The sequence below is a fragment of the Streptomyces sp. SPB162 genome (genome assembly GCF_029504575.1).
In the GTDB taxonomy this organism is placed as follows: Bacteria; Actinomycetota; Actinomycetes; order Streptomycetales; family Streptomycetaceae; genus Actinacidiphila.
Genome location: NZ_JAQFII010000001.1, coordinates 5,570,160 through 5,800,845 on the forward strand (window position 1 = coordinate 5,570,160; position 230,686 = coordinate 5,800,845).

Consider the following 230,686-nt stretch of genomic DNA (forward strand, 5'->3'; position numbering starts at 1 on the left):
AGACGGACCTGCCCGGCTACCGCCCGGTGACCAAGCCGCACGCCAAGCAGATCCGTGAGGCCGCCCGGCTGATCAACGAGGCCAAGCGCCCGGTGCTGTACGTCGGCGGCGGCGTCATGAAGGCCCGCGCCACCGCCGAGCTGCGGATCCTGGCCGAGCTGACCGGCGCCCCGGTCGTCACCACGCTGATGGCGCTCGGCTCGTTCCCCGACAGCCACCCCCAGCACGTCGGCATGCCCGGTATGCACGGTGACGTCACCGCGGTCACCGCCCTGCAGAAGTCCGACCTGCTGATCGCGCTCGGCGCCCGCTTCGACGACCGGGTGACCGGCCGGCTCGACACCTTCGCGCCGGGCGCGAAGATCGTGCACGCCGACATCGACCCCGCCGAGATCGGCAAGAACCGCGCCGCGGACGTGCCGATCGTCGGTGACGCCCGCGAGGTCCTCGCCGACCTGATCGTCGCGGTCCAGGCGGACCACGAGGCCGGCCACAAGGGCGACTACGCCGACTGGTGGAAGGACCTCAACCGCTGGCGCGAGACCTACCCGCTGGGCTACGACACCCCGGACGACGGCAGCCTCTCCCCGCAGCAGGTCATCGAGCGGATCGGCCAGCTGGCCCCCGAGGGCACGCTGTTCGCGGCCGGCGTCGGCCAGCACCAGATGTGGGCCGCGCAGTTCATCAAGTACGAGAAGCCCAACACGTGGTTCAACTCCGGCGGCGCCGGGACCATGGGGTACGCGGTGCCCGCCGCGATGGGCGCCAAGGCCGGTGTCCCCGGCGCGACCGTCTGGGCGGTCGACGGTGACGGCTGCTTCCAGATGACCAACCAGGAACTGGTCACCTGCGCGCTCAACAACATCCCGATCAAGGTCGCCATCATCAACAACGGCGCCCTGGGCATGGTCCGCCAGTGGCAGAACCTCTTCTACGGGGAGCGGTTCTCCAACACCGTGCTGCACGCCGGTGAGACCAACTCGAACAGCGGCTCGACGGTCGGCGTCGGCTCGACGGTGAACCGCGGCACCCGCGTCCCGGACTTCGTCAAGCTCTCCGAGGCGATGGGCTGCGTGGGTCTGCGCTGCGAGAGCCCGGACGAGCTGGACGCGGTCATCGCCAAGGCCAACTCGATCAACGACCGCCCGGTGGTCGTGGACTTCATCGTCCACGAGGACGCCATGGTGTGGCCGATGGTCGCCGCCGGCACCTCCAACGACGAGATCCTGGCCGCCCGCGATGTCCGCCCGGACTTCAGCGACGGCCAGGAAGACTGAGGCGCAGGACCGAGAGAAGGAACGAAGCGACATGTCCAAGCACACGCTCTCCGTCCTGGTGGAGAACAAGCCCGGCGTCCTGGCCAGGATCACCGCGCTGTTCTCCCGCCGCGGCTTCAACATCGACTCCCTCGCGGTGGGCACCACCGAGCACCCCGAGATCTCCCGCATCACCATCGTCGTCAACGTGATCGACGAACTGCCGCTCGAGCAGGTCACCAAGCAGCTCAACAAGCTCGTCAACGTGTTGAAGATCGTCGAGCTGGAGCCCTCGGCCGCCGTTCAGCGTGAACTCGTTCTGGTGAAAGTGCGGGCCGACAACGAGTCCCGTTCCAAGATCGTCGAGATCGTCCAACTGTTCCGCGCCAAGACCGTGGACGTCTCCCCGGAGGCCGTCACGATCGAGGCCACCGGCGGCGCCGACAAGCTCGAAGCGATGCTCAAGATGCTGGAACCCTTCGGCATCAAGGAGCTGGTGCAGTCCGGCACCATCGCCATAGGGCGTGGCGCCCGCTCCATCACCGACCGCTCCCTGCGGGCCCTCGACCGCTCCGCCTAGCACCGCTCGCCCTGCGGTCCCGCCCCCGGTGGGACCGCATGGCGAGACCGAAGCGCTTTCCTCCGCCCACCGGACGTAGTGTGTGGGCAATCCACAGAACCAAGGAGATATCCCAAGTGGCTGCCGAGCTCTTCTACAACGACGACGCCGACCTCTCCATCATCCAGGGCCGCAAGGTCGCGGTCATCGGATACGGCAGCCAGGGTCACGCCCACGCGCTGTCGCTGCGCGACTCCGGCGTCGACGTGCGCGTCGGCCTGCACGAGGGCTCCAAGTCCAAGGCGAAGGCCGAGGAGGAGGGCCTGCGGGTCGTCTCCGTCGCCGAAGCCGCCGCCGAGGCCGACGTCATCATGATCCTGGTCCCGGACCCGCTCCAGGGCAAGGTCTACGAGGAGTCCATCAAGGACCACCTCAAGGACGGCGACGCGCTCTTCTTCGGCCACGGCCTCAACATCCGCTACGGCTTCATCAAGCCGCCGGCCAACGTCGACGTCGCCCTGGTCGCCCCGAAGGGCCCGGGCCACCTGGTCCGCCGCCAGTACGTCGAGGGCCGCGGCGTCCCGTGTATCGCGGGTGTCGAGCAGGACGCGACGGGCAAGGCGTTCGAGCTCGCGCTGTCCTACGCCAAGGGCATCGGCGGCACCCGCGCCGGCGTCATCAAGACCACCTTCACCGAGGAGACCGAGACCGACCTCTTCGGCGAGCAGGCGGTCCTCTGCGGCGGCGCCTCCGCGCTCGTCAAGGCGGGCTTCGAGACCCTCGTCGAGGCCGGCTACCAGCCCGAGATCGCGTACTTCGAGTGCCTCCACGAGCTCAAGCTGATCGTGGACCTCATGTACGAGGGCGGCCTGGAGAAGATGCGCTGGTCGGTCTCCGAGACCGCCGAGTGGGGCGACTACGTCACCGGCCCCCGCATCATCAACGACCAGACCAAGGTCGAGATGAAGAAGGTCCTCGCCGAGATCCAGGACGGCACCTTCGCCAAGAACTGGATGGCCGAGTACGAGGCCGGTCTGCCGAAGTACAACGAGTACAAGAAGGCCGACCAGGACCACCTGCTGGAGACTACCGGCAAGAAGCTCCGCAAGCTCATGAGCTGGGTCGACGACGAGGCGTGAGCCCCGTCGGGTGCGGGGCGGTCGCAGTGGCCGCCCCGCACCGTTGTCCACGGCGTACAGCCACGTGCGGGTGATCCTTCCACCAAGGCACAAGTCGTACTCGGCGGCGCCGATACACTGCAACTACAAAGCGCGTCAGGCTCACAGCGTCGTGCGTCTTCCACGCGGCATGCCATCCCCTCCCTCCCTGGAGCGTCCGCGGGACCGGCCGCCCACGAAGGACAAGTGAGGACCACGTGAGCCAGAAGCCTGTCGTACTCATCGCCGAAGAGCTGTCGCCCGCCACCGTCGACGCGCTGGGGCCGGATTTCGACATCCGGCACTGCAACGGCGCCGACCGGGGTGAGTTGCTCTCCGCGATCAAGGATGCCGACGCCATCCTGGTCCGAAGCGCCACCAAGGTCGACGCGGAGGCCATCGCCGCCGCGCCCAAGCTGCGGGTCGTCGCCCGTGCGGGCGTTGGTCTCGACAACGTCGACGTGGCCGCCGCCACCAAGGCCGGCGTCATGGTCGTCAACGCGCCGACCTCGAACATCGTCACCGCCGCCGAGCTGGCCTGCGGCCTGCTCATCGCCACCGCCCGCAACATCGCGCCGGCCAACTCGGCGCTGAAGAACGGCGAGTGGAAGCGGAACAAGTACACCGGCGTGGAGCTGGCCGAGAAGACCCTCGGCGTCGTCGGCCTCGGCCGCATCGGCGCGCTGGTCGCCCAGCGCATGTCCGCGTTCGGCATGAAGATCGTCGCGTACGACCCCTACATCCAGCCCGCTCGCGCGGCCCAGATGGGTGTCAAGATCCTCAGCCTGGACGAGCTGCTGGAGGTCTCCGACTTCATCACCGTCCACCTGCCGAAGACCCCCGAGACCCTCGGCCTGATCGGTGACGAGGCCCTGCACAAGGTCAAGCCCTCGGTCCGGATCGTGAACGCCGCACGCGGCGGGATCGTGGACGAGGAGGCGCTCGCCTCGGCCCTGAAGGAGGGCCGCGTCGCGGGTGCGGGCCTGGACGTGTACGCGAAGGAGCCGTGCACCGACTCCCCGCTCTTCCAGTTCGACAACGTGGTGGCCACCCCGCACCTGGGCGCCTCCACCGACGAGGCGCAGGAGAAGGCCGGCATCGCCGTCGCCAAGTCCGTCCGCCTCGCGCTCGCCGGTGAGCTGGTCCCGGACGCGGTCAACGTCCAGGGCGGCGTCATCGCCGAGGACGTGCGCCCCGGTCTGCCGCTCGCCGAGAAGCTCGGCCGGATCTTCACCGCGCTGGCCGGCGAGGTCGCCGCCCGGCTCGATGTCGAGGTCCGCGGCGAGATCACCCAGCACGACGTGAAGGTGCTCGAACTCTCCGCGCTCAAGGGTGTCTTCGAGGACGTCGTCGCCGAGACGGTCTCCTATGTCAACGCCCCGCTGTTCGCGCAGGAGCGCGGCGTCGAGGTCCGGCTGACCACGTCGAGCGAGTCGCCCGACCACCGCAACATGGTCACGGTGCGCGGCACCCTGACGGACGGCACGGAGGTGTCGGTCTCCGGCACGCTGGCCGGCCCGAAGAACATCCAGAAGGTCGTCGCCGTCGGTGACGAGGACGTGGACCTGGTCCTCGCCGACCACATGGCCTTCCTCCGCTACACCGACCGCCCCGGCGTCGTCGGCACGATCGGCCGCATCCTTGGTGAGGCCGGCGTCAACATCGCCGGCATGCAGGTCGCCCGCGCGGCGGCCGGCGGCGAGGCCCTCGTGGCCCTGACCGTCGACTCCTGCATCCCGCCGGCCGCCCTGGCCGAGATCGCCACGGAGATCGGCGCGACGTCGTCCCGCGCGGTGGACCTCACGGACTGACCGCGGGTCACCGGCCTTCCGAGGTCGCATCGTCAGTGACGAGGCCGCCCTTCGCTCGTAGGAAGGGCGGCTTCGTCATTCCCTCCCGCTACGTTGAACGCTGGGGGCGGAATCCCGTCCATGGGAGGAATCGTGACCGCCGAACCGCTGCCGGCCTGGCTTTCCCGCCTCCGGGCGGATGCACCGCGGACGACCTCGACCGCATTCCCGATCTCCCGCCGCACACAGAGCTGATCGGCGGGAGCCTTGTCTTCGTGAGTCCGCGGAAGAGTTTCCAGACTCTGGTCATGGATGTCCTGGTGAATGGGCTGCGACGATCCGTGCCCGTGAGCCTGCGGGTGCGTCGGGAAATGACGATTGCCGTGGACCGACACGACCGTCCTGAGCCGGACGTCTCCGTCGTCCGCGCGGAAGCGGTGCCCGGCGAGGGGCTCAACGAGACCCGCTATCTCGTCGAGGACATCGTTCTCGCGGTGGAAGTGGTCTCCCCGGAGTCGGTGGCGCGTGATCGCAAGCGCAGGTCCCAGCTCTACGCGGAAGCCGGGTGGTGATCCGGCCGCCGCCGGCGTGCCCGCCCTACGTCATGGAGACGACGACCTTGCCGGCCTTCGCCCGGCCCTTTTCGACGTACTCCATGGCCTGGAGGGTTTCGTCGAACGGGAAGACGCGGTCGACGAGGGGGCGGATCCTCCCGGAGTCGATGAGGGGGGTGAGTTCGCGCAGTTGGTCACCGCTGGCCTTCATGAACAGGAACGAGTACGTCACGCCGAGGCGCTTCGCCTGGTAGCGGGTCTTCGCGCTGAGCGCGGTCATGGCCAGGCGGAGGATGGGGTTCGCGCCGAGTTCGCGGGCGAAGGCCGGGTCGGGCGGGCCCGCGACGCTGATGGCCGTGCCGCCGGGCTTGAGTACACGCAAGGACCTGGCCAGGTTGTCGCCGCCGAGGGAGTCCAGGACGATGTCGTAGCCGTCGAGGAGTTTGGTGAAGTCCTGGGTGCGGTAGTCGATGGCGACGTCCGCGCCGAGTTCCCTGACCAGGTCGATGGTGGCGGTGCTCGCGGTGGTGGCCACGTGCGCGCCGAGGGCCTTGGCCAGCTGGACGGCGATGGAGCCGAGGCCGCCGGCGCCCGCGTGGATGAGGACTTTCTGACCCGGCTGCACATGGGTGCGTTCGACCAGTGCCTGCCATGCGGTCAGGGCGACCAGGGGCAGGGAGGCGGCCTCGGCCATGGTGAGGGTGGCGGGTTTGGGGGCCAGGTCGTCCTGGTGGACTGCGAGGAGTTCGGCGAAGGTGCCGATGCGGTCCTTGTCGGGCCGGGCGTAGACCGCGTCCCCCACCGCGAAGCGGGTGACGGCGGACCCGACCTGGAGGACCTCTCCGGCGAGGTCGTTGCCCAGGACAAGCGGCAGACGATAGGGCATGAACGCCTTGAAGTCCCCGTTGCGGATCCTGAGGTCCAGCGGGTTGATTCCCGCCGCGTGGATTTTGACCAGGACGTCGTCCGCACCCACCCGGGGGTCGGGCACCTCGGCGGCGCGCATCCCGGCTTGGTCGCCGTACTTCTCGACCAGGAAAGCCTTCATCGTCGTCTCCGTTCCGTTTCCCGTCCGTGAGAGGGCGGGGTCTGCGTTCGTCCCGGGCGTATCCCAGTACGAGATAGTTTGTGACGTTTCTCTGGCTGAGGCGTGGGCGCATTGTGTCCTCAGCCGCGTTCGCCCGTCGGGCCATCGGCGCGACCGGGGCGATGACGCGGTCGGCGGCGCTTCCCTGGAGGCGGTCCAGGGAAGCGGAGATTCCCCTCGGGGGGACGCCGGACGGCACCGCGCTGAGTCTCGGTCAGGCGGGTGTGCTGCACGTCGGTCAGCTGGACGTCCAGGGCGCCGAGGTAACCGTCGAGCCGGCGGTGCCGAAGTTCGCGGTGCCGAGCGCCTACTCGGACCCGCGCAGTCCGGTCCGGCGCCCGCAAGCCGTGTAACGCATCAGGTGTCCTGACGTAAGGGGATCAAGAAGGGGGGTGCGCTGCGGCGGAGGCGGGCGAGCCTTATGCCGTGTTCGTCTGCGCCGCGTCGGCCAGGCTCTGCTTGACCTGCCGGGTGAACTCGTCGGCGACGATCTCGGGCCGGCCCGTCTCGATGCCGAACAGGGCCTGGGCCGCGACGTCGGCGGCGGCGGTCTTCTGGTCGGCGGGGACGCCGGCGGCCATGTCGGTGTCCATGTAGCCAACGTGCAGCGCCGAGACGGCGATGCCGCGAGGCGCCAGCTCCTCGCGGGTCGCATTGGTCAGCGCCCACGCGGCGGCCTTGGACGCGGCGTAGGAGCCGAGAGCGGCCGGGTGCACCCAGGACAGGACAGACAACACGTTGAGCACGGCGCCGCCGCCGTTCGCCTCGATGACGGGGGCGAAGGCCCGGGTCGCGGCGAGCGGGCCGAAGAAGTTGGTCTCCATCTCCCGGCGCACCTCGTCCAGGTCGCCTCCGATCAGCGGCGCACCGGTGGAGATGCCCGCGTTGTTGATGAGCAGCGTCGCGTCCGACGCGATGCGGGCGGCCTCGCGTATCGACTCCTGGTCCGTGACGTCCAGACGCAGTGGGGTGACACCCGGCAGGTCGACTGTCTCGGGGCGGCGGGCCGCCGCATACACCTTGGCGCCGCGCTCGACGAGCTGGGCGGCCAGGTGCCGCCCGAGGCCCCGGTTGGCGCCGGTGACCACTGCGACCGCGTCTTTGAGTTCCATGCCTGCTCCTGAGCCTGGCGAGGGCCGTCGGGCCACCCGCATGATTTAGATTACGTAATCAATCTAAACACCGCGGTACGATAGATGCCAGTCGACATCCAAACGGGAGGTGGTCATGGGCCGCGTATCGCAGGCACAGGCGGAGGAAAATCGCAGGCGGGTGGTGGACACCGCCTCCCGGCTGTTCCGGGAACAGGGCACCCACATCAGCGTCGCCGATCTGATGAAGGCGGCCGGTCTCACGCACGGCGCCTTCTACAAGCAGTTCGCCTCCAAGGGGGCGCTCGTCGATGAGGCCACCGCCCACGCCTTCGCCGAGCTCACCCGGCACCATGCGGCCGGACTCGAGCGGTACGACGGGCAGCGCGCCGCCGCCCAGCGGGCCCTGATCGACACCTACCTCTCCGTCGAACACCGCGACGACCCGGCGGACGGCTGCCCGGTCGCGGCCCTCGCCACCGACATCGCGCGCGAGGGCGGGGGGCGAGAGGCCCGTCGCGTCTACACCGAGGGGGTGGCCGACTTCACCGACTTCCTCGCCGATGGCGAGCAGGACGGCATCGCCCGACTCTGCACCCTGTTCGGTGCGCTGGTTCTGTCCCGCGCCACCCAGGGCTCCCCGCTCTCCGAGGAGATCCTCGCCGCCGCGCACGCAGCCTTGATCAGGGGCGCGGCGGGCGAGTAGGCGATTCGGGTGATCAGGCGAACGCGGGGCCGGGCCGCCACTGTCTGCGGCACCTGGCCTTGTGCTCACTGTGGATCGCGCCGAGCTGCGGACGTACGGACCGGTGGGATCGCACGCACCAGACGCCCCGGGCCCCACCCTCCGGGCGGACGCCGGTATGTGTCAGACACGGCTGTAGGGAGCGCGGCTTCATGAGCACTGGTTCCTGCGAGAACACGAGAATCCGGCTGGTGAGCAGTGCGCGTGTTGGGTGATCATGAGCAAAAGTGCCCACCTGGCCTTGAGCTGTAGCCACTATCGGTAGTGGCCTCTGGGAGAGATCGCCGAGCTGGGGAAGTTTCATTAGCGGGCCCTGTCACAGACCACTGCCCAAAGCGGCGGCATCTCGAAGGCGGCACTGTGCGGCGACTACACCCGGGCGAGGCACGTTCAGGTCGTACAGCTGACCGGCCCCGCCTCGAGGCAAGCATGCCGAATGATCGAGGGAGGCAGGGACGGCACGGGAGGCCGCAAAGACTCACTCGCGCTCTGCTCGCGGGTCGCGCCGGGACGGTCTGACTCAGCCACGCCCACCAGCAGAAACGCCGGGCCGCCGTGTCGGGCTGCGCGGGCAGGTCCCGTGCCGTTGCCCGGACCGTCCTCAGGGTCGGGGTGGGGCCAGGACCGCGACTTCCCAGCCGAAGCCCACCACCAGTCGGCCGTCCGGGGAGACTTCCACCGCATGGACCGGCCCGGGGAAGACCAGCTGCCGTCCGGCGGGCCGGGCGGTGGCCAGGTCCCACACCTGCACTGTCCTGTCCTGGCTGCCGCTGACGGCGACGGGACGGCCGTCCAGCACTCCGGTGGCCACCGCCAGCACCCGGTCGGTGTGGCGGATGAGGGGTTCGCAGACCGGGCGGCCTGTGGTCAGGTCCCAGATCCGCACGGTGGTGTCCCAACTGCCGCCGACTGCGACGGGGCGGTCGTCCACTGTCGCGGTCGCTACCATCATGGCCGTTACTCTCGCCATGCCGATGATTTCGGTGAGGGGTTCACCGACGGGGCGGCCTGTGGTCAGGTCCCAAATCCGCACCGAGGTGTCCCAACTTCCGGACACCGCGACCGGGCGGCCGTCCACGTCCGCGATCGCCACCGAACTCACCAGGCTCTGATGGCCGACAAGTATGCAGACCAGGTGGCCGGTTGTCAGATCCCACACCCACACCCTTCCGTTATAGTCGCCGGCGACGACCACCGGGGATCCCTCGACCGACCCCGTCGTCAACGTCAGGATCGGACTGGGGTGGCCGACGAGGGGCTCCCCGACCGGTCGGCCCGTGGACAGGTCCCACACCCGCACCAACCCCTCCCAGCTGCTGGTGAGGACGACCGGACGGCCGTTCAGCACGGCTGTGGCCACCGACTCCGCTGGTCGTGAGGGAATGATGACGGGTGCGGCGGTGGGTCGGCCGGTGTCCATGTCCCACGTCCGTACCGTCCCGTCCCGGCTGCTACTGATCGCGACCGGGCGGCCGTCCACCACTGCGGTCGCCACCGCTCGCACCCCACTGGTGTGTCCGGTGCGAGGTTCACCGACCGGGCGGCCGGGGGACAGCTCCCACACCCGTACTTCTCCGTCCTCGTTGCCGCCGGTGACGGCGACGGGGCGGCCGTCCACCACTGCGGTCGCTACCGCCCACACCCCTTCGGTGTGGCCGGCGAGGGGTTCGCCGATTGGACGGCCGGTGGCCAGATCCCACACCCGTACCATCCCGTCACGGCTGCCACTGAGCACGACCGGGCGGTCCTGCACCGACCCCGTCGCCAACGCGTACACGCCTTCGGCGCCGTCGGTGAGGGGTTCGCCGACCGGCCGGCCGGTCATCAGGTCCCATCTGCGCACCGGCTCGTCCCGGCTGCCCGTGACGGCGACGGGGCGGCCGTCCACCTCTGCGGTTGCCACCGCCCAGACCCCTTCGGTGTGGCCGGTGATCGGTTCGCCGACCGGGCGGCCGGTGGCCAGATCCCACACCCGCACCGTCCCGTCCTTGTTGCCGGCGACGGCGACCGGGCGCCTGTCCATGACCTCCGTGGCCAGCGCCTCCACCGGGCCGTTATGGCCGGTGGAGGCGCTGGCGACGGACTGACCGGTAGTCAGGTCCCACACCCGCACCGTCCCGTCGCGGCTGCTGCTCACGCCGAGAGCGCGGCCGTCCAGCACCGCCGTCGCCACCCCTGTGATGCCTTCGGTGTGGCCGATGAGGTGGTGGCCGACGGGTCGGCCGGTGGGCAGGTCCCACACGCGCACCGTCCCGTCCCGGCCACCGCTGACGACAACCGGGCGACCCCGTACCATTCCGGTCGCCACCGCCCGGACGCCTTCGGTGTGGCCGGTGATCGGTTCGCCGACCGGGCGCCCGGTGATCAGGTCCCACACCCGTATCGTGCCGTCGTCGCTGCTGGAGGTGACGGCGACCGGGCGGCCGTCCACCACTGCCGTCGCCACCGCGCCCGCCCGATCGGTATGGCCGATCACTGCCTGCCGGAACCGGTGGTCGACCGTGCTGCCGGTGGCCCAGTCCACCCCCCATCGCCGGTCGGCGCCGTCGTCGTCGAGGGGTACAGCGGTGATCCGCGCCGACAGGTTCCGGTCTCCGAAGCGGGCGGCGTCCAGCGCCAGCATCTGCCGACGCACCGCCACACTCGCATGCCGGTGCATATGAGCCGATGCCCGGTACACCGCCCCCGCCAACCGCCCTGCGGGCCAAAGGGCCGTCGTCTCCGCTTCCAGCACCTCCTCCGGGTCGGCTTCCACCAGGAACACCGGGCCCGGCAACTCCTCCTCCACACCAACAGATCCAGCGCCGAAACCGTCGACGCCGGGTTCATCGGCCACGCCGGGCCCGGCCACGCGCCTGCGGCGCAGAAGGAGTTGCGAGGGTCGCCACAGGGCGCAGACCAGGCCGAGTCCGAGCGGGATCTGCAGGAGCGGTTGGACCACCGGAGGGCCGGGAACGCCCCCCGGCTCGACCGGGGCCAGCCCCTGCGGGTCGACGGTCACTGTGTAGGTGCCGCCGACCGCCCAGTGCCAGTCGGTGAAGGCACCGCCCGGTATCGGGGCCAGCGGTGGACCGTCGAGGACGGAGACGGTGTAGACGTAGGTGCTCCCACTACTCATGCCGTCCGTGATCTCCCGGATGTGCAGGACCCTGACATGTTCGGTGCGCCCGTGCTGGTGCAGCTCCAGCTGGCCCAGCTCGGAGTGCCGCAGGAACAGGATGCCCAGGAAGCACAGCACACCCAGGGCCCACCGGAAGCCCAGGAAACGGGAGTCCCACGGTAAGAAGCAGGAGATCAGGAGCACCACCATGATCAGGGGGTCCACCCAGTCGGCGCTCCCGAAGAAGGTGGCGCGCTCGATCAGGCGCGCGACCGCCCACAGCCCGAACGCTCCCCCGGCGCCCGCCACAGCCGGAACCAGTCGCACAACCAAAGCCCGTGCAGTGGAGGGCTCTTGACCCGAGCCGCGCCGTGCACCGCTCTCTTCGTCCATACCCATGCCGGCCTCCGTCCTTGCCGTGCCCCTCCGTGGTCCGCGGCGGTCACCGCACGAGGCCCCTTCTTCACACGGTATGGATCGTTCAACAATCTCGCAAGGGGTCACTGCAAGCTGTTGCGGCAGTGCCTGCCATCGGTAGTCTCTTCAGCCTGGATGGGATAGATTTTGTTCAACGAAGTATCGAAACAGCCGACAGATCCGTGGGCAGCTGAGGAACACACAGATGAGCACAAGCGCTCCCAGGTCGTGGATCGCGGAGTTGGAGCAGGACAAGGATCTGCTCGGTCGCGGCAGCACCGCCGAGCGGGTGGCCGGCGTGCTGCGCGAACGCGTGACGCAAGGTCATATCCCGCCAGGGACGCAACTGTCCGAGGAGGTCGTGGGAGCAGCCCTGGGCGTGTCCCGCAACACCTTGCGTGAGGCATTCCGGCTGTTGACCCACGAGCGGCTGCTGGTGCACGCGTTGAACCGCGGCGTGTTCGTACGCACCCTGGACGCCGACGACGTCGTGGAGCTGTACCGCCTGCGCCGACTCGTGGAGGGCGCGGCCGTAAGGGAGTTGGCCGGCGCACCGACCCGGGTGATCGAGGCGATCCGTACCTCCGTGGAGGAGGGTGAACGTGCGGCAGCCGACCAGCGCTGGCCCGACGTCGCCACCGCAGACCTGCACTTCCACCGCGGGATCATACGGCTGGCCGGATCACCGCGACTGGAGGAGCTCATGCTCCGCGTCCACGCCGAACTACGCCTGGCCTTCCATGTCATGGACGATCCGCGACGCTTTCACGCGCCCTACCTCACCCGCAACCGCGAACTCCTGGCAGCCCTGGAGTCCAGGGACACCCAGCAGGCCGAACTCCTGCTGTCGGTCTATCTCGCCGACGCCGAACGGCAACTGCTCCGCACCTTCGACGACGCCCGACCCCTCGCGCCCTGAACTACGGCTGGAGCACCACCAGCAGGAAGTCCGGCACATGCCGACGCACGCTGGTCGACGCGGGCAGTCAGATGGCACGGCTGCATAAATTCCGCGTACTGCGGGATCCATATTGACCAAGAGCAATCGGGCCAGCTCCAGTCGACTCTCGTGCACAACGGGCCCGGTCTCGTCGCTGATGCGTAACGTCCCGAGCGGTGCGTCTGGCCGTGGCGGAGCGGAAGCTCCGCCACGGCACCGACCAAGTAAAGTCCGCTAACCGCAGGTCTCTGAAAGGGATCTTCCACACCGAAGCGTCGTCGTACCGGATCGACGACATGGCCGGCGCATTCTTCATGCTGGATGCCACTGGAGTCTTAACGACCGTACAGAAGCCGGTAGTTAATAATCGCAGTCAGTGTCCACGGAACCGTGAAATTGCCCATCGGTTGTCCATTCTGTGGAGGCATTGTCCATCAAAACGCGGAACCTACAACGGCCTAGAGCCGCGCCGCCTTCAACCCCATGTGCAGCAGCAGCCGGTCCTCGCCCTCCGCGAGGTCGAGGCCGGTGAGCTGTTCGATGCGGGAGAGGCGGTAGTAGAGGGTCTGGCGGTGGATGGCGAGGGCGGCGGCCGTGCGGCCCGCCTGGCCCGCGCAGTCGAGGTAGACCTCCGCGGTGCGGGCGAGTTCGCGGTGGGACGGCTCCAGCAGCGGGAGCACGGCAGGGTCGGCGCCGGCTCCACCGGGGAGCGCCGAGAGCATGCGGTACGGGCCGAGGCCCGCCCAGTCGGCGACCGGCGCGAGCCGGGGCTGGACCCGCGCCGCACGGGCGGCCGCGGCCGCCTGCCGCCAGGCCTCGGGCAGCCCGTCCAGATCACGGGCGGGCTCGCCGACACCGGCCACCGCGCCGGGTGCGGCCGACGTCTCCAGCAGTCGGGCGGCGGCGGTGCGGGCGGGGGCGAGGTGCTGCGCGGAGCGGAGCCGGACCAGTACGGCCAGTGGGTCGGCGCCTCCCGGACCCGGGGCCGGGATCCAGCAGAGCGCGGCCGCGCCCGGGATCGTGCGGATCCCCGGCAGCTCCCGCGAGCCGTCGGCGGGGAGTGTGGCGCCGTCCAGCGCCGGGGGAGCCGTCCAGCCCAGCACGCACACGAGCGCGTGCACCTCGTCCGCGTCCGGGCCCAGCGCCTTGCCCAGCGCGGCCCGCGCGGCGTCGCGCCGCTCGCCGGGGCCCGCCGTCAGCGCCGCGCGCAGCTCGCGGCCGACGTCGGCGCCTGCCCGGGACTCGGCGGCCAGCCGGTCGCCGATCCGGTCGCAGACCTCCATCGCGGCGACGAGCCGCGGGTCCGGGTCGGGCCCGGCGTCCGAATCGTCGAGCAGCCACACATAGCCGTGCACGATGCCGCGGTGCCGCACCGGCAGGCAGATCCGGCCCCGGACGACCCCCGCGGCAGGGGCGGCGGGGATGCGCACCGGGCCGGTGGCGCGGGCGATGCCGAAGCGTTCGAACCAGGAGCGGACCTCGGCTGTCGAGCGCCGGGTCAGGATCGAGCGGGTGCGGACGGGGTCCATCACGCCGTCGTCGCTGTCGTGCGCGCCGAAGGCGATCAGCCGGAAATCGCGGTCCTCCAGGGTCGCGGGCGCGCCGACGAGAGCGGACACCTCGTCGACCAGTTCCTCGTAGTCCTCGCGCACCCCTCCATTCTCTCTTACATCTGTATGAGGGACGCCGCACGGATGCGTGACAGGTGTCGATGGTTCACGGGGTAGGCGAACCCTAGATTTCGCGGTGTCGCTGCCTGTTCATGCTCTGATCCTGAAGGAGCCCCCCGTGCTCGGTCCCGTGTTGCTCGCCGCCTCGCGCAGCGACCGCATGCGTCGCATCGTCGCCGCGGCGCCGGTCACCCGCCCCGTGGTGAACCGTTTCGTCGCCGGAGACGAACTGCATCCGGCCATGGACAGCGTCCGTGAGCTCACCGCGTCCGGTCTGGAGGTCACCCTCGACCACCTGGGCGAGGACGTCACCGACGCGGCCACCGCGAGCGCCACCCGCGATGCGTACCTGGCGCTGCTGCGGGCGCTGGAGACCGAGGGCCTGGGCACCCGCGCCGAGGTCTCCGTGAAGCTCTCCGCGTTCGGGCAGGCGCTGCCCGACGGTGGTCACGACATCGCGCTGGAGAACGTCCGCGAGGTCGCGGAACTGGCCACCGCGATCGGCACCACGGTCACCCTCGACATGGAGGACCACACCACCGTCGACTCGACCCTGGGCATCCTCGCCGAGCTGCGCAAGGAGCACCCGGACACCGGCGCCGTCATCCAGTCGTACCTGTTCCGCACGGAGGACGACGCCAGGAGCTTGGCCGTCGCCGGGTCGCGCGTCCGACTGGTGAAGGGCGCGTACAAGGAGCCCGCGAGCGTCGCGTTCCAGTCCAAGGCCGAGGTCGACACGGCGTACGTGCGCGTCCTGAAGATCCTCATGGCCGGTGACGGCTACCCGATGATCGGCTCGCACGACCCGCGCATGATCGCCATCGCCCAGGAGCTGGCCGCGCGCTACGGCCGCAAGCCCGGCAGCTACGAGTTCCAGATGCTCTACGGCATCCGCACCGCCGAGCAGCGCCGCCTCGCGCAGGACGGCGAGCGCATGCGCATCTACGTGCCGTACGGAGCAGACTGGTACGGATACTTCATGCGCCGTCTCGCGGAGCGTCCGGCCAACCTCGCCTTCTTCCTCCGTTCCTTCCTCCCCAGCCGCTGAGCGACCCTCCACCCGCTGACCCGCACCCCTAGGAGCGCATTTTCATGGACGCTGTGACCCAGGTCCCCACGCCGGTGAACGAGCCGATCCACTCCTACGCGCCGGGAACCCCGGAGCGCGCCCGGCTCGAGGTGAAGCTGAAGGAGCTGGCCGGCAATCCGATCGACCTGCCGATGACCATCGGCGGCGAGAAGCGGATGGGCGGCGGCGAGCGTTTCGACGTCGTGCAGCCGCACAACCACAGCGCCCGCATCGGCACCTACGCCAACGCCACCGCCAAGGACGCGCAGGACGCCGTCGACGCCGCCCTCGCCGCGGCCCCCGCCTGGCGCGCGCTGTCCTTCGACGACCGCGCCGCGATCATCCTGCGCGCCGCCGACCTGCTGTCGGGCCCGTGGCGCGAGACGCTCGCCGCCTCGACCATGCTCGGCCAGTCGAAGACCGCCCAGCAGGCCGAGATCGACTGCCCGTGCGAGCTCGTCGACTTCTGGCGCTTCAACGTCTCCTTCGCCCGGCAGATCCTCGCCGAGCAGCCGATCAGCAGCGCCGGCGTGTGGAACCGCAGCGACCACCGGCCGCTGGAGGGCTTCGTCTACGCGATCACGCCGTTCAACTTCACGGCCATCGCGGGCAACCTCCCCACCGCCCCCGCCCTGATGGGCAACACCGTCGTGTGGAAGCCGTCCCCCACGCAGACCCACTCCGCCGTGCTGCTCATGCGCGTCCTGGAGGCCGCCGGCCTCCCCAAGGGCGTCATCAACCTGGTGACCGGTGACGGCATCGCCGTCTCCGAGGTGGCGCTCACCCACCCCGATCTGGCCGGTATCCACTTCACCGGTTCGACCAAGACCTTCCAGCACCTGTGGAAGACGGTCGGCAACAACATCGAGTCGTACAAGACGTATCCGCGCCTGGTCGGCGAGACCGGCGGCAAGGACTTCGTCGTCGCCCACCCCTCCGCCGACCCGGCGATCCTGAAGACCGCGCTCACCCGCGGCTCCTTCGAGTACCAGGGTCAGAAGTGCTCGGCCTCCTCCCGCGCCTACATCCCGCGTTCCATCTGGGAGAACGGCTTCAAGGAGGAGTTCGCGGCCGAGGTCGACGGCATCACCATGGGTGACGTCACCGACCTGTCGAACTTCATCGGCGCCGTCATCGACGAGCGTGCCTTCGCCAAGAACAAGGCGGCCATCGACCGCGCCAAGTCCGACCCGACGGTCGAGGTCGTCGCCGGCGGCACGTACGACGACTCGGTCGGCTACTTCGTCCGCCCGACGGTCCTGGTCTCGACCGACCCGGCGAACGAGATCTTCCGCGACGAGTACTTCGGCCCGATCCTCGGCGTCTACGTCTACGACGACGCCGACTTCGACACCATGCTCTCGCAGATGGAGGCGTTCTCGCCGTACGCCCTGACCGGCTCGATCATCGCCCAGGACCGCGCCGCGGCCGTGGACGCGATGGAGAAGCTGCGCTTCGCCGCCGGCAACTTCTACATCAACGACAAGTCGACGGGTGCCGTCGTCGGCCAGCAGCCGTTCGGCGGTGGCCGCGCCTCCGGTACGAACGACAAGGCGGGCTCCGCGTCCAACCTGATGCGCTGGACGTCCACCCGCTCCATCAAGGAGACGCTCGTCCCGCCGACCGACTACCGGTACCCGCACCAGGGCTGACCTGCCCCGTTGCGGCCCGGCCGCACACCGCCGCCCCCGTACTCCGGTCCCCGTCCGGATGCGGGGGCGGCCTGCGTCCGGGTGGTCTCCGTCTCAGATAGTAGGAAGTCCGAGTAACTGTGGAGACATAACCGCGGCGCTGGCCTAGCTTTGTAGGAGCCGAACGAATCGCTCCACCAGCGATCGGCGGATGTGAACCGCGCCCTTCACGCAGGTAACCCCCTGCCGCGCATGTTCCCCGCCCCGTTCTGTGGCGACCACCATCTCCTTGATCTTCCTTTGGAGCTGATCACCATGGACGAGACCGCACGCGAGAACGCGATGAAGGCACTGCAGCGCTCGCTCGACCGCCGGGACAACGGCGGCAGCACCGGCCACGAGGCCCGCTAGGCCGTGTCTGACACATCCCGCCCAGGCCGTGTCTGACACATCCCGCTTGGCCCGGGACGTCTGGCACGCGCGCTCTCCCCCAGCTACCGCTGGGAGGGGCCCCCAGTTGTCGGGCCCGCCCCGGTACGTCCAGTACAGGGGCGACCCTCCGCCGTGCGATCGCACGCACCAGACGCCCCGGGCCCGCCCTCCGGGCGGACGCCGGTATGTGTCAGACACGGCCTGGCGCGGCGCAGCAGGCAGCTGAACGAAGCGCCGGACGGGGCGGGGCCCGTCCGGCGCTCATCAGCCGTGGTTCAGCGCGCGCGCCGCGCCACCGTGCTGTGCCGGTTCTTCACTTCGCGCACCGCGCCACCGTGCTGTGTCGGTTCTTCACTTCGCGCACCGCGCCACCGTGCTGTGTCGGTTCTTCACTTCGCGCGCCGCGCCACCGTGCTGTGTCGGTTCTTCACTTCGCGCGCCGCGCCACCGTGCTGTGCCGGTTCTTCACTTCGCCCTTCGGGCTACCGTGCTGTGCCGGTTCTTCACTTCGCCCTTCGGGCTACCGTGCTGTGCCGGTTCTTCACTTCGCCCTTCGGGCTACCGTGAAGTGATCCACGCGCTCGCCCGTCTCCGCCAGCGCGGAGACCGTCAGCGTCGCCGTCCGTCCGGAGGACGCCGGCTCGACCTCGACCGCGATGAACGAGTAGCCCGTGTAGCGGACCCGCGACCAGGTGACGTTCTCGGTGACCTTGCCGCCGCCCTTGGCCGAGTGCCAGGTGGCGACCGAGTCGACGTGGTGCTCGTGGCCCTCGTACGAGTCGGGCGCCGGGAAGTCGTAGAGGCTGCGGCCCGCGCCGCCGGCCGTCACGTAGACGACGCCGTCCCGCTCGGGGTGCACCGTGTCGCCGATGGCGACCGGCTTCGAGACCTTGCCGCCGCGGATCGCGTCGGTGCGCTCGTAGACGTGGTTGTGGCCGTTGACGACCAGGTCGACCTGGTGCTTCTCGAAGAGCGGCACCCACTTCTCCTGCACACCGCCGTCGGAGGCGTGCGAGTTGGTGGTCGAGAAGGCGCAGTGGTGGAAGAAGACCACGATGAAGTCGATGCCGCGCTGCTTGCGCAGCTCGCCCAGGCGCTTGTCCAGCCACGCGGTCTGCTTGCCGCCGCTGATGTCGTAGTTGGCCGGGATCTCGTACGAGACGTCGTTCGCGTCGAGGGCCACGACGGCGGTGTTGCCGTAGACGAAGGAGTACGCCCCCGGCTGGTTCTTCGGGTCCGGGCCGTTGCCCGGCAGGCTCCAGCGGGCGTCCTGGCCGCCGTAGCCGTTGGGGGAGTACCAGGCCTCCATGTCGTGGTTGCCGGTCGTCACCATCCACGGGACGCGGGCCGCGACCGACTCGGTCTGGGCGAGGAACTGGTCCCAGGTCCGCGCGTCGTAGACGGACGAGTCGGACTGCTGGCCGGAACCGGCCGGGTCGGCGTAGCAGATGTCACCGGCGTGCAGGTGGAACGCCGGGTTCTGCGCCAGGATCAGGCTGTCGTTGGCGAGCGCGTGGTAACTGACGCCCTGGTCGCCGAACGCGGTGAACGTGAAGCGCTCACCCTTGTGCGCCGGCGCGGTGGTGAAGGTGCCGATGGTGCCGAAGGCCTGGCCCGAGGCCGGGTCGAAGCCCTCGTGGCCGACGCCGTAGTAGTACGTGGTGCCGGGGTGCAGCCCGTCCAGCGCGGCGTGCAGGTAGTACTGGTCCACCGGCGGCAGCTTGCTGTTGAGCAGCTGCGGGGTGTGCAGCGCGCGGACCTCGGCCTGGATCTTGTGGCTGAGGGCCCAGGGCTTGAGGCCCACCCGGATGAAGGGCTTCCTGACGGCGAGCGGGACCTGCCACGAGACCCGGAACTGGGTCTGGGGATCCGCGCCGAAGGCGAGGTGGCGGCCGAAGGGGGCGACGAGGGAGCCGCTGACGTGGTGCCCGGTCGCGGGCCTGCCCAGCAGGGTGGGGGAGGGCGAGGCGGCGTTCGCGGTGCCGCTCAGCAGCCCGGCGCCCGCCACCGCTCCGGCGGCGGCGACCGTGCCGCGGATGACTCCGCGGCGGGTCAGCCGGGAACGCAGGTATTCATGTTGTTCGGCCATGCTCATCCGGTCGGCGAGCTTGTCCGCGATACCCATACGTGGTGTGTCCATGTGGCGCAATCTCGCAGCACTGTTCGACTCGTAGTCGTACTGCGGGTGAACGGGCCATGGCCACCCTCCCATGTGTCCGTCATGCGGACACCAAGTGTCATTCAATGGGACGCCGAGTAGGGTTTCCCGTATGTCTCGCACCCTCAGCCTCGCAGTGATCCCCGGTGACGGAATCGGCCAGGAGGTCGTGGCCGAAGGCCTCAAGGTCCTGGCCGCCGTCCTCCCTTCGGACGTGAAGTTGGAGACGAAATCCTTCGATTTCGGAGCCAAGCGTTACCACGCGACGGGTGAGACGCTCACTGAGGACGACCTGACGCAGCTCAAGGAGCACGACGCGATCCTGCTCGGCGCGATCGGCGACCCGTCGGTGCCGTCCGGAGTGCTGGAGCGCGGCTTCCTGCTGAAGCTCCGCTTCGCCTTCGACCACCACGTCAACCTCCGCCCCAGCAAGCTCTTCCCCGGCGTGGCCACCCCGCTGGCCGGCAGCCCGGACATCGACTTCGTCGTGGTCCGCGAGGGCACCGAGGGTCCGTACACCGGCAACGGCGGCTCCATCAGGACGGGCACCCCGCACGAGGTGGCCACCGAGGTCAGCCTGAACACCGCGTTCGGCATCGAGCGCGTGGTGCGTGACGCCTACGCCCGCGCCCAGGCCCGTCCGCGCAAGAAGCTCACGCTGGTCCACAAGAACAACGTGCTCGTGTACGCCGGCCACCTGTGGACGAACATCTTCAACAAGGTCGGCGAAGAGTTCCCTGACGTCACCACGGACTACCTGCATGTGGACGCGGCGACGATCTTCCTCGTCACCGACCCCGCGCGCTTCGACGTGATCGTCACCGACAACCTCTTCGGCGACATCATCACCGACCTCGCCGCCGCCGTATCCGGCGGCATCGGAGTCGCCGCCAGCGGCAACATCAACCCCGGCGGCGACTTCCCCTCGATGTTCGAGCCGGTGCACGGCTCCGCCCCGGACATCGCCGGCCAGAGCAAGGGCCGACCCGACCGCGACGATCCTCTCCGTGGCCCTGCTGCTCCAGCACCTGGGCTACGCCGACGAGGCCGCCCGCGTCGAGAAGGCCGTGCACGCCGACCTCGCCGAGCGCTCCACCCCCCGCACCACCGTGCAGGTAGGCGACGCGCTGGCCGCACGAGTAGCCGGCTAGCCCCCACCCCCTGGGCCTACGGCCCGGCCGGGTGCGACCATCAACCCCGGGCCGCACATTTATGCCTATGGCCCCATCGCTGCGATAATCAGCGGTGGGGCCGCTGTGCGAGGGGAAACTCGGACGTCCAAGCACTGGGACGGCGGGTGCGGTCCGCCATGACCTCACGGTGAAGGACACGCAGACATGACGACGCCCACGATCGAGCTCAAGCCTTCCTCGCACCCGCTGTCCGACGCGGAGCGCGAGGCGATCCTCGCCAAGCCCGGGTTCGGCCGCCACTTCACCGACAACATGGTGACGATCCGGTGGACCGAGGGCCGTGGCTGGCACGACGCGCAGCTCGTGCCGTACGCCCCGCTCTCCATCGACCCGGCGAACATGACGCTGCACTACGCGCAGACGATCTTCGAGGGCCTGAAGGCGTACCGCCAGCCCGACGGCACGGTCGCCACCTTCCGTCCCGAGGCCAACGCCAAGCGCTTCCAGGACTCCGCGCGCCGCCTCGCCATGCCCGAACTGCCGATCGAGACGTTCATCGAGGCCGTCGACGCGATCGTCGGCCAGGACAAGGCATGGGTGCCCAGCGCGGGCGAGCAGTCGCTCTACCTGCGTCCCTTCATGTTCGCCACCGAGGTCGGGCTGGGCGTCAAGCCGGCCAACGAGTACCTCTTCATGGTGATCGCCTCGCCCGCCGGCGCGTACTTCGCCGGCGGCGTGAAGCCGGTCTCCGTCTGGCTCTCCGAGGAGTACGTGCGCGCCGCGCCCGGCGGCACCGGCGCCGCGAAGGCGGGCGGCAACTACGCCGCGTCCCTCGTCGCCCAGGCACAGGCCATCGAGCACGGCTGCGACCAGGTCGTCTGGCTGGACGCGATCGAGCGCAGCTGGATCGAGGAGATGGGGGGCATGAACCTGTACTTCGTGTCCGGCAACAAAATCCTCACCCCCGCCCTCACCGGCTCGCTGCTCCCCGGCATCACCCGCGACTCGCTGCTGCGGATCGCCGCCGACCTGGGCTATGAGGTCAGCGAGGGTCGGATCTCCGTCGAGGACTGGAAGCGTGGCTGCGCCGACGGCTCCATCACCGAGGTCTTCGCGTGCGGCACCGCCGCCGTGATCACCCCCGTCGGCTCGGTCAAGTCGACCCGCGCCGACTGGACCGTCGCCGACGGCAACCCGGGCGAGGTGACGATGAAGCTGCGCGAAGCGCTGCTCGCCATCCAGACCGGCACCGCCCCCGACCCGCACGGCTGGATGCACCAGCTGGGCTGAGGCCCGCGTCGATTTCTTCACCGAGCGCCCGCGTCCGGTTCCTTCCCAGGGACCGGACGCGGGCGCTTGTGCGTTCCCGGCGGTGGGCCTCTTTTAGAGCAGCGCTCGAATATTGTCGAGCGCGAGCCGGTCATATCCTTTCCCTCTCAGGGTGTGGTTGTTAGAGTGGCGCTCTAATTCTCCTTGATCTCCACGCCGGGAGGCGCGCCGTGCGACTGACCCCGACCGAGCGGGACCGCCTGCTGCTCTTCGGTGCCGCCGAGCTGGCGCGGGCCCGCCGGGCGCGCGGCCTGCGGCTGAACGTGCCGGAGGCGACCGCGCTGATCGCCGACGCCGTCTGCGAGGCGGCCAGGGACGGCCGGCGGCTGGCCGAGGCCATCGCGGCGGGTCAGGCCGTCCTCGGGCCGGAGGACGTGCTGCCCGGAGTGGCCGACGTGGTCAGGGAGGTGCACGTCGAGGCGGTCTTCGACGACGGCTCCCGGCTGGCGGTCGTCACCGATCCGATCGGCGCCGGCCTCCTCGGCGACGGCGCCCCCGGCGCCGTACTGACCGGCCCGGCGGTCCCCGATCGGGCTCCGTCCGTGACGCTGACCGTGCACAACACCGCGACCGTGCCGGTCAGCGTCACCTCGCACTTCCACTTCTTCGAGGCCAACCCGCGGCTGGACTTCGACCGGTCCGCCGCGTACGGCATGCGGCTCGCCGTCCCGGCGGGGTCGTCGGTGCGCTTCGGGCCGGGGGAGTCCGCGCAGGTGGGCCTGGTGCCGATCGGCGGAGCCCGCGTCGCGATCGGATTCGCCGGGCTGGTGGACGGCCCGCTGGACGCGCCCGGCGCAGGCGCGGAGGCCCTGCGCAGAGCCGCCGCCTGCGGCTACCTCGGCGCCGGAAATCCCTCGGAGGGCTCATGACCGGGATCGATCCGCGCGAGTACGTGGCCGTCCACGGGCCCCGCGCCGGGGACCGGGTGCGGCTGGGCGACTCCGGGCTCGTCGTCCGCGTCGAGTCCGACGCGCAGCAGCCGGGCGACGAGTTCCTGGCGGGCTTCGGCAAGACCGCCCGCGACGGGATGCACCTCAAGGCCGCCGCGGTCCGCGACACCTGTGACGTCGTGATCAGCAACGTCTTGGTGATCGACGCGGTGCTGGGCATCCGCAAGGTGTCCATCGGTATCCGCGAGGGCCGGATCCACTCGATCGGCCGGGCGGGTAACCCGGACACCCTCGACGGGGTCGACGTCGTCGTCGGCACCGGCACGACCATCGTCTCCGGCGAGGGCCTGATCGCGACGGCCGGTTCCGTGGACACCCACGTCCACCTGCTCTCGCCCCGCATCATGGAGGCCTCGCTGGCCTCGGGCGTCACCACGATCATCGGCCAGGAGTTCGGCCCGGTGTGGGGCGTCGGCGTCAACTCGCCCTGGGCGCTGCGGCACGCGTTCAACTCCTTCGACGCCTGGCCGGTCAACATCGGCTTCCTGGCCCGCGGCTCCTCCTCCGATCCCGCCCCGCTGGTCGAGGCGCTCGCCGAGGGCGGAGCCTCCGGCTTCAAGGTGCACGAGGACATGGGTGCGCACACCCGCGCGCTGGACACCGCGCTGCGGGTCGCCGAGGAGCACGACGTCCAGGTGGCGCTGCACAGCGACGGGCTGAACGAGTGCCTGTCGGTGGAGGACACCCTGTCCGTCCTGGACGGGCGAACGATCCACGCCTTCCACATCGAGGGCTGCGGCGGCGGGCACGTGCCGAACGTCCTGAAGATGGCGGGCGTGCGGAACGTCATCGGCTCCTCCACCAACCCGACGCTGCCGTTCGGGCGGGACGCGGTCGCCGAGCACTACGGCATGATCGTTTCGGTCCACGACCTCAAGACCGACCTGCCCGGCGACGCGGCCATGGCCCGCGACCGGATCCGCGCCGGGACGATGGGTGCCGAGGACGTGCTGCACGACCTGGGTGCCATCGGCATCACCTCCTCGGACGCGCAAGGGATGGGGAGGGCGGGCGAGACCGTGCGCCGCACGTTCCAGATGGCCGGGAAGATGAAGGCCGAGCGGGGGCCGATGGAGGGCGACGGGCCCGCCGACGACAACGGGCGCGTGCTGCGCTACATCGCCAAGCTCACCATCAACCCGGCCATCGCCCACGGCCTCGCCCACGAGGTGGGCTCGCTCGAAATCGGCAAGCTCGCCGACATCGTGCTGTGGAAGCCGCAGTACTTCGGCGCCAAGCCGCAGATGGTCCTCAAGTCGGGCTTCCCCGCCTACGGCGTCACCGGCGACCCGAACGCGGCCACCGACGACTGCGAACCCCTCGTCATCGGCCCGCTGTTCGGGGCGCACGGCGCGACCGCGGCCGACCTGTCCGTCGCCTTCGTCGCCCGCGCGGCGGCCGAGTCGGCGGACGACCGGATGCCGACCCGGCGCCGCCGGGTCGCGGTGCGCGGCACGCGCGGCATCGGACCCGCCGACCTGCGGTTCAACTCCCGCACCGGCCAAGTGGACGTGGACGGCGGCACCGGCCTGGTGACCCTCGACGGTGACCCGCTGCGCTCGGAACCCGCCGACCGGGTCTCCCTCAACCGCCTGTACTTCTTGTGACAAGGACCCGACCCATGCCGCACACTCCCGCCGCCGACGGCTTCCGGATGCCCCCCGAGTGGGCCCCGCACGCCCGCACGTGGATGGCGCTGCCGTCGCCCAACAGGACCTTCGCGGACGCCGAGGACCTCGACGCCTCCCGCCGCGCCTGGGCCGAGGTCGCGCGCACCATCAGCCGCTACGAGCCCGTCACCGTCCTCACCACGCCCGGTGACGGCGACGCGGCCCGCTCGCTGCTCGGCAGCCGGGTCGAGGTCGTGGAGCGGCCGCTCAACGACGCGTGGATGCGCGACATGGGCCCGACGTTCCTGGTCCGTGACGGCGAACTGGCCTCCGCGAACTGGGTGTTCAACGGCTGGGGCGCCCAGGAGTGGGCGCGGTGGGACCTGGACTCGCAGGTCGGCGCGGAGGTCGCCGGGCTGGCCGGTGCGCGCGGCTACGCCTCGCCGCTGGTCAACGAGGGCGGCGGCATTCACGTCGACGGCGAGGGCACGGTCCTGCTCACCGAGACCGTCCAGCTCGACCCGGGCCGCAACCCCGGGTGGACGAAGGAGCGGGTGGAGGAGGAACTGCACGCCCATCTCGGGACGACGAAGGCGATCTGGCTGCCGCGTGGGCTGACCGCCGACTACGGGACCTTCGGTACCCGTGGACATATCGACATTCTCGCCGCGTTCGTCCGACCCGGCACGGTCGTCGTCCACAGCCAGCAGGACCCGTCGCACCCGGACCACGCCGTGTCGCAGGAGACGATCAAACTGCTCGCCTCCGCCACCGACGCGCGCGGCCGCGCCCTGGAGGTCGTCGAGCTGCCCGCCCCCTCGGTCACCGGGGAGGACGGCGAACTGGTCGACTACTCTTACGTCAACCACTACCTGTGCAACGGCGCCGTCGTGCTGTGCTCCTTCGACGACCCGGCCGACCGGGTCAACGCGGAGATCTTCGGCCGGCTCTTCCCCGAGCGCGACGTGGTCCTCGTCGAAGCCCGCACGATCTTCGCGCACGGCGGCGGCATCCACTGCATCACCCAACAGCAGCCCCGGGTGTGACCGCACGCGAGCCAGGGACAGATCACAGCCGGCCGGAGGACGCGGTGACAGGACAGCCCCGCGCCAGGCGCCGACTCAAGCAGCCCCGTGAGCTGGTGATGGCCGCCGCGATGACGGCCATCGCGGAGCACGGCCTGGCCGAACTGACCCTCGCCGGCCTCGGCCGCGAGGTCGGCATGAGCAGCGGCCACGTCCTCTACTACTTCGGCAGCAAGGACGAGCTGCTGCTGCAGACCCTGGAGTGGAGCGAGGAACAGCTCGGCGCCCAGCGTCGCGCCCTGCTGTCCCGCCCGCTGCCCGCCGGCGAGCGGCTCGACCTGATCGTCGACCACTACCTCGCCGACGGGCCCCGTGATCCGCACTGGGTGCTCTGGTCCGAGGTCTGGACCCGCTCCCAGCTCGGCGAGGAAGGTCTGCGACGGCAGCTCTCCCTGGAGCTCGCCTGGCACCGGGACCTGGTGGCGCTGCTCGCCGAGGGCATCTCCCGGGGCGAGTTCCGCCCCGTGGACCCCGAACGCTTCTCCGTCCGGCTTCGCGCGCTGCTCGACGGCTTCGGCACCCACCTCGTCGTCGGCCTGCCCGGCACCGACCGCGAAGCGGTCCTCGGCCACGTGCGGGAGTTCCTCCAGGACGGGTTGTTCGCGCCCACCGCCTGAGCCGGTGCGGGCGGAGGCGCCCTTGCGGGGGAACCGCTCATTCCGGCACGGTCGTTGACCATGAGCACCGACAGCACCGTGGGGCGCGCCGACGGACACCGGCACTGGAGGAAGATCTGGGTCGGCTCGGCGGGCAACATGGTCGAGTGGTTCGACTGGTTCGTGTACTCGACGTTCGCGACCTACTTCGCGGCCTCGTTCTTCCCCAAGGGGGACCAGACCGCCCAGATGCTGAACACGATGGGCATCTTCGCCGTCGGGTTCTTCATGCGGCCGGTGGGTGGCTGGCTGCTCGGCCGGATCGGTGACCGGAAGGGCCGGAAGGCCGCGCTGACGCTGTCGGTCTCCCTGATGTCGGCGAGCGCGGTGCTGATCGCGGCGGCACCGACATACGCGGTCGCCGGGTACGGCGGCGCGGCCGTCCTGCTGGTGGCGCGGCTGCTGCAGGGCCTGTCGGTGGGTGGCGAGTACGCGGCGAGCGCCACGTACCTGACGGAGGCGTCGGCGCCCGGCCGCCGGGGGTTCGCCTCCAGTTTCCAGTACGTGTCGATGACGGTCGGCCAGCTCATCGGGCTCGGGCTGCAGATCATCCTGCAGCACACGATGTCGGACGGCGCGCTGCACAGCTGGGGCTGGCGGATCCCGTTCATCGTCGGCGCCCTCGGCGCCGCGGTCGTCTTCTACCTGCGGCGCAACATGCTGGAGACCGGCGTGTACGAGGTGGCGTCCGCGGAAGCGGGGGAGGAGAGCGGAACGCTGGCGACGCTGTGGAAGCACCGGCGCGAGGCGTTCCTGGTCATGGCGCTCACGATGGGCGGCACGGTCGCGTACTACACGTACACCGTCTACCTCACGAAGTACCTGGCCGGCAGCGCGGGACTGCCCCAGCAGACCGCGACCCTGGTCAGCTTCTGCGCGCTGACGGTCTTCGCCTGCCTGCAACCGCTCGCGGGAGGGCTGTCGGACCGCATCGGCCGACGGCCGCTGCTGATCACCTTCGCGGTCGGCTCGACCTTTCTCACCGTCCCGATCATGACGACGCTCCGGCACGTCAGCGGCTTCTGGTCGGCCCTGGGCCTCGCCCTGCTCGCGCTGGTGGTCGTCACGGGCTACACGTCGATCAACGCCTGCGTGAAGGCCGAGCTCTTCCCGACCCACATCCGCGCCCTGGGCGTCGCCCTGCCGTACGCCCTCGCCAACGCCCTGTTCGGCGGCACCGCGGAATACGTCGCCCTGTGGTTCAAGAAGGGCGGTATCGAGTCCGGCTACTACTGGTACGTGGCGGGCTGCGCGGCCGTCTCGCTCGTCGTGTACCTGTCGATGCGCGAGACGCGGGAGATCGACCTGCACCGGGTGGGGAGCGACACGCCGGACCGTGAGCAAGCGCTCGCATCCTGAGACGGGGCGGAGCACGGGGGCGGGTCTGTGCCACACTGCTGCCGTGCTCTCCAACGTCATCATTATGGACAGCGCACGCCGGTCCGCAGTGAGCGCCCCGTAGAAAACGTACGGCAGCGACCACCGTGTCCCAGACCCGCGTGCAGACCTCTCGCATCCGCGAGGGGTTTTTTCGTTTCCCGGCCCACCCATGCCGGACGCGAAGCGCGAGGGATCATTGGGGGCAAGTGGAGACGGGTCTTCCGGTAACCACTCATCCGACAGGAGCCTCACCACCATGACAGCCGTATTGGACGACAGCTTCCATGTCTTCGACACCACACTGCGCGACGGCGCGCAGCGTGAGGGGATCAACCTCACCGTCGCGGACAAGCTGACGATCGCCCGGCACCTGGACGACTTCGGGGTGGGCTTCATCGAGGGCGGCTGGCCGGGCGCCAACCCCCGGGACACCGAGTTCTTCGCCCGCGCGGCCGGCGAGCTGGAGCTGCGGAACGCCACGCTGGTCGCCTTCGGGGCAACCCGTAGGCCCGGCGGGAAAGCCGCCGAGGACATGCAGGTCAAGGCGCTGCTGGACTCCAATGCCCCGGTGATCACGCTGGTCGCCAAATCGCACGACCGCCATGTCGAGCTGGCGCTGCGCACCACGCTGGACGAGAACCTGGAGATGATCCGGGACACCGTCTCCTACCTGCGGGAGCAGGGACGGCGGGTGTTCGTCGACTGCGAGCACTTCTTCGACGGCTACAAGGCGAACCCCGAGTACGCGAAGCAGGTCGTCAGGGCGGCGCACGAGGCCGGCGCCGACGTCGTCGTGCTGTGCGACACCAACGGCGGCATGCTGCCGGCGCAGGTCCAGGCCGTGGTGGGCCTCGTCCTGGCCGACACCGAGGCGCGGCTGGGTATCCACGCCCAGGACGACACGGGCTGCGCGGTGGCCAACACGCTCGCCGCCGTCGATGCCGGAGCGACCCACGTGCAGTGCACGGCGAACGGCTACGGCGAGCGGGTCGGCAACAGCAACCTGTTCCCGGTGGTCGCGGCGCTGGAGCTCAAGTACGGCAAGAAGGTGCTCCCCGACGGCGCGCTGGCGGAGATGACGCGCATCTCGCACGCCATCGCAGAGGTCGTCAACCTCGCACCCTCCACCCACCAGCCCTACGTGGGCGTCTCCGCCTTCGCTCACAAGGCCGGCCTGCACGCGTCGGCCATCAAGGTCGACCCGGACCTCTACCAGCACATCGACCCCGAGCTGGTCGGCAACACCATGCGGATGCTCGTCTCCGACATGGCCGGGCGCGCCTCCATCGAGCTCAAGGGCAAAGAGCTCGGCATCGACCTCGGCGACGACCGCGAACTCGTCGGCCGGGTCGTCGCGAGGGTGAAGGAGCGCGAGCTCCAGGGCTACACGTACGAAGCAGCGGACGCCTCCTTCGAGCTGTTGCTGCGTGACGAGATCAACGGTCGCCCCCGCCGCTACTTCCGCGTCGAGTCCTGGCGAGCGATCGTGGAGGACCGCCCCGACGGCATCCACGCCAACGAGGCGACGGTGAAGGTGTGGGCGAAGGGCGAGCGCATCGTCGCCACGGCAGAGGGCAACGGCCCGGTCAACGCGCTGGACCGCGCGTTGCGGGTCGCCCTGGAGCGGATCTATCCGCAGCTCGCCGAGCTCCAGCTCGTCGACTACAAGGTCCGCATCCTCGAAGGCCGCCAGGGCACCGACTCCACCACCCGCGTGCTCATCACCACGAGCGACCGCCAGGGCGAGTGGAACACGGTCGGCGTCGCGGAGAACGTGATCGCGGCCTCCTGGCAGGCCCTGGACGACGCGTACGCGTATGGGCTGCTGCGGGCTGGTGTCGACCCGCAGGAGTGAACCGAGTCGTCAGACGCTGAGGTCGGCCCCGGCGGCGAACGCGACGAAGCGGGTCCAGGCGGCGGGTGAGACCGTCAGGGCCGGACCGTCGGGGTCCTTGGAGTCACGGATGTGGACGGCTTGGGGGTGGGCGGCGATCTCGATGCAGTTGCCGCCCTCGCTGCCACTGTGAGTGGACTTGCGCCAGGTGTAGGCGATCTCGACGCAGTTGCCGCCGGTGTCGCTGCTGTGGCTGGACTTGAACCAAGCCAGATCGTCGAAGGTCTGTGGGCTTGCTGCGCGGTTCATGCATCTCCTAGCAGATCGTCCAGCAGACCCATGCTCTCCTCGGGGGTGAGGGCCTGCGAGCGCAGCATCCCATATTTCTGGTGATAGGTACTGACCTGGTCGGGATCATCGACGAGAATGCCGAGGTGTTGCCCCTCGAAATAGGCCAGTTGATCGTGATCCGGGGTCTCCAGCAGCACCATCGGACCTGCCAGCCCAGCGTGCCTCTGGCGGTTCGTTGGCATGATCTGGAGTCCCAAGAAGGGGAGTTCCGCGCATCTCCGTAGATGCTGCATCTGCTCACGAAGAATTGCCTCCCCCTCGATCGGCCGATGCAACACCACCTCCTCAACGAGGTAGTTCATCATCGGAGGCCAGGGCTTTCGCTCGAAGACCTTTTGGCGGTCGATCCGAGCGGAGGTTGACTCCCCGATCTCCTCATCGCTGATCGGTGGGAACAGGTTGGAGAAGACAGCCCGCGCGTACCCCTCGGTTTGGAGGAGTCCGGGAACGACCTGATTCTCGTAGCTCAGCAACGTCAGCGCCAACTGCTCCTGTTCGATGAAGTCCTGCGCGAACAGCGGATACCGTTCCCGCTGCGGCATCTCCGTGACCCCTACCCCCAGCGCCCCCTTCGTCTCCAGCAGTTCGTCCAACTTCCCCGCCAGATCCCCCTTCAGCGGGCGGCGACCCTGCTCGATCGACGCGATCGTCTCCTCGTGCACACACAGCCGCTCCGCCAGCGCGAACTGCGTGTATCCCGCCCCTCTGCGGAAGTGGCCCAGCATGGCGCCGATCACGTGCCACGAGGGATTCTTCTTGGGTTTGTTCGCCGGTTGCATGACGCTTCCCATTCCCGCCCACCTCACTCCATGACGCATTCCCACGGCGTACAACCCATCCGTACGCCCTGACGCTGTGGTCCACTCTAGTGACTCACTGTGACAGTCTGTCTATGGACAAAAACAATCAACTGAGCATTTTTCGCGAGGCGTTCTTCCGGCGCGAGCGGCGATCCGTTCCTGCGGCCCGTGCCTTCGTCTCCGAGGCACTCCAGGCGTGGGGCGCGGTCGACCGGCGCGACGATGTGCTGCTGTGCGTGAGCGAGTTGGCGACCAACGCCCTGCTGCACGGCGTGCCGCCGGGGCGCGGCTTCCGGCTGCAGCTCACCCTCGACGCGGACGGCGGCACGCTGCGCGTCGAGGTCCACGACAGCGGCGGAGGCGACGTCCGGGCGGCCGCCTCTCGTCCCCAGGCTGGGGATGACGAGGGCGGGCGCGGGTTGCTGCTGGTGGCGGAGCTCGCGGATGCCTGGGGTGTGGGGCGGCGTGATCCCGGCAAGGTCGTGTGGTGCGCGTTCGCGACCGGTCCCGTTCACCTACGGCCTCTGGCGGACGCGCGTAGAACTCGGGCACACTCGTCACGCACCACAGCGGCACCCGCTCAACGCCCAACCGCCCCACCGGTTGCACGTATCCCGCAGGAGGCCCTTGTATGAGGTTCCGCAGCACTCCCACGCTTCGCGCCGTCCTCAGCGTGTTCGTTCTCGCGCTCGGCGTGCTCTTCGCTCCGGGGGTCGGCCTCGCCGCCGCCCCCGACGCCTACGCGGTCAGCAAGCTGACGCACGCGCAGGCCACGTCCATGTTCAGCTCGGCGGGCATCACCTGGTCGTCGTCGGGCGGCTGTTCCAACCGCAATGTCGCCACCTGCACGTCCTTCGACCAGCTCAACCTGGCCACCGCGCAGGGCGCCGTCACCCTGCGGCACGCGAGCGGCTGCGCCATCAACATCACCGGCGGCACGGAGACCGGCCACGCCAGCGGCACGTACAGCCACTGGAACGGCTACAAGCTCGACATGGGCAAGGCCACCTGTCTCACCAACTACGTCCACCGGTTCACCTACATCGGACTGCGGGGCGACGGTGCTCCGCAGTACCAGTCGGGGTCCGGAAACGTCTACGCGGACGAGGGCAGTCACTGGGACGTCCTCTATTACAATTGCGGCGGTTGCTGAACAGCAACGAACAGACCTAAACAGACCCGAACGGGTCTGACGCGGGTTGGACTTCCGGAAGTGGGTTGTTGGACTCCCGCTTCCGGAAGTGGCCGCTCCGTTGACGGGTGGTCCGGCGCGCCACTACTCAGGGCGCATGTCACGAAGAATCCGTACGGCCTGCACGCTCGCCGCCGTCTCCTCGGCCGTCATGGTCCTTGCCGGGCCCGCACTGCCGGCCGCCGCCGTCCCCACCCCTGCGGCCGCTCCCGCCGCACCCCCTGCCGCCGCCCCCGGCACCGGAGTCATCGCCTCCGGACAGCTGTCGGTTTCCGTCGCCACCGACTTCCCCCGCGTGATCTCCTACACCGACGTCTCCAGCGGGGCGGTGCTCGGTGCGAGCAGCGCCCCGGTCACCGCCGTGACCCTCAACGGCACCGCGTATCCGGTGGCCCTCAAACAGCCGCCGGTCCTCGACGCCACCTCCGCCCGCTACACGCTGGTCTTCCCCGCCCTTCCAGGCGTTGAGCTGGACGCCCGGCTGTCGGTCTCGGGGCGGGTGACGACGTTCCGGGTCGACGCGGTCCGCGACACCACCGCGTTCCGGGTCGGCACGATCGACATCCCCGGTCACGACCTGGTCGCGGTGGCGAGCACGGATCCCGGCGCCGCCACCGCCTTCACCACCCTGGACCCCGACTCGACCCGCACGGCCGACGTCTTCGGCACCGTCACGGCCGGGACCCCCGCGCAGGCGTCGCCGGTGGGAGCCACCTACGCGATCGTGAACACCAACAGGCTCTCGGCGGCCGTGGAGTCCAACTCCTCGTACGACAAGCCCTCGGGTGCCACCAACGGAGACGACGCCCGCTTCTGGCACCAGGCCGTCAAGCGGTCGGACGGCACCGTCCGGGTCGGCGTCGGGTCCGGTCAGTGGACGTACCGGGGCGCGGGGTCCGCTCAGCCCGCGACCGGCGAGGGACTGCCGTGGGCGAAGGTGGTCGTCACCCCGGACGCCAACGGGGACGGTCTGGTGGACTGGCAGGACGGCGCCGTCGCGTTCCGCTCCATCGGCATCCAGCCGCAGGGCGGCGATCAGACGCCGAACCGGGTGATCACCCACATACCGTTCAACTTCGCCAGCCAGGCCACCCACCCGTTCCTGCGCACTCTCGACGACGTCAAACGACTCTCCCTGTCCACCGACGGCCTCGGGCAGCTCGCCCTGCTCAAGGGGTACCAGTCGGAGGGTCACGACTCGGCGCACCCCGACTACGGCGGCAACTACAACAAGCGCGCCGGCGGCCTCGCCGATCTGAACGCGCTGCTCAAGGACGGCAAGAAGTGGGGCGCCACCTTCGGCGTGCACGTCAACGCCACCGAGGCGTACCCGGTCGCCAACCACTTCAGCGACGGTCTCGTGGATACCAGCGCCAAGGGGTGGAACTGGCTCGACCAGAGCTACTACATCGACCAGCGCAAGGACATCAACAGCGGCTCTCTCGCCCAGCGCTTCCAGCAGCTGCGCGACGAGACCGACCCGAACCTGTCACTGCTCTACCTGGACGTCTACTACACCCACGGCTGGATCGCGGACTCGACGCTGAACGCGCTGAAGGCGCAGGGGTGGAACGTCGGCACCGAATGGGCCGACAAGTTCGAGCGCGGCTCGCTCTGGTCGCACTGGGCCAACGACCTGGACTACGGGGGCCCCACCAACAAGGGCCTCAACTCGAAGATCATCCGTTTCATCCGCAACGGCCAGAAGGACGTCTGGAACAACGATCCGATCCTCGGCCAGACCTCACTCGTCGGCTTCGAGGGGTGGACCGGCGAGAACGACTGGAACGCCACGATCGCCAACGTCTGGCAGAAGAACCTCCCCGCCAAGTTCCTCCAGCACTACGACATCACCAAGTGGTCCGCCGATCGCGTCGACTTCACCGGCAACGTCCACGGGGCCACCGAGAACGGCAAGCGCGCGATCTACTCGGGCGCCGCCAAGGTGCTCGACGGGGATGCCTACCTCCTCCCCTGGCTGAGCGGCTGGGGCGAGGACGAGAAGCAGGACAAGCTCTACCACTACAACAAGGCGGGTGGCACGACCACCTGGACCCTGCCGACGGCCTTCGCGTCCGCGTCCTCGTTCACGCTCTACCAGCTGACCGACAACGGCCGGGTCGCGGCCGGCACCGTGACTCCGTCGGGCGGCAAGGTGACGCTGACCGCCGCCGCGAACCAGGCGTACGCGCTGTATCCGAACGTGGCGCCCGCGCAGCCGGGGCCGCAGTGGGGCGAGGGAACGCTCGTCAAGGACCCCGGATTCAACGCGGACGGCCTCGGCGACTGGACGAAGTCCGGCGCGGTCGCCCATGACACGGACGGCCTCGGCCGCCGCAGCGCCGCGCTCTCCGGCACCGCCGCCGCGTCGCTCTCCCAGCAGCTCACCGGGCTCACCCCGGGCAAGGTCTACAGCGCTTCCGCCTGGATCGAGGTCGCCCCGGGTTCGACCCGGCACACCGTGCTCTCCGCGGGCGGCGCTTCGGTCGCGGTCGACAGCTCGACGCTGCAGAACGCCGTCGCCGCCGGCGACTGGCACGACACCAACATGCAGCGCGCCAAGGTGAACTTCACGGCGCCCGCGAGCGGCACGGTGACGTTCCGGATCGCCGCAGCCGCCGGGAGCGCGGCGAAGGTCCGGGTCGACGACGTGCGGGTGGTGGCGAACGCCCCGGCCACCAAGGCGGGGACCGTCGTCTACGAGGACTTCGAGGCCGTCGACCAGGGCTGGGGACCGTTCCTCAAGGGCAACGCCGGTGGGGTGACCGATCCGCGCACGCACATCGCGCAGAAGCACGCGCCCTACACGCAGGCCGGCTGGAACGGGAAGCTCACCGACGACGTCATCGGCGGCGCGGAGTCGCTGAAGTCGCACGATGAGAACAGCGGGATCGTGTACCGCACCGCGCCCTGGACCGTCCCGATGGTCGCCGGGCACACGTACACGGTCGAGTTCGACTACCAGTCGAGCCACCCGGGCGCCTACACCTGGGACACCGGCACCGGGACCACCGCGTCCCGGCGGACGGCCCTGCCACAGGCGCGGACCACCACGCACTTCAGCGAACAGGTGCCGGCGAGCACCGGCAGCTGGGTCGGGCTGGAGAAGCTCACCGGCGCACCGGCCGACGCCGATCTGACGCTCGACGGCTTCACCGTCACCGACCTGGGCGGCACCCCGCCGCCCAGCGGCACCTGGGCCAGCGACCTGACCTGGGCTTCGGCCGTGAACGGCTGGGGTCCCGCGGAGCTCGACCGGTCCAACGGCGAGCAGGCGGCCGGTGACGGCGGCCCGCTGACGGTGGGCGGCACGGTCTACGCCAAGGGTCTCGGCACGCACGCGGCCTCCACCATCCGTTACGACCTCGCCGGAAAGGGCTGCACCTCGTTCACCGCGCAGGTGGGTGTGGACGACGAGCAGGCGGCCCGCGGCTCGGTGACCTTCGCCGTCCTCGCGGACGGCGCGCAGAAGGCCGCCTCCCCGGTGCTGCGCTCCTCCGACGGCGCCTACGCGCTCACCGCCGACGTCACCGGCGCGCGGTACGTGGACCTGGTCGTCGGCGACGGTGGGGACGGCAACGGGAACGACCACGCGGACTGGGGGAACGCCTCCTTCCGGTGCGCTGGTTGACCCGTTGAGGCGCCGGGTCCCGTTCGCTCGGGGGAGCGGGACCCGGCTCGCCCGGATCAGCCCGCCAGCACGCGCAGCAGCCGCGCCACCTCGTCCGCGACGGCGGATCGCCCCGGGCCGAGGTACTTGCGGGGGTCGGTCAGCCGGGGCTGCGCCGTCAGGGTCTCGCGCACCGCCGCCGTGAAGCAGGCGTTCAGGTGCGTGGCGATGTTGATCTTCACCATGCCGTGCCCGACCGCCCGCGCCAGGTCCTCGTCCGCCACGCCCGACGACCCGTGCAGGACGAGCGGCACCTCTACGGCGCCGCGCAGCCGCCCGATCAGCTCGAAGTCGAGTTCGGCGGTACGGGTGCTCATCGCGTGCGACGTGCCGACGGCGACGGCCAGGCCGTCCACCCCGGTCGCCGCGACGTACGCCGCCGCTTCGGCGGGGTCGGTGCGCACACCCGGCCCGTGCACGCCGTCCTTGCCCCCGACCTCGCCGAGCTCGGCCTCGAGCCAGACGCCCGCGCGGTGGCAGAACTCGGCCGCTGAGGCCGTGGCCGCCACGTTCTCCTCGTACGGCAGCGTCGAGGCGTCGAACATCACCGACGTCAGGCCCAGCGCGACGGCCTCTTCCACCAGGCCGCGGTCGGTGGCGTGGTCGAGGTGGACGGCGACCGGCACGGAGGCGGCGCGGGCGATGGCGAGGGTCGCGGCGGCGACCGGCTCCAGGGCGCCGTGGTAGCGCACCGCGTTCTCGCTGATCTGCAGGACCACCGGCAGGCCGGCGCGCTCCGCGCCCGCCGCGAGGGCGGTCGCGTGCTCCAGTTGGATAACGTTGAACGCGCCGACGCCCCGGCCCGCGGCCCGCGCGGGTCCGGTGATCTCACCCGTGCCGACCAGAGGCATGGATCTCTTCTCCCGGGCTCGAAACCGTCAGGACAGGACGACGGAACGCGTCAGGTTGCGCGGGGTGTCGGGGTCGAGGCCGTTCGCCTCGGCGATGGCGACCGCGAGGCGCTGCACCCGGATCAGGTCGGCCAGCGGGTCGGTGCCCGCCGCCTCCAGCCTGCCGCCGGTGCGCGCCACGTCCCCGTCCAGCCCTTCGGGCAGGTCGCCGAAGACCCAGGCGATCCGGTTCGGGCCGGTGATCGCGATGGGGCCGTGCCGGTACTCCATCGCGGGGTACGACTCGGTCCAGGCGCCCGCCGCCTCGCGCATCTTGAGGCCGGCCTCCAGCGCGATGCCGTAGGACCAGCCGGTGCCCAGGAAGCTGAACTGCTCGGCGCCCAGCAGGTCGGGCGGGAGCACCTCGGCGATCGCGCGGCGCGCGTCGGCGACGGCGGGCGCGATGTCCTCGCCCAGGTGGGTGCGGAGCAGTGCGAGCACGCTGGTCGCGAAGCGGGTCTGGACGACGGACTTCTCGTCGGCGAAGTCCAGCACCACCAGATCGTCCACCAGGTCCACGATCGGGGTCTTCGGGTCGCCGATGACCGCGGTGACCTTGACCGTTCCGCGCACCCTGCGGATCAGCTCCAGCACCTCCGTGGTGGTGCCGGAGCGGGTGATGGCCACGATCCGGTCGTAGTCGCGGCCGTAGGGGAACTCGGAGGCGGCGAAGGCGTCGGTCAGGCCGTGTCCGGCGCGCTCGCGCAGTACCGCGTACGACTGGGCCATGAACCAGGAGGTGCCGCAGCCCACGACCGCGACCTTCTCCCCGGTGGCGGGCAGAGCGCCCGCGATCTGGGGGATGAGTCCGGCGGCGCGCTCCCAGCACTCGGGCTGGGTGGCGATCTCGTCCGCGGTGATCGACATGGAGGTGCCGTCCCTTCGTCGTTCCGTCCGTCAGGTCGGACGGTACTTGATGGTGTGGCCGGATCCGGGGCGGCGGGGTGTGGCGTGCGCTCAGCCGAGGTCGGGCTCGGTTCGGATCTCGACGAACGGTCCGGCGTGCCCGTCGAGTTCGAGCACGGCGATCTCGTTGCGGCCGGCACGCAGCAGCGGCCACGGCACGTAGAGCGTCCGCTGCGGCCCGCGGTCCCAGTAGCGGCCCAGGCAGAAGCCGTTGACCCAGACGTACCCCTTGGTCCAGCCGGGCAGTGCGAGGTAGCCGTCCGCGGGCTCGTCGACGTCCAGGAAGCCGCGGTGGAAGGCGGCGGCACCGGACGGTCCTTCGAACGCTGTACCCCAGGGCAGGCCGTCCGGTGTGCCGTCGCCGAGCGGCACCGGCTCGGCGGTCCAGCCGTGCAGGTACTGCTGGGTGTGCAGCACCCCGGACAGGCCCTTGCGGTCGCCGATCGCGGCACCGTAGTTGACCCGGCCCATGGACTCCACGAGGAGTTCCAGTCGGGCGGTGGGCCCGGCCACCGCGATCTCGGGCCGCTCGCCGCCGTCGCGTTCCAACACGGCGACCTGGGCGCCGTCCACGAAGACGTGCGCCCGGTCGGCCAGCCCCTCCAGGGTCAGGGGATACGCCCGGCGCGGGCCGGGGATCTCCGTCCGGTACCGCACCAGGCCGTGGGCCAGGCCCAGCTCCTCGAAGGACGGTGGTACCGGGGCGTGCACGGTGCCGGTCGACAGCCGCTCGATGACGTCGAAGAGCGGCACGGACTCGGTGAGCACCACCCTGGCGGCCGGGAGCAGCGGCGGCATCGGCTCGGGGTCGGGCGCCGGCTCGTCGGTGTAGGCCGCCAGCACCTCGCGGAACGCCCAGAACTTGGGGGTGGGCGCTCCCCGCTCGTCGATCGGGGCGTCGTAGTCGTAGGACGTGATCGTCGGCTGGTACCCCTCGCCGGTGCGCGGGTCGGCGGTGTTGGCGCCCGCACAGGTGCCGAAGTTGGTGCCGCCGTGCGCCATGTAGAGGTTGACGGAGGCGTCGTTCTCCAGGATCTCGCGGAGCGCGCCCGCGGCGTCCTCGGGGGAGCGGACGGTGTGCTTCTCACCCCAGTGGTCGAACCAGCCGTTCCAGAACTCCATGCACATCGGCGGGTCCTGCGGCCGGACGCGGCGCAGCTCGGCGAAGGCCTCGGTGGCGCGGCTGCCGAAGTTGGCGGTGGCGAGGTGGCCCGGGACGGCCCCGCCGGTGAGGAAGAAGTCCTCCGGGCCGTCGGAGGTGAACAGCGGCACGTCGATCCCGCGCGAGCGCAGGCCGTCGGCGAGGTGCCGGAGGTACGCGCGGTCCGTGCCGAACGAGCCGTACTCGTTCTCTATCTGCACCATCAGGACGTTGCCGCCCCGGGTGGTCTGGTGCGCCGCGATCACCGGGATCAGCCGGTCGTACCAGCGGTCCACCGCCTCCAGGTACCGCGGGTGGCCCACCCGCAGCCGCAGGTTCCGGTCCGCCAGCAGCCACCATGGCAGGCCGCCGTTCTCCCACTCCGCGCAGATGTACGGGCTGGGGCGCACGATGGCGTGCAGCCCGGCCTCGGCGGAGGCGCGCAGGAACGCGTCCAGGTCGGCGATGCCGTCGAAGGTGTACTCGCCGGGGCGCGGCTCGTGGAGGTTCCACGGGACGTACGTCTCCACGGTGTTCAGGCCCATCGCGCGCAGCATGCGCAGCCGGTGCGGCCACTGCTCGGGGAGCGTGCGGAAGTAGTGCAACGCGCCGGACAGCAGGCGCAGGGGGTGGCCGTCGAGGGAGAAGCCCTCGGGTGACATCTCGAGCATGAGGGTTCTCCGGTGCGGTGACGTGCTGCTGCGGGTGGCGTCAGCGTGATCGTAAGTGGGCGTTCCTGTCGCCACAATCCAAAAAATCAAACAGTGTTCAATCCGTTGTGGGTGGTGGAACGCGCGTGATAGAAACCGCTTACTAGAGAGAAGTGAAGCACGCCGTCGTCTTCGCGCTCGGAGGTTCCCACCGCCATGCCCTCCCCCTGGTCCCGCCGGACGTTCCTCGTCGGAAGCGGCGCCGCGGCCTTCGCCGCGGGCCTCCCTGCCGGGCGGGCGGCCGCCGCCTCCGACGCCTTCGACACCCTGCGGCTGCGCTGGCGCGCCCTCACCCTGGGCGCCGGCTTCGACGCCGCCGCCGAGCCGTACGCGACGAAGCTCGCCACCCTCGGCGGCGCCGCGCGCACCTCGCAGGCGTCCATGGCCCCGGCCACCGGATCGCTCTGGCCCGACCAGCCGCTGAACGCCACCGCGTCCATCACCGGGAGCTACGCCCGGCTCAACGAGATGGCGCAGGCCTGGGCCCAGCCCGCCACCGGGTCCACCGCGGACCCGGCGATGATCGCGGCCGTCGTCCAGGGACTGGACCACCTCTACGCCCAGGTCTACAACGAGAACACCACCGCGTTCCTCCCCAACTGGTGGGACTGGCAGATCGGCAGCCCCCGGCTGCTGCTCGACACGGTGACCATCGCCTACGACGCGCTCAGCGCCGCCCAGACGGCCTCGTACCTGCGCGCGGTCGACCATTTCGTGCCGGACTCCGCCGTCGGCTCGTACTCCGGCACCAGCACCGGCGCCAACCGCGTCGACCTGTGCCGCGTCATCGCCGTCCGGGGCGTGCTCGGCAAGTCGGCGGCGAAGCCGGCGCTGGCCCGCGACGCGCTCTCCCCGGTCTTCCCGTACGTGACCACCGGCGACGGGCTCTACGCCGACGGCTCCTTCGTCCAGCACACCTACGTCGCGTACACCGGTTCGTACGGCGAGGTGCAGATCGACGGGCTGGCGCGGCTGTTCGCCCTGCTCGCCGGTTCCACCTGGGCGGTCACCGACCCGAACCGGCAGATCATCCTGGACTCCGTCGAGAAGGCGTACGCGCCCTTCCTCTACAACGGCCTGGTCATGGACACGGTCGCCGGGCGTGCCATCAGCCGCGGCATCGCCACCACCGACCCCACCCGTATCCAGGGCGACGACCATCGGCGCGGCCACCCGCTGCTCGCCCACATCGCGCTGCTGGCCGAGGGCGCGAGCGCCGCCGAGCGGACCCGCTGGCAGGGCCTGGTGAAGGGGTGGATCCAGCGCGACTACTACAGCCCGGTGCTCTCGGACGCCAAGCTCGGCATAGCCGATCTCGCCCGGCTGGAGGCCATCGCCGACAGCGCGGTGGCCGCGGCGCCGGAACCGGTCGCGCACCGGCTCTTCCCCGGCATGGACCGGGCGGTGCACCGCCGCGCCGACTGGGCCGCCGCGATCGGCATGGCCTCGAAGCGCATCACGTACTACGAGACCGGCAACGGCGAGAACCTGCGGGGCTGGCACACCGGCTCCGGCATGCTCTCCTGGTGGGGCTCCAGCTACGGCAACGGCCAGTACAGCGACGCCTTCTGGCCCACCGTCGACCCGTACCGACTGCCCGGCACGACGGTGTCGAAGAAGGCGCTGGCGGACGGCGAGGGCGGCACGTGGGGTGCGGCGCGGCCGGATACGACCTGGGTCGGCGGCGCCACCGACGGGGAGTTCGCGGCGGTCGGCCAGCACCTCAAGGGCCTGTCCAGCACGATGAGCGCGCGCAAGTCGTGGTTCTGCCTCGACGACACGGTGGTCTGCCTCGGCGCGGGCATCACCGGCACCGACGGCGCGGCCGTCGAGACCGTCGTCGAGAACCGCAACCTCGGCCCGGCCGGTACCCACGGCCTCGCCGTCAACGGCACCACGCAGTCCACCGCGCTCGGCTGGTCCGCGACGTTGGCCGGCACCACGTGGGCCCGGATCACCGGCTTCGGCGGCTATGTCTTCCCGGGCGGCGGGGGAGCGACGGTCAAGGCGCTGCGCGAGGCGCGCACCGGCACCTGGGCCGCCATCAACACCGGCGGCACAACCGACGTGCTGACCCGGCGCTACCTCACGCTCTGGCTGGACCACGGCGTGGACCCGGTGAACGCCTCCTACACCTACCTCGTGATGCCGGGCGCGACCGCCGCCGCCACCGCGGCCCGCGCCGCCGCGACCGGCTGGCTGGCGACCCTGGCCAACACCGCGGCGCAGCAGGGCGTCTCGGTGCCCTCGCTGGGGTTCACCGGGATCAACTTCTGGTCGGCGGGCACCGTCGGCGGCGTCACCGCCTCGGTCCCGGCCTGCGTCATGATCCGCGTCAGCGGTTCCACGGCCACCGTCTGCGTCTCGGAGCCGCCGCGGTCCGGCGCCTCGCTCGACATCACCTGGAACCGGCCGGTGTCCGCCGTCACCGCCAAGGACGCCACGGTCACGGTCACCGGCACCGGCGCCTCGCTGCGGCTCACCATCGCCCCCGGCACCACCGGAGCCACCCACCGGGCCACGGTGAGTCTGGCGTGACACGCTGCTTTATTGATTCGTTGGGGCGGACAGCATGCTCGTAAGGTGCCCGCGTGACGGATGACAGTACGCAGCACAGCGCGCCCGCCGGCCGGCCGACGGACAGGCCGCGGATCCGGCCCGCGGACATCGCGGACGCGGTCGTCATCGCCGAGATCCACCTGGCGTCACGGGCGGGCACCATGCCGTACCTCCCCCCGCAGCGGCGGAGCCTGGAGGAGGTCGCGTGGTGGGTGGAGAACATCGTGCTCACCGAGGGCCAGGCCTGGGTCGCGGAGGACGACTCCGGTGAGGTGCTCGGCTACGCCGCGCTGGAGGGCGACATGCTGGAGCAGCTGTACCTGCGGCCGGAGGCGCTCCGCCGGGGCGTCGGCTCGGCGCTGCTGAGCGAGGTGCGGCGCAACAGCCCGGACGGCCTGTCGCTGCACGTCTTCCAGGCGAACACCGGCGCCCGCGCGTTCTACGAGCGGCACGGCTTCACCGTCCTGGACACCAACGACGGCAGCCGCAACATGGAGAACCTGCCCGACCTGACGATGCGCTGGATTCCCGGCTCCGGTACGGGTACGAGTAGGCGGTAGGGCCGGGCCACGGGCGCGGCGCTACTGACGCGCGGTGACCAACGGCACACATACTGGCCGGTAACGTATCGGCGGTCGTGGCCGTAGGGTGATCGCCGTACGCTCCTCCCCACCCTCGACCGACATCCGGGAGACCGCATGCGCTCCGCGAAGGACTTCTTCCGCCCGCTGGCCGTAGGGGCTCCGGCCCCGGTACGGGAGGTGCCCTTCCGGCCCTCGCGGATGATCCACTTCTTCGACCCGGGCAACGAGAAGATGGCCGCCAAGGTCCCCTCCATCGCGCCCCAGGTGGACGTGCTGCTGGGCAACCTGGAGGACGCCATCCAGGCCGACCGCAAGGAGGCCGCCAGGAACGGGCTCGTGAAGATCGCCCAGGCGACGGAGTTCGGCGACACCCAGCTGTGGACGCGGATCAACAGCCTGGACTCCCCGTGGGCGCTGGACGACCTGGTCACCCTGGTCACCGAGATCGGCGACAAGCTCGACGTCATCATGGTGCCCAAGGTCGAGGGCGCCGAGGACATCCACTACGTCGACCGGCTGCTGGCGCAGCTGGAGGCGAAGGCCGGCGTGACGCGGCCGATCCTGGTGCACGCCATCCTGGAGACCGCGACCGGCGTCGCCAACGTCGAGGAGATCGCCGGCGCCAGCCCCCGGATGCAGGGCATCTCGCTGGGCCCGGCCGACCTGGCCGCCAGCCGCCGCATGAAGACCACCCGGGTCGGCGGCGGCCACCCCGGCTACCTGGTCAGGGAGGACCCGAGCACGTCGGACGCCGACGCGCCGCGCGCCACCTTCCAGCAGGACCTGTGGCACTACACGATCGCCCGCATGGTCGACGCCTGCGCCGCGCACGGGATCCTGCCGTACTACGGCCCCTTCGGCGACATCCGCGACACCCTCGCCTGCGAGGACCAGTTCAGGAACGCCTTCCTGCTCGGCTGCGTCGGCGCCTGGAGCCTGCACCCGGTGCAGATCGCCATCGCCAAGAAGGTCTTCTCGCCCTCCCCGGCCGATGTCGCCTGGGCCCGCAAGGTGATCGACGCGATGGGCGACGGCACCGGCGCCGTCATGATCGACGGCAAGATGCAGGACGACGCGACGTACAAGCAGTGCCTGGTCGTCTCCGAACTCGCCGACACCCTCGCCGCACGCGACCCCGAGCTCGCCGAGGCCTACGCCGCGGCAGAGAAGGAGTGACGACCATGACGGACACCACGCTGCGCCCCCGCCGCTCCGTGCTCTACATGCCCGGGGCCAACGAACGCGCGCTGGAGAAGGCCAAGACGCTCCCCACCGACGCGCTCATCCTCGACCTCGAGGACTCCGTGGCACCGGACGCCAAGGCCGACGCCCGCAAGCGCGTCGCCGCCGCGGCCGCGTCCGGGGAGTACGGCTACCGCGAGGTGACGATCCGGGTCAACGCCCCGGACACCGCCTGGCACGCCGACGACCTGCGCGCCGCGGCCGAGGCGGGCCCGGACGCCGTCGTCGTCCCGAAGGTCGACTCCCCGGAGACCGTCCGGGCCGTCGAACGCGCCCTGGAGGCGGCCGGCGCCCCCGACCGCACCGCGATCTGGGCCATGATCGAGACGCCGCGGGCCATGTTCGACGCCCGCGCCATCGCCGCCGCGAGCGAGCGGCTGACTGTCCTGGTGATGGGCACCAACGATCTGGCCAAGGAACTGCACGCCGAGCACGTCCCCGGCCGGGCCCCGCTGCTGACCGGTCTGTCGCTGGCGCTGCTCGCCGCCCGCGCCACCGGCAAGACCATCTTGGACGGTGTCTACAACGACGTGCAGGACCTGGCGGGCTTCGAAGCCGAATGTCTCCAAGGACGCCAGTTCGGATTCGACGGCAAGACCCTGATCCACCCGAAGCAGTTGGAGCCCTGCAACCGGCTCTTCGCACCCTCCGAAGCCGCGGTCGAGCACTCCCGCCGGATCATCGAAGCGTTCGATCAGGCCACGTCAGAGGGGCGCGGCGTGGTCACGGTCGACGGCCGGATGATCGAGAACCTGCACGTCGAGGACGCCCGCAGGATCCTCGCGCTGGCCGAAGCGGTCGCCGGACGGTAGGGCGAAAGGTACGGAAAACCGGGCCCCGCGCACTCCGCGCGGGGCCCGGTTCTCGTGTGGTTCTGTCGATACCCGCCATGAAGTCGCGGCGGACACTGTACGAAGTGGACCCCCCGGTTGCGGGGGTCCCGCTCGTACTGTCGATACATGAGCTTTCTGGAAGAGGTGCCCACCGAGGTGAACGACGCTCGTGGGCGCGTGGCCGAGCTCCGTGCGATCCGCGAGGAGGTCCTTGCCGGCCCCAGCGAGCGGGCCACCGAGGCGCAGCGCGCCAAGGGCAAGCTGACCGCACGTGAGCGGATCGCCCTGCTGCTGGACGAGGGCTCCTTCAACGAGGTCGAGCCGCTGCGCAGGCACCGCGCCACCGGCTTCGGCCTGGAGGCCAAGAAGCCGTACACCGACGGGGTCATCACCGGCTGGGGCACCGTCCACGGCCGGACCGTGTTCGTGTACGCGCACGACTTCCGGATCTTCGGCGGCGCGCTCGGCGAGGCGCACGCCACCAAGATCCACAAGATCATGGACATGGCCATCTCGGCCGGCGCACCGCTGGTGTCGCTGAACGACGGCGCCGGCGCCCGTATCCAGGAGGGCGTCTCGGCGCTCGCCGGCTACGGCGGCATCTTCCAGCGCAACACCCGGGCCTCGGGCGTCATCCCGCAGATCTCGGTGATGCTCGGCCCGTGCGCGGGCGGCGCGGCCTACAGCCCGGCCCTGACCGACTTCGTCTTCATGGTCCGCGAGACCTCGCAGATGTTCATCACGGGACCGGACGTCGTCCAGGCCGTGACCGGCGAGAAGATCTCACAGAACGGGCTCGGCGGCGCCGACGTCCACTCCGAGGTCTCCGGCGTCTCGCACTTCGCCTACGACGACGAGCAGCACTGCCTCGAAGAGGTCCGCTACCTGCTCTCGCTGCTCCCGCAGAACAACCGGGAGAACCCGCCGGCCACCGAGACCTCCGACCCGGCCGACCGCCGCGGCGACGTCCTGCTGGACCTCGTGCCGGCCGACGGCAACCGCGCGTACGACATGCGCAAGGTCATCGAGGAGATCGTCGACGAGGGCGAGTTCCTGGAGATCCACGAGCGGTGGGCCACCAACATCATCGTCGCGCTCTCCCGGCTGGACGGCCAGGTGGTGGGCATCATCGCCAACCAGCCCAACAGCATGGCGGGCGTCCTGGACATCGCGGCCTCCGAAAAGGCCGCCCGTTTCGTACAGATGTGCGATGCATTCAACATCCCGCTCATCACCCTCCTGGACGTACCCGGCTTCCTGCCCGGCGTTGACCAGGAGCATGGTGGGATCATCCGGCACGGAGCGAAGCTGCTCTACGCGTACTGCAACGCCACCGTGCCGCGGATCTCGCTGATCCTGCGCAAGGCCTACGGCGGCGCCTACATCGTCATGGACTCCCAGTCCATCGGGGCCGACCTCACGTATGCCTGGCCCACCAACGAGATCGCGGTGATGGGCGCGGAAGGTGCCGCCAACGTCATCTTCCGCAAGCAGATCGCCGAGGCCGACGATCCCGAGGCCATGCGTGCCCGCATGGTCAAGGAGTACAAGGCCGAACTGATGCATCCCTACTACGCCGCGGAACGCGGTCTGGTGGACGACGTCATCGACCCGGCAGACACCCGCGAGGTCCTCATCCGCTCGCTGGCGATGCTCCGCACCAAGCACGCTGACCTGCCGTCGCGCAAGCACGGCAACCCGCCGCAGTAATGGAGAGCACTTTGAGTACTCCCGCCGACACCCTGGCCCCCGAGATACAGGCTCCCGCAGCGACCGCGGCCCCCGCAGCGACCGCGGCCACCGCGGCCCCCGAGAACACGGCGCGCGACACGCTCGTCCGCGTCGAGAAGGGTCACGCCAGTGCCGAGGAGCTCGCGGCGCTGACCGCGGTCCTGCTAGCCCGCGCCGCCGCCAACGGGCAGGCCGCCACCAGTTACGAGCAGCCCCGTTCCACGGCCGGCTGGCGCCGCCTGGAGCGCACCCCGGGCTTCCGCAGCTCGCACAGCTGGCAGGGCTGATCCCGCCAGCGGGTCACAGAACGACAGAACGTCAGAACGCCGGGCAGGCCCCCACGGGGCCGCCCGGCGTTCTGCTCTGTGGGAGGAGCCTCAGCGCAGGCGCGCCATCAGCGCGTGCTCGACGAGGGTGATCAGCGCGGACTTGGCCTCGCCGCGGTTGCGGGCGTCCGTGGTGATGATCGGTGCCTCGGGCCCGATCTGCAGGGCCTCGCGCACCTCCTCGGGGCCGTACGGCTGGTGTCCGTCGAAGCCGTTGAGCGCGATCACGAACGGCAGGCCGCTGTTCTCGAAGTAGTCGACGGCCGGGAAGCAGTCCGCCAGCCGTCGGGTGTCCACCAGGACCACGGCGCCGATCGCCCCGCGCACCAGGTCGTCCCACATGAACCAGAAGCGGTCCTGGCCCGGCGTACCGAAGAGGTACAGGATCAGGTCCTCGTCCAGCGTTATGCGGCCGAAGTCCATCGCCACGGTGGTCGTGGTCTTGTCGGGCGCGTGCGTCAGGTCGTCGATGCCGGCCGACGCGGAGGTCATCACAGCTTCGGTGCGCAGCGGGTTGATCTCCGACACGGCACCGACGAACGTGGTCTTGCCCACGCCGAACCCGCCCGCCACCACGATCTTCGCGGAGGTCGTGGAGCGGGTCGCCCCGTTAGAGCTTGCGAAGTCCACTGAGCACCCTTTCAAGCAATGTCACTTCTGGCTGACCACCCGCGGACTCGTCGCCACCGGGCTGGTGGACGGCGACCAACCCGGCCTCGGCCAGGTCGGCGACGAGGATGCGGGCGACGCCGAGAGGGATCGACAGCAGCGCGGAGATCTCCGCCACCGACTTGATCTCGCGGCAGAGGATGCAGATCCGCTGGTGCTCGGGCAACTGCCCGCGCAGCTGCACCGGGTCGGCCGTGGTGCTGACCAGTGCCTCGATGGCGAGCTGGTAGCGCGGCCGGGTCCGGCCACCGGTCATGGCGTAGGGCCGCACCAGCCCGGAGGGCGCCTGGGCGCGCTGCCGGCCGGCGGGCCGCGCCGGTGCCTGCGGCGGGTCGTATGGCTGCATCCGCGGCTGGCGGTAGCGCGGTTCCGGCTCAGGAGTGGGAGCCGAGGGGAAGTTGTAGCGGTTCAGAGGCGGCTGCTGCTGCTGGCTGCCGTACGGATCTCCGCCTGGTGGCGTTGTCACGGTTCCTCCTCCTGATGAGGTTATGCGGGCTGCGTTCCCGCACCCTATGGGTACGGGGACGCGCCCGCACGCCTGTCCGTTAGTTGAGCAGGCATCTAGTTGCGCAGACTGCTAATTGAGCAGACTGCCTTGAAGTTCGGAGCGCAGGTCGGGGGTGAGGACGGTCCCGGTCCGGTCGACGAGCAGGGCCATCTCGTAGCCGACGAGGCCGATGTCGCACTCGGGGTGGGCGAGTACGGCGATCGAGGAGCCCTCGGAGACGGACATGATGAAGAGGAATCCGCGTTCCATCTCGACGACCGTCTGGTTGACGGCACCGCCTTCGAAGATGCGGGAGGCTCCGGCGGTGAGCGAGGTCAGGCCGGAGGCGACGGCGGCGAGCTGATCGGCGCGGTCGCGAGGGAAGCCCTCGGACATCGCGAGCAGCAGGCCGTCGGCGGAGACCACTACCGTGTGGGACACCCCGGGGGTGTTGTCCACGAAGTTGGTGATCAACCAGTTCAGGTTCTGTGCCGCCTGGCTCATCGGACTCAACTAACGCTCCTGGTTCTGAGGGCCACCGTGGTGATTGTCGGGGGCCTGGCCGTTCGTGTCAGTTCCCGCAGTGCGTCCCTGCTGGACGCCACGGCGCAGGTTACTCAACCGGCCGCGGACATCCTCCGGCGCGCGGGAGACCTGTGGGCCGCCCTGCGGAGTCTGCTGTGCGGTACCCGCGACCAGGTTGGCCTTGGGTACTCGACGGGGCAGGCCGGAGGGGGTCACCCCGCCCGCCTTGGGTTCGCGGACCTGTTCGGCCCGCTGCCAGTGCTGGTCGTTCTGGGAACGCCAGTCGGTCTCGGCCTCTTCCGGCGCCTGTTCCGGCTCGGGATCGGGCTGGGGGACCGGCTGGGGGACCGGCTGGGCCGCCGGTTCCGCCGCCGCCTGGTCCGGCTGCGGCCACTGCCGGTCGCGGCGTGGCAGGCCGGCATCCGTCAGCGAGGGGGAGCCTACGCTCTCCGGCGCCGTGAAGGGCGTTCCGGCAACGGAATCCGGCGCCTGCTCCTCCTGGCGGGCGACGGGCTGCGCCCAGTCGTCCAGCACGGGTGGGGCGGAAGGTCCGGAAGATGCGGGCTGGGCGGGGAAGTCCTGCTGCCAGTCCGGCTCGTAGGGCGCCTGCTGCTGGTAGGAGGGCTGCGCGCCGTACTCGTCCTGCCCGCTGTACTCCGGCTGTCCACCGAAGTCCTGTCCGGCGAAATCCTGCCCCTGGAAGTCCTGGGCCGGGTAGCCCTGCCCCTGGAAGTCCTGACCCTCGGAGTAGCCGCCGTCGTACTGCGGCTCGTACCCCTGCGGGCCCCGCTGCTGCGGGAGGTCGCCGCCGAACATGGCGACGTCCTCCGGCCGTTCCGCGGCCGAGGCCTCCAGCTGGGCGCGCCGCTCCTCGCGCAGCAGCGAGCGGCCGACGGGGTCGAGCCCTGCGGGGGCGCCTCCCACGGTGAACGCGGACTGGTCGGAACGCTCGTACTGGGAGTCGTCGAAGCCCAACTCGGCGGCGGTCGGCTGGTAGCCGAACTCGGCGGTCGAGTGCTCGGGGACGATGCGCGACACGGTGAAGTCCGTGTCGTCGTCCTCGGGCAGCTGGTCCTCGCCGCCACCACCGTGGGTGATCGGCTCCGGGAGCATGACCAGCGAGGTCGTGCCGGCCTGCTCGCCCGAGGGGCGCAGCTGGACGCGGACCCCGTGCCGGTCGGCGAGGCGGCCGACCACGAACAGGCCCATGCGCTGGGAGATCGCGACGTCCACGGTCGGCGGGTCGGCCAGCTTGTGGTTGATGTCGGCGAAGTCCTCGGCGGTGAGGCCGATGCCCTTGTCGTGGATCTCGACCATCACACGGCCGTCCGGCAGCCGGGTCGCGGTGACCCGCACCTTGGTCTGCGGCGACGAGAACGTGGTGGCGTTTCTCCAGCAGCTCGGCCAGCAGGTGCACGAGGTCGGTCACGGCGGTGCCGTGGATGTCCGACTCGGGTATGCCGACCAGCTCGATGCGCTCGTACGCCTCCACCTCGGAGGCCGCTGCACGCAGCACGTCGACGAGCGGGACCGGCTGGTTCCAGCGGCGGCCCGGCTCCTCGCCGGCGAGGACCAGCAGGTTCTCGCCGTTGCGCCGCATACGGGTGGCGAGGTGGTCCATCTTGAACAGGTTCTCGAGCTGGTCCGGGTCCGCCTCGTTGTTCTCCAGCTCGGTGATCAGTGTGAGCTGGCGCTGGATGAGGCCCTGGTTCCGACGCGAGAGGTTGGTGAAGATCGCGTTGACGTTGCCCCGCAGCAGTGCCTGCTCGGCGGCGAGCCGGACGGCCTCGCGGTGCACCTGGTCGAAGGCGCGGGCGACCTCGCCGATCTCGTCGTGGCTGGTGATCGGGATCGGGATGACGGTGGTGTCCACCCGGCCCGGGTCGGTGCGCGACAGCTGGTCGACCAGCCCCGGAAGCCGCTGTTCCGCGACGTCGAAGGCGGCGTTGCGCAGCTTGCGCATGCTGCGGCTCATGTTGCGGGCCATCATGCCCGCGACGATGAAGGCCAGGATCAGGGCGAGGACCACGATGGCCGCGTTGATGATCGCGTCGGTCTTGGCGCTGGAGGAGATGGTCTCCGCGTCGTTCACGGCGGTCTCGGCGAGGTTCTGCTCGACGGTCCGGTACGCGTCGAAGGCCAGGGTGTTGCTGGCGAACCAGCTCTCCGGCGTGATGCCCTCGGCGCGGAGCTCCCTGGCCGACTTGTCCGAGGCGATCTCGATGACCATCTTCTCGATCGTCGGCGGCTTCACGAACGTCTGACCGGCCTGCTCGGCCTGGGCGGCGGCGGCCGTGAGCTGCTCCTCGCCCTTCTTGTCCGCGGCGGCCTGGGCGTCCTTCAGGTGCTGGGCGTCGGCGGGGGTGCCGCCGCCGGTGTACTCCTGGAGCGCGATGCGCTGGAGGTAGAGGTACGAGGTGAGGGCGGTCTGCTGGAGCTTCTTCTCCTTGGCCGGCACCTGCCCCTCGACCAGGATGTGCATACCGATGGAGCGGGTGAGCGACTCGGCGGCCTTGGACAGCGAAATGGCGTACAGGGTACGGCCGTAGCTGGTGATGTTCCCGGTGCCCAGGCTCAGCTCGTTGGCGAGCTCCATCAGCGGGTGCTGCACGCTGACGTACGCCTCTTCGGTCTGCCGGTCGGGCAGCTGCCGGGTGTAGGCGGCCTTGCGGATGGCCTGCAGGCTGGGCTCCGCCCTGCGGAAGCCCTCCACGCGGCGCTCCAGCGAGGCGGAGGACGGCATCTGGTCGACGGCCTCGTTGAAGGCCTGGGCGGCGGCGTCGGTGGCGGCGTAGGCCCCCGTCACGATGGGATCGCTGCGCTTGCCCTGGACGAGGGGAACGACCGTGACGTCACGTTCGTTGATCAAGGCGTGGCTGTAACCGGCGGCGGCACGCACCAGGTTCGCGGTCCGCTTCGCCGCGTCCGCCTCCTGCCAGGTGTGCACCGAGTTCTGCACGGTGAAACCGCCCATGATGAGGGCGACGATGACCGGGATGAGGAGGATGGCGTTCAGCCTCGTGGCCACCCGCCAGTTCCGCACCGCGAAACGGCTGCCGGACCCGGCGGGCTCCGGGGTGGCGACAGCGGTCGCGTCGGGCACGCCCTCGTACCGCTGGGGCGGCGTGAAATTGCCCCGGGGGCCTTCCGGGGAGCCCGGCTCTGCTCGCCTCGTGTCCCTCACTTGACCAACAACCTCTCGGCGACAACACAGCAAAGTGCCGTTACTACTCTCGGGTTCTGCGAATTTCAGCACGTCATGGGGGTACTAGCCAAACGTCGTACAAAGTGAAACGAAGAGTCGAACACCCTGGCATAAATGGGGCATAAGCTCTTTGGTGCGCCATTTCCCCTGGCGGGTATCACCGCAACGGAACCGATCGAGCGCGGGGGGGTGTTCGCCACCCGCCGATTCTCTGTCGAAACGTTATGAACGCAAGAACCGGCCGTGTCAAATGACACAGCCGGTTCTCCGTACAAGAGGCAACCACGAAGGCTTACTTGAGTCGCGCCAGCAGCGCGTGCTCAACGAGCGTGATCAGAGCGCTCTTCGCCTCGCCGCGGTGCCGGGCGTCGGTGGTGATGATCGGTGCCTCGGGCCCGATCTGCAGGGCCTCGCGCACCTCCTCCGGCCGGTAGGGCTGGTGGCCCTCGAAACCGTTGAGGGCGACGACGAACGGCAGGCCGCTGTTCTCGAAGTAGTCCACGGCCGGGAAGCAGTCCGCCAGCCGGCGCGTGTCGACCAGCACGACGGCGCCGATCGCGCCCCGCACCAGGTCGTCCCACATGAACCAGAAGCGGTCCTGGCCCGGCGTACCGAACAGGTACAGGATCAGGTCGTCATCGAGGGTGATACGGCCGAAGTCCATCGCCACCGTGGTGGTCGTCTTGTCCTGGACGTGGCTGAGGTCGTCGATCCCTGCCGACGCGGAGGTCATGACGGCCTCCGTGCGCAGCGGGTTGATCTCCGAGACCGCGCCGACGAACGTGGTCTTGCCCACGCCGAAGCCGCCCGCCACCACGATCTTGGCCGAGGTGGTGGACCGGGCCACAGGCGGGCCGTAAGCCGCCTGCGGTTGCGGTCTAGAGCTTGCGAAGTCCACTGAGCACCCTTTCGAGCAGTGTCACATCAGGCTGTCCGCCGGCCTCGCCACTGCCCGGCTGGTGAATAGCGACCATGCCGGCCTCTGCGAGGTCGGCCACGAGAATGCGGGCCACACCGAGCGGGAAACCGAGCAGCGCGGAGATTTCCGCGACCGACTTGATCTCCCGGCAGAGGTGGCAGATCCGCTGGTGTTCGGGGAGCAGCCCCTGGTACTGGCCCGCATCCGCAGTCGTGCTGACCAGTGCCTCGATGGCGAGCTGGTAGCGAGGCCGGGTACGGCCACCGGTCATGGCGTACGGCCGCACCAGCGGCTGGTCGCCTTCATCCCCGTACGGCGCGTGGTGGGACGCGCCGTACGGGCCCGGCGAGGCGGGTGGCGGGGTCATGAGGGTCCTCCGTGTCCGGGCAAAACGGTCTCGGTGCAGGAAGTACACATCGTGCGGAAAAGCTGGGGGCGGGCGGTCAGTGCAGCAGACTGCCCTGGAGTTCGGAGCGCAGGTCGGGGGTGAGGACGGTCCCGGCCCGGTCGACCAGCAGGGCCATCTCGTAGCCGACGAGGCCGATGTCGCACTCGGGGTGGGCGAGCACGGCGATCGACGAACCCTCCGAGACGGACATGATGAAGAGGAATCCGCGTTCCATCTCGACGACCGTCTGGTTGACGGCACCGCCTTCGAAGATGCGGGAGGCTCCGGCGGTGAGCGAGGTCAGGCCGGAGGCGACGGCGGCGAGCTGATCGGCGCGGTCACGAGGGAAACCCTCGGACATCGCGAGCAGCAGGCCGTCGGCGGAGACCACCACCGTGTGGGACACCCCAGGGGTGTTGTCCACGAAGTTCGTGATCAACCAGTTCAGATTCTGTGCCGCCTGGCTCATCGCGCTCAACTATCGCTCCTGGTTATTCGTGCCGAAGCCCCGGCCGTCGGTGTTGCCATTGCCCGCTTCACGGCCCTGCTGGATGCCGCGCCGGAGGTTCGTCAGCCGGCCGCGCACATCGTCGGGCGCCCGGGAGACCTGCGGACCACCCTGCGGCGCTTGCGGGGGAGTGGCCCCGCCTGCGACCAGGTTGGCCTTGGGCACCCGGCGCGGCAGACCGGAGGGAGTGACCCCGCCCGCCGACGGCTCGCGGACCTGCTCGGCCCGCTGCCGCAGTTCGTCGTTGGGAGAGGTACGCCAGTTCGGCGTCTCCCGGGGCGCCGGCTGGGTCGGCTGGGCCGGGGTGACCGGCCGCGCCTGCACCGGAGCCGGCGCGGGCTGCTCCGCTCGAACCCGCTGCGGCTGCTGCGGCTGGGCCGGAAGCGGCTGCTGCTGCGCCGGCGGCGTCTGCCGGGGCTGCGGAACGGGACGGACCGGAGCGGCGGGCGCGGTGGGCGCGGTGGGCGCGGCGGGAGCCGCCCGTTCCACGTGCACCTGCTGCATCCGCTCGGCCTGACCGGTACGGAACCAGTCGGACTCGATCGAGGCGAAGATCGGCGTGGGCTCGTCACCGCGGGACGGGGCCGGCGGCAGTGCCATCGGCTCGGAGACCGGCGGCAGCTGCGGCTCGAGGCCGCGGTTCGGCTGCCGGTCGCCCTGCTGCGGGTACCCCTGCTGCTGGTTGCCCTGCTGCTGGCCCTGCCGGCCGTTCTGCGACGGCTGGCCCTGCGGCGGCCGGTTGCCGTTGAACCCGCCGTCGGCCGGACGCCCGCCGCGCTGCGGCAGACCCTGGGCCGGGACGTTCTGACCCGGGTACGGCTCGGTCGGTGACCGGTCGCCCGCCGGGGGGTTGCCGACCACCGGGAACTGCCCGGTGTCGGTCCGACCGTCGGGGTAACCGGCGCCGGGGCCGGCCTGCCGGCCGGCCGGCAGCGGGAACTCGCCGGTGCCGCTGTTGTCGGGCTGGGGGCGCTGGAACTGACCCGTGGACTCCGGCTGGTACCCGTCGGGGCGAGCCCCGCCGCGTGCCGGGGCCGGGCCCGGTGCTCCGCCGAAGACGTCGGAGCGGAAGCCGCCGGGGCCCGCGTCCTGCGCGGTGGGCGCGGGGTACGGGTTGGAGGTCGGCGAGAACGGGTCGCCGAGCGGCAGACCGGCGTCCTGGCGGGAGCCGGCGCCGGCGCTCGGACGCTGGTAGTCGCCCCGCGGCTGCGGCTGCGGCTGCGGCTGCTGGGGCTGCTGCTGCGGGCGGGAGCCGGGCGGCGGACCGTTGAAGTCGGGGCGCTCGAACCGGGCGGTGGACTCCACGTCCTCGTGGCCGCGCGGGGCGTCCATCGCGGGACCGTGTTCGGACCGGGCCGCCGGCGCGGGCGGGAAGCCCTGCGGGTTCCCACCGCGCTGCGGCGGGCCCTGCTGCTGGCCGTTCTGCGGCTGCTGGCCGCCCTGGGCCCAGCTGGGTCCCGCGGGCTGCTGCTGACCGCTCTGCTGGCCGTTCTGCTGGCCGCCGCGCCGGGTTCCCGTGCCGGGCTGGCCACCGGGGCCCCCCGGGCCGGAGTTGAGCGCCGGGCGCTGCCCGCCGCCCGCGACCTGGCCGCGCTGCGGCGGCCGCCCGACCTGTCCCGCGGGACCGGCGGGGGCACCGAAGGCGTTGGTGGCGGGGGCGCCGGGGCCGTTCGGCGTACCGGGCATGCCCGTCGCGATGGGGCCGCGCTTGCCGGCGGCCGCGTTCTTGGCGTTCTGGCCGCCCTGCGTGACGTCCACCGGCAGCATGACGAGCGCGGTGGTGCCGCCCGAGTCCGACGGGCGCAGCTGGATGCGGATGCCGTGTCGCAGGGACAGGCGGCCGACCACGAACAGGCCCATGCGGCGGGAGACCGAGACGTCCACGGTCGGCGGGTTGGCGAGCCGCTCGTTGATGTCCGACAGGTCCTCGGGCGAGAGCCCGATGCCGGTGTCGTGGATCTCGATGAGCACCCGGCCGTCCGGCAGCGCGTGGCCGGTGACCTTCACCTTGGTCTGCGGGGAGGAGAACGACGTGGCGTTCTCCAGCAGTTCGGCGAGCAGGTGGACGAGGTCGTTGACGATACGGCCGGTGACCTCGGCGGCGGGCACCGAGGTGAGCTCGATGCGCTCGTACTGCTCCACCTCGGAGGCGGCGGCGCGGAGCACGTCGACCAGCGGCACCGGACGGGTCCAGCGGCGGCCCGGCTCCTCACCGGCGAGAACGAGGAGGTTCTCGCCGTTACGGCGCATACGGGTCGCGAGGTGGTCGAGCTTGAAGAGGCTGGACAGCTGGTCCGGGTCGGCCTCGCGGCTCTCCAGCTCGGAGATGAGCGAGAGCTGGCGCTGGATGAGCCCCTGGCTGCGGCGCGAGAGGTTGGTGAACATCGCGTTGACGTTCCCTCGCAGGAGCGCCTGCTCGGCGGCGAGCCGGACGGCCTCGCTGTGGACCTCGTCGAACGCGCGGGCCACCTGGCCGATCTCGTCCCGGCTGTGGATGCCGATCGAGACGACGGAGGTGTCGACGTCCTGCGGGTCGGACTCCGACAGCTGCTTGACCAGCTCGGGCAGTCGCTTCTGGGCGACGTCCTGGGCGGTCTCCTGCAGCCGGCGCAGCGAGCGGATCATCGAGCGGGCCACGATGAAGGCGCCGACGACGGCGACACCGAGCACGATGAGGATGATCGCACCGTCGATGATCGCCTGGCGCTGGGCCTCGCCCCGCAGCTTGAGGGCCTGCTGCTGCATCTCGTTGAGCAGCGACCGCTCGATGTTGGTCATCGCCTGGATCTTGCTCCGGGCGGCGTCGTCCCAGTCGCGGTAGGTGGCTCCGGTGTCCGCGAAGGTGTTGATGCCGCTCTTGGAGTTCAGGATCCGGCCGGCGGTGGTGTCGTGGTTCTTGATCGTGTCGTTGCCGCCCTCGAGGGGGGCCATCAGCTCGGCGTAGTCGCTGCTCGTGACACCGATGTTGTAGATCTTCTGGAACCGGGTCAGCGCGGTCTTCTCGGACTGCGCGGCGGCCCTGGCGTACTGCCAGTCGTTCTCGGAGATCGTGGCGCCGGCCTGCGGGGCGAGTGCCGCGCTGATCACCGCGCGCTGGATGGACTCGAACTCCTTGGCGGAGGAGAACGCGGCCAGCGCGCGGGTGCTGCGGATCATCTCCTGGTTGCTGGTCGCCTGCGCCATGTCCTGGGACAGCGCGAGCAGCGACTGGATCAGCGAGTCGTACTTGTTGACCGTCAGCGCGATGTACTGCGGCTGCTGGTACGACTGGTCGCGGATCTCGTTGATGCTGCCGAGCTGCTGCTCGATGGCGAGCAGGGTGGCGCGGACACCGACGAAGACCTGGTCGTTCGGGTCCACGTCGTCGGTGGTGGTCTGGAAGACCTTGCGGTAGCGGTCGGTCGCCTCGCGGGAGGCACCGACGGCGTCGTCGCTCTTGCCGGTGCCCGAGGACATCGGTCCCGCGGAGCGGTCACGCTCCTCCTGCAGGGCGCCGGCGAGGTCGGTCGCGTGCTCGGTGATCTCGGTGAGCTGCTTCATGTGCTCGAGCTGGGCGATGTTGTCCAGCGAGCTGGAGATTCGCAGCGCACCCAGCGAGGTGGCCGCGACCACCGGCAGGGCGAGCAGAGAGATCAGACGGGTGCTGATCCTCCAGTTGCGCATGGCTATTCGGGGGCCTGGCTTACCGACACCGCCCGTGATCCGGCCGGCGTCGATGCCGCTGTGCGTGCTTGAGCGTCCGGCGGCCGCGGTGTTCACGGCGTCGTCGGATCGCTGCGGCGACGGACCGCTGTCGGCTCCGCCGGGCTGCTCCGGGTCACCCGCAGCGCCGCTGTCCCTCTTGAAACGTCCCTGCACTAGCGTCGCAACCTCTGGACCAGGCGTCCCCCGCACGTGCGGCGGGACGGTGTCGAGTCATGGGGGCCCCGGTGATCCCGGAGTAGGGATGACCGACGATGCCCTTCACCGCCACTCGATGCTCGTACGCGCCCCCTGACGCGCTGGCTTCGATTGATGTGGCGGTCCGGGGAATTCCAGCACAGTGCAGGATCTCCAACAAGGCCCGCAGCCCAGTCAATGGAATGAGTGACTCAATGCGCCGGTCCGGCCACGGAGGGTACAGGTCCGTTTCGGAGAAACCCGCGATTCTGGAACTTTTGGGCACCTGGGGGCGCTCCGGGCAGGTCGTCCTGCTGCTTGCGGGGTGCCGCCGGGGTGCACAGTAAGGTCCGTTAACTACCGTGATGTCCGCTTGGTGCACCCTTGGGGCCTGTCCGATTCGCGCTGAATGTCGGGTAGTTCGTGAGGAAAATCACAGCACGATCGTTGCCTGGGCCATGAGAAACGGGGAACTGTCGCCACTAGCCTGGATCTTTACGCACGGCAGCGTTGTGTAAACCAGTGCATGCAGGTGAATCCGCAGACCCACGCGCCCCGACCGGCGCCCCGACCCCCTGAGGCCCAGACACCCCATGAAGACCACCATGCTGTTCCGCCCGATCGCCAACCCGCGCCGCACCACCCTCGTGCACCTCAAGGACGCCGAGGAACTGCAGACGCCCGTGATCGCGGCCGAGGACATCATCGGCGACGTGCTGCCGCAGCAGACGGCCAACCCGCGCCGCACGATCCTCGTGGACGCGCCCAGCGCCTGACCCGGGCCGCGGGCGAAATCAGCCGGGAGTGCCGGGGCCTCACGTTAACCTGGACCAATCCAGTCTTCGGCCAGTGAGGGGCAGCAGCTTCCCGTGCGCATCGCCAGGTTCTCCATCGACGGCAATGTCGCCTTCGGCGCGGTCGAGGGCGACCCGACCGTCCCCGACGGCCTCGTCCTCGACATCATCAAGGGCATCCCGTTCGCCGAGTTCGAGCTCTCCGGCACCAAGGTGCCGCTGAGCAAGGTCCGGCTCCTTCCGCCGGTGCTCCCCAACAAGGTCGTGGCCATCGGCCGCAACTACGCCGAACACGCCGCGGAACTGGGCAACGAGGTCCCCGCGGTCCCGGTCGCGTTCTTCAAGCCGTCCACTTCCGTGGTCGGATCGGGTGACCCGATCGTGTACCCCTCGTTCTCGAACGAGGTGCACTACGAGGCGGAGCTGGCCGTCGTGATCAGCCGGCTGTGCCGCGAGGTCCCGCGCGAACGCGTCAAGGACGTCATCCTCGGCTACACCTGCGCCAACGACGTCACCGCACGCGACGCGCAGCGCGCCGAGGGCCAGTGGGCCCGCGCCAAGGGCTTCGACTCCGCTTGCCCCCTCGGCCCCTGGATCGAGACCGATCTGGACCCCTCGGACCTCGCCATCACGGCCACGGTCAACGGCGAACTGCGCCAGGCGGGCCGGACCAGCCAGATGGTTCGCTCGATCGAGGACCTGATCGTGCACATCACCGAGGCGATGACCCTGCTCCCGGGCGACGTCATCCTCACCGGCACCCCGGCAGGCGTCGGACCGCTCAACGTCGGCGACGAGGTCGCCGTCTCCATCGAAGGCATCGGCACTCTCACCAACAAGGTGATCAAGCGTGGCTAGCGCATCCCCCGTACGCGTCCGTTTCTGTCCCTCGCCGACCGGTAACCCGCACGTGGGCCTGGTCCGCACGGCCCTGTTCAACTGGGCGTTCGCCCGGCACCACCAGGGCACCCTGGTCTTCCGCATCGAGGACACCGACGCGGCCCGGGACTCCGAGGAGTCCTACCGGCTGCTGCTCGACTCGATGCGCTGGCTCGGCTTCGACTGGGACGAGGGCCCCGAGGTCGGCGGCCCGCACGCCCCCTACCGGCAGTCCGAGCGGATGGACCTCTACGCGGACGTCGCGAAGAAGCTCCAGGACGCGGGCCACGCCTACCAGTGCTACTGCACCACGCCCGAGCTGGACGCCCGCCGCGACGCCGCCCGCGCCGCCGGCCGCCCCTCGGGCTACGACGGCCACTGCCGTGACCTGAGCGCGGAGCAGATCGCGGCCTACGAGGGCGAGGGTCGCACCTCGATCGTCCGCTTCCGGATGCCGGACGCGCCGATCACCTTCACCGACCTGGTGCGCGGTGAGCTGACCTTCACCCCGGAGAACGTGCCCGACTTCGGCATCGTCCGGGCCAACGGCGCGCCGCTCTACACGCTGGTCAACCCAATCGACGACGCGCTGATGGAGATCACGCACGTGCTGCGAGGCGAGGACCTGCTGTCCTCCACCCCGCGGCAGGTCGCGCTGTACGGCGCGCTCGCCGAGATCGGCGTCGGCAACGGCACCACCCCGGCCTTCGGCCACCTCCCGTACGTCATGGGGGAGGGCAACAAGAAGCTCTCCAAGCGCGACCCGGAGGCCTCGCTCAACCTGTACCGCGAGCGCGGCTTCCTGCCCGAGGGCCTGCTCAACTACCTGTCGCTGCTCGGTTGGTCGCTCTCGGCCGACCAGGACGTCTTCTCGATGGACGAGATGGTCGCGGCCTTCGACATCGGGGCCGTCAACGCCAACCCGGCGCGCTTCGACCTGAAGAAGGCCGAGGCGATCAACGCCGACCACATCCGCCGGCTGGACGTGAAGGCCTTCACCGAGGCCTGCACCCCGTGGCTGAAGGCCCCGCACGCCAACTGGGCCCCCGAGTCCTTCGACCAGGCCGCCTGGGAGGCGATCGCCCCGTACGCCCAGACCCGCCTCCAGGTCCTGTCGGACATCACGGCCAACGTCGACTTCCTCTTCCTGGACCAGCCGGTCGAGGACGAGGCGTCCTGGCAGAAGGCGATGAAGGAGGGCTCCGACGCCCTGCTGCGCACCGCCCGCGCCAAGCTGGCCGACGCCGACTGGTCCGACCCGGAGTCGCTGAAGGGCGCGGTGCTGGCGGCGGGCGAGGAGCACGGCCTGAAGCTCGGCAAGGCCCAGGCCCCGGTCCGCGTCGCGGTCACCGGCCGCACGGTCGGCCTGCCGCTCTTCGAGTCCCTGCAGATCCTCGGCAAGGACCGGACCCTGGCCCGCGTGGACGCCGCGCTGGCGAAGCTCGGCGCCTGAAGGGTGTTGCGAAAGTCCCGCCTGGCCCTAACGGGCGAACGGCGCTCCCTTCGCAACACCCTTGAGGCTGTTTCAACCCTAGGCTGGACGGTATGCCGATCCGCGCTGTCCTTTGGGATGTAGACGACACCCTGTTCGACTTCACGACGGCCGACGGACAGGGCTTCGTGCGACACGTGACGGCCGAGGGCCTGGCCGGTGGATCCGAATCCGCCGACCAGGCCCTCGGCCGTTGGCAGCTCATCACCGCGCGCCACTGGCAGCGGTTCGCGGACGGCGCCACCGACTACGAGGGCCAGCGCCGCGACCGCGTGCGCGAGTTCCTGGGCGAGCCGCTGAGCGACGCGGAGGCCTCCGCCTGGTTTGCCCGCTACATCACCCACTACGAGGCCTCCTGGGCCCTGTTCCCGGACGCCACGCCCGCCGTGGTGGCGCTGGCTCCCGGGTATCGGCAGGGCATCCTGTCCAACTCCAGCAGCGTCCACCAGGAGCGCAAACTGCGCAGACTGGGGCTGCGGGACCATTTCGAGGTGCTGCTCTGCGCCGCGGAGCTGGGCGTGAGCAAGCCCGCCGCCGAGGCGTTCCTGGCGGGCTGCGAGGCGCTGGGGCTGCCGCCCGCCGAGGTCGCGTACGTCGGCGACCAGCCCGAGATCGATGCCCGGGGGGCGGACGAGGCGGGCCTCTTCGGCATCTGGCTGGACCGCCGGGGCACCGCCGCCGGCCCCGGTATCCCGCCGGACCTGCGAAGGATCATCGGACTGGCGGAGCTCCCCGCGCTGCTGGCCGCGAATACCGGTTTTGGAGCCCCGTCCCCCATCGGGTAATGTTCTTCCTGCGCCGCCCAACCGGGCCGAAAGGCCAGGCCGGAAGCGCAACATCAAACAAACCCCCGGACCGGGGGTTGTGTTTTGGTGGGGTATGGTGTAATTGGCAACACGAGGGTTTCTGGTTCCCTTATTCTAGGTTCGAGTCCTGGTACCCCAGCGCAGTACAAAGCAAGTGCGAGCCCCCGTTGTGTAGCGGCCTAGCACGCTGCCCTCTCACGGCAGTAGCGCCGGTTCGAATCCGGTCGGGGGTACAGATCCTTCTCTCCGTCGCCTTCAGGTCGCACCTGGCCGTGACGATGCAGGATCGCTAGGGCCCCCGTTGTGTAGCGGCCTAGCACGCTGCCCTCTCACGGCAGTAGCGCCGGTTCGAATCCGGTCGGGGGTACTTGACACACCATGGGGTATGGTGTAATTGGCAGCACGAGGGTTTCTGGTTCCCTTAGTCTAGGTTCGAGTCCTGGTACCCCAGCGCAGTATCGTATGTGAAGCAAGTGCGAGCCCCCGTTGTGTAGCGGCCTAGCACGCTGCCCTCTCACGGCAGTAGCGCCGGTTCGAATCCGGTCGGGGGTACGTATCGAAAGAGGCCCTCCGCTCCGGCGGAGGGCCTCTTTCGTCATGCCCGGCTGCTCGGCCGGGCCGGCGCTCAACCCTCCGTGCCGAAGCGGCGGTTGGACTCCTCGGCCTGCGCCAGCCGCCGCAGGCTCAGCAGCACCGGCTCGTAGAGCACGGTGAGCGCCACCGCCGCCTCGACCTGTTCCAGGGGGGTGCGGAACCGCTCGATGAGATCCAGGTCGGTGACGGCGAGTTGGGCCGCGGCGCGCGCGTACGGCGCCAAGTCGTCGGCTTCGGAGGGGTATCCGAGCCGGGCCAGTGCGGCCACCGCCGCGACCAGCGTCCCCCAGGCGGGTGAGGCGTCGCCCGCCTCCAGGCTCCAGCACCAGTCGAGGCGCCGCATGAGCCGTTCCACCTCGCGGCGGGCGACCGCGGTCGCCGGATCGTCCTCCGCCGGCTCGGGCCCCCGTGGCAGCGCCCAGACGGCCGCACCCAGCCGGACGTTCTGGTCCAGCGACTCGTCCTCCACCGCAGCCAGCACCTGGCGCGCGGTGGCCACCGGCATCTTCCCGACCTGGATCAGCGCCCGCACCAGACGCAGCCGGCGCAGGTGCTCGTCGCCGTACTCCGCCTGGGTGGCGGTGATCCGGCGGCCGGCCGGCAGCAGGCGCTCGCGCAGGTAGTACTTGATCGTGGCGGCCGGGACTCCGCTGCGATCGCTCAGTTCCGCGAGCCGCATCCTCTTGCGCCCTTCATTGGAGAGTGTCACTATCCAATCAGGATAGCTTGGCTATCCAACACATCGACAACGGGGGAGCCGTCATGGGCGCCGAACTGATCGAAGGCCGGGTCACCGCCGCGGCGGAGGGCGACCTGGTCGTCTTCGTCATCGGGATGCGGATCAACAACTTCTGGGCGCTGCGCAGCTGGTGGCCGGTCTTCACGGCAATGCCGCGCATGCTGAAGGAGCTGTCGCGGGAGAAGGACAGCGGGCTGCTGGGCTTCCGGCTCCGGCCGGGGATGCCCCGGGTCTTCGAGGTGATCCAGTACTGGGAGTCGCGCGAGAAGCTGCTCGCCTACGCCGCGGCGCCGGATGCCGAGCACCGTCCGGCGTGGACGGCCTTCAACCGGCGGGCGCGGGCGGGGAAGGGCAGGGTCGGCATCTTCCACGAGACGTATGTCGTGCCCGCGGGCGGCTACGAGTCGATCTACGTCGACATGCCGGCGTACGGCCTGGGCGAGGCCGCGGGCGTCGTGCCGGTCGGCCGCCGCGGCGAGAGCGCGAAGGCCCGCCTCGCGTACCGGGCGGGCTGACGGCGGCGGAAACGAGTGCGGCGCGCCGGCGCCGGGGGCTGTGGACGGAGCCCCCGGCGCCGGCGCGCCCGTGTTTCAGGTGTTTCGGGTGGTGGAGCCCGCTGCGAGGGGCGGCGTCGGCCCTCGCGTCAGGCTCCTCGGTGGGTTGCGGACTCAGCCGTTGCGGCGCAGGGCCTCCGAGAGCCGGCCGGCGGCGTCGATGACGGCCTGGGCGTGCATCCGGCCCGGGTGCCGGGTCAGCCGCTCGATCGGTCCCGAGACCGAGACGGCGGCGACCACTCGGTTCGAGGGCCCGCGCACCGGCGCCGAGACCGAGGCGACGCCCGGCTCCCGCTCGCCGATGGACTGGGCCCAGCCGCGGCGGCGCACGCCGGAGAGCGCGGTGGCCGTGAAGCGGGCGCCCTGGAGGCCGCGGTGCAGCCGCTCCGGCTCTTCCCACGCCATCAGGACCTGGGCGGCGGAGCCCGCCTTCATGGGCAGCGTCGAGCCGACCGGCACGGTGTCCCGCAGTCCGGACAGCCGTTCCGCGGCGGCCACGCAGATCCGCATGTCGCCCTGGCGCCGGTAGAGCTGGGCGCTCTCGCCGGTCACGTCCCGCAGGTGGGTCAGGACCGGTCCCGCCGTGGCGAGCAGCCGGTCCTCGCCCGCCGCGGCGGCGAGCTCGGAGAGCCGGGGGCCCAGGATGAAGCGGCCCTGCATGTCGCGGGCGACCAGCCGGTGGTGTTCGAGCGCGACCGCGAGGCGGTGCGCGGTGGGGCGGGCGAGGCCCGTGGCTCCGACGAGCCCGGCCAGGGTGGCCGGGCCGGACTCCAGCGCGCTGAGCACCAGAGCCGCCTTGTCGAGAACGCCGACGCCGCTAGAGTTGTCCATGAGACGATATTCGCGTCTCACACTGTGAAACGCAAGTTCAATTTTCCAGCGAAGCCGTCAGGCTGGGGGGCACGGCAGGGACGCCGTCCGGAACGAGGGGATCGGACGATGTCCTCAACAGACGAGTTGGCCGGCAGCGACGCCGGTCGGAGGGACAGCGATGGGTAGGACACTCGCGGAAAAGGTCTGGGACGACCACGTCGTCCGGCGCGCCGAGGGCGAGCCCGACCTGCTCTACATCGATCTGCACCTGCTGCACGAGGTGACCAGTCCCCAGGCCTTCGACGGTCTGCGGTTGAACGGGCGCCAGGTGCGGCGGACCGATCTCACCATCGCCACCGAGGACCACAACACCCCGACTCTCGACATCGACAAGCCGATCGCCGACCCGGTCTCCCGGACCCAGCTGGAGACGCTGCGCAAGAACTGCGCGGAGTTCGGCGTCCGGCTGCACCCGCTGGGCGACGTCGAGCAGGGCGTCGTCCACGTGGTGGGACCGCAGCTGGGCCTGACCCAGCCCGGCACCACCGTGGTGTGCGGCGACAGCCACACCTCCACGCACGGCGCCTTCGGCGCGCTCGCGTTCGGTATCGGCACCAGCCAGGTCGAGCACGTCCTGGCCACCCAGACCCTGCCGCTGGCCCGCCCCAAGACCATGGCGATCACCGTCGACGGCGAGCTGCCCGCCGACGTCACCGCCAAGGACCTGATCCTCGCCGTCATCGCGAAGATCGGCACCGGCGGCGGCCAGGGCTATGTCATCGAGTACCGCGGCCCGGCCATCGAGAAGCTGTCGATGGAAGCCCGGATGACCGTCTGCAACATGTCGATCGAGGCGGGCGCGCGGGCCGGCATGATCGCCCCCGACCGCACCACGTTCGACTATCTCCAGGGCCGTGACCACGCGCCCTCGGGTGCCGACTGGGACGCCGCCGTCGAGTACTGGCAGACCCTGCGCACCGATGACGACGCGGTCTTCGACCACGAGGTCCGCATCGACGGCGCCTCACTGGCCCCGTTCGTCACCTGGGGCACCAACCCCGCCCAGGGCGCCCCGCTGAGCGCCTCGGTGCCGGACCCGGCCTCGTTCGACGACCCCAGCGACCGCCTGGCCGCCGAGAAGGCCCTGGAGTACATGGGACTTCACGCGGGGCAGCCGCTGCGCGAGGTCAAGGTGGACACCGTCTTCGTCGGCTCCTGCACCAACGGCCGGATCGAGGACCTGCGGGCCGCGGCGTCCATCGTCGAGGGCCGTCAGGTGGCCGACGGCGTCCGCATGCTGGTCGTCCCCGGCTCGGTCCGCGTCGCCCTGCAGGCCGTCGCCGAGGGGCTGGACAAGGTCTTCACCGCCTCCGGTGCCGAATGGCGCCATGCCGGGTGCTCGATGTGCCTGGGCATGAACCCCGACCAACTCGCCCCTGGTGAGCGCTCCGCGTCCACCTCCAACCGCAACTTCGAAGGACGGCAGGGCAAGGGCGGCCGTACGCACCTGGTATCGCCGCAGGTCGCCGCCGCCACGGCGGTACTCGGGCACCTCGCTTCGCCCGCGGACCTGACCGACGCCGACGCCCGTACCGCCGTGGAGGCCTGATACCGATGGAAGCTTTCACCACACACACCGGCCGGGCCGTCCCGCTGCGCCGCGGCAACGTCGACACCGACCAGATCATCCCGGCCCACTGGCTGAAGAAGGTCACCCGCAACGGCTTCGAGGACGGGCTCTTCGAGGCCTGGCGCAAGGACGGGTCATTCGTCCTCAACCAGCCCGAGCGCGCCGGGGCGACCGTTCTGCTGGCCGGCCCCGACTTCGGCACCGGCTCGTCCCGCGAGCACGCCGTGTGGGCCCTGCAGAACTACGGCTTCAAGGCCGTCGTCTCGTCTCGCTTCGCGGACATCTTCCGGGGCAACTCGCTCAAGAACGGCCTGCTCACGGTCGTGCTGCCGCAGGAGACCGTCGAGCAGCTGTGGAAGCTGACCGAGGCCGACCCGACCGTCGAGGTCACGGTCGACCTGGTCGCCCGCGAGGTCCGGGCGGAGGGACGCGACGGAGTTACGGTTGCAGCCGCGTTCGAACTCGACGACAACGCCCGCTGGCGGCTGCTGGAAGGGCTGGACGACATCAGCCTGACCCTCGCCAACGAGGCGGACATCACCACCTATGAGCGCTCCCGCCCGGCGCACAAGCCGAGCACCGTGCAGGTCTGACGGTCCCCCCAGGGCATCCGGCCGGATTTCGAAGCGCCTTCCGCCGTCCGCGGAGGGCGCTTCGGCATGTCCGCACCACCGTATTGGCCCTGTCGCGTGAGACATTGGCCCCGCCACGCGCGACAACTCACCGCAGATGGCACAATCGGTACATGGAACCCGACGCCCAACTCGAGCTCTACGGGGTCCTCGCCGCCCGGCTGAAGGAGGCGCACGCGCGCGTCGCGAATCTCCAACTACCCGATGACACAAGGCTGGAGTTGAACCGGAGACTCCTCGCCGTGACCGCCGCGGCCAAGCACGATCTCGCGGGTGCGGCACGGCGTCTGGACGTCTTCCTGCGGGAGCTCGACCAGGGCGGATTTCTTGATCAAGGAACTGTCTGAGAGCCGAGTTCGTTGCGGCACAAGGGTGATTCGCCCGTTTCGTATTTGATTTGCGGTATATATCCGCCTAACGTGCGAAAAAGCCCGTACTCATTCGCCGGGCAAGTTTCCGAAGGGGAAGACGTGAACAAGGCGCAGCTCGTAGAAGCGATTGCCGACAAGGTAGGCGGCCGCCAGGCCGCCGCGGACGCGGTTGACGCGGTTCTCGACGCGATCGTCCGCGCGGTCGTCTCCGGCGACCGGGTCTCGGTCACCGGATTCGGTTCGTTCGAGAAGGTCGACCGTCCCGCCCGCTATGCCCGCAACCCCCAGACCGGGGAGCGGGTCCGGGTCAAGAAGACCTCGGTACCGCGCTTCCGCGCGGGTCAGGGCTTCAAGGACCTGGTCAGCGGCTCCAAGAAGCTCCCGAAGAACGATGTCGCGGTGAAGAAGGCGCCCAAGGGCAGCCTGAGTGGCGGGGCTTCCACCCGCACCACCGCCAAGGCCGCGGCCAAGAAGGCCACGGCGAAGAAGGCGACCGCGGCGAAGAAGGCCGTGACCGCCAAGAAGACCACCAGCGCTCCCGCCAAGAAGACGACCACCACCGCCAAGAAGACGTCTGCGGCGAAGAAGACCACGGCCACCGGCAGCGCCGCCGCCAAGAAGGCGACCCCGGCCAAGAAGGCCGCCACCGCCAAGAAGGCCGCGGCCAAGAAGTCCGCCCCGGCCAAGAAGGCCACGGCGAAGAAGGCCCCGGCCAAGAAGAGTGCCGCGCGCAAGATCGCTGCGAAGCGGACCGCGACAAAGTAGTCACCACCGCAGGCCGCGACGGGCCGGGCTCCCCGACAGGGAGCCCGGCCCGCGCCGGTTTCCGGCCGTTCCGCGGCTCCCACGCCGCCGTTACCCCTGCGGCGCCTGGGGATCGGCGAACGTCTGCAGTGTCAGGAAGACCACCCGGCGGTCGTCGCCGGCGCCCTCGGTGCGGATCCGCACCCGCTGCCCCGGCCGCAGCAGCCGCAGGCCCCCCGCGTCGAAGGCGGCGGCGTCGAACGGCAGCGGAGTCCCGTCGTCGAGCAGCACGCTGCCGGCTCGTGTCCCGGGGTCGTATGTGTACGCGGTCGCCTGCATGACCGGCAGCCTAGTGAATACCGCCGCCACCAGGACACCGCCGGGTCGTGTCCCAGCGCCGACGCGACGCCGCTCAGTCGGGGATGAGCAGCCCGGTGGCGATGTCCGCGGTCCGCGGTCCGACGCCCAGGGCGAGTGCCACCCGCAGGTCGGCGGGGGTGTCGACGTCCTGCCGCACGGAGTCCACCCCCGGCAGCGTGATCTCCCGGGCGCCGGACGCCCGGTGCCGGGCCCGGGAGGCGCCGCCGAACGCCGGTGCCAGGTCGTGGCCGGGCGGCGCGGTGAGCAGCGTGGTGCCGATCGCGGCCGCGTCGGCCAGGAAAGCCCTCCCTGGAGCCCGCGCGGCATGGTTGAGCACCGCGGAGAGCTCCAGAGGCCGCAGTGCCGGGAGATCGGCGTTCAGGGCCGCTACGGCCGCATCGGGGATGGCGGACCGGATGAGGTGTCCGCCGTAGGCGAGCGCCGCGTTGAGCCCGGCCGCCGGGGCGTCCGGCACGACCCGCGCCCCCAGGGCGGTCAGTTCCGCCGCCGCCACCGGATCGTCGGTGACGACGGTGACGCTCCTCACCTGCGCGCACGCCAGCACGGCGGCCACGGTGTCCTGGGCGAACGCCAGCGCCAGCCCCGGCCGCACGGTCCCCGCCGCCGGCGCCAGCCGGCTCTTGGCCACGGCGAGCGGCTTCAGCGGTACGACGAGGGACCACATGACGGGTACGGGCACCGACCCATTGTGCGGTGACCCGCCGATCCGGCGGTCACGCCCCCGCCGCGCCGTTCCCGTCGAAGCCCGGGGGCGCGCCCCTCGGCCCGGCCACCCTGGCGTTACGGTGTGCGTACCGGCGACACTTGTGCGGCTGCACTGGTGCGGCCCCCGCGCAATGAGGAGGAAGTTCTGGTGTCCCGCCGCAGAATCGGCTTCTGGTACCGGCTCGCTGCCGCCATCGCGAAACCGCCGCTTCTTCTCTTCTTCAAGCGGGATTGGCACGGAATGGAGCACATTCCGGCCGACGGTGGATTCATCACCGCCGTCAACCACAACTCTTTCCTCGACCCGCTGTCGTACGGCCATTTCCAGTACAACACCGGACGCGTTCCGCGCCTGCTCGCGAAGGCCGGCCTCTTCAAGATCTTCTTTGTCGGCATGATGCTGCGCGGAACAGGTCAGATTCCGGTCTACCGGGAGTCCACGGACGCCGCCAACGCGTTCCGCGCCGCCGTCGCCGCGATCAACTCCGGCGAATGCGTCGCCTTCTATCCGGAAGGCACGCTGACCCGCGACCCCGACCAGTGGCCGATGATCGGAAAGACCGGTGCCGCCCGGGTGGCGCTGCTCACCGAAGCGCCGGTGATCCCGATCGCGCAATGGGGCGCCAACGAGGCGATGCCGCCGTACGCGAAGGAGAACAAGTTCTCCCTCTTCCCCCGCAAGACCCTGCGGGTCGTGGCGGGTCCGCCCGTCGACCTGTCGCGGTTCTACGGGCGGGAGCCGACCGCCGAGGTGCTGCGCGAGGTCACCGACGTGATCATGATGGAGATCACCGAGCTCCTCGCCGGGATCCGCGGGGAGGTCGCGCCCAAGGAGGTCTACGACCCGCGCAAGGCGGCCCGCGCCCGCCGGGCGGACAAGGCGGCGGACAGGGCGGAGCAGGCCGCGAACCCGACAACGGTCGCGCACCCGGCGAAGACCGTGAACCCGACAACGGTCGCGAACCCGGCGAAGGCCGCGCCGTCCGGAAGCACCCCGCGGATGCCCGCGCCGCGGCCCGTGAAGAACCCGACGGACCAGCAGGAGGAGGCGTAAGTGTCAACGCGCTGCGCGGTGTACGGAACAGGCTCCTGGGGCACCGCCTTCGCGATGGTGCTCGCCGACGCCGGATGTGACGTCTCGCTGTGGGGCCGCCGGCCGGAGCTGGTGGAAGCGGTCAACGCCACCCACACGAACCCGGACTACCTGCCGGGAATCGCGCTGCCCGAATCCGTACGGGCCACCACCGACCCGGCCGAGGCCGCCAGGGACGCCGAGTTCGTCGTCCTGGCCGTCCCGTCGCAGACGCTGCGCGGCAACCTCGCCGAGTGGGCGCCCCTGCTGCGTCCCGACGCGGTCCTGGTGAGCCTGATGAAGGGCGTCGAACTCGGCACCGCCAAGCTGATGAGCGAGGTCGTCGAAGAGGTGGCCAAGGCGGGCCCCGAGCGCGTCGCCGTGCTCTCCGGCCCCAACCTGGCCAAGGAGATCGCCGCCCGGCAGCCCGCCGCGTCCGTGGTCGCCTGCCGCGACGAGTCGGTGGCCCAGCGGTTCCAGGCCGCGTGCCACACCGCGTACTTCCGCCCGTACACGATCACCGACGTGGTCGGCTGCGAACTCGGCGGAGCGGTCAAGAACGTCATCGCGCTCGCCGTCGGCATCGCCGACGGCATGGGGCTCGGCGACAACACCAAGGCCTCGCTGATCACCCGTGGGCTGGCCGAGACGACCCGGCTGGGCCTGGCCATGGGGGCCGACGCGCACACCTTCGCGGGCCTGGCGGGCATGGGCGATCTGGTCGCCACGTGCTCCTCGCCGCTCTCCCGCAACCACACCTTCGGCACCAACCTCGGCCGCGGCATGTCGCTCGCGGAGACCATCGCGGTCACCCGGCAGACTGCCGAGGGTGTGAAGTCCTGCGAGTCGGTGGCCGATCTGGGGCGCAGGCACGGTGTCGACATGCCGATCACGGACACCGTCGTGGACATCGTGCACAACGGGAAGCCGCCGGTCGTGGCCGTCAAGGAGCTGATGTCCCGCTCCGCGAAATCCGAGCGGTAGGGTCAACGAACCATGAGCAATCTGCCTTCCTCCCAGCCCTCCGACCAGCCGGGCCGCAAGCCCCGGGTAGCGCTCGTCTTCGGCGGGCGCAGCTCCGAGCACGGGGTCTCGGTGGTCACCGCCGCCAGCGTGCTGCGGGCCATCGACCGGTCGAAGTACGACGTCCTCCCCATCGGGATCACGACCGACGGCCGCTGGGCGCTGACCAGCGACGACCCGGACCGGATGGCGATCACCGACCGCCGGATGCCGACCGTGGAGCAGGTCACCGACCATGACGGCACCGTCGTGCTCCCGGTCGACCCCGCCAACCGCGAGGTCGTCTACAGCGAGCCGGGACTCGTGCCCAAGGCACTCGGCGACGTCGACGTCGTCTTCCCCGTGCTGCACGGCCCGTACGGCGAGGACGGCACCCTGCAGGGCCTGCTGGAGCTGTCCGGCGTGCCCTACGTGGGCGCCGGCGTCCTCGCCTCGGCCGTCGGCATGGACAAGGAGTACATGAAGCGGGTCTTCATCTCCTTCGGCCTGCCCGTCGGGCCGTACCTGGTGATCCGGCCGCGCGACTGGGAGAACGACCGGGAAGCCGCGCGCCGCGGCGTCGTGGAGTTCGCCGCGGACCACGGCTGGCCGCTCTTCGTCAAGCCCGCCCGTGCCGGCTCGTCGATGGGGATCAGCAAGGTCGAGGACGCGTCCGGTCTCGATGAGGCGATCGAGGAGGCCCGGCGGCACGACCCGAAGGTCATCATCGAGTCGCTGCTGCGCGGCCGGGAGATCGAGTGCGGCGTCCTGGAGTTCGAGGACGGCCCGCGCGCCAGCCTCCCCGCCGAGATCCCGCCGGTCACCGCCCACGACTTCTACGACTTCGAGGCCAAGTACATCGACTCGGCCGAGGGCATCGTGCCGGCGCCGCTCACCCCCGAGCAGACCGCCGAGGTGCAGCGGCTCGCCGTCGCGGCCTTCGACTCGGTCTCCTGCGAGGGCCTGGTCCGCGCGGACTTCTTCCTGCTCGACAGCGGAGAGTTCGTCATCAACGAGATCAACACGATGCCCGGCTTCACGCCCATCTCCATGTACCCGCGCATGTGGCAGGAGAGCGGCGTCGGCTACCCCGAGCTGGTGGACAAGCTGATCCAGGCCGCCCTGCGGCGCCGGACCGGGCTTCGCTGAAGCCCTTGCGGCGGATCGCGCGTCGGACTTCCGCTCCCGCCCGCCGCCGCGGCACCGGTCGTCCGGTGGCCGAGGCGGCGGCCCGGACCATCCATGATCCGCCGGAAGGGCCTACAGCTCGTTCGGGATCGTCTTCTTGACGGCGCCGGCGAGGTCGGTCAGGGGGCCGACGTCGCCGGCGTACTTCTTGGGGAGGGTCACCTCGACGTACGCCCTGCGCAGCGTCGTGGTGAGCTTGAAGCTGCCGTCGCCCTGGGCCTGGATCAGCCAGCCGACGCCGTCCACCTCCACCGAGTCCGCGCTCGCGTCGCTCATCTCGGCCGGCCTCGGCACCCCGCAGCGCAGCACGATCGCCGGATTTCCCCACCCTGCGGTGAAGTCGGACGCGGGCCTGAGATCATGCACGCCGAGTCCATTGACCGAGTGCGGCAGATCCCGGTGCAGCGCACGGCAGTAGACGGCGGCTTGCGCGTCCGGAGCCGGTACCGGCGTCTGCTCGGCCGGACCGGCTGCGGAAACGAAGACCGCCGCCGCGGACAAGCACGCGACGGCGGCAACGGAAATCAGCGCGAACCGGCGAAAAGCTATCACCGGACGAGCATAGTCGGGGGCTACAGATGGACGACGGGACAGGTCAGAGTACGGGTGATCCCGTCCACCTGCTGTACCTTCGCGACCACCATGCGGCCCAGGTCGTCGACCGTGTCCGCCTGGGCCCGGACGATGACGTCGTAGGGACCGGTGACGTCTTCGGCCTGAATGACACCGGAGATCTTCGCAATCGTCTCCGCTACTGCCGAGGCCTTCCCAACCTCGGTCTGGATCAAGATGTACGCCTGTACCACGGAACCTCCAGGGCGGCTTCGAGGATCATGTGGGGCTTCAAGGATCATGTGGGAGGGGGACGCCACGTTATCGCGTCGCCGCACGGCGCGGGGAGACCCGCGCGGCACCGAGCACTCGCTTTGAGCGGAATCTCCAGGGGAATGACGACGTGAAAGGGACAAACAGATGAAGGGGACCGTGGGCGAGTTGGGGGAGTTCGGGTTGATCAGGGAGTTGACCTCCCGGCTCACGACCACTCCCAATGTACGCCTGGGGCCTGGGGACGACGCGGCGGTGGTGGCCGCGCCGGACCGCCGGGTGGTCGCCACCACCGATGTGCTGCTCGAAGGGCGGCACTTCCGGCGCGACTGGTCCACCGCCTACGACGTGGGCCGCAAGGCCGCGGCGCAGAACCTCGCGGACATCGCCGCGATGGGGGCGGTGCCCACCGCGGTCCTGCTGGCGCTGGTCGTGCCGGCGGAGTTGCCGGCCACCTGGCCGATCGAGCTGATGGACGGCATCCGCGACGAGTGCCAGGTGGCCGGCGCCGCCGTGGTCGGCGGCGACGTGGTGCGCGGCGACACGATCACGGTCGCGGTCACCGCGCTCGGCGACCTCCGCAACCGCGAGCCGGTCACCCGCTCCGGTGCCCGGCCCGGCGACGTCATCGCGGTGACCGGCTGGCTGGGTTGGTCGGCGGCCGGCCTGGCGGTGCTCTCCCGCGGCTTCCGCTCGCCGCGCGCGTTCGTCGAGGCGCACCGGCGGCCCGAGCCGCCGTACCACGCGGGCCCCGCGGCGGCCGAGCTCGGCGCCACCGCGATGACGGACGTCAGCGACGGACTGGTGGCCGACCTCGGACACATCGCCACGGCGAGCGGTGTGGTGATCGACCTGAAGTCCGCGGACATCGACGTGCCCGCCCAGATGTCCGACATCGGCCAGGCGGTCGGCGTGGATCCGCTGCACTGGGTGCTGACCGGGGGGGAGGACCACGCGATCGTCGCGGCCTTCCCGCCCGACGTGAAGCTCCCGGCCCGCTGGCGCGTGATCGGCGAGGCGCTCAAGGCCACCGGCCTCCCGCACGTCACCGTGGACGGCGCCGCCTGGGATCAGGCCGGCGGCTGGGACCACTTCGGCGACACCTCGGCGCAGAGCGCCGGGAACGCCGGGAACTAGGTTCGCCCTCATGCGTACCTCCCCGCCCCGGGTGCTGACCGTCGCCGGATCCGATTCCGGCGGCGGTGCGGGCATCCAGGCCGACCTGAAGACGATGCTGGCGCTCGGCGTGCACGGCATGAGCGTGGTGACGGCCGTGACCGCGCAGAACTCGCTGGGCGTCCAGGGGGCCTGGGAACTGCCCGTGGCCGCCGTCCGCGCGCAGTTCCGCAGCGTGGTCGATGACATCGGCGTCCAGGCCGTCAAGACCGGCATGCTCTCCTCGGCCGCCGTCGCCTCCGAGGTGGCCGCTCTGCTGGCGGACGTGGGCGCCCCCGTGGTCGTCGACCCCGTCGGCATCTCCAAGCACGGGGACGCCCTGCTGACGGCCGGGGCCCTGGAGGTCGTCCGCACCGAACTGCTGCCGGTGGCGACCGTCGCCACCCCGAACCTGGACGAGGTCAGGCAGTTGACGGGTGTCGTCGTGGACGGCGAGGGGGCGATGCGCGAGGCCGCGGAAGCGGTGCTGGCGCTCGGGCCGCGCTGGGCCCTGATCAAGGGCGGCCATCTCGACGGCGACGCGGTGGACCTGCTCTTCGACGGTTCGCGGGAGTACCGGTTCCGTGCCGCGCGGTGCGACAACCGGCACACCCACGGCACCGGCTGCGCGTTGGCGAGCGCCATCGCCTCGTACCTGGCCCTGGGCCTGGCGGTGCCGGAAGCGGTCGGCGCGGCGAAGGAGTACGTCACCGGCGCCATCACGGCCGGTTTCCCGCTGGGCGGCGGGATCGGCCCGGTCGACCACGGCTGGCGGCGGCGTCAGGAGTCCTGAGCGCGGACCCGACCCGACCCCGGACGCAAGAAAACCGGCCCACCCTGAGGTGGACCGGCTTCGAGTAGCCGCAAGGCTGCGCTGCTACGACGTGTACGCGTCAGCGCGAGACCTTGCCGGCCTTGATGCACGAGGTGCAGACATTGAGGCGCTTCGGCGTCCGACCGACCACAGCACGCACCCGCTGAATGTTGGGATTCCAACGGCGGGGAGTACGGCGGTGCGAGTGGGAAATAGCGTTGCCGAAGCCCGGCCCCTTGCCGCAGACGTCGCAGTTGGCAGCCACGGGTCACTCCAAAGACTTCGAGATGCACTTACAGTGAAAAGCCCGGGAGATTCCCGGACAACCGGAGCAGCATACAACGGCCACTCCCGGACAACGAAATTACCACGGCCGCGGGGTCCGCCGTCCCGGGGCGACTGCCGCCGTGACGGTTGTCACGGCTACTCTCACCTGCAGCAGTCTCCGCTTCCGGTGACCCGCAGGAGGACTTGGTGCCGCACACGCTCGACGCTTCCGCGGTGCGCGCGTGGTGCCGACTGGCCCTCCAGGCGCTGGGCCGGGCCCGCGAGGAGATCGACGCGATCAACGTGTACCCGGTCGCCGACGGGGACACCGGCACCAATCTGTACCTGACGATGGAATCCGCCGCCCAGTCCGTCGAGGCCGTCTTCGACGGCCATGCCGCCTCCGGCCACGCCCCCGACCTCGCCCAGGCCTTCCGCGCCCTGTCCCATGGCGCCCTGATAGGCGCCCGCGGCAACTCCGGCACGATCCTCGCGCAGCTGCTGCGGGGCATGACGGAAGCGCTCACGGACGATGCGGCGGGTGCTGCCGGGGCAGGGGACCGGGATCCCGCGGACCCCGCGGAGTCGCTGCGCCGGGCGCTGCGCCGGGCCGCCGGGTCCGCGTACCTGGCGGTGGCCCATCCCGTCGAGGGCACGATGCTCACCGTCGCCACCGAGGCGGCGACCGCCGCGGAGCGCGACGGGGGCGGCCTGGTGTCCGTCGCCAGGGCCGCCCACCAGGGCGCGCGCGTCGCGCTTTCCGCCACCACCGGGCAGCTCGCCGCGCTGGGCAGGGCCGGCGTCGTGGACGCGGGCGGGCGCGGGCTGGTGGCCGTGCTGGGCGCGCTCGCCGACGCGCTCTCCGGCGAGGTGCCGATGGGGCCGCTCGCCGATCACGCGGCACCTGTCCCGTACGGCTGCCGCGACGAGGACGGCTCCGACCCGCACGTCGTGCCCGGCGGCCCGTCCTTCGAGGTCGTCTACCTGCTGGAAGCCGCCGACACCGCCCTGCCCGCGCTGCGCGCCCGGCTGGACGCGCTGGGGGACTCCCTGGTGGTCGTCGGCGGCGACGGCCTCTGGAACGTCCACGTCCACGTGGACGACGCGGGCTCCGCCATCGAGGCCGGCATCGAGGCGGGCCGCCCCTACCGGATCCGCGTCACCCACTTCGGCGACCAGGCCCGGCAGCGGCCCGATGCCGACACCCACGTGGTGCTCGACCCGGTCTCCCGCCACCACGAGGGCGCCGATGACGGCGGACGGCCGCCGGAGCGGGTGCGGCGGGCCGTGGTGGCCGTCATCCGGGGCGACGGGCTGGCCGAGCTCTGCGCGCGGGCCGGCGCGACGGTCGTCGCCGTCCGCCCCGGCGACCCGCCCGCCAGCGGCGAGATCGCGGCCGCGATCCGCCGCGCGAACGCCCGCGAGGTGGTGCTCCTGCCGAACGACGTGGAACTGCGGCACGCCGCGGGCGCCGCCGCCGACCGGGCCCGTGGCGACGGCGTCCGGGTCGCCCTGATCCCCACCCGCTCCGCGGTCCAGGGGATCGCCGCACTCGCCGTCCACGAGCCCGCACGGCGCTTCGACGAGGACGTCGTCGCCATGACCTCGGCGGCCGGCGCCACCCGCTACGCGGAACTGGCCGTCGCCGAGCACCGGTCGTGGACCATGGCCGGCATCTGCCAGGCGGGCGACGTCCTCGGGCTGATCGACGGCGACGTCGCCGTCATCGGCGGCAACCTCGTCGAGACCGGCACGATCGTCCTCGACCGCATGCTCGCCGCGGGCGGCGAGCTGGTCACCCTCGTCCTCGGCGCCACCGCCCCGCCCGACCTGGCGGACCGCATCCAGGCCCACGTCCAGTCCGGCCACCTGGCGGTGGACACGGTGGTCTACGAGGGCGGCCACCAGACCTGCCCGCTCCTCATCGGCGTCGAGTAGACGGGTCACCGCACGCCCCCCGCACACGTCTTCCCCCAGAGGTTGGTCAGCCCCCCGCGCCGCGTACGGGGGTCGGAGGGCGGAGCCCCCGGTTTCGGGAAGGGACGGGGCGGGGGAAAGGCCCGCCGCAGGCGCCGACCCCCGCCCTGTCACTGCCGTACGCAAAGATGGACCCGATGTCTGCCCTCGACGAACCCCTGAAGAAGTCGGTCGGCGGCCGCACGGCCAAAGTGCTCGCCGACCACCTCGACCTGCACACCGTCGGCGACCTGCTGCACCACTACCCGCGCCGGTACGCCGAGCGCGGAGAGCTGACGCGGCTGGCCGACCTCCCGCTCGACGAGCACGTCACCGTCGTCGCGGAGATCGCCAAGGCCGACAAGCGGACCTACAACGGCGGTACCGGCGTCCGCCTGGAGGTCGTCGTCACCGACGGCAGCGGCTCGCTGACCCTGGTGTTCTTCAGCAAAGCGGCCCACGCACACGCCCACCGGCTGATCCCCGGCCGCCGGGGGATGTTCTCCGGCAAGGTCTCGGTCTTCAACCGCACCCGCCAGCTCGCGCACCCGGACTACCAGCTGCTCGACGCGGAGGACGCGAAGGGCGGCGAGTCGGACGTGGCGGCCGCGTTCGCCAACCAGCAGATCCCGCTCTACCCCGCGTGCAAGCAGATCAGCTCCTGGCAGATCGCCCAGTCCGTGCAGACGGTCCTCGACTCGATGGGCGGCACGGGGTGGGCGGGCGTCGGCGAACCGCTGCCGGCCGCGCTGCGCGAGGCGCGCGGCCTGGCGCCGCTCTCCGAGGCGCTGGAGAAGATCCACCGGCCGCGCACCAAGGCCGACATCGCCGAGGCGCGGGACCGCCTGAAGTGGGACGAGGCCTACGTCCTGCAGGTGGCGCTGGCGCGCCGCAGGGCGGCCGACTCCGCGTTGCCCGCCACCCCGCGCGTGCCGCACGCCGACGGACTGATGACCACGTTCGACACCCGGTTGCCGTTCACCCTCACCGAGGGCCAGCAGAAGGTCTCGGCCGAGATCTTCGCGGACCTGGCGACCGAACACCCCATGCACCGCCTCCTCCAGGGCGAGGTCGGCTCCGGCAAGACGCTGGTCGCGCTGCGCGCCATGCTCGCCGTCGTCGACTCCGGCGGCCAGGCCGCGATGCTCGCGCCCACCGAAGTGCTCGCCCAGCAGCACCACCGGTCGATCACCGAGATGATGGGCGACCTCGCCGGCGGCGGCATGCTCGGCGGCGCCGAGAACGCCACCAAGATCGTGCTCCTCACCGGCTCGATGGGGGTGCCCGCCCGCCGCCAGGCCCTGCTCGACCTCGTCAGCGGGGACGCCGGGATCGTGATCGGGACGCACGCGCTGATCGAGGACAAGGTCAAGTTCCTCGACCTGGGCCTGGTCGTGGTCGACGAGCAGCACCGCTTCGGCGTCGAGCAGCGCGACGCGTTGCGCGCCAAGTCCGCCAAGCCGCCGCACCTGCTGGTGATGACCGCGACCCCGATCCCGCGCACGGTCGCGATGACCGTCTTCGGCGACCTGGAGACGTCCGTCCTGGACCAGCTGCCGGCCGGCCGCTCGCCGATCGCCACCCACGTCGTCCCGGCCCAGGACAAGCCGCACTTCCTGGCCCGTGCCTGGGAGCGGGTGCGGGAGGAGGTGTCCAACGGCCACCAGGCGTACGTCGTCTGCCCCCGGATCGGCGACGAGGAGGACGCGAAGAAGAAGCCGGACGACGCGGAGCGCCGCCCCCCGCTGGCCGTCCTGGACATCGCGGAACAGCTCGCCGCAGGGCCGTTGGCCGGGCTGCGGGTCGAGGTGCTGCACGGCAGGATGCAGCCGGACGCCAAGGACGACGTGATGCGCCGGTTCGCCGCCGGCCAGGTGGACGTCCTGGTGGCGACCACGGTCATCGAGGTCGGGGTGAACGTGCCGAACTCCACGGTGATGGTGATCATGGACGCCGACCGCTTCGGCGTCTCCCAGCTCCACCAGCTGCGCGGCCGCGTCGGCCGGGGTGCCGCCCCCGGCCTCTGCCTGCTCGTCTCCGAGGCGCACGAGGCGAGCCCCGCCCGGCAGCGCCTCTCCGCCGTCGCGGCGACCCTGGACGGCTTCGAGCTGTCCCGCATCGACCTGGAGCAGCGCCGAGAGGGCGACGTCCTCGGCCAGGCCCAGTCCGGCACCCGCTCGTCGCTGCGCATGCTGACCGTCATCGACGACGAGGAGGTCATCGCCGCGGCCCGCGACGAGGCCACCGCGCTGGTCGCCGTGGACCCCGAGCTGACCGGCCACCCGGACCTGCGCAGCGCCCTGGAGAGCCTGGTCGACGCGGACCGCGAGGAGTACCTCGACAAGGGCTGAGGCAAGGGCTGAGGCAAGGGCTGGGCAAGGGCGGAGGCAAGGGCTGGGGAGCAGGCCCAACGACCATGCTGAGCAGGTCGATTGTCAGTGGTCCCTGAGAGAATGGACGTAGTCCAAGTCGATGGACGTCGACGGACCTTTGGGGGCAAAAGCATGTCGTTCCGTCATCTCAACGAACTGCCGCTCGGCGACAAGGTCTTCCGGATCGAGCTCGCCAGCGACGACGACACCAACGTCTCTCTCACCCTCTCCGGATGGAGTGAGGACGACCCCGACACCCTCCTCGCCTCAGGCGACCTGCGGCTGCCCATGGCGGACGTGCCGGCCCTGCGGATCGCGCTCAACCGGGCGCTGCGCGCCCTCGCGCTCGTCGCCGACGTATCGGAGCCCATCCCCGACCGTGACGTGCTCAGGGAGCTGTTCCCCGGCCACGGCGCCCCCTGGGTGCCGCAGCACGAGGAGGAGCTGTTGCGGCGCTTCCACGACAGCGAGACCGTCGCCCGGATAGCCGCCCGCTTCGGGCGGACCCCGGACTCGGTCCGCACCAAACTGCGGGAGCTGGGGCACGACCCGCGGCGCCCGGAGTTCTGCCCGCCCGACGGCTGCCTGTCCTGGTCCCGCTACGCGTCCACCGCGCTGGTGGGGGCGGTGGAGGAGCCCGGCAGGGAGTGACTCCGTATCGTGGGGGAGCGGCGCCGCACAGCGCCGTTCCCCCACGATGTCGAGGACGTGAAGGACGAGATGACCCGCGTGATCGCCGGAGTCGCCGGTGGCCGCCGGCTGGCCGTGCCCCCGGGCAACGGGACCCGCCCCACCTCGGACCGGGCCAAGGAGGGCATGTTCTCCAGCTGGGAGGCGCTGCGCGGCACGCTGAGCGGCGCCAGGCTGCTGGATCTCTACGGCGGCTCGGGGGCGATCGGCCTGGAGGCGCTGTCCCGCGGGGCCGAGCACGTCCTGCTGGTCGAGTCCGACCCGGTCGCGGCCCGCACCATCCGGGAGAACGTGCGGATGATCGGGTTGCCCGGCGCCGAGGTGCGGGCCGGCCGGGCCGAGCAGGTCGTCGCCGGGCCGGCGCCCGCGACGCCGTTCGACATGGCGTTCCTGGACCCGCCCTACGAGATGGGCGACGGCGAACTGCGGGAGATCCTGCTCACACTCCGCATGCAGGGGTGGCTGGATGACGACGCGATCGTCACCGTGGAACGGCGCACCCGTGGCGGAGTCTCCCCCTGGCCCGACGGTTTCGAGGCCGTGAGGGCCCGCCGGTACGGCGAGGCGACACTTTGGTACGGTCGCGCCGCCGAAGTTACCGCCGAGTCATGAATGGCCCGGAGAGCGAGGAGTCTCAGTTGCGTCGCGCAGTCTGTCCGGGGTCCTTCGACCCCATCACCAATGGACATCTCGACATCATCGCCCGCGCCTCCCGGCTCTACGACACCGTCTACGTGGCGGTGATGATCAACCAGTCCAAGCAGGGCCTGTTCTCGGTCGAGGAGCGCATCGACCTCATCGGGGAAGTCACCGCCGACTTCGGGAACGTGCAGGTCGAGTCGTTCCACGGGCTGCTCGTCGACTTCTGCAAGGAGCGCGAGATCCCGGCCATCGTCAAGGGTCTGCGGGCGGTCAGCGACTTCGACTACGAGCTGCAGATGGCCCAGATGAACATCGGCCTCTCCGGAGTCGAGACGCTCTTCGTACCCACCAACCCCACCTACAGCTTCCTCTCCTCCAGTCTCGTCAAGGAGGTGGCCCAATGGGGCGGCGACATCTCCCACTTGGTGCCCCCGACGATCCTGGCGGCTCTCAACGACCGGCTCGGGCAGCGCTAGAGTTCTGCGTGTCCCGTCCGGACCCGGTCGGGCCCCGCTGAGGAAAGACTGACGCCCGTGGACGTGCAGAAGAAGCTCGACGAGATCGTCGCGGCCATCGAAGGCGCGCGGTCCATGCCGATGTCCGCCTCGTGCGTGGTCAACCGCGCCGAGCTGCTGAGCAGGCTCGAAGAGGTGCGCTCCGCGCTCCCCGACTCGCTGTCGCAGGCCGAGGCGCTCTTGGGCGGCCGTGAGCAGATGGTCGAGGAAGCCCGCCTCGAGGCGAACCGGATCATCGAGTCGGCGCACGCCGAGCGCGGTTCGATGATCTCGGACACCCAGATCGCCCGCCAGTCGCAGGACGAGGCGGAGCGCATCGTCGCCGAGGCCCGCCGCGAGGCGGAGGAGATCCGCGCCGAGGCCGACGACTACGTGGACAGCAAGCTGGCCAACTTCGAGGTCGTGCTCACCAAGACCATCGGCTCCGTCGACCGCGGCCGCGAGAAGCTGCTCGGCCAGGGCCCGGGGCTGGACGAGCAGGGCTACGAGGACGCGGACGCCCCCGAGCGCAGCGCCGACCCGGAGACGCTGCGGCGCCGGGCCGACGAGTACGTGGACACCAAGCTGGGCGCCTTCGAGGCGGTGCTCTCCAAGACCCTGGAGGCCGTCGGCCGCGGCCGGCTCAAGCTGACCGGCCACAGCGTCGCCGACGAGCTGGGCGCGCACATGGCGGCCCAGGACGCCGCGGAGGCGGCGGGCGGCCACCAGACCGACGCCGAGTTCATGGCGGGCCTGGCGGCCCCGGTCCCCGAACAGACCCAGCAGACGGACTACTCGTACGACGCGACGCCGGCCACGCAGGACTACGGATACCAGCAGGACTACGGCCAGCAGGCCGCCTACTCCGACCCGTACGCGGCCCAGCAACAGCAGCAGGGATACTCCGAGCAGGCCGGCTACGGCGGCTACCAGCAGGAGTACGGTCAGCAGACATACGCCGACCAGCAGGGCCAGTACCAGCAGCAGTCGTACGAGCAGCAGCACCAGCCCCAGCACCACCCGCACCACGAGCCCGCGGCGCTGGACGAGACCAGCCTCTTCGACACCGGCATGATCGATCTGAACCGGCTGCGGGAGCTGGAGCAGGGGCGCTGAACGCGCAGGTCACAGGGTTGCCCGAGGTGTCGGGCGGACGGTCGGCGGGGTGGCGCGAGGCGCTCCGCCGCCGTCGTGGCGCCGGGAGCGGGGTGGGCGAGTTGGGTCCTGCCCGCACGTCCAGTATCCTGACCATTCCAGCCGTGTAAATCACCGGCTCTTCGGGCTGCCCACCCTCCGGGGTGCAGGCATGCCGCACCGATGAAAGAGGAAGCCCTGAAAACCCCCCGTCTCGACCACCGCGAGCCTCTCGTGTTCGACACGCACGAGCTGGGTCGTCGTCCTGGTTCGATGCGGAAGGTCTCCCGTTCGGTGCCGGCACCCAAGGATCTCGGTATCGAGGTCATCGGGGTGCCCGAAGGCACGGCAGTACAGCTGGAGCTCCGACTGGAGTCGGTCATGGAAGGGGTACTTGTCACAGGTACCGTCCGTGCGCCGCTCTCGGGGGAGTGCGTAAGGTGTCTGGAGCCGTTCGAGCGCAAGCTCGACGCGGACTTCCAAGAGATGTACTCCTACCCCGACGCCGACACCCGGACCGCCCGCAAGGACGAAGCCGGTGACGACGCGGAGGAGGAGGACGTTCTCTTCCTCGAGGACGACCTGTTCGATCTCGAACCCGCGCTGCGGGACGCGGTGGTGCTCGCACTGCCGCTGCAGCCGGTGTGCCAGGAAGACTGCCCGGGACTGTGCTCCGATTGCGGAGAGCGGCTCGCGGACGACCCGGACCACCACCATGAGGTCGCCGACATCCGGTGGGCGGCCCTGCAGGAATTCAAGAAGAGCGGTGCCGACCAGGGCGCCGACGAGAACCAGGAGAAGTAGCCGTGGCTGTTCCGAAGCGGAAGATGTCGCGCAGCAACACGCGCCACCGCCGTGCGCAGTGGAAGGCTGTTGCCGTGAGCCTGGTGGCGTGCGAGAGCTGCCACCAGCCGAAGCAGAGCCACATCGCGTGCCCGAGCTGCGGCACGTACAACCGTCGTCAGGTCCTCGAGGTCTGATCGGCGGGTGACAGGCTCCATGTCAGACGCCAAATCGCCGAAGCAGGCGCCGGCGGACACAGCCTGGTCTCACACGCTTCTGGAAGGGCGGCTCGGGTACTCACTCGAGCCCGCCCTTCTGGTGCGTGCGCTGACCCATCGTTCGTTCGCGTACGAGAACGGCGGTCTGCCCACCAACGAGCGGCTGGAGTTCCTCGGGGACTCCGTGCTGGGCCTGGTGGTCACGGACACGCTGTACCGCACCCACCCCGACCTGCCCGAAGGCCAGCTGGCCAAGTTGCGGGCCGCGGTGGTCAACTCTCGTGCGCTGGCGGAAGTGAGCCGCGACCTCGAACTGGGCGGATTCATCCGGCTGGGACGGGGCGAGGAAGGCACCGGCGGCCGGGACAAGGCATCGATCCTCGCGGACACCCTCGAGGCGGTCATCGGCGCGGTCTATCTGGACCAGGGTCTGGATGCCGCGTCGGAGTTCGTACACCGGCTCTTCGATCCGCTGATCGAGAAGTCGTCCAACCTCGGGGCGGGCCTGGACTGGAAGACCAGTCTCCAGGAGCTGACCGCGAGCGAGGGCCTGGGTGTGCCCGAGTACGTGGTCACCGAGTCGGGTCCCGACCACGAGAAGACCTTCACGGCTGCCGCCCGCGTCGGTGGTGTCGAGTACGGCGCCGGCACCGGCCGCAGCAAGAAGGAAGCAGAACAGCAGGCGGCCGAGGCCGCCTGGCGCGCGATCCGCGCATCCGCCTCGGCGGCCAGCTGATCGCGTCACGTCAGAACGAGCCCACCGACGATCAGTCGGTGGGCTCGACGCGTACCCGGAGGAGTGGCGTTGCCCGAGCTGCCTGAGGTCGAAGTGGTCCGCATCGGTCTGGAGCGCTGGGTCAGCGGGCGCACCGTTGCGGACGCGGAGGTGCTGCACCCGCGCGCCGTCCGCCGGCACCTGGCGGGCGGCGAGGACTTCGCCGACCGGCTGTCCGGCGCGCTGATCGGCCCGGCCCGCCGCCGCGGCAAGTACCTGTGGCTGCCGCTCGACGGCACGACCGCGCTGCTCGGGCACCTCGGGATGAGCGGCCAGCTGCTGGTCCAGCCGCACGCCGCCCCCGACGAGACCCATTTGCGGATCCGGATCCGCTTCGACGACGCGCTCGGCACCGAGCTGCGCTTCGTCGACCAGCGCACCTTCGGCGGCCTGTCGCTGCACGACACCGTGCCGGGCAGCCCGCTGGCGCTGCCGGTACCGCTCGCGCACATCGCGCCCGACCCGCTGGAGGACGCCTTCGACGAGGAGGTCTTCCACGCCGCGCTGCGCCGTCGCCGGACCACGATCAAGCGCGCCCTGCTGGACCAGTCGCTGATCAGCGGGGTCGGCAACATCTACGCGGACGAGGCGCTGTGGCGCTCGCGGCTGCACTACGAGCGGCCCACCGCGACGATGACCCGGCCCAGGACAGCCGAGCTGGTCACGCACATCCGCGAGGTGATGAGCGACGCGCTGGCGGCCGGCGGCACGAGTTTCGACAGCCTGTACGTGAACGTCAACGGCGAATCCGGCTACTTCGACCGGTCGCTGGACGCGTACGGGCGGGAGAACGAGCCCTGCCGCCGCTGCGGCACCCCGATGCGCCGGCGCCCCTGGATGAACCGGTCCAGCTACTTCTGCCCGCGCTGCCAGCGCCCGCCGGTCATCGGTCGCTAGAGCCGGTCCGCACAGTGGCGGCGTGCTGCGCGTCGTAGCTCTCCCGGGCGGCCAGCACCTCGGGCATCCGGCCCTCGACCAGGTGGATCAGGTCGAGCAGCCGGCGGGTGGTCTCCCGGCCCAGCTCGGTGAGGCGGTAGTCGACGCGCGGCGGGTTGGTCGTCTGCGCCTCGCGGTGCACCAGTCCGTCGCGCTCCAGGGCGTGCAGCGTCTGGGAGAGCATCTTCTCGCTCACCCCGGCGATCCGGCGGCGCAGCTCGTTGAAGCGCACGGTGTCCTCGCCGAGCGCGCCGAGCGTCAGGCTCCCCCAGCGGCCGGTGACGTGCTCCAGCGTGCCGCGGGAGGGGCAGTCGCGCGCGAAGACGTTGAACGGCAGCTGCGCGTCGTCCTGGGGGCCGCACGTACCGGTACGGGTGCTCATGGTGGGAGCGTACTCCCGGGTTGCGCTGACCCAGGGATTGCGCTTTCGAAAAGTCAGCCCTCCGGCTCTCCTTCTCCTAGAAGCCGAAGTCCTGCGTCCACCAGGGGCCGCCCGGCGCGTAGTGGACGCCTATGCCGAGGGTCTTGTAGTCGCAGTTCAGGATGTTGGCGCGGTGCCCCTCGCTGTTCATCCACGCGGTCATCACGGCCTCCGCGTCCGCTTGGCCGCGGGCGATGTTCTCCCCGCCCAGGCTGGTGACGCCGGCCGCCTTGGCCCGGTCCCAGGGGGTGTGGCCGTCCGGGTCGGTGTGGTCGAAGAAGCTCCGGATCGCCATGTCCTCGCTGAAGGCCTGGGCGAGCTTGCTCAGCGACGCGTCGGCGGTCACGGGGGCGCAGCCGACCTTGGCACGTTCGACGTTCACCAGGTTCAGCACCGCGGCCTGGGCCGTGACGGCCGAATCGGTCGGGCTGGGCGTCGGGGTCGCGGTGCGGGTCGGCGTCGGAGCGGGGGTGGTGGGCCGGGGGGTGACCGGCTTCCGGGTGGGTGTGACCTTGGGGGCCGGGGTGGTGCTGGGCGCGGCGGCCGAGGTCGGCGGCGTCGTCGTCCTGGGGGTGCTTCCGCGGGTCGTGGTGGGGCTGGTCGGTACGGAAGGGCGGCCGGTGCTCCGCGGGGAGGGGGAGCCGGTATCCGGCAGGTAGGGGCCGGACGAGCCGTCCGGCTGGGGGCGTGTCCCCCCGGGAATGTCGCCCTGGGCGGCGACGCCCCCCGGTGCTCCGTTCAGCGACGGCAGCAGCCCGGACGACATCGCGACGGCGCCCACGGCCAGAGCGGCGGACGACGCCAGCAGGCCGGTGCGAACGGCGCTGTGGCGTCGCCGCGGGCCGCGGTGGCCCCGGCGGTCCCGGGTCGGCGCGACGGCCTGGGTGGCATTGCGACTGTGGCGGCCCATGTCTCGCTGTCCTCATCGTCGCGGATTAACCCGAACGGGTGAGTCCTGTTGCGCGCCGACTGTAGCGAATGACGCACGTGGCCGGAGTGAAGCGTGGGCAACTGACGGGATAGCGTGCACACATGAACGAAAATGTCCGGCTTACGGCCTGGGTGCGCGGACGCGTCCAGGGCGTCGGCTTCCGCTGGTGGACCCGGGCCAACGCGATGCGCATCGGTGGCCTGGCGGGTTACGCCGGAAACCTCGCCGACGGCCGGGTGCAGGTGGTGGCCGAGGGGGACCGCGCGCAGTGCGAACAGTTGCTCGACTGGCTGGTGACGGGGGACACGCCCGGCCGCGTCGAGGGTGTCACGGAGATCTGGGGTCGGCCGCGCGGCGGGTACGACGGCTTCGAGATCCGCTGATCGTTACGCCTCGCGTACATGCCGTGTGCAATCGCCTACGGCAAGTACTCACCGGACAGTTGCCATATCCGGAGTGTCGTGCAAGGCTGCCGACATCGAGGATGATCTCGACGCCCCACGGGCAGCCGCCGGCGCTCTTCCGCCGTGTTTTCTGAGGCTGACCCGATGGCTGGGCTGTGATCGTGTTGACCGTGTACCTATTTGGTGAGACGCTGGAAGCCCCGCGCATCGTAGCCGTAATGCAACCTAAGCGGCGGCTTCGGCGCACCGCGCGGGTGCACATTCCCCTCACCCACGACCCTACCGCTCCCGGTCGGTCACTCAGCGTGGAGGACCATCAATCATGGCAAAGGCGCTTCTCGGTTATGTCGGCGGCCCCGACCCGCGACTCCTCGCCGAGATGCGAAGGCTTCAGCAGCGCGTTCAGGATCTGGAATCCGAATTGGTTCGGATGCAGACGGAGAACGACGCGCTGACTGTGGCGTCGCACGAAGAGTCGCTGCTCAGCAGCATCGATGTATCGCGCGCGGAGCCCGTGCTCGCCTGATCCGGCCTGATCACCGGACGGGTGCCACGGCACCGCCAACGCATTGTGCAAGGGACGCTTCGGCGTCCCTTCGTCGTTCCGTCTTCATCCGCGGGCCCCCCGACGATCACTGTTCTCATGGTGTGCCCTGCACCTTCCCTGGTGAAACCGAACCCGGAAGGTAGAGTCCGACGGCGTGCACCTCAAGAGCCTCACGCTGCGTGGATTCAAATCCTTCGCCTCGGCCACGACGCTGCGCTTCGAGCCCGGCATCACGTGTGTCGTGGGCCCCAACGGGTCCGGCAAGTCCAATGTGGTGGACGCGCTCTCCTGGGTCATGGGGGAGCAGGGGGCCAAGTCGCTGCGCGGCGGCAAGATGGAGGACGTCATCTTCGCCGGCACCACGGGGCGCCCGCCGCTGGGCCGCGCCGAGGTGTCCCTGACGATCGACAACTCCGACGGCGTGCTGCCCATCGAGTACGCCGAGGTCACCATCACGCGGATCATGTTCCGCAACGGTGGCAGCGAGTACCAGATCAACGGCGACACCTGCCGGCTGCTCGACATCCAGGAACTGCTCTCCGACTCCGGCATCGGCCGCGAGATGCACGTCATCGTCGGCCAGGGCCAGCTCGACTCCGTCCTGCACGCCGATCCGATGGGCCGCCGCGCCTTCATCGAGGAGGCGGCCGGGGTGCTCAAGCACCGCAAGCGCAAGGAGAAGGCGCTGCGGAAGCTGGACGCGATGCAGGCCAATCTGGCGCGCGTGCAGGACCTGACGAACGAACTGCGACGGCAGCTCAAGCCGCTGGGGCGGCAGGCGCAGGTCGCCCGGCGGGCCGCCGTCATACAGGCCGACCTGCGTGACGCCCGGCTGCGGCTGCTCGCCGACGACCTGGTCACCCTGCGCCGGGCGCTGAGTGCCGAGGTCGCCGACGAGGCGTCGCTCAAGGAGCGGCGGGACACGGTGGAACAGGACCTGGCCGCCGCGCTGCGGCGCGAGAGCGCGCTCGAGGAGCAGGTCAGGGCCCTCGCGCCGCACCTAGCCGACGCACAGGCGACCTGGTACGGCCTCTCCCAGCTCGCCGAACGCGTGCGCGGCACGATCGGACTGGCCGAGCAGCGGGTGCGGCACGCCACCGGCCAGCCCGCCGAGGAGCGGCGCGGCCGCGAGCCGGAGGACATGGAGCGGGAGGCGGCCCGGATCCGCGAGCAGGAGGCCGAGCTGACCGAGGCCCTCGACGCGGCGCGGCGGGCGCTGGAGGACACCGTCGACCACCGCGCCGCCCTGGAGCAGCAGCTGGCGGCGGAGGAGCAGCGGCTGCGGTCCGCGGCGCGGGCGATCGCGGACCGCCGGGAGGGCCTCGCGCGGCTGCAGGGCCAGGTCAACGCGGCGCGCGGCCGGGCCGGTTCCGCGGAGGCGGAGATCGGCCGGCTCGCCACGGCCCGCGACGAGGCACGCGACCGCGCCGAGTCCGCGCAGGAGGAGTACGAGGAGCTCAAGGAGCGGGTGGACGGCCTGGAAGCGGACGACTCCGAACTGGAGGAGCGCCTGGCGGCCGCGACCCGCGAGCAGGCGGCGGCCGAGGAGGCGTTCTCGGCCGTCCGCGACGCGGCCACCGCGGCCGAGCGCGAGCGCGCCGCCCTCACCGCCCGGCGCGACGCGCTGGCACTCGGCCTGCGCCGCAAGGACGGCACCGGCGCGCTGCTCGCCGCCGGCGACCGGCTCACCGGTCTGCTCGGCCCCGCCGCGGAACTGCTCACCGTGGCACCGGGCTTCGAGATCCCGGTCGCCGCCGCCCTCGGCGCGGCGGCCGACGCCGTCGCCGTGTCGGGCCCTTCGGCCGCCGCCGACGCGCTCCGGCTGCTGCGCAAGGACGACGCAGGCCGGGCGGCGCTGGTGCTGGCGGACGGAACGGCGTCCGGCGGGTGGCCCGGCGCTTCCGGCGGCGGCACGTCCGCCCGCCACCCGGCCGACGGCCCCCGCTCGGCGACGCTGCCGCAGACCGCGGTGGCGACCGCGGTGCCGCACGCGCGCACCGCGACCGCCCCGCTGCCCGCGGGGGCGCGGCAGGCGGCCCCCCTGGTCGGCGGGCCCGGCGACCTGCTCCCCGCCGTGCACCGCATCCTGCGTGACACGGTCGTCGTGGAGAGCCTCGCCGACGCGGAGGAGCTCGTGGCGGCGCACCCGGAACTCACCGCGGTCACCGCCGACGGCGACGTGCTCGCCGCGCACTTCGCGCACGGCGGCTCCGCGGGCGTGCCCAGCCTGCTGGAGGTTCGTGCTGCCGTCGACGAGGCGGCCCGTGAGCTGGAGCGGGTGGCGGCGCTGTGCGAGTCCCTCGCGGGGGAGCAGCACGGGACGACGGAGCGGCGCGCGGCCTGCGCGCAGGCCGTGGACGCGCTGGCGCGGACGCGGCGGGCGGCGGAGAAGGAGAAGTCCGCGGTCGCCCAGCAGCTCGGGCGGCTGGCCGGTCAGGCGCGTGCCGCCGGGGGAGAGGCCGAGCGCAGCGCCGCCGCCGTGGGACGGGCCGAGGAGTCGCTGGCCGCGGCGATGGAGGAGTTCGAGGAGTTGTCGGTGCGGCTGGGGGAGGCCGTGGAGGCACCCGGTGAGGAGGAGCCCGACACCTCCGTGCGGGACCGGCTGTCCGCCGACGGGGCCAACGCGCGGCAGACCGAGATGGAGGCGCGGCTCCAGCTGCGCACCCACGAGGAGCGGGTGAAGGGGCTGGCCGGGCGGGCGGACGCCTTGGACCGAGCGGCCCGCATCGAGCGTGAGACCCGGGCGCGTGCCGAGCAGCGCCGGGCCCGGCTGGAGTACGAGGCCCGGGTGGCGGGCGCGGTGCTGGCCGGTGCGCGCGCCCTGCTGGAGTACGTGGCGGTGTCGCTCGCGCGCGCGGAGGCCGAACGGGGGGCGGCCGAGCGGGCCCGTGCGGAGCGTGAGGCGCAGCTGGGGGAGGAGCGCCGGCAGGGCCGGGAGCTCAAGGCCGAGCTGGACAAACTGACCGACTTCGTCCACAAGGGCGAGGTGCTGGGCGCCGAGAAGCGGCTGCGCATCGAGCAGTTGGAGACCCGGTCGCTGGAGGAGCACGGCATCGAGCCGTCCGGGCTGGTCGACGAGTACGGCCCGCACCACCTCGTGCCGCCGTCGCCCGCCGCGGAGGGCGAGGAGTTGCCCGAGGATCCGGAGCACCCGCGCAACCGGCCGAAGCCGTATCTGCGCGCGGAGCAGGAGAAGCGGCTGAAGGCCGCCGAGAAGGCGTACCAGCAGCTGGGGAAGGTCAACCCGCTGGCCCTGGAGGAGTTCTCCGCGCTGGAGGAGCGCCACAAGTTCCTGACCGAGCAGCTGGAGGACCTGAAGCGGACCCGGCTGGATCTGCTGCAGGTCGTCAAGGAGGTCGACGAGCGCGTCGAGCAGGTCTTCTCGGCGGCTTACCACGACACGGCGCGGGAGTTCGAGGGCGTGTTCTCGCGGCTCTTCCCCGGTGGCGAGGGCCGGCTGATGCTGACAGACCCGGACAACATGCTCACTACAGGTGTGGAGGTTGAAGCGCGGCCGCCCGGGAAGAAGGTCAAGCGGTTGTCGCTGCTGTCGGGTGGTGAGCGCTCGCTGACGGCGGTGGCACTGCTGGTGTCGATCTTCAAGGCCCGGCCGAGTCCGTTCTACGTGATGGACGAGGTCGAGGCGGCGCTGGACGACACGAACCTGCAGCGGCTGATCGGTCTCATGGAGGAGCTACAGGAGAGTTCACAGCTCGTCGTCATCACGCACCAGAAGCGGACGATGGAGGTCGCCGATGCCCTGTACGGCGTATCGATGCAGGGCGATGGGGTCTCCAAAGTGATCAGCCAGCGGTTGCGTGAGGGCAAGCGCAAGACGGCCTAGTCCTCCATTCATTCAATTGGTGAACTCAAGCGGGTGAGCTCTGTGCTCATCTGCGACAGAAGGCCCAGCAGACCCCCTGTTGACTTCGAAACTTGAAGGCATAGTCTCTGCAACGTCACTTTTACCTTCGAGTGGTGGCCGTCGGGTAGGCGGCTGACACTGAAGATCCAGTCCCTCACGCGAGGGGCTCACCGCCGAGCCCCAGGAGTCCACGTTGACCAGTACCGCACCCGTGGCCGGTCCCGAAGGCCGGCAGGCCCATCCGGAGCACCTCGGCCACGTCATCTTCATCACCGCGGCCGCCGCCATGGGCGGCTTCCTGTTCGGCTACGACAGTGCCGTGATCAACGGCGCGGTCGAGGGCATCCGCGGCAAGTACGACATCGGCTCCGGCACCCTCGCCCAGGTCATCGCGATCGCCCTGATCGGCTGCGCCATCGGCGCCGCCACCGCCGGCCGGATCGCCGACCGCATCGGCCGTATCCGCGTCATGCAGATCGCCGCCACCCTCTTCACTGTCAGTGCGGTGGGCTCCGCGCTGCCGTTCGCCCTCTGGGACCTCGCCATGTGGCGCGTGTTCGGTGGTATCGCGATCGGTATGGCGTCGGTGATCGGCCCGGCGTACATCGCCGAGGTCTCCCCGCCCGCCTACCGCGGACGGCTCGGCTCCTTCCAGCAGGCCGCCATCGTGATCGGCATCGCCGTCTCGCAGCTCGTCAACTGGGGCCTGCTGAACGCGGCCGGCGGCGACCAGCGCGGGAAACTGCTGGGCCTGGAGGTCTGGCAGGTCATGCTCGGCGTGATGGTCGTCCCGGCGGTCATCTACGGGCTGCTGTCGTTCGCGATCCCCGAGTCGCCGCGCTTCCTGATCTCCGCCGGCAAGACCGCGCACGCCAAGAAGGTGCTCGCCGACGTCGAGGGCAAGGACGTCGACCTCGACGCACGGGTGGCGGAGATCGAGCACGCCATGCGCCGCGAGCACAAGTCGACCTTCAGCGACCTGCTCGGCTCCCGGATGGGCTTCCTGCCGATCGTCTGGGTCGGCATCGGCCTCTCGGTCTTCCAGCAGCTCGTCGGCATCAACGTGGCGTTCTACTACTCGTCCACGCTGTGGCAGTCGGTCGGCATCGACCCGAGCAGCTCCTTCCTGTATTCGTTCACCACCTCGATCGTGAACATCATCGGCACCGTGATCGCGATGATCTTCGTCGACCGGATCGGCCGCAGGCCGCTCGCGCTGATCGGTTCCGCGGGCATGGCCGTCTCCCTGGCGCTGGAGGCCTGGGCCTTCTCCGCCAAGACCGCCGAAGGGACACTGCCGAACACCGAGGGCACCGTGGCGCTCATCGCCGCCCACGTCTTCGTGCTGTTCTTCGCCCTCTCGTGGGGTGTCGTGGTCTGGGTCTTCCTCGGCGAGATGTTCCCGAACCGGATCCGCGCTGCGGCGCTCGGCGTGGCGGCCTCCGCGCAGTGGATCGCCAACTGGGCGATCACCGCGAGCTTCCCCAGCCTGGCGGACTGGAACCTGTCGGGGACGTACGTCATCTACGCCTGCTTCGCCCTGCTCTCGATCCCCTTCGTGCTCAAGTTCGTGAAGGAGACCAAGGGCAAGACGCTGGAGGAAATGGGCTAGGCCGTGTCTGACACATACCGGCGTCCGCCCGGAGGGCGGGGCCCGGGGCGTCTGGTGCGTGCGATCGCACGGCGGAGGGTCGCCCCTGTACTGGACGTACCGGGGCGGGCCCGACAACTGGGGGCCCCTCCCAGCGGTAGCTGGGGGAGCGCGCGCGTGCCAGACGTCCCAGGCCAGGCGGGATGTGTCAGACACGGCCTAGAACCCGTCTTCGCGTCGCTGCCGCGTCCTCACGTGAGGCGCGGCAGCACCTGCTCCGCCAGCAGGTGCAGACTGCGCCAGCCCTCGTCGACCGGCATGCCCCCGCACAGGGGGTGCAGGACCAGACTCGCCTGGTCCCCGCCGGCCTCGGCGAGGGCGACGCATTCGTCGGGCGTGACGATCCGGTAGACCCCCTCCCGGCGGAGCTCCTCGACGCCGGTGGCGGCCGAGCGCACGGCGGAGTGGATGTCGGCCGACTGCCAGGAGGCGTACGTCCGCGCCTCGTGCAGCAGGTGCTCGCCGTACCGCGCCCAGGCGCGGTCGGGGTCCTCGGACAGGTGCAGCAGCGGGACCTTCGCCGGCGGCATCATGCACCAGCCCTCGGTGCCGTACTCGGCGAGCCGCTCCCGGTAGTACGCCTCCAGCTCGGGCAGGTACGCGCTGGGGAAGAGCGGCAGGCCGAGCCGGGCGGCGCGGCGGGCGGCCGCCCTGGAGCTGCCGCCGACCAGCAGCAGGGGATGGGGCCGCGTGAAGGGGCGCGGGGTGACCCGTACGGTCCTGCCGCGGTACTCGAAGGGCTCGCCGGTCCACGCGGTGAGCAGCGTCTCCAGGACCTCGTCCTGGAGCTTGCCGCGGTGCGTCCAGTCCCGGCCGTGCGCGTCGTACTCCGCCTGCCGGTAGCCGATGCCGGCCACGGTGACGAGGCGGCCGCCGCTGAGCAGGTCCAGGACGGCGATGTCCTCGGCCAGCCGCAGCGGATCGTAGAGCGGGCCGATCAGCGCGGACACGGTGACGGCGATCCGGCGGGTGGCGCCGAAGACCGCGCCCGCGAAGGTGAGGGGCGAGGGCAGCCAGCCGTTGGCGGCGCCGTGGTGCTCCTCGGTCTGGACGGTGTCGACGCCGCGGTCGTCCGCGTAGGCCGCCATCTCGAGGGCCGCCTTGTACCGGGCGCTGAGCGACGTCGGCTCCGCCGCGGGATCGACGAGGTTGAACCGGATGACCGTGACGGGCATGGCGGAAGCTCCCCTTCGCCGGTGATGGGCCAGATGGACGCTAACTGACGCAGCGTCAGATTGGTAGGGTCGGGCACGACGGGCCGGCACGACGGGCCGGCGCGCGGACCCCGGGGCCCCGCGCCGCCGCGCAGTGTCGCGGTCGGCGGCGACCGTGACCGATACTGGGGGCGATATGGAAACCGTCATCCTTGCTGTAGTCATCGCCCTGGTCGCGGTCGTCGCCGCCGGCGGACTGGTGGTCGGCAGCCGCCGCAAGAAGCAGCTGCCGCCCGCGCCGCCGAGCACGCCGACCATCACCACGCCGCCCGCCGAGCCAGGCGTCGGAGACGAAGCGGAGGTCCCACGGGACGAGCCGCGCCGGACGATCGAAGAGGTCGTCCTCCCCGACACGCCTGGCGCGCCCGATGCCGTGGAGGAGCTGCCGGCACCCGCGGCTCCCGAACTCGAACGGCCCGAACCCAGCGCCGGCCGCCTGGTGCGGCTGCGCTCCCGGCTGTCCCGGTCCCAGAACACGCTCGGTAAGGGGCTGCTCGCGCTGCTCTCCCGCGAGCACCTGGACGAGGACACCTGGGAGGAGATCGAGGACATCCTCATCACCGCCGACGTGGGTGTCGCTCCGACGCAGGAGCTGGTGGACCGGCTGCGCACCCGGGTGAAGGTGCTCGGCACCCGCACCCCCGCCGATCTGCGCGCCCTGCTCCGCGAAGAGCTGCTGACCCTGGTCGACCCCACGTTCGACCGTGAGCTGCGGACCGAGAGCCACGAGACGACGCCGGCCGTCGTGCTGGTCGTCGGCGTCAACGGCACCGGCAAGACCACGACCACCGGCAAGCTCGCCCGCGTCCTGGTGGCCGACGGCCGCAGCGTGGTGCTCGGCGCGGCGGACACCTTCCGTGCCGCCGCCGCCGACCAGCTGCAGACCTGGGGCGAGCGGGTGGGCGCCCGTACCGTGCGCGGCCCCGAGGGCGGCGACCCGGCGTCAATCGCCTTCGACGCAGTGAAGGAAGGTATCTCCGCGGGTGCGGACACCGTCCTGATCGACACCGCGGGCCGGCTGCACACCAAGACCGGCCTGATGGACGAGCTGGGCAAGGTCAAGCGGGTCATCGAGAAGCACGGCCCGGTCGACGAGGTGCTGCTGGTGCTCGACGCGACCACCGGCCAGAACGGGCTGGTACAGGCCCGCGTCTTCGCCGAGGTGGTCGACATCACCGGCATCGTGCTGACCAAGCTGGACGGCACCGCCAAGGGCGGCATCGTGATCGCGGTCCAGCGCGAGCTGGGCGTGCCGGTGAAGCTGATCGGGCTGGGTGAGGGCGCGGACGATCTGGCGCCCTTCGAGCCGGAGGCGTTCGTCGACGCCCTCATCGGCGACTGACCCGCAGGCAGGTATCGAGCGGTTGTATACGTAAGGGGCGCCCTCCCCCAAGGGCGCCCCTTACGTATCTCCCGCGCGGTGGTGGCTCCAGTGGCCGGCGGCCGACCCCTCAGCTCCGTACGAGCCAGCGGCCGGGCGCCAGGTCGCGGTGGCAGACGTACGCCAGGGTGCCGAGCAGCAACCGGGCCTCGGGCGGCTGGTGGACCGAGTCGAGCAGCGGCGACCTCAGCCAGCGCACCGGGCCGAGCCCGCCGAGGTCGGACGGCGGGGCGGTGACGTGGTCACCGAGGCCCAGGCAGCGCAGGTCGAGATCGGTGTCGTCCCAGCCCATCCGGTAGAGCAGGTGCGGAAGTTCGGCCGCGGCGCCCGGCGCGACGAAGAACTGCGCGCGGCCCGTCGGGGTGACCAGCACCGGGCCCAGTCGCAGCCCCATCCGCTCCAACCGCACCAGCGCGCGCCGCCCGGACTGCTCCGCCACGTCGATGACGTCGAAGGTCCGGCCCACCGGCAGTAGCAGGGCGGCTCCCGGCACTTGGTCCCAGGCCTCGTTGGCGTGCTCCAGAGTCGCGCCGGCCGGGATCTCGTCGGCGAACACCAGAGGATGCGCCCCCGGCTCCTTGCAGTCGGGATCACCGCACGAGCAGGCTCCACCGCCCCGGGCGGCGCGCGCCCCCGGTGTGACCGCCCACCCGCACAACCCCGTGTACTCCGCCACCGTGGTGCACGCCGTGGCGCGTCCTCTCCGGCGCGAGCCGGCCCGGATATCCCGAATGCCGCCGATCGTGAAACCCATGACACCCCCAACGGATCACAGTCGCCGATGGTTACGCCCCTGCCTGACCGGGGTGTGTCAAGTGAATCGTGTACAGCCGCAGAGGAGTTCATTCGAAGGGGTGGCGAATGGTGGCGTTTCCGCCGTGGCACTCGCCCGATGGGTGATCGTAGGATTACTTTCAGTTCGTGAGCGCCAGACATGCGTCCCCACCGGGTATGCCGGAGGCAAGGCGGCAGGGTTTGGGCTCAGCGGGCCTCGGCCGTAAGGGCGTTGGGCGACTCGGATGGGGGCCAACCGGTGGGCGGCACACAGGACAAGCAGCCCAACGCGCAGCTGAACTCGTGGTTCGTGCGCAGTGGCTGGTCGAAGGGTGAGTTGGCCCGGCAGGTCAACCGCAGGGCGCGGCAGATGGGCGCACACCACATCAGCACCGACACCTCCCGGGTGCGGCGCTGGCTCGACGGCGAGCAGCCGCGCGAGCCGATTCCGCGCATCATGTCCGAGCTGTTCTCCGAGCGGTTCGGCTGCGTGGTCCCGGTCGAGGACCTGGGACTGCGGTCGGCGCACCAGTCACCGTCGGAATCGGGCGTGGACCTGCCCTGGGCCGGCCCCCAGACGGTCCAGCTGATCAACGAGTTCTCCCGCAGCGACCTGATGCTCGGCCGCCGCGGCTTCCTCGGGGCCTCGTTGGCCCTCTCCGCGGGCCCGGCTCTCGTCGAGCCGATGCAGCGCTGGCTGGTGCCGCCCTCGCTCGGCGGCTTCCCGCCGCCGGTCACCGGCGCGCCCCGGGACACCGGCAACCGGCCGAACCGGCTGTCCGAGCCCGAACTGCAGCTGCTGGAGACCACCACGGTGATGTTCCGCACCTGGGACAGCCAGTGCGGTGGCGGGCTGCGCCGCAAGGCGGTCGTCGGCCAGCTACACGAGGTGACCGACCTGCTGCAGGAGTCGCACCCGGAAGCGGTCGCCACGCGGCTCTACCGCGTCACCGGGGACCTCGCGGCGCTGGCCGGCTGGATGAGCTACGACGTCGGGCTGCAGCCCACCGCGCAGAAGTACTTCGTGCTCGCCCTGCACGCCGCCAAGGAGGCAGCCGACCGTCCGCTGGGCGCGTTCATCCTCTCCAGCATGAGCCGCCAGATGATCCACCTGAACCGTCCGGACGACGCGCTGGAACTCATCCACCTCGCCCAGTACGGCAGCCGGGACACGGCCACCGCCACCACCCAGGCGATGCTGCACGCCGTCGAGGCCCGCGCCTACGCCAGCATGGGCCAGGTCAGCAAGTGCCACCGGGCCGTGCGGATGGCCGAGGACTCGTTCACCGACGCCCGCGCGGACGATGACCCGGACTGGATCAGCTTCTTCAACGAGGCCGAGCTGAACGCGGAGAACGCCCACTCCTACCGCGACCTCGCCTACGTCGCCGGCCGCAGCTCCACCTACGCCTCGCTCGCCCACCCCGTGATGGAGCGGGCGGTCGAGCTCTTCGGCCAGGACCCCGTCCACCAGCGGGCGTACGCCCTCAACCTCATCGGCATGGCCACCGTCCACCTCCTCGAGCGGAACCCGGAGCAGGCCGCCGACATGACGCACAAGGCCATCTCCGTGGCCAGAAAAGTACGCTCGGAACGGGTGAACACCCGGATCCGCAAGACCGCCGGCACCGCGATGCGCGACTTCGGAGACATCGCCGAGGTCATCGACCTCTCCGAGCGGCTGGCGGTCGAGCTCCCGGAAGTGGCCGAAACCGCATAGTCGGCGGCCCCCTCAGACCCCGGCCGCGGCAGTCCACCCGATCAGCTCGACTCGGCTCCCCCACGCCAGGTCAACCGGGTGGCTCCGCGGCCGGTCCCGTATACGGCGCCCGCGCCTGCCGGTGAGCGGTTCATCTTCACGTAACACATGGGACTTCTTCGTCACCGCGTCGAAACACCCTGCGGCATCGGGCGAAACCCGACTGGGACAACCTCTGGGCGATAACCGGCCCACCCAGCACGGTCCCGCAGGGCCGCTCGGATGACGAGGAGACGCCGATGGCACCAGCCATCATGACGCTTGCCGCTGACGCGCCCAAGCTCGATACCGGAAATACGGCGTTCATGCTGCTCAGCGCCGCCCTGGTCATGGTGATGACACCGGGCCTGGCCTTCTTCTACGGGGGCATGGTCCGCGTCAAGAGCGCGCTGAACATGTTGATGATGAGCTTCATCAGCCTCGGCATCATCACCATCCTGTGGACGCTCTACGGATTCAGTTTCGCCTTCGACTCCGGCAACGGGTTCATGGGTGGCACCAGCTGGCTCGGGATGCGCAACATCGGCATCGGCGAGCTGTGGCCCGGGTACGGCATCCCGGTCTACGTCTTCGCCGTGTTCCAGCTGATGTTCGCGGTCATCACCCCGGCGCTGATCAGCGGTGCGCTCGCGGACCGCGTGAAGTTCACCGCCTGGGCGCTGTTCATCACCCTGTGGGCGACGGTCGTGTACTTCCCCGTCGCGCACTGGGTCTGGGCCTCGGACGGCTGGCTCTTCAAGTACGGCGTGATCGACTTCGCCGGTGGTACCGCGGTCCACATCAACGCGGGCGCCGCAGCCCTCGGTGTGATCCTCGTCATCGGCAAGCGGGTCGGCTTCAAGCGGGACCCGATGCGCCCGCACAGCCTGCCGCTGGTCATGCTCGGCGCGGGCCTCCTGTGGTTCGGCTGGTTCGGCTTCAACGCCGGGTCCTGGCTCGGCGCCGACGGCGTCGCCGCCGTCGCGTTCACCAACACCCAGGTCGCCACCGCCGCCGCGATGCTCGGCTGGCTCGCCTACGAGAAGCTCCGGCACGGCTCCTTCACCACCCTGGGCGCCGCCTCGGGCGCGGTCTCCGGACTGGTCGCGATCACCCCCGCCTGCGGTTCGGTCTCCCCGCTCGGCGCGATCGCCGTCGGTCTGATCGCCGGTGTGCTGTGCGCCGCCGCGGTCGGCCTGAAGTACAAGTTCGGCTACGACGACTCGCTGGACGTCGTCGGTGTCCACATGGTCGGCGGCGTCGTCGGCTCCCTGCTCATCGGCCTCTTCGCCACCGGTGGCGTCGGCCAGACCGCCAAGGGCCTGTTCTACGGCGGCGGCCTCGACCAGCTCGGCAAGCAGGCGGTCGGTGTCGGCGCGGTCCTCGGGTACTCCCTGGTCGCCTCCGCCGTCCTCGCCAAGCTCATCGACCTGGTCATGGGCTTCCGGGTCACCGAGGACGACGAGATCACCGGCATCGACCAGATCGAACACGCCGAGACGGCATACGACTTCGCGGGAGCGGGCGGCGGCACGGTCCGCACCACCGCGGCACCCGTTCCCGGCAGCAAGAGCAGCGAGGCCGGCGCCTCGGAGAAGAAGGTGGACGCGTGAAGCTCATCACGGCAGTTGTGAAGCCGCACCGGCTGGACGAGATCAAGGAGGCCCTGCAGGCCTTCGGGGTGCACGGCCTGACGGTCACCGAGGCCAGCGGCTACGGCCGGCAGCGCGGCCACACGGAGGTCTACCGTGGCGCCGAGTACACCGTCGACCTCGTGCCGAAGATCCGCATCGAGGTGCTGGTCGAGGACGGCGACGCCGATCAGCTGATCGAAGTCATCGTCAAGGCCGCCCGCACCGGCAAGATCGGTGATGGCAAGGTGTGGAGCATCCCGGTCGAGACGGCGGTCCGCGTACGCACCGGCGAACGCGGCCCGGACGCCCTCTAGACCCGGCCCCGCCCAGGCGGACCGGATCTTGCGACAAGCGCCCAGCGCTGGAGCACACGTGACGGAAAACGTCGAAGCGACAGCTCACGACGGAACCGAAGCCGGCACCCCCGAGGGTCCCGGCGGCTACGCGGCGGCCCGGCTGCGCCTCCTCAACGAGGAGACGCGGTCCGGGCCGCCGCGCCGTTCCGCCCTGTCGAAACTCACCGACGACTGGCTGGCGGGGCTCGCCGCGGGCGCGGCGGGGGAGACCGGCACCGCCGGATACGCCCTGGTCGCCGTCGGCGGCTACGGGCGCGGCGAACTGTCTCCACGCAGCGACCTCGACCTGCTGCTCCTCTACGACCCCTCCGTCGCCAAGGAGCGGGTCTCCGCGCTCGCCGACCGGATCTGGTACCCGGTCTGGGACCTGGGGCTGGATCTGGACCACTCGGTCCGCACCACCGCCGAGGCCCGTGCGACGGCCGCCGAGGACCTCAAGGTCCAGCTCGGGCTGCTCGACGCCCGGCACATCGCGGGCGACCCGTCCCTCACCGCCGCCCTGCGCACGGCCACCCTGGCCGACTGGCGCAACCAGGCCCCCAAGCGGCTGCCCGCCCTGCACGAGCTGTGCCAGGAACGGGCGGAGCGCCAGGGGGAGCTCTCCTACCTCCTGGAACCCGACCTCAAGGAGGCTAGGGGCGGGCTGCGCGACGCCACCGCGCTGCGCGCCGTCGCCGCGTCCTGGCTCGCCGACGCCCCCCGCGAAGGCCTGGAGGACGCCCGCACCCGGCTGCTGAACGCCCGCGACGCCCTGCACCTGGTCACCGGCCGCTCCACCGACCGGCTCGCCCTCCAGGAACAGGACCAGGTCGCCGAAGCCCTCGGCCTACTCGACGCCGACGCCCTGCTGCGCCAGGTCTACGAGGCCGCCCGGACCATCAGCTACGCGGCCGACGTCACCTGGCGCGAGGTCGGCCGCGTGCTGCGCTCCCGCGAGGCGCGCCCGCGCCGCCGCGGTCTCCTCGGCATCGGCCGATCCGGCCCCGCCGCCGCTCCCGCCGAGCGCACCCCGCTCGCCGAGGGAGTCGTCGAGCAGGAGGGCGAGGCCGTCCTGGCGCTGGCCGCGAAGCCCGAACGCGACCCCGTACTGCCGCTGCGCGCCGCCGCCGCGGCCGCGCAGGCCGGGCTGCCGCTGAGCCTGCACGCGGTGCGCCGGCTGGCCGCCGCCGCCCGGCCCCTGCCGGTGCCGTGGCCGGCCGAGGCCCGCGAACAACTGCTCACGCTGCTCGGCGCGGGCGAGGCCACCGTCCAGGTCTGGGAGGCGCTGGAGGCCGAAGGGCTCATCACGCGGCTGCTGCCGGACTGGGAACGGGTCCGCTGCCGTCCGCAGCGCAACGCCGTCCACCGCTGGACGGTCGACCGGCACCTCGTCGAGACGGCGGTGCGCGCCTCCGGTCTCACCCGCCGCGTCGGCCGCCCCGACCTGCTGCTGATGGCTGCCCTCCTGCACGACATCGGCAAGGGCTGGCCGGGCGACCACAGCGAGGCCGGCGAGGTCATCGCGCGCGATGTCGCCGTCCGCCTCGGGTTCGACCCCGCCGACGTGGACACGCTGGCGCTGCTCGTCCGCCACCACCTGCTGCTCATCGAGACCGCGACCCGCCGCGACCTCGACGACCCGGTGACCGTGAAGGGCGTCGCCGACGTGGTGCGCGACAGCGGCACGCTGGAGCTGTTGCACGCGCTGACCGAGGCCGACGCGCTCGCCACCGGCCCCGCCGCGTGGAGCAACTGGCGCGCCTCGCTCCTGGCCGACCTGGTCAAACGCGTCGCGGAACTGCTCGCGGGCGGCGAGGTGCCGGAGCAGGGCCGCCGCCGAGACGACGGCCGAGGAGGAACGCCTCGCCGTCGAGGCCGCCCGCACCGGCGGCCCGGTGCTCGCCCTCCATGCCCACGCGGAACCAGACCCCGAGGGTGGCGATGACAGCACCCCCGAGCGGCTGGGCGTCGAGCTGCTGCTCGCCGTCCCGGATCTGCCCGGGCTGCTCGCCCAGGCCGCCGGCGTGCTCGCCCTGCACCGGCTCACCGTGCGCGCCGCCGACCTGCGGTCCGTCGACCCGATCGGGGAGGGGCCGGTGACGCTGCTCAACTGGCGGGTCTCGGCCGAGTACGGGGCGCTGCCGGAGGCCACCCGGCTCCGCGCCGACCTGGGGCGGGCCTTCGACGGCTCGCTCGACATCGAGGCCCGGCTCGCCGAACGCGAGGCGGCCTACCCGCGCCGCCGCGCGCTCGCCGCGCCGCCGCCCCGGGTGACGGTCGCCGCGGGCAGCTCCCAGGTGGCCACGGTCATCGAGGTCCGCGCCCAGGACGCCCCCGGGCTGCTGCACCGGATCGGCTACGCCCTGGCCGCGACGGGGGTGGACGTGCGGTCCGCCCACATCAGCACGCTCGGCGCCAACGCGGTCGACGCGTTCTACGTCGTCGGCGCGGACGGCGCTCCGCTGGGCGAAGTACGGGCGGCGGAGGTCGCCCGCGAGGTGGAGCGGGCGCTGCGCTGAGCCGTACGGTCGTCCGTCGCCGGGCAGGCTCAATCCCGCCTGCCCGGCGATGGAGGGCACACCAGCGGATACCCTGGGGGACGACTACCGCCAACCCCTGACGCGAGGACCCGCAACCACCGTGTTCGATACCCTCTCCGATCGCCTTGCAGCGACGTTCAAGAACCTCCGGGGCAAGGGCCGCCTCTCCGAGGCGGACATCGACGCCACCGCGCGCGAGATCCGTATCGCCCTGCTGGAAGCGGACGTCGCGCTCCCGGTGGTCCGTGCGTTCATCAAGCAGGTCAAGGAGCGGGCTTCCGGCCTTGAGGTCTCGCAGGCGCTGAACCCGGCGCAGCAGGTCATCAAGATCGTCAACGAGGAGCTCGTCGGCATCCTCGGCGGCGAGACCCGCAGGGTCCGCTTCGCCAAGCAGCCGCCGACCGTGATCATGCTCGCGGGTCTGCAGGGTGCCGGTAAGACCACCCTCGCCGGAAAGCTCGGCCTCTGGCTCAAGAGCCAGGGCCACGCCCCGCTGCTCGTCGCCTGCGACCTCCAGCGTCCGAACGCCGTGACCCAGCTCTCCGTCGTCGCGGAGCGCGCGGGCGTCGCGGTCTTCGCGCCCGAGGCGGGCAACGGCGTCGGCGACCCGGTCAAGGTCGCCCAGGACTCCATCGAGTTCGCGAAGTCCAAGCAGTACGACGTGGTCATCGTCGACACCGCCGGCCGGCTGGGTGTCGACGAGGAGCTGATGCGGCAGGCCGCCGACATCCGTGACGCGGTCAGCCCGGACGAGATCCTCTTCGTCGTCGACGCGATGATCGGCCAGGACGCGGTCAACACCGCCGAGGCGTTCCGCGACGGCGTCGGCTTCGACGGTGTGGTGCTCTCCAAGCTCGACGGTGACGCCCGCGGTGGCGCCGCGCTCTCCATCGCGCACGTGACCGGCAAGCAGATCATGTTCGCCTCCAACGGCGAGAAGCTCGACGAGTTCGACACCTTCCACCCGGACCGGATGGCGTCCCGCATCCTCGGCATGGGCGACATGCTCAGCCTGATCGAGAAGGCCGAACAGACCTTCTCCCAGGCCGAGGCCCAGAAGATGGCCGAGAAACTGGCCAAGGGTCCGAAGGAGTTCACGCTCGACGACTTCCTGTCCCAGATGGAGCAGGTCCGCAAGATGGGCTCCATCTCCAAGCTGCTCGGCATGCTGCCGGGCATGGGGCAGATCAAGGACCAGATCGCCAATCTGGACGAGCGCGACGTGGACCGCACCGCCGCCATCATCAAGTCGATGACCCCGGCCGAGCGCCAGGACCCGACGATCCTCAACGGGTCGCGCCGGGCCCGCGTCGCCAAGGGTTCCGGCACCGAGGTCAGCGCCGTCAAGAACCTGGTCGAGCGCTTCTTCGAGGCCCGCAAGATGATGTCGCGGATGGCCCAGGGCGGCGGCATGCCCGGTATGCCGGGGATGCCCGGCATGGGTGGCAGCGGCAAGAAGAAGAAGCAGGTCAAGCAAGCCAAGGGCAAGCAGCGCAGCGGCAACCCGATGAAGCGCAAGGCGGAGGAGGCGGCCGAGGCCGCCCGCCGTGCCGAGCAGGCCGACAACCCCTTCGGCGCGGCCGCCGCTCCTGAGGCGCAGAACTTCGAACTCCCCGACGAGTTCAAGAAGTTCATGGGCTGACGCCTCTCACACCAACGGTCGGAGAACGCCCCCAGCCGGGGGCGTTCTCCGCGTCCGGGGCATGATGGGATGGCGCCATGCGCGTATCCATCCGAGAACCCCGTCCGGGCGACGCCGACGCGTACGCCACGGCCGTCCTGCGGTCCGCCGACCACCTGAGCCCGTGGAACCCGGTCGATCCGGACGGCTTCCACGAACTGCTGCGCCGCCAGGGCCCGTCGTTGCGCACCTTCCTGATCCTCAACGACGAGGACGGCGGCATCGTCGGCAAGGTCAACGTCGCGAACATCGTCCGGGCCCGGTTCCGCAACGGCGTTCTCGGCTACGACAGCTACCTGCCGTACGCGGGCACCGGCCGGATGACCGAGGGCCTGCGGCAGGTCGTAGACCGCTGCTTCACCAGCTATCCCGACGGTCTCGGGCTGCACCGGCTGGAGATCAACGTGCAGCCGGACAACGGCCGCTCCCTCGCCATGGCCAAGCGGCTCGGCTTCCGCCACGAGGGCTTCTCGCCGCGCATGCTCTACCTGAACGACGACTGGCGCGACCACGAGCGCTTCGCCCTCACCGCCGAGGAGTGGCCCGGAGCCTGACGGGCCCGGGAGCCGTGCGTCGTGTCCATCTCCTGCTGCTCCTGGCCGAAGCCCTTCACGGCGCAACGGAAGTCGGCGGCGTGGTCGCGGCCCACTCGCGGAACGTACGGCCTATCCCTGGTCGGCCACGGGGCTCGCCGCGGGACTTGCCCCAGGGCTTGTCAGGGGACCTTCCACGGGGATCGTCGGGGGAACCGCCACGGCGGGATCCGCCGTGGGGCTCGTCGCGGGAGCGGCCGGGGTGTCCGTCGCGGCGGTGTCGACGGGCCAGCCCGGCGGCCGGCCGATGGCCGTGACGGTCGGCTGGAACTCCGCGAGCGTCGGGACGAACAGGGGAGATCCCCAGGTGCGCTGTGCCAGGGCGCGCATCGGGTCCATGATCCCGGTCGCCGTCTGCTGCTCCGTCTCGGCGTCCGGGTGGTCACACCAGACGTGCAGCGCCGCACCCCGGTTGCGCGTCGGGTCGGTGAGGGTGGCACCGGCCTGGAAGAGGTCGGTGTTCCAGGTCTCGTACATGTACTTGGTGTCGGGTTTGCTGCCGCCGTACACGTAGTACGTCGGGGTCCAGCTGGAGTTCATGACGGTGTGGCCCGCGGTGACGAGCTGCTGCGGTGTGAGGCCGTGGTTGAACCAGTGGTCGACGGTGATGTCGGTGTTCACGGCGATCGTGCCGTCACCCGCCTTGATGCCGTCGTTCCACATCCGCATCGTCCTGCCGCCGGCCCGGACTATCGCGTCGGCCCAGTTGATGAAGCCGTAGTAGGTGTCCTTGGCGGTGGCTGCGGCCCCGTAGTGGTCGTGGGCGTAGCCGAGGAGCTGCGGGTAGTCCGCGTAGTTGGTGACGTACTCGTCCGCGCCCAGGTGCCAGTACCCGGCGGGGAACAGCGGCAGGTACTCGGTGATCAGGTCTTCGATGAGGCGGTAGGCCGCCGGGTTGGACAGGTCGATGTACTGGTTGCTGGGGGTGCCCGCGCTGTTGGTGAGCCGCAGCTCGGGGTGGGCGGTCAGCGTCGTGTTCATGTGACCCGGCACGTCGATCTCGGGCACGACGGTGACGTGGTAGCGGGCGGCGAGCGCGATGAGGTCGGTGATCTCCCGCTTCGAGTAGTGCTCGGCGGAGGTGACCTCGGGGTGGCTCGCGCTCTCCAACCGGAAGCCGTAGGTGTCGGACAGGTGCAGATGGAAGTAGTTCATCTTCAGATAGGCGAGGTCCCTGATCTGGCCCTGCAGAAAGGGCACGGTGAAGTACTTGCGCCCTACGTCGACCATCAGCCCGCGCTCGGGCTTGGCGGGCCAGTCGCGGGCCGTCCCGGCGGGGATGGTGAGGGACTGCTTGAGGAGCTGGAGCACCGTACGGGTGCCGTAGAAGGCCCCGGCGTCGGTCCGCGCCTGGACGGTGACGTAGGGGGCGACGGTGAGGGCGTAGCCCTCGGCGCCGAGGGCGGTGTCCGTCGAGCCGAGCGTGAGGAAGAGGTCTCCCGCCCGCACGTCGGAGACCGGACCGCTGACGTGGCCGACGGCCCTTCCGGCGAACTGCGTCAGATCGTCGGCGAAGACCTGCCCGGTGGTGTCGAGCTCGGACGCGTACGCGCTGTCGGTGACGACCCGGCCGGCGGGGCCGAAGGTGTACGCGCCGCTGCCCGCGGTCCACTGCTGGAGGGCGGGGATGGTGCGCGGCGCGGCGTCGGCGGCGTGCGCCGGCGCCTCCGCGAGCGGCACGGCGAGGGCGAGCAGCAGGCCGAGCAGCGCACCGAGAGCGGCGCCGGGCCCAGGGGAGAAGCGAGCGTGAGGGGAGGACCGCATGGTCGAGAACTCCTGCCTGGGTGCCGGTTTTGACCTGATCGTACGATTTACTCCGGAAACGGCGCGAGCGGCGGCGGCATCGGAGTGGGCGTGCGCTGGGTCGGACGCGGGCAGGTCAGGCGGGCGCGAGGTCGCGCGCGGGCAGGGCAGGCATGCGCTGAATGGGGGCGCTGAGTGGGACGGGCGCTGAGTGGGACGGGTTCCGGGTGGGACGGGCGCCGGGTCAGACGCGGGCGACCACGTACCGGAAGACGTTCTCCATCCGCACCGTCCCGTCGGACCGCTGGTACGGATGCAGCGCCTCGGCCAGTTCCTTCTCCACCTGGTGCTCGTCGGTGGCCTCCGCGGCCGAGTCGAACAGGCCGGTGGAGAGCAGTCCGCGGACCGCGCTGTCCATGTCCGGGTAGCCGAAGGGGCAGGCCACCCGGCCGGAGCCGTCCGGACGCAGCCCGGCGTCCCGGGCCAGCTCCTCCAGGTCGTCGCGCCCGCTCAACCGGCTCCTGACCGGGTGCCCGCGCGGTTCCGCCGGCCGTGCCGCGACACACAGCACGCGGTAGGTGGCGCACCGCTCGGACGGGCCCCAGCCGGCCAGCACCACGGGACTGCCGCGCTCCGTGAGCCGGGCCGCCTCCTGCAGTTCGGGCCGCAGTTCGGCGCAGGGCGACGCCGGATCCAGCGCCGTCACCATCGTGAACGGCGCACCCTTGCGGTCCGCCGGGCGCTCGGGTCCGCCGATCCGTAACGCGGCGCGGGTGTGGCGCCGGGTCGGCGCGCCCCACTGCGGTTCGGGGAGCAGCCGTTCCCGGGCCAGCGCGAGCCGTCGTTCGTCGCCGTCGCAGCCGGTGACGGTCGCCCCGCGGGCCGAGGCCATCAGCAGCGCGAGACCCGATCCGCAGTCGAGCCCGAGCAGGCGGGTGGAGGGGCCGACGTCGAGCCGGTCGTACACGGCGTCGTAGAGCGGTACGAGCATCCGCTCCTGTATCTCGGCCCAGTCCCGCGCCCTGCGGTCGGCGCGCGTCCTGGATCCGCGAACGAGCGTGGTGGTCATCGGAGCCGCCCCAATCAGCCGAGTCGCCGTCCTGGTGTGCCCCCCGGGTGCTTCGTGCATGTCCCCGAAAGCCAGACAACTCCGGTTTTGCGCTCCCGTCCAGAGGGCGGCCCGATTCACGTCCGACGGTCATCGCCCCGTAACATCGGCGGCATGGCAAAGCCCCCCGTTCTCACGCCTCAGGCGGTCGACTTCCCCCGCTGGTACCAGGACCTGGTCAACAAGGCCGAACTGGCCGACAACGGCCCGGTGCGCGGCACGATGGTGATCCGGCCGTACGGATACGCCCTCTGGGAGCGGATGCAGCAGGAGATGGACGCGCGCATCAAGGACGCGGGCGCCCAGAACGCCTACTTCCCGCTCTTCATCCCGCAGTCGTACCTGACGCGCGAAGCCGAGCACGTGGAGGGCTTCGCCCCCGAGCTGGCGGTCGTCACCCACGGTGGCGGCAAGGAGTTGGAAGAGCCGATCGTCGTCCGGCCGACCTCCGAGACGATCATCAACGAGTACTTCTCCAAGTGGGTGCAGAGCTACCGGGACCTGCCCCTGCTGATCAATCAGTGGGCGAACGTCGTCCGCTGGGAGATGCGCCCGCGCGTCTTCCTGCGCACCACCGAGTTCCTCTGGCAGGAGGGCCACACCGCCCACGCCACCTACGACGACGCGCGCGCCTACGCCGCGCGGATCCACCGGGACGTGTACGCCGATTTCATGGTGAACGTCCTCGGTATCGACGTGGTGCTCGGTCGCAAGACCGCCAAGGAGCGTTTCGCCGGCGCCATCAACACCCTCACGCTCGAGGGGATGATGGGCGACGGCAAGGCGCTGCAGATGGGCACCAGCCATGAGCTGGGTCAGAACTTCGCGAAGGCGTTCAACACCTCGTACCTGTCGGGCGAGGGCAAGCAGGAGCTCGTCTGGCAGACCTCGTGGGGCGTGTCGACCCGCATGGTCGGCGGCCTGATCATGTCCCACGGCGACGACAACGGCCTGCGCGTCCCGCCGCGGCTCGCCGCGGTGCAGGTGGTCGTGCTGGCCATCAAGGGCGACGACACCGTCATCGCCAAGGTGCACGAGATCGGCGACCGCCTCAAGGCGGCCGGGATCCGCGTCCAGGTGGACGCCCGCACCGACACGCCGTTCGGCCGCCGGGCGGTGGACTGGGAGCTCAAGGGCGTCCCGGTGCGGGTCGAGGTCGGTCCGCGCGACCTGGAGAACGGCACCGCGATGCTGGCCCGCCGGATCGCCGGGGGCAAGGAGCCGGTGGCGCTCGACGCGCTGGAGGCCCTGATCCCCAAGATCCTCGAAGAGGACCAGGCGCAGCTGCTGCGCGAGAGCCGGGAGCGGCGCGAGTCGCGCACCGTGGACGTGGCGACCATCGGGGAGGCGGCCGAGGCCGCCGCCACCGGCTGGGCCCGCATCCCGTGGGCCGACCTCGGCCCCGAGGGCGAGGCCAAGCTCGCCGAGCAGAGCGTCTCCGTGCGTTGCCTGATCGCCGAGGACGGCTCCGTGCCGGCCGACGACGACGCTCCGGGCACCATCGCGGTCGTCGCTCGCGCGTACTGAGTCCACGTATCGGACTCGCGTACTCACGACCCACGTATCGGACTCGCGTACTGAGTCCCTGTACGGCGTGCGCGTACCGGCCGGTCGCCGCCGGTCGCTGACGGTCCTCCGTCGGTGGCCCACGGTAGCTGGCCGGAAACGGGCGTAGGTTTTAGGTGTTACGTCCCGAGTTCGGGGCGGGTGTTCGGATCCTCCACTATCCTCCGCTCCCGCCCCGCGCCGGACGCATCCTCCGGAACTGACCGATGAGTGCAAATTATTTGGGGTGTCCCGGAATCGGAACACTGGGCCACCCCGGCTCGTTGATACGGCGTGAGCACGACACCACCAGTTCTCGCCGCCGAGCTGGCAGTCGCGTGGGCCGACATTCAACGGCACCACCCCGAACTGCCGGATCTGGCCGCGCCAGAGTCCCTTATCGGAGAGTCCTCGTCCGCCTGCGGGAATCGAGCTCTCCTTCGAAAGGCTGCTCCACGAGGCCGTGCACGGAGTCGCCGCAGCACGCGGCGTCCGTGACACGTCGCGAGCCGGCCGCTACCATAACCGCCGTTTTCTGGCGATCGCTGACGAATTGGGCCTCGACCACTCCGAGGAGCCGCATCCCAGCAGCGGCTTCTCTCTGGTCGGTCTGCGCCCTGACACCAAGAAGCGCTATCGAGCCACCATCGACCGGCTGCACCGGGCCCTGAAGGCGCACACGGTCGCGACCACCGCGGACACCGCCCGCAGTTTCCGCGGCCCGGCCGCGCGGCACGGCTCGTCCGGCGGGGGAGTGCGCGTCAAGGCCGTGTGCGACTGCGGGCGCAACGTCCGCGTCGTGCCGTCGGTCCTCGCCCAGGCGCCGATCATGTGCGGTGCCTGCGGGCAGGCGTTCCGCATCCCGGAGGTCGTCGGCGCCGGCGTCGGGTGAGGTGAGCCGAAGCCACCGGGGCCTTTCGTGATCCGCCGGACAGGCGCTGGGCCACTCCGGTTAGCCGGGCGTGTCACCGTGTGGCAGAATAGCCAGCTGAGAACTCGACAGCCGTGCAGGAACCCTCTCTCCTTCGGCTGACGAATCCGCTGGGCGCACGAATCCCACAACCCCACGTGGGTGTTTGCCGTGCCCAACCTCGTCAATTCCAGGAGAACCCACTCCCGTGGCAGTCAAGATCAAGCTGAAGCGTCTGGGCAAGATCCGTTCGCCTCACTACCGCATCGTCATCGCCGACTCCCGTACCCGCCGTGACGGCCGGGCCATCGAGGAGATCGGCCTGTACCACCCGGTGCAGAACCCCTCGCGCATCGAGGTCGACACCGAGCGTGTCCAGTACTGGCTGGGTGTCGGCGCGCAGCCGACCGAGCCCGTGATGGCCATCCTCAAGGTCACCGGCGACTGGCAGAAGTTCAAGGGCCTGCCGGCCCCGGCCCCGATGCTCGTCGCCGAGCCGAAGGCCGACAAGCGGATCCTCTTCGAGGCCGCTGCCAAGGACGCCGGCAACGAGCCCAAGGGTGAGGCCATCACCCCGAAGGCCAAGAAGGCGGAGAAGGCCGAGAAGAAGGCCGATGACGCTGTCGAGGCCCCCGTTGAGGCCCCGGCCGAGACCACCGAGGCCTGAGCATGCTCGAGGAGGCTCTCGAGCACCTCGTGAAGGGCATCGTCGACAATCCCGATGATGTGCAGGTGTCCGCGAAGACCCTGCGCCGCGGGAGCGTCCTCGAGGTCCGGGTGCACCCGGACGACCTCGGCAAGGTGATCGGCCGCAACGGCCGCACCGCACGCGCTTTGCGTACTGTCGTGGGCGCCCTCGGTGGCCGTGGCATCCGCGTCGACCTCGTCGACGTGGATCAGGTCCGCTGAGACCAATGCAGTACCGGCACGGGCCGGGGGCGGCGATTGCCGGCTCCGGCCCGTTGTCGCGTTCCAGGACATTCTTTGAGTGAAGGGCAAGCAGAGTGCAGCTGGTAGTCGGCCGGATCGGGCGCGCCCACGGCATCAAGGGCGAGGTCACCGTCGAGGTGCGCACCGACGAGCCGGAGGTGCGGCTCGGCCCGGGCGCGGTGCTGGCCACGGACCCGGCCACCGCCGGGCCGCTGACCATCGAGTCCGGCAAGGTGCACAGCGGACGTCTGCTGCTGCGCTTCGAGGGCGTGCACGACCGCACCGCCGCCGAGGCGCTGCGCAACACCCTGCTGATCGCCGAGGTGGACCCGGCGGAGCTGCCCGAGGACCCCGAGGAGTTCTACGACCACCAGCTGGTCGACCTCGACGTGGTGACCGTGGACGGTACGGAGGTCGGCCGCATCCTGGAGATCTCGCACCTGCCGGGCCAGGACCTGCTGATCGTCGAGCGCCCCGACGGCACCGAGGTGATGATCCCGTTCGTCAGCGAGATCGTCCCGGAGATCGACCTGGAGAACCAGCGCGCCGTGATCGACCCGCCGCCCGGCCTGCTCAACGAGGCCGAGGGCCGAGGTCGCGAGTGCCCGTGAGGCCGACGGCGCCGAGGCTGCCGACGCGGGCGACGGCCGTGACGGCGCCGACGGCACCGCCTGATGCGCATCGACGTCATCACGATCTTCCCTGAGTACCTGGAACCGCTGAACGTGTCGCTGGTCGGCAAGGCGCGGGCCCGCGGGCAGCTCGACGTGCGCGTCCACAACCTGCGGGACTGGACCCACGACCGGCACAACACCGTGGACGACAGCCCCTTCGGCGGCGGTCCCGGCATGGTGATGAAGCCCGAGCCGTGGGGTGAGGCACTGGACGCGGTGACCGCGGAGGCGGAAGAGGGTGAGCGGCGGCCCGTGCTGGTCGTCCCGACGCCCAGCGGTCTGCCGTTCACCCAGGAACTGGCCGTCGAACTGTCCGAGCGGCCCTGGCTGGTCTTCACGCCCGCCCGCTACGAGGGCATCGACCGGCGGGTCATCGAGGAGTACGGCGACCGTTTCGACGTCCGCGAGGTCTCGATCGGCGACTACGTCCTGGCCGGTGGCGAGGCCCCGGTCCTGGTGATCGTCGAGGCGGTGGCCCGGCTGCTGCCCGGCGTGCTCGGCAACGCCGAGTCCCACCGCGACGACTCCTTCGCGCCCGGCGCGATGGCCGACCTCCTGGAGGGGCCGGTCTACACGAAGCCGCCCGTCTGGCGGGAGCGCGAGGTGCCCGAGGTGCTGCTGAGCGGCCACCACGGCAAGGTCGCGCGCTTCCGCCGCGACGAGGCCTTCCGCCGTACCACCGCCAACCGGCCGGACCTGATCGAGCGCTGCGACCCCGCCGCCCTCGACAAGGCCGACCGCGCTCTGCTGGCCGAGCTGGGCTGGGAAGAGCTGCCGGACGGCCGATTTGGGCGCTCGGCCTCCGCCGTGGAAGAATAGCCGCCTGCTGTACGTCCGGCGGCGCCCCTGCCACAGGGGGACCGACGCTCGCCCGACGGAGCGGCATTCCGAATCATCATCACGACCGTTCCGCCGATGACCTGTGGCATGGGCGAAGGAAGCAGAAGATCTTCATGCATATTCTCGACTCCATCGACAACGCGTCGAAGCGTGACGACGTCCCGGCGTTCCGCCCCGGTGACACCATCAACGTCCACGTGCGCGTCATCGAGGGCACCCGCTCGCGTGTGCAGCAGTTCAAGGGCGTAGTCGTCCGCCGCCAGGGCGCCGGCGTCCGCGAGACCTTCACGGTCCGCAAGGTCAGCTTCAGCGTCGGCGTCGAGCGTACCTTCCCGGTGCACAGCCCGATCTTCGAGAAGATCGAGATCGTGACCCGCGGTGACGTCCGTCGCGCCAAGCTGTACTACCTCCGTGAGCTGCGCGGCAAGGCCGCGAAGATCAAGGAGAAGCGCGACAACTGAGTCCGTCGCGGGGCCGTATAGGCTCTCCGCTCGATGGACACGGACGCAGGACCTTCGGAGCGCGATCGCTCTTCCACTGCTGAACAGCAGGGGGAGCAGCGGTCGCGCTTCGCTGTGTACCCGTCGTCCGTCCCCCCGTGGTGGTCAGTGGCCCGCTGGTGGCGTACGGCGCTGCCGGCCGTGGCCTGCGTGGCCGCCCTGTTCCTGGTGAACGCCTTCCTGGTGCAGCCGTTCCTCGTTCCGAGCGCATCGATGGAGGGGACGCTGCAGATCGGGGACCGGGTGCTGGTGAACAAGCTGGCCTACCGTTTCGGCCGGGTGCCGGAGCGGGGCGACATCGTCGTCTTTGACGGTGACGGATCGTTCCTCCAGACCGGCGGGACCGATTATGTAAAGCGGGTGATCGGTATTGGCGGGGACCGGGTCACTTGTTGCGACGCGCTGGGCAGACTCATGGTGAACGGTCATTCGCTGGACGAGGGATATCTGTATCCGGGCGATACACCGTCCCGAGTACCGTTCGACATCCAAGTGCCGGCAGGGAGGCTGTGGGTGATGGGTGACCACCGTGACGACTCCCGGGATTCGCGGGATCACCTCGGCGAGCCCGGCGGCGGCACCGTCCCGCTGGACGAGGTGATCGGGCGGGCCGACTGGATCGGCTGGCCGATCGGGCGGATGCGGTCCCTGGACCGTCCGGCGGTCTTCGCCGCCGTGCCAGGACCGGGTCGGGGCCGTGGGTAACCGCGGCAGGCCGCGGTACGGGCACCACCGGCCGGGGCGGGGTTCCGGCGGAGGGCGTGGCTCCGGCAGCGGCTCGCGCGATGGTCTCCAGGGCGGCTCCGGCAGCTCCCACGGTCCCTCCGATGCCGGCTCGGCGCCGCGCGGCGGCCCCACCCGGGCGGAGCGGCGCAAGCTGGCCCGCAAGGTCAAGCGCAAGCGGCGCCGATCGGCGGCGCGCGAGGTGCCGCTGCTGCTCGTCGTGGCACTGCTGATCGCCCTGGTGCTCAAGACGTTCCTGCTGCAGGCGTTCGTCATCCCGTCCGGTTCGATGGAGCAGACGATCAGGATCAGCGACCGGGTGCTGGTCGACAAGTTGACTCCGTGGTTCGGCAGCACGCCGCAGCGCGGCGACGTCGTGGTCTTCAAGGACCCGGGCGGCTGGCTGGCGAACGAGCCCAAGGCCAAGCCGGATCCGGTGGTGGTCAAGCAGGTGAAGGAGTTCTTCACCTTCATCGGGCTGCTGCCGTCCTCGGGCGAACAGGACCTGATCAAGCGGGTGGTCGCGGTCGGCGGGGACACCGTCAAGTGCTGCGGCAAGGACGGCCGGATCACCGTCAACGGCACTCCGTTGACCGAGCCGTACATCAATCCGGGGGACACGCCCTCGATCTCGCAGTTCAGCGTGAAGGTGCCGGTCGGGCGGGTGTGGGTGATGGGGGACCACCGCTCCAACTCGGCGGACTCCCGTTTCCACATGGACCAGCCTGGTCAGGGGACGGTGCCGCTGGATCTCGTGGTGGGCCGGGCGTTCGTCATCGCGTGGCCGCTGGCCCACTGGCGCAAACTGGAGGAACCGGGGACGTACGCCTCGGTGCCCGACGCGCGGCCGACGGGCGCGAGTGCGCTGGAACCGCCGACTAAGGTGGGCACGGCCAACAATGGGCAAGGAACGACCCACCCCCCGATTCCTGCGGAACTCCCGCTCGTTATGGGAGTGGTGGGCCTGCGTCAGTCTTGGCGCAGGCGGCAGCGTGGAATGAGGAGTGAACGTGGGGGACCTGGCGGTCGGCGCACGATCCGGATCCGGCGAGCCCGAAGACGGGGACATCCCGGCGGGCTCTGTCCAGAAGACGGCGGGCGGCGGCGCGGCCCCCGATGCGGGGCACGAGAACGAGTCCGGACACGAACCACCCGCACCGCGGTCCGGGTCGGGGTCCGGTGGTGGCGAGGACGGGAACGGGAACGGAGACGGCGGTGCGGCGGGCAGGCGCGGTAGGCGCGGCAGGCCGGAGCGCAAGCAGCGGTCGTTCTGGAAGGAGCTGCCGCTGCTCATCGGCATCGCGCTGGTACTGGCGCTGCTGATCAAGACCTTCCTGGTGCAGGCGTTCTCCATCCCGTCGGACTCGATGCAGAACACCCTGCAGGAGGGCGACCGGGTTCTGGTGGACAAGCTGACCCCGTGGTTCGGCTCCGAGCCCGACCGCGGCGAGGTCGTCGTCTTCCACGACCCGGGCGGCTGGCTGCCCGAGAACCCGCCGCCCAGCGGCAACGCGGTGTCGCGGGGTCTGCAGTCGGCCCTCAGCTTCATCGGCCTGATGCCCTCCGCGCAGGAGAAGGACCTGATCAAGCGGGTCATCGGCGTGGGTGGCGACACCGTGGAGTGCAACGGGACGGGTCCGCTGAAGGTGAACGGCAAGGCGCTCGTCGAGCCGTACGTCTACCCGGACAACACCCCGTGCACGATGGACAAGCCGTTCAAGGTGACGGTGCCCAAGGACCACATCTGGGTGATGGGCGACCACCGGCAGAACTCGCTGGACTCGCGGTACCACATGGATCAGCCGGGCAACGGCTACGTCCCGCTCGACGACGTGGTCGGCCGTGCCTTCGTGAAGGCCTGGCCCATCAACCGCTGGGGCATGCTGCCCGTCCCCGACACCTTCGACCAGCCGGGGATCAACGCGGCGGGCGCCGCCCTGCCGGCCACCGCCGGTCTGGTGGGTGCGGTTCCGCTGGTGCTGATGCGCCGGCGTCGGCTGACCCGCAAGGGCGCCGAGGCCGCTGAGGGCTCCGCGGGCTGACCGTGGGGCGGCCTGCCCGGCGGTGTGGTCGTCGGCCATGCGCGGGACGTGTGGGACTCGTGCGAGTCGCAAATGCCTGCCGGGGAGTGCTGACCGCGGCAGGTACCGGCGGGTAGGGTGCGGGTCCATGAGCAGCAGCACTTCCACGAGCAGCAGCGCGATACGCAAGGATGACGGCCGGCTCGGACGCGTACTGTCCGGGCTCGCCGTCGCCATCGGCTGCGCGCTGTTCCTGGGCGGCTTCGCCTGGGGAGCCGTGACCTACCGGCCCTACACCGTCCCGACCCAGTCCATGCAGCCGACCGTGGAGCCGGGAGACCGGATCCTGGCGCAGCGTGTGGACGGCTCGGACGTGCGGCGCGGCGACATCGTGGTCTTCCATGACCAGCTGTGGGGCAGCGCGACGCTCGTCAAGCGCGTCGTCGGGGTGGACGGCGACGTCATCAGCTGCTGCGACAAGCAGGGCCGGATGCTCGTCAACGGCAAACCGGTCGAGGAGAGCTACCTGCTGAACGGCGGACCGGCGTCGATGACGCCCTTCGAGACCACGGTTCCCAAGGGGCAGCTCTTCCTCCTCGGTGACAACCGGCTCGAGTCGCTCGACTCCCGTGTGCACATGACCGGCGGCGACACCGGTACGGTGCCGCGCGGGGCGGTCAAGGCCCGGGTGGACGCGGTGGCGTGGCCGCTGGGGCGGCTCGGCATGGTGGACCGGGCCGAGAACTTCTCCGCGCTGCCCGGCGGCGTCTCCCAGCCGGGGCCGCTGCGCTGGATCACCATCGCGGTGTTCGCCGGAATGGCGCTGATCCTCGGCGGTGCGGCGCACGGCCCGATCGCCCGCGGGCTGCGCCGCCGCCGGTGACCAGGCGCCGCGCGGCCCGCGTCGTCCTGCTGGATCCCGCCGACCGCATCCTGCTGCTGCACGGCCACGAACCGGCCGACCCCTCGACGACCTGGTGGTTCACCCCGGGCGGCGGGGTCGAGGACGGCGAGAGCCTGGAGGCGGCGGCCCGCCGGGAACTGGCCGAGGAGACCGGGATGACCTCGGTGGACCTGGGGCCGGTGCTGTGGGAGCGGACCTGTTCCTTCATGTTCGACGGGCGCCGCTGGGAGCAGGACGAGTGGTACTACCTGGCGCGAACGGGGACCACGGAATTCGACACCGCGGGGCACACCGAACTGGAGCGGCGCAGCGTCACCGGGCTTCGGTGGTGGACCTGCGAGGAACTTCTGTCCTCTCGTGAGACGGTGTACCCGATCAGGCTCGCCGGGCTGCTGCGTACGCTGCTCGACGAAGGACCCCCACAATTCCCGATCCCCCTGGGGACGGAGCGTGACTGACGCACAATGGGGGGACGTACGGCTGAAGGGGAACATGCGATGAGCGCCGAGGACCTCGAGAAGTACGAGACCGAGATGGAGCTGAAGCTCTACCGGGAGTACCGCGATGTCGTCGGGTTGTTCAAATATGTGATCGAGACCGAGCGGCGTTTCTACCTGACCAACGATTACGAGATGCAGGTGCACTCGGTTCAGGGCGAGGTCTTCTTCGAGGTGTCCATGGCCGACGCCTGGGTGTGGGACATGTACCGACCGGCCCGCTTCGTGAAGCAGGTCCGGGTCCTCACTTTCAAGGACGTGAACATCGAAGAGCTGAACAAGGCCGATCTCGACCTCGCGTCCGACGAGGCGGGCTTCAACAGCTGACCGGGTGCGCCGACCGGGGCGGCCCGTGAACCGGGTTGTCCGGGTTATCCACAGGTAGGTTCAAGATCATCCGAAGTGCACCACCTCCGTCACAGTGAGTGGCGGAGGTGGTGTGCGTGAACGCACGAGCAGCCCGGGGCAGGTATGGCGAGGAGCTGGCGGTCCGCTGGCTCACCACGGCGGGCCTGAGGGTTCTGGAACGGAACTGGCGGTGCCGCCGCGGCGAGGTGGACATCGTCGCGTCGGAGGGCGACGCGCTGGTGATGTGCGAGGTGAAGACCCGCACCGGGGGTGACTACGAGCACCCCATGGCGGCCGTCACCCCGCGCAAGGCGGAACGGCTGCGGCTGCTCGCGGAGTACTGGCTCAGCGAGCACGGCGACCCGCCCTCGGGCGGGGTGCGGATCGACCTCGTGGGCGTGGTTCTGCCCGGCCGCGGAGCGGCCCGGGTCGAGCATGTGCGGGGGGTGGCCTGATGGGCTTCGCCCGTACCTGCTCGGTGGCCCTGGTCGGTGTGGAGGGCGTGGTCGTCGAGGTTCAGGCCGACCTCGAGCCGGGGCTCGCCGCGTTCACCCTCGTCGGACTGCCCGACAAGAGCCTGAGCGAGAGCCGCGACCGCGTCCGGGCGGCGATCGTGAACAGCGGCGAGACATGGCCGCAGAAGAAACTCACGGTGGGCCTCAGTCCCGCCTCGGTCCCCAAGAGCGGCAGCGGCTTCGACCTCGGAGTCGCGTGCGCGGTCCTGGCCGCCAACGAACGGATCGCGCCCCTGACCATCGCCGACCTGGTGATGATCGGCGAGCTGGGTCTCGACGGCCGGGTGCGGCCGGTCCGCGGTGTGCTGCCCGCCGTCCTCGCCGCCGCCGACGCCGGATACCGGCAGGTGGTCGTTCCCGAACGCACCGCGGCCGAGGCCTCGCTCGTCCCGGGAGTCTCGGTGCTCGGCATCCGCACCCTGCGCCAGCTCATCGCGATCCTCAACGACGAGGCGGTCCCGGAGGAGACGGCGGACCGGGACGAGGGGCGCCCCGACCCCCTCCTTGCCGGGCTCGCGGTGCCCGGCGCCGGCATCGGCACCGGAGTCTCCGACCGGCAGGTGCTCCCCGACCTGTCCGACGTCGCGGGCCAGCACACCGCCCGGCGCGCCCTGGAGATCTCCGCGGCCGGCGGCCATCACCTGTACCTGAAGGGCCCGCCGGGTGCGGGCAAAACCATGCTGGCCGAGCGGCTGGCTGGCCTTCTGCCGCGGCTCACCGCCCAGGAGTCGCTGGAGGTGACGGCGGTGCACTCGGTGGCCGGGATCCTCCCTCCGGGCAAACCGCTGGTCGACACCCCGCCGTACTGCGCCCCGCACCACTCGGCGACCATGCCCTCCATCATCGGCGGCGGCAGCGGTCTGCCCCGGCCGGGCGCGGTCTCCCTGGCTCACCGCGGGGTGCTCTTCCTGGACGAGGCGCCGGAGTTCAGCGGCCGGGTGCTCGACGCGATGCGCCAGCCGCTGGAGTCGGGGCATGTCGTGGTGGCCCGTTCCGCGGGAGTGATGCGGCTGCCCGCGCGCTTCCTGCTCGTCCTCGGTTGTGCATAGGCGGTCACTGACCGGTGTAGCTTCCGCCGATGCGGATCGAATCGACGTGGACAGTGCACTTCGCCAGCCGGGACTTACCCGAGCTTGAGGACGTGCCTCCCTACCTGTACGAAGCCCGGGAGGGGTGCGTTTCGTGGCTGGATGAGGCAGGGGTTCCCGACGGGCTGCCGTACCTGCTCTCACCGCGTTTCGAGTACGACGTGGTGCTCAACTCGTACTTCTTTCAGGCGAATCTGCTGACCGCCCCGTGGAACAGCAACGCGAACCGAGCGCGAGCGCTGGCCCGCTTCTGCGGCTTTTTGCACGTCGCGCGCGGAGGGAAGTCGTGGCGGCAGGCCACGGAGGCTGATCACATCGCATTCCACCAGTGGCGGCGGCGCGACGAGGCCGGGCCACGGGTCGAGGGCGATACCTGGAACCAGGAAGTCGCCCTCGTTAACCAGTTCTTCGAGTGGGCGGTCCGCAAGGGACATGTGACGGAAAACCCTATTCCACAGCGTCTGGCCAAGCCCGGTCCGCCGGGCACGGTGCTGGGCCCTCGCGCGTCGGCGACGGTGCCTGCCACCTATGCGCACGACGAGAACGGCGAGCGCATTGAGTGGATGCCGCCGCGGACCTACCGGCTCTGGCGGGACGTCGGACTCCGTGGCTATGGTCCGGACGGACTGCCGTCCGGTCACTTCCGGGGCCGGTGGGCCTCTCGCAACACGGCCTTCTCCGACCTGATGGTGCGCACGGGAGAGCGCCTGACCGAACAGTCATGCCTCTCCGTCTTCGAGGTTCCCTCCCGCACCGATGTGACTGGCTACCAGCGCTTTTGGCTGCCGGGAGCCATCGCGAAGAACTTCTCTGCGCGCTGGGTTTACGTCCCGCACAGCATGGTGCTGGACATCGCCGACTACGTGCAGTGGGACCGGGCGGACGCCGTGGAGCGGGCCCAGGCGGCGGGCCGCTACCAGCGCATCCGCCGTCCCTTGGTGATCAGCGACCCGGACCGGCCGGAGGTCGTCCACGCGCTGTCTGCCAGCGGGATCACACGGATGCGGCTGAGCGACCTGACCCCGGCCGAGCGCTACCGGCTGCTGCGGGAGACGGACAAAGGACTGGAGCCGGCGATGCTCTGGCTGACCGAGGACGGCATGCCGATGTCGGTCTCGGGCTGGAAGGCCATGTTCACCACGGCCAACGAACGCTGCCGCGCGGCCGGTCTTGACCTCGCGGCCCACGCCCACCTATTGCGTCACACGTTCGCGGTCGTCACCCTCGAACAACTTCAGCGCGCCCACATCGCCCAGCTCGGCGCGATGAATCAGTACCAGCGCGGCCACTACGTGAGGATCTTCGGGGACCCGTTGGACTGGGTCCGCCGCAGACTCGGACACCGGTCGATCCTCACCACTTTGATCTATCTGCACGCCTTGCAGGAGTTGGAGATGGAGACTCGCATGGCGTTGGTCCCCGACGTCTGGGAGGACCCGCGCGACACCCCGCTGGCCCAGCTCGGGGACGACGCCCTCGCCCCGGGAGTCGAGGAATGAGGCGCGCGGGACGCGGAAGTACGGGACCTGGCCGGCGGGCCGCCCTGCCCCAGGGGGACTACGCCGTCCCGGCCACCCCGGCGGGGAATCCGGACCTGGTTGTCGACTTCCACGGCGACGACGGCCGGAAGGGCCGGTTCGACTGCGGCACCCGGCCGTTGCCCGACTGGCGCCCCGCGCTGGCCGCGGCCTTCGCCCAGCGGACCGGTCCCGACGGCGGTCGACGCACGCTGTCTTCGGCCACCAGCGCCTGGCAGAGCCTGGGCCGACTGATGCGCTTCCTGGCGAAGCTACCCGTCCCGCCGGCGAGGCCGCAGGACCTGACCAGCAAGCACCTGGAAGCCTTCCTTGACGCTCGCGCCGAGTCTGCACCGACGACCGTCACGACCGACCTCCGCGAGATCCACTCGCTGTTCGTCCTTCCCGGGATCGCCCCTCTGATCAGCCCGGACGCCACGGACTGCCTGAAGCGACGCCTGCCGGACACGAGGATCAAGAAGAAGGCCCGCCAAGCGACGTCCGAGAAGCGGCCAAAGACCGACACGGTGGGCTACTCCGACGGTGAACTGGCCCGGCTCATGGCCGCTCTGCGAGCGGACTGCGCACGCATCCGCAATCGCATCGCCGCTGGTGAGGAGCTGTTGCGGCGCTTTCAGGAGGAACCGCAGACGCTCAGCGAAGAGCAACGGGCAGAGGGCCAGCAGCTGGCGCACATGGCTGCCACCGGCGAGGTCCCCTCGTTCCCCGGGCCGGTCCATGAAGCGCTGCCCGAACGCCTGGCCTGGGCGGGTCGGCTGTTTCTGACGCTGGATGACTTGGTGCCTCTCCTGCTGCTGATGGCTGCCCTGGCCGAGCGCAACGGCGAGACCGTCAAGGAGCTTCCGGCCCGGCACCGCGTCTTGGAGGGGAAGGCGGTGGAGGTCCGGGTGGTCAAGCGGCGCCGTGGTCCGAAGCGGTGGTTCGAGACGGTCACCTGGGAGATCGGTCCGGCGAATCGGCAGCTGCACACCGCCGGGGGCTTCTACCTGCTGCTGCTTCAACTCGCTGCCCGCAGCAGGCAGTTCTGCGAGTCGGATCTCGCGGTCTGCGTCTGGCGCCACGGCACGAGAGCCGGAGTTCAGGGCCGGGAGGAACATTGCGCCCCGTTCGCGCGGTCGCTGCAAGGAGTAACCCTGCTGATGCCGCGCTGGGCCGCTGACAGACCACGTCCGCTGCTGGCCGACCCCGGGCCCGGCGGCGAACGGGTTCCGCTCCAGGTGACCTTCAACCGGCTCAAGACCAGCATGGAAGTGCGGCGGACCAAGCGGATGGGCGGCCATCTGCCGTCAGCAGCGAAGAGCAACACCATGGCGGTCCTGTTCCGCCACTACCTCAGCGGTGATCCCGTGATCACCGAATGGGCTGAGGAAGTCCTCGGCGAGGCACTGGTCGATGCCGAACAGGCCGCTCTGCACGCCCACCAGCAGGCCCTCAAGATCGCCGGGAACACGTTGAAAGTCGTCTCGGGTCCGGTCAGCCCGGAGAGCCTGACGGCTGCGGGTCTGGATCCGGAGACCGCCGAACAAGCAGCGGCCGGCCAGCTGGACACCGGTTGGACGGCCTGCACGGACCATGATCACCACCCGGTCACTGAGGCCCCTTGCCAGGTCACCTTCCTGGACTGCTTCCACTGCGGCAACTGCTTGATCACCCGCGACCACCTGCCTCACCTGCTCGGTCTGCTGGACGCCCTCGTGGCTCGCCGCAGGCATCTGTCAGTCGACGACTGGTGGAAACGCTACGGGCCCGCCTGGGCGGCGATCCGCCGCGACATCCTCGCCAAATTCACCCCGGCCGAGGTGAAGAAGGCGGCGGCAGCCAAGGCCACCGACGACCTGCTGGACCTGACCGAGAACCCGTGGGAGCTGTGATGTCCTTGCTGACCTTCGCCGGCGCCGAGCCGGACCGGACCTCGTTGGACGCCAACCCGTTCGTCCTGCACGCACGGCAGTTGCGTCCCGAATTCCGGCTTGAGGACACCGCACGCTTCGACGCCGACGTCTGGCCGCTGACGCCGGTGCTGCTGAAGAACCAGAGCCGGCAGATGAGCCTGAGATTCGTACGCATCCCTGCCCGCTTCCGGGTCGTGATCAAGGAAATCTGCTACGGCATGTTGTCCGGCCCGCTGCCGCCGGGCGAAGACTGGCCGGCGCCCGAGAGCGTCTACGCGTGGTTCGGGGAGATCATCCGTTTCCTGGACTGGATGGAGGCCCGTCCCACGGTCCTTCGCGACCTGACCGGAGACGACCTGCTGGACTACCAGCGGTTTCTGACCACCGTCCTGAAGAAGGAGGGCGGCCGGACGCGGGCGCGGGCAGCGGTCCGCCAGTTCTGGCGGTGGCGGACCGTGCTCACGGCCGACCGTCTCCGCTTTGACCCGCGGCACGTCGACGGCTGGGGCGAGTCCAAGTCCCGGTCGAGGGCGGGGGAGAACTCCACCTCCCGGATTCCCGAACAGGTCCTCGGTCCGCTGTTCGCCTGGGCCCTGCGGTTCATCGACGAGTTCTCGCCGGACATCCTGACCGCCGTCGATGCCTGGCGCCAACGCCGCGGGGATAGGTCAGGCCCAGGCTTCCACCAGAGCAGAAACCTGCGGCAGGCCCTTGGCGCACTGCTGGACGAACACGTTGCCGCCGGCCGAGCGCTGCCCGGACTGGACGGCAAACTGAACAAGCTGCACCTCGCACGGACCCTTGGATGTTCACGGGCCTCACTGGACCACCACCGTGACTTGATCGACGAGGCAGTCGCGGCCGTCGGCATCTCCGCGACCACGTTCTTCGCGATCCCCATCACCCTGGATGCGGACGGCAGGCCATGGGTCGAGGGCATCGCCACCCACCACACCCACCGCAACAGCCTTGCCGCACTGGCACGGCACCTGCATATCGCCTGCTACATCGTCATCGCCTACCTCTCCGGCATGCGCGACAGCGAGATCAAGCACCTCCGCCGAGGCTGCCTCACCATCGAGCGCGACGAAGATCAGATCCCTTACCGCTGGAAGATCAACAGCCTCGCCTTCAAAGGCGAGGACGACGCCGCAGGAGTCCCGGCGACCTGGAGCGTCGGCGAACCCGTTGCCCGAGCCGTCACCGCTCTGGAACGGCTGCACCGCCCGGACGTCCACGTCCTGATGTCCTGCACGGACTTCAGTCCCGGCAGCCTTGACCGCAAGGCCACCGAGCGAGCCCTGACCAACTCCTCCACCAACACCCAGCTCAACGAATTCGTGGCCTGGGTGAACGACTACTGCTCGCAGCACGAGCGAGCCGACGCCGTCCCTCAGGTCAACCGGCGAACCTTCCGACTCGTGACCTCGCAGTTCAGGCGAACGCTGGCCTGGTTCATCGCCCGCCGCCCAGGCGGCACGATCGCCGGCGCCCTTGCCTACCGCCACCACAGCGTTCAAGTCTTCGAAGGCTATGCAGGAACCAGCGAGGCCGGATTCCGGGCGGAGGTCGAAAGCGAACAAGCCCTCGCCCGAGGCGAGCACCTCATGGCCATGATCGACGCTCACGAGCACACCGCGCTGAGCGGACCGGCCGCAGAAGAGGCCGCCGAGCGGCTGGAAGCGTTCGGCCACCGGGCTCGCTTCCAGGGGCAGGTCGCCCTCGACGAGCGCCGACTCCAGCGGATCATGGAGCGGCACGAGCCCGCGATCTATCCCGGGAAGTACGTCACCTGCGTCCACGACCACACCAAGGCCCTCTGCGAAAAGGCTCGCCGAGGCCGGTCAGAAGGCCTTCCTGACCACGGCGCATGCCGCCCACTCTCCTGCCGCAACGTCGCCCTCACGCCCGCGAACATCGCCGCCTGGCAGAAGGAGATCCACCGCATCGAACGCCGCCTCAAGACCCGGCGCATCATGCCGCCCCTCCTGCGACACCGGCTCATCGAACGACGGGACGAGATCGTCGCCTTCCTCGCCCGCAACACCCCGCACCTGGAGGCGACCGCATGACCCGCCAACTCGCAGTCCCCTCAGAACTCAGGGTCCGCGCCGTCCTCGAAGAGCTCCGACGACAGGCAGCCGACGAAGGCAAGGCCCCCAGCGTCCTCGCCCTGGCCAGGAAGCTCGGCTTGAGCAACACGACGTTCCGCCGCCACTTCCCCCACATCGCTCGCGAGGTCACCGAGAGCCGATCCTCGTCAGGCGGCTCCTCCGGCGAGGAGCGTCAAAGCCGGCTCGACATGGTCGTCGCGAGAAACGCCAAGCTCAAGATCGCCAATCGAACCCTCAAAGGACATCTGAAGCTTGCTGCGGCCCAGATCCAACGCCTCGCTTCTGAGAACGCACAGCTACGGCAAGCACTGGAAGCGTCCGCCAAGGTCACCCACATCGGCCCAGCTCGGCAACCACGACCCTGAAAGGTCAACGTTTGAAACTATGAGCACCAAATGATCTCGCAGCACACCGATCGGAGAGGCGCATGGGGGACACCTGGGGCCTGATGCTGGGCGACAGACAGATCAGGATGGGGAAGAACGAGACGCCTGCCAAGCTGATGACGGTCTTCCGTGAGGAAGACAAGTACCTGCACCTCGAATGGGCTCAGCGCGTCGACGAGGTCAACGCGCGTGATGAGACAGCGTGGGGCGAGCTCGACGATTTCGAGGGCTTCGACCATCGCGAGCTCTTCGGTTACCGGACCACAGTCCAGACGATCATGGCCCGTCTCAAGCTGATGGGCTTCGATCCCGATCGATGCAGCCAAGAGATGATCAAGGATCTCGAAGGCGTCAACGAGGATGACATCGAGGACGGTCTCCTTGTGCTCAGGGGTCGTCCCACACGCGAGCGCAAGGAGGAGATCTGTCATCGGGTCTCTGCCGCCGAGGTCCTGGACACGGGGATCGCGGCCTATCACAAGCGAGCGGAGGCCTTCGGGAACTGGAAAGTGGGGGACGGTCTCATAAAGCTGGCCGAGCTGGATGAAATTTGCGTTTCGCAGCTGGACTTCTTCTTTGATGACCTTGCAGTCGATCCGAGGCTTTTCCTTGCTCTGATCCTTCGCTCTCAGGATCCTAAAGAGGTACTACAGCTCGACCTGAGCCAGCTCCTCATGGCTGGCTACTTTGAGAGCAGCGAGGCGGTCTCGACCGAGGCCCTCCAGCAGCTGCGAGATGAGACGGCGAGCAGTGGACCCATCATCGTCATCACCGAGGGGAAGTACGACTCCCGTGTCCTGGGCCGGGCGCTACCTATCGTCAGGCCCGACATCGCTGGCTACTTCGCCTTCTGGGACCTTGAGGAGACCAAGGCAGCCGGCGGGACGGACCGGGTGGTCGCCAACCTCAGGAGCTTCGCAGCCGCAGGTGTGATGAACCGTGTCATCGCCCTCGTCGATAACGATGCGGCTGGACTGGCTGCACTGAAGACCTTGGCCAACCCGGCACTTCCCAAGAACTACATCGCTCGCAATCTGCCCGATCTGGACTACGCGCGCGCTTATCCAACCCACGGGCCTTCGGGCCCAGGCCAGGACGACGTCAACGGCCGAGCATGCTCCGTCGAGTTCTACTTCGGCCTGGAGTGCCTCATCGGCCCTGACGGAAATCCCGTCCCCATCCAGTGGACATCGCTGAACAAATCGGTGAACACATGGCAGGGAGAGCTGCAGAACAAGCGCTACGTCGAAGAGAGGATCGATGCCCTGCTTGACGCTGCGGAAGCTGGACAGGTGCCACTGGACGAGCGCTGGGATCCCCTTCGGGAGATCGCGCAGATCCTCATCGATGCTGCCCAGAGCCGGTAGTCGCATCCGGCACTGTCAGCGGTCAACGGTCAGCTCCAAACCATAGCCACAACCTCGCGGCGAACCCCTGTCCGTGCGGTCGGCATTCGCTGCTGGGGCTGGGGTGCGACTGCTCGCCGGCCGCGGTCCGCCGGTACCAGGCGAGGCTGTCCGGGCCGCTCCTGGATCGGGTGGATCTCCGGGTCCAGGTCGAGGCGGTGACCCGTACCGAACTGATCGAGGGAGCCGCGGGCTCCGAGCCGACGGCGCGGGTCGCGGACCGGGTGCGGCTGGCGAGGGAACGGGCGACGGCGCGGTACGCGGAGACTCCGTGGCGGACCAACAGCGAGGTGCCCGGCCATGAGCTGCGCACGCGCTGGCAGGTGGGCCCGGCCGGGTTGCGGGAGGCCGAGAGGGACATGGAGCGCGGCCTGCTCACCGCCCGGGGGCTGGACCGCGTCCTGAGGGTGGCCTGGACGATCGCGGACCTCGCGGGCGCCGAGCGGCCCGGCCCGCCGGAGATGGCCGAGGCCCTGCAACTGCGGACCGGCATCTCCCGCGGTGTGCCGGCCGTCGCGGGAGGTGGTGGCTGATGGCGGTCTACGACGTCGGTGCTGTTGGCGACGGGTGTGACGGGTACGACATCGGTGCCGCGGTTCCTGGTGGCGAAGTCCGTGGCGTCGGTGACGAGGAGCGGCTGTCGCGAGCCGCGCTGACCCGGATCGCCGACCCGGGCGACGAGACCATGGGCGCGTGGCTGCGGGACCGCGACCCGCGGGAGGTGGTGACGGACGTCCTGGCCGGGGTACCGCTGCCGGGAGCGAGCGAGCAGCGGATGGCCGGGTACCGGATCCGGGCCGGAGCGCTGGACCCGGCGGCCGACCTGGCCGCGATCGACGCACTCGGCGGGCGCTTCGTGTGTCCGGGCGACGCTGACTGGCCGGCGCAGCTGGACGATCTCGGCGTCGGACGGCCCTACGGCTTGTGGGTGCGGGGGAGACCGAAGCTGCGGATGTGGGCCCTGCGGTCGGTCGCGGTGGTGGGCGCCAGGGCCTGTACGGACTACGGCGCCCATATGGCGGCCAGACTGGGCGCGGGGCTGGCCGAGGCGGGCTGGGTGGTGGTGTCCGGCGCCGCGTACGGGGTGGACGGGGCGGCCCACAGGGGCGCGCTGTCGGCGACCGGAGGGACTATCGCGGTGCTCGCCTGCGGCGCGGATGTGCCCTATCCGCCGGGGCACGCCGCCCTGATCTCCCGGATCGCGGAACAGGGCCTGATCGTTGGGGAGTTGCCACCGGGCTCCCACCCGACCCGCAGCAGGTTCGTGCTCCGCAACCGCGTCATCGCCGCCCTCACACGCGGCACGGTGGTGGTCGAGGCACAGCACCGCAGCGGCTCGCTGATCACCGCGCGGTACGCCCGTGAGCTGGGACGGCTGACGATGGGCGTGCCGGGCCCGTGCACCTCGGGCCTTTCGGCGGGCGTGCACGAACTGCTGCGCAACGAGGCGGCGCTGGTGACCGACGCGGCGGAGGTCGTCGAGATGGTCGGCCGGATCGGCGGTGACCTGGCGCCCGAGCGGATTGGTCCGGTGCTGGCAAGGGACCTGCTGGAGGCCGATGCCACGCGGGTGCTGGAGGCGCTGCCCGCCCGGGGTGGCGCCGGCGTTGAGCAGATCGCCCGCACCTCGGGCACCCGAAAGGACGACACGCTCGGACGCCTCTACGAGTTGCAGGCGCTGGGCTTTGTGGAACGGGACGGAGAACGATGGAAGTTGACGCGTTTCCCCCGGAACCGGCCGGTTCCCCGGGCCGGGTGACCCGGTCAACACGGAGCATCTCAAGGGAAGGTGGTTGACCTGCGGCAATCGGGTGAAGCGGTGTGGAGTCGGCGCAGGGAATGCATGCTTGCTCAACATTCCCTCGCGGGGACTCGCCGTGGACTCGCACCCCCGAACCCCTCAGCGGAACGTATCTGCGCATGCCCCACACGGAAGTCGTAGCAATAAGCGACACTATGGTCACGCTACGCTCCCATTGACTCCATTTTCCGCCTACGTCTCGGCAGAACGGCACAAGAGGACGCATGCCCCAGCATCCCCCCGGGCCGGACCGGGCCACGGCGGCCACCGCCGCGCGCAGTGTCCCCCGTCCCGCCGGCCCCACCGCGCTCGACGCGCTGTGGCGGACCTACAAGTCCACGGCGGACGCGAAGCTCCGGGAGCAGCTGATCCTGCACTACTCGCCGCTGGTGAAGTACGTCGCGGGGCGGGTCAGCGTCGGTCTGCCCGCCAACGTCGAGCAGGCCGACTTCGTCTCCTCGGGGGTCTTCGGGCTCATCGATGCCATCGAGAAGTTCGACCCGGAACGGGCGATCAAGTTCGAGACGTACGCGATCACCCGGATCCGCGGCGCGATGATCGACGAACTGCGGGCGCTGGACTGGATCCCGCGCTCCGTGCGCCAGAAGGCGCGGGCGGTGGAGCGGGCCTACGCCACCCTGGAGGCCTCGCTGCGGCGCACCCCCAGCGAGTCCGAGGTCGCCGCCGAGCTGGGCGTCCCCCTGGAGGAGCTGCACGGAGTGTTCAGCGCGTTGTCGCTGGCGAACGTGGTGGCGCTTGAGGAGCTGCTGCACGTCGGCGGTGACAGCGGTGACCGGCTCAGCCTGGGCGACACCCTGGAGGACACCGGCGCCGACAACCCGGTGGAGGTCGCGGAGGACCGCGAGCTGCGCCGGCTGTTGGCGCGCGCGGTGAACACCCTCCCGGAGCGCGAGAAGACCGTCGTGACGCTCTACTACTACGAGGGGCTCACCCTCGCCGAGATCGGCTCGGTGCTCGGTGTCACGGAGAGCCGGGTCAGCCAGATCCACACCAAATCGGTGCTCCAGTTGCGCGCGAAGCTGGCGGACGTCGGTCGCTGACGTCGGCCACCGCCTACAGTGGACGGGTGCCCAGGATTCGAGCGGCCTCGGTGGCCGAGCACCGGACGATGCAGCGCGACGCCCTGCTGGACGCCGCCCGATCCCTCCTGACCGAAGGCGGCACGGAGGCGCTGACTTTCCCCGCCCTGGCCGAGCGCACCGGCCTCGCGCGCTCGTCCGTCTACGAGTACTTCCGGTCCCGGGCGGCCGTCGTCGAGGCACTGTGCTCCGTCGACTTCCCGGTCTGGGCCGCCGAGGTCGAGGCGGCGATGGAGGCCGCCGACGGCGCCGGCGCCAAGATCGAGGCGTATGTACGCAGCCAGCTCACGCTGGTCGGGGACCGGCGGCACCGTGCCGTGGTGGCCATCTCGGCGGGCGAGCTGGACGCCGGGGCCCGCGAGAAGATCCGCGCGGCGCACGGCGGTCTGGTCGCCATGGTGGTCGAGGCGCTGGGCGACCTCGGACACGAGGAGCCGCGCCTGACGGCCATGCTGCTGCAGGGCGTCGTGGACGCCGCGGTGCGGCGGATCGAGCTGGGCGCCGCCGAGGTCCCGGACCGGATCGTCGAGGCCGCGGTCGCGATGGCGTTGCACGGAGTGCGGAGCCCCGCCTCGGACCCGGCGTCCGTCCCCGACGTCGCGTAGCCACGGCAGCAGCACCGACTCGCGGCTCGGGAACGCCGAACACCGGCAGCAGCCGGGACCGGCCGCCGCGCTTCATCCAGTCCGGCAGCAGGGTCAGCGGGTCGAGGTAGACGTCCCCGCGCAACAACCCCCAGTGCAGACAGCCCGCCGGGCAGTGCCACGGCCCGTGCTCCAGCACCCCCACCCGGCGGCCCGCGGCCACCTCGTCACCCACCGCGACCAGGGCCCGCACCGGCTCATAGGTGGTGCGCCGCCCGTCCGGCAGCAGCACCGAGACCACGTCGACGCCTCCCACCGGACCGGCGAACGACACCCTCCCCGGCGCGGCCGACCGCACCGGAGTGCCCGGCCCCGCGCGGAGGTCCACTCCCCGGTGCCCGCTGCCCCACGGAGACGAGGGTGGCTCGAACCCGCGCTCCACCACCGGCGGTCCGCCGTCACGGCCGCCGACCGGCCAGCTCCGGGCGTCGGGCGCGGGCACCTCGGCAGGTCTGCCGGAGCCAGCGCCCGGCAGCGGTACGACGAAGGCCAGCGCGGTGAGCACGGAGAGGCACAGCGGCAGAATCAGCGGGAGAACGGGGGAAGGAACCATGCTCCGACGGTCCCGCATTCCGGCCGCCAAAGACGATCATGGGTGCGGCCTGTGGATAAACCTGGGGCTCGAGAAGCTGTCGTTCCGCACTCCGCCGGTCACGTACACTTTCCCTGGCGATCCGGGTCACTGGATCGACTTCGCACGCCCCGCCACCGACTTCCTCGTGAAGGGTGGCCGCGCCCCTCGGTCCCTCGTGGCACGGCGCGTCGGGGCGTCAGGCGCGACGGCCGTCCGGCCGCCGCGATAACCGAGTATCTCAAGGAGCGCGGCCATGGCCGTCGTCACGATGCGGGAGCTGCTGGAAAGCGGCGTCCACTTCGGTCACCAGACCCGTCGTTGGAACCCGAAGATGAAGCGTTTCATCTTCACGGAGCGCAACGGCATCTACATCATCGACCTGCTCCAGTCGCTGTCGTACATCGACCGCGCCTACGAGTTCGTCCGCGAGACCGTCGCCCACGGCGGCTCCATCATGTTCATCGGCACCAAGAAGCAGGCGCAGGAAGCCATCGCCGAGCAGGCCTCGCGCGTCGGCATGCCCTACGTCAACCAGCGGTGGCTGGGCGGCATGCTCACGAACTTCTCGACCGTCTACAAGCGCCTGCAGCGCCTGAAGGAGCTCGAGGAGATCGACTTCACGGATGTGGCCGCCTCCGGCCTCACCAAGAAGGAGCTCCTCGTCCTCTCCCGCGAGAAGGACAAGCTCGAGAAGACCCTCGGCGGTATCCGCGAGATGCAGAAGGTACCCAGCGCCGTCTGGATCGTGGACACCAAGAAGGAGCACATCGCCGTCGGTGAGGCGCGCAAGCTGCGCATCCCGGTCGTCGCGATCCTCGACACCAACTGCGACCCCGACGAGGTCGACTACAAGATCCCGGGCAACGACGACGCGATCCGCTCCGTCACGCTGCTCACCCGCGTGATCGCCGACGCCGTCGCCGAGGGCCTCATCGCCCGCTCCGGTGCCGCCACCGGTGACAAGAAGGCCGAAGGCGCCGCTGAGCCGCTCGCCGAGTGGGAGCGCGAGCTCCTCGAGGGTGAGAAGGCCAAGGAGACCGAGGCTCCCGTCGAGTCCGGTGCCGAGACCGCGGCCGTCGCCGACGCCGAGGCCGAGACGGTCACCGAGGCTGTCGCCGACGCCGAGACGCCCGCTGCCGAGGCGCCCGCTGCCGAGGCCGACGCCCCGGCCGCCGAGGCCGACAAGGCCTGAGGCTCCGCCTTCCAGTACGCGTGACGACGGCGGGGGCTTCTGCCCCCGCCGTCCACCCGTAGATCAACCGACTCTCATCGGGAAGAGACCTAACGACCATGGCGAACTTCACCGCCGCTGACGTCAAGAAGCTCCGCGAGCTGACTGCCGCCGGCATGATGGACTGCAAGAACGCTCTCGTAGAGGCCGAAGGCGACCTGGACAAGGCCGTCGACATCCTCCGCGTCAAGGGCCAGAAGGGCGTCACCAAGCGCGAAGGCCGTTCGGCCTCCAACGGTGCCGTCGTCTCCCTGATCGCGGACGGCGCTTCCGAGGGTGTCCTCCTCGAGCTCAACTGCGAGACCGACTTCGTCGCGAAGGGTGACAAGTTCGTCACCGTCGCCGACGCGCTGGCCGCGCACGTCGCCGCCACCAAGCCCGCCGACCTCGAGGCGCTGCTCGCCTCCGAGATCAAGGACGGCCAGACCGTCCAGGCGTTCGTCGACGAGGCCAACGCCACCCTCGGCGAGAAGATCGTGCTGAGCCGCTTCGCGCAGTTCACCGACGGCTACGTCGCCTCCTACCTGCACCGCACCAGCCCGGACCTGCCCCCGCAGGTCGGCGTGCTGGTCGAGCTGGACAAGGAGAACGCGCAGGTCGCGAAGGACGTCGCGCAGCACATCGCCGCGTTCTCGCCGCTCTACCTGTCCCGCGAGGACATCCCCGCCGACGTGCTCGAGAACGAGCGCCGCGTCGCCGAGGCCACCGCGCGCGAGGAGGGCAAGCCGGAGGCCGCGCTCGCCCGCATCGTCGAGGGCCGCGTCACGGGCTACGTCAAGGAGAACTCCGTCCTTGAGCAGTCCTTCGCGAAGGACAGCAAGAAGACCGTCCAGAAGGTTCTGGACGAGGCCGGTGTCACGCTGAAGCGCTTCGCGCGTTTCCGCGTCGGCGTCTGAGCCAGCCAGCGAATGACCGACGACCCCGCTAGGGTCGGACGCGGTCGGCCGCCCGCCGGCCGACCGCAGTAGTGACGAGGAGGCCATTGCCGTAGAGGGAACCCACGTGGACCCACGGCAATGGCCTTCTTCGTACGCGCATGAGGAGATCTCCATGGATGAGGGCGCCGACAAGGCCGCCGACAAGGCCAGCGACTCCGGAACGGGCACCGCGCCCGGCACCGGAACCCCGCGGAGCCGGTACCTGCTGAAGTTGTCCGGCGAGGCCTTCGCCGGAGGCGGCGGACTGGGCGTCGACCCGGACGTCGTCCACGCGATCGCCCGCGAGATCGCCGCCGTCGTCCAAGAGGGCTACGAGATCGCCATCGTCATCGGCGGTGGCAACTTCTTCCGCGGCGCCGAGCTCCAGCAGCGTGGCATGGACCGGGCCCGCTCGGACTACATGGGCATGCTCGGCACCGTCATGAACTGCCTCGCCCTCCAGGACTTCCTGGAGAAGGAAGGCATCGAGACCCGCGTGCAGACCGCCATCACGATGGGCCAGGTCGCCGAGCCGTACATCCCGCTGCGCGCCGTGCGGCACCTGGAGAAGGGCCGCGTCGTCATCTTCGGCGCCGGTATGGGCATGCCGTACTTCTCCACCGACACCACCGCCGCGCAGCGCGCCCTGGAGATCGACGCCCAGGCGCTGCTCATGGGCAAGAACGGGGTGGACGGGGTCTACGACTCCGACCCCAAGCACAACCCGGACGCGGTCAAGTACGACGCCTTGGAGTACAGCGAGGTCATCTCGCGGGACCTCAAGGTCGCCGACGCCACCGCGATCACCCTGTGCCGCGACAACAAGCTGCCGATCCTCGTCTTCGAACTGCTCGCCGAGGGCAACATCTCGCGAGCCGTAAAGGGTGAGAAGATCGGCACGCTCGTCAACGACCAGGGGACGCGGGCCTAACCGCCCGCACCGGGGATGGACAACAGGCTGCCGGTCGGACACCGTGCAGGAAAGACGCGCGCAGGGGCCAGGCTCTGCCTTCTGAAAACCAGGAGCACATGGTGATTGAAGAGACCCTCCTCGAGGCCGAGGAGAAGATGGAGAAGGCCGTCATCGTCGCGAAGGACGACTTCGCCGCGATCCGCACCGGCCGTGCGCACCCCGCGATGTTCAACAAGATCGTGGCCGAGTACTACGGCGCCATCACGCCGATCAACCAGCTGGCCTCCTTCTCGGTGCCGGAGCCCCGGATGGCCGTGGTCTCCCCCTTCGACGTCAGCGCGCTGCGCAACATCGAAGAGGCGATCCGCAACTCCGACCTCGGCGTCAACCCGAGCAACGACGGCCGCATCATCCGGGTGGTGTTCCCGCAGCTGACCGAGGAGCGCCGCAAGGACTACATCAAGGTCGCCAGGACCAAGGGCGAGGACGCGAAGATCTCGATCCGCGCCGTCCGCCGCAAGGCCAAGGAGACGCTGGACAAGCTCGTCAAGGACGGCGAGTCCGGTGAGGACGACGTGCGCCGCGCCGAGAAGGAGCTCGACGACACGACGAGCAAGTACGCGGCCCAGATCGACGAGCTGCTCAAGCACAAGGAAGCCGAGCTGCTCGAGGTCTGACGCACCGCTGCGACCAGGCGGTCCGACCCGACGTTCTCTTCCGGGGGGTGACCCCCGCACCCCCCGCCAGAACACCAGGCCGGTCGCCTGGTCCTGATCGACAACGCGAGGCGAAACTCAGTGAACGACTCCTCCTGGAGTGCCACGCCGCGCTCCGGCCACTGGGAAGCGCCGGCGGGGGGACCGGGCGACGGCTCGGCGGGTTTCGCGCAGGATGCGCTCGACGCAGCGCAGACTCGTCGTATGCCGCCTGAGCCGTCACCGGAACCCGTCCCGCCCGTGAAGAAGTCCGCAGGCCGCAACCTGCCGGCCGCGATAGGGGTCGGCGTCGGTATGGGCGCGGTGATCGTCGCGTCGCTCTTCATCGTCAAGGGCCGCCTTCGTCGGCGTGGTGGCGCTCGCCGTCGTCGTCGGCCTGTGGGAGCTCACCTCCCGGCTCGCCGAGAAGAAGGCAATCCGGATCCCGCTCGTACCCCTCGTGGTCGGCGGCGTCGCCATGGTCGTGGCGGGCTACGCGCGCGGCGCCGAGGGCGCGTGGGTCGCCGTGGCCCTCACCTCGCTCGCCATCCTCGTGTGGCGGATGACCGAGCCGCCGGAGAACTACCTGCGGGATGTCACCGCGGGCATCTTCGCCGCCTTCTACGTGCCCTTCCTCGCCACCTTCGTGTCGATGATGCTCGCCGCGGACGACGGCCCCTGGCGGGTCCTCGTCTTCCTGCTGCTCACGGTGATCAGTGACACAGGCGCCTACGCCGTCGGCTGGCGCTTCGGCCGCCGCCTCCTCGCCCCCCGCATCAGCCCCGGCAAGACCCGCGCCGGCCTCTTCGGCGCCATCGCCTTCGCCATGACGGCCGGCGCCCTGTCGATGCAGTACCTGATCGACGGCGGCAAGTGGTGGCAGGGCCTGATCCTGGGCCTCGTCGCCGCGGTCAGCGCCACCCTGGGCGACCTGGGCGAATCCATGATCAAGCGCGACCTGGGCATCAAGGACATGGGCACCCTCCTCCCCGGCCACGGCGGCATCATGGACCGCCTCGACTCCCTCCTCCCCACAGCCCCAGTGGTCTGGCTCCTCCTGGTCATCTTCGTGGGCACGGGCTGACCTCGGTACAGGTCCGAGGCCAGCCCGCCTGTCCAGGTGTCAGAGCAGCGGCTGGTCTTTCAGGCGCATGCGCTCTAGCCAGTCGGCGTAGCGCCACTCCAAGGCCTCTTGGCGAGGTGGGTGTGGCAGATCGCGCAGGTGTGGCGTCGTGATCCCCAGCTCTTCGAGCGTGGGGCCTTGGGGTCGGGGTATCACCGACAGCGTGTGCGGCTCGATGCCGAAGAGGTGGGCGTCAAAAGCTCGATGGAGCGCGGCGTTCAGTGGGAGACCGTTGCGCGGGTCGTCAGTGCCGTCCTGCGCAACGGGACGCAGGTGTGCCGCTTCCAGCATCTCCGGTACAGCGATGCCGGAAAGTGGGCAGCGCGGGAAGTAGCGCTGAAAAACCTGGAGCTTAAAGCGCGCCTGCCCCGGGCGGACGCGGACATTGCGTCGCGCCTGCCTGCTCCGGCTCCCCGTCAGCGTGAACGGCACCTCGTCTGAATGGTCCGCGCGCAGGATCTGCTGAGGTGGGGACTGGCCGTAAGTCAGGAGGAAGGTCCTGCTTTCGTCCTGCCAGCCTTCCACCCAGGCGAGCTGAACGATCCGTACGTTGGACTGCGGAGTCGGCTTTGCTATGACGAAGATCGGCAGCTCGAGCTCTGCTGCGGCTTTCGTCGCGGCGATTTCGGAGTCGTCCCGCCCGGCGGGGCGCCGGGTCAGCGGGTACTGGTAGAGGGCGCCGTCCTCGCTCAGATCGTCCGGGTAATGCTCACCGCTGTGCATCACCCCCACGGTGATTCCGCCCTTACGCAAGAGGCTGGTGCGCTTGCTGTCGACCCAAATGCCTTGACCTCCCGCGAACGCGTCGAAAGCGCGGTAGGCGCTGGGAGAAACGCGGGTCAGGTCTTCTTCGGTCTCCTGCAGGTGCTTCCAGACGGCGAGGCGCCAGGCGAGCTCGCCCTCGACCGTCGTAGGGCGGCCATCAACGATGGTGAAACCAAGATCCGACAGCATTTTGTTGCTACGGGCTCGACCGCCGCTGATCACTTGCGCAGCCGCTACATCTCGCTGATGACCGCCACCAAAGGCCACATTGGCAATCGCCTTAGCGTCATACAGGCGGCCGTCGAGCTGCAGGTAGTACTGACGAGCTCGTGAAAAGCCGTGCTCCTTCAAGAAGCTGTCACGGCCGCTGGCCTTGAACTCTTCAACAGCCTTCAAGACGGAATCGGCGTCCGATAGAACCGTGCTCATGGTTCCCCCTCCATGGTGAGCCCACTTACGGAGGACAGTACGTGGCGGGTCTGACACCCGCTGTTCCTCGGTAGAACTGTCAGAAGAACGGTGTCCCCGACCTACCTGGGACGTCTGCGACACTGGTAGGACCATGCCTGTACCCGGAGAACTTACTTTTGCCGTGCCGCGTGGGGCCAAGAAGCCCCCGCGGCATCTCGCCGACATGACTCCTGCCGAGCGACGGGAGGCCGTTGTCGAGTTGGGCGAGAAGCCGTTCCGTGCGAAGCAGCTGTCGCAGCACTACTTCGCGCGGTATGACGATGATCGCGCGGCCTGGACGGATATTCCGGCGGCGTCGCGCGACAAGCTCGCGGACGGGCTGCTGCCCGAGATGATGTCGGTCGTGCGGCACATCAGCTGTGACAACGACACGACGCGCAAGACGCTGTGGCGGCTGTTCGACGGGACACTCGTCGAGTCGGTGCTGATGCGGTACCCGGATCGGGTCACCATGTGCATCAGTTCGCAGGCCGGGTGCGGGATGAACTGTCCGTTCTGTGCGACGGGGCAGGCGGGGCTCGATCGGAACCTGTCGACGGCCGAGATCGTGCACCAGATCGTGGCCGGGATGAAGTCGCTGCGCGACGGTGAGATCCCCGGTGGGCCTGCCCGGCTGAGCAACATCGTGTTCATGGGCATGGGCGAGCCGCTGGCGAACTACAACCGCGTCATCGGGTCGATCCGCAGGCTGACGGACCCGGAGCCGGACGGGTTGGGGCTGTCGCAGCGGGGAATCACCGTGTCGACGGTCGGGCTCGTGCCCGCGATGCTGCGGTTCGCCGACGAGGGGTTCAAGTGCCGGCTCGCGGTGTCGCTGCACGCTCCGGATGACGAGCTGCGCGACACCCTGGTGCCGGTCAACACCCGGTGGAAGGTGCGCGAGGTGCTGGACGCCGCGTGGCACTATGCCGAGGTGTCCGGGCGGCGGATCTCCATCGAGTACGCGCTGATCAAGGACATCAACGACCAGGCGTGGCGGGCGGACCTGCTCGGGCGGCTGCTCAAGGGCAAGCGCGTGCATGTGAACCTCATCCCGCTCAACCCGACTCCCGGGTCGAAGTGGACGGCGTCGCGGCCCGAGGACGAGCGGGCGTTCGTACGGATGCTGGAGTCGCACGGCGTGCCGGTGACCGTTCGTGACACACGTGGGAGCGAGATCGACGGAGCGTGTGGGCAGCTGGCGGCCTCCGAAGGCTGAGGGCCGGCGCGCTGCTATCGTGGCGCTCGTAGATTCGTACAAATGAACATTTCCGACAGGGGAGCGCACCAGCGCTGAGAGTGCGGCCACCGGCGAAGCCGGTGCGGCCGCAGACCCTCGGACCTGATCCGGGTAATGCCGGCGTAGGGAGTCAACCGCTCATGAACACCAACCTTCGGCGCGCCGCGACGGCCGTCGTGGCCACCGCCCTCGGCGCGACGGCGCTCGCCGCCTGCGGCGGCTCCGACGACAAGGCCGACGGCGCGAAGGCGGCGACGTCCAAGACCGTCACCCTCGTCAGCCATGACTCCTTCGCGGCCTCGCCGGCCGTGCTCAAGGCGTTCACCCAGCAGACCGGCTACACCGTCAAGGTGCTGGCCGGCGGTGACGCGGGAGCGGCCGTCAACCAGGCGATCCTGTCGAAGGGGCACCCGCAGGGCGACGTCTTCTTCGGTGTCGACAACACGCTGCTGTCGAGGGCCCTCGACAACGACCTGTTCACGCCGTACGAGGCCAAGGGCCTGGACCAGGTCCCGGCCGCGCTGCAGCTCGACAAGGCGAAGCACCGGGTCACCCCGATCGACTCCGGCGACGTCTGCGTCAACTACGACCGCAAGTACTTCGACGAGCACAAGCTGGCCGTGCCGGCGACCTTCGACGACCTGGTCAAGCCGGAGTACAAGAACCTGCTGGTCACGGAGAACGCGGCGACGTCCTCCCCGGGCCTCGCCTTCCAGCTCGGCACGATCGCGAAGTACGGCGCCGACGGCTGGCAGGAGTACTGGAAGAAGCTCAAGGCCAATGGCGTCGAGGTCGTCGACGGCTGGGAGCAGGCGTACAACGACCGCTTCTCCGGCTCGGCCGGCGGCAAGGGCAAGGGCGACAAGCCGCTCGTCGTCTCGTACGCCTCCAGCCCGCCCGCCGAGGTGCTGGGCGTCAAGCCGCAGCCGGCGCAGGGGCCGACCGGCGTCGCGACCGGCACGTGCTTCCGGCAGATCGAGTTCGCGGGGCTGCTCAAGGGCGGCACGAACGACGCGGGCGGCAAGGCGCTGCTGGACTTCCTGCTGAGCAAGACGTTCCAGCAGGACATGCCGCTGCAGATGTTCGTGAACCCGGCCCGGCAGGACGCGGCGCTGCCCGCCGAGTTCACCAAGTACGGCGTGAAGATCGACACCCCGCCCACCGTGGCGCCCGACGAGATCGCCAAGAACCGTGACCAGTGGGTCAAGGCATGGTCCTCGCTCGTTCTCAAGTAGCCACCGGTCGGTTCCCGCGCGCCGCCGCGGTGCGGCTCGGCCTGATGGCCGTGCCCACCGCGTTCTTCGCGGTCTTCTTCGCCTATCCGGTGGCCGCCATCGTCACCCGCGGCCTGCGGGACGGCGGCCGGTGGCGGTTGGGCCGGATCGGCGAGGTGCTGACCGACCCGGAGATCCTGCGGGTGCTGTGGTTCACCGCGTGGCAGGCGGTCGTGTCGACCGGGCTGACGCTGCTGGTCGCGCTGCCGGCGGCGTACGTCTTCGCCCGCTTCGAGTTTCCCGGCAAGCGGCTGTTGCGGGCGGTGGTGGCGGTGCCGTTCGTGCTGCCCACGGTCGTGGTCGGATCGGCGTTCCTGGCGCTGCTGGGCCGCGGCGGCCTGCTCGACGACCTGTGGGGTGTGCGGCTGGACACCACCGTCTGGGCGATCCTGCTCGCGCACGTCTTCTTCAACTTCGGCGTGGTCGTCCGGTCCGTCGGCGGGCTGTGGTCCCAGCTCGACCCGCGCCAGGAGGAGGCCGCGCGGGTCCTGGGCGCCGGCCGCTTCGAGGCGTGGCGCCGGGTGACACTGCCGGCCCTGGGGCCGGCCGTGGCCGCGGCCTCGCTGATGGTCTTCCTCTTCACCTTCACGTCCTTCGGCGTGATCCAGATCCTCGGCGGCCCGAAGTACTCCACGCTCGAAGTGGAGATCTACCAGCAGACCGCGCAGTTCCTCGATCTGCCGACGGCCGCGGTGCTCACGCTGGTGCAGTTCGCGGCGGTCGCCACGATCCTCGCGCTGCACGCGTGGACGGTGCGCCGCCGGGAGAGCACGCTGCGGCTCGTCGACGCCGCCCACACCTCGCGCCGCCCGCGCGGCGCCGCCCAGTGGGCGCTGCTGTGGGCGGTGCTGGCCGTGATCGTCCTGCTGATCCTGGTGCCGCTCGGCGTCCTGGTGACGCGTTCGCTGGACGGTCCCGACGGCTACGGCCTCGCCTTCTACCGGGCGTTGCTGAAGGTCCCCGAGACCGGCGGAACGTTCGTCGTCGCGCCGATCGAAGCGGTCGGGAACTCCCTGGAGTACGCGGCGGTGGCCACGCTCATCGCGCTGCTGGTGGGCGGCCTCGCCGCCGCCGCGCTCACCCGGCGCGCCGGCAGACTGGTGCGCGGCTTCGACGCGCTGCTGATGCTGCCGCTGGGCACGTCCGCGGTGACCGTCGGGTTCGGCTTCCTCATCACCCTCGACGAGCCCCCGCTGGACCTGCGGTCGACGTGGCTGCTGGTGCCGCTCGCGCAGGCCCTGGTGGGTGTGCCGTTCGTGGTCCGCACGATGCTGCCCGTGCTGCGCGCGGTCGACCAGCGGCTGCGTGAGGCGGCGGCGGTGCTGGGCGCCTCGCCGTGGCGGGCCTGGCGCGAGGTGGACCTGCCGCTGGTGCGGCGCGCGCTGCTGATCGCGGCGGGCTTCGCGTTCGCCGTCTCGCTCGGCGAGTTCGGCGCGACCGTCTTCATCGCGCGACCCGACAACCCGACCCTGCCGGTGGCGGTGGCCCGGCTCCTCGGACGCGCCGGGGAGCTCAACTACGGGCAGGCGATGGCTCTGAGCACCGTCCTGATGCTGGTGTGCGCGGGCGCGCTGCTGGCACTGGAGCGGCTGCGCACCGACCGTTCAGGATCAGGAGAGTTCTAGATGACGTCCTCGACTCCACTCCTGCGGCTCGACGCCGTGACGGTCCGCTTCGGGAAGCACGCGGCGCTGGACGCCGTGGACCTGGAGGTCGCCGCGCACGAGACGGTGTGCGTCCTGGGCCCCAGCGGCAGCGGCAAGTCCACCCTGCTGCGCGCGGTGGCCGGGCTGCAGGCGGTCGACGCCGGCCGGGTGCTGCTGGACGGCCGCGACCAGGCGGGCGTTCCCACCCACCGGCGCGGCCTGGGCCTGATGTTCCAGGACCACCAGCTCTTCCCGCAGCGGGACGTCGGCGGCAACGTCGCCTTCGGACTGCGGATGCGCGGGACGCGCCGCGACGAGGCGGAGCGCACGGTCTCCCGGCTGCTCGACATGGTGGGCCTGCCCGGCGCACAGCGGCGCGCGATCGCCGCGCTCTCCGGCGGTGAGCAGCAGCGCGTGGCGCTGGCCCGCGCGCTGGCCCCCGAGCCGAAACTACTGATGCTGGACGAGCCGCTCGGCCAGCTCGACCGGGGACTGCGCGAGCGGCTCGTCGTCGAACTGCGCCGGCTGTTCGCACGGCTCGGCACGACCGTGCTGGCCGTCACCCACGACCAGGGCGAGGCGTTCGCGCTCGCCGACCGCGTCGTGGTCATGCGCGACGGCCTGATCGCGCAGAGCGGCACCCCGCTGGAGGTGTGGCAGCGGCCCGCGTCCGAGTTCGTGGCCCGCTTCCTCGGCTTCGACAACGTCGTCGGGGCGACCGTGCTCGGCGAGGCGGCCGACACCCCGTGGGGCAAGGTGCCGGTGCAGCCGGGCGCGCCCCAGGGGGCGTGCCGGCTGCTGGTCCGCCCCGCCGGGGTGCGGCTGACCGGCGTCCGCGACGGGCTGCCCTGCACGGTGACGGCCAGGACGTTCCGCGGCGACCTCGTCACCCTGCTGCTGCGCCCGGCGGACGGACCGCCGCTCGAGGCGGCCTGCTCGCTGCGGGACGCGCCGGAGACCGGCACCGAGGTGGGCGTCACGTTCAGCGCTCAGGACGTCGTGGTCCTCAGCCCGTAGCGGCTGCCGTGAGCCGGGCCAGTGCGTCCGGGGCCTCGTCGACGGAGTCGACCAGGGCGATACGGGCCGCCATGGGGCGGTCCTTCGCCAGCGCCTGGAGCAGGGGCCAGGTGGGCAGGTCACGGGTCCAGTGCTCGCGGTTCACCAGCACCATCGGGGTCGGGACGCCCCGGGACCCGTAGTAGTTCGGCGTCGCGTTGTCGAAGATCTCCTGGACGGTGCCGGCCGCGCCCGGCAGGAAGACCACGCCCGCGGTGCAGCGGGCCAGCAGGCCGTCCTCGCGGATCGCGTTGGCGAAGTACTTGGCGATGTGCGAGGCGAACGCGTTCGGCGGCTCGTGGCCGTAGAACCACGTCGGGACGCCTACGGACGTGCCGCCGTCCGGCCAGCGCTCCCGGACGGCGAACGCGGCCGACGCCCAGTCGCCGATCGACGGTGTGAACAGGGGCGCCTTCGCCACCGTGCGCAGCGCCTCGCCGAGCACCTCGTCCGCGAACGGGGCCGTGTAAGCGCCCAGGTTCGCCGCCTCCATGGCGCCGGGGCCGCCCCCGGTGGCGACGGTCAGCCCCGAGCGGGCCAGCGTCCGGCCGAGGAGGGCGGCGCCCGCGTACGCGTCGTTGCCGCGCTCCATGGCGTGGCCGCCCATCACGCCGACCACCCGCTCGCCGGTGAGGAGTTCGTCGAGCGCGTCCGAGACGGCGTCGTCGTGGATGCTCCGCAGCATTGACGCGAGTATGTCGCCGTCCGCCCGGGTCCGCTGGAGCCACTCGTAGGCGCGGGCGTCCGGCGTCGTCGCGTACCCCGCGGCCAGCCCGTCGTAGAGCGACTGCGGTGTGTACAGCGAGCCGCGGTACGGATCGAACGGCAGGTACGGGACCGGCGGGAAGACCATCGCCCCGCGCGCCCGCACATGGGCGAGGGCCTCGGGCTCCATGGGGCAGCCGAGGAACACCGCCTCCGCCGGGTCCAGGGCCAGCAGCGCGGCGGTACGGTCCGTCAGGTCGACGGCCTGCAGGCGGTATCCGGCGAGCGAGCCGGTGGCGGCCACCCGGTCGAACTCCTCGGGTGATTCGATCTCGCGGTCAGGGGCGCCGCTGTGCGGCGTGGTATCGGTCAGCACGGGTGAACCCTAAGGGCTGTCCCGTCATCCCGGCCGCGGCACGGCTCAGACCCCCAGCGGCGAGGCCGCGAGTTGCGCGATGAGGGCGGTCACCGGGACGACCACTGCCAGCACCGTCGCGCAGCGCAGGCCGACGGCGCCGCGCAGCAGGCGCGCGGAGGCGCCGAGTTGGACGAGGGCGGCGGTGGAGTGCTCGCGGGTGCGCCGGGCTTCGAGTGCGGCGGTGAGCACCGTCGCGAGCGCGCACAGGACGATCAGGGCGGCGGCGAAGCCGGTGAGTGGGCCGAGCCTCCGGTCGCCGGTGCCGTAGAGCTGCGACGCGGCCAGCCCCCCGGCGGTGATGGCGCACAGCACGCCGATCGGCCGCCCGATCCGGTCCGCCTCCTCCTGGAGGGCGCGGCCGGCGAGCAGCCGCAGGGCGCCGGGACGCACGGCGGCCAGCAGGCGTCCGCAGGCGTAGACGACCGCCGGGCCGGCCAGGATCATGCCGGCCGCGATCAGCGCCCAGCCGGCCAGAACGGTGGGGGCGGCGCTGCCGAGGCCGCCGGGCAGCGGCATCAGGTCGGTCGCGGTCGAGTGCCGCAGGTCGTCGGCGGTCACCTCGATGGCGAGGCCGATGGCCGTGAGGGCGGCTCCCCACGGCAGGCCGGCGGGGGCGGTGACCGCGGAGAGCGCGTCCGGGTCTTCCGCGTCGGCGGACGCGGGGCCCGAGGGGGCGGTCCCGCGCGGCCACAGGAAGGCGGCGCTGGCGGCCGCGGCGAGCACCGGTACGGCGGCGAGCAGTACCAGCGCGCCCGCGAAGGGCAGCGGGAGCTCCGGGCCGAGCGCTTCGACGGCCGTGCCGCGCAGCCGCAGGTAGACCACCAGGGCGATGGTGCTGCCCAGCGCGCAGGACAGCGCGGTGGTCGCGGCGGCCAGCAGCGGTACCACGTTGCGGCCGAGTCCGACCGCGGCGAGCCCGGAGTGCAGCCGCCCCGTGGGCTCGGCCCTGGAGACGGCCACCGAGAGCTGCACGGCGACCGCGAACGGGACCGCGCACCAGGCGAGCCGGGCGCTGGACGCCGCAGGGTCGCCGGGGTGGCCCAGGGCGTAGCCGAGCGCGGCCAGCAGCAGGAAGCCGGTGCCCCCGGCCGCGACGGTCACCAGCAGCCGGCGGAGCAGGACCGAGGGGACGGATCCGCGGGCTACACGGAGGCTGAGCACGACGCGGCACCCTCCCGGTCCTGAGTGGGCATGGCGGCCGCCGGCCGGCCGTCGACGATGGTGAAGATCCGGTCGGCCGAGGCGGCGACCTCGGGTTCGATGGTGGCGAGCAGCACGGTGATGTCGTGCGAGCGGGCGGCGCTGGTGAGCGTCCGCAGGATCTGGGCGCGGTCCGCGCGATGCAGCGGCGCGGTGGGCTCGTCGGCGAAGATCACGTCGGGGAGGGTGACCAGCGCGCGGGCGATGGCCACCCGCTGGCGCTGCGCCTGGAGCAGCTCCGCGGGCCGTTTGCGGGCCAGCGAGCCGACGTCCAGACGGTCCAGCCACTCCTGCGCGGTCCTCTTGGCCGCGCGGTGCGACATGCCGCGGAGCAGCAGGGGCAGGGCGGCGTTCTCCCGGGCGGTGAGTTCCGGCAGCAGCTGCGGGGTGCCGCCGATCCAACCGAAGCGGTCGCGGCGCAGCCGCTCGCGCGCTGCGAGCGGGAGGGTGTGCACCGGCGCGCTGTTGAACCACACCTCTCCCTGGTCGGGCAGCAACTGCCCGGCCAGGCAGCGCAGCAGGGTGGACTTGCCGGAGCCGCGCGGTCCCAGCAGGGCGAGGATCTCGCCCTTGCGCACCCCCAGCGAGACGCCGAGCAGCGCGGGGGATCCCTGGATGGAGTGGCGCAGGGCGCGGGCCCAGAGCACGTCGTTGTCGGGCGGGGCCACCATTGCCGCTTACCTCCGCGAGTCGTTCCCCCTGGGTCGGTCAACGAATGCGGGGGAGAGCGGTCACTGCGTTGGCAGGCTAAGGATTTTCCGGGCCAGGTCGGGTGAGGCACGGCGCCCGGGTCCCCCGGACGGCCGCATCCCCGAGAAGTCCGCGAAACGCCGCGGCGCGCCGGGCGGGCCCCGGAAGGGGTCGCCCGGCGCGCCGGGGGGAATCACCGCGCAGCGGTCAGAGCTTGGTCCACGCCTCGGTGAGGACGGCGCGCAGGATGCCCTCGATCTCGTCGAAGGTCTCCTGGGTGGAGATCAGCGGCGGCGCGAGCTGGACGACCGGGTCGCCACGGTCGTCGGCCCGGCAGTACAGGCCGTTCTCGAAGAGCGCCTTCGACAGGAAGCCGTACAGGACGCGCTCGGTCTCCTCGTCCGTGAAGGACTCCTTGGTGACCTTGTCCTTGACGAGCTCGATGCCGTAGAAGAAGCCGTTGCCGCGGACGTCACCGACGATCGGCAGGTCGTGCAGCTTCTTCAGCGTGTTGAAGAACGCGTCCTCGTTGTCGAGCACGTGCTGGTTGAGGCCCTCGCGCTCGAAGATGTCGAGGTTCGTGAGGCCGACGGCCGCGGAGACCGGGTGGCCGCCGAACGTGTAGCCGTGCAGGAAGGTGTTCTCGCCCTTGTAGAACGGCTCGGCGAGCTTGTCGGAGATGATGCAGGCGCCGATCGGGGAGTAGCCCGACGTCATGCCCTTGGCGCAGGTGATCATGTCCGGGACGTAGTCGAACTTGTCGCACGCGAACATGGTGCCGAGGCGGCCGAAGGCGCAGATGACCTCGTCGGAGACGAGCAACACGTTGTACTTGTCGCAGATCTCGCGGACCCGCTGGAAGTACCCGGGCGGCGGCGGGAAGCAGCCGCCGGCGTTCTGCACCGGCTCCAGGAAGACGCAGGCCACGGTCTCCGGGCCCTCGAACAGGATCTCCTGCTCGATCTGGTCGGCGCAGTACCGGCCGAAGGCCTCCGGGTCGTCGCCGAAGAGCGGGGCGCGGTAGATGTTGGTGTTGACCACCTTGTGCGCACCGGGGACCAGCGGCTCGAACGGCGCCTTGAGGGCCGGCAGACCGGTGATCGACAGGGCGCCCTGCGGGGTGCCGTGGTACGCGACGGCGCGGGAGATGACCTTGTACTTGGTCGGCTCACCCGTGAGCTTGAAGTACTGCTTGGCGAGCTTCCAGGCGGTCTCGACCGCCTCGCCGCCGCCGGTGGTGAAGAAGACCTTGTTCAGGTCGCCGGGGGCGTAGTTCGCCAGCCGCTCGGCCAGTTCCACGGCCTTGGGGTGGGCGTACGACCAGATCGGGAAGAAGGCCAGCTCCTGGGCCTGCTTGTACGCGGTCTCGGCGAGCTCGTGGCGGCCGTGACCGGCGTTGACCACGAACAGCCCGGAGAGGCCGTCGAGGTACTTCTTGCCCTTGTCGTCGTAGATGTACGTGCCCTCGCCGCGCACGATGGTCGGCACAGGGGCGTTCTCGTACGACGACATGCGGGTGAAGTGCATCCACAGGTGGTCGTACGCGGTCTTCGAGAGGTCCGCGTTCATGGCTATCTGGTTCCCCAGGTGTAGGTCTGCTTCCGGAGCTTCAGGTAAACGAAACTCTCGGTGGTCCGCACGCCGGGCAGCGCGCGGATCCGCTTGTTGATCATTTCCAGCAGGTGGTCGTCGTCCTCGCAGACGATCTCGATCAGCAGATCGAACGAACCCGCGGTGATGACGACGTACTCGACCTCGCCCATTTCGGCGAGGGCGTCGGCGACGGGCTCGATGTCCCCCTCGACGTTGATGCCGACCATCGCCTGCCGGCGGAAGCCGACGGTGAGCGGGTCGGTCACGGCGACGATCTGCATGACGCCCTGGTCCTGCAGCTTCTGGACGCGCTGCCGCACGGCCGCCTCGGAGAGGCCCACGGCCTTGCCGATCGCGGCGTAGGGCCTGCGCCCGTCCTCCTGGAGCTGCTCGATGATCGCCTTGGAGACGGAGTCGAGCACTCCGGAGCCGTTGGGGTTCTTCGGATCCGTACTACGAGTGGCCACGAGTCCCACTGTGCAGGAGAGGTCGACGGTCCCGCAACCCCCGAACGATGAAATTCGTGGTTCCGGTGCTCAAATCTCACTGATTCCATCGTTCTGGAGAGTTGGGTATGTCGAACACGGCAGTGGTGCGGCTAGGCTCGATTACTCTGGAAGCGTCTCACCCATCGGACACAGGACAGGAGAGGTGCAGTGAGCGAGCTCAAGCGTCTGCGCAACTACATCAATGGAGAGTTCCGCGACGCCGCCGACGGGCGGACCACGGACGTGGTCAATCCGGCCACCGGTGAGGTCTACGCCACCGCGCCGCTCTCCGCCGCCGCCGACGTCGACGCCGCGATGGCCGCCGCCGAGGCTGCTTTCCCCGCCTGGCGCGACGCCACGCCGGCGGCCCGCCAGCGCGCCCTGCTGAAGGCCGCCGACGCGATCGAGGCACGGGCGGACGAGCTGGTCGCCGTGGAGAGCGAGAACACCGGTAAGCCGCTCGGCCTCACCGCCAGCGAGGAACTGCCGCCGATGGTCGACCAGATCCGCTTCTTCGCGGGTGCGGCCCGGATGCTCGAAGGCCGCTCGGCCGGCGAGTACATGGAGGGCATGACCTCCATCGTCCGCCGCGAGCCGGTCGGCGTCTGCGCGCAGGTTGCGCCGTGGAACTACCCGATGATGATGGCCGTCTGGAAGTTCGCCCCGGCGATCGCCGCGGGCAACACGGTCGTCCTCAAGCCGTCCGACACCACCCCCGCCTCGACGGTGCTGCTCGCCGAGATCCTCGGCGAGGTGCTGCCCAAGGGCGTCTTCAACGTCGTCTGCGGCGACCGCGACACCGGCCGCGCCATGGTCGAGCACAAGGTCCCGGCGATGGCCTCCATCACCGGCTCCGTCCGCGCCGGCATGCAGGTCGCGGAGAGCGCCGCCAAGGACGTCAAGCGCGTCCACCTGGAGCTCGGCGGCAAGGCGCCCGTCGTGGTCTTCGGCGACGCCGACATCGCCAAGGCCGTCGAGGACATCGCGGTCGCGGGCTACTTCAACGCCGGCCAGGACTGTACGGCCGCCACCCGCGTGCTGGTCCACGAGTCGATCCACGACGAGTTCACCACCGCGCTCGCCAAGGCCGCCGCCGACACCAAGACCGGCGCCGCGGACGACGAGGACGTGCTCTACGGCCCGCTCAACAACGCCAACCAGCTCGCCCAGGTCAGCGGCTTCATCGAGCGGCTGCCCGCGCACGCCAAGGTCGAGGCGGGCGGCCACCGCGTCGGCGAGAAGGGCTACTTCTACGCCCCGACCGTCGTCTCCGGCCTGAAGCAGGACGACGAGATCATCCAGAACGAGGTCTTCGGGCCGGTCATCACCATCCAGCCCTTCACCGACGAGGACCAGGCCGTCGACTACGCCAACGGCGTCGACTTCGCCCTCGCCTCCTCGGTGTGGACCAAGGACCACGGCCGCGCGATGCGGATGTCCAAGCGCCTCGACTTCGGCTGCGTGTGGATCAACACCCACATCCCGCTGGTCGCCGAGATGCCGCACGGCGGGTTCAAGAAGTCCGGCTACGGCAAGGACCTCTCCGCGTACGGCTTCGAGGACTACACCCGCGTCAAGCACGTCATGACGTCGCTCGACGGCTGATCCTCGCGGACACCGGCCCCGGACGCGCAGGTCGCGTCCGGGGCCGGTGCGCGTCCCGGCCGCGCGACACAGTGTCAGGCAGGTGGGGGGTACGGCTGACGGATCGCTCGTTGCCCCGGGCGGCCGGCGGAAGGGAGGGTGTGCCGCATGAGTGATCTCTCCCGTCGTTCGGTGCTGCGTGGATTCGGGCTGGCAGGGCTGCTGGCAGCCGCCTCGGCATGCGGCGTACCGCCGGCGCACATAGCCGCGGCGGACCGGGCGGCACGCGACCGCTCGGCGCAGGACAAGAGGCTGAACTTCGCGAACTGGCCGCTCTACATCGACGTGGACGAGAAGAACGCGCAGCAGCGGCCGACACTGGACGCGTTCACCGCGCGGACCGGGATCAAGGTCCAGTACACCGAGGAGATCAACGACAACGACGAGTTCTTCGGGAAGATCAGCCCGGCCCTGATGAACCACCAGGACATCGGCCGCGACCTGATCGTCGTCAGCGACTGGATGTCCGCGCGGTACGTACGCCTCGGCTGGGTGCAGGAGATGGACCGCGCCCGCCAGCCCAACGTCACGAAGTACCTGGACCCGCTGCTGCGCGACCCCGCCTTCGACCGCGGCCGCCGGTTCGCCGTGCCCTGGCAGTCCGGGATCACCGGCATCGCCTACAACAAGAAGGCGCTGGGCCGCGAGATCCAGCACGTGTCGGACCTGTGGGCCCCGGACCTCAAGCAAGGTGACGCTGCTGTCCGGGATGGACGAGGCGTTCGCGCTGCTCATGCAGGGGCAGGGCGTCGACGTCGCGAAGTGGACCGCCGACGACTTCCACCGGATGACGGACCAGGTCGCCTCGCTGGTGCGCAGTAAGCAGATCCGGCGCTTCACCGGGAACGACTACACCAAGGACCTGTCCTCCGGCGACGTGCTGGCCTGCCAGGCGTACTCGGGCGACGTCGTCCAGCTGCAGTCCGACAACCCGGACATCGAGTTCGTGGTGCCCCAGGAGGGCGCGGAGCTGTGGGCCGAGAGCCTGATGATCCCGAACCTGGCCGAGCACAAGCGCAACGCCGAGGCGCTCGTCGACCACTACTACGACCCCGAGGTCGCGGCGGAGCTCGCCGCCTACGTCAACTACGTCTGCCCGGTGCCGGCCGCGCGCGACGTGCTCGCCTCGTCCAAGGACGAGGAGACCGCCGCCCTGGCCGAGGACCCGCTGATCTTCCCGGACGACGAGATGCGCGGGCGACTCGTCGTGGCCCGCGACATCACGCCGGAGGAGCGCCCGGAGTTCGAGGACCGGTGGAACCTGATCGTGGGCCTGTGACCCCGGGCTCGGACGCGCCGTCCAGGAGTTCGCGCAGCACGTCCAGACGGTTGGTGGTGATCGAGTCCACCCGCAGGTCGAGCAGCCGTGCCATGGTGCGCCGCAGGTCGGCGGTCCAGGCCGCGACGAGCAGTTCCCGCTCGCGCGCCCAGCGGACCAGCGGCGGATCGATGAGGCCGAACCGCAAATTGATCCAGCGCGGGCGGACGGCGTCGAGCAGCGCCGGCGCGGGCAGCGCCGAGGTCGTCCAGGTCAGGGCGATCTCGGCGGCCGGGTCGTGCCGCCGCACGGCGAACATGGCCTCGACCGCGCCGCAGTAGTAAGCCTGGGACTCGGCCCCCGCGTCCCGCACGGTGGCCACCGACGCCGCGGCCTGGTCCGGGTTGGTCAGGTCGAGCAGCGCGCGGGCGGTGCCGTGCTTGGTGACGGCCGTCAGCGCGTCGTGCAGTGTCGGCACGCCGTCGGCCGTGAGCCGCCGCACCTGCTCGGCGGTGAGTTCGGCCACGGGGATCCGGTGCCCCCACAACCGCTTCAGCGTCGGATCGTGCAGGAGCACGGGGACGCCGTCGCGGGTGAGGCGTACGTCGATCTCCACCGCGTCGGCGCCCGCCCGCAGGGCGGAACGCAGCGACGGCAGCGTGTTCTCCCGGTGCCGGTACGGGTCGCCGCGGTGGGCGACCGCTACCGCCACGCCCGCCGTGTACGCGTCGATCTCGGCGGCGAGCCGGGCCTTGCCCGGCGCGTCGAGGAAGGACGCCTCGACGGCGTTCTTCGCCAGCGCGGCGACGCCGGGCGCGTCCAGGTCCAGCAGGCGCGCGGCGATCGCGTACTCGTTGTTGAGGTCGGTGCCGAACATCGGCGGGTCGTCGCTGTTGACGGTGACGAGGACACCGGCCTCGACCATCTGCCGCAGCGGGTGCTCCTCCAGCGTGCGGACCGCGCGGGTCGCGATGTTGGAGGTCGGGCAGACCTCCAGCGCGATGCGGTGCTCGGCCAGGTGCTCCAGCAGCCGCGGATCCCGGACCGAGCTGGTGCCGTGGCCGATCCGCTCGGCGCCGAGCAGGTTGATCGCGTCCCAGACGGTCTCGGGGCCGGTGGTCTCGCCGGCGTGCGGGACGCTGTGCAGGCCGATCGCGCGGGCGCGGTCGAAGTACGGCTTGAACTGCGGGCGCGGCACGCCGATCTCGGGGCCGCCGAGCCCGAAGCTGACCAGCCCGTCCGGCCGCAGCTCGGTCGCGATCCGCGCGGTCTCCTCGGCGGAGGCGAGACCCGCCTCGCCGGGGATGTCGAAGCACCAGCGCAGCACGACCCCGAGTTCGGACTCGGCGGCCTTGCGGGCGTCCTCGATCGCCTCGACGAAGGCGCGGTCCGGGATGCCGCGGCGGGTGGAGGAGTACGGGGTGACGGTCAGCTCGGCGTACCGGATGTTCTGCCGGGCCATGTCACGGGCGACCTCGAAGGTCAGCAGCCGCACGTCCTCGGCGTCCCGGATCAGGTCGACGACGGACAGGTACACGTCGATGAAGTGCGCGAAGTCGCGGAAGGTGAAGTACTCGGCGAGCGCGGCGGGGTCGCTGGGAACCCGGGAGTCCCGGTGCCGCGCGGCCAGTTCCGCGACGATCCTCGGCGAGGCGGATCCGACATGGTGGACATGCAGCTCGGCTTTGGGTAGTCCGGCGATGAAGCTTTCGAGGCCGGGTACACGTCCGGTTGCGGTGTCGGTCATGCGGATCCTCCAGCAAGTCAGCGGTGGTGCCATCGTAGACGGCGCCCATGCGGCACGAGGCCTTCCCCTGGCGTACGCAGGCCATAGCATTGCCGGACGTAGTCAGAGGAAGGCCGCAATGTCCGACCAGCCCGACAGCCCCGCCCCCCACAACCCGTGGGCGCCGCCCGCGGACGTCCCGCCGCAGGCCGGACGGGGGCCGAGCCCGGCGGACGGCGGCCCGCCGCTCCCGCCGCTGGCACCGGGAACGGACCGGTACGCGGGCGGTTTCGGGTTCGACCCGCAAGGTCCGCCGGGCGGTCAGTACCCGCCCCCGCCGTATGAGCCGTACGAGCCGTATGAGCCGTACCCGGGAGCGGGTGGCGGGTACCCGGGCTATCCCGGCTACCCGATGGGTCCGTACGGCGGCTGGACCCCGTCACCGCGCAACGGCTACGGCCTCACCGCGCTCGTGCTGGGCATCGTCGGCGCGGTCCTGTCGGTCATGTGCTTCTTCGCGGTCCTCGGCGTCCCGCTGGGCATCGCCGCGGTCATCTTCGGGATCGTCGGGCGGCGGATCGCCAAGCGCGGGGAGTCCACCAACCCCGGGCAGGCGCTGGCCGGGCTGATCCTCGGCGCGGTGGCGATCGTGATGTCCGCCGGAATGCTGGTCACCATAGGGCTGTCGATAGGGAACGGCTGGCTGGACGAGGGCGCCGGGATGCGCGAGCCCGACCAGGGCGGGTACGGCTCGCCGCTGTCCGTCGGCGAGACCGCCGAGTACGACGGCGGGCTGCAGGTCACGGTCGCCGATGTGCGGGACCCGGAACCGGCGCAGAGCGCAAAGAGCGAGGAGGGCGGTGAGAGCGCGATGAAGTTCACCGTCACGTTGAAGAACACGGGCAGCAAGAGCGAGAACCTGGACTACGCGGACGTGTCGGCGTACGCGGACGAGGCGGGGGACAACCCGCTGCAGGACATCTCGGGCACAGGACGGCTTCAGCGGCCAGCTCGCGCCCGGCGCCCAGCGGACGCTGGACTTCACCGTCGTCGTCCCCGACCCCTCGACCGACTCCGTCGAGGTCGACGTGTCCCCGGGCGACTCCTACGACTACGCGTACTGGGACGTGCCCGTCCCCGTTCCCGCCTCGTAGTCGCTAGGCCGTGTCGGACACATCCCGCCTGGCCGGGCGGACGCCGGTATGTGTCAGACACGGCCTAGCGCCGTACCGCCTCCAGGGCCAGCAGCGCGACGTGCAGGGACAGGCACGACTCCACCTGGTCGAGGTCGACGCCCAGGATCCGCTCCACCCGGTGCAGCCGGTCGTAGAACGAGGGGCGCGACAGGTGCGCGGCGTCGGCCGCCGCCGACTTGTTGCGGCCGTTGTCCAGGTAGACGGTGAGGATGCGGACCAGGTCGGAGCCGTGTTCCGCGTCGTGGGCGAGCAGCGGCCCCAGCTCGCGCTCGACGTAGGTCTGCAGCCGGGCGTCGTCGCGCAGCAGGTGCAGCAGTCCGCGCAGCCGCACGTCGGGCAGCCGGTAGTACGTCCCGGCCCTGCGCCGCTCCGCGCCGCCCGGTGAACCGTGCAGCGCGGCGTCGGCGACCTGGGCCGCCTCCAGCAGGGTGCGCCGCGCGTCGCGCAGCGAGCCGACCGACGAGCCGGCCGCCATCACGAACGCGGGCGCCTCGGACGCGGGGTCGACGATCCGGTCGAGGGCGGCTGCGAACCCTTCCAGTGAGCGGTGCTCCTCGTCGTGCGGGCCCAGGGACACCAGGACGCCGACCGCGCCGTCGTCGAGCGCCCCGGTCAGCGCGGTCAGTCCGCGCTCGCGCACCGCGAGCGCCACGTTCTCGGTGAAGTCCCGCAGTCGGGACTGCGCCTCCAGCGCCGCCGACGCGGGCCCGCCGCGCAGCCGCAGCATGACGCCGACCAGCCGGCGTCCCTCGAGCGGCACGCCCAGCGCCCGTGCGCGCAGCCCGACGTCGGAGACGGTCAGCGCGTGGGTGAGGATCCCGGAGAGCAGGGTGCGGTGGGTCTGGCGTTCCAGCGATTCGCGGTCGCGCTCCAGCAGCCGGTTGAGGGCGAGGGTGGCGGCGCCGCGCTCCAGGAGGACCGCGTGCCGGTGCGGGCCGGTCGTCGTCACCGGGCGACCCTCGCCCGAGGTGCGCGGCGGCGGTCCCGGCTCGCCCACCAGGACGAGCCGCCCCCAGTCGCGGCCCCGGGCGCCGACCGAGGTGACGAGCCAGCCGGCCCGCCGGTCGTACCCGGTCCTGCCGGCCGGGGCCACGCCGCGCGAGCGCCGCTCCCAGCCGTCGAGCAGCGCCTCCGGGTCGGAACCGGCCGGGTCGAAGGCCAGCACCTGGTGCGAGAGGTTCTCCAGCACGACCGGCGCGCCCGCCATCCGGGCCACCTCCCGGACGACCTCCTCGGCCTCGGCGCCCTCCACGGACAGTTCGTTGAAGGTCTGGTGCACGGCTTCCGAGGCGCGCAGCTCGGTCAGCTGCGCGTCCACCACATGGGCGTGCACCGCCTGGGTCACGCTCACGAACCGCACCTCGGTGCGCAGCGCCACCAGCGGCAGCCCGCGCCGCTCGGCGGCCCTGACCAGCGGGCGCGGCAGCGCGTCGGCGTACCGCCGGCCCAGCTCCACCACCAGGCCGGCCGCCCCGACGTCCGCGAGAGCGTCGATGTACTGGGCCAGCGACTCCTTGTCCTCGGGGAGCATGACGCCGGTCGTCAGCACCAGTTCGCCGCCCTGCAGCATCCCCGCGATGTCGGCCAGCTCGCTGATGTGCACCCAGCGCACCGGCCGGTGCAGCCCGGCGGCGCCCGCGACCACCTGCGGCGCGCCTCGGCGCAGCGCGTCGAGTTCCAGGACCTGCGCGACGGTGGGAAACACGGTGTGACCTCCGGTCGGGTCGGCGTCCGGCGTGGCCCGGCGCCACTGCCGGGGGCAGAGTGTAAAGCTCTCCGCGCCACCGGTTGCGGTGTGACGGTTCCGTCGCGCGCGGCGCTCCGGCATCGTGCCTCGGGACGCCGGGAGAAGCCGCTGTGCGGCAGATCACGGAAGACAGATTTCGTCGCGTAACCAAAAGGCAACAACGGAATCCCTTGTTGGCCCAAGGCTACTCTGCCAGGATCAGCCATCAATCCAGTCTGCGGCCACGGTGCCAAGCGGATGCGAGGAGACACCATGGACCACCGTTTCGACGTGGAGGACCGGTTCGCGGACGGGGCCCAGTACATCGCCGGCGCCTTCCGCCCCGGCACCTCCGGCCGGCAGCACTCGGTGGTCGACCCGGCTTCCGGTGACACGGTGTACACCTACGAGCTCGCCGGAGCAGCGGACGTGGACGCGGCCGTCGCCGCGGCCAAGGCCGCCCTTCCCGGCTGGTCCGGCGCCACCCCGGCGGAACGTTCCACCGCGATGCACCGCTTCTCCGAGGTGCTGGCCGCGCAGGCGGACGACCTGGCCTTCGCGGAGTCGCTGCAGTGCGGCAAGCCGCTGCGGCTGAGCGCCGGGTTCGACGTGCCCGGCACCGTCGACAACACCGCGTTCTTCGCGGGGGCCGCCCGCCATCTGGAGGGCAAGGCCGCCGGGGAGTACTCCGCCGACCACACCTCCTACGTACGCCGTGAGCCGGTCGGCGTCGTCGGTTCGATCGCGCCCTGGAACTACCCGCTGCAGATGGCGGCCTGGAAGGTCCTGCCGGCCATCGCCGCGGGCAACACCATCGTGCTCAAGCCCGCCGAGCTAACCCCGCTCACCTCGCTGATGTTCGCGCGCGCCGCCACCGAGGCCGGGATCCCGGACGGCGTCGTCAACATCGTCAGCGGCGCGGGCCGGGAGGCGGGCGAGCACCTCGTCGGCCACCCCGACGTCGCCATGACCTCCTTCACCGGCTCGACCGGCGTCGGCAAGCGCGTCGCCGAGATCGCCATCCGCACCGTCAAGCGGCTGCACCTGGAGCTCGGCGGCAAGGCGCCCTTCGTGGTCTTCGACGACGCGGACCTGGAGGCGGCCGTGCACGGCGCGGTCGCCGGCTCCCTGATCAACACCGGCCAGGACTGCACCGCCGCCACCCGCGCCTACGTCCAGCGGCCGCTGTACGACGCGTTCGTCGCCGGGGTGGCCGACCTCTTCGCGGGCATCACGCTCGGCGACCCGTTCGACCCGGCGACCGACCTCGGCCCGCTCATCTCGCACCTCCAGCGGGACCGCGTCGCGGCGATCGTCGACCGCTCGCGTGCGTACGCCACCGTCGTCACCGGCGGCGAGGCCCCCGGCGACAAACTGGCGGCGGGCGCGTACTACCGCCCCACCCTCATCACAGGCGCCGCGCAGGACAGCGAGATCGTGCAGTCCGAGATCTTCGGCCCGGTACTGGTCGTGCTGCCCTTCGACAGCGACGACGAGGGACTGGCCCTCGCCAACGACACCCCGTACGGCCTGGCCGCGTCCGCCTGGACCCGCGACGTCTTCCGTGCGGGGCGGGCCACCCGCGAGATGCGGGCGGGGTGCGTCTGGATCAACGACCACATCCCGATCCTCAGCGAGATGCCGCACGGCGGGTACCAAGCGTCCGGCTTCGGCAAGGACATGTCCGCGTACTCCTTCGAGGAGTACACGCAGGTCAAGCACGTCATGTACGACAACACCGCGATCGTCCGCAAGGACTGGCACCGCACGATCTTCGGAGACCGGTAACCAGCTCCGACCCCGGCCGGACCCCCGGTCCCGGCCGGCCACCCGTGAAAGGGCACAGCGCATGGAGCAGTACGAGACACTCTCGCCGCCCCAGCTCGCGGCGATACGCCGCACCATGACCAACGGGCGTGGTGCCCTCGCCCGCCGGTCGCTGCTGCGCGCCGCCGGACTGGGCGCCGTGGCCACCGCCGGACTGACCGGCCTCACCGGCTGCGGCATTCCGGCGGCGGGCGGGCAGAAGGACTCCGCCGCCACGACGACGGACCACTCCGGCTCCGAGAAGACGGTCAACTTCTCCAACTGGACCGAGTACATCGACGTCACCGACGACGGCAAGCACCGTCCGACGGTCGACGCCTTCACCAAACGCACCGGCATAGCCGTGAAGTACACCGAGGACATCAACGACAACGTCGAGTTCTTCGGCAAGGTCAAGCCGCAGCTCGCCGCGGGCCAGGACACCGGCCGCGACCTGATGGTGCTCACCGACTGGCTGGCCGGCCGGATGATCCGGCTGGGCTGGGTACAGAAGCTCGACCCGTCGAACCTGCCGCACGCGTACGCCAACCTGGAGCAGCGCTTCCGCAGCCCCGACTGGGACCCGGGCCGCGCGTACTCCTACCCCTGGCAGGGCATCGCCACGGTTATCGCCTACAACAAGAAGGCGACCGGCGGCCGGAAGATCACCTCCGTCTCGCAACTGCTCGACGACAAGTCGCTCAAGGGCCGGGTCGGGATGCTCTCCGAGATGCGCGACACGATCGGCATGACGCTGCTCGACCTCGGCAAGAAGCCCGAGACGTTCACCGCGGACGACTTCGACGCCGCGATCGCCCGCGTCCAGAAGGCCGTCGACTCCCAGCAGATCCGCCGCTTCACCGGGAACGACTACACCGCCGACCTCAGCAAGGGCGACATGGCGGCCTGTCTGGCCTGGGCCGGCGACCTCGTCCAGCTGAAGGCCGACAACCCCGACATCGAGTACGTCTTCCCCGACGCCGGCTACATCTCGTCGACCGACAACCTGCTGGTCCCGAACAAGGCGCGGCACAAGAAGAACGCCGAACGCCTCATCGACTACTACTACGAGCCGCCGGTCGCCGCGCAGCTCTCCGCCTACATCAACTACGTCTGCCCCGTCGCCGGAGTCCGCGAGGAGCTGGCGAAGCTCGATCCGGAGCTCGCTAACAACACGCTGATCATCCCGGACGCGGTGATGGCCGCGAAGACCCACTCCTTCCGCTCCCTGTCCTCCGCCGAGGAGACCGCGTACGAGCAGAAGTTCTCCAAACTCATCGGCGCCTGAGCCCGACCGACGACTGACGACATACGGGAAGCGACCCCCATGACACACGACTCCTCCGGCGGCGAGGTCATCCTCTCCGGGATCAGCAAGCGGTACGGCTCCTTCACGGCCGTCCACCCGCTCGACCTCACCATCCCGCAGGGCTCCTTCTTCGCCCTGCTCGGCGCCTCGGGCTGCGGCAAGACCACCACCCTGCGCATGATCGCGGGCCTGGAGGACCCCACCTCCGGCACCGTCTCCCTGGCCGGCGAGGACGTCACGGCGCTACCGCCGTACAAGCGTCCCGTCAACACCGTCTTCCAGAACTACGCGCTCTTCCCGCACCTGGACATCTACGAGAACGTCGCCTTCGGCCTGCGCCGGCGCGGCATCAAGTCGGTGAAGAAGCAGGTCGAGGAGATGCTCGAGCTCGTCGAGCTGGGTTCGATGGCCCGCCGCAAGCCGAACCAGCTCTCCGGTGGCCAGCAGCAGCGCGTCGCGGTCGCCCGCGCGCTCATCAACCATCCCAAGGTGCTGTTGCTCGACGAGCCGCTCGGCGCCTTGGACCTCAAGCTGCGCCGCCAGATGCAGCTGGAGCTCAAGCGCATCCAGACCGAGGTCGGCATCACCTTCGTACACGTCACCCACGACCAGGAGGAGGCCATGACCATGGCCGACACCGTCGCGGTGATGAACGGCGGGCGGGTGGAGCAGCTCGGCGCCCCCGCCGACCTGTACGAGAACCCGGGGTCGACGTTCGTCGCGAACTTCCTCGGCACCTCCAACCTCATCGAGGCCGAGGTCACCGGCACCTCCGGCGACGACCTGCTGCTCGTCGCGGGCGGCCAGAAGCTCGCGCTGCCCACCGCGCGATGTTCGGCGAAGACCACCGTGGGCGGCCGGGTGCTGGCCGGGGTGCGCCCCGAGAAGATCTCCGTCGCGCACCGGGACGACGAGGACGCGATCGCCGACGGCCGCAACCGGATACCGGGACGCATCGTCGACTCCAGCTTCATCGGCGTCTCCACCCAGTTCGTGGTCGACAGCCCGGTCTGCCCGGAGCTGGAGGTCTTCGTGCAGAACGTCGACCGCGACCCGCGGCTGGTGCCCGGCGCCCCCGTCGTCCTGCACTGGAACCCCGCCCACACCTTCGGCCTCGACGCGGCGCAGGACATCGACGCCGGTGTGCAGGAGGTGGAAGCCGCATGAGCACCGTCACCGACCGGCCGCCCACGGTGCCGGAGGCCCCGGCCCCGGTCCCGGCCGCGATGCGCAGGGCCGCCGGGCGCAAGCGCCGGGTGCCGTACTTGCTGCTGCTGCCGGGCATCGCCTGGCTGCTGGTGTTCTTCGTGGCGCCGATGATCTACCAGGCGTCCACGTCGATCCAGACCGGCTCGCTGGAGGCGGGCTTCAAGGTCACCTGGCACTTCGCGACCTACTGGGACGCGCTGACCGAGTACTACCCGCAGTTCCTGCGCTCGTTCGAGTACTCCGCCATCGCGACCGTGCTCTGCCTGGCGATCGGCTACCCGCTCGCCTACACCATCGCCTTCCGGGCCGGCCGCTGGCGCAACCTCATCCTCATCCTGGTCATCGCCCCGTTCTTCACCAGCTTCCTGATCCGCACCCTGGCCTGGGAGACGATCCTGGCCGACGGCGGCTTCGTGGTGCGGACCCTGAACAGCCTGCACATCCTGGACCTGACGTCATCGCTCGGCATCACCGCGGGCGAGCGCGTCCTGGCCACGCCGCTCGCGGTGATCTGCGGTCTGACCTACAACTTCCTGCCCTTCATGATCCTGCCGCTCTACACCTCGCTGGAGCGCATCGACGGCAAGCTGCACGAGGCGGCCGGCGACCTGTACGCCAAGCCCTTCACCGTCTTCCGCAAGGTGACGTTCCCGCTGTCGATGCCGGGCGTGGTCGCGGGCACCCTGCTCACCTTCATCCCGGCCACCGGCGACTACATCAACGCCGAACTGCTGGGCACCACCAACCAGAAGATGATCGGCAACGTCATCCAGTCCCAGTTCCTGCGCGTGCTCGACTACCCGACGGCCGCCGCCCTGTCCTTCATCCTGATGGCGGTGATCCTCGCGATGGTCATGTTCTACATCCGCAAGGCCGGAACGGAGGAGCTGGTCTGATGCGCTGGATACGGAAGAACCTGGTGGTCTTCGCGGGCGTGCTCTGCCTCGCGTACCTGATCCTGCCGAACCTCGTCGTCATGGTGTTCTCGTTCAACAAGCCGAACGGGCGCTACAACTACGAGTGGACGCGCTTCTCCACCGACGCCTGGCAGCACCCGTGCGACGTCGCAGGCATGTGCGGCTCGCTCGGCCTCAGCCTGCAGATCGCGCTGTACGCCACGATCGGCGCTACGGTGCTGGGCACGATGATCGCCTTCGCGCTCGCCCGCTACCGCTTCAAGGCGCGCGGCACGACCAACATGCTGATCTTCCTGCCGATGGCGATGCCCGAGGTCGTGATGGCCGCCTCGCTGGGGACGCTCTTCCTCAACATGCGCGTCCCGTTCGGCTTCTGGACCATCCTCATCGCGCACATCATGTTCTGCCTGAGCTTCGTCGTCACCGCGGTCAAGGCCCGCGTGATGAGCATGGACCCGCGCCTCGAACAGGCCGCGCAGGACCTGTACGCCTCCCCGCTGCAGACGTTCCTGCGGGTCACCCTCCCGCTGGCGGCGCCCGGCATAGCCTCCGGCGCGCTGCTCTCCTTCGCCCTGTCCTTCGACGACTTCATCATCACGAACTTCAACGCCGGCTCGACGGTGACGTTCCCGATGTTCGTCTGGGGCTCGGCGCAGCGCGGCACCCCGGTGCAGATCAACGTGATCGGCACCGCGATGTTCGTGATCGCGGTCCTCGTCGTCGTCGCCGGACAGCTGCTCGGCGGCCGGCGCAAGGCCCGCGCATAAGACCCCTGATCGACACGATCCGACCCGATCACCAAAAGGTGTGAGAACAGATGGACCCAGCCCGTTCGCTCGCAGACGCGCGGCCGACACCCTTCTGGCTGGAGGATCCCGGCCGGCCGCGGCCGCTCGGCGCGCTCACCGGTGACGAGCACTGCGACCTGCTGGTGGTCGGCGGCGGCTACTCCGGGCTGTGGACCGCGCTGCTCGCCAAGGAGCGCGACCCGTCGCGCGACGTGGTCCTGATCGAGGGCAACGAGATCGGCTGGGCCGCCTCCGGGCGCAACGGCGGCTTCTGCGCCGCCAGCCTCACCCACGGCCTGTCCAACGGGCTCACCCGCTGGCCCGACGAGTTCGCGCGGCTGGAGGAGCTGGGCAACCGCAACCTCGACGCGATCGAGGCGGCGGTCGCCCGCTACTCCCTGGACTGCGAGTTCGAACGCACCGGCGAGATCGACGTGGCCACCGAACCGCACCAGCTCGAGGAGTTGTACGAAGCGGCCGAACAGGCGCTGGAGCACGGCGTAGCCCTGGAACTGCTCGACCGGGACCAGGTCCGCGCCGAGGTCGACTCACCGACGTTCCTCGGCGGCCTGTGGGACCGCACCGGCGTCGCGATGGTGCACCCGGCCAAGCTCGCCTGGGGCCTCAAGCGCGCCTGCCTCGGGCTGGGCGTCCGCATTTACGAGCACACCCGCGCCACCGCGCTCACCGCGAACGGCGCCGGCATGGCCGTGCGCACTTCGTACGGACGGGTCTTCGCCCGCCAGGTCGCCCTCGGCACGAACGTGTTCCCATCGCTGGTGAAGCGGGTGCGCCCGTACATCGTCCCGGTGTACGACTACGCGCTGATGACCGAGCCGCTCACCGAGGAGCAGCTCGCGTCCATCGGCTGGAAGAACCGGCAGGGGCTGGGGGACAGCGCCAACCAGTTCCACTACTTCCGGCTCTCGGCCGACAACCGGATCCTGTGGGGCGGCTACGACGCGATCTACCCCTACGGCGGCCGGGTCGCGGCCGAGCGCGACCAGCGCCCGGAGACCAACCTCAAGCTGGCGGAGCACTTCTTCCGCTGCTTCCCGCAGCTGGAGGGCGTGCGCTTCACCCACACGTGGGGCGGCGCGATCGACACCTGCTCCCGCTTCTCGGCGTTCTTCGGGACCGCCCACGGCGGAAAGGTCTCCTACGCGGCGGGCTACACCGGCCTCGGCGTCGGGGCCACCCGGTTCGGCGCGGACGTCATGCTCGACCTGCTCTCCGGGGAACGCACGGAACGCACCGAGTTGAAGATGGTCCGCAGCAAGCCGATGCCGTTCCCGCCCGAGCCGTTCACCTCGGTCGGGATCGGGCTCACCAAGTGGTCCCTGGACCGCGCCGACCGCAACGGCGGGCGGCGCAACCTGTGGTTGAAGGCGATGGACAAGGCGGGGCTGGGCTTCGACAGCTAGGTCGTGTCGGACACATACCGGCGTCCGCCCGGAGGGCGGGGCCCGGGGCGTCTGGTGCGTGCGATCGCACGGCGGAGGGTCGCCCCTGTACTGGACGTACCGGGGCGGCCCCGACAACTGGGGGCCCCTCCCAGCGGTAGCTGGGGGAGAGCGCGCGTGCCAGGCGTCCCGGGCCAGGCGGGATGTGTCGGACACGGCCTAGTGCGGGGGCGCGCCCGGGGACTCGTCATGTGCGCCGCGCGCCCCTCGGGCGCCCCGTCCGCATGCCGTGAGCCGCTCCACTACCAATCAGTAGCGGAACCCGCGTAATAATCCGCCCTCCCCGCGCTCTCTTCCCTGTCAGCACCATCAGCTTCACGGGGAACGGAGGGACCGGCATGGGCAGCGCCGGTGCTAAGAGTGCGGTCGAATGGCTGGTATCCGCGGCGCCCGATCCCGAGGGCTGCCGGTGGGACTGGGAACGCAGCCCTCTCGGGGTCACGTTGCTGCCCGCCGGCAGGCTCTGGGACGTGCTGATCCTGACGGGGGAGCTCGGCTACCCGACCCTGGACGTGCTGAACCGGCTGGTGGACCGCCCGGGGCCGGTCCTGTCCGACTTCGGGGACTCCCGCATGGGGTTCTTCGTACCGCCCGGAACGGCCGCCCGCTGGATCGCCACCGGCGTGCGCGGCGCGGGCCACGGCACCTGGATCGTCATCCCCTACCCCGGCCGGGCCACCGGCGGGGTCCGCTGGCTCGTCCCGCCCGACGGCACCGGGCACCTCACCGATCCGGTGGTCCTGGAACTGGCGATGCACGAGGCAGTCGCGCGGCTCGTGGGCGAGGGCTGACAACCGGCCGTGCGGGCGCCGCGGCGACGGCTGACGCCGCTGCCCGACGATCTGTAAGGCGCTGCGACGCGCCGCCGACACCTTGCTGCTTGTACGCCCCGCCACGCCCTCGCGAGACTGGTGGCAGGCTTACGAGAGAAGGGTCCCCCCGTGTCCACCAAGAACATCACCCACTGGATCGCCGGCCAGGCATGGACCGGTACCGCGGAGCGGCGCGGCGATGTGTACGACCCGGCCACCGGGGCGGTCACCGGTCAGGTGGACTTCGCTTCGATCCGTGAGGTCGACCAGGCCGTCAGCGCCGCCGTCGAGGCGTTCCACGGCTGGCGCGGCGCGTCGGTCGCCAAGCGCAGCCAGGTGCTCTTCGCCTTCCGTGAACTGCTCAACTCCCGACGCGACGAACTGGCCTCGATCATCGTCTCCGAGCACGGCAAGGTGCACTCGGACGCGCTGGGCGAGATCGCCCGCGGCATCGAGGTCGTCGAGTACGCGTGCGGCATCCCGCAGCTGACGAAGGGCGGCTTCACCGAGCAGGCCTCCACCGGCGTCGACGTCTACTCGATCCGCCAGCCGCTCGGCCCGGTGGCGATCATCTCCCCGTTCAACTTCCCGGCCATGGTGCCGATGTGGTTCTTCCCCATCGCCATCGCCGCGGGCAACACGGTGGTCCTCAAGCCCTCGGAGAAGGACCCCTCGGCCGCGAACTTCATCGCGGAGCTGTGGAAGGAGGCAGGTCTGCCGGACGGCGTCTTCAACGTCGTGCACGGCGACAAGGTCTCCGTCGACCGCCTGCTGGAGCACCCCGACGTCAAGGCCGTCTCCTTCGTCGGCTCGACGCCGATCGCCCGCTACGTCTACGAGACCGGCACCCGCTACGGCAAGCGCGTCCAGGCGCTCGGCGGCGCCAAGAACCACATGCTCGTGCTGCCGGACGCGGACCTCGACCTCGCGGCCGACGCCGCCGTCAACGCCGGGTTCGGTGCGGCCGGCGAGCGCTGCATGGCCATCTCCGTCCTCGTCGCGGTCGACCCGGTCGGTGACGAGCTCGTGGAGAAGATCAAGGAGCGGATCGCCGGTCTGAAGGTCGGCCCCGGCTGCAACGGCGACTCCGAGATGGGCCCACTGGTCACCGGCGTGCACCGCGACAAGGTCACCTCCTACCTCGACGCGGGGGTCGCCGACGGCGCCACCCTCACCGTCGACGGTCGCAAGCACCCGATCTCGGGCGAGGGCACCGCCGATGGCTTCTGGCTCGGCCCGACGATCTTCGACAACGTCAAGCCGGGCATGTCCGTGTACGACGACGAGATCTTCGGTCCGGTGCTCTCCGTGGTGCGCGTCGACTCGTACGACGCGGGCCTGGAGCTCATCAACGGCAGCCCGTACGGCAACGGCACCGCGATCTTCACCAACGACGGGGGCGCGGCCCGCCGCTTCCAGTACGAGGTCGAGGTCGGCATGGTCGGCATCAACGTCCCGATCCCGGTCCCGGTCGCCTACTACTCGTTCGGCGGCTGGAAGAGCTCGCTCTTCGGCGACACGCACGCCTACGGCGAGGACGGCGTCAAGTTCTTCACCCGCGGCAAGGCGGTGACGCAGCGCTGGCTGGATCCCAGCCACGGCGGCATCAACCTGGGCTTCCCGACGAACAGCTGACGTCCTCACCCATCGGCGCCGGGCTGGTCCGTACTCCGGACCTGCCCGGCGACGCTGTCCTTCGGCCCGGCCGCCGGGGTCATGGCGACCCCCGCCAGCAGCGCCGCGCACAGGCACCAGCTGCCCAGGACGTCCAGCGGCCAGTGGTATCCGCACCACACCAGTGACACACCGACGGCACCCAGCACCAGCAGGACCCCGGTCGTGAGCAGCCGCCGGAGGGCGGCGCCGCGCAGGAGGGGGAGCACGAGGAGGGCGGTGGCGCCGATGGCGAGCGACGCCGACGCCGTGTGCCCGGACGGGAAGAAGCCGGGGTAGGAGCCGGGGCCGAGGCGGCGGTGGCCGGGGGAGGGGCGGGCGACGGCCGTCTTGATGACGCTGACGATCAGCGGGACGGCGGCCATGGCGAGCGCCGCGGCCAGCGGACGTGCCCACCACCGGGACAGACCGGCTCGGCGCTGCCACCACGCGGTGCCGCCGACGGCGGCCGCGAGGAGGGGCACCGCGATCTGCGCGTTGCCGAGGTCGCAGAAGAACTGCCCGGCACCGTGGAGCTCCCGGTGCCGTGCGGCGGCGTGCTGGACGCGCCGCAGCAGCCACCAGTCGGCGTCGACCAACGGACCCTTGACGACGACCTGCCAGGTGACCAGCGTGAAGAGCAGCAGGCTGACGACCAGGGCGATCACGACCGGCGTCAGGGCAAAAGTCGGCCGCCCCGGAACAGGGGGGAGAGTTCCGGAGCGGCCAGGTCGATCCCCGTGCCGCTCGTCCCGGGGGGTTTGGGACGGACGGTCGATCGATCGGCGAAGAGTGCCGGAACGCTCGGTTCCGACGCTGTTGTGCGCGAGGGCACTGCTGTGCCGGCAATGGGGGGTCGCCGGCGCGGTGTCGCCCGTGGACTCCCACGAGCGGGGTGGTGCGGTGTATCTGCGGAAACCGTACGTCACCGACGACGCTCCCGGGAGAGCGATTACCCCTCCGCCATCAGGCCCGCACACCTTCTTCACCGATGCCGCCCCCCTACCCAGAGTTACACCGGGAGTCACACCCGGGTGAGGGCCTCCTCGATGATGTCGAGACCCTCGTTCAGGAGATCTTCGCCGATAACCAGCGGCGGCAGGAAACGCAGCACGTTGCCGTAGGTGCCGCAGGTCAGAACGACCAGGCCTTCGGCGTGGCAGGCCTTCGCCAGGGCGGCGGTCGCCGCGGCGTTCGGGGTCGTGGTGCCCGGCTCCACGAGCTCGACGGCGATCATGCCGCCGCGGCCGCGTACTTCGCCGATCACGTCGAACTTCTCCTGCATCGTGCGCAGACGGCCCTTCATGACCTCCTCGATGCGCCGCGCCCGGGCGTTGAGGTCGAGCTCCTTCATGGTCTCGATCGCGCCGAGCGCCGCGGCGCAGGCCACCGGGTTCCCGCCGTAGGTGCCGCCGAGGCCGCCCGCGTGCGCGGCGTCCATGATCTCGGCGCGACCCGTGACGGCCGCGAGCGGAAGGCCGCCCGCGATGCCCTTGGCGGTGGTGATCAGGTCCGGGACGATGCCCTCGTCCTCGCACGCGAACCACTGGCCGGTGCGGCAGAAGCCGGTCTGGATCTCGTCCGCGACGAACACGATGCCGTTCGCCTTCGCGAACTCGGCGATCTTCGGCAGGAAGCCCTTGGCCGGCTCGATGAAGCCGCCCTCGCCCGCGATCGGCTCGATCACGATGGCGGCCACGTTCTCGGCGCCGACCTGCTTGGTGATCATGTCGATCGCCTGGGCCGCGGCCTCCTCGGCGCAGTTCTCAGCGCCGGTCAGCCAGCGGTAGCCGTAGGCGAGCGGCACGCGGTAGACCTCGGGCGCGAACGGCCCGAAGCCCTCCTTGTACGGCATGTTCTTGGCGGTGAGCGCCATCGTCAGGTTGGTGCGGCCGTGGTAGCCGTGGTCGAAGACGACGACCGCGGTGCGCTTGGTGTACGAGCGGGCGATCTTGACCGCGTTCTCGACGGCCTCGGCGCCGGAGTTGAACAGCGCGGTGCGCTTCTCGTGGTCGCCCGGGGTCAGCTCGTTGAGCTGCTCGGCGACCTCGACGTACCCTTCGTACGGGGTCACCATGAAACAGGTGTGGGTGAAGTCCGCGAGCTGCGCGGTCGCCCGCCGCACCACGGCCTCGGCGCTGTTGCCGACCGAGGTCACCGCGATACCGGAGCCGAAGTCGATGAGCGAGTTGCCGTCCACGTCCTCCAGCACGCCGCCGCCGGCGCGCGTCACGAAGACGGGCAGGGTGACACCGATGCCGTTGGGGACGGCCGCGACCTTGCGGGCCATCAACTCCTGCGACTTCGGGCCGGGGATCGAGGTGACGAGCCGGCGCTCCTGGGACAGTTCGGTCATGGCGGGCGTACTCCTCTTATATGTCCACGGGCTTTTCCCGCAGGCTAAGCGGGGGCCGCACGGACCCGCTTACTCCGATAGGGCGCAGTGGCGGGCGGCCATTCGACACGGCGGACAGTCCGCTTCCCGGCAGACCGTAGTCCCGGCAGGCGATTTCGGCACCCGCGCCTCGCGAAGCGCCATGATCCTTATGGACCGGTGCCCGCTCCACTACATTGAGTTCCGTCGCTGGCGACGAGGCTGAGGGGCGGCCGGTAGTGGATATCGAGGGTACGCAGGGATTCCGGAAGGCCGCGCCCGCGACCCCGGTGCCGAGGCCGGCGGGGCCGCCGCCGATGCCGCAGGCGCCACCGGTGTCGGCGCTGGAGACCTGGCTGCGCACACCGCGCCACCACGACGCCCCGGGGATCTTCGCGTACGGGCACGTGCCCCGTCCGCCGGAGGATCCGGGCCGGCTCGCCGGACGGCGGCTGATCGGCGGCGCCGTGCTGGCCCTGCTGTGCGGGCTGTTCGTCTGGTCGCTGCTCTGGAACTACTTCGGCAGCCTCTGGCTCAAGCCGATGTTCTGGCTCATCCCGGACACCTGGGCGTACACCGGCGACCGCGTCGCCTACACGGTCGCGTCCAATGCCTACTACCTGATCTGGATCTGCCTGCTGGCCTATCTGTTCGGCCGGGCCGGTCACTGGCCGGAGGTCTGGCGCCGGTACGCGGTCCCCGCGCTGGGCCGGCTGTGGGACGAGCCGGCGCAGCCGGGAGCGCGGCCCGACGGGCAGCCCGTCGAGGACGACCCCGTCCAGTGGCCCGAGCTGCGGGCCGCGGGGCAGCACGCGGTGGCGGACCGGCTCGCGGGCGAGATCCGCGGCGGGCGGATGAACGACGTCGACTACACGCGGATCCGTCGTGCCTGGACGGCGGCGCGGGCGGAGTCGCGGGGGATCGAGGTCTTCGTCGACACCGTGCTGCGGCAGGGCGCCGCGGCGTTCCTGCACCCCTCCGGCGCGCGCGACCTGCCGTTCCGCTCGGCGCGGCACGACCTGCTCGGCGGCCAGGTGCGGATCGGCCTGGCGCCGGCCGAGGACCGCAATCCCTACCGGCACCGGGGTGCGGGGCTGGCGCTCGACCCGTCGCTGCTCGGCACGGGACTGGTCGCCGTCGGCCCGCCCGGCTCGGGGAAGACCCGGCAGCTGGTCCGGCCGGTCGTGGAATCGCTGTGCCTGCAGGCGCTGTCCGGCACCGCGGCGGTCATCGCCGTGGGCTCCGCGGGCGCCGATCTGGGACCGGCGGACGCCTTCGACGTCGTGATCTCGCTCGGTGACCCCTCCTCGCGCTACGACCTGGACCTGTACGGCGGCAGCCCCGACCCGGACGCGGCGGCGAGCACCCTCGCCGAGGCGCTCATCGACGACGGGCCCACGCACGAGACCGACATCCGCCGGGCCGCCACCGCGCTCTCCCAGCTGCTCGGCCCCTACCGCGCCGCCCACGGGCGGTTCCCCGCCGTCACCGAACTGCGCGAGCTGCTCGACGGCATCCCGCACGCGTTCGCCGCGCTGCGCGGTGCGCTGGACCTGGCAGGGGAGCCGGGACCGGTCCGCGAACTGGAGGCCCGGCAGCGGCAGGCGGGGCGGCCCGACGACATCGGCACCCTGCTCGCCGACCGGATCGCCCTGCTCGACCGGCCGGCCTTCGCGGGCTTCTTCGACGTCACCGGCCGGAGCCGGCCGTTCTCCATGCACACCCTGGAGCACCCGCTGCGGGTCCGGGTCGACCTGCCGGAACGCGGCCACGCCGAGGCGTCGCGGATCCTCGCGCGGCTCGTGCTCGCCCAGTTCACCGCGGCGGTCACCGGCCGCCGCGACCGGTCGCTCTTCGCCTGCCTGGTCCTCGACGACGCCGCGCACACCATCACCGGCGAGTCGGTGCGCGGACTGCAGCGGCTGCGCTCCGCCAACGCCGGAGCCGTGCTGGCGCTGCGGACGCTCGACGACGTCCCCGAGGCGCTGCGCACCCCGCTGCTCGGTGCGGTCGGCTGCCGGATGGCGCTGTCCGGGATCACCACCTGGGACGGGAAGCGCTTCGCCGAGGCCTGGGGCACCACCTGGGTCGAGACCCGGGACGTGACGCGTACGCCGGACCAGTCCGGCGGTACGCTGCGCCGCCTCAACCGGGGGGTGCGGCGGCTGTTCACCGGGGAGGCGGTCACCACCGAGTCGGTGACGGTCCGCAGTGTCGAGCGGGAGCGCTGGTCCGCCTCCGAGCTGGCCCACTCGGTGCCGGCCGGGCACGCCGTCGTCTCGCTCACCGCCACCGACGGCGAGCACGCCCCGCCGATACTGGTCGACCTCCGCGCCTGACACCCGGGGTCCGACCCCGGGGCCGAACCCGGGTCCGACCCGCACCTGTTATCGGACGTCCGGTGCCGGAATCTGGACGGTGAGGCAGAATCGGAACCGGCCACCCCTACCGGTCGGCCAAAAACCTCGAGTCCTTCAGGTCCTCCGGGTCCGGCGGGGTCACCGCGACCCCGCCGGCACCGCCGAGGACACCCCGCCGGAGGCGACAGCGCGTCATGCCCCTCACCCTCGCCTCTCTCGTCCACCACTCGGCGCTCAAGCTCGTGGTCCTCGCCGGCGGCGGCCACCTGGACGCCACCGTGCGCTGGGTGCACACCAGCGAGCTGGACGACCCGGGACCGTACCTCGAAGGCGGCGAGCTGCTGCTCACCACCGGTCTCAAGCTGGCCGTCGACGACCCGCAGAGCCTGCGCGCCTACGTGCGGCGACTGGCGGACGCCGGTGTGGTCGGGCTCGGCTTCGGCGTCGGCGTGGGGCACGACGCGGTGCCGCCGGCGCTGGTGGACGCCGCGGCGGAGCTGGATCTGCCGCTGCTGGAAGTGCCGCGCCGCACGCCGTTCATCGCGATCAGCAAGGCCGTGTCGGCGGCGGTCGCCGCCGATCAGTACCAGGCCGTCACCGCGGGATTCGAGGCCCAGCGCGATCTGACCCGGGCGGCCCTCGCCCCGGACGGCACCTCCGCGCTGCTCGGCCGGCTCGCGCACCACCTCAACGGCTGGGCCGCGCTCTACGACGCCTCCGGGGCGGTGCTCGCCGCCGCTCCGGAGTGGGCGGGCCGCCGCGCCGCCCGGCTGGCCGGTGAGATCGACCGGCTGCGGGACCGGCCGGCACCCGCCAGCGCGGCCGTGGCGGGTCCCGCGGGCACCGAGGACCGGGTCGAGCTGCAGTCGCTGGGCACCGCCCGCCGGGCGCGCGGCTACCTCGCCGTCGGTACCGAGGAGCGACTCGACACCTCCGCCCGCTATGTCGTGCACGCCGCCGTCGCCCTGCTCACCCTCTCCCTGGAGCAGTCGAGGGCGATGCAGGACACCGAGCAGCGGCTCGCCGCGGCCGTGCTGCGGATGCTGCTGACGGGGGAGAGCGAGCACGCCCGTACCGTCGCGGGCCGGCTCTACGGCGACCTGCTGAGCGGGCAGGCGCGGCTGCTCGTCGTGGAGCCCGCCGAACCCCCCGCCAAGGCCAAGGCGACCGGAGCCGCCCAGCCCACCGGACCCGCCAAAGCGGCCGCCACCTCCAAACCGGCCGCCCGGACCGGCCGCCCGGTGGCACCCCTGGACTCGGTGGCGCTGCTGGCCGAGCGTGCCGAGGCAGCCGGCGCCCGGTCGGGCGAGCCGGTCATCGCCGTACGCGAGGGCCCCCGGCTGATGGTGCTCGCCGCCGAGGACTCGGCGGTCCTCAAGGCGTGCACCGACTTCGCGGAGAATGACGACACGGTGGCCGCCGGGCTGTCCGCCGCGGTCCCGGTGGCGGAGCTGCCGGACGCGTACCGGCAGGCCGAACGGGCGCTGGCCGTCGCGCTGCGCCGTGGCCGCAACCTCGTCGAGCACGGCGAGGTCGGTGCAGGATCGGTTCTTCCGCTGCTGGGCGACGACGCGGTCCGGGCGTTCGCCGAGGGGTTGCTGCGCCCGCTGCGCGAGCACGACCTGACCAGCCGCGGCGACCTCGTCGCCTCCCTCCAGGCCTGGCTGTCCCGACACGGCCAGTGGGACGCGGCCGCCTCCGACCTCGGCGTCCACCGGCACACCCTGCGCTACCGGCTGCGCCGGGTGGAGGAGATCCTCGGCCGCTCGCTGGACGACCCGGACGTCCGGATGGAGCTGTGGCTGGCGATGAAGGCCCTGCCGCCCGGCGAGTGACACAACGGAGTACCCGGCGCGAGCGGCACTCCGCAGTGGACAAACGCCGGCACGCCCACCCCGGCCTACCGTGGACGTACGTGATCGTTCACCACTCCATCGGAAGGGCCGGGCCGCTGTGAGCACCCCCACCGCATTCTGGCTCGCCGGCCGCAAGGCGACCGGCGAGGACAGCTTCGACGTCACCAACTCGTGGGACGGCCGTGTCGTCGGCACGGTCAGCGTTCCCACCGAGGCCCAGGTCGAAGAGGCCGTCGCGGCCGCCGAGGCCGTACAGGCCGAGTTCGCCGCGACCCCGGCCCACGTGCGGTCCGCCGCGCTCGACCTCGTCGCCAAGCGGCTCGCGGAGCGCACCGAGGAGATCGCCCGGCTGATCACCGCCGAGAACGGCAAGCCGATCAAGTGGGCGCGCGGCGAGGTCGGCCGGGCCGTGTCGGTGTTCCGCTGGGCCGCGGAGGAGGCCCGCCGCTTCAACAGCGGTGAGGCGCAGCGCCTGGACACCGATGCCGGCGGCGTCGGGCGTCTGGCGCTCACCCGGCGCTTCCCGAAGGGCGCGGTGCTGGGCATCGCCCCCTTCAACTTCCCGCTGAACCTCGTTGCCCACAAGGTCGCCCCGGCGATCGCGGTCGGTGCGCCGATCATCCTCAAGCCCGCCCCGGCGACCCCGCTGTCGGCGCTCGTGCTGGGCGAGATCCTCGCCGAGACCGGGCTGCCGGCCGGCTCCTGGAGCGTCCTTCCGGTCCCCAACGACCGGATGCCGGCCCTGGTGCAGGACAAGCGGCTGCCGGTGATCTCCTTCACCGGTTCCGACAAGGTCGGCTACCAGATCATGGACTCGGTGCCGCGCAAGCACACCACCCTCGAGCTGGGCGGCAACGCGGCGGCCGTGGTGCTCGCCGACTGGTCCTCCGAGGCGGATCTGGAGTGGGCGGCCACCCGGATCGCCACCTTCGCCAACTACCAGGGCGGCCAGTCCTGCATCTCGGTGCAGCGGGTGATCGCCGACGCGTCGGTCTTCGACGTGCTCGCCGAGAAGGTCGTCGCCAAGGTCGCGGCCCAGGTCACCGGTGACCCGTCCGACGACGCCACCGACGTGGGCCCGCTGGTTGACGAGAACGCCGCCAAGCGCGTCGAGTGCTGGGTCGACGACGCCGTCGCCAAGGGCGCCAAGCTGCTCACCGGCGGCACCCGCGAGGGCGCCTCGTACGCCCCGACGGTGCTCACCGAGATCCCCGCGGACGCGATCCTCGCCACCGCCGAGGTCTTCGGCCCGGTGCTGTCGCTGCAGAAGGTCGACGGCGCGGACGAGGCGTTCGCCGCCGTCAACGACTCGAACTACGGCCTGCAGACCGGGGTCTTCACCCACGACCTGCAGACCGCCTTCCGGGCCCACCGCGAGCTGGAGGTCGGCGGCGTGATCATCGGCGACGCGCCGTCGTACCGCGCCGACCAGATGCCGTACGGCGGTGTGAAGGACTCCGGTGTCGGCCGTGAGGGCGTCTCGTATGCGATGGCCGACTACACCTACGAGCGGGTCCTCGTCCTGACCGGCCTCGACCTCTGAGCCGGAACGCCTGAGCCCGGGCCCCCTGAGCCCGGACGCTTGAGCCCGGGCCCCAGGGGCCCGGGCCTCCCGGACCGACGGACCACCCTCCGCCGGCCGGGGCGCATGTGCGGTGCGCCCCGGCCGGTTTTTTCCTGCCCGGACGGGCCCCGCGACCGGTCCGGTAAAGGATCTCCGATCAGGAAGCCAGCGGGACGACCATCACCGGCGGTCCCGACGGCGTCCGCGAACCGCCGGCCGGTTCGACCGTCACCCCGACCGCGTCGGAGCCGCTCGGGCCGCCCGCCAGGATCTGGGTGCCGTCGGTGCGGCCCGGCGCGACGAGGCCGGCCGGGACCATCGAGCCGTTCTGGCTGTACCAGAGCTGGTAGACCCGGGACGCGGCCAGCGGAGGCAGGTCGTGGTAGACGAACGCCGCCCGTCCGAGCCGCTGCGAGGCGACCACGGTGGCCCCGCCGCCGCCCTGCATCGAGCCGGTCCGCAGCGTCGCGTCGGGCGCGGCCATCAGCGTCTCCAGGTCGGAGGCGCGCTGCTCGGCCTGGACGCTCCCGTCCCGTGCCCGGTCGGCGTCCTGTTGGGCCTGGACGGCCCAGACGCCGGTGCCGACGGCGAGCGCCAGACAGGCCGCGGCTGCCAGCTCCGGCAGCCGTTGGCGCCAGCGCGGGCCGCGCAGCGGCACCACGACGGGTTCGGCGACCAGCGGCGGCAACTGCCGCACCTCGGGCAGCGCCCACATGACGCGCTCCCGCAGCCCCGGCGGCGGCACCTGGGCCACCGCGAAGGCCAGCCGGGTCGCGGTCTCCCGCAGCTCGCGCACCTCCTGCGCGCAGGCGGGGCACTCGGCGAGATGCCGGGTGAACTCGTCCGCCTCCGCGGGCGAGAGTGCGTCCAGCGCGTAGGCGCCGGTCAGTGTGTGCAGATCGGCGGAGTCGGTCACGACGTCACCCCCAAGCAGTCCCGCAGGCGAATGAGCCCGTCCCGCAGACGGGTCTTGACGGTGCCGAGCGCTGTTCCCAGCACGTCGGCGGTCTCCCGGTAGGTGTAGCCCCGGTAGTAGGCCAGGTTCACCGACTCGCGCTGGAGTTCGGTCAACTGCTCCAGGCAGCGGCGCACCTGTTCCCGCTCCAGCTGCCGTTCGACCTGCTCGGACACGACGTCGAAGTCGGGTGTGTGGTCGCGGACCGCGGCCCGCTGCTCCCGGTCGGACGAGGCCTGTGCCGAGCGGACCCGGTCGACCGCCCGGCGGTGGGCCAGCGTCATGATCCAGGCCATGGCGCTGCCCCGGCCGGGGTCGAAGCGGGACGCGCTGCGCCACACCTCGATCAGGACCTCCTGGGTGACCTCCTCCGACTGTGCCGGATCGCGCACCACGCGGTGGGCCAGGCCGAGCACGGAGCCGGCGACGGCCGTGTAGACGCCGTTGAACGCCTCCTTGTCCCCCCTGGAGACCCGTTCGAGAAGGGTCTCCAGGCTTCCGGGGCCCGGCGCCATGGGTCCGTTGTCGCGGGCTACCGCGTGCATGCGCACCTCCGAGCAGTGGTCGTCACACCACTGGTTCGTCGCCGGGCCCCGGGCGGATTGGTCGTTCGGGGTAGGAGATCCGATCAGGAGACCGGCGGCATCAGTACGGTGTCGACGATGTAGACGTTGGCGTTGGCGGTCTTGACGTTGCCGCAGACCACGTTAGCGGTGTCGTTGACCTTGTAGGACTCGCCGGAGCCCTTGGTCGAGAGGGACTGCTTCTCCAGCGTCGGGAACGTGCCGCTGGAGAGCTGGTTCGGGGTGAGCGGCTGGCCCACGACGTGGTAGGTCAGGATCTTGGTGAGCGTCGCCTTGTCGTTGAGCACCTTGTCCAGGTCGGCCTTCGGGATCTTGGCGAAGGCGTCGTTGGTCGGCGCGAAGACCGTGATGTTCGACGCGCTGTTGAGGGTGTCGACGAGTCCGGCCTTCGTCACCGCGGTCACCAGGGTGGACAGCGCCGGGTTGTGCGAGGCGGCGGTGGCCACCGGGTCCTTGGCCATGCCGTCGAAGCTGCCCGCTCCGTCCTTCGGCACCCCGGCGCAGGCCGGGCCGAAGGGTGCGGACGCGTTCGTCGTGTCGCCGGCGGCGGAGGAGGGCGCGGCGGGCGGGGCTGCGGCCGTGGTGTTCGCGGAGTTGCTCTTGTCGCTGTCGCTGCCGGAACAGGCGGACGCGGTGACGGCGAGCACGGCCGCGGCGGCCGAGACGAGGGCGACACGACGGATGCGGTTGGTGGTGTACATGACATGTCTCCTGATGTGGATTCCCGGTGGACCGGGTTGATGGGGTGGAAAGTGTGGGGACGTGGTGCGCGGAGCTCACTCCACGGTGACCACCACGGAGTGCCAGCCCGTCGAGCCGTCGGGCACGGTGCCCTGGCGCTTTTCGGTCTGGGTCGAGCCGGTGCGGTCCGTCGCGCGGACCTCGATGCGGTGCGAACCGGGTTTGGCGTCCCAGAGGTAGGACCATTGGCGCCAGGTGTCGGCGGTGTCCTCCGTGGCGGGCCTCGCGGCCAGCCACTCACCGCCGTCTATCCGCACCTCGACCCTGTCGACACCCTTGTGCTGGGCCCACGCGACGCCCGCGACGGGCACGGTGCCCGCCTTCAGCGAGGCGAAGGGCCGGGGGGTGTCGATCCGGGACGACGTCTTGATGGGAGCCTGCGGGGACCAGCTGCGCCGGACCCAGTAGGCGTCGTAGTCGGCGAAGGTGGTCAGTTCCAGGTCGGTCAGCCACTTGCAGGCCGACACATACCCGTACAGGCCGGGGACGAGCATCCGGACGGGAAAGCCGTGGGTGAAGGGCAGCGGCACGCCGTTCATCCCGACCGCGAGCATCGCGTCGCGGCCGTCGAGGACCGTCTCGACCGGACTGCCCAGCGTCATCCCGTCCACCGAGCGGGCCACCAGCTGATCGGCGGGACCGCCGGCGGACGGCGGCTTGACGCCGGCCTCCTTCAGGAGGTCGGCCAGCCGCACCCCGATCCACCGCGCGTTGCCGACGTACGGGCCGCCGACCTCGTTGGACACACAGGTCAACGTGATGTCGCGCTCGATCAGCGGGCGCCGCAGCAGGTCCTGATAGGTGAGCTCCAACGGCTTGGTGACGCCCTTGCCGTGGATCCGCAGCCGCCAGCTGTCGGCGTTCACCTGGGGGACGGTGAGCGCGGTGTCCACCCGGTAGAAGGACGCGTTGGGCGTCGTGAAGGGCATCATCCCGGGGATCCGCAGATCGGCGCCCGCGGGCACCCGCCCCGCCGCCGACAGCGGGGCGGGCAGTTTCACGGCGTCCCGGGAAGCGACGGCCGCCGCGTCGGTGGAGTTCAGCCTCCGCCCGACGGTGCCGCCGATGGCGGAGAACGCGGCCGCCGCGGACGCGGCGATCAGGAACCCGCGCCGGTCGAAGGCGCCGGCCGGCTCCCCGGGGGCCCCGGCATCGCCGGGGGCCGGTGAGCCCTTCCCGCGGATCCGGCCGGCCAGCAGCCACAGCACCGCCGCCCCGGCGACCGCGCCGACGAGCGAGGGGAACGCGTCCGTCCACACACCGACCGGCCGCCGGACCGCCGCCACCGCGCCGACCGCGCCGAAGACCGCCACGCCGATGACGCCCGCCACACGGTGGCGGACGGCGACGACGCCGACGACCGCCGCGAAGAGCGCCAGCGCGGCGACGATGCCCAACTGCAGCACCAGCTTGTCCGAGGTGCCGAAGTGCCGGATCGCCCAGTCCTTCACCTCGACCGGAGTAGCGTCGATCGCCGTTCCGCCGATCGCCGTCACCGGCGACGCCTGCGGTCCGACGGCCACAGCCACCAGCTCGGCGACGGCCAGCGAGACGGCTGCCGCCAGTTCTCCGCTGACCGCGCCGAGCAGCAGCTCGCCCATCCGATTCCTTGTCACAGGGGGCATTCGGAGCGGGTCCCGAGCCGGATTGGTCCTTCACCCGATCGAATGAGCCGACCGGGCCGTACGCCCGGCCCTTGCGCCTCGGGGGGTGGTGGAGGCCCGGGATATGGGGTAGATACGGGCAAGTAGCACCGATCGGTAACTCGGTGGCCCCGGTTGCTCGGCAGCGCGGGTTCCCTGGTCCCCGACCGCGCCCGTACATCCCTACTCCGCGGCGAGGTGAGCCCTCTTGACCGCACCATCCGCACACAAGGTTTCCGAGCGCGAGGCCCGGCAGGTGGCCGAGGCCGCCCGCGAACAGGACTGGCGGAAGCCCAGCTTCGCCAAGGAGCTGTTCCTGGGCCGCTTCAGGCTCGATCTGATCCATCCACATCCCCAGCCGGCGCCCGACGACGTCCAGCGCGGCGAGGAGTTTCTCGCCAAGCTCCAGGACTTCTGCGAGACGAAGATCGACGGGGCGCTGATCGAACGCGAGGCGCGGATCCCCGACGAGATCATCAACGGGCTCAAGGAGCTCGGTGCCCTCGGTATGAAGATCGACACGAAGTACGGCGGCCTGGGCCTGACGCAGGTGTACTACAACAAGGCCCTCGCGCTCGTGGGCTCCGCCAACGCCGCGATCGGCGCGCTGCTCTCCGCGCACCAGTCCATCGGCGTTCCGCAGCCGCTCAAGATGTTCGGCACCGCGGAGCAGAAGGAGACCTTCCTCCCGCGCTGCGCCCGCACCGACATCAGCGCCTTCCTCCTTACCGAGCCCGACGTCGGCTCCGACCCGGCCCGGCTGGCGACCAGCGCGGTGCCCACCGAGGATGGCTCCGCGTACGTCCTGGACGGCGTCAAGCTGTGGACGACCAACGGCGTCGTCGCCGACCTGCTGGTCGTCATGGCCCGGGTCCCGAAGTCGGAGGGGCACAAGGGCGGCATCACGGCCTTCGTCGTCGAAGCCGCCTCCGAGGGCGTCACGGTCGAACACCGCAACGCGTTCATGGGGCTGCGCGGCCTGGAGAACGGCGTCACCCGGTTCCACCGGGTCACCGTCCCGGCGGGCAACCGCATCGGGCCCGAGGGCGCCGGCCTGAAGATCGCCCTGACCACGCTGAACACCGGCCGGCTGTCGCTGCCCGCGATGTGCGTCGGCGCCGGAAAGTGGTGCCTGAAGATCGCCCGCGAGTGGTCCCTGGAGCGGGAGCAGTGGGGCAAGTCCATCGCCAAGCACGAGGCCGTCGGCTCGAAGATCGCCTTCATCGCGGCGACCACCTTCGCCCTGGAGGCGGTCGTGGACCTGTCCTCGCAGATGGCCGACGAGGACCGCAACGACATCCGCATCGAGGCCGCCCTCGCCAAGCTCTACGGCAGCGAGATGGGCTGCCTGATGGCCGACGAACTGGTGCAGATCCGCGGCGGCCGCGGCTTCGAGACCGCCGCGTCCCTCGCCGCCCGCGGCGAGCGCGCCGTCCCCGCCGAGCAGGTGCTGCGCGATCTGCGCATCAACCGCATCTTCGAGGGGTCGACGGAGATCATGCACCTGCTGATCGCCCGTGAGGCGGTCGACGCGCACCTGTCCGTCGCGGGCGACCTCATCGACCCGGAGAAGACCCTCGGCGACAAGGCGAAGGCCGGCGCGAAGGCCGGCGGCTTCTACGCCCGCTGGCTCCCCAAGCTCGTCGCCGGGCCCGGCCAACTGCCCACGGCGTACTCCGAGTTCCACCCCGACGGCTATCCGGACCTGGCCGCCCACCTGCGGTACACCGAGCGCAGCGCGCGCAAGCTCGCCCGCTCGACGTTCCTGGCCATGGCGCGCTGGCAGGGCCGCATGGAGACGAAACAGGGCTTCCTCGGCCGCATCGTCGACATCGGGGCGGAGCTCTTCGCGATGAGCGCCGCCTGCGTACGCGCCGAGATGCTGCGCTCGTCGGGTACGGAGGGCCGGGCCGCCTACCAGCTCGCCGACGCCTTCTGCCGGCAGTCCCGGATCCGTGTCGAGGAGCTCTTCACCCGCCTGTGGTCGAACACCGACGACCTGGACCGCAAGGTCGTCGACGGGGTGCTCGGCGGCGCCTACACGTGGCTGGAGGCGGGCATCGTCGACCTCAGCGGCGACGGCGCGTGGATCGCCGACGCCACCCCCGGCCCCGCCACGACCGACAACGTCCACCGCCCCATCCGCTGACCCGGGCCGCACACCGGCCCGCCCGCCCGCTCCGCCGCCGGGTCCGCTCGGACCCCGCACCCGCATCCCCTGTCGGAACCGACAGGGGATGCGGCCACAATGGGGGGATGACGGACTCCCTCGCAGACCCGCATCACCGCGAATTCGCGGCCGCAGCCGAGACCGAAGGACCCCGGGACATCGTGATCCTCGGTTCCACCGGATCGATCGGCACCCAGGCCATCGACGTGGTGCTGCGCAACCCCGACCGCTTCCGCGTGGTGGCGCTGTCCGCCGCCGGCGGCCGGATCGAGTTGCTCGCCGAGCAGGCCCACCAGCTGCGGGTACGGACCGTGGCCGTGGCGGACGAGGCCGCCGTCGAGGCGCTGCGGCAGGCGCTCGGCCGGCACTTCGGCCCCGGCGAGGCGCTGCCGGAGATCTGGTCGGGTCCCGACGCCGCGACCCGGCTCGCCGCGAGCGAGTGCCACTCGGTGCTCAACGGCATCACGGGCTCCATCGGGCTGCGCCCGACGCTGGCGGCCCTGGAGGCCGACCGGGTGCTGATCCTCGCCAACAAGGAGTCGCTGATCGTCGGCGGCCCGCTGGTGAAGGCGCTCGCGAAGCCCGGTCAGATCATTCCGGTGGACTCCGAGCACTCCGCGCTCTTCCAGGCGCTGATGGGCGGCAGCCGCGAGGAGGTCCGCAAGCTGATCGTCACCGCCTCCGGCGGCCCGTTCCGCGGCCGCACCAAGGAGGAGCTCGCCGGCGTCACCCCCAAGGACGCGCTCGCGCACCCGACCTGGGCCATGGGGCCGGTCATCACGATCAACTCCGCGACCCTGGTCAACAAGGGTCTGGAGGTCATCGAGGCGCATCTGCTCTACGACATCCCCTTCGACCGGATCGAGGTCGTGGTCCACCCGCAGTCGTACATCCACTCGATGGTGGAGTTCGCCGACGGCTCGACGCTGGCCCAGGCGAGCCCGCCCGACATGCGGATGCCCATCGCCCTCGGCCTCGGCTGGCCCCGGCGGGTCCCGGACGCCGCACCCGCGTTCGACTGGTCGACGGCGTCGACGTGGGAATTCTTCCCGCTGGACGACAACGCGTTCCCAGCGGTGGCATTGGCGCGACATGTGGGTAGCCTCGGGGGCACCGCACCCGCGGTGTTCAACGCGGCCAACGAGGAATGCGTCGAAGCCTTCCTCGCCGGCCGGCTGCCCTTCACGGGGATCGTGGACACCGTCGCCCGGGTGGTCGAGGAACACGGCCACCCGGATCCGGGAACTCGACTGACCGTCGAGGACGTCCTTGAGGCGGAGGCGTGGGCACGGGCCCGCGCGAGGGAACTGGCTACGGAGGCTGCACGGGTATGACGGCACTCATGTGGGGCGTCGGGATCGTCATCTTCCTCGTCGGCCTGCTCTTCTCCATCGCCTGGCACGAGCTCGGCCACCTCTCCACCGCCAAGCTCTTCAAGATCCGCGTGCCGCAGTACATGGTCGGCTTCGGCCCGACCATCTGGTCACGGCACAAGGGCGAGACCGAGTACGGCTTCAAGGCCATCCCGCTCGGCGGCTACATCCGCATGATCGGCATGTTCCCGCCCGGCGCGGACGGCAAGGTCACCGCACGGTCCACCTCACCGTGGCGCAGCATGATAGAAGACGCCCGTTCGGCCGCGTACGAGGAGCTGCGGCCGGGCGACGAGACGCGGATGTTCTACACGCGCAAGCCGTGGAAGCGCGTCATCGTGATGTTCGCCGGGCCGTTCATGAACCTGATCCTGGCCGTCGTGCTCTTCGCGGTCTCGCTGATGGGCTTCGGCCAGCTGAAGGCGACCACCACCGTCAGCAGCGTCGGCGAGTGCGTGGTCGAGGCCTCCGCCAAGACCGACGTCTGCCCGAAGGGGGCCAAGCCGCCGCCCGCCAAGACGGCGGGCCTGCTGGCCGGCGACCGGATCGTCTCGTTCAACGGGGTCCAGGTCACCAAGTGGGACCAGCTGTCGGACCGGATCCGCGACACGATCGGCCCGGCCACCATCGTGGTCGACCGCGGCGGGAAGAACCTCACCCTGCACGCGAACCTCGTCGAGAACACCGTCGTCCAGCGGGACGGCGACGGCAACTACGTGCGCGACAAGTACGTGAAGGCCGGATTCCTCGGCTTCTCCCCGGACAGCCAGGTGCAGACGCTCTCGCTGTCGGAGTCCGCGGACACCATGGTCACCATGACCAAGCGCAGCATCGAGGGCATCGGTGACATCCCGTCGAAGATCCCGGCGCTGTGGGGCTCGGCCTTCCAGGGCAAGGAGCGCACCCCGGACCAGCCCGTCGGGATGTACGGAGTGGCGCGGATCAGCGGCGAGATCTTCTCGTCCGACATCCCCGCGACGCAGGCGCTGGCCTTCTTCATCACGCTGCTCGCCGGGGTGAACCTGTCGCTCTTCCTGTTCAACATGCTGCCCCTGCTCCCGCTCGACGGCGGTCACATCGCCGGCGCGCTCTGGGAGTCCGTGCGCCGCAGGGTGGCCAAGCTGACCCGGCGCCCGGACCCCGGCCCCTTCGACGTGGCCAAGCTGATGCCGGTCGCCTACGTCGTCGCGGGCATCTTCATCTGCTTCACGGCCCTGGTGCTCGTGGCCGACGTCGTCAATCCGGTGACGCTTTCCTGACGAATGCGGGAGTCGTGGGCGGGGTGCCGTAACCTCGGTGATCGGAGCCCGCCCACGCCGGGACCTTGTTCCACAGCCTTGGGGATGCCAAGAACATGACCGCGATTTCGCTCGGAATGCCCGACGTTCCGATCAAGCTCGCCGAACGCCGCCACAGCCGCAAGATCCAGGTCGGGTCGGTCGCGGTGGGCGGCGACGCGCCGGTTTCGGTCCAGTCCATGACGACGACGGTGACGGCGGACATCGGGGCGACGCTCCAGCAGATCGCCGAGCTCACCGCTTCCGGCTGCCAGATCGTCCGGGTGGCCTGCCCGACGCAGGACGACGCGGACGCGCTCGCCACCATCGCCAAGAAGTCGCAGATCCCGGTGATCGCCGACATCCACTTCCAGCCGAAGTACGTCTTCGCGGCGCTCGACGCCGGCTGCGCGGCCGTCCGCGTCAACCCCGGCAACATCAAGCAGTTCGACGACAAGGTCAAGGAGATCGCGAAGGCGGCGGCCTCGGTCGGCACCCCGATCCGGATCGGCGTCAACGCGGGCTCGCTGGACCGCCGGCTGATGGAGAAGTACGGCAAGGCCACCCCCGAGGCGCTGGTGGAGTCCGCGCTGTGGGAGTGCTCGCTGTTCGAGGAGCACGGCTTCCGCGACATCAAGATCTCGGTCAAGCACAACGACCCGGTCGTGATGGTCAACGCCTACCGGCTGCTGGCGAGCAAGTGCGACTACCCGCTGCACCTGGGTGTCACGGAGGCAGGTCCCGCCTTCCAGGGCACCATCAAGTCCGCCGTCGCCTTCGGGGCGCTGCTCTCCGAGGGCATCGGCGACACGATCCGGGTCTCGCTCTCCGCCCCGCCGGTCGAGGAGATCAAGGTCGGCATCCAGATCCTGGAGTCGCTCAACCTGCGCCAGCGCCGCCTGGAGATCGTCTCCTGCCCGTCCTGCGGCCGCGCCCAGGTCGACGTCTACAAGCTCGCCGACCAGGTCTCCGCCGGCCTGGAGGGCATGGAGGTCCCGCTCAGGGTCGCCGTCATGGGCTGCGTCGTGAACGGCCCCGGTGAGGCCCGCGAGGCCGACCTCGGTGTCGCGTCCGGCAACGGCAAGGGCCAGATCTTCGTCAAGGGCGAGGTCATCAAGACCGTCCCGGAGTCGAAGATCGTGGAGACCCTGATCGAAGAGGCAATGAAGATCGCCGAGCAGATGGAGGCGGACGGCATCGCCTCCGGCGAGCCCTCGGTCAACGTGAGCTGACCGGAGAACGCCCCCGAGGCCACCTCCGCGAAACCCGCCGCCGCGGGGTAAAGTGCGAAGATCTACCCCCGGTCACGCAGACCGGGGGTACCCCCGCCCCCCGCGGCCTGTAGGTGAGGCGCACACGTGCTGACGACGACGACCGCGAAGGTCCTGGAGGCCGGCGAACTCGACGCCGCCCTCGAAGTGCTCGACCGCGACCCCGTGTCCAACGCGTTCGTCGCCTCCCGTGTGAACGTCGCGGGCCTGGACCCCTGGCGCCTGGGCGGCGAGATGTGGGGCTGGTACTCCGGCGGCCGGCTCACCTCCCTCTGCTACGCGGGCGCCAACCTGGTGCCCATCTGCGCGGGCCCCGAAGCCGTCCGCGCCTTCGCCGAGCGGGCCCGCCGGGCGGGCCGCCGCTGCTCGTCGATCGTCGGTCCCGCCGAGCCCACCACCGAACTGTGGTCGCTGCTCGAACCCAGCTGGGGCCCCGCCCGCGAGATCCGCGGCCGCCAGCCGCTGATGACCACCCGGGCGCTGCCCGCGGACATCGCACCGGACCCCCTCGTACGCCGTGTCCGGCGCGACGAGATGGACGTGATCATGCCGGCGTGCGTGTCCATGTTCACCGAGGAGGTCGGCGTCTCCCCGCTCGCGGGGGACGGCGGGCTGCTCTACCAGGCACGGGTCGCCGAACTCGTCACCGCGGGCCGGTCCTTCGCCCGCATCGAGAACGGCCGGGTGGTCTTCAAGGCCGAGATCGGCGCCGTCACCCGGCACGCCTGCCAGATCCAGGGCGTCTGGGTGGCGCCGGAGTACCGCGGGCAGGGCCTGTCGGAGGCCGGTATGACCGCTGTGCTGCACTACGCGCTGCGGGACGTGGCCCCGGTCGCGAGCCTGTACGTCAACGACTTCAACGCCCCCGCCCGTGCCTCCTACCGCCGGGTGGGATTCACCGAGGTCGGCGCCTTCATGAGCGTGCTGTTCTGACGTAATGTCGCGTCCCATGGAAGATGTCGTGGTCGGCCGTCTCGACCTCGGGCAACGGGTCGACGAGGCCCTCGCCGTACAGGCCCTCGCCTTCGGTCTCGACGCCGACGAGATCGCCATCCGCCGCCAGATCGTCGTGCGGCACCTCAGCTGCCCCGGCGCCCGCTCGCTGGGCGCGACCACCCAGGACGGCCGGCTCGTCGGCTTCGTCTACGGCATGCCCAACGACCGGGCGCACTGGTGGTCCACCGTCGTCCAGCCGTACATGCGCCAACGCGGCACCGAGCAGTGGCTCGACGGCTCCTTCGTCATCACGGAACTGCACGTGCTGCCGGCCTTCCAGGGCCTGGGCATCGGACGGCAGCTGATCACCACCATCACCGACACGGCCATCGAGCCGCGCAGCATCCTCTCCGCGATCGACGTCGAGAGCCCCGCCCGCCACCTCTACCGGGCGCTGGGCTACCAGGACCTGGCCCGCCCCGTGCACTTCCCCAGCGCGACGAGCCCGTACGCGGTGATGGGCGCGCCCCTGCCACTGCGCCGCCCGGACCGCCCCCGGGGCCCGGCATAACGCGTTTCCCCGCCGGCGGCCGGGCTGGATATCCTCGCGGGAATCCCTGTCGAGCCCCTGGAGAGCCACCATGGTCCTGCGCATGTCCCGTCTGATGCTCAAGACGCTGCGCGACGACCCGGCCGACGCCGAGACGTCCAGCCACAAGCTGCTGGTCCGCGCCGGTTTCGTACGCCGCTCGTCGGCGGGCGTCTGGATCTGGCTGCCGCTCGGCAAGCGGGTCCTGGAGAACGTCTCGCGCGTCGTCCGCGAGGAGATGGACGCCATCGGCGGCCAGGAGGTGCTGCTGCCGGCCCTGCTGCCGCGCGAGCACTACGAGACGACCGGCCGCGCGGGCGAGTACGGCGACCTGCTCTTCCAGCTCAAGGACCGCAAGGGCGCGGACTACGTCCTCGGCCCGACCCACGAGGAGATCTTCACCCAGGTGGTGAAGGACCAGTGCACGTCCTACAAGGACCTGCCGGTGATCCTCTACCAGATCCAGACGAAGTACCGGGACGAGGCCCGCCCGCGCTCCGGCGTGCTGCGCGGCCGCGAGTTCCAGATGAAGGACTCGTACTCCTTCGACACCACGGACGAGGGGCTGGCCGAGGCGTACCGGGCGCACCGCGACGCGTACATCCGCATCTTCACCCGGCTCGGCTTCGACTACCGGATCGTCTCGGCGGTATCCGGGGCGATGGGCGGTTCCGCCTCCGAGGAGTTCCTCGCCCCCGCCGAGGCCGGCGAGGACACCTTCGTGGACTGCCCGGCCTGCGAGTACGCGGCGAACACCGAAGCCGTCACCACGGTCGTGGCTCCCGTCGAGGACGCGGAGCACGGCCCCGTCGAGGAGCTCGACACCCCCGACACCCCGACCATCGAGACCCTCGCCGCGCACCTGGGGGTCCCGGCGTCCGCGACGCTGAAGAACCTGCTGGTGAAGGTCGACGGCAAGATCACCGCCGTCGGTGTCCCCGGGGACCGCGAGGTCGACCTCGGCAAGCTCGGCGAGCACCTCGCCCCGGCCGTGGTCGAACTGGTCACCGCCGAGGACTTCGAGGGCCGTCCCGAGCTCGTCCGCGGCTATGTGGGACCGCAGGGCCTGACCGGCATCGAGTACCTCGCCGACCCGCGCATCGCCCGGGGCACCGCCTGGATCACCGGTGCCAACAAGCCCGGCAAGCACGCGCGCGACGTCGTCTGCGGCCGCGACTTCGAGGTCGACCGCTACCTCGACGTCGTCACCGTGCGGCCCGGCGACCCGTGCCCCCGCTGCGGCGCCGGGCTGCGGCTGGACCGCGCGATCGAGATCGGCCACATCTTCCAGCTCGGCCGCAAGTACGCCGACGCCTTCCAGCTCGACGTGCTCGGGCAGCAGGGCAAGCCGGTGCGCGTGACCATGGGCTCCTACGGCATCGGTGTCTCCCGGGCGGTCGCCGCGCTCGCCGAGCAGACCGCCGACGCCCAGGGCCTGTGCTGGCCCCGGGAGGTGGCCCCCGCCGACGTGCACCTGGTCGCGGCCGGCAAGGCCCTGCAGACCGAGCTGGCGCTCGAGGTCGCGGAGAAGCTGCACGCCGCGGGCGTCCGGGTCCTGCTCGACGACCGCGCCGGGGTGTCGCCGGGGGTCAAGTTCACCGACGCGGAGCTCATCGGCGTCCCGCAGATCCTCGTCGTCGGCCGCCGTGCGGCCGATGGCGTCGTGGAGCTGAAGGACCGCCGGACGGGCGAGCGGGTGGAGCTGACGGTCGACGAGGCGCTGGCCCGGCTGACCGTCTGACGACTACAGCCAGCTGGCGAACTCCAGGAGGAGTTCGCCGGCCGGCCGGTCGCCGACAGACAGCGACCAGACGCCCGCCTCGACGGCCCGGAAGTGACTCCAGCCGCGCAGCCGCTCGGGGTCCACGTCGAGTGCGGCGCCGAGCTTCGCGACCCGGCGGCGGGCGGCAGCCTGCGGGGCCGGGGGAGGCGGCCAGCGTCTCCAGCCGGTCCCGGACCAGCCAGGCCAGGTCGTACGCCCGGTCGCCGACCAGCGGCTTGGGGTCGATGGCCAGCCACGGGCTGCGCTCGGCGGCCAGGACGTTGCCGTGGTGGTAGTCACCGTGCAGCAGCACGTCCTCGACCGGAGTGGCCAGCAGCTGTTCGCGCAGCGCCAGCGTCTCGTCGATGAGCGGGCGCACCTCCGCCGCCCAGGGCTCCTCACGGCGCTCACGCAGGTGCCCGGCGAGAGCGGCGGTGTAGTCGGCGACCGAGGTGAACGGATGGCCCTCGGCGGGCGCCACCCACAGCCGCTGCAGGGTGGCCGTCGCTTCGAGCATCGCCTTCGGCTCCGGCAGGGAGCGCAGCGACACCTCGCCCTGCAGCCGCTCCAGCAGCATCGCGCCCTGGGCGGGCTCCGCGCGCAGCAGCCGGACCGCGCCGCGGCCGTCCCAGTGGGCGAGCGCGGCGTGCTCGTGCTCGGTCTCGGCGGTGACCATGCCCAGTTTGAGCACGGCCGGGGTTCCGTCCGTCGTCCGGACGAGCACGATCATGCTGATCTGGCCCCCGGGGGTGAACACCCGCTCCGGCCGCAGTTCCCACCGCTCCAGCGTCCCGGCCAGCCGGTCCGGCAGCGCCGCGAGCCACTCCCGGCCGGCGTCGCCCTCCCAGGCGCCGATCGTCCGGACCAGTCGGTCGGGCGGGTCCAGCGAAACGGTGCCGGGGCCGCCGGGCTGCGGTGCTGAAGCCATGGTCGTGCTGTCCCTCCGTGGATCCTTCGCGGGCGAGCCGTCCCCGCGCACGGAGATGCCTTCCCGTTCTGCCGTGCCGTACAGCCCGCGCACGGCCCTTTACGGGGCGGCAGTCACGGTGAGCTCCGCTCGGCCAACCCGGGGAAGGCTACGCTGCCGCCGCGCCACCGCACCGCACGCACCGCCGCCTCGCGCAGGGCGCCGGCCGCGTCGCGGCGCGCCTCCCCGGTGGCCGCGCGGACCAGGTCCCCGTACACGGCGGCGACCCGGTCCTCGATCACGGCTGCCAGCCGGACGGCCGCCGCGCTGTCGGTCACCGCAAACGGCAGCGCGTACCCGGCGTCCGCCGGCACCGGCTCCGCGCCCAGGTCCCGCACGGTGCGGCTCAGCGCGTCGCGGCGCGCGCGGTGCGAATCGTAGGCGGCGCGGGCGTCGGCGGCACGCGGGTTCGCGACCCGGGCGCCGATCACCCCATAGGCGTACACGGCCGCGTGTTCCGCGGCGAGCGCGGCCTGGACCGCTGCCGGCGTCTGCTGCGTCATCTCCTCAGCCCTTCGCCGTCAGTAGAACCACGTGCGCCGCCCCCGCGGCGGCCACCGAGGCGAGCAGCCGGGCCAGCTCGGGCGGTGCGTCGAGCAGCGCGGTCGCGCGGGCGTCCGCGAGCCGGCGTTCGGCGTCGGCGAGGGTGCCGAGGCTGGGCGGGACCGTGGTGACGGTCGTCCCGGCGGGGGGCCGGCTTCGCCGCGGGGGCGCCGAACGCCTGGGCGTGCCGGGCCACTTCGGCCCGCAGCGGTGCCAGCCGGGCGGTGAGCTCCGGGCGGGCCGCGATGAGGCCGTCGTAGCGTGCGAGGAGTGCGGTGCTGTCCGCCGCCGCCCGGGTCCGCAGCGCGGCTCCCGGCACGGGCGGCGGAGTGGGGCGCGGGGTGTCAGCCGCGGCCGGGGTCCCGCCGGAACAGCCGGTGGCGAGCCCGGCCAGCGCCGCCAGCCCGCCCGCGCCGACCACCAGCGGCACTCCGGCGGCCGAGGCCAGTACCGTCCGTCTGCCCGGTGTCGCTCTGCCTGTCACCGCGCCCCCTCCCCTGATCACCGACCAGAGCGTACCGGGCGGGCGGCGGGCCTGGGCTTCTGTCCACAGGGCCGGCAGGCCGCGGCGCCGGGGGCGGGCCACGCCGAATCGTCGTTCCGGTGTCGGAACAGATAGGCTTTGGGGCGACACGCGACCTTCCATACAACAGCACACACGCGGCCGAGGAGTCACCCGGGATGAGTACCACCCAGAGCGAGAGGCTGCGCGGACTGCTGGAGCCGCTCGTCGCCAAGACGGGTCTGGATCTGGAAGAGATCACTGTGACCGCGGCGGGCAGCCGGCGGCAGCTGATGGTCGTGGTGGACTCCGATGACGGTGTGCAGCTCGACGCGGTCGCCGAGCTGAGCCGCGAGATCGCCCAGGTGCTCGACGACACGGACGCGATGGGCCAGGGCGAGTACGTCCTGGAGGTCAGCTCCCCGGGCACCGACCGGCCGCTGACCACGCCGCGGCACTTCCGCCGCAACGAGGGCCGGCTGGTCAAGCTGACCCTGAACAACCACGAAGAGCTGATCGCGCGGATCATCGCGCTGGACGAGGCGGGCCTCGACCTGGAGGTCCCGGGCGTCAAGGGGCGCAAGCCCAAGCCGCGCCGGGTGGAGTTCGCGGAGATCGCGAAGGCCCGGGTGGAGATCGAGTTCAACCGTAAGAACAAGGACGACGACGTCGACGCAGCGGATACGGCCGACGCCGACACCGACAGCGACGAGAGCATTGAGGAGGCGTAGCCGTGGACATCGACATGAAGGCCCTGCGGGGTTTGGTGCAGGAGAGGCAGATTTCGTTCGACCTGCTGGTCGGGGCGATCGAGTCGGCGCTCCTCATCGCCTACCACCGGGAGCCGGGCAGCCATCGCCGGGCCCGGGTGGAGCTGGACAAGACGTCGGGACACGTGACGGTGTGGGCGAAGGAGGACGCGTCCGAGGTCGCCGAGGGCGCGGAGCCCCGCGAGTTCGACGACACGCCGTCCGGGTTCGGCCGGATCGCCGCCTCCACCGCCAAGCAGGTCATCCTGCAGCGGCTGCGGGACGCGGAGGACGACATCACGTTCGGCGAGTACGCCGGCCGTGAGGGGGACATCGTCTCCGGTGTGGTCCAGCAGGGTATGGACGCGAAGAACGTGCTGGTCGACATCGGCAAGATGGAAGCCATCCTGCCGGTGCAGGAGCAGGTGCCGGGCGAGGACTACAAGCACGGGGTACGGCTGCGCTCCTACGTCGTCCGCGTCGCCAAGGGCGTGCGCGGACCGTCGGTGACGCTGTCGCGCTCGCACCCCAACCTGGTGCGCGCCCTGTTCAAGATGGAGGTCCCGGAGATCGCGGACGGTTCGGTCGTCATCGAGGCGATCGCCCGCGAGGCCGGCCACCGGACGAAGATGGCGGTGCGCTCGACCCGCTCCGGGCTGAACGCCAAGGGCGCCTGCATCGGCCCGATGGGCTCCCGCGTGCGGGCGGTCATGGCGGAGCTGCAGGGCGAGAAGATCGACATCGTGGACTGGTCGGACGACCCGGCCGACATGGTGGCGAACGCGCTGTCACCGGCCCGGGTCTCCCGCGTCGAGGTCGTGGACCTGGCGGCCCGGTCCGCCCGGGTGACCGTGCCGGACTACCAGCTGTCGCTCGCCATCGGCAAGGAGGGGCAGAACGCCCGCCTCGCCGCCCGGCTGACCGGCTGGCGGATCGACATCCGTCCCGACATCGAGCCCGAGGGCGCCGACGACTCCGGCGAATCGGACGGAAAATCGGACGTTCCGCGGGCCTGAACGTCAACTCACGACTGACCGAACAACCGTGCGTCGACTAACCCGAAGGGGTGAGGTCGGCGCGGGGAGGTAGACTTAGCGGTGTCTGGCCGGACGCGTTCCCTTGCGTGCCCTGAGCGAACCTGTGTGGGTTGCCGGGAACGGGTGGCCAAGAACGATCTGCTGCGTGTGGCGGTGAGCGGTGACGCGTGCGTCCCCGATCCTCGCGGTACGCTGCCCGGTCGGGGTGCTCACTTGCACCCTGACCTGGTCTGTTTTGACCTGGCGGTTCGCCGCCGGGCCTTCTCCAGGGCCTTCAGGTCCAAGGAGGCGTTCGATACCGCGGAACTCCGCCGGTACGTCGAGCAGCACACCAAGCCCGTCGAAGTGGCGGCACCGTAAGTGAACGGCACGGGCACCCGTGCGGTCAGGTACCTCGCGAGTCGGAAGTAGGTCGAGATTGCGATGAGCACCACTCGATGAGTACGCGATGAGTACGAGCATGAAGTAGCGACGGTCCGGCGGACGATCACCCCGGACCTAAAAGGAGCGAAGTGGCTAAGGTCCGGGTATACGAACTCGCCAAGGAGTTCGGTGTTGAGAGCAAGGTCGTCATGGCCAAGCTCCAAGAACTTGGTGAATTCGTACGTTCGGCGTCCTCGACGATCGAGGCGCCGGTTGTTCGCAAGTTGACTGACGCTTTGCAGGGGCCCGGTGGCGGAAACGCCGCGAAGCCCGCTGCCAAGCCCGGCGCGCCCCGCAAGGCGACGCCTGCCAAGCCTGGCGCCCCCACCCCGGGTGCGCCGGCCCGTCCCGCTGCGCCGGCTCCCAAGCCGGCCGCGGACGCCCCCGTAACTCCGGCGGCTCCGGCCGCCACGGGCACCGGCTCCACGCCGTCCGGCCCCCGTCCGGGTCCGAAGCCGGCCCCGGTCAAGCCCGCCCCGGCGGCTCCGGTCCCGGTCGCGGAGTTCTCCGCCCCGGCTCCGGCCCAGCAGACGCAGCAGGCGCCCCAGGCGCCGGCGGCCTCCGCTCCGACGGCCCCGGCCTCCACCCCGCGTCCCGCGGGTGCCACTCCCGGTCCGCGTCCGGCACGTCCGGCCCCGGCACAGCGCGAAGAGCGCCGTGACGGCGGTCAGCGTGACGCCGCTCCGCGTGGCGACCGTCCGGCCCGTCCGGCCGGCCAGGGCGCGCCCGGTGGCGCTCCCCGTCCCGGTGGCGCCCGTCCGGCGGGTCCCCGTCCGGGCAACAACCCCTTCACCTCCGGTGGCTCCACCGGGATGCAGCGCCCCGGTGGCGCGCCGCGTCCGGGTGGTGGCGGCCAGGGTGCCCCCGGCGGCGAGCGTCCCGCTCGTCCGGCCGGCACGGGAGGTCCCGGTGGCGCCCCGCGTCCCGGCGGCACCCCCGCGTCCCGGTGGCGCCCCCGGCGGTCCCGGCCGTCCGGCTCCCGGTGGCATGCCCCGCCCGCAGAGCTCCGGCCCGCGCCCGAACCCGGGCATGATGCCGCAGCGTCCCGCCCCGTCCGGTGGTCCCGGCGGCCGCTCCGGCGGTCCCGGCGCCCGTCCCGGTGGCGGTCCCGGTGCCCGTCCCGGTGGCGGCAGCGGTGGTCCCGGTGCCCGTCCCGGTGGCGGCGGCGGTTTCGCCGGTCGTCCGGCCGGTCCCGGCGCGCGTCCCGGCGGCTTCGGTGGCCCGCGTCCCGGTGGTGCTCCCGGCGGTGGCGGCGGCTTCGGCCCCCGTCCCGGTGGCTTCGGCGGTCGCCCCGGCGGCCCCAACGCCCGTGGTGGCACGCAGGGTGCCTTCGGCCGTGGCCCGAACGGCCGTCCGGCCCGTGGGCGCAAGTCGAAGCGCCAGCGTCGCCAGGAGTACGAGAGCATGCAGGCCCCGTCCGTGGGCGGCGTGCTGCTGCCCCGCGGTAACGGTGCCGCCGTTCGCCTGCGTCGCGGCTCCTCGCTCACCGACTTCGCCGAGAAGATCAACGCCAACCCGGCGTCGCTCGTCCAGGTGATGTTGAACCTCGGCGAGATGGTCACGGCGACGCAGTCGGTCCCCGACGCGACGCTGCAGCTGCTCGCCGACGAGATGAACTACGTCCTGGAGATCGTCAGCCCGGAGGAGGAGGACCGCGAGCTGCTCGAGTCCTTCGACATCGAGTTCGGCGAGGACGAGGGCGGCGAGGAAGAGCTCGTCTCCCGTCCGCCGGTCGTGACCGTCATGGGTCACGTCGACCACGGTAAGACCCGCCTCCTCGACGCGATCCGCAAGACCAACGTGGTCGCGGGCGAGGCCGGTGGCATCACCCAGCACATCGGTGCCTACCAGGTCGCGGCCGAGGTCAACGGCGAAGAGCGCAAGATCACCTTCATTGACACCCCCGGTCACGAGGCGTTCACCGCCATGCGTGCCCGTGGTGCCAAGTCGACCGACATCGCGATCCTCGTGGTGGCGGCCAACGACGGTGTCATGCCGCAGACGATCGAAGCGTTGAACCACGCCAAGGCGGCCGGTGTGCCGATCGTGGTCGCGGTCAACAAGATCGACGTCGAAGGCGCCGACCCCGTCAAGGTGCGCGGTCAGCTGACCGAGTTCGGCCTCGTGGCCGAGGAGTACGGCGGCGACACCATGTTCGTCGACATCTCCGCCAAGCAGGGTCTGCACATCGACAGCCTGCTGGAGGCCGTGGTCCTCACCGCGGACGCCTCGCTCGACCTGCGGGCCAACCCGGAGCAGGACGCACAGGGCATCGCGATCGAGGCTCACCTCGACCGTGGCCGTGGCGCCGTGGCGACCGTGCTCGTGCAGCGCGGCACCCTGCGCATCGGCGACACCATGGTGGTCGGCGACGCGTACGGCCGAGTCCGCGCGATGCTCGACGACCGTGGCAACACGCTGGAAGAAGCGGGCCCCTCGACTCCGGTCATGGTGCTCGGTCTCACCAACGTGCCCGGCGCCGGCGACAACTTCCTCGTTGTCGACGACGACCGCACGGCCCGTCAGATCGCCGAGAAGCGTGCCGCTCGTGAGCGGAACGCGGCGTTTGCCCGCAAGGGTGTCCGGTTCTCCCTGGAGAACCTGGACGAGGCCCTGCAGGCCGGTCTGGTGCAGCAGCTCAACCTCATCATCAAGGGCGACGCGTCCGGTTCGGTCGAAGCGCTCGAGTCCTCGCTCATGCAGCTGGACGTCGGTGCCGAGGTCGACCTGCGCATCCTGCACCGCGGTGTGGGTGCGGTCACCGAGTCGGACATCAACCTGGCATCGGGTTCCGACGCCATCGTCATCGGCTTCAACGTGCGCGCCGAAGGCCGCGCCACGCAGCTGGCCGAGCGCGAGGGTGTCGACGTCCGGTACTACTCGGTGATCTACCAGGTCATCGATGAGATCGAGGCGGCCCTGAAGGGCATGCTCAAGCCGGAGTACGAGGAGGTCGAGCTCGGCACCGCCGAGATCCGCGACGTCTTCCGCTCCTCCAAGCTGGGCAACATCGCCGGTGTCCTCATCCGCTCGGGCGAGGTCAAGCGCAACACCAAGGCGCGACTGCTGCGCGATGGCAAGGTCATCGCGGAGAACCTCAACATCGAGGGTCTGCGCCGGTTCAAGGACGACGTCACCGAGATCCGGGAAGGCTACGAGGGCGGTATCAACCTCGGCAGCTACAACGACATCAAGGTCGACGACGTCATCGCGACGTACGAGATGCGCGAGAAGCCGCGCGGCTGATTGTCGTAGCTCACGACCGGGGCCGGTCGGCGGAGATATTCCGTCGATCGGCCCCGGCCGTTGCGGGTAACCTGGCGACTGTTCACCTCATGAACCGCACCTGTCACCAGGGGCGTAACGACGAGGCCCCCCAGGGCGGCTAGCCCTGTCGCCCATGTACGCAGGAACACTGTCCTTCGACCTCCTCCTCGGCGACGTACATTCGCTGAAGGAGAAGAGGTCCGTCGTCCGCCCGATCGTCGCCGAGCTGCACCGCAAGTTCGCGGTCAGCGTGGCGGAGACCGGCGAGCAGGACCTTCACCGCAGGGCCGAGATCGGCATCGCGGTCGTGTCCGGGGATCTCGGGCACATACAGGACGTACTCGACCGGTGCGAGCGATGGATGATCGCCCGGCCCGAGGTGGAACTGCTGTCGGCACGGCAGCGGATCCACGGCGACGACGACTGACCGATCGGCGGTCGGCCGGCGCCTGGAAGACCAGAGCAGTAACGAAGAAGGAGACGGACAAGTGACCGACACCTCGCGGGCGCGCAAGCTGGCCGACCGTATCCGGGTCGTGGTCGCGGAAACCCTGCAGCGGCGGATCAAGGACCCGCGGCTCGGTTACGTGACGATCACGGACACCCGGGTCACGGGTGACCTCCAGGACGCGACGGTGTTCTACACGGTCTACGGCGACGACGAGGACCGGGCGGCCTCGGCCGCCGCACTGGAGAGCGCCAAGGGCATCCTGCGCTCCGAGGTCGGTCGCCAGCTCGGGGTGCGCTTCACCCCGACGCTGACGTTCGTCGCGGACGCCCTCCCGGAGAACGCGAAGACCATCGACGACCTGCTGGCCAGGGCCCGCGCCGCGGACGAGCAGGTGCGCAAGGCCGCCACCGACGCCTCGTACGCGGGCGACGCGGACCCGTACCGCAAGCCGGTCGAGGACGACGACGACCTCGACCTCGATGACGACGAGGACGAGACGGCGGCGGACGCCGCCGACGCGTCGAAGGCCCCCAAGGACGATGACAAGGGCTCCGCGACCGCATGAAGCGCAAAGGCCAGGGCCCGGACGGCCTAGTGATCGTCGACAAGCCGGCCGGGCTCACCTCGCACGCCGTGGTCGCCCGCATCCGCCGTTTCGCGGGCACCCGGCGCGTCGGGCACGCGGGCACCCTCGACCCGATGGCGACCGGAGTGCTCGTCATCGGGGTTGAGAAGGCCACCCGCCTCCTCGGCCACCTCGCGCTCACGCGCAAGGAGTACGTGGCGACGATCCGGCTCGGCCAGACCACCGTGACGGACGACGCCGAGGGCGAGGTCACGGAGAGCTCCGGCGCGGCCGGCGTGGAGCCGGCGGCCGTCCTTGCCGGGATCGCCGAGCTGACCGGCGACATCATGCAGGTGCCGTCCAAGGTCAGCGCCATCAAGGTCAACGGTGTCCGGTCGTACACCCGCGTCCGGGAGGGCGAGGAGTTCGAGCTGGCCTCTCGTCCGGTGACCATCTCCTCGTTCGTGCTGCACGAACACCGCACCGCGACGGCGGAGGACGGCACGGCCGTCCTGGACCTCGACGTCACCGTCGAGTGCACCTCCGGCACCTACATCCGGGCCCTTGCGCGCGATCTCGGCGCGGGTCTGGGCACCGGCGGCCACCTGACCGCCCTGCGGCGGACCCGGGTCGGCCCGTACGACCTGAGCGGTGCCATCACCGTGGACGAGCTCGAAGCGACGTATCAGGCCGACGGCGCGGAGGCCTTCCAGGTCCTGCCGATCGGCGAGGCCGCGGCCGCCGCGTTCCCCCGCTGGGACGTGGACGCGGACCAGGCCCGGCTGCTCGTCAACGGCGTACGTCTGAAGTCCGACGGCATGGGCCCCGGCGCCCACGCGGCCTTCGATCCGGACGGCCGCTTCCTGGCCCTCGTCGAGGACCGCGAAGGCCAAGCGAAGATCCTCGCCGTCCTCGTCTGACGGACGGCTCGCCACACCCGGTCGTTCCCGTCATCGTGGAGCGGGCGTCCGCGTCCCCGCGCGAACGGCCGCTCCACAATCCCCCTCCTCCCCCTATACGTATCCGCCCAGCACCCTGAATTCACCCCAATGGGCGGGCGCTTGGAGTGAATCGCGGGGGTGTATGGGGGCGCATTGCATGGATGATCAGTAGCGGACGATCACCGTGGGCATACCGTCAAAGGCGGTTGACCAGCGGAGAGGTGCGCGAATGGGGGTGCGGCCCTGCGACGGTGACGACGCGTTGGTGCGCGTGTGCGATCTGGCCGGACGGCCGCGCGGCACGGGCTTCCTCGCGGACCTCGGCGGCACTCTGCTGACGAGTCACGAGGCGGTCGACGGCCTCGCCCGGCTGGTGCTGCACGCCCCCGGCGACCAGGTCTGCCTGGTCGGCGCGGACGCGGTCACACCGCTGCCCGAACTGGGACTCGCGCTCGTCGCGACCGAGGGCATCAACCTCCGGCCGCTGCCGGTCGCCGTCAGCGGACCCGCGCACCCGGAGCGCCGGGTGCGGCTGCGAGCCGTCAGCTGGACGGACGCCGTGGTCGTCGGCACCGCGGCCGTGACCTACACCGCGACCGACCGGTTCCACCTCCTGGACGAGGTCTACGAACTCGCCCTCGACACACCGGAGGTGCTGCGGGTCCACCCGCAGGCGTCCGGCAGCCCCGTGATCGACGCGGAGACCGGCGCGGTGCTGGCCGTCATCGCCACCGCGTTGCACGCCGGACACCGCGCCGGTGGCTTCGCCGTCCCGCTGCGGGCCGCATGGGGGCCGCTGGCGGAGCTGCTCGCCCGCAACGCGGCCACCGTGCCCGCCTACGGACCGCACCTGAACCTCGCGGGCGCACTGCAGTTGACGGCCACCTCGGTCGGTTCCGCGGCCGTACCGCGCGAATGGCGCGAGCCGGTCGCCAGGCCGGAGACGGATGAAGAGCTGCGCGCCTTCCTCGGCGGGGGAGGGGACCGCGGACCGCTCGTCCTGGGCCTGGTCGCCGACCCCGGCTCCGGGCGCACCACCGAACTCGCGGCGCTGGCCGCCCGCCGCGTCCAGGGCGCCGAACCCGCCCCCACGGTGTGGCTGCGCGGCGCTGAACTGCGGCCGGGCGACGGCGGGTTGAAGGACGCGGTGGAGCGCTCGCTGCGCACGGCCGCGCGGATCGTCTCGGCCGCGGCGGGCGACGGGCGGGGCGAGGCGCCCGTCGCCTCCCCGGACGCGGTCGCGGACCTCGCCCGCTCGGCGGGACGCCCCTTGCTCGTCCTGCTCGACGGCCCCGAGGAGATGCCGCCCGCTCTGGCGCACGCGCTGCCCGACTGGACGGCCGGCACGGCGAGTTGGCTGCGGGCCGGCGGCGTCCGGCTCGTCGTGGCGTGCCGCCCCGAGTACTGGGAGCAGGCCGGCGCCCTGTTCCCCGCCGGCATGCTCCACGCGCCCGAGGAGGCGCCGGCCCTACCGCCCGGCGCCCCGGCCCGCGCGCTGCCGTCCTGCGTCCGCCTGGGCGACCTCCCGGAGCGACAGGCCATGCGCGCCAGGGCCCGGTACGGGATCGCGGCCGAAGCCCTGGGCGCGGCCGACGCGGCCCATCCGCTGGCCCTGCGGCTCTTCGCCGAGATCCGAGCGGCCCTCCCCGAGCCCGAAGCGGGGGTCCCGCCCGACGCGGGAACCGCCGTGCCCGACCGGACGGAGATCTTCTCCGCCTACCTGGACCTGGTGTGCCTGCGCATCGCCGTCCGGCTGACAGCGGGCGCCGAGAGCCCCGCCCGGGGGACCGCCGTGCGGCGGCTGGCCGCCCGGGTGGCCGGGCAGGTGCACGAGGCGGCACGGCGCTGTCTGGGGCCGGGACAGGGCGAGCTGGACCGCGAGTCCTTCGAGGACCTCTTCCCCTGGCGCACGGGATGGGCCTCCGCGGTCCTCACCGAGGGCCTCGTCGTCCCGGCGGGAGCCGGATACCGCTTCGCGCACGAGGAGTTCGCCGACTGGCTGCAGGGGCTGCACCTGGACCTGGACGAGGCGCTGTTCGCGCTCGTCCACCGGTGGTTCGCCGCCCCGGCGGGTGCGGCGGAGGCCCCCGTCCGGCTGCCGTCGCGCCCGGGGGCCCGCGCCGGGCACGCCCCGGGGCACACCGTCCCCCCCGCCCCGCCGCTCGGCCCCGCCGCCTCCCCGCACGCGCTCCCGGTGCCACGGCACCGCATCGGCCCCGTCATCCAGTCCCTGCTGCTCGCCGCCCGCCAATCCGGTCCCGCCGTCCTCACCCGGCACCTCGAGACGCTGATCCACGCCCTCGACCAGCAGGCCGCGGAGCCGAGCCGCCTGGCGCCTCCGGCGCGCGGCCCCGCACAGGATCCGGACGGCTCCCCGGCAGGGGCACCCGACGAGCCGAGCCGTCCCGTCGCTCCCGCACCGCCTCCGGCGGAGGAGACGGGTCCGGTTCCTTCGCTGACGGACCGCCTCCTGGACGGTGCTTTCGGCGAGCCCGCGGCGGCCGAGACCGACCTCGACGCCGACACGGTCCCGAACCGGCGTCCCGTCGCGGGGCGCGCGGCGGTGCCGCCGCCGCGGAGTCCGGCCGGGGCGGAGAGCGCGGAGCCCCACCCGCCGAAGCCGCCGGCGATGCCGGCACCCGTACCCGCGGCGGAGGCGGCCCGGCGGGCGGACGCCGTCTGGTGGGCGGCGCATCTGCTGGGGGAGGTCCTGCTGCGGGTGCCGGACAGCAGCCGGTACCAAGGCGTGCTGCGGCTGCTGGCGGAACGGATCACCGTGCGATCGATCGAACGGGGCGGGTTCGGCCCGCAGGGGCTCGGCGGGCTGGCGGAGTTCGGCCCGTGGTTCTGGCGGCGGCTGGCCCTGCCGCTGGACGAGCGGCTCGACCTGCTGCGCCTGCTCCTGCCCGCCGACGGACCACCCCCGAAGAACCCGCAGAACGCGCGCCACCCGCAGTTCCCCCCGGGCCCGCAGGGACCGTCCGCTCCCGTCGAGCGGTTCCTGACGACCGTCGGCGACCTGTTCCGCGACGCGCCGCGGGACGTACTGCCCGTGGTCTGCGGCTGGTTCGGCGACGATCGCCCGCTGCAGTCGGACCCGGCCCTCGAAGGCCCGCGCCCGACCGTGGCCGCCGCCGTCCAGGCCCTGCTGCACACCCACCGGCACCGCGCCGTGGACGATCTCACCGAGGCGCTGGTCGAGGCCGCGCACCCGGGGGCCGACGAGCTGCTGGCGGCCCTCGCGGAGGACGAACCGTCGGCCGTCTGCCGCGCCGTCGACCGCTGGGCGCACGAGGCACGGGCCTCCCGGCACGTCGCCGCCGCCACGTACGGGCTGCGCGCCGCGCCGTACGTACGGTCCGACGCCGACCGGGAGCTGCTGCGCTACGCCGCGCTGGCGATGCTCGCCCGCACCGCGGACTGCACGCTGCACGGAGCGGCCCTGGCACTCCTCGTCCGGGACCCGGCGACCCGCTCACGCCATCTGCCCGCCGCGCTCACCTCTTTCGCCGCGGGCGATCCGCAGCTTCCGGCGGGCGCCCTCGCCGCCGCGCTCGCCTCGCACCCCGAACCGGTGCTCGCCGCGTTCCAGGAGCGCCTGCGGGAGCCGGGCGCCGGCGCCGCCGAGGTGCTGCGCGAACTGGCGGCGGTGAGCACCCCCGCGCTGGCCCGCCGCGCGGCCGGCCTGGTACGGGACCATCTGCGGCACCGGCCGGAGGGCGCCGTCCATGCGGCCGAGTTCCTCGACCTGCGCCTGGAGCAGGGCGGGTCGGCTCGCGCGGTGCTGTTCCCGCTGGTCGTGGAGTTGCTGCGGGAGCACCCACCGGAGGTGCGGCGCGCGCTGGCCCCGGTGCTCGCCGCGCCCGGCAGCCACATCTCCCGGCCGATGCGGCAGGAGCTGCTCGACGTGGCGCTGGAACACGAACGCGACGCCGACGTGCTGGACGCGCTGCTCGCCGCCGCGGCGGACGGCTGCGCCCGCCGTCCGCCGCTGCTCACCCGCGACCTCGTGCACCGCCTCGGCCTGCTCCTCGGACGCACCCCGGAAGGCGCCGCGCACTTCGACCGGCGCCTCGTGCAGCTCGCCGCAGCCTCCCCGTGCTTCGCCCGGCTGGTCCGCGGCTGGCTGGACTCCGACGGCGCCTGGGACGCCGTGATCGGCCCCAGCGCCCGCCGTCGCTGCGAGCAACTCGCCGTACCGTCCACGCCGTAGCCGCCGGTCTGAGCCCCTGCCGCGGGCGCGGCGGCGGGGCCGGTGGCTGAGCCGGGCATGGGGACATGGCAGGCTTGGACCCGTACGGGCATACAGCTATTCGGTACGACGATGAAGCGGAGCGTCAAGGTGCAGCGCTGGCGGGGCTTGGAGGACGTGCCCGGGGACTGGGGACGCAGCGTCGTCACCATCGGCTCCTACGACGGTGTGCACAGGGGGCATCAGCTGATCATCGGGCAGGCCGTCGACCGGGCCCGTGAGCTGGGCGTCCGATCGGTGGTCGTCACGTTCGATCCGCACCCGAGCGAGGTCGTGCGGCCGGGCAGCCACCCGCCGCTGCTGTCCGCGCACCACCGTCGTGCCGAGCTGATGGCGGGGCTGGGCGTCGACGCGCTGCTCATCCTCCCCTTCACGGCGGAGTTCTCGAAGCTGTCGCCCGGCGATTTCGTCCGGACGGTGCTCGTCGACGCGCTGCACGCGAAGCTCGTCGTCGAGGGTCCGAACTTCCGGTTCGGGCACAAGGCCGCCGGTGACGTCGAGTTCCTCTCCGCGATGGGCCTGAAGTACGACTACGAGGTGGACGTCGTCGACCTGTACGTGCGCGGCTCCGCCGGCGGCGGCGAGCCGTTCTCGTCGACGATGACGCGCCGGCTGGTCGCCGAGGGTGACGTGGCGGGCGCCATGGAGATCCTGGGCCGTCCGCACCGCGTCGAGGGCGTCGTCGTCCGGGGCGCGCAGCGCGGCCGCGAGCTGGGCTTCCCGACGGCGAACGTCGAGACACTGCCGCACACCGCGATCCCGGCGGACGGCGTGTACGCCGGCTGGCTGCACGTGGACGGCGAGGCGATGCCCGCCGCCATCTCCGTCGGCACCAACCCGACCTTCGACGGCACGGCGCGCACGGTCGAGGCGTACGCGATCGACCGCGTGGGACTGGACCTGTACGGGCTGCACGTGGCCGTCGACTTCCTCGCGTACCTGCGCGGCATGGTGAAGTTCGACTCGATCGACGCGCTGCTGGTGGGGATGGCCGAGGACGTGAAGCAGTCCCGCGACCTGATCGAGGACGCGACGCCGCCCACCTCCTGATCCGCCGGGGCCTCCCTCAGGAGGGCCGGATCAGCCGCGTCTCGTAGGCGAAGACCACGGCCTGTACGCGGTCGCGCAGCCCGAGCTTGACCAGGATCCGGCTCAGATGGGTCTTCACGGTCGCCTCGGCGAGGTGCAGACCCGCGGCGATCTCCGTGTTGGACAGCCCGCGGCCCACCTCGACGAGCACCTCGCGCTCCCGCGCGGTGAGCCGGGCCAGCCGCTCGTCGCCGTCCGCCGCGCTGTTCCCGGCCGGGAGCCGGTGGGCGAAGTTCTCCAGCAGGCGGCGGGTGATCCGGGGCGCGACGACGGCGTCGCCGGCGGCCACCGATCGGATCGCGGCGAGCAGTTCCTCCGGCAGCGCGTTCTTGAGCAGGAAGCCCGACGCGCCCGCCCGCAGCCCGGCGAAGGCGTATTCGTCCAGGTCGAACGTGGTCAGGATCAGCACCCGGGTCTCCGGGCAGGACCCGACGATCCGGCCGGTGGCCTCGATGCCGTCCATGCCGGGCATCCGGACGTCCATCAGCACCACGTCGGGCCGCAGCGCGAGCGTGCGGCGGACGGCCTCGGCGCCGTCGGCGGCCTCACCGACCGGCTCCATGTCGGGCTGGGCGTCGAGGACCATCGTGAACGCCATCCGCAGCAGGGGTTCGTCGTCGACGAGGAGCACCCGGATCGTCACAGCGCACCGTCCCCGGCCCGGGGCCGATCCCGAAGCGGATCCCGGAGCGCCGGCCCGTCCTGCGGCGCGTTCGCGTCCTGGCGCGGGATCAGGGTGAGCTCGGCCGAGACCCGCCAGCCGCCGTCCGGCAGCGGGCCCGCGTCGAGCTGCCCGCCGTACGCGGCCGCCCGTTCGCGCATCCCGGCGATCCCGTGTCCCGACGGTGGTCCCGGCGCGGTCGTGGCGGGACCGTCGTCGGTGACGTCCACGTGGAGGGACGCGGGGGAGCAGCGCACCCGGACCTCGGCACGAGTGCCGGCCGGGGCGTGCTTGAGGGTGTTCGTCAAGGCTTCCTGTACCAGTCGGTAGACGGTGAGTTGGGCCGCCGCGTTGGCCACGGTCGGGTCTCCGCCGACGCTGAGCCGAGTTGGCAGCCCGGCCGCGCGCACCTGTTCCGCGAGCGGTTCCAACTGGGCGATGCCGGGCATGGGATGGCGCAGCGCGTCGGGTTCGTCGGCGCGCAGCACGCCGAGGAAGCGGCGCATGTCGGTGATGGCCTGGCGACCGGTCGCGGAGACCTGCCGCATCGCGGCGGCCGCCTTCTGCGGGTGCCGCTCCTGCGCGAAGACCGCGCCGTCGGCGAGCGCGACCATCACCGACAGGTTGTGCGTGACGATGTCGTGCATCTCGCGGGCGATCCTGGCCCGTTCACCGGCCACCGCGAGCTGGGCGCGCTGGTCGCGCTCCCGCTCCAGCCGTCCCGCCCGGTCCTCCAGGGCGGCGAGGTACGCGCGCCGGGTGCGCATGTTGACCCCGGTCACGGCCGCGGCGATCACCATCGCCGACAGCGCGACGAACGACTGCGTGGTGCGTCCGTGGGTCGCCCAGGTCGACGCGGCCAGCAGCGTGCCGAGTTCGAGTACGGCGACGGCCAGCAGCGTCCGGCGCCGGGAGGATTGCGCGGCCACCGTGTACAGCGCGATGAGCAGCGCGACGTCGGCGGGCAGCGCGGCGCCGACCAACCACTGGAGGAACGCGACCGCCGCCATGACGCCGAAGACCGCCAGCGGGGCCCGCCGCCGCCACACCAGCGGGATGAGCAGCAGCCACTGGAAGACCACGAGGGACGGCGAGCCGGCCAGATCACGGTGGGCCAGGCCCGCCGTCGCGAACAGCAGCGCCGCGGTGAGCACCGCGTCCACGGCGACCGGCGGCAGTTTCGCCCGCACCAGCAGCCGGGTGCGCCCGAGGAGGGCGCGCCCGGAGCGCATGGACCGCCGGAGCGCGGGCGCGACGGGTGTCACCGCCTCACGCGTCCCGGCGGCTGAGCGCTGCCGCCGCCGCTGTCAGGGCGACGGCCGTGTAGAGGCAGAAGACTGCGAAGCCGGTCCATGGGGCCAAGATATGCGGCTCCGGGTGGGCCACGAGCAGGGCCTGCCCCGCGTTGCCCGGCAGGTACTCGCTGACGGACCAGGTGGACGGCAGCGAGTCGGCGAGCAGCGGCAGCACGATGAGCAGCCCGAAGACGGTGGCGATGCCGCCCGCCGTGCTGCGGACGAGGCCACCGATCGCCACGCTCAGCAGGCCCACCACGGTGAGGTACAGGCCCGCGCCGACCACCATGCGGGCGGCGCCGGGCGAGCCGAGCGACACACCGATGTGCTGGGACGACAGGATCGCCTGGCCCGCCAGGAACGCGATGAGCGACGCCGTCGTCATCGCGAGGAACGTCACCGCCGTGTACACGGCAGCCTTGGCCCACAGCACCGGAAGGCGGCGCGGTACGGCGGCGAGCGTCGCGCGGATCATGCCGGTCGCGTACTCGCCGGAAACCACGAGGACGCCGAGGACCGCGACGGCGAGCTGCGCGAGCAGGAAGCCCCGCACGCTCACTCCGGCCGCGCTGAACCGGAGCTGCTCGCCCCGGTCCATATGGGGCCAGCGGTCGGCGCTGACCGCGCAGAAGAGCACTCCCAGCCCGATCATCGCGACCACGGCGGCGGTCAGCGTGACGAGGGTGGAGCGCAGGGTGCGCAGTTTGATCCACTCGGAGTGCAGGACACGGAGCTGGGTGACGTGGCCGCGGCCGGTGGAGGCGTTCGCGGCGGCCGGCCGGTCGAGGACGGTCATGCCGCGCTTCCTTCGTGGGCGGAGAACTCCGTGGCGGCGGCAGGTGCCTGGTACTCCACGGCGTCCCGGGTGAGTTCCATGAACGCCTGCTCCAGGGAGGCCTGTTGCGGGGTCAGCTCCCCGAGCGCGATGCTGTGGTCGGCGGCGATCCTGCCGATGCGGTCGCTGCTCAGACCGGTCACCTCCAACACCCCCGCCGCCTCCGACGCCACGGTCACCCCGGGGGCCGCCAGCAGTCTCCGCAGCCGGTCCGCGTCGTCGGTCCGCACCCGCACCGAGGTACCCGCCGCGCCGCTGACGAAGTCCCGCACGGAGGTGTCGGCGATCAGCCGGCCGCGGCCGATCACGATCAGGTGCTCGGCGGTGAGCGCCATCTCGGACATCAGGTGCGAGGAGACCAGGACCGTACGGCCTTCGGCGGCCAGGCTCCGCAGCAGGTTGCGGATCCACAGGATGCCCTCCGGGTCCAGGCCGTTCACCGGCTCGTCCAGGACGAGCGTCGCGGGGTCGCCGAGCAGCGCGCTCGCGATGCCGAGGCGCTGCCCCATGCCGAGCGAGAAACCGCCCGCGCGCTTCCTCGCGACCTCGCGCAGGCCCACGATGTCGATCACCTCGTCGACCCGGCCGCGCGGGATGCCCGTCGTGACGGCCAGCGCCAGGAGGTGGTGGTACGCCGAGCGCCCGGTGTGGATCGCCCGGGCCTCCAGCATCGCGCCGACCTCGTGCAGCGGCGCCCGGTGGTCGGCGTACTGCCGACCGTTCACCGTGACCCGGCCGCCCGAGGGGGCGTCCAGGCCCAGGATCATCCGCATCGTGGTGGACTTCCCGGCGCCGTTGGGCCCCAGGAAGCCGGTGACGACGCCCGGCCGCACGGTGAAGCTGAGGTCCTCGACGGCGGTGCGCTCGCCGTAGCGCTTGGTGAGTGTGTGGGCTTCGATCATCGGAAGGTCCTTGTGGGCCGTAGCGATCGGGGTGTGCGGTACCCCTGCACGCTAGGCCGCCGACCAGGGCGGGCACGACGGTCCGCAGGCGGAACTCCCGGCCGCCCGGCTGCATCCCGGGGTGGAACGGAAGTACACCCGGTGATGTACTCCGCGGCCCGTGCCACCACGCGCGGAGGGCCCCGCCGCGGGTGCGGCGGGGCCCTCCGTCTGCTCCTGCTACTGCTCCGGTTACTGCTGCTGCGGCGGAGGCGGCGGCGGGTAGCCGTAGCCCGGCGGTTGCTCGGGCTGGGCCTGCTGCGGCGGCTGCTGCGGCCAGCCCTGCTGGGGCCGCGGCTGGTACGGCTGCGGTGCCTGCGGCTGGTACTGCTGCGGCGGCTGCGGTGCTTGCGGGTACGGCTGGCCGGGGCCCTGGGGCGCGTGGCCGTGGAACCCGGGCTGGGGCGGAGGCTGCTGCTGGTACTGCGGCTGGCCTTGCTGCGGCTGCGGCTGCTGCTGGTACTGCGGCTGGGGCGGCTGCGGTGCCTGCTCCCGGCCGGGGACCGGCGGTGCCAGGTGCGGCGGCGGGTTCCCGTCGGCGGTCCACAGCCCCTGCGCCTGCTGAGCGCGGACGAAGTCCTCGGCGACCATGGCCGAGAGGTTGAAGTACGCCTCCCGGGTCTTCGGACGCATCATGTCGAGGTCGACCTCGGCGCCCGCGGCCAGGTGCTCGTCGAACGGGACGACCATCACCCCGCGGCAGCGCGTCTGGAAGTGGGCGACGATGTCGTCCACCTTGATCATCTTGCCGGTCTCACGGACCCCGGAGATGACCGTGATGCTGCGCTGCACCAGTTCGGCGTAGCCGTGCGCCGACAGCCAGTCCAGCGTGGTGCTCGCGCTGCTCGCGCCGTCCACGGACGGCGTGGACACGATGATCAGCTGATCGGCGAGGTCGAGCACTCCGCGCATCGCGCTGTAGAGCAGACCGGTACCCGAGTCCGTGAGGATGATCGGGTACTGCTTGCCCAGCACATCGAGCACCCGGCGGTAGTCCTCGTCGTTGAACGCGGTCGACACCGCCGGGTCCACGTCGTTGGCGATGATCTCCAGCCCGGAGGACGCCTGCGAGGTGAACCTGCGGATGTCCATGTAGCTGTTGAGGTACGGGATCGCCTGCACCAGGTCGCGGATGGTCGCACCGGTCTCCCGGCGGACCCGGCGGCCGAGCGTGCCGGCGTCCGGGTTGGCGTCGATCGCGAGGATCTTGTCCTGGCGTTCGGTCGCCAGCGTCGAGCCCAGCGCGGTGGTCGTCGTGGTCTTGCCGACACCACCCTTGAGGCTGATCACCGCGATGCGGTAGCAGGACAGCACCGGCGTGCGGATCAGCTCCAACTTCCGCTGCCGCTCCGCCTCCTCCTTCTTGCCGCCGAGCTTGAAGCGCGACGGCGTCGCGTTGGCGCCGGGCCGCTTCGGCTTCGGCTGGTTCTTCAGCAGCCGGTCCGACGACAGTTCGACGGCCGCGGTGTAGCCGAGCGGCGCGCCCTGCACGGAACGCTGCCGCTGGTCCGGCGTGATCGTCGGCCAGCCGCCGGTACGCGGATCGACGGACGAGTCGCCCGCGGGGGCCGGGTGCGGCTGCGGCTGTGCGTACTGCTCCGGCTGGGGCTGCGGTTGAGCCTGCGCTTGCGGCTGCTGTCCCGGCGGCGGGAAGCCGTACCCGCCGTACGGCGGGAGCGGCTGCAATGCCGCACCGGGGCTCGCCTCCGGCGGCAGCGGCGCCGCGGGCGGCGGGAAGCCGTAGCCGGCCTGCGGCATGGGAGCGGGCGCCTGCTGCTGGGCCGGGGCGGCCGGGGGCAGCGCGGGGTTGCCGGACCAGGGCGCACCGGTGGGCGGAGCGCCCCGCTCCTCCGGAGCGGGCTGCGGCAGGGGCGCGTAGGTGCCCGGCTGCGGCTGCTGCGGCTGCTGCGGCTGCTGGGGCTGGCCGGGCTGCGGGGCAGGCGGGTTGGGACTCGGCCACGGCGCTGCCGCCGGCGCGGGAGCGCGGTCCTCGGGCGCCTGCGGCGCCGGCGGGAAGCCGTAGCCGGCCTGCGGCGGCTGTGGCTGCGGTTCGGCGGGCGGGAAGCCGTGCTGCGGCTGCGGCGCGGGGGTGGGAGCCGGCCAGGCTGCGGGCGGCGGCGTCCGATCCGCCGGCGTCGGCGCCACCGGCGGCTGCCCGGCCTGCGGGAACCCGTACCCACCCTGCGGGACGGAGTCCCGCGGTGCGAGGGCGGGTGCCGGTGCGTCCGTGGCGGGGCGCGGGAAGCCGTAGCCCTCCTGGGCAAGGGGCGGCCGCTGGGCGGCGGGCTGGTCTGCGGGGACCGGAGCCGGGGCATCGGCGACGGGCCGGGGGAATCCGTATCCGCCCTGTGCCAGCGGGGGTTGCTGCGCAGGCGGCTGCGGCGCGGGAGTGCGGTCGTCCGGACGGTCCACGGGCGCCGGTGCGGGGGCATCGACGGCGGGTCGCGGGAACCCGTAGCCACTCTGTGCGAGCGGCGCAGGAGCACGGTCCTCCTGGACGGGCGCCGGTGCGTCCGTGGCGGGTCGCGGGAACCCGTAGCCCTGGTGGGCGAGCGGGGGCTGCGGCGCTGCGGGCTGATCTGCCGGTGCCGGCACTGCCGGCCGCGCCGCGGGAGCGCGGTCGTCCTGACGGTCCGCCGGTGCCGGTGCCGGTGCGTCCATGGCGGGGCGCGGGACGCCGTAGCTGTCCTGTGGTGCCTGCTGCGGCGCCGGGGCGGGCGCGGAGCCGTGCTGGGCGTCCGGAGCCGGCGTCGGTGCGTCAGCGGCGGGTCGCGGGAAGCCGGCGCTCTGCTGTAGCGGTGCCGCCGCGCGCGGGGCCGGGAGGTTCGGCGGAGCGGTCGGCCCACCGGTCTCGGGGGGCGGCGGGGGAGTGAACGGGCTGGGCGTGGGAGCGGGCCAGGGCGCGCCCGTCGGCGGGGTGGCGCGGTCGTCCGGGAGCGGCGGCGTCGCGGGCGCGTCCGCCGCCTGGAACTGCGGCGGCAGCGGCGGGACCGCGCTCTGCGGAGGGGCGGGGGACCACGCCGCGACCGGCGCGACCGGCGCCGCCGGCGGGGTCGGCACCCACACGGGACCGGTGGACGGCGGAGGAGCGTCCCGCTCCGGAGCCGGCTCGGCGGGCGTCGAGGCGGCTTCTGGCCCACCCGCGCCGGGCCGCTGGCGCAGCGATCCGGGCGCGATCTTCACCGTCGACTCGCTCCGGACAGCACCAGGCAGCTCGTCGTCGTCCTGCTCGGGCTCCGCCGCGGGCGCGTCCACCGGACGGTCGTCGCCGACGCTCGGCTTCAGCGTCGGGAACGCCGGGACAGCGGGAGAAGCGGGTGCGGGTTCCGCGGCGGCCACCGGAGCGGGCTCCGGGGCAGGAGCGGGCGAGGGTGCCGGGACGAACGGCACCGAGGTCGCGGACCACGACGGCTCGCTCGCGGCGGGGGCCGGCAGCGGCGCCGGAGCGGCGACAGGCGGCACCACGGGCGGCGCGACCGGAGTCACCGAGGGCTCGGGCTCGCGCGCCGGCTCCTCCGCCACGGCGGAAACCGCACCCGAGTCGCCCTCGCCCTCGGCGTCGCCGCCGTCGTCCCCGTCCCCGCTGTCGTCGCCACCGGCGTTCTGCATGTACCAGGCGGGCGGCGTGTAGTCGAAGGTGAACTCACCGGTGTAGTCGGCGTCGCCACGCTCCTCGACAGGGGCGGCCCCGCCCACGCGGTTCTCGTCCCGATCGCTGCTCACAATGCCTCCTGGTATATCTCTGAAACGCATCCGAACGGCAGGGACGGACGATCGGTGGAGCGCTGATGGCCTGCTGAGGACCGGAACCGGTCGACGAACGCGTGACGGTCTCCGCGACGGGCGCGGCCGGGAGACCCGGCGTGCTGCATCGTCGATCCCTCCCCCGCGTGCCGCAGTAGCCTTACTTGCCCCACTCGGGCGGTCCGCCCTCTTCTGCTCCTGCCGCTCTAAGGGACACCCTAATCATCGGCGGTAGTTCCACGGCAGGCCCGCCCCTCCGACAGGCGCCCCCGGGCGCCCCTCGTGCCGGACCCGCGCCGCCCCCCGGCGGCCCCAGGAGCCGCGCGGCGAGACGGTGCCCCCGCGGCTGGTATCCTGGCCGACGGATGTGTGTGTAAGAACCGCGTCCTCGCCTCCAGAGTTATCGAAGATCGCCTGTGATTCCAGTCCAGGGGCACTCGGAGGCAAACCAACACCTGAGGAGTTCGTATGCCGCTCGACGCCGCGACGAAGAAGCAGATCATCGCCGAGTTCGGTGCCAAGGAGGGCGACACGGGCTCCCCCGAGGTGCAGGTCGCGATGCTCTCGCGCCGTATCTCGGACCTCACCGAGCACCTCAAGCTCCACAAGCACGACCACCACTCGCGTCGTGGCCTGCTGCTGCTCGTCGGCCAGCGCCGCCGCCTGCTGCAGTACCTGGCCAAGAAGGACATCACGCGCTTCCGTGCCCTGGTCGAGCGCCTCGGCATCCGCCGCGGTGCGGCCGGCGCCAAGTAACACGTTGTATCGGGGGAGCGGTTCCCACCCGGGAGCCGCTCCCTTTGCGTACTCGACCGGCGATTCTTTGTAGTCTGGTGTGAGCACGCTGTAACACACGAGGAGGAGCGTCCTCCTAATGAGCCACGAACGCCGGTCCTCGGTAGTGGCCTCCGGGCAGCAGGACTCCCCGAAGGCTTCGATCGAAGACCGGCCCCTGGCGGGACGCTCCCCTCACCGAAGGTCCCCGGGACACGCCCTGGGACACGAATGAGGAGAATTCCCATAGTGGAGAACGAGACCCACTACGCCGAGGCCGTTATCGACAACGGTTCCTTCGGCACCCGCACCATCCGCTTCGAGACGGGCCGTCTGGCCCGTCAGGCCGCCGGCTCCGCCGTGGCCTACCTGGACGACGACACCATGGTGCTGTCGGCCACCAGTGCTTCGAAGCACCCCAAGGAGAACCTCGACTTCTTCCCCCTCACGGTGGACGTCGAGGAGCGCATGTACGCGGCCGGCCGGATCCCCGGTTCGTTCTTCCGCCGCGAAGGGCGCCCCTCCGAGGACGCGATCCTCACCTGTCGCCTGATCGACCGCCCGCTGCGCCCGTCCTTCGCCAAGGGCCTGCGCAACGAGATCCAGGTCGTCTGCACGATCATGGCGCTCAACCCCGATGACCTGTACGACGTGGTCGCGATCAACGCCGCCTCCGCCTCGACGCAGCTCGCCGGTCTCCCCTTCTCCGGCCCGATCGGCGGCGTCCGCGTCGCGCTGATCAAGGGCCAGTGGGTGGCGTTCCCGCGCCACAGCCAGCTCGAGGACGCCGTCTTCGACATGGTCGTGGCCGGCCGCGCCCTGGAGGACGGCGACGTCGCGATCATGATGGTGGAGGCCGAGGCCACCGCCCGTACGATCGCGCTCGTCGAGGGTGGCGCCGAGGCGCCGACCGAGGAGATCGTGGCCGCCGGCCTCGAGGCCTCGAAGCCCTTCATCAAGGCCCTGTGCAAGGCGCAGTCCGAGCTGGCGGCCAAGGCCGCGAAGCCGACCGCCGAGTTCCCGCGCTACCTCGACTACCAGGACGACGTCTTCGCCGCCCTGTCCGAGGCCGTCACCGGTGAGCTCGCCCAGGCCCTGACGATCCCCGGCAAGCAGGCCCGCGAGGCCGAGCTGGACCGCGTCAAGGCCATCGCCGCCGAGAAGCTTCTCCCGAAGTTCGAAGGCCGCGAGAAGGAGATCTCCGCCGCGTACCGCTCGCTGACCAAGAAGCTGGTCCGCGAGCGCGTCATCAAGGACAAGGTCCGCATCGACGGCCGTGGCGTGACGGACATCCGTACGCTGGCCGCCGAGGTCGAGGCCATCCCGCGCGTCCACGGCTCCGCCCTGTTCGAGCGCGGCGAGACCCAGATCCTGGGTGTCACCACGCTGAACATGCTCCGCATGGAGCAGCAGATGGACACGCTGGCGCCCGAGACGCGCAAGCGCTACATGCACAACTACAACTTCCCGCCGTACTCCGTCGGTGAGACGGGCCGCGTCGGTTCGCCGAAGCGCCGCGAGATCGGTCACGGCGCGCTGGCCGAGCGGGCGATCCTGCCCGTGCTGCCGTCCCGCGAGGACTTCCCGTACGCGATCCGCCAGGTCTCCGAGGCGCTGAGCTCCAACGGCTCGACGTCCATGGGCTCGGTCTGCGCCTCGACCATGTCGCTGCTGAACGCCGGTGTGCCGCTCAAGGCCCCCGTCGCCGGTATCGCCATGGGTCTGATCTCCGAGGAGATCGACGGCAAGACGCACTACGTCGCCCTCACCGACATCCTCGGTGCCGAGGACGCGTTCGGCGACATGGACTTCAAGGTCGCCGGCACGAAGACCTTCGTCACCGCGCTGCAGCTCGACACCAAGCTCGACGGCATCCCCGCCTCGGTCCTGGCCGCCGCGCTGAAGCAGGCCCGCGACGCCCGCCTCCACATCCTCGATGTGATGAACGAGGCGATCGACGTTCCGGACGAGATGTCCCCGAACGCACCGCGGATCATCAGCATCAAGATCCCGGTGGACAAGATCGGTGAGGTCATCGGCCCCAAGGGCAAGATGATCAACCAGATCCAGGAGGACACGGGCGCCGACATCTCCATCGAAGATGACGGTACGGTCCTCATCGGCGCGACCGAAGGCTCTCAGGCCGAGGCCGCGCGCGCGGTGATCAACCAGATCGCCAACCCGACGATGCCCGAGGTCGGCGAGCGCTACCTCGGCACCGTCGTGAAGACCACCACCTTCGGTGCCTTCGTCTCGCTCATGCCGGGCAAGGACGGTCTGCTGCACATCTCGCAGATCCGCAAGCTCGCCGGCGGCAAGCGCGTCGAGAACGTCGAGGACGTCCTCGCCGTGGGCTCCAAGGTCCAGGTCGAGATCGCCGAGATCGACGCTCGCGGCAAGCTCTCGCTGATCCCCGTCATCGAGGGTGAAGAAGCGGGCGACCCCGAGGACGAGTCCGGCTCGTGACCTCTCGCACCACTGTCGTGACGGCCCGCCCCTCCACCAAGGGGCGGGCCGTCCGCACACAGACCCTGATTCCCGGCACCGACGGCATCGGCACCGTCCGCAGGACCGTGCTCCCCGGGGGCCTGCGCGTCGTCACCGAGACCCTGCCGACGGTCCGCTCCGCGACCTTCGGCATCTGGGTCAACGTCGGCTCCCGCGACGAGACCCCGGCGTTGAACGGCGCCACCCACTACCTGGAGCACCTGCTCTTCAAGGGCACGAAGCGGCGCAGCGCGCTCGACATCTCCTCGGTGATCGACGCGGTCGGCGGCGAGATGAACGCGTTCACCGCCAAGGAGTACACGTGCTACTACGCACGCGTCCTCGACAACGACCTGCCGCTCGCCATCGACGTCGTGTGCGACATGCTCACCGGCTCGCTGATCCGCCAGGAGGACATCGACGCCGAGCGCGGCGTCGTCCTCGAGGAGATCGCGATGACCGAGGACGATCCGGGCGACCAGGTCCACGACCTGTTCACCACGGCGATGCTCGGCGACTCCCCGCTGGGCCGCCCGGTCCTCGGTACCGTCGAGACCATCAACGCCCTCACCCGCGACCAGGTCGCCCGCTTCTACAAGCGGCACTACGACCCGACGCACCTCGTCGTCGCCGCGGGCCGGGAACGTCGACCACGCGACGGTCGTCCGCCAGGTCCGCAAGGCGTTCGAGAACGCCGGCGCCCTGCGCGACACCGACGCCGTTCCGGTGGACCCGCGCTCCGGCGCCCGCACGCTGCGCACCGCCGGCCGCGTCGAGCTGCTGGACCGCAGGACCGAGCAGGCGCACGTGGTGCTCGGCATGCCCGGCCTGGCCCGTACCGACGAGCGCCGCTGGGCGCTCGGCGTGCTCAACACGGCGCTGGGCGGCGGTATGAGCTCGCGGCTGTTCCAGGAGGTCCGCGAGAAGCGCGGCTTGGCGTACTCGGTGTACTCGTACACCTCGTCGTTCGCGGACTGCGGCCTGTTCGGCGTCTACGCGGGCTGCCAGCCGCGCCGGGTCCCCGAGGTGCTCAAGATCTGCCGGGACGAGCTGAACAACGTCTCCGAGCACGGTCTGACCGACGAGGAGCTGCAGCGCGCCATCGGCCAGTTGTCCGGCTCGACGGTGCTGGGCCTGGAGGACACCGGTGCGCTGATGAACCGTCTCGGCAAGAGCGAGCTGTGCTGGGGCGAGCAGATGTCGGTGGACACGATGCTGGAGCGCATCGCCGCCGTCACCCCGGACGATGTGCGCGCGGTCGCCCGCGATGTACTGGGGCAGCGTCCCTCGCTGGCCGTCATCGGCCCGCTGAAGGATAAGCAGGTCGCGCGCCTGCACGAATCGGTCGCGTAGCCCCCACGCGACGGGTCGCACCCGCGCCGCGGTCGCAGCACGCGACCGCGGCGCACGAACCGGAGGAACGGATCAGCATGAGCAAGCTCCGTGTGGCCGTCATCGGCGCAACGGGCCGGATCGGCGCCGAGGCCGTACGGGCCGTCGAGGCGGCCGACGACCTGGACCTGGTCGCCGCGCTCGGCCGGAACGACCCGCTGACGGCGCTGACCGACGCCGGCGCGCAGGTCGCCGTCGAGCTGACGCACCCGGACGCCGTGATGGCGAACCTGGAGTTCTGCGTCCGCAACGGCATCCACGGCGTCGTGGGGACCACCGGCTGGACCGAGGAGCGGCTGACGTCGCTCAAGGGCTGGCTGGCGGACTCCCCGGCCACCGGAGTGCTCATCGCCCCGAACTTCTCCATCGGCGCCGTTCTGACGATGCGCTTCGCGCAGCAGGCGGCCCGCTACTTCGAGACCGTCGAGGTCATCGAGCTCCACCACAACCGGAAGGCGGACGCCCCCAGCGGCACCGCCACCCGGACCGCCCAGCTGATCGCGGCCGCCCGCGACACCGCGGGGATGCCCCGCCAGCAGGACCCGACCAGCCACGGCCTGGACGGCGCGCGCGGCGCGGACGTCGACGGGGTGCCGGTGCACTCGGTGCGGCTGCGCGGCCTGCTCGCCCACCAGGAGGTCCTGTTCGGCGACACGGGCGAGACCCTCACCATCCGGCACGACTCGCTGCACCACAGCAGCTTCATGCCGGGCATCCTGCTCGCGGCCCGGAAGGTCACCGGGACCCCGGGGCTGACCTTCGGCCTCGAACACTTCTTGGACCTGGACTGATCGCCGTGCGCGCCAAAGTGACCTACTTCGTTCTGGCCGGTGCCCTGGTCTGCTACTTCGTCCTGGTCGGCAGCCGCGGTGTGCTGCTCCTCCAGGAGGGCACGTGGATCACCGTGCCCTTCGGCATCGCCGTCCTGGTGCTGCCGTTCATCGGAGCCTGGTTCCTGTGGCAGACCACCCAGTTCGCCCGGCACGCGAACCGGCTCTCGCGGGAACTGGACGCCGAGGGCGGCCTCCCGGTGGACGAGCTCGTCCGCACCCCCAGCGGCCGTATCGACCGCGACTCGGCCGACGCGGTCTTCGCGCGGCGCCAGGCCGAGACGGAGGCCTCGCCCGACGACTGGCGCAGCTGGTTCCGGCTCGCCATCGCGTACTTCGACGCCCGCGACACCCCGCGGGCCCGCAAGGCCATGCAGCGCGCCATCGCGCTGCGCGACGGCAAGCCGGTCCGCACGAGCTGAAACGGTTCCAGCTGAAACGGTTCGCCGCGATGCCTGGCAGGCGGGTCAGCGGAGTTCGGTGGCCCAGCCCTCTATGGCGTCGGCCGCCATGTCGAAGGCCTCGGTGCGCCCGAGGAAGTCGGCGTTGTGGTCGGTCATCAGCGGCCGCAGCTCCTGTCCGTCCCGGCGGGTGACGACGAGCGCCTGCCCCTGGACGGTCCGCGGCAGCCCCAGCACCTTCACCGGCTGCTGCACGGTGCGCACACCGCCGACGCCGTCCCACGGCACCGTGATCGTGTAGAGGAGCCCCGCCTGTCGCAGCCCGCGCCCGCTGACCCAGAAGCCCATGCGCAGCAGGCGCAGCGCGCAGAGGATCACCAGGACGCCCCCGGCCAGGCAGAGCCCGGCGCCGGGCAGCGCGCCGGTGGCCGCGATGATCATCGCGGCGAACAGCACGTACGAGGAGAGCACCAGCAGCAGCGCGGCCGTCGCGACCCGCCACGGGCCGGGACGGTACGGACGCATCCACCGGTCCTGCAGGGTGTGCGGCAGCGCGGCGGACGCCTCGCGCTGGTCGTGGACGCTGTCGGAGGCGAGGAAGGGCAGGGGCACGCGCGTGGTCCTTTACCGGCAGAGGTGGGGCTCTGACCGGTGAGGTTATCCGCCGACCGACGTGGTGACCAGCTCAGGGCGTCCTGGCAGCCTCTTCGTGTTGCGAGCCGACCGAACCCTGCTGGTGCGGATCGAGCGCCGGGGCGCCGAGCAGGGCGGCGGCGACCAGTCCGGCGAGCACCAGCACGGTCCCCAGCGCGCGTCCCGCGATCCGGAGGCGGCTCGGGCGCGTTCTGGGCGGCGGAGCGACGTTGCTCCGGAAGTCCTCCGCCTCGGCTATGAAGGCGAACGGGACGGGCTCTCCCCGGCGGAACATGCGACCCACTCCACTGTCCGAATCTTTGTCCGAATTAATGCAAGTCTCCCAATCTAGCAATGCTTGTCCGCCATTCAGCGGGCGGGGGTGGGGTTTGTGGTGGTGATCAGGGCTGTCGGTGTCAGCGTCTAGGCTGGGCGCGCCCCTTGAGACGACAGATAGGACCCACGGTGAGCGACACCTCCACCGAGACCGCCGTCCAGTTCCGCGGTGAGGTAACCGTCGACCTGGTCAAGCACAGTGCCGCGGACTCGGACGTGCTGTGGGCGGCGCGCGTGTCCACCGCGGGGGAGCAGTCCCTGGAAGAGCTGACCAAGGACCCCGAGCGCTCCAAGGGCCTGATCAACTACCTGATGCGCGACCGGCACGGCAGCCCGTTCGAGCACAATTCGATGACGTTCTTCATCAGTGCCCCGATCTTCGTTTTCCGCGAGTTCATGCGGCACCGGGTCGGCTGGTCCTACAACGAGGAGTCCGGCCGCTACCGCGAGCTGCAGCCGGTGTTCTACGTTCCCGCGCAGGAGCGCAAGCTCGTCCAGCAGGGCCGTCCCGGAAAGTACGAGTTCGTGGACGGCACGGACGCACAGCACCGGGCGACGACCGAGGCCATGGAGGCCTCGTACCGCCAGGCCTACGACGCGTACCAGGAGATGCTGGCCGCCGGCATCGCCCGTGAGGTGGCCCGTGCGGTCCTCCCGGTGGGTCTGTTCTCGTCGATGTACGCGACTTGCAACTCGCGCTCTCTCATGCACTTCCTCGGACTCCGTACCCAGCACGAGCTGGCGGCCGTTCCGTCCTTCCCGCAGCGCGAGATCGAGATGGTCGGCGAGAAGATGGAAGCCGAGTGGGCGAAGCTCATGCCGCTGACCCACGCGGCCTTCAACGGCAACGGGCGCATCGCTCCGTAGCGGTCGTCACAGCTAATTGTCCGAAGTGTCCCGATTGCAGGCATTCGCGAAGTTCATCTAGGCTGCGGAAACGGACTCCGGCAGTGCTTGAACCCCCGAGCAGGCACTGCCGGAGTCCTTTCCGCAGGTCCCGAGGCGACACGCGCCGACATACAACGAGTAGCGTTGGACCCATGGCTCCGACCTCCACACCGACGACCCCCTTCGGGCGGGTCCTGACCGCAATGGTCACGCCGTTCACCGCGGACGGCGCGCTCGACCTCGACGGCGCGCAGCGACTGGCCGCCCACCTGGTCGACGCAGGCAATGACGGCCTGGTCGTCAACGGCACCACCGGCGAGTCGCCGACCACCAGCAACGTGGAGAAAGGCCAGCTCGTACGGGCCGTCCTGGAAGCCGTGGGGGACCGCGCCTTCGTCATCGCCGGAGTCGGGACCAACGACACCCGGCACAGCGTCGAGCTCGCCCGCCAGGCCGAGCAGGCCGGCGCGCACGGCCTGCTCACCGTGACGCCGTACTACAGCAAGCCCTCCCAGGAGGGGCTGTACCAGAACTTCACGGTCATCGCCGACGCCACCGGCCTCCCGGTGATGCTCTACGACATCCCCGGCCGCAGCGGCGTCCCGATCGACACCGAGACCCTCGTCCGGCTGGCAGAGCACCCCCGCATCGTCGCCAACAAGGACGCCAAGGGCGACCTCGGTGCCGCGAGCTGGGCCATCGCCCGCAGCGGACTCGCCTGGTACTCCGGCGACGACATGCTCAACCTGCCGCTGCTCTCCATCGGCGCGGTCGGCTTCGTCTCCGTCGTCGGCCACGTGGTCACCCCGGAGCTGCGCGCCCTGCTCCAGGCCCACCTGGGCGGGGACATCGCCAAGGCCGCCGAGATCCACCAGCGCCTGCTGCCGATCTACACGGGCATGTTCAGGACACAGGGCGTCATGACCACCAAGGCCGCCCTCGAACTGCTGGGACTGCCCGCGGGGCCGCTGCGGCTGCCTCTCGTGGAACTGTCCGCACCCGAGACGGAGCAGCTGAAGAAGGATCTCGCCGCCGGCGGGGTACACCTGTAGTCACAGACTTCCGCAGCCCCGGGCTCGCGGGTCGCAGACTTCACCACCACAGACTTCACAACTGAATACGCACGCATACGCACTACGCGTACGCACGACACCTACGCATCACGCGTACGCACCACGTACACGCAAACCGACAGCACAACGAAATGTCACGCGCGCCGGCGATCCACCGGACCCCGGCGCGCGTGGTGAGGAGAAACTTTGAGCCACCCGCACCCCGAGCTCGGCCTGCCCCGCGCGCTGCCCGAAGGCGGTCTGCGCATCACACCGCTCGGCGGCCTCGGTGAGATCGGCCGCAACATGACGGTCTTCGAATTCAACGGGAAGCTGCTGATCGTCGACTGCGGCGTGCTCTTCCCCGAGGACGAGCAGCCCGGCATCGACCTGATCCTGCCCGACTTCTCGTCGATCAGGGACCGCCTCGACGACATCGTCGGCATCGTGCTGACGCACGGCCACGAGGACCACATCGGCGCCGTCCCGTTCCTGCTCCGCGAGCGGGACGACATCCCGCTCATCGGCTCGAGGCTGACGCTCGCGTTCATCGAGGCGAAGCTCCAGGAACACCGCATCCGGCCGTACATCCTCGAAGTGGCCGAAGGCCAGCGCGAGCGCATCGGCCCCTTCGACTGCGAGTTCATCGCGGTCAACCACTCCATCCCGGACGCCCTCGCGGTCGCCATCCGCACCCCCGCGGGCATGGTCGTGCACACCGGCGACTTCAAGATGGACCAGCTGCCGCTCGACGGCCGGCTGACCGACCTGCACGCCTTCGCGCGGCTGGCGGACGAGGGCATCGACCTGCTGCTCTCCGACTCCACCAACGCGGAGGTCCCCGGCTTCATCCCGCCGGAGCGCGACATCTCGCAGGCGCTGGAGCAGGTCTTCGCCAAGGCGGAGAAGCGAATCATCCTGGCGAGCTTCGCCAGCCACATCCACCGCATCCAGCAGGTGCTGGACTGTGCGCAGCAGCGTGGCCGCAAGGTCGCCTTCGTGGGCCGTTCCATGGTCCGCAACATGGGCATCGCCCGTGACCTCGGCTACCTCAAGGTGCCGCAGGGCCTGATCGTGGACGTCAAGCAGCTCGACGACCTGCCGGACAACAAGGTCGTCCTGGTGTGCACGGGCTCGCAGGGCGAGCCGATGGCCGCCCTGTCCCGGATGGCCAACCGCGACCACCAGATCCGGATCGTCGAGGGCGACACCGTCGTCCTGGCCTCGTCGCTCATCCCGGGCAACGAGACCGCGATCTACCGGGTCATCAACGGTCTGACCCGCTGGGGCGCCAACGTCGTCCACAAGGGCAACGCCAAGGTGCACGTCTCGGGCCACGCCTCGGCGGGCGAGCTGCTGTACTTCTACAACATCTGCAAGCCGAAGAACCTGATGCCGGTCCACGGCGAATGGCGCCACCTGCGCGCCAACGCCGAGCTGGGCCAGCTCACCGGTGTCCCCAAGAGCCGCTGCGTCATCGCGGAGGACGGCGTGGTCGTCGACCTCATCGACGGCGTCGCCAAGATCGCGGGCAAGGTGCAGGCCGGCTATGTGTACGTCGACGGCCTGTCGGTCGGCGACGTCACCGAGTCGTCCCTCAAGGACCGCCGCATCCTCGGCGAAGAGGGCATCGTCTCCGTGACCGTGGTCATGGACAGCAACACGGGCAAGCTCGTGGGCGGGCCGTACATCCATGCCCGGGGCTCCGGGATCGACGACGAGGCGTTCTCGGCGGTCATCCCGAAGATCGAGGAAGCGATGGCCAGGTCGGCCTCCGACGGCGTCGTGGAGGTACGGCAGTTGCAGCAGCTCATCCGCCGTGCGATCGGCAAGTGGGTGTCCGACACCTACCGCCGCCGGCCGATGATCCTGCCGGTCGTCGTCGAGGTCTGAGCACGGGCCTGACGCCGACCTGATGCACAGTCACCGGGGCGGGGCAACCGATTTGCATCCGGGTGCCCCGCTCCAGTACGTTGTCACAACCGCCTCGACGAGTGCTGCGGAAACGTTTGTTTCCAGAGCGAAGTTGAATTGGCTGGTAAATCCGGCGAAAAGCTTCTGCTAAAGTCGGGTGCAGCGGGAAAGCCGAAAGGCAGAAACGCTGGAGCAACACAAAGCAAGAACTGCAGGACTCCCGCTGACTGGGAATCGGACACGAAAGCGTCTGATAGAGTCGGAAACACGAAGGGAAGCCCGGAGGGCGCCGGAGACGGCACCAAAGGAAGCGTCCGTTCCTTGAGAACTCAACAGCGTGCCAAAAGTCAACGCCAGACTTAAAACACCCCGGGCGGAACCCATACGGGTTTCGTTTGGTGGTTCCTTTGAAAAAGTCCTTTCGCCCTCCGGTCCTTCGGGACGGGAACTGGCGGGAGGCGAATAACATAGCGAGGACGCTGTGCACCACGGGCCTTATTCCGGCCGGTGGTGCCGCTCTTGCGTGGAGACATTCACGGAGAGTTTGATCCTGGCTCAGGACGAACGCTGGCGGCGTGCTTAACACATGCAAGTCGAACGATGAAGCCTTCGGGTGGATTAGTGGCGAACGGGTGAGTAACACGTGGGCAATCTGCCCTTCACTCTGGGACAAGCCCTGGAAACGGGGTCTAATACCGGATAACACTTACCTCCTCCTGGGGGTGGGTTAAAAGCTCCGGCGGTGAAGGATGAGCCCGCGGCCTATCAGCTTGTTGGTGGGGTAATGGCCTACCAAGGCGACGACGGGTAGCCGGCCTGAGAGGGCGACCGGCCACACTGGGACTGAGACACGGCCCAGACTCCTACGGGAGGCAGCAGTGGGGAATATTGCACAATGGGCGAAAGCCTGATGCAGCGACGCCGCGTGAGGGATGACGGCCTTCGGGTTGTAAACCTCTTTCAGCAGGGAAGAAGCGCAAGTGACGGTACCTGCAGAAGAAGCACCGGCTAACTACGTGCCAGCAGCCGCGGTAATACGTAGGGTGCGAGCGTTGTCCGGAATTATTGGGCGTAAAGAGCTCGTAGGCGGTCTGTCACGTCGGATGTGAAAGCCCGGGGCTTAACCCCGGGTCTGCATTCGATACGGGCAGACTAGAGTGTGGTAGGGGAGATCGGAATTCCTGGTGTAGCGGTGAAATGCGCAGATATCAGGAGGAACACCGGTGGCGAAGGCGGATCTCTGGGCCATTACTGACGCTGAGGAGCGAAAGCGTGGGGAGCGAACAGGATTAGATACCCTGGTAGTCCACGCCGTAAACGTTGGGAACTAGGTGTTGGCGACATTCCACGTCGTCGGTGCCGCAGCTAACGCATTAAGTTCCCCGCCTGGGGAGTACGGCCGCAAGGCTAAAACTCAAAGGAATTGACGGGGGCCCGCACAAGCAGCGGAGCATGTGGCTTAATTCGACGCAACGCGAAGAACCTTACCAAGGCTTGACATACACCGGAAAGCCGTAGAGATACGGCCCCCCTTGTGGTCGGTGTACAGGTGGTGCATGGCTGTCGTCAGCTCGTGTCGTGAGATGTTGGGTTAAGTCCCGCAACGAGCGCAACCCCTGTTCTGTGTTGCCAGCATGCCCTTCGGGGTGATGGGGACTCACAGGAGACCGCCGGGGTCAACTCGGAGGAAGGTGGGGACGACGTCAAGTCATCATGCCCCTTATGTCTTGGGCTGCACACGTGCTACAATGGTCGGTACAATGAGCTGCGATACCGCAAGGTGGAGCGAATCTCAAAAAGCCGGCCTCAGTTCGGATTGGGGTCTGCAACTCGACCCCATGAAGTCGGAGTTGCTAGTAATCGCAGATCAGCATTGCTGCGGTGAATACGTTCCCGGGCCTTGTACACACCGCCCGTCACGTCACGAAAGTCGGTAACACCCGAAGCCGATGGCCCAACCCGCAAGGGAGGGAGTCGTCGAAGGTGGGACTGGCGATTGGGACGAAGTCGTAACAAGGTAGCCGTACCGGAAGGTGCGGCTGGATCACCTCCTTTCTAAGGAGCATTCTGGCTGCGATAGCAGTCCAGGGCCATTACGCCGGCACATGTCCGGCGGTGGTTGCTCATGGGTGGAACGTTGACTATTCGGCACGGTTTGGTTGTTCATGTAAGTACTGCTTCGGCGTGGAAAACATGAGGGATTGGGCTGTACCGGGCACGCTGTTGGGTCCTGAGGGAACGAAAGTCCCCTCTCGACGCCGGCCTCACCAAACTTCGCTTTCGGGCGTGGGGGTGTGGGGGAGGGTTCGTTGCTTGAGAACTACATAGTGGACGCGAGCATCTGTAAGGCAAGTTTTTAAGGGCGCACGGTGGATGCCTTGGCACCAGGAACCGATGAAGGACGCGAGAGGCCGCGATAGGCCCCGGGGAGCTGTCAACTGAGCTGTGATCCGGGGGTGTCCGAATGGGGAAACCCGGCAGTCGTCATGGGCTGTCACCCATACCTGAACACATAGGGTATGTGGAGGGAACGCGGGGAAGTGAAACATCTCAGTACCCGCAGGAAGAGAAAACAACCGTGATTCCGGGAGTAGTGGCGAGCGAAACCGGATGAGGCCAAACCGTATGCGTGTGATACCCGGCAGGGGTTGCGCATGCGGGGTTGTGGGATCGTACTTCAGCAGTCTGCCGACTGTTGGGCGAGTCAGAAACCGTATGGATAGGCGAAGGACATGCGAAAGGTCCGGCGTAGAGGGTAAGACCCCCGTAGCTGAAATCTGTACGGCTTGCTTGTACGACACCCAAGTAGCACGGGGCCCGAGAAATCCCGTGTGAATCTGGCGGGACCACCCGCTAAGCCTAAATATTCCCTGGTGACCGATAGCGGATAGTACCGTGAGGGAATGGTGAAAAGTACCGCGGGAGCGGAGTGAAATAGTACCTGAAACCGTGTGCCTACAAGCCGTGGGAGCGTCGGATCACATGCTTGCATGTGATCTCGTGACTGCGTGCCTTTTGAAGAATGAGCCTGCGAGTTTGCGGTGTGTGGCGAGGTTAACCCGTGTGGGGTAGCCGTAGCGAAAGCGAGTCCGAATAGGGCGGTTGAGTCGCGCGCCCAAGACCCGAAGCGGAGTGATCTAGCCATGGGCAGGTTGAAGCGGAGGTAAGACTTCGTGGAGGACCGAACCCACCAGGGTTGAAAACCTGGGGGATGACCTGTGGTTAGGGGTGAAAGGCCAATCAAACTCCGTGATAGCTGGTTCTCCCCGAAATGCATTTAGGTGCAGCGTCGCGTGTTTCTTGCCGGAGGTAGAGCACTGGATAGGCGATGGGCCCTACCGGGTTACTGACCTTAGCCAAACTCCGAATGCCGGTAAGTGAGAGCGCGGCAGTGAGACTGTGGGGGATAAGCTCCATGGTCGAGAGGGAAACAGCCCAGAGCATCGACTAAGGCCCCTAAGCGTACGCTAAGTGGGAAAGGATGTGGAGTCGCAGAGACAACCAGGAGGTTGGCTTAGAAGCAGCCATCCTTGAAAGAGTGCGTAATAGCTCACTGGTCAAGTGATTCCGCGCCGACAATGTAGCGGGGCTCAAGCGTACCGCCGAAGTCGTGTCATTCCCGTGTGAAGCCCTAACGGGTGCGGGGATGGGTAGGGGAGCGTCGTGTGCCGGGTGAAGCGGCGGCGGAAGCCAGTCGTGGACGGTACACGAGTGAGAATGCAGGCATGAGTAGCGATACACACGTGGGAAACGTGTGCGCCGATTGACTAAGGGTTCCTGGGTCAAGCTGATCTGCCCAGGGTAAGTCGGGACCTAAGGCGAGGCCGACAGGCGTAGTCGATGGACAACCGGTTGATATTCCGGTACCCGCTTTGAAACGCCCAGTATCGAACCCTCTGATGCTAAGGCCGTGAAGCCGTCCTGGAGCCTTCGGGCAAAGGGGAGTGGTGGAGCCGCCGGTCCAAGGTGGTAGTAGGTAAGCGATGGGGTGACGCAGGAAGGTAGTCCAGCCCGGGCGGTGGTTGTCCCGGGGTAAGGGTGTAGGGCGTGTGATAGGCAAATCCGTCACACATGAAGTCTGAGACCTGATGCCGAGCCGATTGTGGTGAAGTGGATGATCCTATGCTGTCGAGAAAAGCCTCTAGCGAGTTTCATGGCGGCCCGTACCCTAAACCGACTCAGGTGGTCAGGTAGAGAATACCGAGGCGTTCGGGTGAACTATGGTTAAGGAACTCGGCAAAATGCCCCCGTAACTTCGGGAGAAGGGGGGCCACAACTGGTGAGGGAACTTGCTTCCTGAGCTGGGGGTGGCCGCAGAGACCAGCGAGAAGCGACTGTTTACTAAAAACACAGGTCCGTGCGAAGCCGTAAGGCGATGTATACGGACTGACGCCTGCCCGGTGCTGGAACGTTAAGGGGACCGGTTAGTCACATTTCGGTGTGGCGAAGCTGAGAACTTAAGCGCCAGTAAACGGCGGTGGTAACTATAACCATCCTAAGGTAGCGAAATTCCTTGTCGGGTAAGTTCCGACCTGCACGAATGGCGTAACGACTTCTCGACTGTCTCAACCATAGGCCCGGTGAAATTGCACTACGAGTAAAGATGCTCGTTTCGCGCAGCAGGACGGAAAGACCCCGGGACCTTTACTATAGCTTGATATTGGTGTTCGGTTCGGCTTGTGTAGGATATGGTGGGAGACTGTGAAGTCATGGCGCCAGCCATGGTGGAGTCGTCGTTGAAATACCACTCTGGTCGTGCTGGATGTCTAACCTCGGTCCGTGATCCGGATCAGGGACAGTGTCTGGTGGGTAGTTTAACTGGGGCGGTTGCCTCCTAAAGAGTAACGGAGGCGCCCAAAGGTTCCCTCAGCCTGGTTGGCAATCAGGTGTTGAGTGTAAGTGCACAAGGGAGCTTGACTGTGAGACTGACGGGTCGAGCAGGGACGAAAGTCGGGACTAGTGATCCGGCGGTGGCTTGTGGAAGCGCCGTCGCTCAACGGATAAAAGGTACCCCGGGGATAACAGGCTGATCTTCCCCAAGAGTCCATATCGACGGGATGGTTTGGCACCTCGATGTCGGCTCGTCGCATCCTGGGGCTGGAGTCGGTCCCAAGGGTTGGGCTGTTCGCCCATTAAAGCGGTACGCGAGCTGGGTTTAGAACGTCGTGAGACAGTTCGGTCCCTATCCGCTGCGCGCGTAGGAATATTGAGAAGGGCTGTCCCTAGTACGAGAGGACCGGGACGGACGAACCTCTGGTGTGCCAGTTGTCCTGCCAAGGGCATGGCTGGTTGGCTACGTTCGGAAAGGATAACCGCTGAAAGCATCTAAGCGGGAAGCCTGCTTCGAGATGAGTATTCCCACCCCCTTTGAGGGGTTAAGGCTCCCAGTAGACGACTGGGTTGATAGGCCAGATGTGGAAGCCCGGTAACGGGTGGAGCTGACTGGTACTAATAGGCCGAGGGCTTGTCTAACTATTTTTGCTTCGCGTCCACTGTGTAGTTCTGAAGTAACGAACCGTGCTGATACCCGGTTGGTTAACTTCATAGTGTTTCGGTGGTCATAGCGTTAGGGAAACGCCCGGTTACATTCCGAACCCGGAAGCTAAGCCTTTCAGCGCCGATGGTACTGCAGGGGGGACCCTGTGGGAGAGTAGGACGCCGCCGAACAATCTTTAAGCCCCAACCCCCGAGCTTCGGCTCGGGGGTTGAGGCTTTTTTATTGCCTGTCACCCCCTGTTCATGTCTCGGCGGGAACCTTGGCACCTCGACTGTTGGAGGTAGGGACGTGCGTCAGCTGATGATGGACAGGCAGCCCCTGCGAGCTCTCGGTATCGGTTCCGGCGACGAGGTGATCGTGCCGTCCTTCGCGCCGGAGTCGTCCGCGGCGGCCGTGGTGATGGTGGGCGCGACACCGGTGTTCGCCGATATCGACCCGCGAACGTACTGCCTCGACCCGGCCTCCGTGGAAGCCGCGCTCACCCCCAGGACCTCGGCCGTCCTGGCGGTGCACCAGTTCGGCCACCCGGCACCCATGCGGGAGCTGGGCGAACTGGCGGCGCGGCAGGGGATAGCCCTGGTCGAGGAGGAGCAGCCGGCGGAGGACGTGGGAGAGGTCGCCAGGCGCCGCGCGCACGCGCGCTTCCTCGACTCGGCGCTGACCGGTGTCGTCGTGCCGTACGTCGAGCCGGGCGCGCACCATGTCTACCACCACTACACGGTGCGGATCCCGGGCAACGGCCGTCCCGACCGGGACGCCTTCGTCAGGGCGCTGTCACGGCGCGGGGTGCGGGCGACCGTGAGCGTCCCGACGCCCGTTCACCGGCTCGCGGCGCACCGGTCGCGCGAGGTGCTGCCGGAGACCGAACTGGCCGCCGCGCAGGCGCTGTCGCTGCCGGTGCACTCAGGGCTCACCCAGCGGGAGTTGGCGCATATCGCCGATGCCTGCAACGCCCTCGGTGGCCTGCTCTGATCCGGTCCGGGGGCCGGCCGGAACGGGTTACCGAGCACGGTCGTTCATGGGTTAAGATTTTCCTTGTCGACACCGAGCCCCTATAGCTCAGTCGGTAGAGCGTCTCCATGGTAAGGAGAAGGTCTGCGGTTCGATTCCGCATGGGGGCCCAGCAGAGAAGGACCCCTCGCCTGACGGCGGGGGGTCCTTTTGCTGTTCCGGCCCCCGGTGCCGGTGGCACCGGGGGCTTCTGCCGCCCCGTCAGTTCTCGGGCAGGGCGGGGACCCGCATCGCGAGGATGGCCATGTCGTCGGAGGGCGCGTCGGAGGCGAAGCGCTCCACGGCTCGCAGAATGCGGGCGGCGACCGCGCCCGCGGTGAGGCCGGTGCAGGTGGCGAGGACGTCGGCGAGGCCGTCGTCGCCGAGCATGCGGGAGCCCTCGCGGCGTTCGGTGACACCGTCGGTGACACAGAGCATGACGTCGCCCGGGTCCAGGGTGATGGTCTGTTCGACCAGCTCCAGGTCCTCCAGAACGCCGAGGAGCGGCTGCGGGTCGGCGGCGGGCACCACGGTGCCGTCCGGGCGCAGCCGCAGTGGCAGCGGGTGGCCGGCGCAGACGACCTTGAGGATGGCGCTGCCGTCGGGCTGGGGCCACAACTCCCCGTAGAGCAGGGTCAGGAACCGGCTCCGGGCGCCCTCGTCCAGGATGGCGGCGTTGAGCCGTTCCAGGACGGCGGGGCCGCCGTAGCCCTCGCGGGCGAGGAGCCGGATCGCGTGCCGGGCCAGGCCGGTGACGGCCGCGGCCTCCGGACCCGTTCCGCAGACGTCGCCGATGGCGAAGCCCCAGCAGCCGTCGCGGATCGGGAAGAGGTCGTAGAAGTCGCCGCCGACCTCGTTGCCCTCGCCCGCCGCCCGGTAGATGACCTCGACCTCGACACCCGGGATGGGAGGCAGCCCCGGCGGCAGCAGGCTGCGCTGGAGGGCTTGGCTGATGGCCGTGCGCTCGCTGTACAGGCGGGCGTTGTCCAGGGCGAGGGCGGCACGTCGGGAGAGGTCCTCGGCGAGTTCGAGGATCTCCTGGCGGAAGCGCTCGTCCGCGGGCTTGCCGAGGGTGAGCATGCCGATGACGCGGTTGCGGGCGACGAGCGGCAGGACCACGGTCTCGCCGCCGACCGCGGCGGCGGTCGCCAGCGCGGTGCCGGGTCCGGTCGCGGGCCGGCCGGCCTCGCCGAGGCCGAGGCTCCGCAGGGAGGCGCGCAGCGCCGTGGAGTGGGCGGCGTCGGAGGGCGCACTCCAGATACGTGCGCCGGGCGTAGGCTCCGGCGCAGGGGGATTGAGCTTCGCCAGCAGGGCCTTGATGCCGTCGATCCGGTCCTCGTCCTCGTGCAGCACGAAGGCGAGTTCGGGTTCCGACTGCTCGGCGATGGTGTAGACGGCGCACCAACTGGCCAGCGTGGGGACGGTCATCTGGGCCATGAGGGCGAGCGTCTGGTCCCGTTCCAGAGTGCCGGCGAGCAGGTCCGAGGCTTCGACGAGGAAGGACAGCGAGCCGCGGCGCAGCCGTTCCAGCTCCGTGAGCCGGGCGCTCTCGACGGCCAGCGCGATGCGGTCGGCGGCGAACTGCAGCCGCAGCGCCTGCTCGTTGGAGTAGCGGCCGGGGGCCTCGGCGGCGACGCCGAGCGAGCCGGTGAGCCTGCCCTCGACCTTCAGCGGCACGGTGACGATGGAGCGCATGCCGGTGCCGGCGAGCAGCGGGACGGCGCCGGGGACGGCGTTGAGATCCTCGTGGACGGCGGGCATCCTGGCGCTGCCGTAGCGGCCGGTGCCGGCCTCGACGGGGACGCGCGCGAAGCGCTGGCGGGCGGAGGGCAGGCCGGTGGAGGCACGTACCTCCAGCTCCGTCTCGTCGTCGGTGGCGAGCAGCAGGTAGGCGGCGTCGCCGTCGAGCATGTCACGGGCGCGCTCCACGGTGCGCTGCAGGAGCCCGTCGAGGTCGTCGGGGGCCGGAGAGCCGATGAACACCTCGAAGGCGTCCGCGGCCTTCCCACGGTCCCCGGACGCGGCGTCCGAGCTGACGGGTCCACGGGCGGGGCTCTGCAGGACGGCCCGCTCGTCCGCGCGGACCAGCAGGCAGACCGTGGAGGGCTCGCCTGTGCTGTCGCGGACCCGCAGGTGGGAGCCGTAGACGGGCTGTACGCGGCCGTCCGCTCCGCGTATGCCGTAGGTGCCCTCCCAGCGGGAGAGGAGCAGCGCCTCGGCGAGGCCGATGCCGGTGCCGGGGGTCTGCGGCCAGGCGGTGAGCTCGGTGAGGGGCTTTCCGATCATTTGGTCGGAGGTGTGGCCGAAGAGATCGGTGGCGTCGTCGTTCCAGCGGGTGACGATGGCGTTGCGGTCGACCTGGATCACGGCGACGCGGACCCGCTCGTCGGTGAGCGGGAGGGCGGCGGTCGGCAGCGCGGGGCTCGCGGCGCGGGTGCCCGCGGAGCGTTCCGGCAGGTCGAGCTGGAACCATACGTGCTTGGCGGCGGGGGTGTACTCCACGCCCCAGCGGCTGGCGAGTGCCGAGCACAGGACGAGCCCTCGCCCCCCTTCGCTGTCGGGGCTGCGGAGCTGCAGTCCGGCGTCATGGAGGGGGACCTCGCGCTCGGGGTAGTGGTCCGCGACCTCGACCCGGACCGCATTGTCATAGCGCAGGCACTGCACGTCGGCGGAGGTACCCGCATGGACTACCGCGTTGGTGACGAGTTCGCTGGTCAGAACGACAGCGTCGTCGACGATGTCGGAGAAGCCCCAGCCCTGGAGGGTGTCGCGGACGAAGGCGCGCGCGACGGCGACCGATCGCCCCACCGGCTGGAAGGTGGCCGCTGCCCGCGCCGTGATCACAGAACTCCTCGTGCGCCCCTTGGCGCTGTCGTCGGTCTCGCTTTCGATTCTTTGCGCCGTCACCGGCGGCCCCCGTGAGGTGTAGGCCCGGTCTGTGGCGGGCAACCGGATGCCAGGTTACTTACCTCCGCTGATGGCGCGTGCGCTGGTTCCGGGTGTTTCTGCCCCCGATCGTGCGTCTGGTCATATGCGAAGCTGCCGAACTGTTATGGCCAGGTGCGGGCATGGTGAAACACTGGGCATGTCTAAGAGGCAGTTCACGAGCAGTTTGGTCGACCCTCCGGGAGGGACACGGTGGAGTCCAGCGCATCGACGCGCGGTGCAGTTTCGCGTGGAAAGAACGCGCGATCCCGCGCCAACGGGACCATCGAGGTGGATTCGGCTGCCTTGTACAGACTTTTGGCGGCGTTGGCGTCCATGAGGGACGGCAACTTCCGCAAGCGGTTGACGGTGTCCGGAGACGGGCTCATGGCAGAGGTCTCCGCCGTCTTCAACGAGGTCGCGGACCGCAATCAGCACCTGACGGGCGAGCTGGCGCGGGTGCGCCGGGTCGTCGGCCGTGAGGGAAAACTCACCGAGCGACTGGAGACGGGTGCCTGCGAGGGCTCCTGGGCCGCCGCGATCGACGCGTCGAACGCGCTGGTCGACGACCTGGTCCGGCCGGTCTCCGAGGTCGGCAGGGTGCTGTCGGCGGTCGCGGAGGGTGATCTGGAACAGCGGATGGACCTGCGGTCGCAGGGCGCGGACGGTTCCGCGCATCCGCTGCGCGGTGAGTTCCTGAAGGTCGGCCGGACGGTCAACGGCCTGGTGGACCAGTTGTCGGCGTTCACCGACGAGGTCACCCGGGTGGCCAGCGAGGTCGGTACCGAGGGCAAGCTCGGCGGCCAGGCCAAGGTGCGCGGTATGTCCGGTTCGTGGAAGGACCTGACGGACTCCGTCAACACGATGGCGTCCCGGCTCACCGCCCAGGTGCGTGACATCGCTCTCGTGACGACGGCGGTCGCCAAGGGTGATCTGTCCCGGAAGGTCACGGTTCACGTGGCCGGCGAGATGTTGGAGCTGAAGAACACCGTCAACACGATGGTGGACCAGCTGTCGTCGTTCGCCTCCGAGGTGACCCGGGTCGCCCGCGAGGTCGGTACGGAGGGCGAGCTCGGCGGTCAGGCACAGGTGCCGGACGTCGCCGGGGTGTGGAAGGACCTGACGGATTCCGTCAACCTCATGGCCGGGAACCTGACGGCCCAGGTGCGGGACATCGCGCAGGTGACGGCGGCGGTCGCCAACGGCGACCTGTCGCAGAAGATCACCATCGGGGCGCGCGGCGAGGTCGCGCAGCTCGCGGAGACGATCAACGCGATGACCGAGACGCTGCGGACGTTCGCGGACGAGGTGACGCGGGTCGCGGGCGAGGTCGGCGCCGAGGGGCTGCTGGGCGGTCAGGCGCAGGTGCCGGGCGCGGCGGGCACGTGGAAGGACCTCACCGACTCGGTGAACACCGCCTTCCGCAACCTGACCGCGCAGGTGCGGGACATCGCGCAGGTGACGACGGCGGTCGCCAACGGCGACCTGTCGCAGAAGGTCACGGTGGACGTCTCCGGCGAGATGCTGGAGCTGAAGAACACCGTGAACACGATGGTGGACCAGTTGTCCTCCTTCGGCGCGGAAGTGACCCGGGTGGCGCGCGAGGTCGGCGTCGAGGGCGAGCTGGGCGGTCAGGCGCAGGTGCCGGGCGCGGCGGGCACGTGGAAGGACCTCACCGACTCGGTGAACACCGCCTTCCGCAACCTGACGGGCCAGGTGCGCAACATCGCGCAGGTGACGACGGCGGTCGCCAACGGCGACCTGTCGCAGAAGGTCACGGTGGACGTCTCCGGCGAGATGCTGGAGCTCAAGAACACCGTGAACCGCATGGTCGACCAGCTGTCGTCCTTCGCGGCCCAGGTGACCCGGATGGCGCGGGACGTGGGTACGGAGGGCCGGCTCGGCGGCCAGGCGCGGGTGGACGGCGTCGCCGGCACCTGGAAGGACCTGACGGACTCCGTCAACTTCATGGCGGGCAACCTGACGTCCCAGGTGCGGCAGATCGCCCAGGTGACGACGGCGGTGGCGCGCGGTGACCTGTCGCAGAAGATCGACGTGGATGCCCGGGGCGAGATCCTCGAACTGAAGAACACCATCAACACGATGGTCGACCAGCTGTCCTCGTTCGCCGACCAGGTGACCCGCGTCGCACGTGACGTGGGGACCGAGGGGCGCCTGGGCGGCCAGGCGCAGGTGCCGGGCGTCGCCGGGGTGTGGCGCGATCTGACCGACTCGGTGAACGGCATGGCGGGGAACCTGACCGCCCAGGTCCGCAACATCGCGCAGGTCGCGACAGCGGTGGCGCGCGGTGACCTGTCGCAGAAGATCGACGTGGACGCCCGGGGCGAGATCCTCGAGCTGAAGAACACCTTGAACACGATGGTCGACCAGCTGTCGTCCTTCGCGGAGCAGGTGACCCGGGTGGCCCGTGAGGTGGGCACCGAGGGGATCCTGGGCGGCCAGGCCGAGGTCAAGGGGGTGAGCGGCACGTGGAAGGACCTCACGCAGTCCGTCAACTTCATGGCCAACAACCTGACGAGCCAGGTTCGCAACATCGCCGAGGTGACGACGGCGGTCGCCAGCGGCGACCTGTCGAAGAAGATCACCGTCGATGCCAAGGGCGAGATCCTCGCCCTGGTCACCACCGTCAACACGATGGTCGACACGCTGTCGGCGTTCGGTGACGAGGTCACCCGCGTCGCCCGCGAGGTGGGCACCGAGGGGCAGCTGGGCGGCCAGGCCCGGGTGCGGGACGTGTCGGGCATCTGGAAGGACCTGACCGACAACGTCAACCTGATGGCCAACAACCTGACCAATCAGGTGC

At 70.6% G+C, this 230,686-nt stretch carries 178 protein-coding genes, 6 tRNA genes, 3 rRNA genes, 15 pseudogenes and 1 riboswitch (2 of these 203 only partly in view); of the genes and pseudogenes, 144 read left to right on the plus strand and 58 right to left on the minus strand.

Annotated elements, in window-relative coordinates; genetic code table 11:
- The 5 genes from M2266_RS25275 to M2266_RS25295 form a co-directional block, all read left to right on the plus strand.
- On the plus strand, positions 1-1,277 hold the 3' portion of the coding sequence (locus M2266_RS25275) for an acetolactate synthase large subunit (protein WP_277440256.1). 601 nt of this gene lie to the left of the window's left edge; the window shows 1,277 of its 1,878 coding nt (coding positions 602-1,878); its start codon lies off the left edge, out of view; it ends in the stop codon at positions 1,275-1,277.
- A 31-nt stretch (positions 1,278-1,308) separates the two neighbouring features.
- A complete protein-coding gene (ilvN, locus tag M2266_RS25280) occupies positions 1,309-1,836 on the plus strand; it encodes an acetolactate synthase small subunit (protein WP_269272675.1) in 528 nt (175 codons plus the stop codon).
- Positions 1,837-1,952: 116 nt separating this feature from the next.
- Positions 1,953-2,954, plus strand: coding sequence for a ketol-acid reductoisomerase (ilvC, locus tag M2266_RS25285; RefSeq protein ID WP_269272676.1), 1,002 nt, complete (start codon positions 1,953-1,955; stop codon positions 2,952-2,954).
- A gap of 236 nt (positions 2,955-3,190) precedes the next feature.
- Positions 3,191-4,783, plus strand: coding sequence for a phosphoglycerate dehydrogenase (serA, locus tag M2266_RS25290; protein WP_277440257.1), 1,593 nt, complete (start codon positions 3,191-3,193; stop codon positions 4,781-4,783).
- Positions 4,784-4,818: 35 nt separating this feature from the next.
- Positions 4,819-5,334, plus strand: coding sequence for a Uma2 family endonuclease (locus M2266_RS25295; RefSeq protein WP_346780931.1), 516 nt, complete (start codon positions 4,819-4,821; stop codon positions 5,332-5,334).
- Between the two features lie 25 nt (positions 5,335-5,359).
- Here the strand turns inward: M2266_RS25295 and M2266_RS25300 are convergent, their stop codons facing one another.
- Positions 5,360-6,364 carry an NADP-dependent oxidoreductase gene (locus M2266_RS25300; RefSeq protein WP_277440258.1) on the minus strand — a complete coding sequence of 335 codons (1,005 nt, stop codon included), beginning with the start codon at positions 6,362-6,364 and terminating at the stop codon, positions 5,360-5,362.
- 113 nt (positions 6,365-6,477) lie between these two features.
- Between M2266_RS25300 and M2266_RS25305 the strand changes: the two genes are divergently transcribed.
- On the plus strand, positions 6,478-6,756 hold the full coding sequence (locus M2266_RS25305; protein WP_277440259.1) for a hypothetical protein: 279 nt from the start codon (positions 6,478-6,480) through the stop codon (positions 6,754-6,756).
- Positions 6,757-6,822: 66 nt separating this feature from the next.
- Here the strand turns inward: M2266_RS25305 and M2266_RS25310 are convergent, their stop codons facing one another.
- Complete coding sequence (locus M2266_RS25310) at positions 6,823-7,515, minus strand: SDR family oxidoreductase (RefSeq protein ID WP_277440260.1); 693 nt, start codon at positions 7,513-7,515, stop codon at positions 6,823-6,825.
- A 115-nt stretch (positions 7,516-7,630) separates the two neighbouring features.
- Between M2266_RS25310 and M2266_RS25315 the strand changes: the two genes are divergently transcribed.
- Entirely contained in the window at positions 7,631-8,200 is a 570-nt protein-coding gene (locus M2266_RS25315; protein WP_277440261.1) for a TetR family transcriptional regulator, read from the plus strand.
- A 640-nt stretch (positions 8,201-8,840) separates the two neighbouring features.
- Here the strand turns inward: M2266_RS25315 and M2266_RS25320 are convergent.
- Positions 8,841-11,666 (minus strand): WD40 repeat domain-containing protein, encoded by a 2,826-nt coding sequence (locus M2266_RS25320; protein WP_277440262.1) that lies wholly within the window; start codon positions 11,664-11,666, stop codon positions 8,841-8,843.
- A 295-nt stretch (positions 11,667-11,961) separates the two neighbouring features.
- Here M2266_RS25320 and M2266_RS25325 point away from each other — a divergent pair, with 295 nt between their 5' ends.
- The gene (locus M2266_RS25325; protein ID WP_277440263.1) at positions 11,962-12,675 is read left to right on the plus strand and encodes a GntR family transcriptional regulator; all 714 of its coding nucleotides are present in this window, start codon (positions 11,962-11,964) and stop codon (positions 12,673-12,675) included.
- Between the two features lie 479 nt (positions 12,676-13,154).
- Here M2266_RS25325 and M2266_RS25330 read toward each other — a convergent pair whose 3' ends face one another.
- Positions 13,155-14,348, minus strand: coding sequence for a helix-turn-helix domain-containing protein (locus M2266_RS25330; RefSeq protein WP_277440264.1), 1,194 nt, complete (start codon positions 14,346-14,348; stop codon positions 13,155-13,157).
- 136 nt (positions 14,349-14,484) lie between these two features.
- Between M2266_RS25330 and M2266_RS25335 the strand changes: the two genes are divergently transcribed.
- Together M2266_RS25335 and pruA are read left to right on the plus strand one after the other, a co-directional pair.
- Positions 14,485-15,414, plus strand: coding sequence for a proline dehydrogenase family protein (locus M2266_RS25335; protein WP_277440265.1), 930 nt, complete (start codon positions 14,485-14,487; stop codon positions 15,412-15,414).
- Between the two features lie 44 nt (positions 15,415-15,458).
- On the plus strand, positions 15,459-17,087 hold the full coding sequence (gene pruA / locus M2266_RS25340; protein ID WP_277440266.1) for an L-glutamate gamma-semialdehyde dehydrogenase: 1,629 nt from the start codon (positions 15,459-15,461) through the stop codon (positions 17,085-17,087).
- Positions 17,088-18,039: 952 nt separating this feature from the next.
- On the opposite strand, the gene M2266_RS25345 is transcribed toward pruA, so the two are convergent.
- Entirely contained in the window at positions 18,040-19,638 is a 1,599-nt protein-coding gene (locus tag M2266_RS25345) for a metallophosphoesterase family protein (protein WP_277440267.1), read from the minus strand.
- Between the two features lie 130 nt (positions 19,639-19,768).
- On the opposite strand from M2266_RS25345, the pseudogene M2266_RS25350 reads away from it, so the two are divergent.
- From M2266_RS25350 to cimA, 8 genes and pseudogenes are all read left to right on the plus strand, one after another.
- Positions 19,769-20,807: pseudogene (locus tag M2266_RS25350) on the plus strand (3-isopropylmalate dehydrogenase).
- Between the two features lie 186 nt (positions 20,808-20,993).
- Positions 20,994-22,079 (plus strand): branched-chain amino acid aminotransferase, encoded by a 1,086-nt coding sequence (locus M2266_RS25355; protein WP_277440268.1) that lies wholly within the window; start codon positions 20,994-20,996, stop codon positions 22,077-22,079.
- A gap of 209 nt (positions 22,080-22,288) precedes the next feature.
- Positions 22,289-22,987 carry an urease subunit gamma gene (ureA, locus tag M2266_RS25360; protein ID WP_277440269.1) on the plus strand — a complete coding sequence of 233 codons (699 nt, stop codon included), beginning with the start codon at positions 22,289-22,291 and terminating at the stop codon, positions 22,985-22,987.
- Positions 22,984-24,675: an urease subunit alpha gene (locus tag M2266_RS25365; RefSeq protein ID WP_277440270.1), complete on the plus strand. Its 1,692-nt coding sequence runs from the start codon at positions 22,984-22,986 to the stop codon at positions 24,673-24,675. The genes ureA and M2266_RS25365 overlap by 4 nt, the downstream gene beginning before the upstream one ends.
- Positions 24,676-24,689: 14 nt before the next feature.
- Entirely contained in the window at positions 24,690-25,724 is a 1,035-nt protein-coding gene (locus M2266_RS25370) for an agmatine deiminase family protein (RefSeq protein WP_277440271.1), read from the plus strand.
- Between the two features lie 98 nt (positions 25,725-25,822).
- A complete protein-coding gene (locus tag M2266_RS25375) occupies positions 25,823-26,380 on the plus strand; it encodes a TetR/AcrR family transcriptional regulator (RefSeq protein ID WP_277441347.1) in 558 nt (185 codons plus the stop codon).
- Between the two features lie 60 nt (positions 26,381-26,440).
- A complete protein-coding gene (locus tag M2266_RS25380) occupies positions 26,441-27,778 on the plus strand; it encodes an MFS transporter (RefSeq protein WP_277440272.1) in 1,338 nt (445 codons plus the stop codon).
- A 277-nt stretch (positions 27,779-28,055) separates the two neighbouring features.
- Positions 28,056-29,654 carry a citramalate synthase gene (cimA, locus tag M2266_RS25385; protein ID WP_277440273.1) on the plus strand — a complete coding sequence of 533 codons (1,599 nt, stop codon included), beginning with the start codon at positions 28,056-28,058 and terminating at the stop codon, positions 29,652-29,654.
- 9 nt (positions 29,655-29,663) lie between these two features.
- Here cimA and M2266_RS25390 read toward each other — a convergent pair whose 3' ends face one another.
- Positions 29,664-29,942, minus strand: coding sequence for a DUF397 domain-containing protein (locus M2266_RS25390; protein WP_277440274.1), 279 nt, complete (start codon positions 29,940-29,942; stop codon positions 29,664-29,666).
- Positions 29,939-30,775 carry a helix-turn-helix transcriptional regulator gene (locus M2266_RS25395; protein WP_277440275.1) on the minus strand — a complete coding sequence of 279 codons (837 nt, stop codon included), beginning with the start codon at positions 30,773-30,775 and terminating at the stop codon, positions 29,939-29,941. Before M2266_RS25395 ends, M2266_RS25390 begins: the two co-directional genes overlap by 4 nt.
- Positions 30,776-30,876: 101 nt before the next feature.
- On the opposite strand from M2266_RS25395, the gene M2266_RS25400 reads away from it, so the two are divergent.
- The 3 genes from M2266_RS25400 to M2266_RS25410 all read left to right on the plus strand — a co-directional run bounded on the left by M2266_RS25400 (position 30,877) and on the right by M2266_RS25410 (position 35,607).
- Positions 30,877-31,419, plus strand: coding sequence for an ATP-binding protein (locus tag M2266_RS25400; protein WP_346780932.1), 543 nt, complete (start codon positions 30,877-30,879; stop codon positions 31,417-31,419).
- A complete protein-coding gene (locus tag M2266_RS25405; RefSeq protein ID WP_277440276.1) occupies positions 31,416-31,937 on the plus strand; it encodes a hypothetical protein in 522 nt (173 codons plus the stop codon). The genes M2266_RS25400 and M2266_RS25405 overlap by 4 nt, the downstream gene beginning before the upstream one ends.
- Before the next feature lie 136 nt (positions 31,938-32,073).
- Positions 32,074-35,607: an endo-alpha-N-acetylgalactosaminidase family protein gene (locus M2266_RS25410; protein ID WP_277440277.1), complete on the plus strand. Its 3,534-nt coding sequence runs from the start codon at positions 32,074-32,076 to the stop codon at positions 35,605-35,607.
- A gap of 56 nt (positions 35,608-35,663) precedes the next feature.
- On the opposite strand, the gene M2266_RS25415 is transcribed toward M2266_RS25410, so the two are convergent.
- The 3 genes from M2266_RS25415 to M2266_RS25425 all read right to left on the minus strand — a co-directional run bounded on the left by M2266_RS25415 (position 35,664) and on the right by M2266_RS25425 (position 39,254).
- On the minus strand, positions 35,664-36,497 hold the full coding sequence (locus M2266_RS25415; RefSeq protein WP_277440278.1) for a class II fructose-bisphosphate aldolase: 834 nt from the start codon (positions 36,495-36,497) through the stop codon (positions 35,664-35,666).
- A 27-nt stretch (positions 36,498-36,524) separates the two neighbouring features.
- Positions 36,525-37,403, minus strand: a complete 879-nt coding sequence (locus M2266_RS25420; protein ID WP_277440279.1) for a sugar isomerase — start codon at positions 37,401-37,403, stop codon at positions 36,525-36,527.
- 90 nt (positions 37,404-37,493) lie between these two features.
- Positions 37,494-39,254 carry a beta-galactosidase family protein gene (locus M2266_RS25425; protein WP_277440280.1) on the minus strand — a complete coding sequence of 587 codons (1,761 nt, stop codon included), beginning with the start codon at positions 39,252-39,254 and terminating at the stop codon, positions 37,494-37,496.
- Positions 39,255-39,449: 195 nt separating this feature from the next.
- Between M2266_RS25425 and M2266_RS25430 the strand changes: the two genes are divergently transcribed.
- From M2266_RS25430 to M2266_RS25455, 6 genes are all read left to right on the plus strand, one after another.
- Positions 39,450-41,831 (plus strand): polysaccharide lyase 8 family protein, encoded by a 2,382-nt coding sequence (locus tag M2266_RS25430; RefSeq protein ID WP_277440281.1) that lies wholly within the window; start codon positions 39,450-39,452, stop codon positions 41,829-41,831.
- Between the two features lie 53 nt (positions 41,832-41,884).
- Positions 41,885-42,412, plus strand: coding sequence for a GNAT family N-acetyltransferase (locus tag M2266_RS25435; protein ID WP_277440282.1), 528 nt, complete (start codon positions 41,885-41,887; stop codon positions 42,410-42,412).
- A 138-nt stretch (positions 42,413-42,550) separates the two neighbouring features.
- Positions 42,551-43,612, plus strand: coding sequence for a CoA ester lyase (locus M2266_RS25440; protein WP_277440283.1), 1,062 nt, complete (start codon positions 42,551-42,553; stop codon positions 43,610-43,612).
- Between the two features lie 5 nt (positions 43,613-43,617).
- Positions 43,618-44,490 carry a CoA ester lyase gene (locus tag M2266_RS25445; protein ID WP_277440284.1) on the plus strand — a complete coding sequence of 291 codons (873 nt, stop codon included), beginning with the start codon at positions 43,618-43,620 and terminating at the stop codon, positions 44,488-44,490.
- A gap of 147 nt (positions 44,491-44,637) precedes the next feature.
- Positions 44,638-46,221: an acyl-CoA carboxylase subunit beta gene (locus tag M2266_RS25450; RefSeq protein ID WP_277440285.1), complete on the plus strand. Its 1,584-nt coding sequence runs from the start codon at positions 44,638-44,640 to the stop codon at positions 46,219-46,221.
- Positions 46,222-46,265: 44 nt separating this feature from the next.
- The gene (locus M2266_RS25455) at positions 46,266-46,529 is read left to right on the plus strand and encodes an acyl-CoA carboxylase epsilon subunit (protein WP_277441348.1); all 264 of its coding nucleotides are present in this window, start codon (positions 46,266-46,268) and stop codon (positions 46,527-46,529) included.
- Positions 46,530-46,619: 90 nt separating this feature from the next.
- Here the strand turns inward: M2266_RS25455 and M2266_RS25460 are convergent, their stop codons facing one another.
- From M2266_RS25460 to M2266_RS25495, 8 genes and pseudogenes are all read right to left on the minus strand, one after another.
- Positions 46,620-47,198: an ATP/GTP-binding protein gene (locus tag M2266_RS25460; protein WP_138358192.1), complete on the minus strand. Its 579-nt coding sequence runs from the start codon at positions 47,196-47,198 to the stop codon at positions 46,620-46,622.
- Positions 47,179-47,703, minus strand: coding sequence for a DUF742 domain-containing protein (locus tag M2266_RS25465; RefSeq protein WP_277440286.1), 525 nt, complete (start codon positions 47,701-47,703; stop codon positions 47,179-47,181). Before M2266_RS25465 ends, M2266_RS25460 begins: the two co-directional genes overlap by 20 nt.
- A 111-nt stretch (positions 47,704-47,814) precedes the next feature.
- Positions 47,815-48,228 (minus strand): roadblock/LC7 domain-containing protein, encoded by a 414-nt coding sequence (locus tag M2266_RS25470; protein ID WP_269272720.1) that lies wholly within the window; start codon positions 48,226-48,228, stop codon positions 47,815-47,817.
- Between the two features lie 9 nt (positions 48,229-48,237).
- Positions 48,238-51,352: pseudogene (locus M2266_RS25475) on the minus strand (nitrate- and nitrite sensing domain-containing protein).
- Positions 51,353-51,746: 394 nt separating this feature from the next.
- Complete coding sequence (locus M2266_RS25480; protein ID WP_138358186.1) at positions 51,747-52,301, minus strand: ATP/GTP-binding protein; 555 nt, start codon at positions 52,299-52,301, stop codon at positions 51,747-51,749.
- Positions 52,302-52,332: 31 nt separating this feature from the next.
- Positions 52,333-52,740, minus strand: a complete 408-nt coding sequence (locus tag M2266_RS25485; protein ID WP_138358185.1) for a DUF742 domain-containing protein — start codon at positions 52,738-52,740, stop codon at positions 52,333-52,335.
- Between the two features lie 76 nt (positions 52,741-52,816).
- A complete protein-coding gene (locus tag M2266_RS25490; RefSeq protein WP_331283924.1) occupies positions 52,817-53,230 on the minus strand; it encodes a roadblock/LC7 domain-containing protein in 414 nt (137 codons plus the stop codon).
- A gap of 9 nt (positions 53,231-53,239) precedes the next feature.
- Positions 53,240-56,932: a nitrate- and nitrite sensing domain-containing protein gene (locus tag M2266_RS25495; RefSeq protein ID WP_277440287.1), complete on the minus strand. Its 3,693-nt coding sequence runs from the start codon at positions 56,930-56,932 to the stop codon at positions 53,240-53,242.
- 809 nt (positions 56,933-57,741) lie between these two features.
- On the opposite strand from M2266_RS25495, the gene M2266_RS25500 reads away from it, so the two are divergent.
- From M2266_RS25500 to M2266_RS25540, 9 genes are all read left to right on the plus strand, one after another.
- Entirely contained in the window at positions 57,742-57,924 is a 183-nt protein-coding gene (locus M2266_RS25500) for a hypothetical protein (RefSeq protein ID WP_277440288.1), read from the plus strand.
- A 93-nt stretch (positions 57,925-58,017) separates the two neighbouring features.
- Positions 58,018-58,800, plus strand: coding sequence for a fumarylacetoacetate hydrolase family protein (locus tag M2266_RS25505; RefSeq protein WP_277440289.1), 783 nt, complete (start codon positions 58,018-58,020; stop codon positions 58,798-58,800).
- Positions 58,793-60,274 (plus strand): glutamate--tRNA ligase, encoded by a 1,482-nt coding sequence (gene gltX / locus M2266_RS25510; RefSeq protein WP_277440290.1) that lies wholly within the window; start codon positions 58,793-58,795, stop codon positions 60,272-60,274. Before M2266_RS25505 ends, gltX begins: the two co-directional genes overlap by 8 nt.
- Positions 60,275-60,366: 92 nt before the next feature.
- Positions 60,367-61,098: an HAD family hydrolase gene (locus M2266_RS25515; RefSeq protein WP_277440291.1), complete on the plus strand. Its 732-nt coding sequence runs from the start codon at positions 60,367-60,369 to the stop codon at positions 61,096-61,098.
- A gap of 88 nt (positions 61,099-61,186) precedes the next feature.
- Positions 61,187-61,258, plus strand: a tRNA-Gln gene (locus M2266_RS25520).
- Positions 61,259-61,279: 21 nt separating this feature from the next.
- Positions 61,280-61,352: transfer RNA gene (locus M2266_RS25525), tRNA-Glu, on the plus strand.
- Between the two features lie 61 nt (positions 61,353-61,413).
- Positions 61,414-61,486: transfer RNA gene (locus tag M2266_RS25530), tRNA-Glu, on the plus strand.
- A 12-nt stretch (positions 61,487-61,498) separates the two neighbouring features.
- Positions 61,499-61,570 (plus strand) — tRNA-Gln (locus M2266_RS25535).
- Between the two features lie 28 nt (positions 61,571-61,598).
- Positions 61,599-61,671: transfer RNA gene (locus M2266_RS25540), tRNA-Glu, on the plus strand.
- 73 nt (positions 61,672-61,744) lie between these two features.
- On the opposite strand, the gene M2266_RS25545 is transcribed toward M2266_RS25540, so the two are convergent.
- Entirely contained in the window at positions 61,745-62,392 is a 648-nt protein-coding gene (locus tag M2266_RS25545) for a MerR family transcriptional regulator (RefSeq protein WP_277441349.1), read from the minus strand.
- A gap of 83 nt (positions 62,393-62,475) precedes the next feature.
- Here M2266_RS25545 and M2266_RS25550 point away from each other — a divergent pair, with 83 nt between their 5' ends.
- Complete coding sequence (locus tag M2266_RS25550; RefSeq protein WP_277441350.1) at positions 62,476-62,967, plus strand: DUF4188 domain-containing protein; 492 nt, start codon at positions 62,476-62,478, stop codon at positions 62,965-62,967.
- Positions 62,968-63,120: 153 nt separating this feature from the next.
- On the opposite strand, the gene ndgR is transcribed toward M2266_RS25550, so the two are convergent.
- On the minus strand, positions 63,121-63,837 hold the full coding sequence (ndgR, locus tag M2266_RS25555) for an IclR family transcriptional regulator NdgR (protein ID WP_138356489.1): 717 nt from the start codon (positions 63,835-63,837) through the stop codon (positions 63,121-63,123).
- Positions 63,838-63,997: 160 nt separating this feature from the next.
- On the opposite strand from ndgR, the gene leuC reads away from it, so the two are divergent.
- From leuC to M2266_RS25575, 4 genes are all read left to right on the plus strand, one after another.
- Positions 63,998-65,428, plus strand: coding sequence for a 3-isopropylmalate dehydratase large subunit (leuC, locus tag M2266_RS25560; protein ID WP_277440292.1), 1,431 nt, complete (start codon positions 63,998-64,000; stop codon positions 65,426-65,428).
- Between the two features lie 5 nt (positions 65,429-65,433).
- Complete coding sequence (leuD, locus tag M2266_RS25565) at positions 65,434-66,042, plus strand: 3-isopropylmalate dehydratase small subunit (protein WP_277440293.1); 609 nt, start codon at positions 65,434-65,436, stop codon at positions 66,040-66,042.
- Positions 66,043-66,194: 152 nt separating this feature from the next.
- Positions 66,195-66,428: a hypothetical protein gene (locus M2266_RS25570; protein WP_277440294.1), complete on the plus strand. Its 234-nt coding sequence runs from the start codon at positions 66,195-66,197 to the stop codon at positions 66,426-66,428.
- A 123-nt stretch (positions 66,429-66,551) separates the two neighbouring features.
- Entirely contained in the window at positions 66,552-67,217 is a 666-nt protein-coding gene (locus M2266_RS25575) for an HU family DNA-binding protein (protein ID WP_277440295.1), read from the plus strand.
- Between the two features lie 90 nt (positions 67,218-67,307).
- On the opposite strand, the gene M2266_RS25580 is transcribed toward M2266_RS25575, so the two are convergent.
- Together M2266_RS25580 and cofC are read right to left on the minus strand one after the other, a co-directional pair.
- A complete protein-coding gene (locus tag M2266_RS25580) occupies positions 67,308-67,535 on the minus strand; it encodes a hypothetical protein (RefSeq protein ID WP_277440296.1) in 228 nt (75 codons plus the stop codon).
- Between the two features lie 73 nt (positions 67,536-67,608).
- Complete coding sequence (cofC, locus tag M2266_RS25585) at positions 67,609-68,241, minus strand: 2-phospho-L-lactate guanylyltransferase (protein ID WP_277441351.1); 633 nt, start codon at positions 68,239-68,241, stop codon at positions 67,609-67,611.
- Between the two features lie 189 nt (positions 68,242-68,430).
- Between cofC and M2266_RS25590 the strand changes: the two genes are divergently transcribed.
- From M2266_RS25590 to M2266_RS25600, 3 genes are read left to right on the plus strand one after another with little or no spacing between them, the layout of a single operon-like run.
- A complete protein-coding gene (locus M2266_RS25590) occupies positions 68,431-69,336 on the plus strand; it encodes a lysophospholipid acyltransferase family protein (RefSeq protein WP_277440297.1) in 906 nt (301 codons plus the stop codon).
- On the plus strand, positions 69,337-70,338 hold the full coding sequence (locus M2266_RS25595) for an NAD(P)H-dependent glycerol-3-phosphate dehydrogenase (RefSeq protein WP_277440298.1): 1,002 nt from the start codon (positions 69,337-69,339) through the stop codon (positions 70,336-70,338).
- A 12-nt stretch (positions 70,339-70,350) separates the two neighbouring features.
- The gene (locus M2266_RS25600; RefSeq protein WP_277440299.1) at positions 70,351-71,505 is read left to right on the plus strand and encodes a D-alanine--D-alanine ligase family protein; all 1,155 of its coding nucleotides are present in this window, start codon (positions 70,351-70,353) and stop codon (positions 71,503-71,505) included.
- A 111-nt stretch (positions 71,506-71,616) separates the two neighbouring features.
- Here the strand turns inward: M2266_RS25600 and M2266_RS25605 are convergent, their stop codons facing one another.
- Together M2266_RS25605 and M2266_RS25610 are read right to left on the minus strand one after the other, a co-directional pair.
- Positions 71,617-72,096 (minus strand): DUF3515 domain-containing protein, encoded by a 480-nt coding sequence (locus M2266_RS25605; RefSeq protein WP_277440300.1) that lies wholly within the window; start codon positions 72,094-72,096, stop codon positions 71,617-71,619.
- 20 nt (positions 72,097-72,116) lie between these two features.
- Positions 72,117-72,350 (minus strand): Lrp/AsnC ligand binding domain-containing protein, encoded by a 234-nt coding sequence (locus M2266_RS25610; RefSeq protein WP_138356479.1) that lies wholly within the window; start codon positions 72,348-72,350, stop codon positions 72,117-72,119.
- Between the two features lie 166 nt (positions 72,351-72,516).
- Here M2266_RS25610 and M2266_RS25615 point away from each other — a divergent pair, with 166 nt between their 5' ends.
- Together M2266_RS25615 and thiD are read left to right on the plus strand one after the other, a co-directional pair.
- A complete protein-coding gene (locus M2266_RS25615; RefSeq protein WP_277440301.1) occupies positions 72,517-73,506 on the plus strand; it encodes a thiamine-phosphate kinase in 990 nt (329 codons plus the stop codon).
- 10 nt (positions 73,507-73,516) lie between these two features.
- The gene (gene thiD, locus M2266_RS25620; protein WP_277440302.1) at positions 73,517-74,317 is read left to right on the plus strand and encodes a bifunctional hydroxymethylpyrimidine kinase/phosphomethylpyrimidine kinase; all 801 of its coding nucleotides are present in this window, start codon (positions 73,517-73,519) and stop codon (positions 74,315-74,317) included.
- 100 nt (positions 74,318-74,417) lie between these two features.
- Here the strand turns inward: thiD and rpmB are convergent, their stop codons facing one another.
- Positions 74,418-74,603 carry a 50S ribosomal protein L28 gene (gene rpmB, locus M2266_RS25625; RefSeq protein WP_138356476.1) on the minus strand — a complete coding sequence of 62 codons (186 nt, stop codon included), beginning with the start codon at positions 74,601-74,603 and terminating at the stop codon, positions 74,418-74,420.
- Between the two features lie 209 nt (positions 74,604-74,812).
- Between rpmB and M2266_RS25630 the strand changes: the two genes are divergently transcribed.
- The 10 genes from M2266_RS25630 to mutM all read left to right on the plus strand — a co-directional run bounded on the left by M2266_RS25630 (position 74,813) and on the right by mutM (position 84,566).
- Entirely contained in the window at positions 74,813-76,543 is a 1,731-nt protein-coding gene (locus M2266_RS25630) for a DAK2 domain-containing protein (protein WP_277440303.1), read from the plus strand.
- A gap of 167 nt (positions 76,544-76,710) precedes the next feature.
- On the plus strand, positions 76,711-78,912 hold the full coding sequence (gene recG / locus M2266_RS25635; RefSeq protein ID WP_277440304.1) for an ATP-dependent DNA helicase RecG: 2,202 nt from the start codon (positions 76,711-76,713) through the stop codon (positions 78,910-78,912).
- A gap of 153 nt (positions 78,913-79,065) precedes the next feature.
- Positions 79,066-79,584, plus strand: coding sequence for a hypothetical protein (locus M2266_RS25640; protein WP_277440305.1), 519 nt, complete (start codon positions 79,066-79,068; stop codon positions 79,582-79,584).
- A gap of 69 nt (positions 79,585-79,653) precedes the next feature.
- Positions 79,654-80,235: a 16S rRNA (guanine(966)-N(2))-methyltransferase RsmD gene (gene rsmD / locus M2266_RS25645; protein WP_277441352.1), complete on the plus strand. Its 582-nt coding sequence runs from the start codon at positions 79,654-79,656 to the stop codon at positions 80,233-80,235.
- A gap of 26 nt (positions 80,236-80,261) precedes the next feature.
- On the plus strand, positions 80,262-80,741 hold the full coding sequence (gene coaD, locus M2266_RS25650) for a pantetheine-phosphate adenylyltransferase (RefSeq protein WP_277440306.1): 480 nt from the start codon (positions 80,262-80,264) through the stop codon (positions 80,739-80,741).
- 57 nt (positions 80,742-80,798) lie between these two features.
- Entirely contained in the window at positions 80,799-81,875 is a 1,077-nt protein-coding gene (locus M2266_RS25655; RefSeq protein ID WP_277440307.1) for an ATP synthase F0 subunit B, read from the plus strand.
- A 201-nt stretch (positions 81,876-82,076) separates the two neighbouring features.
- Positions 82,077-82,697 (plus strand): YceD family protein, encoded by a 621-nt coding sequence (locus M2266_RS25660; protein WP_138356470.1) that lies wholly within the window; start codon positions 82,077-82,079, stop codon positions 82,695-82,697.
- A 2-nt stretch (positions 82,698-82,699) separates the two neighbouring features.
- A complete protein-coding gene (rpmF, locus tag M2266_RS25665) occupies positions 82,700-82,873 on the plus strand; it encodes a 50S ribosomal protein L32 (protein WP_138356469.1) in 174 nt (57 codons plus the stop codon).
- A 19-nt stretch (positions 82,874-82,892) separates the two neighbouring features.
- Positions 82,893-83,630: a ribonuclease III gene (gene rnc, locus M2266_RS25670; RefSeq protein ID WP_277440308.1), complete on the plus strand. Its 738-nt coding sequence runs from the start codon at positions 82,893-82,895 to the stop codon at positions 83,628-83,630.
- 69 nt (positions 83,631-83,699) lie between these two features.
- Positions 83,700-84,566: a bifunctional DNA-formamidopyrimidine glycosylase/DNA-(apurinic or apyrimidinic site) lyase gene (gene mutM, locus M2266_RS25675; RefSeq protein WP_277440309.1), complete on the plus strand. Its 867-nt coding sequence runs from the start codon at positions 83,700-83,702 to the stop codon at positions 84,564-84,566.
- On the opposite strand, the gene M2266_RS25680 is transcribed toward mutM, so the two are convergent.
- Positions 84,553-84,987, minus strand: a complete 435-nt coding sequence (locus M2266_RS25680) for a helix-turn-helix domain-containing protein (RefSeq protein WP_277440310.1) — start codon at positions 84,985-84,987, stop codon at positions 84,553-84,555. The two genes, mutM and M2266_RS25680, sit on opposite strands and share 14 nt — an antisense overlap.
- 76 nt (positions 84,988-85,063) lie before the next feature.
- Positions 85,064-85,936 (minus strand): CAP domain-containing protein, encoded by an 873-nt coding sequence (locus M2266_RS25685; RefSeq protein ID WP_277440311.1) that lies wholly within the window; start codon positions 85,934-85,936, stop codon positions 85,064-85,066.
- 122 nt (positions 85,937-86,058) lie between these two features.
- On the opposite strand from M2266_RS25685, the gene M2266_RS25690 reads away from it, so the two are divergent.
- The 4 genes from M2266_RS25690 (at position 86,059) to M2266_RS25705 (ending at position 92,385) form a co-directional block, all read left to right on the plus strand.
- Positions 86,059-86,340: an acylphosphatase gene (locus tag M2266_RS25690; protein ID WP_277440312.1), complete on the plus strand. Its 282-nt coding sequence runs from the start codon at positions 86,059-86,061 to the stop codon at positions 86,338-86,340.
- 343 nt (positions 86,341-86,683) lie between these two features.
- Positions 86,684-86,887 carry a hypothetical protein gene (locus M2266_RS25695; protein WP_277440313.1) on the plus strand — a complete coding sequence of 68 codons (204 nt, stop codon included), beginning with the start codon at positions 86,684-86,686 and terminating at the stop codon, positions 86,885-86,887.
- A gap of 175 nt (positions 86,888-87,062) precedes the next feature.
- On the plus strand, positions 87,063-90,752 hold the full coding sequence (locus tag M2266_RS25700) for an AAA family ATPase (RefSeq protein ID WP_277440314.1): 3,690 nt from the start codon (positions 87,063-87,065) through the stop codon (positions 90,750-90,752).
- A gap of 214 nt (positions 90,753-90,966) precedes the next feature.
- Positions 90,967-92,385: a sugar porter family MFS transporter gene (locus M2266_RS25705; protein WP_277440315.1), complete on the plus strand. Its 1,419-nt coding sequence runs from the start codon at positions 90,967-90,969 to the stop codon at positions 92,383-92,385.
- Positions 92,386-92,615: 230 nt separating this feature from the next.
- Here the strand turns inward: M2266_RS25705 and M2266_RS25710 are convergent, their stop codons facing one another.
- Positions 92,616-93,599 carry an LLM class flavin-dependent oxidoreductase gene (locus tag M2266_RS25710; RefSeq protein WP_277440316.1) on the minus strand — a complete coding sequence of 328 codons (984 nt, stop codon included), beginning with the start codon at positions 93,597-93,599 and terminating at the stop codon, positions 92,616-92,618.
- 175 nt (positions 93,600-93,774) lie between these two features.
- Here M2266_RS25710 and ftsY point away from each other — a divergent pair, with 175 nt between their 5' ends.
- Positions 93,775-94,980: a signal recognition particle-docking protein FtsY gene (gene ftsY / locus M2266_RS25715; RefSeq protein ID WP_277440317.1), complete on the plus strand. Its 1,206-nt coding sequence runs from the start codon at positions 93,775-93,777 to the stop codon at positions 94,978-94,980.
- A 109-nt stretch (positions 94,981-95,089) separates the two neighbouring features.
- On the opposite strand, the gene M2266_RS25720 is transcribed toward ftsY, so the two are convergent.
- The gene (locus M2266_RS25720; protein WP_277440318.1) at positions 95,090-95,773 is read right to left on the minus strand and encodes a bifunctional DNA primase/polymerase; all 684 of its coding nucleotides are present in this window, start codon (positions 95,771-95,773) and stop codon (positions 95,090-95,092) included.
- A 279-nt stretch (positions 95,774-96,052) separates the two neighbouring features.
- On the opposite strand from M2266_RS25720, the gene M2266_RS25725 reads away from it, so the two are divergent.
- The 6 genes and pseudogenes from M2266_RS25725 to M2266_RS25750 all read left to right on the plus strand — a co-directional run bounded on the left by M2266_RS25725 (position 96,053) and on the right by M2266_RS25750 (position 104,275).
- A complete protein-coding gene (locus tag M2266_RS25725) occupies positions 96,053-97,513 on the plus strand; it encodes a hypothetical protein (RefSeq protein ID WP_277440319.1) in 1,461 nt (486 codons plus the stop codon).
- 278 nt (positions 97,514-97,791) lie between these two features.
- Positions 97,792-99,144, plus strand: coding sequence for an ammonium transporter (locus tag M2266_RS25730; protein ID WP_277440320.1), 1,353 nt, complete (start codon positions 97,792-97,794; stop codon positions 99,142-99,144).
- Positions 99,141-99,479, plus strand: a complete 339-nt coding sequence (locus M2266_RS25735) for a P-II family nitrogen regulator (protein ID WP_277440321.1) — start codon at positions 99,141-99,143, stop codon at positions 99,477-99,479. Before M2266_RS25730 ends, M2266_RS25735 begins: the two co-directional genes overlap by 4 nt.
- A gap of 58 nt (positions 99,480-99,537) precedes the next feature.
- Positions 99,538-102,019, plus strand: a pseudogene (locus M2266_RS25740) ([protein-PII] uridylyltransferase).
- 121 nt (positions 102,020-102,140) lie between these two features.
- Positions 102,141-103,682, plus strand: a complete 1,542-nt coding sequence (gene ffh, locus M2266_RS25745; protein ID WP_277440322.1) for a signal recognition particle protein — start codon at positions 102,141-102,143, stop codon at positions 103,680-103,682.
- A gap of 77 nt (positions 103,683-103,759) precedes the next feature.
- A complete protein-coding gene (locus M2266_RS25750) occupies positions 103,760-104,275 on the plus strand; it encodes a GNAT family protein (RefSeq protein WP_277440323.1) in 516 nt (171 codons plus the stop codon).
- Positions 104,276-104,386: 111 nt separating this feature from the next.
- Here the strand turns inward: M2266_RS25750 and M2266_RS25755 are convergent, their stop codons facing one another.
- Complete coding sequence (locus tag M2266_RS25755) at positions 104,387-106,078, minus strand: family 20 glycosylhydrolase (RefSeq protein ID WP_277440324.1); 1,692 nt, start codon at positions 106,076-106,078, stop codon at positions 104,387-104,389.
- Positions 106,079-106,301: 223 nt separating this feature from the next.
- A complete protein-coding gene (locus tag M2266_RS25760) occupies positions 106,302-107,126 on the minus strand; it encodes a class I SAM-dependent methyltransferase (protein WP_277440325.1) in 825 nt (274 codons plus the stop codon).
- A 153-nt stretch (positions 107,127-107,279) separates the two neighbouring features.
- On the opposite strand from M2266_RS25760, the gene proS reads away from it, so the two are divergent.
- The 24 genes and pseudogenes from proS to M2266_RS25880 all read left to right on the plus strand — a co-directional run bounded on the left by proS (position 107,280) and on the right by M2266_RS25880 (position 129,502).
- Complete coding sequence (gene proS / locus M2266_RS25765; protein ID WP_277440326.1) at positions 107,280-108,692, plus strand: proline--tRNA ligase; 1,413 nt, start codon at positions 107,280-107,282, stop codon at positions 108,690-108,692.
- Between the two features lie 312 nt (positions 108,693-109,004).
- Positions 109,005-109,602 (plus strand): annotated as a pseudogene (locus M2266_RS25770) (hypothetical protein).
- A gap of 226 nt (positions 109,603-109,828) precedes the next feature.
- Entirely contained in the window at positions 109,829-110,287 is a 459-nt protein-coding gene (gene rpsP / locus M2266_RS25775) for a 30S ribosomal protein S16 (protein WP_277440327.1), read from the plus strand.
- Between the two features lie 2 nt (positions 110,288-110,289).
- Positions 110,290-110,529 carry an RNA-binding protein gene (locus tag M2266_RS25780; protein WP_269273729.1) on the plus strand — a complete coding sequence of 80 codons (240 nt, stop codon included), beginning with the start codon at positions 110,290-110,292 and terminating at the stop codon, positions 110,527-110,529.
- A 95-nt stretch (positions 110,530-110,624) separates the two neighbouring features.
- Positions 110,625-111,225: pseudogene (gene rimM, locus M2266_RS25785) on the plus strand (ribosome maturation factor RimM).
- Positions 111,225-112,043, plus strand: a complete 819-nt coding sequence (gene trmD, locus M2266_RS25790; RefSeq protein WP_277440329.1) for a tRNA (guanosine(37)-N1)-methyltransferase TrmD — start codon at positions 111,225-111,227, stop codon at positions 112,041-112,043. The pseudogene rimM and the gene trmD overlap by 1 nt, the downstream one beginning before the upstream one ends.
- 134 nt (positions 112,044-112,177) lie before the next feature.
- Positions 112,178-112,525: a 50S ribosomal protein L19 gene (gene rplS, locus M2266_RS25795; protein WP_277440330.1), complete on the plus strand. Its 348-nt coding sequence runs from the start codon at positions 112,178-112,180 to the stop codon at positions 112,523-112,525.
- A gap of 33 nt (positions 112,526-112,558) precedes the next feature.
- Positions 112,559-113,269: a signal peptidase I gene (gene lepB / locus M2266_RS25800; RefSeq protein WP_277440331.1), complete on the plus strand. Its 711-nt coding sequence runs from the start codon at positions 112,559-112,561 to the stop codon at positions 113,267-113,269.
- A gap of 172 nt (positions 113,270-113,441) precedes the next feature.
- A complete protein-coding gene (gene lepB / locus M2266_RS25805) occupies positions 113,442-114,524 on the plus strand; it encodes a signal peptidase I (RefSeq protein WP_277441353.1) in 1,083 nt (360 codons plus the stop codon).
- 97 nt (positions 114,525-114,621) lie between these two features.
- A complete protein-coding gene (gene lepB, locus M2266_RS25810) occupies positions 114,622-115,329 on the plus strand; it encodes a signal peptidase I (protein ID WP_277441354.1) in 708 nt (235 codons plus the stop codon).
- A gap of 127 nt (positions 115,330-115,456) precedes the next feature.
- Positions 115,457-116,191 (plus strand): signal peptidase I, encoded by a 735-nt coding sequence (lepB, locus tag M2266_RS25815; RefSeq protein ID WP_277440332.1) that lies wholly within the window; start codon positions 115,457-115,459, stop codon positions 116,189-116,191.
- Positions 116,188-116,670 carry an NUDIX hydrolase gene (locus M2266_RS25820; RefSeq protein WP_277440333.1) on the plus strand — a complete coding sequence of 161 codons (483 nt, stop codon included), beginning with the start codon at positions 116,188-116,190 and terminating at the stop codon, positions 116,668-116,670. The genes lepB (M2266_RS25815) and M2266_RS25820 overlap by 4 nt, the downstream gene beginning before the upstream one ends.
- A 39-nt stretch (positions 116,671-116,709) precedes the next feature.
- Positions 116,710-117,036, plus strand: coding sequence for a DUF2469 domain-containing protein (locus M2266_RS25825; RefSeq protein WP_250977965.1), 327 nt, complete (start codon positions 116,710-116,712; stop codon positions 117,034-117,036).
- 116 nt (positions 117,037-117,152) lie between these two features.
- Positions 117,153-117,512: a YraN family protein gene (locus M2266_RS25830; RefSeq protein WP_277440334.1), complete on the plus strand. Its 360-nt coding sequence runs from the start codon at positions 117,153-117,155 to the stop codon at positions 117,510-117,512.
- Positions 117,512-118,609: pseudogene (locus M2266_RS25835) on the plus strand (ATP-binding protein); the annotation flags it as partial. The gene M2266_RS25830 and the pseudogene M2266_RS25835, both read left to right, overlap by 1 nt.
- A 41-nt stretch (positions 118,610-118,650) precedes the next feature.
- On the plus strand, positions 118,651-120,159 hold the full coding sequence (locus M2266_RS25840) for a site-specific integrase (protein WP_277440335.1): 1,509 nt from the start codon (positions 118,651-118,653) through the stop codon (positions 120,157-120,159).
- Entirely contained in the window at positions 120,156-122,069 is a 1,914-nt protein-coding gene (locus tag M2266_RS25845; RefSeq protein WP_277440336.1) for a hypothetical protein, read from the plus strand. The genes M2266_RS25840 and M2266_RS25845 overlap by 4 nt, the downstream gene beginning before the upstream one ends.
- On the plus strand, positions 122,069-124,162 hold the full coding sequence (locus M2266_RS25850; protein WP_277440337.1) for a hypothetical protein: 2,094 nt from the start codon (positions 122,069-122,071) through the stop codon (positions 124,160-124,162). Before M2266_RS25845 ends, M2266_RS25850 begins: the two co-directional genes overlap by 1 nt.
- On the plus strand, positions 124,159-124,569 hold the full coding sequence (locus M2266_RS25855; RefSeq protein ID WP_277440338.1) for a hypothetical protein: 411 nt from the start codon (positions 124,159-124,161) through the stop codon (positions 124,567-124,569). The genes M2266_RS25850 and M2266_RS25855 overlap by 4 nt, the downstream gene beginning before the upstream one ends.
- Positions 124,570-124,631: 62 nt before the next feature.
- Entirely contained in the window at positions 124,632-125,957 is a 1,326-nt protein-coding gene (locus M2266_RS25860) for a hypothetical protein (RefSeq protein ID WP_277440339.1), read from the plus strand.
- Positions 125,958-126,010: 53 nt separating this feature from the next.
- Positions 126,011-126,529: pseudogene (locus M2266_RS25865) on the plus strand (ATP-binding protein); the annotation flags it as partial.
- Positions 126,529-127,755: a DNA-processing protein DprA gene (gene dprA / locus M2266_RS25870; RefSeq protein WP_277440340.1), complete on the plus strand. Its 1,227-nt coding sequence runs from the start codon at positions 126,529-126,531 to the stop codon at positions 127,753-127,755. The pseudogene M2266_RS25865 and the gene dprA, both read left to right, overlap by 1 nt.
- Before the next feature lie 266 nt (positions 127,756-128,021).
- Positions 128,022-128,858 (plus strand): RNA polymerase sigma factor WhiG, encoded by an 837-nt coding sequence (gene whiG / locus M2266_RS25875; RefSeq protein ID WP_277440341.1) that lies wholly within the window; start codon positions 128,022-128,024, stop codon positions 128,856-128,858.
- Between the two features lie 50 nt (positions 128,859-128,908).
- The gene (locus M2266_RS25880; protein ID WP_277441355.1) at positions 128,909-129,502 is read left to right on the plus strand and encodes a TetR/AcrR family transcriptional regulator; all 594 of its coding nucleotides are present in this window, start codon (positions 128,909-128,911) and stop codon (positions 129,500-129,502) included.
- Positions 129,503-129,611: 109 nt separating this feature from the next.
- Here M2266_RS25880 and M2266_RS25885 read toward each other — a convergent pair.
- Positions 129,612-130,112: pseudogene (locus tag M2266_RS25885) on the minus strand (M23 family metallopeptidase); the annotation flags it as partial.
- Between the two features lie 256 nt (positions 130,113-130,368).
- Between M2266_RS25885 and rpsB the strand changes: the two are divergent.
- The 5 genes and pseudogenes from rpsB to M2266_RS25910 all read left to right on the plus strand — a co-directional run bounded on the left by rpsB (position 130,369) and on the right by M2266_RS25910 (position 134,955).
- Positions 130,369-131,307, plus strand: a complete 939-nt coding sequence (gene rpsB / locus M2266_RS25890; protein ID WP_277440342.1) for a 30S ribosomal protein S2 — start codon at positions 130,369-130,371, stop codon at positions 131,305-131,307.
- A 98-nt stretch (positions 131,308-131,405) separates the two neighbouring features.
- Positions 131,406-132,242 (plus strand): translation elongation factor Ts, encoded by an 837-nt coding sequence (gene tsf / locus M2266_RS25895; RefSeq protein ID WP_277440343.1) that lies wholly within the window; start codon positions 131,406-131,408, stop codon positions 132,240-132,242.
- Positions 132,243-132,396: 154 nt separating this feature from the next.
- A complete protein-coding gene (gene pyrH / locus M2266_RS25900) occupies positions 132,397-133,194 on the plus strand; it encodes a UMP kinase (protein ID WP_277440344.1) in 798 nt (265 codons plus the stop codon).
- Positions 133,195-133,295: 101 nt separating this feature from the next.
- On the plus strand, positions 133,296-133,853 hold the full coding sequence (frr, locus tag M2266_RS25905; protein ID WP_269273760.1) for a ribosome recycling factor: 558 nt from the start codon (positions 133,296-133,298) through the stop codon (positions 133,851-133,853).
- 120 nt (positions 133,854-133,973) lie between these two features.
- Positions 133,974-134,955: pseudogene (locus M2266_RS25910) on the plus strand (phosphatidate cytidylyltransferase).
- A 39-nt stretch (positions 134,956-134,994) separates the two neighbouring features.
- Here M2266_RS25910 and M2266_RS25915 read toward each other — a convergent pair.
- On the minus strand, positions 134,995-136,188 hold the full coding sequence (locus M2266_RS25915; protein WP_277440345.1) for an HNH endonuclease: 1,194 nt from the start codon (positions 136,186-136,188) through the stop codon (positions 134,995-134,997).
- A 133-nt stretch (positions 136,189-136,321) separates the two neighbouring features.
- On the opposite strand from M2266_RS25915, the gene rlmN reads away from it, so the two are divergent.
- From rlmN to M2266_RS25935, 4 genes are all read left to right on the plus strand, one after another.
- On the plus strand, positions 136,322-137,428 hold the full coding sequence (gene rlmN, locus M2266_RS25920) for a 23S rRNA (adenine(2503)-C(2))-methyltransferase RlmN (RefSeq protein WP_277440346.1): 1,107 nt from the start codon (positions 136,322-136,324) through the stop codon (positions 137,426-137,428).
- Between the two features lie 47 nt (positions 137,429-137,475).
- Positions 137,476-137,595: riboswitch (TPP riboswitch) on the plus strand.
- Complete coding sequence (locus M2266_RS25925; protein WP_277440347.1) at positions 137,590-138,684, plus strand: thiamine ABC transporter substrate-binding protein; 1,095 nt, start codon at positions 137,590-137,592, stop codon at positions 138,682-138,684. It overlaps the preceding riboswitch by 6 nt.
- Positions 138,685-138,728: 44 nt before the next feature.
- Positions 138,729-140,348: an iron ABC transporter permease gene (locus M2266_RS25930; RefSeq protein WP_277441356.1), complete on the plus strand. Its 1,620-nt coding sequence runs from the start codon at positions 138,729-138,731 to the stop codon at positions 140,346-140,348.
- Complete coding sequence (locus tag M2266_RS25935) at positions 140,349-141,386, plus strand: ABC transporter ATP-binding protein (RefSeq protein WP_277440348.1); 1,038 nt, start codon at positions 140,349-140,351, stop codon at positions 141,384-141,386.
- On the opposite strand, the gene M2266_RS25940 is transcribed toward M2266_RS25935, so the two are convergent.
- The 5 genes from M2266_RS25940 to M2266_RS25960 form a co-directional block, all read right to left on the minus strand.
- A complete protein-coding gene (locus M2266_RS25940) occupies positions 141,376-142,506 on the minus strand; it encodes an LOG family protein (protein ID WP_277440349.1) in 1,131 nt (376 codons plus the stop codon). The two genes, M2266_RS25935 and M2266_RS25940, sit on opposite strands and share 11 nt — an antisense overlap.
- Before the next feature lie 45 nt (positions 142,507-142,551).
- Positions 142,552-143,709, minus strand: a complete 1,158-nt coding sequence (locus M2266_RS25945) for a hypothetical protein (protein WP_277440350.1) — start codon at positions 143,707-143,709, stop codon at positions 142,552-142,554.
- Positions 143,691-144,419 carry an ATP-binding cassette domain-containing protein gene (locus M2266_RS25950; RefSeq protein WP_277440351.1) on the minus strand — a complete coding sequence of 243 codons (729 nt, stop codon included), beginning with the start codon at positions 144,417-144,419 and terminating at the stop codon, positions 143,691-143,693. The genes M2266_RS25945 and M2266_RS25950 overlap by 19 nt, the downstream gene beginning before the upstream one ends.
- Before the next feature lie 226 nt (positions 144,420-144,645).
- Positions 144,646-146,007 carry an aspartate aminotransferase family protein gene (locus tag M2266_RS25955; RefSeq protein ID WP_277440352.1) on the minus strand — a complete coding sequence of 454 codons (1,362 nt, stop codon included), beginning with the start codon at positions 146,005-146,007 and terminating at the stop codon, positions 144,646-144,648.
- 2 nt (positions 146,008-146,009) lie between these two features.
- The gene (locus M2266_RS25960) at positions 146,010-146,498 is read right to left on the minus strand and encodes an Lrp/AsnC family transcriptional regulator (RefSeq protein ID WP_277440353.1); all 489 of its coding nucleotides are present in this window, start codon (positions 146,496-146,498) and stop codon (positions 146,010-146,012) included.
- A 189-nt stretch (positions 146,499-146,687) separates the two neighbouring features.
- Between M2266_RS25960 and M2266_RS25965 the strand changes: the two genes are divergently transcribed.
- Positions 146,688-148,124 carry a gamma-aminobutyraldehyde dehydrogenase gene (locus tag M2266_RS25965; RefSeq protein ID WP_277440354.1) on the plus strand — a complete coding sequence of 479 codons (1,437 nt, stop codon included), beginning with the start codon at positions 146,688-146,690 and terminating at the stop codon, positions 148,122-148,124.
- 147 nt (positions 148,125-148,271) lie between these two features.
- Positions 148,272-149,442: pseudogene (locus M2266_RS25970) on the plus strand (spermidine/putrescine ABC transporter substrate-binding protein).
- Here the strand turns inward: M2266_RS25970 and M2266_RS25975 are convergent.
- Both M2266_RS25975 and M2266_RS25980 read right to left on the minus strand, forming a co-directional pair.
- Complete coding sequence (locus tag M2266_RS25975; protein WP_277441357.1) at positions 149,384-150,133, minus strand: glycerophosphodiester phosphodiesterase; 750 nt, start codon at positions 150,131-150,133, stop codon at positions 149,384-149,386. The pseudogene M2266_RS25970 and the gene M2266_RS25975 overlap by 59 nt on opposite strands.
- 3 nt (positions 150,134-150,136) lie before the next feature.
- Positions 150,137-151,168 (minus strand): annotated as a pseudogene (locus tag M2266_RS25980) (adenosine deaminase); the annotation flags it as partial.
- A 118-nt stretch (positions 151,169-151,286) separates the two neighbouring features.
- Here M2266_RS25980 and M2266_RS25985 point away from each other — a divergent pair.
- On the plus strand, positions 151,287-152,369 hold the full coding sequence (locus tag M2266_RS25985) for a DUF4190 domain-containing protein (protein WP_277440355.1): 1,083 nt from the start codon (positions 151,287-151,289) through the stop codon (positions 152,367-152,369).
- On the opposite strand, the gene M2266_RS25990 is transcribed toward M2266_RS25985, so the two are convergent.
- Positions 152,366-154,048, minus strand: a complete 1,683-nt coding sequence (locus M2266_RS25990) for a PucR family transcriptional regulator (protein WP_277440356.1) — start codon at positions 154,046-154,048, stop codon at positions 152,366-152,368. The two genes, M2266_RS25985 and M2266_RS25990, sit on opposite strands and share 4 nt — an antisense overlap.
- Before the next feature lie 294 nt (positions 154,049-154,342).
- Here M2266_RS25990 and M2266_RS25995 point away from each other — a divergent pair, with 294 nt between their 5' ends.
- The 8 genes from M2266_RS25995 to M2266_RS26030 all read left to right on the plus strand — a co-directional run bounded on the left by M2266_RS25995 (position 154,343) and on the right by M2266_RS26030 (position 164,008).
- The gene (locus M2266_RS25995; protein WP_277440357.1) at positions 154,343-155,857 is read left to right on the plus strand and encodes a gamma-aminobutyraldehyde dehydrogenase; all 1,515 of its coding nucleotides are present in this window, start codon (positions 154,343-154,345) and stop codon (positions 155,855-155,857) included.
- A 61-nt stretch (positions 155,858-155,918) separates the two neighbouring features.
- A complete protein-coding gene (locus M2266_RS26000) occupies positions 155,919-157,163 on the plus strand; it encodes an extracellular solute-binding protein (protein WP_277440358.1) in 1,245 nt (414 codons plus the stop codon).
- Between the two features lie 39 nt (positions 157,164-157,202).
- On the plus strand, positions 157,203-158,351 hold the full coding sequence (locus tag M2266_RS26005) for an ABC transporter ATP-binding protein (RefSeq protein WP_277440359.1): 1,149 nt from the start codon (positions 157,203-157,205) through the stop codon (positions 158,349-158,351).
- Positions 158,348-159,289: an ABC transporter permease gene (locus M2266_RS26010; protein WP_277440360.1), complete on the plus strand. Its 942-nt coding sequence runs from the start codon at positions 158,348-158,350 to the stop codon at positions 159,287-159,289. Before M2266_RS26005 ends, M2266_RS26010 begins: the two co-directional genes overlap by 4 nt.
- Complete coding sequence (locus tag M2266_RS26015) at positions 159,289-160,077, plus strand: ABC transporter permease (RefSeq protein WP_277440361.1); 789 nt, start codon at positions 159,289-159,291, stop codon at positions 160,075-160,077. Before M2266_RS26010 ends, M2266_RS26015 begins: the two co-directional genes overlap by 1 nt.
- 50 nt (positions 160,078-160,127) lie before the next feature.
- Positions 160,128-161,522, plus strand: coding sequence for an FAD-dependent oxidoreductase (locus tag M2266_RS26020; RefSeq protein ID WP_277440362.1), 1,395 nt, complete (start codon positions 160,128-160,130; stop codon positions 161,520-161,522).
- Between the two features lie 377 nt (positions 161,523-161,899).
- Positions 161,900-162,352 carry a hypothetical protein gene (locus M2266_RS26025; protein WP_277440363.1) on the plus strand — a complete coding sequence of 151 codons (453 nt, stop codon included), beginning with the start codon at positions 161,900-161,902 and terminating at the stop codon, positions 162,350-162,352.
- A gap of 150 nt (positions 162,353-162,502) precedes the next feature.
- Positions 162,503-164,008: a CoA-acylating methylmalonate-semialdehyde dehydrogenase gene (locus M2266_RS26030; protein WP_277440364.1), complete on the plus strand. Its 1,506-nt coding sequence runs from the start codon at positions 162,503-162,505 to the stop codon at positions 164,006-164,008.
- A 5-nt stretch (positions 164,009-164,013) separates the two neighbouring features.
- Here the strand turns inward: M2266_RS26030 and M2266_RS26035 are convergent, their stop codons facing one another.
- Both M2266_RS26035 and gabT read right to left on the minus strand, forming a co-directional pair.
- Positions 164,014-164,694: a phosphatase PAP2 family protein gene (locus tag M2266_RS26035; RefSeq protein ID WP_277440365.1), complete on the minus strand. Its 681-nt coding sequence runs from the start codon at positions 164,692-164,694 to the stop codon at positions 164,014-164,016.
- A gap of 356 nt (positions 164,695-165,050) precedes the next feature.
- Complete coding sequence (gene gabT, locus M2266_RS26040) at positions 165,051-166,382, minus strand: 4-aminobutyrate--2-oxoglutarate transaminase (protein ID WP_277440366.1); 1,332 nt, start codon at positions 166,380-166,382, stop codon at positions 165,051-165,053.
- A 257-nt stretch (positions 166,383-166,639) separates the two neighbouring features.
- On the opposite strand from gabT, the gene M2266_RS26045 reads away from it, so the two are divergent.
- From M2266_RS26045 to M2266_RS26055, 3 genes are all read left to right on the plus strand, one after another.
- Positions 166,640-168,739, plus strand: coding sequence for an ATP-binding protein (locus M2266_RS26045; protein WP_277440367.1), 2,100 nt, complete (start codon positions 166,640-166,642; stop codon positions 168,737-168,739).
- 215 nt (positions 168,740-168,954) lie between these two features.
- Positions 168,955-170,595, plus strand: coding sequence for a PucR family transcriptional regulator (locus M2266_RS26050; protein WP_277440368.1), 1,641 nt, complete (start codon positions 168,955-168,957; stop codon positions 170,593-170,595).
- Between the two features lie 118 nt (positions 170,596-170,713).
- Complete coding sequence (locus M2266_RS26055; RefSeq protein ID WP_277440369.1) at positions 170,714-172,159, plus strand: aldehyde dehydrogenase family protein; 1,446 nt, start codon at positions 170,714-170,716, stop codon at positions 172,157-172,159.
- Between the two features lie 178 nt (positions 172,160-172,337).
- Here M2266_RS26055 and M2266_RS26060 read toward each other — a convergent pair whose 3' ends face one another.
- The 4 genes from M2266_RS26060 to M2266_RS26075 form a co-directional block, all read right to left on the minus strand.
- A complete protein-coding gene (locus M2266_RS26060; protein WP_277440370.1) occupies positions 172,338-173,096 on the minus strand; it encodes an anti-sigma factor in 759 nt (252 codons plus the stop codon).
- Positions 173,093-173,680 (minus strand): sigma-70 family RNA polymerase sigma factor, encoded by a 588-nt coding sequence (locus tag M2266_RS26065; protein ID WP_277440371.1) that lies wholly within the window; start codon positions 173,678-173,680, stop codon positions 173,093-173,095. The genes M2266_RS26060 and M2266_RS26065 overlap by 4 nt, the downstream gene beginning before the upstream one ends.
- Before the next feature lie 83 nt (positions 173,681-173,763).
- Positions 173,764-174,420 (minus strand): fasciclin domain-containing protein, encoded by a 657-nt coding sequence (locus tag M2266_RS26070; RefSeq protein WP_277440372.1) that lies wholly within the window; start codon positions 174,418-174,420, stop codon positions 173,764-173,766.
- 75 nt (positions 174,421-174,495) lie between these two features.
- Positions 174,496-176,061: a molybdopterin-dependent oxidoreductase gene (locus M2266_RS26075; protein ID WP_277440373.1), complete on the minus strand. Its 1,566-nt coding sequence runs from the start codon at positions 176,059-176,061 to the stop codon at positions 174,496-174,498.
- A gap of 250 nt (positions 176,062-176,311) precedes the next feature.
- Between M2266_RS26075 and M2266_RS26080 the strand changes: the two genes are divergently transcribed.
- The 7 genes from M2266_RS26080 to M2266_RS26110 all read left to right on the plus strand — a co-directional run bounded on the left by M2266_RS26080 (position 176,312) and on the right by M2266_RS26110 (position 185,460).
- A complete protein-coding gene (locus M2266_RS26080) occupies positions 176,312-178,252 on the plus strand; it encodes an acyl-CoA dehydrogenase family protein (RefSeq protein WP_277440374.1) in 1,941 nt (646 codons plus the stop codon).
- A 107-nt stretch (positions 178,253-178,359) separates the two neighbouring features.
- A complete protein-coding gene (gene dxr, locus M2266_RS26085) occupies positions 178,360-179,607 on the plus strand; it encodes a 1-deoxy-D-xylulose-5-phosphate reductoisomerase (RefSeq protein ID WP_277440375.1) in 1,248 nt (415 codons plus the stop codon).
- Positions 179,604-180,905, plus strand: coding sequence for a site-2 protease family protein (locus M2266_RS26090; protein ID WP_277440376.1), 1,302 nt, complete (start codon positions 179,604-179,606; stop codon positions 180,903-180,905). Before dxr ends, M2266_RS26090 begins: the two co-directional genes overlap by 4 nt.
- A gap of 95 nt (positions 180,906-181,000) precedes the next feature.
- Positions 181,001-182,155: a flavodoxin-dependent (E)-4-hydroxy-3-methylbut-2-enyl-diphosphate synthase gene (ispG, locus tag M2266_RS26095; RefSeq protein WP_277440377.1), complete on the plus strand. Its 1,155-nt coding sequence runs from the start codon at positions 181,001-181,003 to the stop codon at positions 182,153-182,155.
- A 126-nt stretch (positions 182,156-182,281) separates the two neighbouring features.
- A complete protein-coding gene (locus tag M2266_RS26100; protein WP_277440378.1) occupies positions 182,282-183,127 on the plus strand; it encodes a GNAT family N-acetyltransferase in 846 nt (281 codons plus the stop codon).
- A gap of 16 nt (positions 183,128-183,143) precedes the next feature.
- Entirely contained in the window at positions 183,144-183,701 is a 558-nt protein-coding gene (locus M2266_RS26105) for a GNAT family N-acetyltransferase (RefSeq protein WP_277440379.1), read from the plus strand.
- Between the two features lie 70 nt (positions 183,702-183,771).
- Positions 183,772-185,460, plus strand: coding sequence for a proline--tRNA ligase (locus M2266_RS26110; RefSeq protein ID WP_277440380.1), 1,689 nt, complete (start codon positions 183,772-183,774; stop codon positions 185,458-185,460).
- A gap of 3 nt (positions 185,461-185,463) precedes the next feature.
- On the opposite strand, the pseudogene M2266_RS26115 reads toward M2266_RS26110, so the two are convergent.
- The 3 genes and pseudogenes from M2266_RS26115 to M2266_RS26125 form a co-directional block, all read right to left on the minus strand.
- Positions 185,464-186,409: pseudogene (locus M2266_RS26115) on the minus strand (aminoglycoside phosphotransferase family protein).
- Between the two features lie 113 nt (positions 186,410-186,522).
- Positions 186,523-186,951: a ferritin-like domain-containing protein gene (locus M2266_RS26120; protein ID WP_277440381.1), complete on the minus strand. Its 429-nt coding sequence runs from the start codon at positions 186,949-186,951 to the stop codon at positions 186,523-186,525.
- Entirely contained in the window at positions 186,948-187,475 is a 528-nt protein-coding gene (locus M2266_RS26125) for a hypothetical protein (protein ID WP_346780933.1), read from the minus strand. The genes M2266_RS26120 and M2266_RS26125 overlap by 4 nt, the downstream gene beginning before the upstream one ends.
- Before the next feature lie 197 nt (positions 187,476-187,672).
- Here M2266_RS26125 and rimP point away from each other — a divergent pair, with 197 nt between their 5' ends.
- From rimP to M2266_RS26170, 9 genes and pseudogenes are all read left to right on the plus strand, one after another.
- Complete coding sequence (gene rimP, locus M2266_RS26130) at positions 187,673-188,224, plus strand: ribosome maturation factor RimP (protein ID WP_277440382.1); 552 nt, start codon at positions 187,673-187,675, stop codon at positions 188,222-188,224.
- A gap of 2 nt (positions 188,225-188,226) precedes the next feature.
- The gene (gene nusA / locus M2266_RS26135; protein ID WP_277440383.1) at positions 188,227-189,258 is read left to right on the plus strand and encodes a transcription termination factor NusA; all 1,032 of its coding nucleotides are present in this window, start codon (positions 188,227-188,229) and stop codon (positions 189,256-189,258) included.
- Positions 189,259-189,339: 81 nt separating this feature from the next.
- Entirely contained in the window at positions 189,340-189,639 is a 300-nt protein-coding gene (locus tag M2266_RS26140; RefSeq protein ID WP_277440384.1) for a YlxR family protein, read from the plus strand.
- Between the two features lie 152 nt (positions 189,640-189,791).
- Positions 189,792-192,948: pseudogene (gene infB / locus M2266_RS26145) on the plus strand (translation initiation factor IF-2).
- A 154-nt stretch (positions 192,949-193,102) separates the two neighbouring features.
- Positions 193,103-193,396 (plus strand): DUF503 domain-containing protein, encoded by a 294-nt coding sequence (locus M2266_RS26150; protein WP_277440385.1) that lies wholly within the window; start codon positions 193,103-193,105, stop codon positions 193,394-193,396.
- Positions 193,397-193,457: 61 nt separating this feature from the next.
- Positions 193,458-193,985 carry a 30S ribosome-binding factor RbfA gene (rbfA, locus tag M2266_RS26155; protein WP_277440386.1) on the plus strand — a complete coding sequence of 176 codons (528 nt, stop codon included), beginning with the start codon at positions 193,458-193,460 and terminating at the stop codon, positions 193,983-193,985.
- On the plus strand, positions 193,982-194,905 hold the full coding sequence (gene truB, locus M2266_RS26160) for a tRNA pseudouridine(55) synthase TruB (RefSeq protein WP_277440387.1): 924 nt from the start codon (positions 193,982-193,984) through the stop codon (positions 194,903-194,905). The genes rbfA and truB overlap by 4 nt, the downstream gene beginning before the upstream one ends.
- A gap of 250 nt (positions 194,906-195,155) precedes the next feature.
- On the plus strand, positions 195,156-199,139 hold the full coding sequence (locus tag M2266_RS26165; RefSeq protein ID WP_277440388.1) for a serine protease: 3,984 nt from the start codon (positions 195,156-195,158) through the stop codon (positions 199,137-199,139).
- Between the two features lie 129 nt (positions 199,140-199,268).
- Entirely contained in the window at positions 199,269-200,228 is a 960-nt protein-coding gene (locus M2266_RS26170; RefSeq protein WP_277441358.1) for a bifunctional riboflavin kinase/FAD synthetase, read from the plus strand.
- 16 nt (positions 200,229-200,244) lie between these two features.
- Here M2266_RS26170 and M2266_RS26175 read toward each other — a convergent pair whose 3' ends face one another.
- The 5 genes from M2266_RS26175 to M2266_RS26195 form a co-directional block, all read right to left on the minus strand.
- Positions 200,245-200,910, minus strand: a complete 666-nt coding sequence (locus M2266_RS26175; RefSeq protein ID WP_277440389.1) for a response regulator transcription factor — start codon at positions 200,908-200,910, stop codon at positions 200,245-200,247.
- Complete coding sequence (locus tag M2266_RS26180; protein WP_277440390.1) at positions 200,907-202,160, minus strand: sensor histidine kinase; 1,254 nt, start codon at positions 202,158-202,160, stop codon at positions 200,907-200,909. The genes M2266_RS26175 and M2266_RS26180 overlap by 4 nt, the downstream gene beginning before the upstream one ends.
- A 37-nt stretch (positions 202,161-202,197) precedes the next feature.
- Positions 202,198-203,019: an ABC transporter permease gene (locus M2266_RS26185; protein ID WP_277440391.1), complete on the minus strand. Its 822-nt coding sequence runs from the start codon at positions 203,017-203,019 to the stop codon at positions 202,198-202,200.
- A complete protein-coding gene (locus tag M2266_RS26190; protein ID WP_277440392.1) occupies positions 203,016-203,960 on the minus strand; it encodes an ABC transporter ATP-binding protein in 945 nt (314 codons plus the stop codon). The genes M2266_RS26185 and M2266_RS26190 overlap by 4 nt, the downstream gene beginning before the upstream one ends.
- A gap of 231 nt (positions 203,961-204,191) precedes the next feature.
- A complete protein-coding gene (locus tag M2266_RS26195; RefSeq protein WP_277440393.1) occupies positions 204,192-207,722 on the minus strand; it encodes an SCO5717 family growth-regulating ATPase in 3,531 nt (1,176 codons plus the stop codon).
- A 489-nt stretch (positions 207,723-208,211) separates the two neighbouring features.
- Here M2266_RS26195 and rpsO point away from each other — a divergent pair, with 489 nt between their 5' ends.
- From rpsO to M2266_RS26220, 5 genes and pseudogenes are all read left to right on the plus strand, one after another.
- Positions 208,212-208,499 (plus strand): 30S ribosomal protein S15, encoded by a 288-nt coding sequence (gene rpsO / locus M2266_RS26200; RefSeq protein WP_138357422.1) that lies wholly within the window; start codon positions 208,212-208,214, stop codon positions 208,497-208,499.
- A 267-nt stretch (positions 208,500-208,766) separates the two neighbouring features.
- Positions 208,767-210,983, plus strand: a complete 2,217-nt coding sequence (locus M2266_RS26205; RefSeq protein ID WP_138357423.1) for a polyribonucleotide nucleotidyltransferase — start codon at positions 208,767-208,769, stop codon at positions 210,981-210,983.
- Positions 210,980-212,357 (plus strand): annotated as a pseudogene (locus tag M2266_RS26210) (pitrilysin family protein). The gene M2266_RS26205 and the pseudogene M2266_RS26210 overlap by 4 nt, the downstream one beginning before the upstream one ends.
- A 77-nt stretch (positions 212,358-212,434) precedes the next feature.
- On the plus strand, positions 212,435-213,187 hold the full coding sequence (gene dapB / locus M2266_RS26215) for a 4-hydroxy-tetrahydrodipicolinate reductase (protein WP_277440394.1): 753 nt from the start codon (positions 212,435-212,437) through the stop codon (positions 213,185-213,187).
- Between the two features lie 5 nt (positions 213,188-213,192).
- Positions 213,193-213,648 (plus strand): tetratricopeptide repeat protein, encoded by a 456-nt coding sequence (locus M2266_RS26220; RefSeq protein ID WP_277440395.1) that lies wholly within the window; start codon positions 213,193-213,195, stop codon positions 213,646-213,648.
- 45 nt (positions 213,649-213,693) lie between these two features.
- Here the strand turns inward: M2266_RS26220 and M2266_RS26225 are convergent, their stop codons facing one another.
- Both M2266_RS26225 and M2266_RS26230 read right to left on the minus strand, forming a co-directional pair.
- A complete protein-coding gene (locus M2266_RS26225) occupies positions 213,694-214,239 on the minus strand; it encodes a hypothetical protein (RefSeq protein ID WP_277440396.1) in 546 nt (181 codons plus the stop codon).
- Positions 214,240-214,312: 73 nt separating this feature from the next.
- Entirely contained in the window at positions 214,313-214,555 is a 243-nt protein-coding gene (locus tag M2266_RS26230; protein ID WP_277440397.1) for a hypothetical protein, read from the minus strand.
- A 170-nt stretch (positions 214,556-214,725) separates the two neighbouring features.
- On the opposite strand from M2266_RS26230, the gene thyX reads away from it, so the two are divergent.
- The 8 genes from thyX (at position 214,726) to M2266_RS26270 (ending at position 225,068) form a co-directional block, all read left to right on the plus strand.
- Positions 214,726-215,463 carry an FAD-dependent thymidylate synthase gene (gene thyX, locus M2266_RS26235; RefSeq protein ID WP_277440398.1) on the plus strand — a complete coding sequence of 246 codons (738 nt, stop codon included), beginning with the start codon at positions 214,726-214,728 and terminating at the stop codon, positions 215,461-215,463.
- A 173-nt stretch (positions 215,464-215,636) separates the two neighbouring features.
- A complete protein-coding gene (dapA, locus tag M2266_RS26240) occupies positions 215,637-216,536 on the plus strand; it encodes a 4-hydroxy-tetrahydrodipicolinate synthase (protein WP_277440399.1) in 900 nt (299 codons plus the stop codon).
- Between the two features lie 207 nt (positions 216,537-216,743).
- Complete coding sequence (locus M2266_RS26245; RefSeq protein ID WP_277440400.1) at positions 216,744-218,429, plus strand: ribonuclease J; 1,686 nt, start codon at positions 216,744-216,746, stop codon at positions 218,427-218,429.
- A gap of 553 nt (positions 218,430-218,982) precedes the next feature.
- Positions 218,983-220,505 (plus strand): 16S ribosomal RNA (locus M2266_RS26250).
- A gap of 291 nt (positions 220,506-220,796) precedes the next feature.
- Positions 220,797-223,922 (plus strand): 23S ribosomal RNA (locus M2266_RS26255).
- 78 nt (positions 223,923-224,000) lie between these two features.
- Positions 224,001-224,117 (plus strand): 5S ribosomal RNA (rrf, locus tag M2266_RS26260).
- The 16S, 23S and 5S rRNA genes sit together here, the layout of an rRNA operon.
- 133 nt (positions 224,118-224,250) lie before the next feature.
- The gene (locus M2266_RS26265; protein WP_277441359.1) at positions 224,251-224,919 is read left to right on the plus strand and encodes a DegT/DnrJ/EryC1/StrS family aminotransferase; all 669 of its coding nucleotides are present in this window, start codon (positions 224,251-224,253) and stop codon (positions 224,917-224,919) included.
- Positions 224,920-224,995: 76 nt separating this feature from the next.
- Positions 224,996-225,068 (plus strand) — tRNA-Thr (locus M2266_RS26270).
- Between the two features lie 91 nt (positions 225,069-225,159).
- Here the strand turns inward: M2266_RS26270 and M2266_RS26275 are convergent.
- Positions 225,160-227,781 (minus strand): SpoIIE family protein phosphatase, encoded by a 2,622-nt coding sequence (locus M2266_RS26275; RefSeq protein ID WP_277441360.1) that lies wholly within the window; start codon positions 227,779-227,781, stop codon positions 225,160-225,162.
- Between the two features lie 294 nt (positions 227,782-228,075).
- Between M2266_RS26275 and M2266_RS26280 the strand changes: the two are divergent.
- Positions 228,076-230,686 (plus strand): annotated as a pseudogene (locus M2266_RS26280) (HAMP domain-containing protein) (it continues 2,834 nt past the right edge of the window).

Bases quoted from the DNA above. Each gene is read 5' to 3' on its own strand.
- ilvN (WP_269272675.1), top strand. From the start codon at position 1,309: ATGTCCAAGCACACGCTCTCCGTCCTGGTGGAGAACAAGCCCGGCGTC.
- M2266_RS25300 (WP_277440258.1), bottom strand. From the start codon at position 6,364: ATGAAGGCTTTCCTGGTCGAGAAGTACGGCGACCAAGCCGGGATGCGC.
- M2266_RS25310 (WP_277440260.1), bottom strand. From the start codon at position 7,515: ATGGAACTCAAAGACGCGGTCGCAGTGGTCACCGGCGCCAACCGGGGC.
- M2266_RS25315 (WP_277440261.1), top strand. From the start codon at position 7,631: ATGGGCCGCGTATCGCAGGCACAGGCGGAGGAAAATCGCAGGCGGGTG.
- M2266_RS25325 (WP_277440263.1), top strand. From the start codon at position 11,962: ATGAGCACAAGCGCTCCCAGGTCGTGGATCGCGGAGTTGGAGCAGGAC.
- pruA (WP_277440266.1), top strand. From the start codon at position 15,459: ATGGACGCTGTGACCCAGGTCCCCACGCCGGTGAACGAGCCGATCCAC.
- M2266_RS25345 (WP_277440267.1), bottom strand. From the start codon at position 19,638: ATGGACACACCACGTATGGGTATCGCGGACAAGCTCGCCGACCGGATG.
- M2266_RS25355 (WP_277440268.1), top strand. From the start codon at position 20,994: ATGACGACGCCCACGATCGAGCTCAAGCCTTCCTCGCACCCGCTGTCC.
- M2266_RS25365 (WP_277440270.1), top strand. From the start codon at position 22,984: ATGACCGGGATCGATCCGCGCGAGTACGTGGCCGTCCACGGGCCCCGC.
- M2266_RS25370 (WP_277440271.1), top strand. From the start codon at position 24,690: ATGCCGCACACTCCCGCCGCCGACGGCTTCCGGATGCCCCCCGAGTGG.
- M2266_RS25375 (WP_277441347.1), top strand. From the start codon at position 25,823: ATGGCCGCCGCGATGACGGCCATCGCGGAGCACGGCCTGGCCGAACTG.
- M2266_RS25380 (WP_277440272.1), top strand. From the start codon at position 26,441: ATGAGCACCGACAGCACCGTGGGGCGCGCCGACGGACACCGGCACTGG.
- cimA (WP_277440273.1), top strand. From the start codon at position 28,056: ATGACAGCCGTATTGGACGACAGCTTCCATGTCTTCGACACCACACTG.
- M2266_RS25390 (WP_277440274.1), bottom strand. From the start codon at position 29,942: ATGAACCGCGCAGCAAGCCCACAGACCTTCGACGATCTGGCTTGGTTC.
- M2266_RS25395 (WP_277440275.1), bottom strand. From the start codon at position 30,775: ATGGGAAGCGTCATGCAACCGGCGAACAAACCCAAGAAGAATCCCTCG.
- M2266_RS25400 (WP_346780932.1), top strand. From the start codon at position 30,877: ATGGACAAAAACAATCAACTGAGCATTTTTCGCGAGGCGTTCTTCCGG.
- M2266_RS25405 (WP_277440276.1), top strand. From the start codon at position 31,416: ATGAGGTTCCGCAGCACTCCCACGCTTCGCGCCGTCCTCAGCGTGTTC.
- M2266_RS25410 (WP_277440277.1), top strand. From the start codon at position 32,074: ATGTCACGAAGAATCCGTACGGCCTGCACGCTCGCCGCCGTCTCCTCG.
- M2266_RS25415 (WP_277440278.1), bottom strand. From the start codon at position 36,497: ATGCCTCTGGTCGGCACGGGTGAGATCACCGGACCCGCGCGGGCCGCG.
- M2266_RS25420 (WP_277440279.1), bottom strand. From the start codon at position 37,403: ATGTCGATCACCGCGGACGAGATCGCCACCCAGCCCGAGTGCTGGGAG.
- M2266_RS25425 (WP_277440280.1), bottom strand. From the start codon at position 39,254: ATGCTCGAGATGTCACCCGAGGGCTTCTCCCTCGACGGCCACCCCCTG.
- M2266_RS25430 (WP_277440281.1), top strand. From the start codon at position 39,450: ATGCCCTCCCCCTGGTCCCGCCGGACGTTCCTCGTCGGAAGCGGCGCC.
- M2266_RS25440 (WP_277440283.1), top strand. From the start codon at position 42,551: ATGCGCTCCGCGAAGGACTTCTTCCGCCCGCTGGCCGTAGGGGCTCCG.
- M2266_RS25445 (WP_277440284.1), top strand. From the start codon at position 43,618: ATGACGGACACCACGCTGCGCCCCCGCCGCTCCGTGCTCTACATGCCC.
- M2266_RS25450 (WP_277440285.1), top strand. From the start codon at position 44,638: ATGAGCTTTCTGGAAGAGGTGCCCACCGAGGTGAACGACGCTCGTGGG.
- M2266_RS25470 (WP_269272720.1), bottom strand. From the start codon at position 48,228: ATGAGCCAGGCGGCACAGAACCTGAACTGGTTGATCACCAACTTCGTG.
- M2266_RS25485 (WP_138358185.1), bottom strand. From the start codon at position 52,740: ATGACCCCGCCACCCGCCTCGCCGGGCCCGTACGGCGCGTCCCACCAC.
- M2266_RS25490 (WP_331283924.1), bottom strand. From the start codon at position 53,230: ATGAGCCAGGCGGCACAGAATCTGAACTGGTTGATCACGAACTTCGTG.
- M2266_RS25495 (WP_277440287.1), bottom strand. From the start codon at position 56,932: ATGCGCAACTGGAGGATCAGCACCCGTCTGATCTCTCTGCTCGCCCTG.
- M2266_RS25500 (WP_277440288.1), top strand. From the start codon at position 57,742: ATGAAGACCACCATGCTGTTCCGCCCGATCGCCAACCCGCGCCGCACC.
- M2266_RS25515 (WP_277440291.1), top strand. From the start codon at position 60,367: ATGCCGATCCGCGCTGTCCTTTGGGATGTAGACGACACCCTGTTCGAC.
- M2266_RS25545 (WP_277441349.1), bottom strand. From the start codon at position 62,392: ATGCGGCTCGCGGAACTGAGCGATCGCAGCGGAGTCCCGGCCGCCACG.
- M2266_RS25550 (WP_277441350.1), top strand. From the start codon at position 62,476: ATGGGCGCCGAACTGATCGAAGGCCGGGTCACCGCCGCGGCGGAGGGC.
- ndgR (WP_138356489.1), bottom strand. From the start codon at position 63,837: ATGGACAACTCTAGCGGCGTCGGCGTTCTCGACAAGGCGGCTCTGGTG.
- leuC (WP_277440292.1), top strand. From the start codon at position 63,998: ATGGGTAGGACACTCGCGGAAAAGGTCTGGGACGACCACGTCGTCCGG.
- leuD (WP_277440293.1), top strand. From the start codon at position 65,434: ATGGAAGCTTTCACCACACACACCGGCCGGGCCGTCCCGCTGCGCCGC.
- M2266_RS25570 (WP_277440294.1), top strand. From the start codon at position 66,195: ATGGAACCCGACGCCCAACTCGAGCTCTACGGGGTCCTCGCCGCCCGG.
- M2266_RS25580 (WP_277440296.1), bottom strand. From the start codon at position 67,535: ATGCAGGCGACCGCGTACACATACGACCCCGGGACACGAGCCGGCAGC.
- cofC (WP_277441351.1), bottom strand. From the start codon at position 68,241: ATGTGGTCCCTCGTCGTACCGCTGAAGCCGCTCGCCGTGGCCAAGAGC.
- M2266_RS25600 (WP_277440299.1), top strand. From the start codon at position 70,351: ATGAGCAATCTGCCTTCCTCCCAGCCCTCCGACCAGCCGGGCCGCAAG.
- M2266_RS25615 (WP_277440301.1), top strand. From the start codon at position 72,517: ATGAAGGGGACCGTGGGCGAGTTGGGGGAGTTCGGGTTGATCAGGGAG.
- thiD (WP_277440302.1), top strand. From the start codon at position 73,517: ATGCGTACCTCCCCGCCCCGGGTGCTGACCGTCGCCGGATCCGATTCC.
- recG (WP_277440304.1), top strand. From the start codon at position 76,711: ATGGACCCGATGTCTGCCCTCGACGAACCCCTGAAGAAGTCGGTCGGC.
- M2266_RS25640 (WP_277440305.1), top strand. From the start codon at position 79,066: ATGTCGTTCCGTCATCTCAACGAACTGCCGCTCGGCGACAAGGTCTTC.
- rsmD (WP_277441352.1), top strand. From the start codon at position 79,654: ATGACCCGCGTGATCGCCGGAGTCGCCGGTGGCCGCCGGCTGGCCGTG.
- M2266_RS25660 (WP_138356470.1), top strand. From the start codon at position 82,077: ATGAAAGAGGAAGCCCTGAAAACCCCCCGTCTCGACCACCGCGAGCCT.
- rnc (WP_277440308.1), top strand. From the start codon at position 82,893: ATGTCAGACGCCAAATCGCCGAAGCAGGCGCCGGCGGACACAGCCTGG.
- M2266_RS25680 (WP_277440310.1), bottom strand. From the start codon at position 84,987: ATGAGCACCCGTACCGGTACGTGCGGCCCCCAGGACGACGCGCAGCTG.
- M2266_RS25685 (WP_277440311.1), bottom strand. From the start codon at position 85,936: ATGGGCCGCCACAGTCGCAATGCCACCCAGGCCGTCGCGCCGACCCGG.
- M2266_RS25690 (WP_277440312.1), top strand. From the start codon at position 86,059: ATGAACGAAAATGTCCGGCTTACGGCCTGGGTGCGCGGACGCGTCCAG.
- M2266_RS25695 (WP_277440313.1), top strand. From the start codon at position 86,684: ATGGCAAAGGCGCTTCTCGGTTATGTCGGCGGCCCCGACCCGCGACTC.
- M2266_RS25710 (WP_277440316.1), bottom strand. From the start codon at position 93,599: ATGCCCGTCACGGTCATCCGGTTCAACCTCGTCGATCCCGCGGCGGAG.
- ftsY (WP_277440317.1), top strand. From the start codon at position 93,775: ATGGAAACCGTCATCCTTGCTGTAGTCATCGCCCTGGTCGCGGTCGTC.
- M2266_RS25720 (WP_277440318.1), bottom strand. From the start codon at position 95,773: ATGGGTTTCACGATCGGCGGCATTCGGGATATCCGGGCCGGCTCGCGC.
- M2266_RS25730 (WP_277440320.1), top strand. From the start codon at position 97,792: ATGGCACCAGCCATCATGACGCTTGCCGCTGACGCGCCCAAGCTCGAT.
- M2266_RS25750 (WP_277440323.1), top strand. From the start codon at position 103,760: ATGCGCGTATCCATCCGAGAACCCCGTCCGGGCGACGCCGACGCGTAC.
- M2266_RS25755 (WP_277440324.1), bottom strand. From the start codon at position 106,078: ATGCGGTCCTCCCCTCACGCTCGCTTCTCCCCTGGGCCCGGCGCCGCT.
- M2266_RS25760 (WP_277440325.1), bottom strand. From the start codon at position 107,126: ATGACCACCACGCTCGTTCGCGGATCCAGGACGCGCGCCGACCGCAGG.
- proS (WP_277440326.1), top strand. From the start codon at position 107,280: ATGGCAAAGCCCCCCGTTCTCACGCCTCAGGCGGTCGACTTCCCCCGC.
- M2266_RS25780 (WP_269273729.1), top strand. From the start codon at position 110,290: ATGCTCGAGGAGGCTCTCGAGCACCTCGTGAAGGGCATCGTCGACAAT.
- trmD (WP_277440329.1), top strand. From the start codon at position 111,225: ATGCGCATCGACGTCATCACGATCTTCCCTGAGTACCTGGAACCGCTG.
- rplS (WP_277440330.1), top strand. From the start codon at position 112,178: ATGCATATTCTCGACTCCATCGACAACGCGTCGAAGCGTGACGACGTC.
- lepB (WP_277440331.1), top strand. From the start codon at position 112,559: ATGGACACGGACGCAGGACCTTCGGAGCGCGATCGCTCTTCCACTGCT.
- lepB (WP_277440332.1), top strand. From the start codon at position 115,457: ATGAGCAGCAGCACTTCCACGAGCAGCAGCGCGATACGCAAGGATGAC.
- M2266_RS25825 (WP_250977965.1), top strand. From the start codon at position 116,710: ATGAGCGCCGAGGACCTCGAGAAGTACGAGACCGAGATGGAGCTGAAG.
- M2266_RS25840 (WP_277440335.1), top strand. From the start codon at position 118,651: ATGCGGATCGAATCGACGTGGACAGTGCACTTCGCCAGCCGGGACTTA.
- M2266_RS25845 (WP_277440336.1), top strand. From the start codon at position 120,156: ATGAGGCGCGCGGGACGCGGAAGTACGGGACCTGGCCGGCGGGCCGCC.
- M2266_RS25850 (WP_277440337.1), top strand. From the start codon at position 122,069: ATGTCCTTGCTGACCTTCGCCGGCGCCGAGCCGGACCGGACCTCGTTG.
- M2266_RS25855 (WP_277440338.1), top strand. From the start codon at position 124,159: ATGACCCGCCAACTCGCAGTCCCCTCAGAACTCAGGGTCCGCGCCGTC.
- M2266_RS25860 (WP_277440339.1), top strand. From the start codon at position 124,632: ATGGGGGACACCTGGGGCCTGATGCTGGGCGACAGACAGATCAGGATG.
- dprA (WP_277440340.1), top strand. From the start codon at position 126,529: ATGGCGGTCTACGACGTCGGTGCTGTTGGCGACGGGTGTGACGGGTAC.
- whiG (WP_277440341.1), top strand. From the start codon at position 128,022: ATGCCCCAGCATCCCCCCGGGCCGGACCGGGCCACGGCGGCCACCGCC.
- rpsB (WP_277440342.1), top strand. From the start codon at position 130,369: ATGGCCGTCGTCACGATGCGGGAGCTGCTGGAAAGCGGCGTCCACTTC.
- tsf (WP_277440343.1), top strand. From the start codon at position 131,406: ATGGCGAACTTCACCGCCGCTGACGTCAAGAAGCTCCGCGAGCTGACT.
- pyrH (WP_277440344.1), top strand. From the start codon at position 132,397: ATGGATGAGGGCGCCGACAAGGCCGCCGACAAGGCCAGCGACTCCGGA.
- M2266_RS25915 (WP_277440345.1), bottom strand. From the start codon at position 136,188: ATGAGCACGGTTCTATCGGACGCCGATTCCGTCTTGAAGGCTGTTGAA.
- rlmN (WP_277440346.1), top strand. From the start codon at position 136,322: ATGCCTGTACCCGGAGAACTTACTTTTGCCGTGCCGCGTGGGGCCAAG.
- M2266_RS25925 (WP_277440347.1), top strand. From the start codon at position 137,590: ATGAACACCAACCTTCGGCGCGCCGCGACGGCCGTCGTGGCCACCGCC.
- M2266_RS25930 (WP_277441356.1), top strand. From the start codon at position 138,729: ATGGCCGTGCCCACCGCGTTCTTCGCGGTCTTCTTCGCCTATCCGGTG.
- M2266_RS25935 (WP_277440348.1), top strand. From the start codon at position 140,349: ATGACGTCCTCGACTCCACTCCTGCGGCTCGACGCCGTGACGGTCCGC.
- M2266_RS25950 (WP_277440351.1), bottom strand. From the start codon at position 144,419: ATGGTGGCCCCGCCCGACAACGACGTGCTCTGGGCCCGCGCCCTGCGC.
- M2266_RS25955 (WP_277440352.1), bottom strand. From the start codon at position 146,007: ATGAACGCGGACCTCTCGAAGACCGCGTACGACCACCTGTGGATGCAC.
- M2266_RS25985 (WP_277440355.1), top strand. From the start codon at position 151,287: ATGTCCGACCAGCCCGACAGCCCCGCCCCCCACAACCCGTGGGCGCCG.
- M2266_RS25995 (WP_277440357.1), top strand. From the start codon at position 154,343: ATGGACCACCGTTTCGACGTGGAGGACCGGTTCGCGGACGGGGCCCAG.
- M2266_RS26000 (WP_277440358.1), top strand. From the start codon at position 155,919: ATGGAGCAGTACGAGACACTCTCGCCGCCCCAGCTCGCGGCGATACGC.
- M2266_RS26005 (WP_277440359.1), top strand. From the start codon at position 157,203: ATGACACACGACTCCTCCGGCGGCGAGGTCATCCTCTCCGGGATCAGC.
- M2266_RS26010 (WP_277440360.1), top strand. From the start codon at position 158,348: ATGAGCACCGTCACCGACCGGCCGCCCACGGTGCCGGAGGCCCCGGCC.
- M2266_RS26015 (WP_277440361.1), top strand. From the start codon at position 159,289: ATGCGCTGGATACGGAAGAACCTGGTGGTCTTCGCGGGCGTGCTCTGC.
- M2266_RS26020 (WP_277440362.1), top strand. From the start codon at position 160,128: ATGGACCCAGCCCGTTCGCTCGCAGACGCGCGGCCGACACCCTTCTGG.
- M2266_RS26025 (WP_277440363.1), top strand. From the start codon at position 161,900: ATGGGCAGCGCCGGTGCTAAGAGTGCGGTCGAATGGCTGGTATCCGCG.
- gabT (WP_277440366.1), bottom strand. From the start codon at position 166,382: ATGACCGAACTGTCCCAGGAGCGCCGGCTCGTCACCTCGATCCCCGGC.
- M2266_RS26050 (WP_277440368.1), top strand. From the start codon at position 168,955: ATGCCCCTCACCCTCGCCTCTCTCGTCCACCACTCGGCGCTCAAGCTC.
- M2266_RS26065 (WP_277440371.1), bottom strand. From the start codon at position 173,680: ATGCACGCGGTAGCCCGCGACAACGGACCCATGGCGCCGGGCCCCGGA.
- M2266_RS26070 (WP_277440372.1), bottom strand. From the start codon at position 174,420: ATGTACACCACCAACCGCATCCGTCGTGTCGCCCTCGTCTCGGCCGCC.
- M2266_RS26075 (WP_277440373.1), bottom strand. From the start codon at position 176,061: ATGGGCGAGCTGCTGCTCGGCGCGGTCAGCGGAGAACTGGCGGCAGCC.
- dxr (WP_277440375.1), top strand. From the start codon at position 178,360: ATGACGGACTCCCTCGCAGACCCGCATCACCGCGAATTCGCGGCCGCA.
- M2266_RS26090 (WP_277440376.1), top strand. From the start codon at position 179,604: ATGACGGCACTCATGTGGGGCGTCGGGATCGTCATCTTCCTCGTCGGC.
- ispG (WP_277440377.1), top strand. From the start codon at position 181,001: ATGACCGCGATTTCGCTCGGAATGCCCGACGTTCCGATCAAGCTCGCC.
- M2266_RS26105 (WP_277440379.1), top strand. From the start codon at position 183,144: ATGGAAGATGTCGTGGTCGGCCGTCTCGACCTCGGGCAACGGGTCGAC.
- M2266_RS26110 (WP_277440380.1), top strand. From the start codon at position 183,772: ATGGTCCTGCGCATGTCCCGTCTGATGCTCAAGACGCTGCGCGACGAC.
- M2266_RS26120 (WP_277440381.1), bottom strand. From the start codon at position 186,951: ATGACGCAGCAGACGCCGGCAGCGGTCCAGGCCGCGCTCGCCGCGGAA.
- rimP (WP_277440382.1), top strand. From the start codon at position 187,673: ATGAGTACCACCCAGAGCGAGAGGCTGCGCGGACTGCTGGAGCCGCTC.
- M2266_RS26150 (WP_277440385.1), top strand. From the start codon at position 193,103: ATGTACGCAGGAACACTGTCCTTCGACCTCCTCCTCGGCGACGTACAT.
- truB (WP_277440387.1), top strand. From the start codon at position 193,982: ATGAAGCGCAAAGGCCAGGGCCCGGACGGCCTAGTGATCGTCGACAAG.
- M2266_RS26165 (WP_277440388.1), top strand. From the start codon at position 195,156: ATGGGGGTGCGGCCCTGCGACGGTGACGACGCGTTGGTGCGCGTGTGC.
- M2266_RS26180 (WP_277440390.1), bottom strand. From the start codon at position 202,160: ATGCGCTCCGGGCGCGCCCTCCTCGGGCGCACCCGGCTGCTGGTGCGG.
- M2266_RS26185 (WP_277440391.1), bottom strand. From the start codon at position 203,019: ATGACCGTCCTCGACCGGCCGGCCGCCGCGAACGCCTCCACCGGCCGC.
- M2266_RS26190 (WP_277440392.1), bottom strand. From the start codon at position 203,960: ATGATCGAAGCCCACACACTCACCAAGCGCTACGGCGAGCGCACCGCC.
- rpsO (WP_138357422.1), top strand. From the start codon at position 208,212: ATGCCGCTCGACGCCGCGACGAAGAAGCAGATCATCGCCGAGTTCGGT.
- dapB (WP_277440394.1), top strand. From the start codon at position 212,435: ATGAGCAAGCTCCGTGTGGCCGTCATCGGCGCAACGGGCCGGATCGGC.
- M2266_RS26230 (WP_277440397.1), bottom strand. From the start codon at position 214,555: ATGTTCCGCCGGGGAGAGCCCGTCCCGTTCGCCTTCATAGCCGAGGCG.
- dapA (WP_277440399.1), top strand. From the start codon at position 215,637: ATGGCTCCGACCTCCACACCGACGACCCCCTTCGGGCGGGTCCTGACC.
- M2266_RS26265 (WP_277441359.1), top strand. From the start codon at position 224,251: ATGGACAGGCAGCCCCTGCGAGCTCTCGGTATCGGTTCCGGCGACGAG.